Consider the following 229765-nt stretch of genomic DNA (forward strand, 5'->3'; position numbering starts at 1 on the left):
CCGTTACCGAACATCAGCATGTCGGCTTTGGAATCCACCAGCACGGAACGGCGCACGGTATCAGACCAGTAATCATAATGCGCGGTACGACGCAAACTAGCCTCAATACCGCCGAGGATCACCGGCACATCTTTCCACGCCTCTTTACAGCGTTGGGTATAAACCAGGGTGGCGCGATCCGGGCGCTTACCCGCGACGTTATCTGGCGTGTAGGCATCGTCATGACGCAAACGGCGATCGGCAGTGTAACGGTTGATCATCGAGTCCATGTTGCCTGCGGTAACGCCGAAAAACAGATTCGGTTTGCCCAGACGCATAAAGTCGTCTTTGCTGCTCCAGTCTGGCTGGGCGATGATCCCGACACGAAAGCCCTGCGCTTCAAGCATACGACCGCAAATCGCCATCCCAAAGCTGGGGTGATCGACATACGCGTCGCCAGTAACCAAAATGATGTCGCAGCTATCCCAGCCAAGTTGATCCATCTCTTCACGAGACATCGGCAAAAACGGTGCCGGTCCAAAACAGGCGGCCCAGTACTGCGGCCAGGAGAACAGGTCGCGATCCGGTTGGATCAGGGAGATAGAGCTCATTTTGCTTCCAGAAATGATAAAAAAATAATCAAAGGCCGGGGATTATAAGCCGGAACGAAAGAGAAATCGAAAAGTATTCCATACTCGCCCTCTCGGGCGAGTATGGCGATTACGGTACCGGATTGACCAACAATTGCCCAATCGAGCCACGGTCCGCCATTTCCAGCGTCTGACTGTTGAAGTAGAACGGGAAGTGCGCCCAGGAAGGCTGACCGAAATAAACAAGCAGCTCCACTTGTCCGTCAACCCAAACGGTATCTTTCCAGCCTCTGTCTTCCGGGAACGGCATCGCGCCATTCACGTTACGGATCTGGAACATCACGCCTTCAATATGGAACGCTTGCGGCTCGTCCGCGCGTACCGTCCAGCGTTCCCACGTTCCTTGCTGCGCGGTGACATCAATACGGTTGACGTCCCACAGCTGCCCATTGATACCCGGGTCATCACCCAGACTGATATCGCGACTGCGAATCGGCGAACCGGCCATAATTTCAGTTGGCAGCAGGCGCATCGGCAGGCTGTCAGTAACCAGCGGCAGTAGCCCGGTCGGGCGCAACGTGAGCACCAGCGTAGAAACCAGAATGCTGGATGGCTCAAAGAAGCCACGAATACGATCAACAATGCTCGCCGCTTCGCCACAGGTGATCGACACTTCATCACCGTTGCTCATATCCACCAGAATCTCGCGGCGCTCGCCCGGTGCCAGCGAAAGTTGCTTCACCGATACAGGAGCAGGCAAGAATCCCTGATCGCCAGAAATCACATGTAACGGGCGACCATCGCTCATCTGTAGTTGATAGCGACGAGAGTTCGACGCGTTCAACAGACGCAAGCGCACCCAGCCACGCGAGACTTCAACGTACGGGCTTTGTACACCGTTGACCAGCAGCGTATCTCCAACAAAGCCGCCGCTTCCCGGTTCGTTGTATTCTGGCGTACCAAAATTATCCAGCCGTTTATCCTGGATAATGACCGGAAAATCATCTACACCATAATGGTTGGGGATAGGCAGCGACTTGCTGACTTCATCTTCCACCAGCCACATTCCGGCAAGGCCATTATAGACCTGCTGAGCCGTGCGATTGGGGGTATTAGCGTGATACCACAATGTCGCTGCGTTCTGGCGAATGGGTAATACGGGTGCCCAGTCAGCGTTTGGCGACATCATCCGTGCCGGACCGCCCATCAGCGGGCCAGGCACCTGTAAACCAGACACCGTCATTGAGACATTTTCTGTCAGGCGGTTACTGTAGATCAGCTTAACATCATCGCCCTTCCAGACGCGGATAGTCGGCCCCAGGTAACGACCATTGATTCCCCAGACCGATGCGCGCGTTCCTGGCGTAAATGACCAGTGCGCACGTTGTACAGTCATAAACAGCGGTTGCCCACGGCGAGATTCAAGCAGCGGCGGAACGGGTAGCGGTTGCTGTTGCCCGGCTGCGCTGGCCTTCAGGGGAACAGCGCCTGCACAAAGTGCAATCCCCGATGCCTGAATGAACTGACGCCGACTGAGTGACATATTTGCTCCATGTAAAACTGGCTAAAGTAATACCGTGCAGGAAAGTGTTCCCGCAAAAATACAGATTGCCGACTTAAACTCTTCCGGCGGCTTCGCGTTCTGCGACTTCTTTATCGAGCTCAGCGATTTTTTGTTCCATTATCGAACGACAATGGGCAGCCAACTCGCGAACCTGATCTTTGCCATACTGACTGACGTCAATTGGCGGCAGCATTTCGACAATCACCAGACCGTTGTGTAGCCGATTAAGATTAATCTTATTCGAAGTTGTAGAGACGCACACGGGAATAATCGGGACGCCCGCCGCAATTGCCGCGTGAAATGCTCCGGTCTTGAACGGCAGCAGGCCGCGACCACGGCTGCGGGTACCTTCCGGGAACATCCAGATGGAAATACGGCGTTTTTTGAAGTGATTCACTACTTCTGCAATGGTGCCGTGAGCTTTAGTGCGGTTATTTCTGTCGATCAATAAGTTGCCGGTTAGCCAGTACAACTGACCAAAGAAGGGGATCCACAGCAAACTCTTTTTACCTACCGTCACCGTCGGCGGCTGCACAATGTTCGATGCTGTCACCATGTCATAGTTGTTCTGGTGGTTAGCAATATAAATAGCATTGCCGTAGCTTTCAGCATCTGCAGGTTTGCGACACTCAACTTTCAGGCCGAACAGCGGCGCAAGACGACCAAACATATGCCCAAAGGTGGCTACATGTTTCGGGTTACGCGGGCTGAAAAGGCAGTAAATGGAGCCGAATACACAGACTAAGATGCTGTAAATCACGGTAATAATAAGACGAAAGATATATAGCATAACACCCTCTGAAGGTCTGAGAGACTGGCATTGTACGTCACCTGAAATCAGGTTAGGGCATTGTTAAAAGCCGCTCTCTGGAAAAGCGTATTGTTAATCGCAACGCATGAATAAACAACGGTTTCAAGGGAATTTTTATCGTTTCCGGGGGTTGAATATGCTGCCGGATGACGACTTAACGTTTCATCCGGCGTTCCTTGCAAGCGGGAGGAAGCAATACCCTCCCCGGCATACTACTCTTCGCTATCGCCGCTGCTGGCGCGGCGAGGAGAGTCGATCTCGACACGATCGATACGCTGCAAACCGCGCATCAACGTACCGCGGCGTCCACGTTCGCCAGTGACTTTCTGTAGCTCTTCCGGACGCAGTTTAATTTTGCGTTTCCCAACATGAATGGTCAGCGTGCTTTGCGGCGGCAGAACGTACAGTTGCGCCAGACCATCTTCTCCACGCGCGGCTTCTGCCGATGGAATGTTGATAATCTTGTTGCCTTTGCCCTTCGACAGCTGCGGCAGATCGCTTACCGGGAACATCAACATACGGCCTGCCTGAGTGATTGCCAGCAGCATATCAGAAGCGTCCTCAATCACCACAGGCGGCATAACATGGGCATTTTCCGGTAAAGTGATTAAGGCCTTACCTGCACGGTTACGCGCCACCAGATCGTTAAAGGTGCAGACGAAACCGTAACCCGCATCGGAAGCCATCAACAGTTTCTGATCGTCGCTTTCCATCAGCATATGGTCAACGGTCGCCCCAGGCGGCAACGTCAATTTGCCGGTGAGCGGCTCGCCCTGACCACGTGCCGACGGCAGCGTAATCGGGTCGATAGCATAGCTACGACCGGTGGAGTCAACAAACACTACCGGTTGGTTGCTCTTACCTTTCACCGCTGCTTTGAAACTATCACCCGCTTTATAATTCAGGCCCGGCGCGTCGATGTCATGGCCTTTAGCGCTGCGTACCCAGCCCATCTGCGACAGCACAATGGTGACAGGTTCAGACGGCAACATGTCGTGCTCGCTCATCGCTTTCGCTTCTTCGCGTTCCTGCAACGGCGAACGACGATCGTCACCATAGGCTTGCGCGTCTGCCTGCAGTTCTTTCTTCAGCAGGTTATTCATTTTACGCTCGGACGCCAGAATGCCTTGCAACTGGTCGCGCTCTTTTTCCAGCTCACTCTGCTCACCGCGAATCTTCATCTCTTCCAGTTTGGCGAGATGACGCAGTTTCAGTTCGAGGATCGCTTCCGCCTGAGTTTCCGTGAGGCCAAAGCGCGACATCAGCGCCGGTTTCGGTTCATCTTCATTGCGAATGATCTCAATCACTTCGTCGATATTGAGAAACGCCACCAGCAAACCTTCCAGAATATGCAGGCGCTTGAGGACTTTCTCCAGACGATAGTTCAGACGGCGGCGCACGGTATCACGGCGGAACACCAGCCATTCGGAAAGGATTTCCAGCAGGTTTTTCACCGCCGGACGCCCATCCAGACCGATCATATTGAGGTTAATACGATAGCTCTTTTCCAGATCGGTGGTTGCGAAGAGGTGGTTCATCACCTGATCCATATCCACACGGTTGGAACGCGGCACAATCACCAGACGGGTCGGATTCTCGTGGTCAGATTCATCGCGCAGATCGTCAACCATCGGCAGCTTTTTGTTGCGCATTTGCGCAGCAATTTGCTCCAGTACACGCGCACCTGAAACCTGATGCGGCAATGCGCTGATAACCACCGCGCCATCTTCTTTCTTCCACACCGCGCGCATACGCACTGAACCACGTCCGTTCTCGTAAATTTTACGGATCTCGGCGCGCGAAGTGATGATTTCCGCTTCAGTCGGATAATCCGGCCCCTGCACGATATCCAGCAGCTGGTCGAGCGTGGTTTTCGGCTGGTCGATTAATGCGATTGCTGCCTGAGCCACTTCACGCAGGTTATGCGGTGGAATATCGGTCGCCATACCGACGGCAATACCGGTGGTGCCGTTAAGCAAAATGTTTGGCAGACGGGCAGGCAGCATTTTCGGCTCCTGCAAAGTGCCGTCGAAGTTTGGCACCCAGTCAGCCGTCCCCTGCCCCAGCTCGCTCAATAGCAGCTCGGAATATTTCGACAACCGGGATTCGGTGTAACGCATTGCTGCGAACGATTTCGGATCGTCCGGCGCGCCCCAGTTCCCCTGACCATCAACCAGCGGATAACGGTAAGAGAACGGCTGTGCCATCAGGACCATCGCTTCATAACAGGCGCTATCACCGTGCGGATGGTATTTACCCAGTACGTCACCGACGGTACGGGCCGATTTTTTAAATTTGGCGCTGGCATTTAGTCCCAGTTCAGACATCGCATACACAATGCGGCGCTGAACAGGTTTCAGACCATCACCAATAAACGGCAACGCACGGTCCATGATTACGTACATGGAGTAATTTAAGTAGGCGTTTTCCGTAAATTCATGTAGCGCAAGGCGCTCTGCCATATCGCTCATTAATTCTGATTCCTCAACTTATTCGCCAGCCTTCAAAGGGGCAATATTGCCGGAGATACTACATTATCTGCCGCGTCGAGTCACAGGAGATCAGCGTGAATAGCGCCGCCGGACGTGCTCCGACGGCGATAAAGGCACCAATGTGCCTTTATATACAACTCTTTGCTATAGACATAATCCTGAGGATTATGCAGCGGAAAACCGCCAATGGCGGTTTCTGTGTGGAAGGACAAAATCCTGTGCCGTCAGAGTCTGAGCGGACAACATTACGCCTGTGGCATCGTTAACTTAAACTGATAGCGAGTGATTTGACTCACACTCCGGTAAAGATTCTTCATCACGCCAACGGCACATAAACATCCGTTTCCAGTCGCTGCTCTGTTACCCCTTCGGCAAGATTGGTGTAGTGAAACAGAATCGGTGCTTTACGCATTTTCTCGCCGCTTGCAGGCAGCCAGTGGCGAATGATGCCCCATACCGTATGTGAAATATCGTCCAGCTCGCCAACGTGGCGGGCCACGGCATAACGTCCACCGGTAAGTTCACCATTACTCACGCCATAACGATTATCGGGAATCGGTTCGTTAACGCTGCCGCAGATATCAAAGCGAAACGCTTCCGGTACGGTGGTGGCAGGGTCATCCCAGGCGACACCAAAAGTCTGGCTTTGGTTAACAGGAGAAAGCCCCGTTTCTTTACGCCACATGATAAATTTCGCCACGCTGTAGTTGAGCAATTCAGGGCTACAGCGATGTGGCAACATCGCCACAGGGATTGATGGGAAATCGATAATATTTACATCCAGTGTCAGGTTTTTCATTTTGCCTCCCTGCGAAATTATTCCCGGGAACGTGTCCCGGGAGCGCTAACAATTACGGATTTACTTTGCGGATCTGTTTGACGTCAATTTCAACAGAGTTCCAGTCTTTATCGACTTCACCCTGAATCTCAACGGTATCTTTCGGGGTCACCGTCACGCCGTTCCAGCGTTTGTGGTCGATATCAACATTGATAGTACCGCTGGCATCTTTGAACACGTAGAGATCGTCAGAGATACGTTCAACGATATTGCCGCGCAGGGTGACCCAAGTGTCATCACGCAGGGATTTTGCGCTTTCTACGGTCGTTACGCTGCCATTCGGCCCCTGGAATCCTCCGGCCTGACTTTGTGTTGCCGATGGACCAGAAAAACCGCCCTGCTCTGCTGCCATCACCGGTGCACTGCACAGGGCCATTACTGCGATTACTGCTGCGAATTTTTTCATGTTTATTACTCCCTTTAATGTCTGTTTTCGAGCATTTAACAAGATAGTCCTTAACAACTTCTTAAGGGAAAAAAATAAAATTTAGTGCTGTACAGAGCGCGTTACAACACGGTTTACTGGCAGCAAATATGGTTATCGCAGGGATGAAAAAATGCGAATTTTACTGATAGAAGATGACATGCTGATTGGCGACGGCATCAAAACGGGCCTTAGTAAAATGGGTTTTAGCGTCGACTGGTTTACACAAGGTCGTCAGGGAAAAGAGGCGCTATATAGCGCACCTTATGATGCGGTGATCCTGGATTTAACCTTACCGGGCATGGATGGTCGCGATATTTTGCGCGAATGGCGAGAAAAAGGTCAGCGTGAGCCGGTATTAATCCTGACTGCGCGCGATGCGCTGGCGGAACGTGTAGAAGGGCTGCGTCTGGGAGCTGACGATTATCTGTGTAAACCTTTTGCGTTGATAGAAGTCGCCGCCAGGCTGGAAGCTCTGATGCGCCGAACCAACGGCCAGGCCAGCAACGAGCTGCGCCACGGCAACGTCATGCTCGACCCCGGCAAACGTATCGCCACGCTGGCTGGCGAACCCTTAACGCTGAAACCAAAAGAATTTGCCCTGCTGGAATTACTGATGCGTAACGCTGGTCGAGTACTGCCGCGCAAACTGATTGAAGAGAAACTGTATACCTGGGACGAAGAGGTCACCAGTAATGCCGTTGAAGTGCATGTGCATCATCTGCGACGCAAACTCGGTAGTGATTTTATTCGTACCGTGCATGGTATTGGCTACACATTAGGTGAGAAATGAAATTTACCCAACGTCTTAGTCTGCGAGTCAGGCTGACGCTAATCTTTTTAATTCTGGCCTCGGTGACCTGGCTGCTTTCCAGCTTTGTCGCCTGGAAACAAACAACGGATAACGTCGATGAGTTGTTCGACACCCAACTGATGCTGTTTGCCAAACGGTTAAGTACGCTCGATCTCAACGAAATCAACGCGGCGGATCGCATGGCACAGACGCCAAATAAATTAAAACACGGTCATGTTGATGACGATGCGCTGACCTTTGCCATCTTTACCCACGACGGCAGAATGGTCCTTAACGATGGCGATAACGGAGAAGATATTCCCTATAGCTATCAACGGGAAGGTTTTGCTGACGGGCAACTGGTCGGTGAAGACGATCCCTGGCGTTTTGTCTGGATGACCTCACCTGATGGCAAATATCGCATCGTTGTTGGTCAGGAATGGGAATACCGCGAAGACATGGCGCTGGCAATTGTTGCCGGGCAATTGATCCCGTGGCTTGTCGCACTGCCGATTATGTTAATCATCATGATGGTACTACTGGGTCGTGAACTCGCGCCGCTGAACAAACTGGCGCTGGCACTACGTATGCGTGACCCTGACTCGGAAAAACCACTAAACGCGACGGGCATACCCAGCGAAGTGCGTCCACTGGTTGAGTCGTTGAATCAACTGTTCGCCCGCACACATGCGATGATGGTTCGTGAACGACGCTTTACCTCCGACGCAGCTCACGAACTTCGTAGCCCGTTAACGGCGCTGAAAGTGCAAACCGAAGTTGCGCAGCTCTCTGACGATGATCCGCAGGCGCGGAAAAAAGCGCTGCTTCAATTACATTCCGGAATCGATCGTGCTACTCGTCTGGTTGATCAACTGCTCACGCTATCGCGGCTGGACTCACTGGATAACCTTCAGGACGTCGCGGAGATCCCGCTTGAAGATCTCCTGCAATCGTCGGTGATGGATATTTACCACACGGCGCAGCAGGCGAAAATTGACGTGCGACTGACACTCAATGCCCACGGCATCAAACGCACCGGACAACCGCTATTGCTAAGTTTGTTGGTGCGAAATTTGCTGGATAACGCCGTGCGCTACAGTCCACAAGGTAGCGTGGTGGACGTCACGCTGAATGCCGATAATTTCATCGTGAGGGATAACGGCCCCGGTGTGACACCAGAGGCACTGGCGAGAATTGGCGAACGCTTCTATCGCCCACCCGGACAAACCGCTACCGGCAGTGGACTTGGGCTTTCAATTGTCCAGCGAATCGCCAAGCTGCATGGCATGAATGTTGAGTTTGGGAATGCGGAACAAGGTGGATTTGAGGCGAAAGTAAGCTGGTAACTTCTCTGTCTATGAGAGCCGTTAAAACGACTCTCATAGATTTTATTAATAGCAAAATATAAACCGTCCCCAAAAAAGCCACCAACCACAAACCAAACAAATAACGAGCGAGATTACATATAACCAAAACTCAAACATTTCTCGCACAAAGAGTTTTCTTAAGATAATAATAATAAGTGGCGTCAGAAGAAAAAATGCTGCAATCATTGTTTGCAATATACGATCTTCGCCTGAAACGGAAGGTATACTGCAAATATTGTCTCCCGACTCAAGCATCCAGTCATACTTATTGAATGCAAAAAAAGCATCTATTAACCAATAAGTAAGCATTATATATAACAGAGCTTCAAATATTGTTTGAATTTTATGCTTTAACATATGTTAGCACGCTCATAAAAATCCATTTATAATTATCAACGTGACGCGTTGATATTTTCATTTTTACTTATCCAACGCCATATTTTTAATCCCCAAAAAACCGAACCAAACCTGTAAATTAATCCGGTGCGAGTAGGAATTATGAGGAATGGCTATCAGTATTGTCATTTTCAGAAAATATTTATCCTGCATCGGTGAATCGGAGCAAGATCAGACTTTTGCTAAATTCGCAAAAGAGTTTGCACATTTTGCTAATTTCACCGTACCGCTCTGTGACGTACTATAGTCGGCAAACGTCTCACCTTGAGGTTAAAAAATGAGCAACATCCTGATTATCAACGGCGCGAAAAAATTCGCCCACTCCAATGGTCAACTGAACGACACCCTGACCGAAGTCGCGGATGGCACGCTGCGCGACCTCGGGCATGATGTCCGCATCGTTCGCGCCGACAGCGACTACGATGTCAAAGCGGAAGTACAAAACTTTCTCTGGGCTGATGTGGTGATCTGGCAGATGCCAGGCTGGTGGATGGGCGCGCCGTGGACGGTGAAAAAATACATTGATGATGTATTCACCGAAGGTCACGGTACGCTGTATGCCAGCGATGGTCGTACCCGCAAAGATCCGTCGAAAAAATACGGTTCTGGCGGTCTGGTACAAGGTAAAAAATATATGCTTTCCCTGACCTGGAACGCACCAATGGAAGCTTTCACCGAAAAAGATCAGTTCTTCCACGGGGTTGGCGTTGACGGTGTGTATCTACCATTCCATAAAGCAAACCAATTCCTTGGTATGGAACCGCTGCCGACATTTATCGCTAATGACGTGATAAAAATGCCTGATGTTCCCCGCTATACTGAAGAATATCGCAAGCATCTTGTGGAAATTTTTGGTTAACTAGAGCTCTGGCTTTAGAAGGAGTTAACCATGATTACAGTAATCGCAGAAATCCGTACTCGTCCTGGTCAACATCACCGTCAGGCAGTGTTGGATCAGTTTGCTAAAATCGTTCCAACCGTACTGAAAGAAGAAGGTTGCCACGGCTATGCGCCAATGGTGGATTGTGCTGCTGGCGTGAGTTTCCAGTCTATGGCACCGGATTCTATCGTGATGATTGAGCAGTGGGAAAGCATCGCGCACCTTGAAGCGCATCTGCAAACCCCGCACATGAAGGCGTACAGCGAAGCCGTAAAAGGCGACGTGCTGGAGATGAATATTCGTATTCTGCAGCCAGGGATTTAATCCTGCCTTGTTTGCCCGGCCATCCTGACCGGGCAATGTTCTTTCCTTTAAACCTCAATCTCCGCCATGTCGCCTTTCTCTTGCAACCAATTACGGCGATCTTCCGAGCGTTTCTTCGCCAGCAGCATATCCATCATCGCGTCAGTACGCTGATCGTCTTCATCATCGATAGTCAACTGCACCAGACGGCGAGTGTTCGGATCAAGCGTGGTTTCGCGCAATTGCATCGGGTTCATTTCCCCCAGACCTTTAAAACGCTGGACGTTCGGCTTGCCTTTCTTGCGTTTTAATTGCTCGAGCACGCCCTCTTTCTCTTCTTCCGTCAAGGCGTAATAGACCTCTTTGCCAAGGTCAATGCGGTAGAGCGGTGGTAGCGCTACATATACGTGACCGTGTTTCACCAGCGTACGGAAGTGTTTTACAAACAAGGCGCAGAGCAACGTGGCAATGTGCAGACCATCGGAGTCAGCATCCGCCAGGATACAGATCTTGCCATAACGCAGTTGGCTAAGATCGTCGCTGTCAGGATCAATACCGATCGCCACCGAAATATCATGCACTTCCTGCGAGGCCAGTACTTCGTCGGAAGAAACTTCCCAGGTGTTAAGGATCTTACCTTTCAGCGGCATGATCGCCTGATATTCACGATCGCGCGCCTGCTTGGCAGATCCGCCTGCGGAGTCACCTTCCACGAGGAACAGTTCAGTACGGTTAAGGTCCTGCGCGGTACAGTCAGCCAGTTTGCCAGGCAGCGCCGGGCCGCTGGTCAACTTTTTACGCACCACTTTCTTGGCCGCACGCATACGGCGCTGGGCGCTGGAAATCGCCATCTCCGCCAGCAGTTCAGCCGCCTGAACGTTCTGGTTCAGCCACAAGGTGAAGGCATCTTTCACCACGCCAGAAACGAATGCCGCGCACTGACGCGAGGAGAGGCGCTCTTTGGTCTGCCCGGCAAACTGCGGATCCTGCATTTTTACTGACAGCACATAGGCGCAGCGATCCCAGATATCTTCTGCCGACAGCTTCACGCCGCGCGGCAGAATGTTGCGGTATTCACAGAACTCGCGCATTGCGTCCAGCAGGCCCTGACGCAAACCGTTAACGTGCGTACCGCCCTGCATCGTAGGGATCAGGTTGACGTAGCTTTCGGTCAGCAGTTCACCGCCTTCCGGCAGCCACAATAGCGCCCAGTCCACCGCTTCGGTATCGCCAGAAAAATTGCCGATAAACGGTTTTTCCGGCAGCGTCGGCAGGCCATTTACCGCTTCCGCGAGGTAATCGTTCAGACCGTCCTGATAGCACCAGCGTTGTTCGGTATTGTTGATCTCATCTTTAAAAGTGATCTCAACGCCTGGGCACAGTACCGCTTTGGCTTTCAGCACATGTGTAAGACGGGAAACAGAGAAGCGCGGGCTGTCAAAGAAAGTTTCATCCGGCCAGAAGTGCACGCTGGTGCCTGTGTTGCGTTTACCGCAAGTACCGACAACCTGTAAATCCTGCACCTTTTCGCCATTTTCAAAGGCGATGTTATAGATCTGACCATCGCGGCGTACGTTAACTTCTACGCGCTTCGACAGGGCGTTAACCACCGAAATCCCCACGCCATGCAGGCCGCCAGAGAACTGGTAGTTTTTGTTAGAGAATTTACCACCCGCGTGCAAACGGCAAAGAATCAGTTCGACCGCCGGAACGCCTTCTTCAGGGTGAATATCCACCGGCATCCCGCGACCATCATCTATCACTTCTAACGACTGGTCAGCATGTAAAATAACGTCCACGCGTTTTGCGTGACCCGCCAGTGCTTCATCGACACTGTTATCAATGACTTCTTGCCCCAAATGGTTAGGGCGCGTGGTATCGGTATACATCCCCGGGCGGCGGCGAACCGGCTCAAGCCCGGTGAGTACCTCAATGGCATCAGCGTTATAAGTTTGCGTCATGGTTTAAGTTAGCAATTCGAGTTGATCGTCAGAGATGGTGCAGACCAAGAAAATCGACGATCGGGTTGAAATAATCTTCGAAGCCTGTGAATGCATGGTTGCCGCCTTCTATAACAGTCTGGCGGCAGGAAGCGTAGTACGCCACCGCCTGGCGGTAATCCAGCACTTCATCTCCCGTCTGTTGCAGCAGCCAAATCAAATCCGGCGCTTCCAGCGGGTCAATCTGCATGACTTTGAGATCGTAAATATGGCGTGACTCTAGCACATATTGCTGCCCGGTGTAGGGGTTCTCGTTCTGACCGAGATAGTCCGTCAGCAGTTCAAACGGGCGCACCGCTGGGTTTACCACCACGGCGGGCAGCATAAAACATTGCGACAACCAGGTGGCGTAATATCCCCCCAGTGATGAACCGACGATCCCCAGCGAATCGCCGCCATGTTCCAGGACAATGGATTCCAGCAGTTCTGCCGCATCGGAAGGGTACGGTGGTAACTGCGGAATGATCATCTCAACGTCAGGGTGATGTTCCGCCAGCCAGTTTTTCAACAAACTCGCTTTTGCAGAGCGCGGCGAACTGTTGAAACCGTGTAAATAAAGAAGCGTAGACATCAGTAGCCTTCTGAAGCGGTATCAGGTTGGAAACGTGTGTCCGCCAGGCGGTGCACCTCGGTGGTCAGCGTACCATCAGCATGTAACTCGAGCGTACGCCAGCCAGGCGCGATGGTGTCCAGCGTAAAGTTGGAACAATGCGGCTTAAACTGTACACAGGTCGATGGCGTTGCCAGCAGGCGGCGACCATTCCAGTCGAGATCCAGCTCCTGATGGATATGTCCACACAGCAAGTATTTAACGTTCGGAAACTTCGCCAGCACGTTATCCAGTTCGCCCGCGTTACGCAGACTGTGTTGGTCAAGCCAGCTACAGCCCGCAGGCAACGGATGATGGTGCAGCAGCAGCAACGTATGGCGTTCTGGCGCATCAGCCAGTTTACGTTCCAGCCACTCAAGCTGAAACTCGCTCAGCTCACCGTGCGGCACGCCAAACACCTGGCTATCCAGCAACAGGATTTGCCATTGCTCACCAATAAACACCCGCTTCGCCGGGGAGATCCCCGCATCCTGTAGCGCGCTGTACATCGCAGGCTGAAAATCGTGGTTGCCCGGCAGCCAGACGCAGGGCGCACGAAAACTTGCGATGCCTTCAGCGAAATGCTGATAGGCCGCAGAGGATTGATCCTGCGCTAAATCACCGGTCGCGACAATCAGGTCGAATTCGTGCTGGTGTGGACGAATCGCCTCCAGCACCGCCTGGTAGCTTTCCCAGGTATTTACCCCCAACAGGGCTTCGTGCTTTTGCGCAAACAGGTGAGTGTCGGTAATTTGTAAAATCCTGACTCTGGCCTCACCAGCCAGAGGAAGGGTTAACAGGCTTTCCAAATGGTGTCCTTAGGTTTCACGACGCTAATAAACCGGAATCGCCATCGCTCCATGTGCTAAACAGTATCGCAACCAGTCCGCTAAAAACTGGTTAATTTGATGCTTTTCGTCGCGTTGATGCAACTTTTTATTAGGATAATCATACCGCGCTTTGAAGCGAAAAATCTGCTGACTTGAACACACTTCAGCCACCATCGCGTCATGATACAGACGCACCGTCATTGACGGAAGGCTCCAGTAACTGATCGCGGGCGCAGTCTGTTCGATTGTCACCAGGGTAGTGTATCGGGTCGATTCCACAATCGTTAGCCGATATTGTGCGTTTGCCACCTGATAGCTTACAGTTTCGCCGGGTGCGTCATTGCGCGGTAACAAACGCCGCAATTGTGAAAAGTTCATCTCGCACAGGCGCATCATTTCAGGAAAGTCAGGTGTGTAACGCTTCATTTATGCCCACTCATTTTTTAACGCTTGATGATGCAGCTGCAGCCATTGCAAAGCGATGACCGACGCTGCGTTGTCGATTTTCCCCTCTTCTACCCATTGGTATGCCTGTTCCCGGCTTACCACATGAACGCGAATATCTTCGTTTTCATCAGCCAGACCGTGAATACCGCTTGCGGTCGTGGCGTCCACTTCGCCCACCATAATTGACGAACGCTCACTGGTGCCCCCAGGGCTTGCCAGGAAACTTAACACCGGTTTGGTCCGTTTGACTATCAGTCCCGCCTCTTCAATCGCTTCGCGACGGGCGACATCTTCCACACTTTCACCCTCTTCAATCATCCCGGCCACCATCTCCAGTAGCCAGGGGGTTTCGCTGGTGTCATACGCGGCAATCCGAATCTGCTCAATCAGCACAACTTCATCGCGCACTGGGTCAAAGGGTAGCAAGACTGCGGCGTGACCGCGCTCAAAAATTTCCCGCCGTACCTCACGACTCATTTGCCCGTTGAATAGACGATGACGAAATCTATAAAGATCTAATGAAAAAAAGCCGCGATAAAGTGTTTCTCGTGCAATAATTTCAACATCGTTTTTGCCAAAAGTAACGGGCAGGTTGTCTGGCTTAAGCATTGTTAATGTCCTGGCACTAATAGTGAATTAAATGTGAATTTCAGCGACGTTTGACTGCCGTTTGAGCAGTCATGTGTTAAATTGAGGCACATTAACGCCCTATGGCACGTAACGCCAACCTTTTGCGGTAGCGGCTTCTGCTAGAATCCGCAATAATTTTACAGTTTGATCGCGCTAAATACTGCTTCACCACAAGGAATGCAAATGAAGAAATTGCTCCCCATTCTTATCGGCCTGAGCCTTTCTGGGTTCAGTACGTTGAGCCAGGCCGAGAACCTGATGCAAGTTTATCAGCAAGCACGCCTTAGTAACCCGGAATTGCGTAAGTCTGCCGCCGATCGTGATGCTGCCTTTGAAAAAATTAATGAAGCGCGCAGTCCATTACTGCCACAGCTAGGTTTAGGTGCAGATTACACCTATAGCAACGGCTACCGCGACGCGAACGGCATCAACTCTAACGCGACCAGTGCGTCCCTGCAGTTAACTCAATCCATTTTTGATATGTCGAAATGGCGTGCGTTAACGCTACAGGAAAAAGCAGCGGGTATTCAGGACGTCACGTATCAGACCGATCAACAAACCTTGATCCTCAACACCGCGACTGCTTATTTCAACGTGTTGAATGCCATTGATGTTCTTTCCTATACGCAGGCGCAAAAAGAAGCGATCTACCGTCAGTTAGATCAAACCACTCAACGTTTTAACGTGGGCCTGGTGGCGATCACCGACGTGCAGAACGCCCGTGCACAGTACGATACCGTGCTGGCGAATGAAGTGACCGCACGTAATAACCTCGATAACGCTGTAGAGCAACTGCGTCAGATCACCGGTAATTACTATCCGGAACTGGCGGCACTGAATGTCGATAACTTTAAAACCGACAAACCACAGCCGGTTAACGCGCTGCTGAAAGAAGCCGAAAAACGCAACCTGTCGCTGTTACAGGCACGTTTGAGCCAGGACCTGGCGCGCGAGCAAATTCGCCAGGCGCAGGATGGTCACTTACCGACTCTGGATTTAACGGCTTCTACCGGGATTTCTGACACCTCATATAGCGGTTCGAAAACCCGTGGTGCCGCTGGTACCCAGTATGACGATAGCAATATGGGCCAGAACAAAGTTGGTCTGAGCTTCTCGCTGCCGATTTATCAGGGCGGAATGGTTAACTCGCAGGTGAAACAGGCCCAGTACAACTTTGTTGGTGCCAGTGAGCAACTGGAAAGCGCCCATCGTAGCGTCGTGCAAACCGTACGTTCCTCCTTCAACAATATTAATGCTTCTATCAGTAGCATTAACGCCTACAAACAAGCCGTAGTTTCCGCTCAAAGCTCATTAGACGCGATGGAAGCGGGCTACTCGGTCGGTACGCGTACCATTGTTGATGTGCTGGATGCCACCACCACGCTGTACAACGCCAAGCAAGAGCTGGCGAATGCGCGTTATAACTACCTGATTAACCAGTTGAATATTAAATCAGCTCTGGGTACGTTGAACGAGCAGGATCTGCTGGCACTGAACAATGCGCTGAGCAAACCGGTTTCCACTAATCCAGAAAACGTTGCGCCGCAAACGCCAGAACAAAATGCTATTGCTGATGGTTATGCACCAGATAGCCCGGCCCCAGCCGTTCAGCAAGCATCCGCACGCACGACTACCAGTAACGGTCATAACCCTTTCCGTAACTGATGCTGACGACGGGGCTTCGGCCCCGTCTGAACGTAAGGCAACGTAAAGATACGGGTTATCTGCCGCATTCTTCCCCCTTCCCGCTTCAATTTCGACCAGCCATCCTCTATTCTGATGGGTATTTACCACTGGTCCCGGAAGACAAAAATGAAACGGACAAAATCCATACGCCACGCATCGTTCCGCAAAAACTGGAGCGCACGCCATCTGACACCTGTCGCTCTTGCTGTTGCCACTGTTTTTATGCTGGCAGGCTGTGAAAAGAGTGATGAGACAGTGTCTCTGTATCAAAATGCTGATGACTGCTCAGCCGCAAACCCAGGCAAAAGCGCAGAATGTACCACTGCGTACAACAATGCGCTGAAAGAAGCCGAACGTACTGCGCCGAAATACGCCACTCGTGAAGACTGTATTGCTGAATTTGGCGAAGGCCAGTGCCAGCAGGCACCAGCCCAGGCTGGTATGGCACCAGAAAACCAGGCGCAGGCCCAGCAATCCAGCGGGAGTTTCTGGATGCCGCTGATGGCCGGTTACATGATGGGGCGTCTGATGGGCGGCGGCGCGGGCTTTGCACAACAGCCGCTGTTCTCCTCGAAAAACCCAGCCAGCCCGGCTTACGGTAAATATACTGATGCCACCGGTAAAAACTATGGCGCAGCGCAGCCAGGCCGCACCATGACCGTACCGAAGACAGCCATGGCACCGAAACCGGCGACCACCACTACCGTTACCCGCGGTGGCTTTGGTGAATCTGTTGCCAAACAAAGCACCATGCAGCGTAGCGCAACTGGCACCTCTTCTCGTTCAATGGGTGGCTGATACCGATGGAAAGAGTCAGTATTACCGAGCGTCCGGACTGGCGCGAAAAAGCCCACGAATACGGTTTCAATTTTCACACCATGTACGGAGAGCCATACTGGTGTGAAGATGCTTACTACAAGTTGACCCTCTCCCAGGTTGAAAAGCTGGAAGAAGTCACCGCCGAACTGCACCAGATGTGCCTGAAAGTGGTTGAAAAAGTGATCGCCAGCGATGAGCTGATGACCAAATTCCGCATTCCAAAACACACCTGGAGTTTTGTGCGCCAGTCATGGCTGACTCACCAGCCATCGCTTTATTCGCGTCTTGATCTGGCGTGGGATGGTACTGGCGAACCTAAACTTCTGGAAAATAACGCCGATACGCCAACGTCACTGTATGAAGCCGCATTCTTTCAGTGGATCTGGCTGGAAGATCAGCTTAACGCCGGTAACCTGCCGGAAGGCAGCGACCAGTTTAACAGTCTGCAAGAGAAGCTGATCGATCGCTTTGTCCAGCTGCGTGAACAGTATGGCTTCCAGTTGCTGCATCTCACCTGCTGTCGCGACACGGTGGAAGATCGCGGAACCATTCAGTATTTGCAGGACTGCGCGACAGAAGCTGAAATCGCTACTGAATTCCTCTACATCGACGATATCGGTTTAGGCGAAAAAGGTCAGTTCACGGATTTACAGGATCAGGTGATTTCTAACCTGTTCAAGCTGTATCCGTGGGAATTTATGCTGCGTGAGATGTTCTCCACCAAGCTGGAGGATGCAGGCGTACGCTGGCTGGAACCGGCGTGGAAGAGCATTATCTCCAACAAAGCGCTTCTGCCGCTACTGTGGGAGATGTTCCCGAATCACCCGAACCTGCTGCCCGCTTATTTTGCGGAAGATGATCATCCGCAAATGGAAAAATATGTGGTTAAACCGATCTTCTCCCGTGAAGGCGCAAACGTGTCGATCATTGAGAACGGCAAAACCATTGAAGCAGCAGAAGGTCCGTATGGCGAAGAAGGGATGATTGTTCAGCAATTCCACCCGTTACCAAAATTCGGCGATAGCTATATGCTGATTGGTAGCTGGCTGGTGAACGATCAACCTGCCGGAATTGGCATTCGTGAAGACCGTGCATTGATCACCCAGGATATGTCTCGGTTTTATCCACATATTTTTGTTGAATAAGCCATGATACCGGATGGCACTCGCCATCCGGTAATTATTAGCCTATCTGCACCGACAACATACTTAAACTGCCCATTTCTATACCATCGACCGGAATGGTAATTGGCTCCTGCCCATCCCACGCACCTAAGACATACAACAACGGCAGATAGTGCTCTGGCGTTGGGTTCGATAACGCGCCACCTTCATGGTCGAGATAATTCACCAGAGGATGCTGTTCTACCGGTCCTTGCCACGTCAGATTCGCTTTCACATACTCATTAAACGACATCGCCCAAGGATACGGTGAACTATCACCGTGCCACTTCACCGTACGCAGGTTATGCACCACGTTACCGCTGGCGACCAACATTATTCCTTCGTCTCGCAGAGCCGCCAGTTTACGCCCCATCTCAAAGTGCCAGGCGGCAGGTTTGGTACTGTCGATACTCAACTGCACCATCGGGATATCGGCGTCAGGATACATCTTAATCAGCACGCCCCAGGAACCGTGGTCAAAGCCCCAGGCTTCTTTATCCAGCGTCACAGGGACCGGCGCTAACAGCTCAACCAGACGCTGTGCCAGCGCAGGCGAACCCGGAGCAGGATAATGGGTGTCGTACAGCGCCTGCGGAAAACCGCCAAAATCATGAATCGTGGGCGGCGTCTCCATCGCGGTCACTCCAGTTCCACGGGTAAACCAGTGAGCCGAAACCACAACAATCGCTTGCGGGCGTGGCAATGTCATCCCCAACTTCTGCCAGCTGCGGGTATACAAATTATCTTCCAGCACGTTCATCGGACTACCGTGACCTAAAAACAATGCTGGCATACGTGTTGAAGACATGATGATATCCTTAACTAAAGGTGTCATTTTGATATCCTCACAATACGCTTGTTCGGCGGAGTAAGAACCCGGATAACAATGATGATGATCATCAGTTATTTTGACGATCTGCCTGAAGGTAAAGATTTATAAGGAGTTGTCGATGTCAGTACCTCTCATTCTGACCATACTGGCGGGGGCAGCCACGTTTATTGGCGCGTTTCTCGGCGTTCTCGGACAAAAACCCTCGAACCGCTTACTGGCGTTTTCGCTAGGATTTGCGGCGGGGATTATGTTGCTCATCTCATTAATGGAAATGCTTCCTGCCGCATTAGCCGCCGAAGGAATGTCGCCTGTGCTGGGTTATGGAATGTTTATCTTCGGTCTGCTTGGCTATTTTGGTCTGGACCGCATGTTGCCACATGCGCATCCGCAGGATTTAATGCAAAAATCGGTGCAGCCGTTGCCAAAATCGATCAAGCGCACAGCCATTCTGCTCACTCTCGGCATCAGTCTGCATAACTTCCCGGAAGGCATTGCCACCTTTGTCACGGCGAGCAGTAACCTGGAGCTGGGCTTTGGCATCGCGCTGGCTGTTGCATTGCATAATATTCCTGAAGGTCTGGCAGTTGCGGGGCCGGTTTACGCGGCAACGGGGTCAAAACGCACCGCAATTTTGTGGGCGGGCATTTCTGGGCTGGCAGAAATTCTTGGTGGTGTTCTGGCGTGGTTAATCCTCGGTAGCATGATTTCTCCGGTGGTCATGGCGGCAATCATGGCGGCGGTTGCAGGAATTATGGTGGCGCTCTCGGTTGATGAATTAATGCCGCTAGCTAAAGAGATTGACCCCAATAATAACCCCAGCTATGGCGTGCTATGTGGAATGTCAGTGATGGGATTCAGTTTAGTGCTACTACAAACGGCGGGAATTGGTTAAAAGCAACATCAGAAGTTGTCCAGCGCATGGACAACTTCTGCCAGCTTCACTAAAGCCCTATTCTACCTTCTCGGCTGTCTCTTCTCTCGTACTGTTTAAGTATTTATTCCGCGCTTCAAGCAGTGCGTCTCTGTCCTGACGAAACGCCCGACAATAACGTTTCAAATGCAGTAAATAACCCACCACAACCAGAGCAATCAATACAATCCAGTACCAGGCGATAAACATCCTTTTACCCTTAATATTTAACAATACTAAACATTTAGCGCATAAAATTCACATATCCTTTTTCGGATATATTCATATGGTCGCATAATAACGGAACAATTATATGATTTTGATCATAATGGAAAAGAATGCCTGATATTAATGAAATTTTCTCATAGAAAGAGAAGAGGAATTAACATCTTGCATAACAAGAGCAAAATAAAAACCGAAGCCAGTAATAGCTTCGGTTTCTTGATTAACGCGGTAAATTAAGCAGCGGTTTTCAGCTAGCTTTACGCTCATGTGCCTGACGGTATGCCACCAGGTCTTCAATAGTCACGAGCGCCATATTGTGTTTATTGGCAAACTCAATGCACTCTGGTGCACGCGCCATCGTGCCATCGTCATTAGTCAGCTCACACAGCACACCAGCCGGTTTAAAGCCTGCCAGCGTCATCAGATCAATAGTCGCTTCAGTATGGCCGCCACGCGTCAGCACACCACCCGCCTGCGCGCGCAGTGGGAAAACGTGGCCAGGACGATTCAGATCAGAAGGTTTTGCGCCATCGGCAATCGCTGCGCGAACGGTAGTAATACGGTCAGCGGCAGAAACACCGGTAGTCACACCTTCAGCCGCTTCAATGGTCACGGTAAAACCGGTGCCATAGGCGCTGGTGTTATTTTCTACCATCATTGGCAGATCGAGTTGTTTACGGCGATCTTCAGTAATGCACAGGCAAACAATACCGCTACCGTGGCGAATGGTCAGCGCCATCTGCTCAACGGTCATGGTTTCTGCCGGGAAGATCATATCGCCTTCGTTTTCACGGTCTTCATCATCAAGCACCATTACACCGCGTCCTTCACGCAGCGCAGCCAGTGCATTTTCAACACGTTCGAAAGGCGTACCAAAAGAGGAAAGTAGCGTCTGATTCATGGTAAAAAAACCTCACTAAAATTATGGTTACCAGAATCAGGGCAGTCTTAGGAGTGGCGGCATATAGCCAAAATAACGTGAGCGGGTCCATGCCCGACAGAATCGTTACTCTCTCCCATCCGGACTCTAACCGTCGGCCCCGGAATTACACCGGATCTGCTGTCCTTTGAGTTCGCACCCAAAGCGCTCGCGGGCTTTCAACTGAGTTGATTTACCGCCGGTGGGGAATTTCGCCCCGCCCTGAGAATAAGCGGATTCACTATAACGCTAATGATTAGCGGCAGCAACGCATAGCTTCACATAATTCTGGTTTATGACTTACCCTTATCGCACTACAATGGCACTCAACACCTATCAGTACAGGGAAACTACAATGATTGACCCGAAAAAAATTGAGCAAATCGCTCGCCAGGTTCACGAATCAATGCCTAAAGGAATCAGGGAGTTCGGGGAAGATGTGGAGAAAAAAATCCGCCAAACCCTACAAGCGCAGTTGACGCGTCTCGATCTGGTAAGCCGCGAAGAATTCGACGTTCAGACGCAAGTCCTGTTACGGACTCGTGAAAAACTGGCGTTACTGGAACAACGCATCAGCGAACTGGAAGCGCGCAATAATCCGGTAGCAGAACTTCAATCTCCTCCAGCTATCCCGCCGGTTGATAAAGCAGAATAAAGCACCACAAAAACGGGCCAGACGGCCCGTAATATCAATGTTCTAATTCCAGTTCTCTGGTTTGCATCATCTGTTGGCAATACCAGGCATAACGTGCGCAAAACCAGGTTCTATGTTCTTCATCCATGTTACCAGTAACGGCCAGAATATCGACCGGGCGACCTTCTGCGTGCATTCTGGCAAAACTACGCGCCAGGAAATCGAAGTTATTTAAAGAATTAAGACTATGATCCATAAGCACATCCTCCGGTTATCGCATACCTTTTAAGGCCATATGCTTTTTCTGATTTCAGTATTCCCCAATCAGTGTAGTGCCTTTAAACATAACGTGCGTAAATATATTGTTCCCGATCACACTTTTTAGTGAAAAATAAAAAAACAACATTAAAAGACTTTCTCTTTCAGAACATCGCTAACATGTGTTATTATTAACAAAGATAAATGTAAGCAAGGAAATTATCGCAAAATAAATATTGCGTCACTAAATGGACATTGGAGTGACATATGATTTTATTCGCTGACTATAACACCCCTTATCTTTTCGCTATTTCTTTTGTACTTTTGATCGGCCTTTTAGAAATTTTTGCACTTATCTGCGGTCACATGCTTTCCGGTGCTCTTGATGCACATCTTGACCATTATGATTCCATAACCACAGGTCATATTAGCCAGGCACTTCATTATCTCAATTTTGGAAGATTGCCAGCTCTCGTCGTTCTCTGCTTACATGCTGGTTTTTTTGGCCTTATTGGCATCCTGCTACAGCAGGTCTGCATCATGGTCTGGCAATCACCACTCACAAATCTGTTTGTGGTTCCTGTCAGTTTACTGCTAACGATTATTGCGGTGCATTATACCGGTAAAATAGTTGCGCCCTGGATTCCACGCGACCATAGTTCAGCTATTACAGAAGAAGAATATATTGGCTGCATGGCATTAATTACCGGACATCAGGCCACTTCAGGTAACCCCTGTGAAGGAAAACTCACCGATCAATTTGGCCAAATACATTATTTACTACTGGAACCTGAAGAAGAAAAAACTTTCACTAAAGGAGACAAAGTATTAATTATTTGCCGACTTTCTGCAACGCGATATTTGGCGAAAAAAAAACCCTGGCCCCAAATACTGTAATTTATTAATCAAAAGGAAATTTAATAATGGATGATATTGTTAATTCTGTGCCCTCCTGGATGTTTACCGCAATTATTGCCGTATGCATTCTGTTTATTATTGGAATTATTTTCGCCAGGCTCTATCGTCGCGCTTCGGCAGAGCAAGCTTTTGTTCGTACTGGTTTAGGTGGGCAAAAAGTGGTAATGAGCGGTGGCGCAATCGTGATGCCGATCTTTCATGAAATAATCCCCATCAATATGAATACTCTGAAGCTGGAAGTCAGCCGCTCAACCATTGATAGCCTGATTACGAAAGATCGTATGCGCGTCGATGTCGTTGTCGCTTTCTTTGTGCGGGTAAAACCGTCAGTGGAAGGTATTGCCACCGCCGCCCAGACGCTGGGGCAACGCACCCTGTCGCCTGAAGACTTACGTATGTTGGTTGAAGATAAATTTGTCGATGCCCTCCGTGCAACAGCTGCACAAATGACCATGCATGAGTTACAGGATACCCGCGAGAACTTCGTGCAGGGCGTACAAAATACCGTTGCTGAAGATCTGTCGAAAAACGGCCTGGAACTGGAAAGCGTTTCACTTACCAACTTTAACCAGACGTCGAAGGAACATTTCAATCCTAACAACGCCTTTGACGCCGAAGGTTTAACCAAGCTGACGCAGGAGACGGAGCGCCGTCGTCGCGAACGTAACGAAGTTGAACAGGATGTAGAAGTTGCGGTGCGTGAGAAAAACCGTGATGCGCTTTCGCGGAAGCTGGAGATTGAACAGCAAGAAGCGTTTATGACGCTTGAGCAGGAGCAGCAGGTTAAAACCCGTACCGCTGAGCAGAATGCGAAAATTGCGGCTTTTGAGGCCGAGCGTCGTCGGGAAGCAGAGCAGACGCGAATTCTGGCTGAACGACAGATTCAGGAAACGGAAATCGACCGCGAACAGGTCGTCCGTTCCAGAAAAGTTGAAGCTGAACGTGAAGTTCGCATTAAAGAGATCGAACAGCAGCAGGTCACCGAAATCGCCAACCAGACGAAATCGATCGCTATTGCCGCCAAATCGGAACAGCAGTCACAAGCGGAAGCGCGTGCCAACCTTGCACTTGCAGAAGCGGTAAGCGCCCAGCAAAACGTAGAAACCACTCGCCAGACCGCAGAAGCCGATCGTGCTAAACAAGTTGCCCTAATCGCTGCCGCGCAGGATGCAGAAACCAAAGCGGTTGAACTGACCGTGCGGGCGAAAGCAGAGAAAGAAGCCGCAGAGAAAGAAGCCGCAGAGATGCAGGCGGCGGCGATCGTTGAGTTAGCCGAAGCAACACGCAAAAAAGGCCTGGCGGAAGCAGAAGCGCAACGTGCGCTGAACGACGCTATCAACGTACTTTCTGACGAGCAAACCAGCCTTAAATTCAAACTGGCGCTATTACAGTCGTTACCTGCAGTAATAGAGAAATCCGTTGAGCCGATGAAGTCCATTGACGGCATCAAGATTATTCAGGTCGATGGATTAAACCGAGGTGGTGCTGCGGGGGATGCGGCATCAGGCAGCGTTAGTGGCGGAAACCTGGCAGAACAGGCATTGTCTGCCGCCCTTTCTTACCGCACACAGGCACCGCTGATTGACTCCTTGCTCAATGAAATTGGCGTTTCAGGCGGCTCACTGGCGGCATTGACTTCACCCTTAACCTCAACAACTCCCGTCGCAGAAAACATAGAATAAATTTTCAACTATGAACATCCCTGGCCCAAAAAGCCGGGGATTTTTTATATCTGCGTTCCGCTAAAAAGTACAAATGATCAGGTTGTTACAGCGTTTTGCGAGCCAACTCGGGGAAGAGAAAACTGCATAAGAGAAAGCATTGCGCGGGGTCTGGCGCTCATCAACAATCGGGGAGTCAGCAAGGGGCTGAAACGGGAAAGCCCCTCCCGAGGAAGGGGCCTTACATAAGGAAAGGGTTATGATGAAGTTCGTCATCATACTGATTGTGCTGTTACTGATAAGTTTCCACGCTTATTAACGGCCATTCAGAGGGGGGAGAAATCCTCCCTTACCCTTGTTCCTTTACTTTAGGTTGAAAAAAAATCAGCGTCAAGAAGGTTTCATTAACACATATCCCTGGCCCAAAAAACCGGGGATTTTTTATATCTGTGTTCCACAAAAAACTGCAAATGATCAGGCTGTTGCAGCGTTTTGCGTGACTGCTCGGGGAAGGCAAAACTGCCTCTGGGAAAGCATTGCGCGGGGTCTGGCGCTCATCAACAATCGGGGAGTCAGCAAGGGGCTGAAACGGGAAAGCCCCTCCCGAAGAAGGGGCCTTATAGAAGGAAAGGGTTATGATGAAGTTCGTCATCATACTGATTGTGTTGTTACTAGTAAGTTTCCAGGCTTATTAACAACCAATTCAGAGGGGGGAGAAATCCTCCCTTACCCTTGTTCCTTTACTTTAGGTTGAAAAAACAACAGCGTCAATAGGCCTGCCTGGTTCGAAGCGAGATCTGTGAACCGCTTTCCGGTTAGCCTTTTTTATCCTGTTGGATCTTCTTGATGATGTTGGTCGTTGAGCAACCGTCTTCAAAGTTGAGCACCAACACTTCGCCACCGTTGGCCCAGACTTCTTTACTCCCGGCAATCTCTTCTGGTTTATAGTCGCCGCCTTTCACCAGCAGGTCTGGCAAGATCCCGGCGATCAAGCGCTGCGGCGTGTCTTCTTCAAACGACACCACCCAGTCGACCGCTTCCAGTGCCCCCAGCACAATCATACGCTGTTCGAGAGGGTTAACGGGGCGGGAATCCCCTTTCAGCCGTTTGGTGGAGGCATCGCTGTTCACAGCGACAATCAGGCGGTCACCCAGTTTGCGGGCATTTGCCAGATAGGAGACGTGCCCGGCGTGCAGGATGTCGAAGACGCCATTGGTCATCACCACTTTTTCACCGCGTTTACGCGCCGCCGCTACAGCAAGCTTCAGTTCCTCTTCGGTCATCACACCAAAGCCGGTATCTGCACGTCCACGTACTGCATTTTCCAGCTCGATCGGCGAAACCGTGGATGTTCCCAGTTTGCCAACCACCACACCGGCCGCCGCGTTGGCAAAGAAGCAGGCTTCTTCCAGCGAATTACCCGCCGCCAGCGTTGCTGCCAGCACACCAATCACCGTATCGCCCGCACCGGTGACGTCATACACTTCTTGCGCCTGGGTTGGCATATGCAGCGGCTCTTTACCCGGTTGCAGCAGCGACATCCCTTGTTCGGAACGGGTCACCAACAGAGCCGAGAGTTCGTAATCGGCAATCAGTTTCATGCCGCGCTCAACAATCTCTTCTTCGGTCTTACATTTACCGACAACAGCTTCAAATTCCGAGAGATTCGGCGTTAACAGCGTAGCGCCGCGGTAGCGCTCAAAATCGGTGCCTTTTGGATCAATCAGCACCGGAACGCCCGCTTTACGCGCCAGTTGGATCATCTGCTGCACGCTTGCCAGCGCACCTTTCGCGTAGTCAGAGAGCACCAGCGCGCCAATCGAACTCAGCGCCTGATTAATCCGCTCGTGCAGCGGCTGCGGATCAACCCCTTCGAAACCTTCTTCAAAATCCAGACGGATCAGCTGTTGGTTGCGGGAAAGTACCCGTAATTTGGTGATGGTCGGATGCGTCGGTACAGAAACGAAGTCGCATTTGACGTTGACGTCGGCCAGAGATTTACTCAGCGCGCGCGCCGCATCGTCAATGCCCGTCAACCCGACCAGGCGTGCATTAGCACCGAGAGAAGCGATATTCATCGCCACGTTAGCCGCGCCGCCCGGACGTTCTTCGATGGTATTCACTTTAACCACGGGCACCGGCGCTTCCGGCGAGATACGGCTGGTGGGACCGTACCAGTAACGATCCAGCATCACATCACCAACCACCATCACTCCTGCACGTTCAAACTCTGGCAGCGTTACTTTCATTCCTGTCTCCTGAGAGATTCAAAATTTGCGCGCGATAATACCATACTTCATTCTTCCACCAGCCACTTCTGCCAGCTTGCCCGCACCAGTTCACGCTCTGCGGTAAAGCAATCTTCCGGCACATGACCCGGCAATTCCTGTAATGCCAGATGATGAAGTTCATCGCGCAGCGTCGTGTAAGCACGGGTCAGCGCCATCGCTTCCTGCTCTTCCATAATGTCGTTTTGCGCCAGCAGCTCCAGAATACGCACGTTGTCTGACCAGCGCGTTAACTTCGGTTTTTCATGAGCGTAGCGCAACACCAGATATTGGGTAATAAATTCGATATCGGTAATTCCGCCTTCATCGGCTTTGATATCAAAGCGATCGCGATGTTTATTGCCGAGATGCGCGCGCATTTTCTCGCGCATTTCCCGCACTTCCGTTTGCAGAGTTTTACCTTCACGCGGCAGCGTCATAATCTCGCGACGCACCGCGTCAAAGTGCGCGGTGAGCTGCGGATCGCCGTACACTACACGCGCACGCACCAGCGCCTGATGCTCCCACGTCCAGGCCTCGTTTTTCTGATAATCGGCAAACGCTTCTGCAGAGGTAACCAGCATTCCCGCCGCCCCGGACGGACGCAGCCGTGCATCCACTTCGTACAAAATACCGGAAGAAGTTCGCGTGCTGAACAGGTGCATAATGCGTTGCGCCAGACGCAGATAAAACTGTCGCCCGTCGATTTCCCGCTCGCCGTCAGTCATCGCATCCATTGGGCAATCATGGAGGAAGATCAGGTCAAGATCGGAACTGTAGCCTAACTCCCAGCCGCCCAGCTTGCCGTAGCCGACCACCGCAAAACCACGCCCTTCGCGTTCGTTCAGGTGATTCGGTTTACCGTAGCGGGCAACCATTTGAACCCACGCCTGCTGAACGACGGCATCTATCATAGCTTCCGCCAGCCAGGTTAAGTGATCGCTCACTTTCATTACCGGTAGCGTACCGGCGATATCCGCTGCCGCAATACGTAACAGTTGCGCCTGTTTGAACTGACGCAGCGCCTCAAGCTGTTGTTCTTCGTCATCTTCCGGCACGCGCAGCAAATACTGGCGCAGTTCATCACGGTAGGCATCCGTCGCCGTCGGCTGGTAAAGAGTGTTCGGATCGAGCAGTTCGTCCAGCAATAATGGATAACGCGCCAGTTGGCTGGCAATCATCGGCGATGCGGCGCACAGCGAAATCAAATGCTTAAGCGCTGCGGGGAATTCACTAAGCAGCTCAAGATAGGTAGTGCGGGTAACAATCCCCACCAGCAAAGCCGTAATGCGCGACAGCGTGACAGCAGCGTCTTCACGCGCACAGACATCACTTAGCAGATGCGGCATCAGATGGTCGAGCACCTGACGTCCTCGCGGCCCGATTGTGCGCTTATCCAGCTCTTTGCGGAAATCGGCAATCAGTGTTAGCACCTGTTTGCGATCATCTTCGCTAAGATGCGCCAGTACTGGCGTAGTGTCATCTTCCTGCAACGCATCCTGCCACAACTCACGCCACTGTTCCGATAGCGACTCTTCCTGTGTTTCGCTTTCGTCATCGCCAATCAATTCGTTAAACACCCGGCGCACATTGGTCATATGTCCGGTCAGCGCCCCGGTTAGTTGCGGCCAGTCCGCGAAATCCATTGCCCATGCCAGCCGCGCACGGTTAAGCTCATCCGAAGGAAGCGTCTGAGTTTGTTCGTCGTTAATGCTTTGCAGCAGGTTTTCCAGACGCCGCAGGAAGAGATACGCCACTCGCAATTGTTCGGCATCGTTTTCAGAAAGCAGATGCAGCGCGGCAATGGCGCTGAGCGTTGGCAGTAAAGAGCGCGATTGCAGCGACGGTTCGCGCCCGCCGCGAATGAGCTGGAATACCTGGACGATAAATTCAATTTCGCGAATGCCACCCGCGCCAAGTTTGATGTTATCGGTCAAACCACGACGACGTACTTCACGGGCAATCATCCCTTTCATGTTGCGCAGCGACTGGATGACGCTGAAATCGATGTAACGGCGGAAAACAAACGGGCGCAGCATCGCACGCAACTCGTTAGCATAGACGCCTTCGCTATCCCCCATAATCCGCGCCTTGACCATCGCGTAACGCTCCCAGTCGCGCCCCTGCTCCTGGTAATAGTCTTCCAGTGCCGCAAAGCTCAGCACCAGCGGGCCACTTTCGCCAAACGGACGCAGTCGCATATCCACGCGATAAACAAAACCATCCTGCGTTGGTTGATCCAGCACTTTAATCAGCCGCTGACCCATGCGGGTAAAGAACTGAGCGTTATCCAGTTCCCTGCGTCCGCCCTGCGTGCAACCATGTTCCGGCCAGACAAAAATCAGATCGATATCTGAGGAAAAATTCAGCTCCCCGCCGCCCAGTTTACCCATGCCTAAAATCAGCAGCGGTTGCGCTTCACCCTGCGCATTGCAGGGCGTACCCCACTCGCGGCAGCAGGCCTCATACAGCCAGTCACGCGCGGCGACAATCAATGTCTCCGCCAGATGGCTGAGCTGCTGCAATATGCTCTCTTCAGTAACCAGTGCCAGCGTTTGCGCCCAGGCAATGCGCACCATAATGCGCCGCCGGAACAGACGCAGCTCACGCATTAACCCTGCTTCGTCGCTTACATCACTGAGCGCCTTCTGCAACCATGCAGCGTAATGCTGCCATTCGTCGGCCTGCGGCGGCTGGCTTTCCAGTTCCGTCAGCCACTCTGGATGCGCAATTACGCTGTCCTGCACAAAATCACTGAAGGTAAGTACTGACTTCGCCTGTGCGCTAAGTGATTCCTCGGCTAAAGGCGCTGGCAGCCGCTCAACAACGGTCTGCCAGTACTGCTGTAACGGTGAAGAGAGCGGCTTCATAAGCGATTTTATCCTTGCCTGATTAACGTTTTCCGCTGTGCAACCAGAACGGTTCCTGATTGTTTGCCTCATTACGGAAATGTTCAATTTCAATGCGTTGCCCGGTCGCAATGGCATGACGCAGTCCCTGCCAGTTCTCCAGCCAGGCTTGCGCGACGAGAGGATCGTAGTAACCCGCCAGCAACAATATTGAGTCAATGTCACGCGTCAGGCGCGGCAATTGGTCACGGTAGCGATCGCCTAATGGCTGGCAGAAAACGCTTTTCAGTTCAGCGGCATGGCGGGAAAGATGGATATCGGCAAAGCGTTTGAAAGAATCGCTGATTTTGCCCTGCGCTTTGGCATCTAAAAACGGCTGCCAGGCTTTGCTTACCAGCCATTCGGTCAACGCCAGCTTCGCCATCGCCGTTTCGGTAGAGTAGACCGCCGTTACGGCAGACACCGCAGATGCGATGGTCGCTTCGCATTGAGTCAGCAGGTCACGTAAGTGAGTGCTCGCTTTACGCGGCACAATGCCACCGAACAGCATCAGCGTATGACGGACCAGGCCAATGGCAGCCAGCACTTGCTCTTTCGCCGCATCGTTGCCGCGGACCCACAGTTCTTCATGATACTGCCATTGCGCTAACGCCAGCTCGAGCGCCGCTTCCAGCCCCTGTTCCACATCGGCTTTTGCCGCAACATGCAAAATGGTGGTCGGTTTGATTTCACGCGCGGGATTGCCCTGCGCCAGATGATAGCCGCGCGCGGCTTTGCTCAGGCTGCCCTGACGTAATCCGGTTTGCGATACCAGTTGGTTCGCCAGTTTCAGCACGGCGCGCGTGTCGCCGCTAAGCAGTTCCAGTTCAAGCTCGCAGATAGGCTCAGCAAATTCCCCCGCTTTCACTTCCCCCTGGTCGAGAGCGATTTCAATTTGGCTACCATCGACCTCTACCAGCCACTTTTCGCGATAAAAATCGGTGCTGAACAGCGGTTGTACGCGGGAAGCGAGATCGGCAGGCAATTCGCCGTTCGGCCAGACTTCCGTCGGTAACTGCGCCAGGTCGAGCGTCGGTTCGCTCAAAGCCACGTTATATTCCGGGCGCTGGTGTAAGCCGCCTGTCACTCTTCCTGCAACTTTCATGGTCATCTCATAGCGACCGTTTTCGCCACGGATACGTAAGCCCATGTCGTGCCCACGCAGCCAGTTATCCAGCGTTTCGTAGTAAATATTCAGCAACTGCACGGGGTCATGGTGCTCGCCGCCCAGCGTATTGAGATGGTCACGCAACGCCTCAACGGCACTGTGATTAACAATAAACTTTAATTCGATTTCCTGAGCCATCCTTCCTCCACTGGGTACTCCCCCCCAACGTAGGCGGGAGGGGAATTTGGGCTGTTAAGCCCGCAGTTTATCAGCCACGCTGATTCTGAATATACTTTTTCACAACTTCCAGCGGTGCTCCACCACATGAACCGATGAAATAAGAGCGTGACCAGAGTACGGGCTTTGAATACGCGGCGCGCAAATCAATAAAATCATTCCGCAGCCGCCTACTGGTAACGGACTTAAGGCTGTTTACCAGCTTTGTGAGTTGCACCAACGGTGGGTATTCAATCAGCATGTGAACATGATCTGCCTCGCCGTCACATTCCTTTAACTCGGCGCCAAAGTCCGCGCATACCTCCGCTACATACTGACGCATGTTTGCATGATGCAATTCACCAAAAACTGGACGGCGGTATTTTGTCATAAAAACAACGTGAACATGCAACAGGTAAGCTGAATAGCGTGAACGATTGATTTCGCACACGTATTGATCCTCCCAAAAAAATGTGGATATATTGTACATTCTAAATAACCACATACTGAATGCAAAATGTTAATCCAGAAAGCATATAAATACAGGCTCTACCCCACTGACCAGCAGGCGCAAAGGTTGCGTCAGTTGTGCGGTTGCGCTCGCTTTGTCTGGAACTATGCACTGAATGAAACACTGAGCATTCATGACGCGGGCGGAAAAATTCCGTCAGCTTTCGACCTGAATAAACGACTTACGGGCTGGAAAAAACTCCCTGAGCTGGCCTTTCTTGCTGAGGGTTACACTGACAACCTCCAGCAGAAACTGAAAGACCTGCGGAGCGCATGGGATCGCTGTTTTGATAAATCCCTGACGGCTGAAAAGCCCGTTTTCAAAAAGAAAACCAAAGGCTGCGACTCTATCCGGTTCGTCAATTTCAGCAAATATTGTGGGCTGGATTATGGCCGTGTGAAACTCCCGTCAGGACTGGGCTGGGTTAAATTTCGTCAGTCCCGGAAGATTGAAGGCGTCATTAAAAATTGCACCATCAGCCAGCATGCCGGACACTGGTATGTGTCTTTTCAGGTCGAATTAGCTGTTACCGATCCGATTCACGCATCGACCAGCGCAATAGGCCTGGATGCAGGTATAACAAAGCTGGCAACACTTTCAGACGGCACGGTCTTTGAACCGGTAAACAGCTTTAAAAAAAATCAGGATAAGCTGGCTCGCTTACAGCGCCGTCTGGCCCGGATGGTTAAATTCTCCGCCAACTGGAAAAAGCAGAAAGCGAAGATTTCCCGTTTCCACTCTCATATCGCAAACATCCGCCGCGATTACCTTCATAAAACCACGACGACGATCAGCAAAAACCACGCGATGATAGTCATTGAGGATTTAAAGGTTTCGAACATGTCAAAATCAGCAGCGGGTACGGTAGACCAGCCGGGGCGCAACGTCGCGGCAAAATCAGGTCTTAACCGGGCGATACTGGATCAGGGCTGGGCAGAAATGCGCCGCCAGCTCGAATATAAGCAGGCATGGCGCGGCGGTGATGTGCTGGCGATTAATCCGGCGTACACCAGTCAGAAATGCGCATGTTGTGGGCATACATCGAAAAATAACCGCAGGACGCAGGCGAGCTTTATCTGTACCGCGTGCGGCTATACGGCAAACGCCGATGTAAACGGCGCTCGCAATATATTAACAGCAGGTTTTGAAGTCATGGCGGCAGGACAAATATTGCCGTCAGTCCGTAAAGGACGCGCCCGTAAGGCGGCGTAAGCCGTCGAGCGAGGAACCGGGCAATGCGGCAACGTATTGCTACCCTGACAAGGGAATCCCCCTCCTGAGTCGCTTTGCGCGAAGGTGGGGGAGGATGTCAAGGCCTTTACTTATCGGTTATGTCACATAAGTGACGATGAACGGCGAACTTAATGCGATCTTTTTTGTCAGTAGATAGTATTTTGCGCCAAATTGCCATGCAACGGGCAATTTGACGGGCGTAAAAGTTTGAAGCAGTGGCAAGACCTGACACAGAGGATTCCGATTGATGTCGAATGCTTTGCGTAGCGACACTGATGCCACTACTATCGTTCCACTTTCCATGACAATAACGACAGCCTGATGCCAAAATTACGCCTGATCGGATTAACTTTACTCGCGCTTAGCGCCACTGCCGTCTCACACGCTGAAGAAACGCGCTATGTTTCTGACGAACTGAATACCTGGGTCCGTAGCGGTCCGGGAGACCATTATCGCCTCGTGGGCACGGTTAACGCCGGCGAGGAAGTGACCTTATTACAAACTGACGCCAACACCAATTATGCCCAGGTGAAAGACAGCTCTGGCCGTACTGCCTGGATCCCGTTGAAACAACTTAGCACAGAGCCAAGCCTGCGCTCCCGTGTGCCAGATCTGGAAAATCAGGTCAAAACCCTGACCGATAAGCTCACCAATATCGATAACACCTGGAATCAGCGCACCGCAGAAATGCAGCAAAAAGTGGCGCAGAGCGACAGCGTGATCAACGGGTTAAAAGAAGAAAATCAGAAACTGAAAAACGAGCTGATTGTCGCGCAGAAAAAGGTCGATGCCGCCAGCGTGCAGCTGGATGACAAACAGCGCACCATCATCATGCAGTGGTTTATGTATGGTGGCGGCGTGCTGGGGCTTGGCTTGCTGCTCGGTCTGGTACTGCCGCACCTGATCCCAACGCGCAAACGTAAAGATCGCTGGATGAACTAAATCGCCTTCTTCGTTGCACTGTCTTATTATTAGGAATTGTGTATTTGACGAAGGGATGATGGCGTGAAGATTTATCTGGTCGGTGGTGCTGTTCGGGATGCATTGTTAGGGCTACCGGTCAAAGACAGAGATTGGGTGGTAGTCGGTAGTACGCCACAGGAGATGCTCGACGCGGGCTACCAGCAGGTAGGCCGCGATTTTCCTGTTTTTCTGCATCCGCAAACGCATGAAGAGTATGCGCTGGCACGTACCGAACGGAAATCCGGTTCCGGTTACACCGGTTTTACCTGCTATGCCGCACCGGATGTCACGCTGGAAGATGATCTTAAGCGGCGCGATCTGACCATTAATGCGCTGGCCCAGGACGATAACGGCGAGATTATCGACCCGTACAACGGTCTGGGCGATCTGCAAAATCGTCTGTTGCGCCATGTTTCCCCCGCTTTTGGCGAAGATCCGTTACGCGTACTGCGCGTGGCGCGTTTTGCTGCGCGTTATGCCCACCTCGGTTTTCGTATTGCCGATGAAACTCTGGCGCTGATGCGCGAGATGACCCACGCGGGTGAACTGGAACACCTGACGCCTGAACGGGTGTGGAAAGAGACGGAAAGCGCCCTCACTACCCGCAATCCCCAGGTGTTCTTCCAGGTACTGCGCGATTGCGGCGCACTGCGCGTTTTATTCCCGGAAATTGACGCCCTGTTTGGCGTTCCGGCCCCTGCCAAGTGGCATCCGGAAATCGACACCGGTATTCACACCTTAATGACGCTCTCAATGGCGGCGATGCTAAGTCCGCAGGTCGATGTCCGTTTCGCAACGCTATGCCACGATCTCGGTAAAGGACTGACGCCGCCAGAACTTTGGCCGCGTCATCATGGTCATGGCCCGGTGGGTGTGAAGTTAGTGGAACAACTATGCCAGCGTCTGCGCGTGCCAAATGAAATTCGCGATTTAGCCAGACTGGTGGCTGAGTTTCACGATCTCATCCACACCTTCCCAATGCTGAACCCAAAAACCATCGTCAAACTATTTGATTCCATCGACGCCTGGCGTAAACCGCAGCGTGTCGAGCAACTGGCGCTGACCAGCGAGGCTGATGTGCGCGGCAGAACCGGTTTTGAATCAGCGGACTACCCGCAAGGCCGCTGGTTGCGCGAAGCCTGGGAAGTGGCACAGTCAGTGCCGACAAAAGCCGTCGTTGAAGCGGGATTTAAAGGTGTGGAGATTCGCGAAGAGCTGACCCGACGGCGGATTGCGGCGGTAGCCAGCTGGAAGGAACAACGTTGTCCAAAGCCTGATTAAGCACTTGAATTTCAATTTATTGCAAACACCGGCCAGGTCGGATAAGACGCACAAGCGTCATATCCGACACTATTCCTCAATCAAAAGAACACGACATACACCGCAGCCGCCACAATAAAGCGATAAATGGCGAAAGGGATAAACGAAATGCGCTTAATCAATTGCAGGAAGGTTTTAATCGCTATCAGCGCCACTACGAAGGCAGTGATAAACCCAACGGCAAACATCGGGATATCGCCAGTTGTCAGGAAGCCCCAGCTTTTGTAGAGATCGAGCGCCGTTGCGCCCATCATCATCGGCACCGCCAGCAGGAACGAGAACTCAGAAGCCGCATAACGGCTCACGCCCATCAGCATCCCACCTGAAATGGTCGCCCCGGAACGGGAGAAACCTGGCCACAGCGCCAGACACTGGAAGCAGCCAATCATAAACGCCTGACGATAGGTCATATCATCGAGACCCGGCGCACGCGGTTCTTTTGGTTTCAGGCATTCGGCGGCAATCAGCAACAGACCGCCAACGACCAGCGCATACATCACATTTATTGGATTAAACAACGACTTAATCGTGTCGTGGAACAACAGCCCCAGTACTACCGCTGGGATCATGCCAAGCAGAATGTGGATCAGCGTTAAACGGCCTTTGCTTTCTCCTTCGTGTTGCAGCGGACGACCAAAGTGAATACCAATAAGGCCAAACAGACGTCGCCAGAACATCACTACTACCGCCAGAATTGATCCTAACTGGATCACGACTTCAAAGGTTTTCGCCGTGTCGCCCTCAAATCCCAACAAGTGACCGACAATAATCATATGGCCCGTGCTGGATACCGGCAGAAATTCTGTCAATCCTTCGACCACACCCAATATTGCCGCTATCAGCAGCGAGTGCATATCGCTCATCAATAAACCCCTAAATTATAAAAATGTAACGCTTGTCCAAACTATTGCAGTATGACCAGGTTATAACCGTTTGGTTTAACAGCTGTAAAATTAATTATTTTCTTTCAGATTATTGCCACGCTCAATGATGACGCCAACATTCGCCGCCCGCGCCACTGCGCCTGGCTTGCTGAGTTTGATACGCACCCACGGCGAGTTGAAGCGTGCTAACAGCAGCTCCGCCACCTCTTCCGCCACACGTTCCACCAGCGCAAAACGCGCGCCCTCGACGTGGCTGACTACCGTTTCTGCAATGTCAGCGTAACTGAGGCAATCCGCCACATCATCACTTTTCGCCGCTTTACGGTTATCCCACGCCATTTCGATATCGAACACTAACTTCTGTTCGATGGTCTGTTCCCAGTCGTAAACACCAATAGTGGTGATTACCGAAAGTTGCTCTATAAATACAATATCCATCACGTCCTGCCTGCTTTTTGGCTAACCGGATACCACTTCCGGCGAAATGTGCGTATTATCCACAGATTCATCGTTGAACACGAATTTTCAAAACGGAACAGCTTATGAGTGCAATCGCGCCTGGAATGATCCTCATCGCGTACCTCTGCGGCTCCATTTCCAGTGCCATTCTGGTTTGCCGCTTGTGTGGGCTGCCCGATCCGCGAACCAGCGGCTCCGGTAATCCTGGCGCAACCAATGTGTTACGTATCGGTGGCAAGGGAGCAGCCGTAGCAGTACTGATTTTCGACGTTCTGAAAGGAATGTTGCCCGTCTGGGGCGCGTATGAATTAGGTGTCAGCCCCTTCTGGCTAGGCTTAATTGCCATCGCCGCCTGCCTTGGACACATCTGGCCCGTTTTCTTCGGTTTTAAAGGAGGAAAAGGCGTTGCTACCGCTTTTGGTGCCATCGCACCAATTGGCTGGGATCTCACCGGAGTAATGGCGGGAACCTGGTTACTGACCGTGCTATTGAGCGGATACTCGTCGCTGGGAGCGATTGTCAGCGCACTGATTGCTCCATTTTACGTCTGGTGGTTTAAGCCACAATTCACCTTCCCGGTTTCGATGCTCTCATGCCTGATCCTGCTGCGCCATCATGACAACATCCAGCGTCTGTGGCGTCGTCAGGAGACAAAAATCTGGACGAAATTCAAAAGAAAGCGCGAAAAGGATCCTGAGTGATTTTTCGCGAGTCTACATAACCTGATAGCCTTCGTCGGGCTTGCCCAGCCGCTGCTGGCACCATGCTGCCAGAAATTCCACGCAGACACGTAATTTCATGCTGCGATAGAGCGGCTCCCGGTAAACAGCCCAGATATTGGCGCTTTGTGCATACTCCGGCAATACTCGCACCAGTTTGCCACTCTCCAGAAACGGTAAAACATCCCACTCAGAACGCAGCATAATTCCTTTTCCTTCCAGCGCCCATTGCAGCACAATCTCGCCGCTATTGGAGGAAAGGTGCCCGCTTACCTTCACCGATTTTTTCTCCTGACCGTTCCCCAACTCCCATATTCCGTGGGTCATATCGCGCTCTTTGGTCACCAGACAGTCATGACGACTTAATTCCTGCAAGGATTGTGGCTGCGGATATTTTTGCAGATACTCAGGTGCTGCACATAATATTCGTTTATTTTTTGTCAAAAGATGCGCAATATAATAATCAGGAATTTCGTCATTAATACGAATATCCAGATCAATATTATCCTGCACTAAATCAATTTGCCGATCGAACAATTCAAAATGCACCTGTAACTCAGGATAATTGCGCATCAGTTCGGTAATAGCTGGCGCAATATGGCTGCGCCCAAAACCAAAACTACAGCCAATACGAATCATCCCCTCCGGGCGCGTTTTGATTTGCGTGACGTCATCGACCAGTCTCTGATATTGGGTGAGGATTTCCAGCGCATGCTCGTAACAACGTTGGCCACTTTCAGTCAGCGCCACGCCGCGAGCGGAGCGGTTCAGCAGCGTTGTTGCCAGCGTATTTTCAAGGATTTGGATCCGCTTGGTGACAAATGCAGGCGTCTGCCCAAGCGTCGCCGCTGCGGCGCTAAAACTCCCGCTGTGGACGATTTCTACCAGTACCTGCAAATCTTTGGCTAAAGGCCAGCTATTCAGCATCGTTAATTATCCGCAGTTGTGATAAGCGCAGTGTATTTCGCAAAACATTGCCATTCCCTGCTCTGGCGCAATATTCATTCTTATTTTCGCGTTGATTCACGAACTGTGAATTACATATTCACGGCGGCAAAAAATATAAAACCACATTTTTAGTGGTAGTTTGTGGCGGTGAATTTTTCCAGACAAATACATAAACTGGAGTTGCCATGATGAGCGAAAGTAATAAGCAACAGGCAGTGAATAAGTTGACGGAGATTGTCGCTAACTTTACCGCCATGATTTCTACCCGAATGCCCGATGACGTGGTGGACAAACTAAAACAGCTAAAGGATGCCGAAACGTCGTCGATGGGGAAAATCATCTACCACACGATGTTCGACAACATGCAAAAAGCAATCGACCTGAATCGTCCTGCCTGTCAGGACACCGGCGAAATCATGTTTTTTGTTAAGGTCGGTTCCCGTTTCCCACTGCTTGGCGAGCTGCAAAGCATTCTTAAGCAAGCCGTGGAAGAGGCAACCGTCAAAGCGCCACTGCGTCACAATGCGGTAGAAATTTTTGACGAAGTGAACACCGGCAAAAATACCGGCAGCGGCGTACCGTGGGTCACCTGGGATATCGTCCCCGACGGTGACGATGCGGAAATCGAAGTTTACATGGCAGGCGGCGGCTGCACGTTGCCTGGTCGTTCGAAAGTGTTAATGCCGTCGGAAGGCTACGAAGGCGTAGTGAAATTCGTCTTCGAAAATATCTCCACCCTCGCCGTAAACGCCTGTCCACCGGTACTGGTAGGCGTGGGCATCGCCACCTCGGTGGAAACCGCCGCTGTGCTCTCACGTAAAGCCATTTTGCGCCCAATTGGCAGCCGCCATCCCAATCCAAAAGCGGCAGAGCTGGAACTACGCCTGGAAGAAGGACTCAACCGTCTGGGGATTGGTCCACAGGGGCTGACTGGCAACAGTTCAGTGATGGGCGTACATATCGAATCTGCCGCCCGCCATCCGTCAACCATCGGCGTTGCTGTTTCTACCGGCTGCTGGGCGCATCGTCGCGGCACACTGCTGGTTCATGCCGATCTCACCTTTGAAAATCTGTCTCACACCCGGAGCGCGTTATGAAAAAGATCCTGACAACCCCGATCAAAGCTGAAGATCTGCAAGATATTCGCGTCGGCGATGTGATCTACCTGACCGGTACGCTGGTAACCTGCCGTGACGTTTGTCACCGTCGCTTGATCGAACTCAAACGTCCGATCCCTTACGATCTCAACGGCAAAGCGATTTTCCACGCTGGCCCCATCGTGCGCAAAAACGGCGACAAATGGGAGATGGTATCCGTCGGCCCGACAACCAGTATGCGTATGGAAAGTTTTGAACGTGAATTTATCGAACAGACCGGCGTGAAACTGGTGGTCGGCAAAGGCGGAATGGGGCCGCTGACCGAAGAAGGCTGCCAGAAATTCAAGGCGCTGCATGTGATTTTCCCGGCAGGCTGCGCAGTACTGGCGGCAACCCAGGTGGAAGAGATTGAAGAGGTGCACTGGACAGAACTCGGGATGCCGGAGTCGCTGTGGGTCTGCCGGGTCAAAGAGTTCGGTCCGCTGATTGTCTCTATTGATACCCACGGCAACAACCTGATAGCCGAAAACAAAAAGCTGTTCGCCGAACGCCGCGATCCCATCGTGGAAGAGATTTGCGAGCACGTCCACTACATCAAATAACCCTCCCGGAGAGGCTCACCCCCCTCTCCTTTTTCGCAGGCATAACACGATGAAACCTTCCACTGAATGGTGGCGATACCTTGCGCCGCTGGCGGTCATCGCCATTATTGCTCTAATTCCGGTTCCCGCAGGGCTGGAGAGTCATACCTGGCTCTACTTTGCCGTTTTTACTGGCGTGATCGTTGGACTGATCCTCGAACCCGTGCCGGGTGCCGTGGTGGCGATGGTGGGTATCTCCATTATCGCCATTCTCTCGCCGTGGCTGCTGTTTAGCCCGGAGCAGCTCGCCCAGCCAGGTTTTAAGTTCACCGCCAAATCCCTCTCCTGGGCGGTTTCTGGTTTTTCTAATTCGGTTATCTGGCTGATTTTCGCCGCCTTTATGTTTGGCACAGGCTATGAAAAAACCGGGCTGGGGCGACGTATCGCGCTGATTCTGGTGAAAAAGATGGGGCATCGTACGCTGTTTCTCGGCTATGCGGTAATGTTCTCCGAGCTGATCCTGGCACCTGTAACACCGTCCAACTCGGCGCGCGGTGCGGGGATTATCTATCCCATCATCCGTAACCTGCCACCACTCTATCAATCACAACCAAACGACAGCAGTTCGCGCAGCATTGGCTCGTACATCATGTGGATGGGGATTATTGCCGACTGCGTGACCAGCGCCATTTTCCTGACGGCGATGGCTCCAAATTTGCTGTTAATTGGCCTGATGAAAAGCGCATCTCACGCCACGCTGAGCTGGGGCGACTGGTTCCTCGGGATGTTGCCGCTCAGCATTTTACTGGTTCTGCTGGTTCCCTGGCTGGCTTACGTGCTGTACCCGCCGGTACTGAAGTCTGGCGATCAGGTGCCGCGCTGGGCAGAGACGGAACTGCAGGCAATGGGCCCGCTCTGTTCTCGTGAAAAACGGATGCTGGGGCTGATGGTAGGCGCACTGGTGCTGTGGATTTTCGGCGGTGATTATATCGATGCCGCGATGGTCGGTTACAGCGTGGTGGCACTGATGCTGCTTCTGCGCATTATCTGCTGGGACGATATTGTCAGTAATAAAGCGGCGTGGAACGTTTTCTTCTGGCTGGCCTCGCTTATCACCCTCGCTACCGGACTCAACAACACCGGTTTTATTAGCTGGTTTGGCAAACTGTTAGCAGGCAGCTTAAGCGGTTATTCGCCAACGATGGTGATGGTGGCGTTGATTGTGGTGTTTTATCTGCTACGCTACTTCTTTGCCAGCGCCACGGCGTATACCTCCGCTCTCGCGCCGATGATGATTGCCGCCGCGCTGGCGATGCCGGAAATCCCGCTTCCCGTGTTCTGCCTGATGGTTGGCGCGGCCATTGGTCTGGGGAGCATTCTTACACCATACGCCACCGGACCCAGTCCGATTTACTACGGTAGTGGTTATCTGCCAACGGTGGATTACTGGCGACTGGGTGCAATTTTTGGGCTGATATTCCTCGTGTTGCTGGTGATTACCGGCTTACTGTGGATGCCCGTGGTGTTGCTTTAAGTGAGGACGGTGCCGGAAGTGACTCTCCGGCACCTAATAGTTTTACGCGGCCGGTAACTCTGCCAGCGGCCAGCGCGGACGCACGCTAACGCCGAGATCCGCCGTCGCGCCTGCTTTAAACCGCACCATTCCGGCATAGGCGATCATCGCGCCGTTATCAGTACAAAATTCCGGACGCGCGTAGAACACTTCGCCACGGCGTTTTTTCATCATTTCAGCCAGCTTCGCCCGTAACGTGCGGTTAGCACTCACGCCGCCTGCCATTACCAGTCGCTTAAAGCCCGTCTGATCCAGCGCTCGCTTACACTTAATCATCAACGTATCGACCACCGCATCTTCAAAGGCGCGGGCGATATCAGCACGCGTCTGGTCGTCGGTGCCGTTGTCACGAATCGTGTTCGCCGCAAAGGTTTTCAGACCAGAAAAGCTGAAATCCAGCCCCGGACGGTCGGTCATCGGACGCGGGAAGACAAAGCGCCCGGCAGTACCCTGAGCCGCCATTTTCGACAGTAATGGCCCGCCAGGATAATCCAGCCCCAGCAGCTTCGCGGTTTTATCAAACGCTTCCCCGGCGGCATCATCGATAGACTCTCCGAGCAGCTCGTACTGACCAATGCCAGTCACGCTGATTAACTGCGTATGACCGCCGGAAACCAGCAACGCGACAAACGGGAATTCTGGCGGATTATCTTCAAGCATCGGCGCTAACAGATGCCCTTCCATATGGTGTACCGGGATCGCCGGAACGCCCCAGGCAAACGCCAGCGAACGCCCGACCGTTGCGCCAACCAACAGCGCACCGACTAATCCAGGGCCTGCAGTATAGGCCACGGCGTCAATGTCTTTTGCCGTTAAACCGGACTCTTTCAGCGCCTCCTGGATCAACGGTACGGTTTTACGCACGTGATCGCGGGAGGCCAGTTCAGGCACGACGCCGCCGTAGTCAGCGTGCAATTTCACCTGACTATACAATTGGTTGGCTAACAAACCTTTTTCATCGTCGTAAATGGCGATGCCGGTTTCATCGCAGGAAGTTTCAATACCCAGTACACGCATGACTTGTTTTACCTCGCTTTATTACCGCGCAGTGTAGGACCAATGCGGGTTGATGTAAAACTTTGTTCGCCCCTGGAGAAAGCCTCGTGTATACTCCTCACCCTTATAAAAGTCCCTTTCAAAAAAGGCCGCGGTGCTTTACAAAGCAGCAGCAATTGCAGTAAAATTCCGCACCATTTTGAAATAAGCTGGCGTTGATGCCAGCGGCAAACCGAATTAATCAAAGGTGAGAGGCACATGCCGGTAATTAAAGTACGTGAAAACGAGCCGTTCGACGTAGCTCTGCGTCGCTTCAAGCGTTCCTGCGAAAAAGCAGGTGTTCTGGCGGAAGTTCGTCGTCGTGAGTTCTATGAAAAACCGACTACCGAACGTAAGCGCGCTAAAGCTTCTGCAGTGAAACGTCACGCGAAGAAACTGGCTCGCGAAAACGCACGCCGCACTCGTCTGTACTAATTCCCCGAGAGCGTTGCTCTCCGATCAGACCGAGTTGTAGTTGTAAGGCCGTGCTTCCGAAAGGAATGCGCGGCTTATTTTCGTTTATGAATTGCTAAAAATCGGGGCCTATGGCTGGACGAATCCCACGCGTATTCATTAATGATCTGCTGGCACGCACTGACATCGTCGATCTGATCGATGCCCGTGTAAAGCTGAAAAAGCAGGGCAAGAATTTTCACGCGTGTTGTCCATTCCACAACGAGAAAACCCCGTCATTCACCGTTAACGGTGAGAAACAGTTTTACCACTGCTTTGGATGTGGCGCGCACGGCAACGCGATCGACTTCCTGATGAACTACGACAAGCTCGAGTTCGTCGAAACGGTCGAAGAGCTGGCGGCAATGCACAATCTTGAAGTGCCATTTGAAGCAGGCAGCGGCCCCAGTCAGATCGAGCGCCATCAACGGCAAACGCTTTATCAGTTGATGGACGGTCTGAATACGTTTTACCAACAATCTTTACAGCAACCTGTTGCCACGTCTGCGCGCCAGTATCTGGAAAAACGCGGATTAAGCCACGAGGTTATCGCCCGCTTTGCGATTGGTTTTGCGCCCCCCGGCTGGGACAACGTCCTGAAACGGTTTGGCGGTAATCCAGAAAATCGTCAGTCATTGATTGATGCGGGCATGTTGGTCACCAACGATCAGGGTCGCAGTTACGATCGTTTCCGCGAGCGGGTGATGTTCCCCATTCGCGATAAACGCGGTCGGGTGATTGGTTTTGGCGGGCGCGTGTTGGGCAACGATACCCCCAAATACCTGAACTCGCCGGAAACCGATATTTTCCATAAAGGCCGCCAGCTATACGGTCTTTATGAGGCGCAGCAGGATAACGCTGAACCCAATCGTCTGCTTGTGGTCGAAGGCTATATGGACGTGGTGGCGTTGGCGCAATACGGCATTAATTACGCTGTCGCGTCGTTAGGCACGTCAACCACTGCCGATCACATTCAGTTGTTGTTCCGCGCGACCAACAATGTCATTTGCTGTTATGACGGCGACCGTGCCGGTCGCGATGCTGCCTGGCGAGCGTTGGAAACGGCGTTGCCTTACATGACAGACGGACGGCAGCTACGTTTTATGTTTTTGCCTGATGGCGAAGACCCTGACACGCTGGTGCGCAAAGAAGGTAAAGAAGCGTTTGAAGCGCGGATGGAGCAGGCGATGCCGCTCTCCGCTTTTCTGTTTAACAGTCTGATGCCGCAAGTTGATCTGAGTACCCCTGACGGGCGCGCACGTTTGAGTACGCTGGCACTGCCATTGATATCGCAGGTGCCGGGCGAAACGCTGCGAATATATCTTCGTCAGGAATTAGGCAACAAATTAGGCATACTTGATGACAGCCAGCTTGAACGATTAATGCCAAAAGCGGCGGAGAGCAGCGTTTCTCGCCCTGTTCCACAGCTAAAACGCACGACCATGCGTATACTTATAGGGTTGCTGGTGCAAAATCCAGAATTAGCGACATTGGTCCCGCCGCTTGAGAATCTGGATGAAAATAAGCTCCCTGGACTTGGCTTATTCAGAGAACTGGTCAACACTTGTCTCTCTCAGCCGGGTCTGACCACCGGGCAACTTTTAGAGCACTATCGTGGTACAAATAATGCTGCCACCCTTGAAAAACTGTCGATGTGGGACGATATAGCAGATAGGAATATTGCTGAGCAAACCTTCACCGACTCACTCAACCATATGTTTGATTCGCTGCTTGAACTGCGCCAGGAAGAGTTAATCGCTCGTGAGCGCACGCATGGTTTAAGCAACGAAGAACGCCTGGAGCTCTGGACATTAAACCAGGAGCTGGCGAAAAAGTAATTTAACGGCTTAAGTGCCGAAGAGCGATCGGGAAGCCCCCGACAGCCGCACTGAGAGGCAGCGGCAAATATATAAGTACGCCCTCGTAATTATCGTTGGCGGTAAATAACCGTTGGATTTCAGCGTTAACGGCTGAAGGACAGCGGGTCAATCGCCCAACACCAACCTCATGAAATAAGTGTGGATACCGTCTTATGGAGCAAAACCCGCAGTCACAGCTGAAACTTCTTGTCACCCGTGGTAAGGAGCAAGGCTATCTGACCTATGCCGAGGTCAATGACCATCTGCCGGAAGATATCGTCGATTCAGATCAGATCGAAGACATCATCCAAATGATCAACGACATGGGCATTCAGGTGATGGAAGAGGCACCGGATGCCGATGATCTGATGCTGGCTGAAAACACCGCGGACGAAGATGCTGCCGAAGCCGCCGCGCAGGTGCTTTCCAGCGTGGAATCTGAAATCGGGCGCACGACTGACCCGGTACGCATGTACATGCGTGAAATGGGCACCGTTGAACTGTTGACCCGCGAAGGCGAAATTGACATCGCTAAGCGTATTGAAGACGGGATCAACCAGGTTCAATGCTCCGTTGCTGAATATCCGGAAGCGATCACCTATCTGCTGGAACAGTACGATCGTGTTGAAGCAGAAGAAGCGCGTCTGTCCGATCTGATCACCGGCTTTGTTGACCCGAACGCAGAAGAAGATCTGGCACCTACCGCCACTCACGTCGGTTCTGAGCTTTCCCAGGAAGATCTGGACGATGACGAAGATGAAGACGAAGAAGATGGCGATGACGATAGCGCCGATGATGACAACAGCATCGACCCGGAACTGGCTCGCGAAAAATTTGCGGAACTGCGCGCTCAGTACGTTGTAACGCGTGACACCATCAAAGCGAAAGGTCGCAGTCACGCAGCCGCTCAGGAAGAGATCCTGAAACTGTCTGAAGTATTCAAACAGTTCCGCCTGGTGCCGAAGCAGTTTGACTACCTGGTCAACAGCATGCGCGTCATGATGGACCGCGTTCGTACGCAAGAACGTCTGATCATGAAGCTCTGCGTTGAGCAGTGCAAAATGCCGAAGAAAAACTTCATTACCCTGTTTACCGGCAACGAAACCAGCGATACCTGGTTCAACGCGGCAATTGCGATGAACAAGCCGTGGTCGGAAAAACTGCACGATGTCTCTGAAGAAGTGCATCGCGCCCTGCAGAAACTGCAGCAGATTGAAGAAGAAACCGGCCTGACCATCGAGCAGGTTAAAGATATCAACCGTCGTATGTCCATCGGTGAAGCGAAAGCCCGCCGTGCGAAGAAAGAGATGGTTGAAGCGAACCTACGTCTGGTTATTTCTATCGCTAAGAAATACACCAACCGTGGCTTGCAGTTCCTTGACCTGATTCAGGAAGGTAACATCGGCCTGATGAAAGCGGTAGATAAGTTCGAATATCGCCGTGGTTACAAGTTCTCCACCTACGCAACCTGGTGGATCCGTCAGGCGATTACTCGTTCTATCGCGGATCAGGCGCGCACCATCCGTATTCCAGTGCATATGATTGAGACTATCAACAAGCTCAACCGTATTTCTCGCCAGATGCTGCAAGAGATGGGCCGCGAGCCGACGCCGGAAGAACTGGCTGAACGTATGCTGATGCCGGAAGACAAGATCCGCAAAGTGCTGAAGATCGCCAAAGAGCCAATCTCCATGGAAACGCCGATCGGTGATGATGAAGATTCGCATCTGGGGGATTTCATCGAGGATACCACCCTCGAGCTGCCGCTGGATTCTGCGACCACCGAAAGCCTGCGTGCGGCAACGCACGACGTGCTGGCTGGCCTGACCGCGCGTGAAGCGAAAGTTCTGCGTATGCGCTTCGGTATCGATATGAACACCGACCACACGCTGGAAGAAGTGGGTAAACAGTTCGACGTTACCCGTGAACGTATCCGTCAGATCGAAGCAAAGGCGCTGCGTAAACTGCGTCACCCGAGCCGTTCTGAAGTACTGCGTAGCTTCCTGGACGATTAATCGGTAGGCCGGATCAGGCGTTACGCCACATCCGGCACTTTTCCCTTTGCACAAACGCCACCTTTTCGGTGGCGTTTTTTATCGCCCACGCACTACCAGCGCCTGGTCCAGTTCCCGATACGCCTCAACCAGTTTCTCCAGTGAAACGCGACTTAAACCGCTGGGATTTGGCAGTACCCAAATCTGCGTCGAACCAATAGTGAGCGTTTGCTTCCCCCACTGTGCACCGCGTTGGCTGAATCCTTGCTCAAACGCCTGTTTGCCCAGAATTGCCAACGCTTGTGGTTGATAATCCTCAATTTTTTCAATCAGCTTACGCCCGCCTGCGTGCAGCTCCTGCTTTGAAACTTCATTGGCTTGCACCGTTGGACGGTCTACCAGTTTGGTGACACCACAACGATAATCCAGCAGATGCTGTGCCTCCTGCGGCTTCAACTGACGGTCGGTAAACCCAGCCTGATATATCACCTTCCAGAAGCGATTTGCCGGATGAGCAAAGGGAAAACCAGTTCCGGCGGATGAAAGACCAGGATTGATACCGCAAAACACAACCCGTAACCCTGGAGCCAAAATATCCTCAACCATATTTACTCCTTTCTAACATCACCAGGAAAAGTATAACGGATTGAAAATACATTGTTTATAAAAACAGCAGGCGAGCGGTAATGGCTGGATTGCGACACGGAGTTACTTTATAATCCGCTACCATGGCCCCTTAGCTCAGTGGTTAGAGCAGGCGACTCATAATCGCTTGGTCGCTGGTTCAAGTCCAGCAGGGGCCACCAGACATAGCAAAGGCTGACGAGAAATCGTCAGCCTTTTTCTTTTTATATATCAGTTACTTTTCGTGCCAGTAAGCCGCTGCGCGTACCCGCTGTGGGTCATACTGTTCCGCTTCAAAGCGGCTGCTTAAATTCTTAACTACTTTGCCTTCGCCGGTTATCCAGATGAAGTAATCATCGGCAGGGATTTGCAGCTGCGCCAGGCGTGCGTCTACCGCCTCCTCATCATGCGCCAACCATTCGATATTAAAACCATCAAGGTGCGCGAGATAATCCTGACAGGCGTTATCCTGTACACTGACCAGCGCGGTAACTTGCGGTTTAACGGCAAGTTTACTCAACGTTTCCAGGCGGCGGCGCAGTGCCGGCATTCCGGACTCATCGCAAACATACACCTGATACGCGTAATCTTCCGGCACCACCAGCGAACCGCGCGGCCCTGCCACCGTGAGTTTATCGCCCGGTTGCGCCTGCATCGCCCAGCTGCTGGCGACTCCGCCGTCGTGAATAAAGAAATCGATCGCCAGTTCATGACGTTGTTCGTCATACAGTGGCGTATAGTCACGCGACGGTGGGCGTGGTCCTTCCGGCCAGACGATCCCCTCTTCCGTTACCGTTGGCGGCACAAAGTGAACGTCAGATTGAGGAAAGAAGAGTTTGCTGTGATCGTCAAAGCCGCGCGATGTAAAACCGTCCAGCGCCTCGCCGCTGAGGACAATGCGCTGAAAACCGGCACTGATACGCTCAACGCGTAACACAGTCAGTTCACGGAAGCGCAGATCATTGCGAACGCGCTGTGGGTAGCTGGGGGAATTATTCATTGTTATCGCCTTCGTGATGATAATCAGATATATCTAAATAAAATTATTAAATGATAATGATTGTTAATCGTGATAAATGCAAGCGATTTGTAGAACTGATATGTCTATAGTCTGATAAGACGAACCGCCTCTTCTCAGGCATCATTACTCAACACCGGATGCGGCGTGAACGCCTTATCCGGCCTACGTGTGAGATGAGTCCACGTTTAAAAATCATTTTTACACTTGCACTAATGCTTACATCAGATATAAATTAGATATATCTAATTAAGCAAAAGGAGGCTGATATGAGCCATCATCACGAAGGGTGTTGTAAACATGAAGGCCAGCCACGCCATGAAGGCTGCTGCAAAGGTGAGAAATCAGAACATGAACACTGTGGACACGGTCACCAGCATGAACACGGTCAATGCTGCGGTGGTCGCCACGGTCGCGGCGGCGGTCGTCGGCAACGTTTCTTTGGTCACGGCGAATTGCGTCTGGTGATTCTGGATATTCTCTCGCGCGATGACAGCCACGGTTACGAATTGATTAAAGCGATTGAAAATCTGACCCAGGGAAATTACACCCCAAGCCCGGGCGTCATCTACCCGACGCTGGATTTTCTTCAGGAGCAGTCGCTAATTACCATCCGCGAAGAGGAAGGTGGTAAGAAGCAGATTGCGCTGACCGAACAGGGCGCGCAGTGGCTGGAAGAAAACCGCGAACAGGTGGAGATGATCGAAGAACGCATCAAAGCGCGTTGCGTTGGTGCTGCACTCCGTCAGAACCCGCAAATGAAGCGGGCACTGGATAATTTTAAAGCGGTGCTGGATTTACGCGTCAACCAGAGCGATATCACTGATGCACAAATAAAAAAGATCATTGCGGTGATCGACCGCGCCGCTTTTGATATTACCCAACTGGATTAATCACCGATTGCCGGATGCGGCGTACCCTACACACCCCGTAGGCCTGATAAGATGCGCCAGCATCGCATCAGGCATTGTGTACAAACGGCTATATCCGGCATACCGATTAATGCAGCACCGTCACCGCGTCTTCCAGTCGGCTGGCGCGGTGTTTCACCATCGCCGACACCTGCGCACTCTCTTCCACTAACTCGGCGTTTTTCTGGGTGATCAGGTTAAGCTCATCCACTGCACGGGTCAGGCTGGAAAGCCCATCGGACTGTTCCAACGTTGAATGGCTAATCTGAGCTATCAACTGGGTGACGTTTTTTACCTGCGCCACAATATCTTCCATCGTCCGTCCGGCGGCGTGTACCTGCTGCGAACCGGATTGCACCTTATCAGCACTGGCATCAATCAGCTTGCGAATATCGTTGGCGGCATTAGCACTGCGGCTGGCTAAATGACGCACTTCCCCTGCCACCACTGCAAAACCTTTGCCTTGTTCTCCGGCACGCGCCGCTTCCACCGCCGCATTCAGGGCCAGAATATTGGTCTGAAACGCAATATCGTTAATCAGCGAAGTAATGGTGCCAATGCGCTGGGTACTGTCAGCAATATCGTCCATCGTTTTGATCACCGTGGACATCGCCTCCCCGCCCTGCACGGCCGCATTACTGGCGGTGATCGAAAGTTTATCGGCAGCCGACGCCGTGGCAGAGTTCTGTTTCACCGACGCCGCCATCTGGTTCATGGTCGCCACCGTTTGCTGAACATTATCAACCGTCTGTTGGGTATGTTCGTTCAGTTCATCAGTGCCTTTCGCCAGCGTCTCGCTGCCGTTTCTGACACTGGACACCTGGCTCGAGACATCGTTAATTAGCCAACGGCACATCAGGCCAAGCTGCCCTACCGCGCGTAATGTCAGCCCCAGCTCATCGCTGCGATTCAGATGCTCAACACTATTACGTTCTCCGGTCGCCACCTTCAGTGCCTGACGGGCGACATTTTCTATCGGGCGCACAATCTGCCATTCAAAACAGGCGATTACTAACAATACCACTAACGCACAGAGGAAATATGACACCACCGGGGCAGCAACAAACCAAAGCATAGCCGCCAACAAGATAAACATCAGCGTCATCACTCCACGCGCCCGCCAGCGAAGCGGCAATGAAGGCAGTTTTCCCAGCCAGCCTTTACGCACCACCAGGCCTTTATGAATACGCTTACTGGTACGTCCGGCGTTCAACGCTTTGTACAGTGGCTCCACCGCCGCAATCTCTTCATCCGTCGCCCGGGTACGAATCGACATATAGCCACTGATTTTTCCCTCGCGCACCATCGGTACCGCATTGGCCCGCACCCAATAATGGTCGCCATTTTTGCGGCGATTTTTCACGATGCCGCTCCAGGGCTCCCCTTTTTTCAGGGTGAACCACATATCCGCAAACGCCGCTTTTGGCATATCGGGATGACGCACCATATTGTGCGGCTGCCCCTGTAACTCCTGCAAGGTATAGCCGCTCACCTGCACAAAAGTGTCATTAGCATGAGTGATATAGCTTTGCAGATCGGTAGTGGACATCAGAGTGGTATCGTCCGCCAGCGGGGTATTTTGCTGGGTGACATACGGATGAGAAGACATGTTCGCGTCCTGTGCAGGTTATATGGTTGTTAACTTCTTGTCAGAGTTTATGTCGGCCCCGCTGCGGTTATCTTTAACCGATTAATTTGATTTAGATCGCAATTTGCGATTAAAGCACAAATCTAATTCCTTGATTTAAAATACTTTCACTCTGTTACTATACGAAAACGTTAATTATGTTGCCCAAAAATCAGGCAATTATTGCCCTGAAAGCGTGCATTTGCGCAGCGATCACCACATCCATACCCAATATAGACCGTGCAAAATAACAGCAAATGTTAACAAATAGCATTAAATATTGCGTAATTGATAACCACATTTGTGTTTATCCCGATTTTCGCGATCGCAGCCGGAGTGGCGCAATCCCTGCAATACTTAAATCGGTATCATGTGATACGCGAGCCTCCGGAGCATATTTTGAACAGGTTACCTTCGAGCGCATCGGCTTTAGCGTGCAGCGCCCACGCCCTGAATCTCATTGAGAAGCGAACGCTGGATCATGAGGAGATGAAAGCACTTAACCGAGAGGTCATTGAATACTTCAAAGAGCATGTCAATCCGGGGTTTTTAGAGTATCGCAAATCTGTTACCGCCGGCGGGGATTACGGAGCCGTAGAGTGGCAAGCGGGAGGTTTAAATACGCTTGTCGACACCCAGGGACAGGAGTTTATCGACTGCCTTGGAGGTTTTGGAATTTTCAACGTGGGGCACCGTAATCCAGTTGTGGTTTCCGCCGTACAGAATCAACTTGCGAAACAACCGTTGCACAGCCAAGAGCTGCTCGATCCGTTACGGGCGATGCTGGCGAAAACCCTTGCTGCGCTAACGCCCGGTAAGCTGAAATACAGCTTCTTCTGTAATAGCGGCACCGAGTCCGTTGAAGCAGCGCTGAAGCTGGCGAAGGCTTATCAGTCGCCGCGCGGCAAGTTTACTTTTATTGCCACCAGCGGCGCGTTCCACGGTAAATCGCTTGGCGCGCTGTCGGCCACGGCGAAATCGACCTTCCGCAAACCGTTTATGCCGTTACTGCCGGGCTTCCGTCATGTACCGTTTGGCAATATCGAAGCCATGCGCACGGCTCTTAACGAGTGCAAAAAAACCGGTGACGATGTTGCCGCAGTGATCCTTGAGCCGATTCAGGGCGAAGGTGGTGTAATTCTGCCGCCGCCGGGCTATCTCACCGCCGTGCGTAAGCTGTGCGATGAGTTCGGCGCACTGATGATCCTCGATGAAGTACAAACGGGCATGGGGCGCACGGGCAAGATGTTCGCCTGCGAGCATGAGAACGTTCAGCCGGACATTCTGTGTCTGGCAAAAGCCCTCGGCGGCGGCGTGATGCCGATTGGCGCGACCATCGCCACTGAAGAGGTGTTCTCAGTTCTGTTCGACAACCCGTTCCTGCATACCACCACCTTTGGCGGCAACCCGCTGGCCTGTGCGGCGGCGCTGGCGACCATCAATGTGTTGCTGGAGCAGAACTTACCGGCTCAGGCTGAGCAAAAAGGCGATATGTTGCTGGACGGTTTCCGTCAACTGGCACGGGAATATCCCGATCTGGTACAGGAAGCGCGTGGCAAAGGGATGTTGATGGCGATTGAATTTGTCGATAACGAAATCGGCTACAACTTTGCCAGCGAGATGTTCCGCCAGCGCGTACTGGTGGCCGGAACGCTCAACAACGCCAAAACGATCCGCATTGAACCGCCACTGACACTGACCATTGAACAGTGTGAACTGGTGATCAAAGCGGCGCGTAAGGCGCTGGCGGCCATGCGCGTGAGTGTGGAAGAAGCGTAATATCAAATCGGATGGCGATACGACGTCGCCATCCGATTGTTTTATACGATACGTACGCCCGCAGGCATCATCCGCTCCGGCGTTAACAGCACACTTTCGCTGCCATCATCGGTTTCCGCACACAACAGCATGCATTCCGACGTTTCACCGCGCATTTTCGCTTTTTGCAGATTGCATAAGACCACCACCGTTTTTCCCATCAGCTCTTCTTCGCTGTAGTACGGCACCAGGCTGGTCACGGTTTGCAGCGTTTTTTCCCCCACATCAACCTGTACGATGTACAGCTTGTCGGCGTTTTCATGGCGTTTCACTTCCACAATCTTTCCGACGCGCATTTCCAGACGTGCAAAATCAGTGTAAGCCACGGTTTCCATTGCTTCCTCCCCTTGAGTAAAATTTTACTAAACTATAGCAAAAGTTTTTCTCAATCCTGTAGGCTAAAAATGGAGAATGCAGGCGTGATCACATTCGTGAGCCGCTGTGTTACCGTTACAGCGTCAAAGAAACGCGCTTTATTTACTGAAAACAGGTGACCCAAAAAGCACTTCCTCTACAATGGGGGCGCACATCAGGGAAAGTAAAAAAGGTAAACATGGCAACACTAAAAGACATCGCAATCGAAGCTGGCGTATCCCTGGCGACAGTATCCAGGGTCTTGAATGACGATCCGACATTGAATGTGAAAGAAGAGACGAAACATCGCATTCTCGAGATCGCCGAAAAGCTGGAGTACAAGACCAGTAGCGCCCGTAAACTACAGACAGGCGCAGTCAACCAGCACCATATTTTGGCTATCTACAGCTACCAACAAGAGCTGGAAATCAACGATCCTTACTATCTGGCGATCCGCCACGGCATTGAAACCCAGTGCGAAAAACTGGCGATCGAACTGACCAACTGTTATGAACACAGCGGCTTACCAGACATTAAAAACGTCACCGGTATTTTGATTGTCGGCAAACCCACGCCAGCCTTGCGCGCCGCCGCCTGCGCACTGACTGACAATATCTGTTTTATCGACTTTCACGAACCCGGCAGCGGTTACGATGCAGTGGATATCGATCTGGCTCGCATCAGTAAAGAAATCATCGACTTCTATATCGATCAGGGTGTTAATCGTATTGGTTTTATTGGCGGCGAAGATGAGCCTGGTAAGGCAGATATTCGTGAGGTCGCCTTTGCGGAATATGGCCGACTGAAACAAGTGGTACGCGAAGAGGATATCTGGCGCGGCGGTTTTTCCAGTTCGTCGGGCTATGAACTGGCGAAACAGATGCTGGCTCGGGAAGACTACCCGAAGGCGCTTTTTGTTGCTTCCGATTCCATTGCTATTGGCGTACTGCGGGCAATTCATGAACGTGGTCTGAACATCCCGCAGGATATTTCACTTATCAGCGTTAACGACATCCCCACCGCACGATTTACCTTTCCGCCGCTCTCCACCGTGCGCATCCATTCCGAGATGATGGGAAGCCAGGGCGTTAACCTGGTGTATGAAAAAGCCCGGGATGGTCGCGCGCTGCCGCTGTTAGTCTTCGTTCCCAGCAAATTAAAACTGCGCGGCACGACCCGTTAAATCCCCTTACACACTGTCCGGCAATCGTTTTTGCCGGACAGTGCTGCCGTTTATTTTCGTGATCCAGTTAAAGTAAATGCATTTACTCGCTATATTTTAGTAAAAATTTTACTAAACTCCTCAGCAATTACACAAACTACCATCACCATGAATGGTTCCGATTTCTCTCTACCGGGAGGCCCTATGAATCGCTGGGAAAACATTCAGCTCACCCACGAAAACCGACTTGCGCCGCGTGCGTACTTTTTTTCATATGATTCTGTTGCGCAAGCGCGTACCTTTGCCCGCGAAACCAGCAGCCTGTTTCTGCCCTTAAGTGGTCAGTGGAATTTCCACTTTTTTGACCATCCGCTGCAAGTGCCAGAAGCCTTCACCTCTGAGTTAATGGCTGACTGGGGGCATATTACCGTCCCCGCCATGTGGCAAATGGAAGGCCACGGCAAACTGCAATATACCGACGAAGGTTTTCCGTTCCCCATTGATGTGCCGTTTGTCCCCAGCGATAACCCAACCGGTGCCTATCAACGCATTTTCACCCTCAGCGACGGCTGGCAAGGCAAACAGACGCTGATTAAATTTGACGGCGTCGAAACCTATTTTGAAGTCTACGTTAACGGTCAGTATGTGGGTTTCAGCAAAGGCAGCCGCCTGACCGCAGAGTTTGACATCAGCGCAATGGTAAAAACCGGCGACAACCTGTTGTGTGTGCGCGTGATGCAGTGGGCGGACTCCACCTACGTGGAAGACCAGGATATGTGGTGGTCGGCGGGGATTTTCCGCGATGTTTATCTGGTCGGAAAACAACTCACGCATATTAACGATTTCACCGTGCGCACTGACTTTGACGAAGCCTATTGCGATGCCACGCTTTCCTGTGAAGTAGTGCTGGAAAATCTCGCCGCCTCCCCTGTCATAACAACGCTGGAATATACTCTTTTTGATGGCGAACGCGTGGTACACAGCAGCGCCATCGATCATTTGGCAATTGAAAAACTGACCAGCGCCAGCTTTGCTTTTACTGTCGAACAGCCGCAGCAATGGTCAGCAGAATCCCCTTATCTTTACCATCTGGTCATGACGCTGAAAGACGCCGACGGCAACGTTCTGGAAGTGGTGCCACAACGCGTTGGCTTCCGTGATATCAAAGTGCGCGACGGTCTGTTCTGGATCAATAACCGTTATGTGATGCTGCACGGCGTCAACCGTCACGACAACGATCATCGCAAAGGCCGCGCCGTTGGAATGGATCGCGTCGAGAAAGATCTCCAGTTGATGAAGCAGCACAACATCAACTCCGTGCGTACCGCTCACTACCCGAACGATCCGCGTTTTTACGAACTGTGTGACATCTACGGCCTGTTTGTGATGGCGGAAACCGACGTCGAATCGCACGGCTTTGCTAACGTCGGCGATATCAGCCGTATTACCGACGATCCGCAGTGGGAAAAAGTCTACGTCGAGCGCATCGTTCGCCATATTCATGCACAGAAAAACCATCCGTCGATCATCATCTGGTCGCTGGGCAACGAATCCGGCTATGGCTGTAACATCCGCGCGATGTACCACGCAGCGAAAGCGCTGGATAACACGCGACTGGTGCACTACGAAGAAGATCGCGATGCTGAAGTGGTCGATATTATTTCCACCATGTACACCCGCGTGCCGCTGATGAATGAGTTTGGTGAATATCCGCATCCGAAGCCGCGCATCATCTGTGAATACGCCCATGCGATGGGGAACGGTCCGGGCGGGCTGACGGAGTACCAAAACGTATTCTATAAGCACGATTGCATTCAGGGACATTATGTTTGGGAATGGTGCGACCACGGGATCCAGGCGCAGGATGACAACGGCAATGTCTGGTATAAATTCGGCGGTGACTACGGCGACTATCCCAACAACTATAACTTCTGTCTTGATGGTTTGATCTATTCCGATCAGACGCCGGGGCCGGGACTGAAAGAGTACAAACAGGTTATCGCGCCGGTAAAAATCCACGCGCTGGATCTGACTCGCGGCGAGCTGAAAGTAGAAAATAAACTGTGGTTTACCACGCTTGATGACTACACTCTGCACGCAGAAGTGCGCGCCGAAGGTGAAACACTCGCGACGCAGCAGATTAAACTGCGCGACGTTGCGCCGAACAGCGAAGCCCCCTTGCAGATCACGCTGCCACAGCTGGACGCCCGCGAAGCGTTCCTCAACATTACGGTGACCAAAGATTCCCGCACCCGCTACAGCGACGCCGGGCATTCTATCGCCACTTATCAGTTCCCGCTGAAGGAAAACACCGCGCAGCCAGTGCCTTTCGCACCAAATAATGCGCGTCCGCTGACGCTGGAAGACGATCGTTTGAGCTGCACCGTTCGCGGCTACAACTTCGCGATCACCTTCTCAAAAATGAGTGGCAAACCGATATCCTGGCAGGTGAATGGCGAGTCGCTGCTGACCCGCGAGCCAAAGATCAACTTCTTCAAGCCGATGATCGACAACCACAAGCAAGAGTACGAAGGGCTGTGGCAACCGAATCATTTGCAGATCATGCAGGAACATCTGCGCGACTTTGCCGTTGAGCAAAGTGATGATGAAGTGTTGATCATCAGCCGCACGGTTATTGCCCCACCGGTGTTTGACTTCGGGATGCGCTGTACCTACATCTGGCGCATCGCTGCCGATGGTCAGGTTAATGTGGCGCTTTCCGGCGAACGTTACGGTGACTATCCGCACATCATTCCGTGCATCGGTTTCACCATGGGGATTAACGGCGAATACGACCAGGTAGCATATTACGGACGTGGACCGGGCGAAAACTACGCCGACAGCCAGCAGGCTAACATCATTGATATCTGGCGCAGTACCGTCGATGCCATGTTCGAGAACTATCCCTTCCCGCAGAACAATGGCAACCGTCAGCATGTCCGCTGGACGGCACTGACTAACCGCCACGGCAACGGTCTGCTGGTGGTTCCGCAGCGCCCCATTAACTTCAGCGCCTGGCACTACACCCAGGAAAACATCCACGCTGCCCAGCACTGTAACGAACTGCAGCGCAGTGATGACATCACCCTGAATCTTGACCACCAACTGCTTGGCCTCGGCTCTAACTCCTGGGGCAGCGAAGTGCTGGACACCTGGCGCGTCAGGTTCCGTGACTTCAGCTACGGCTTTACGTTGCTGCCAGTTTCTGGCGGAGAAGCTACCGCGCAAAGCCTGGCGTCGTATGAGTTCGGCGCAGGGTTCTTTTCCACGAATTTGCACAGCGAGAATAAGCAATGAGGATCATCGATAACTTAGAACAGTTCCGCCAGATTTACGCCTCTGGCAAAAAGTGGCAACGCTGCGTTGAAGCGATTGAAAATATCGACAACATTCAGCCTGGCGTCGCCCACTCCATCGGTGACTCATTGACTTACCGCGTGGAGACAGACTCCGCGACCGATGCGCTATTTACCGGGCATCGACGCTATTTTGAAGTACATTACTACCTGCAAGGACAACAAAAAATTGAATATGCGCCGAAAGAGACATTACAGGTAGTGGAATATTATCGTGATGAAACTGACCGTGAATATCTAAAAGGCTGCGGAGAAGCCGTTGAGGTCCACGAAGGGCAAATCGTTATTTGTGATATCCATGAAGCGTATCGATTTATCTGTAATAACGCGGTCAAAAAAGTGGTTCTCAAAGTCACCATCGAAGATGGTTATTTCCATAACAAATAACAATTACGGCGGCATAAGGAGTTTGCCGCCGTTTACAGCTTTAACAACGTTATCAATAATAATATTGAGCTTGGACTGGCCTCAGCACCAATGTTTTTCCTCGCGACGATTTTTTATTTTATTCCCTTCTGTCTGATCATCGCAGAATTTGTTTCGTTAAATAAAAACTCGGAAGCCGGTGTCTACGCGTGGGTAAAAAGTTCGCTGGGCGGACGTTGGGCATTTATTACTGCCTATACCTACTGGTTCGTAAACCTGTTCTTTTTCACCTCATTATTACCGCGCGTTATTGCTTACGCCTCGTATGCTTTCCTCGGCTACGAATATATTATGACGCCGGTTGCCACCACCATTATCAGTATGGTGCTGTTCGCCTTCTCCACCTGGGTTTCCACCAACGGGGCGAAAATGCTGGGGCCAATCACCTCCGTCACTTCAACGCTGATGCTGCTGTTAACGCTCTCCTACATTTTACTGGCAGGCACGGCGCTGGTTGGCGGCGTACAGCCTGCCGATCCGATCACCGTTGACGCGATGATCCCTAACTTTAACTGGGCGTTCCTCGGCGTTACTACCTGGATCTTTATGGCCGCAGGTGGCGCGGAATCTGTCGCGGTGTACGTTAACGACGTCAAAGGCGGTTCAAAATCGTTTGTTAAAGTGATCATTCTCGCCGGGATTTTTATCGGTGTACTATATTCCGTCTCCTCGGTGCTGATTAACGTCTTCGTCAGCAGCAAAGAGTTGAAGTTTACCGGCGGATCGGTGCAGGTATTCCATGGCATGGCGGCGTATTTTGGTCTGCCGGAAGCGTTGATGAATCGCTTTGTCGGTCTGGTGTCCTTTACCGCAATGTTCGGCTCCCTGCTGATGTGGACCGCAACGCCGGTAAAAATTTTCTTCTCCGAAATCCCGGAAGGCATCTTTGGCAAGAAAACCGTCGAACTGAACGAAAACGGCGTTCCGGCGCGCGCGGCATGGATCCAGTTCCTGATTGTCATCCCGCTGATGATTATCCCGATGCTCGGTTCCAATACCGTGCAAGATCTGATGAATACCATTATTAATATGACCGCCGCAGCATCCATGCTTCCACCGTTATTCATCATGTTGGCTTACCTGAATTTACGCGCCAAATTAGATCACCTGCCACGCGATTTCCGTATGGGCTCCCGTCGTACCGGTATTATCGTTGTTTCAATGCTGATTGCGATATTTGCCGTAGGGTTTGTCGCTTCGACATTCCCGACTGGCGCGAATATTCTGACCATCATTTTTTATAACGTCGGCGGTATTGTTATCTTCCTCGGCTTTGCGTGGTGGAAATACAGTAAATATATAAAGGGATTAACGGCTGAAGAGCGCCATATTGAAGCGACGCCAGCCAGCAATGTTGATTAAGCAGAATAATAAAAAATGAGCAGGCATTTTCCCTCTTCCTGGATGGGGAGAGGGAAAATAGTTTCTGCCTTTATATTTTTATAATTACAACGATAAAAGGCTGTGCTTTTTCTTTAGCTCATGGATTAACACAATGAAATTAATCACTGCACCATGCAGAGCATTACTTGTTCTGCCGTTTTGCTACGCCTTTTCTGCGGCTGCTGAAGAAGCACGTCCGGCAGAACATGACGACACAAAAACACCCGCAATGACCTCGACATCTTCTCCTTCATTTCGTTTTTACGGCGAATTAGGGGTTGGTGGATATATGGATTTAGAGGGTGAGAATAAACATAAATACAGCGATGGCACCTATATAGAGGGTGGCCTGGAGATGAAGTACGGCTCCTGGTTCGGCCTGATTTACGGCGAAGGCTGGACCGTGCAGGCCGACCACGACGGCAATGCCTGGGTGCCTGACCATAGCTGGGGTGGTTTCGAGGGCGGAATTAATCGTTTCTATGGTGGTTATCGTACCCACGATGGCACCGAAATCATGCTCAGTCTGCGTCAGGATTCCTCGCTGGATGATCTGCAATGGTGGGGCGACTTCACCCCCGATCTGGGCTACGTCATTCCCAATACCCGGGACATTATGGCCGCGCTGAAGGTGCAGAACTTAACCGGCAACTTTCGTTATAGCGTCACCGCCACACCAGCCGGACATCATGACGAAAGCAAAGCCTGGCTACATTTTGGCAAATACGATCGCTACGACGACAAATACACTTATCCGGCAATGATGAACGGTTACATCCAGTATGACCTTGCCGAAGGCATCACCTGGATGAACGGTCTGGAAATTACCGACGGTACCGGACAACTCTATCTCACTGGCCTGCTTACCCCTAACTTTGCCGCTCGCGCCTGGCACCATACCGGACGCGCCGACGGACTGGACGTACCGGGAAGTGAAAGTGGGATGATGGTGAGCGCCATGTATGAAGCGTTCAAGGGGATTTATCTCTCTACCGCTTACACGTACGCCAAACATCGCCCTGACCACGCTGACGATGAAACCACCTCTTTCATGCAGTTTGGTATCTGGTACGAATACGGCGGCGGACGTTTCGCAACGGCTTTTGATAGCCGCTTCTACATGAAAAATGCCTCTAACGATCCCAGCGACCAACTCTTCCTGATGCAATATTTCTACTGGTAAAAGGACAATAATCTCATGAAAATCAAAACTATTTTAACGCCAGTAGCCTGCGCTCTACTGATGAGTTTTTCCGCCCATGCCGCTAATGCCGACAATTACAAAAACGTGATTAACCGTATCGGCGCACCGCAGTACATGAAGGATTACGATTACGACGATCACCAGCGTTTTAATCCGTTTTTCGATCTCGGATCCTGGCATGGTCATCTGTTGCCAGACGGCCCGAACACCATGGGCGGTTTTCCAGGCGTTGCGCTGCTGACAGAAGAATACATCAACTTTATGGCCAGCAATTTCGACCGCCTGACCGTCTGGCAGGACGGCAAGAAAGTCAATTTCACGCTGGAGGCATACAGTATTCCCGGCGCGCTGGTACAAAAAATGACAGCAAAAGATGTGCAGGTTGAAATGACTCTGCGCTTCGCCACGCCGCGCACGTCATTACTGGAAACTAAAATCACCAGCAATAAACCGCTGGATCTGGTGTGGGACGGCGAGCTGCTGGAAAAACTGGAAGCGAAGGAAGGGAAACCGATTTCCGATAAAACCATTGCTGGCGAATACCCTGACTATCAGCGCAAAATCAGCGCCACCCGTGATGGCCTGAAAGTCACCTTTGGCAAAGTGCGCGCCACCTGGGATCTGCTGACCTCCGGCGAATCAGAATATCAGGTGCATAAATCCCTGCCAGTGCAGACTGAAATCAACGGTAATCACTTTACCAGTAAGGCGCATATCAACGGGTCGACGACGCTCTATACCACCTACTCCCACCTGCTGACCGCTCAGGAAGTTAGCAAAGAGCAAATGCAGATCCGCGATATTCTGGCGCGTCCGGCGTTTTATCTCACCGCCTCGCAGCAACGCTGGGAAGAGTACCTGAAGAAAGGGTTAACCAATCCGGATGCGACGCCGGAACAGACGCGCGTCGCGGTGAAAGCCATCGAAACACTCAACGGTAACTGGCGCTCACCGGGCGGGGCGGTGAAATTTAATACCGTCACACCGTCGGTGACCGGGCGCTGGTTCTCCGGCAATCAGACCTGGCCGTGGGATACCTGGAAACAGGCGTTTGCGATGGCGCATTTCAATCCGGAGATCGCCAAAGAGAATATCCGCGCGGTCTTCTCCTGGCAGATCCAGCCCGGCGACCGCGTGCGTCCGCAGGATGTGGGCTTTGTCCCCGACCTGATAGCGTGGAACCTTAGCCCCGAGCGTGGCGGCGATGGCGGCAACTGGAACGAACGCAATACCAAGCCCAGCCTTGCCGCCTGGTCGGTGATGGAAGTGTACAACGTCACCCAGGATAAAACCTGGCTGGCAGAGATGTACCCGAAACTGGTGGCCTATCACGACTGGTGGTTACGTAACCGCGATCATAACGGCAACGGCGTGCCGGAATATGGCGCGACCCGCGATAAAGCCCATAACACCAAGAGCGGCGAGATGCTGTTTACGGTGAAAAAAGGCGATAAAGAAGAGACGCTGTCTGGGCTGAACAACTACGCCCGCGTGGTGGAGAAAGGCCAGTACGACAGTCTGGAAATTCCGGCACAAGTTGCTGCGTCGTGGGAATCGGGCCGTGATGACGCCGCCGTCTTTGGGTTTATCGACAAAGAACAGCTGGATAAATATGTCGCTAATGGCGGCAAACGTAGCGACTGGACGGTGAAATTCGCCGAAAACCGCAGTCAGGACGGAACGTTGCTGGGCTACTCGCTATTGCAGGAGTCGGTGGATCAGGCCAGCTATATGTACAGCGATAACCATTATTTGGCAGAGATGGCAACGATTCTCGGTAAGCCGGAAGAGGCCAAACGCTATCGCCAGTTGGCGCAGCAGCTCGCGGACTACATCAATACCTGTATGTTCGACCCGACCACGCAGTTCTACTATGACGTGCGCATTGAAGATAAACCACTGGCGAACGGCTGCGCGGGCAAACCGATTGTCGAGCGCGGTAAAGGGCCAGAAGGCTGGTCACCGCTGTTTAACGGTGCGGCAACGCAGGCCAATGCCGACGCGGTGGTGAAAGTGATGCTCGATCCTAAAGAGTTCAACACCTTTGTACCGCTGGGAACGGCGGCGTTAACCAACCCGGCTTTTGGGGCGGATATCTACTGGCGCGGGCGCGTATGGGTGGACCAGTTCTGGTTTGGTCTGAAAGGAATGGAGCGTTACGGTTATCGCGATGATGCCCTGAAACTGGCGGATACGTTCTTCCAGCATGCCAAAGGATTAACCGCCGACGGTCCGATTCAGGAGAATTACAACCCTCTGACTGGCGCGCAGCAAGGGGCTCCAAATTTCTCCTGGAGTGCCGCACATTTGTATATGTTGTATAACGATTTTTTCCGTAAGCAGTAATTTGCAACGGCTGGCGGATGCGGCGTAAACGCCTTATCCGCCCTACATGTACGTTCCCCCAGGTCGGATAAGACGCGGCAAGCGTCGCATCCGGCATTACCACCAGCGTATTCTTTTTGATTCCCATCACAAACCCCGCACTCCCCTTTTCCCTTTTCTCCAGCGACGGCTAAATTAGAACTCATCCGACCACATAACAATTATTTTACATACTGGACAATTTTATGAGCTACCCGTCGCTGTTTGCCCCGCTTGATTTAGGTTTTACCACGTTAAAAAACCGCGTGTTGATGGGTTCAATGCACACCGGGCTGGAGGAATACCCGGACGGTGCCGAGCGGCTGGCGGCGTTTTATGCTGAACGCGCCCGTCACGGCGTGGCGCTGATCGTTAGCGGCGGTATTGCACCTGATTTAACAGGCGTTGGCATGGAAGGCGGTGCAATGCTCAATGACGTCAGCCAGATCCCGCACCATCGCACCATTACCGAAGCGGTACATCAGGAAGGCGGCAAAATCGCCCTGCAAATTTTGCATACCGGACGCTACAGCTACCAACCGCATCTGGTAGCGCCCTCCGCGTTGCAGGCCCCCATCAACCGTTTCGTTCCTCATGAACTCACCCATGAAGAGATCCTGCGACTGATCGACGATTTCGCCCGCTGCGCGCAACTGGCGCGGGAGGCCGGATACGATGGCGTCGAAGTGATGGGCTCTGAAGGGTATTTGATCAACGAATTTCTGACTCTGCGCACCAACCAGCGTAGTGACCAGTGGGGCGGCGATTACCGCAACCGGATGCGGTTTGCCGTCGAAGTAGTGCGTGCGGTGCGCGAGCGCGTCGGCAACGACTTCATTATTATCTATCGGCTGTCGATGCTCGACCTGGTAGAAGGCGGCGGGACTTTAACCGAAACGGTAGAACTGGCGCAGGCCATTGAAGCGGCGGGCGCAACCATTATCAACACTGGAATAGGCTGGCATGAAGCGCGGATCCCGACCATCGCCACGCCAGTGCCGCGCGGCGCATTTAGCTGGGTCACACGCAAACTGAAAGGTCACGTCTCATTGCCGCTGGTGACCACCAACCGGATTAACGATCCGCAGGTTGCCGACGATATTCTCTCGCGCGGTGATGCCGATATGGTATCGATGGCGCGACCGTTTCTTGCTGATGCGGAGCTGCTGTCAAAAGCGCAATCGGGGCGAGCCGATGAGATCAACACCTGCATTGGCTGCAATCAGGCCTGTCTCGATCAGATCTTTGTCGGCAAGGTCACCTCGTGTCTGGTGAATCCTCGCGCCTGCCACGAAACCAAAATGCCGATCCTTCCCGCCGTGCAGAAAAAAAATCTGGCGGTGGTCGGCGCAGGTCCGGCGGGGCTGGCGTTTGCCATCAATGCGGCGGCGCGTGGTCATCAGGTAACGTTGTTTGATGCACATAGCGAGATCGGCGGGCAGTTTAATATCGCCAAACAGATCCCCGGCAAAGAGGAATTTTACGAAACATTGCGCTACTACCGCCGGATGATCGAAGTAACGGGCGTGACACTGAAACTTAATCACACCGTGACCGCAGATCAGTTAAAGGCGTTCGATGAAACGATCCTCGCCAGTGGGATCGTACCGCGCATTCCGCCCATCGACGGGATCGATCATCCGAAGGTGTTGAGTTATCTCGACGTACTGCGCGACAAAGCGCCAGTGGGCAACAACGTCGCCATCGTCGGTTGTGGTGGGATTGGCTTTGATACAGCGATGTATTTGAGTCAGCCAGGGGAGTCCACCAGCCAGAATATCACCGAATTTTGTAAAGAGTGGGGCATCGACAGTAGCCTGCAACAGGGTGGTGGGTTAAGCCCGCAAGGCATGCAGATCCCCCGTAGCCCACGACAGATTGTGATGCTTCAACGCAAAGCCAGCAAACCAGGGCAAGGGTTGGGCAAAACTACGGGCTGGATCCATCGCACCACCCTGCTCTCACGGGGTGTAAAAATGATCCCAGGCGTAAGTTACCAGAAGATCGATGATGAAGGGCTGCATGTGGTGATCAACGGCGAACCGCAAATTTTGGCGGTAGATCATGTGGTGATCTGCGCGGGGCAGGAGCCAAACCGCACGCTGGCGCAACCGCTCATTGATAGCGGGAAAACCGTGCATTTAATTGGCGGCTGCGATGTGGCTATGGAGCTGGACGCACGACGGGCAATTGCCCAGGGAACACGGTTGGCGCTGGAGATTTAAATCGTTATTTGAAGTGCCGGATGTGACGCATCCGGCACGTCGCGTTAATCAATAAACAAGGCGGGAGAAATGCCGAATCGCGTTGCCAGTTTTTTAGCGTGTTCCAGCGTTAATTTCCTCTTCCCGCTCAAAACGCGTGACACCATCGATTTACTGCCAATTTCCGGCAGATCGGAAAGGGTTAAACCATATTGATCCATAAGGGTACGAATCACAGCTATACCGCCAGGCATGGCTTGAGCCATGGCATTAAATTCAGCAAATTCGGGCGCTGATTCTTCCCACGCGGTTATTTTGGCACACACCAGATCCAGCAAGGGGTTTTCAGGATCGTTGAGCAGCAGATGATCTACCAGTTCCAGCGCCTGGGTGTATTGTTCCTCGTTCTGAATACCCGCCAGAAAAGGTGCCACAGCAGTTAGCTTTTCTCCTGCTTGCAAGATGTCGGCAATCGCAATCATTTTTTCCCCTTAGTACGATGAACGGCGGTAAAGAAATCGTATTCTTTATGCGTCATAACTTCACGTATGTAGCACTTTTGCGATTCAAAAAAGACCATTGCTACAACACGTAATTCATTGCCCCCGACATTGAAAACATAATGCTTATCCAGATATTTGAAGTTATCCAGAGAAGGGAATACTGCTTTTAATGACTCAGGTTTTTTGAAATATCCCTTAGCAATCGTGTTCCCCAGAGCCCCCAACTCCGTTTTATGTTGCGGGTATTTTTCCGCAGCATCTTTCAATTCTTTTTGAGTTATCAGGTGCATTCTTCATCACGTCCGTTGACAAATTGGCAACGGATGAATTTATCTGTGTGACGGAAGAATAAACGTAGAAAAACGCTAAACAAGAGAATGTAGAGGATGGTGACAGGGATTTTTTGTTTTATGGAAGCGCGATTCCAGAACTGGGCAGACATTGCCGGATGCGACGCTTGCCGCGTCTTATCCGACCTGGGGGTAATGTGCTGAACGTATGCCGGATAAGGCGTTTACGCCGCATCCGGCAGGTAGCTGTCAATCTTACCGACGACGCCCCAGCTTCACCGCTTTCAGCACCACAAATTTATTATTTGTGGCAATGGTGGTGCAGTTGCCAAAAATTTTCTTCAGTTTATGGAAGTAATCCAGGTGACGGTTGGCAACGATATACAGCTCGCCGTTGATTTTCAGGCAGCGGCGCGCGTGGTGGAACATTTCCCAGGCAACGTTATCGGTCAGTGCATGTTGCTGGTGAAACGGCGGGTTGCAGAGCACAGCATTAAAGCGGAACGGCTCCACGCCGGAGAGCGCGTTGTTGATCATAAACTCGCAGCGATCCAACGCCTCTGGCATGTTGGTTTCAACATTCAAACGGCTGGAAGCAACCGCCATCGGTGATTCATCGACAAACACCACTTTCGCCTGCGGGTTTTTATCAAGCAGCGTCAGGCCAATAACGCCGTTACCACAACCGAGATCGACAACCTCACCCTCGAGATTCTCTGGCAGATGCTGCATAAAGAAGCGCGCGCCAATATCAAGCCCGGTGCGTGAGAAGACATTCGCATGGTTGTGGATAGTCCAGTCAGTACCCTCCAGCTTCCAGCTAACGGTTTGCGGTGCATCAACCAGCGGCGGCTCGTTGAAAGTGCAGTTAATCAGGCGCGCTTTCTTCCATGCCAGCGTGGTGGTGGTCGGGCCGAGCACTTTTTCGAACAGTTCCAGCGTGGAGGTGTGAATGTCACGGGCTTTAGCACCGGCAATAATACGTGTATCCGGCGTGACTACTTTGCGCAATGCGCGCAGTTGCTGTTCCAGCAATGCCAGTGTTTTCGGCACTTTGATCAGTACCACGCCCGGCTGCTGCGGGTAGTCAGCGGTGCTGTCGAGAAACTTCACGCTCGATTCATCAATCCCGTTGAGGCGTAAATTCTCGCGCGTCGCCAGTTCGCTGATGTATGAGTCGCCAATGCTGTACGGCTTATGTTCCGCCAGCGCACAACTTAACGCCCCAAAGGCATCATTCAGGATTAACACCGGGCCGCGGATTTCTGTGTCGTCCAACTGTTGCAGCAAATATTCATCTGCCGCTTCCCACGCCTGTAGCGGGTTAACGTCATCCGTCGCCGGAAAACGTTGTAGTGTCAGTGAACGGAAACCGTTGTCTAAGTGGCTCATCGGCCCTCCTGAATGATAAAATTTCGACGTTGCCCCTGAAAAGGGTGCGTGAGTATACCCTTTTTCTCTTTTTCGTGGGCGGTTATGAGCAATCTTACTTATCTTCAGGGTTATCCCGAACAGTTGCTTTCCCAGGTGCGCACGCTGATTAATGAACAGCGTCTGGGCGATGTGCTGGCAAAACGCTATCCGGGAACACACGACTACGCCACCGATAAAGCCCTTTGGCAATATACTCAGGATCTGAAAAATCAGTTTCTGCGTAATGCTCCACCGATCAATAAAGTGATGTATGACAACAAGATCCATGTGCTGAAAAACGCGCTCGGGTTACATACCGCTGTTTCGCGTGTGCAGGGCGGCAAGCTGAAAGCAAAAGCAGAGATCCGCGTCGCTACCGTGTTTCGCAACGCGCCGGAACCGTTTTTGCGCATGATCGTGGTGCACGAGTTGGCGCACCTGAAGGAGAAAGAGCACAACAAAGCGTTTTACCAGTTGTGCTGTCATATGGAACCGCAGTACCACCAGCTTGAGTTCGACACCCGGCTGTGGCTAACGCAGTTGTCGCTTGGGCAGGACAAAATCTGAAAATGATGTCAGGCGTTATCTTTTCCTCCTTTAGCGCCTAAAATCGACCTCCCCCCCTTTCGTTAAGGATAACGACCATGCTGCGCGCATTTGCCCGCCTTTTTCGCCGCGTTTGTTTTTCTCGCCGGACTCTAAAGATTGCCTGCTTACTGTTACTTGTGGCAGGAGCGACAATTTTTATCGCCGATCGCGCAATGGTCAACGCCAGCAAACAGCTGACCTGGAACGATGTTAACGCCGTTCCAACACGCAACGTGGGTTTATTGTTGGGGGCGAGGCCGGGTAATCGCTACTTTACCCGACGCATTGATACCGCCGCAGAGTTGTACCACGCCGGAAAAGTGAAATGGCTACTAGTGAGCGGCGATAACGGACGTAAAAATTACGATGAAGCCTCAGGCATGCAGCAGGCTTTGATCGCTAAAGGCGTACCCGCAAAAGTCATCTTCTGCGACTATGCCGGATTCTCAACGCTTGATTCGGTGGTGCGTGCCAAAAAGGTGTTTGGTGAAAGCCATATCACTATTATTTCGCAAGAATTTCATAACCAACGCGCCATCTGGCTGGCAAAACAGTACGGCATCGATGCCATCGGGTTTAACGCACCAGACCTGAATATGAAACATGGTTTTTATACTCAGCTGCGGGAGAAACTCGCTCGCGTCAGCGCAGTGATTGACGCGAAAATCCTCCATCGACAGCCGAAATATCTCGGGCCGTCGGTCATGATTGGGCCGTTTAGCGAGCATGGCTGTCCGGCGAAAGAATAATGCGTATCTGCGCACGTCGAAGATGAAAAAGGCGTGCTACATTGACGGCAGAATCCCTTTATGGAGTATCCACGCGTTATGATACGTTTCGCTGTGATTGGCACGAACTGGATCACCCGCCAGTTCGTCGAGGCCGCCCATGAGAGCGGTAAATACAAGTTAACCGCTGTCTATTCCCGCAGCCTTGAAAAGGCCCAGCACTTCGCCAATGATTTTTCTGTCGAGCATCTGTTTACGTCGCTGGAAGCGATGGCAGAAAGTGATGCTATTGACGCGGTGTATATTGCCAGCCCGAATGCCCTGCACTTTTCCCAGACACAACTTTTCCTTAGCCATAAAATTCATGTGATTTGCGAGAAACCGCTGGCGTCGAATCTGGCGGAAGTGGATGCCGCCATTGCCTGTGCGCGGGAAAATCAGGTGGTGCTGTTTGAGGCATTTAAAACCGCCAGCCTGCCGAATTTCCATTTGTTACGCCAGGTACTGCCGAAAGTTGGCAAATTGCGTAAAGTCTTTTTCAACTATTGCCAATATTCCTCGCGATATCAACGTTATCTGGACGGCGAGAATCCCAACACCTTCAATCCGGCATTCTCCAACGGTTCAATTATGGATATCGGCTTTTACTGTCTGGCGTCGGCGGTGGCGTTATTTGGTGAACCGAAAAGCGTGCAGGCAACCGCCAGTTTGCTGGCAAGTGGTGTGGATGCCCACGGCGTGGTGGTGATGGATTACGGTGATTTCAGCGTTACCTTGCAGCACTCAAAGGTCAGTGATTCTGTGCTGGCAAGTGAGATTCAGGGCGAAGCGGGATCGCTGGTGATTGAAAAACTGTCTGAATGCCAGAAAGTTTGCTATGTGCCGCGCGGCAGCCAGATGCAGGATCTTACCCAACCGCAGCATATTAATACCATGCTGTACGAAGCAGAGCTGTTCGCTACCCTGGTGGATGAACATCTGGTAGATCATCCAGGGCTGGCGGTCAGTCGTATCACCGCCAGGCTGCTGACCGAGATCCGCCGCCAGACCGGGGTGATTTTTCCGGCAGATAGCGTAAAACTATAATAGCCAAAGTAAAACAGTGTAAAAGGGATGTAACAGACCATTGACTGACCGAATGGTCTGTCATACTTTGTTACCTGCAAAGGGGAGTAACTTCATTGCCGGTCGATCGTCATTACGATGTGTGAAAAACCACATCCGGTCACCGGGCAACCCGAAAGGAATACGCAGACGTATTCCTTTTTTGTTGTAAGTGAGACCTTGCCGGAAGGCGAGGTCTATGCATAAAAAGCAGCGGCTGACGTCTTCCGACGTTGGCCGTTTTTTTATGTGTAAGGAACTTCTATGAATACTGTCGGCACGCCGTTGCTATGGGGCGGATTCGCTGTTGTTGTCGTCATTATGCTGGCTATCGACCTGTTGTTGCAGGGGCGTCGCGGGGCACATGCCATGACCATGAAACAGGCTGCGGCCTGGTCGCTGGTCTGGGTGACACTGTCGTTATTGTTTAATGCCGCTTTCTGGTGGTATCTGGCGCAGACACAGGGGCGCGAAGTCGCGGACCCTCAGGCATTGGCCTTCCTCACGGGTTATCTGATTGAGAAATCACTGGCGGTCGATAACGTCTTCGTCTGGCTGATGTTGTTCAGCTATTTCTCTGTTCCGGCGGCATTACAACGCCGCGTGCTCGTGTATGGCGTACTCGGGGCGATTGTTCTGCGTACCATCATGATCTTCACTGGCAGCTGGCTGATTTCGCAGTTCGACTGGATCCTGTATATCTTCGGTGCCTTCCTGCTGTTTACTGGCGTGAAGATGGCGCTGGCTCATGAAGATGAATCAGGTATTGGTGACAAGCCGCTGGTGCGCTGGCTGCGCGGTCATTTGCGCATGACCGACACCATCGACAACGAGCATTTCTTTGTGCGTAAGAATGGTTTGTTGTATGCCACGCCGCTGATGCTGGTACTGATTCTGGTGGAGTTGAGCGACGTGATTTTCGCCGTGGATAGCATTCCGGCTATCTTCGCTGTTACCACCGATCCGTTTATTGTGCTGACCTCAAACCTGTTTGCGATCCTCGGCCTGCGTGCGATGTATTTCCTGCTGGCGGGCGTAGCAGAACGTTTCTCGATGCTCAAATATGGTCTGGCAGTGATTCTGGTGTTTATCGGTATCAAGATGCTGATTGTCGACTTCTACCATATTCCGATCGCCGTTTCGCTGGGTGTGGTGTTTGGCATTCTGGTGATGACGTTTATTATCAACGCCTGGGTGAATTATCGGCATGATAAGCAGCGGGTGGGATGATTTTTAATCTGCCTAAGCCGTGTACCTTGTCATCAACATGAGCACCGTTTTCTCCCTCTCTCTTCCAGGGAGAGGGGACTGACCGAGTACTTTTTTGACGTTGTCATCAGTCTGGAAGCCGCACGTTGGGCTTTATTTTTATGTCAAACAAATGTAACCATTAAGTTGCAAAATATGACCTCTCTTTAAAATCCAGCATTTTTCGCTTCCCGAAGCTGTAACTTTCCTTATACTCGACCTTGCAAACACTTTGTTACATCCTGAAAGATGCGTCGACAGAACGCACCAGGGATGTGCGACAACACAATGAAAGGATCGAAAAATGACTACGCAACGTTCACCGGGGCTATTCCGGCGTCTGGCTCATGGCAGCCTGGTAAAACAAATCCTGGTCGGCCTTGTTCTGGGGATTCTTCTGGCATGGATCTCAAAACCGGCGGCTGAAGCTGTCGGTCTGTTAGGTACTTTGTTCGTTGGTGCCCTGAAAGCTGTAGCGCCGATTCTGGTGCTGATGCTGGTAATGGCATCTATTGCTAACCACCAGCACGGGCAGAAAACCAACATTCGCCCTATTCTGTTCCTCTATCTGCTGGGCACCTTCTCTGCTGCTCTGGCCGCGGTAGTCTTCAGCTTTGCCTTCCCTTCTACCCTGCACTTGTCCAGTAGCGCGAGTGATATTTCGCCACCGTCAGGCATTGTAGAAGTGATGCGTGGGCTGGTAATGAGCATGGTTTCCAACCCCATCGACGCGTTGCTGAAAGGTAACTACATCGGGATTCTGGTGTGGGCAATTGGCCTCGGTTTTGCACTGCGTCACGGTAACGAAACCACTAAAAACCTGGTCAATGATATGTCGAATGCCGTCACCTTTATGGTGAAACTGGTCATTCGTTTCGCACCAATCGGTATTTTTGGTCTGGTAGCTTCAACGCTGGCAACCACCGGTTTCTCCACCCTGTGGGGCTACGCGCAACTGCTGGTGGTGCTGGTTGGCTGTATGTTGCTGGTGGCGTTGGTGGTTAACCCGCTGCTGGTATGGTGGAAAATTCGTCGTAACCCGTTCCCGCTGGTGCTGCTGTGCCTGCGCGAAAGCGGCGTGTACGCCTTCTTCACCCGCAGCTCTGCGGCGAACATTCCGGTGAATATGGCGCTGTGTGAAAAGCTGAATCTGGATCGTGATACCTATTCCGTTTCTATTCCGCTAGGTGCAACGATCAATATGGCGGGCGCAGCAATCACCATTACCGTGTTGACGCTGGCTGCGGTTAATACGCTGGGTATTCCGGTGGATCTACCAACGGCGCTGCTGTTGAGCGTAGTTGCTTCTCTGTGCGCCTGTGGTGCGTCCGGCGTGGCAGGTGGTTCTCTGCTGCTGATCCCGCTGGCCTGTAATATGTTCGGTATTTCGAACGATATCGCCATGCAGGTGGTTGCCGTCGGCTTTATCATCGGCGTATTGCAGGACTCTTGCGAAACCGCGCTGAACTCTTCAACTGACGTGCTGTTCACTGCAGCAGCTTGCCAGGCGGAAGACGATCGTCTGGCAAATAGCGCCCTGCGTAACTAATACTTAGCCCCTTTCGTCTACGGCGGAAGGGGTTGTTTTCTCTACTTTAAACGGATCAATTCCCCTTCTCTGCATACGCCAAAAACGAATGATATTCAGGCCATTCATCAGCAGAAAACTCCCCTCAATCATCGTGCCGCCTATCGACCCCGCCCAGAAGTTGTGAATCACCCAGCAACACGTTGAAAACCACATTACGCAGCGCATGGTCAGCCCTTTACAGCGGAATAGCGCCCAGGTACTGACAATCGTGCCGATAACCGGCAATAGTTCGACAGGATGATGGAACTTCGCGAGGCCAATTCCGCCAGTCAGCACAATAAAAATCGCCATTACCCATAAGCTGCGCGTGCGTAAGGTAATCAATGTACGAATGGCATTAAGGATGGCACTGGCACCAGCGGGATAGGTGCCCAGAAGAAAAAAATGTACGCCAATAACGGCGCTATAGACCGAAAGCTGCTTTTTGAAGCGACGTTCGTCACGATTGAAAAATGTTGTGATACCAATCAGAAAGGCGATGACACCCACGCCCTGGGCCAGCCAATACGCGGTCATGATAAATCCTTAGCAGGTATGGAAAAGCAAACGGCGCTTCACATTATGAAACGCCGTTTTTTATTAACAACTCATTTCGACTTTATAGCGTTACGCCGCTTTTAAAGATCGCCAGTTCGCGGAAGTCGTTACGCTCGTTGCAGGTTTGCTTACCGTTGGCAAACTCAACGATGGTGTCGATAAATTCTTCCAGCAACTGCGGCATCGCTTTACCGTGGATCAGCTGACCCGCGTCAAAGTCGATCCAGTGTTTTTTCTTCGCCGCCAGTTCACTGTTGGTGGCGATTTTCACCGTCGGCACAAATCCACCATACGGCGTGCCACGACCAGTACTGAACAGCACCATATGGCAGCCCGCACCCGCCAGGGCGCTGGTCGCTACGGCATCGTTACCCGGCGCACTTAACAAGTTCAGCCCCGGCGTTTTCAGACGCTCGCCGTAACGCAGCACGTCAACCACGACGCTGGAACCCGCTTTCTGGGTACAGCCAAGTGATTTGTCTTCCAGCGTGGTGATACCGCCCGCTTTGTTCCCCGGCGATGGGTTTTCATAGATCGGCTGGTCATGGGCAATAAAGTACTGTTTGAAGTCGTTGACCATAGTGACCAGTTTTTCAAACGTTGCTTCGTCGCGGCAATGGTCCATCAGCAACTGCTCTGCGCCAAACATCTCCGGCACTTCGGTCAGTACGGTAGTACCGCCGTTAGCAATCACGTAGTCAGAGAAACGCCCCAGCATCGGGTTAGCAGTAATACCAGAAAGACCGTCAGAACCACCGCACTCCAGACCAAACTTCAGTTCGCTGAGTTTGCCTGGCTCACGCTTGTCGTTGCGCATCACGTTATACAGCTGATGCAAATGCTCGATCCCGGCTTCGATCTCATCATCCTGCTGTTGGCAGATCATGAAATGAACGCGTTCAGGATCGATATCGCCCAACGTTTCACGGAATGCGGCAACCTGGTTGTTTTCACAGCCCAGACCAATCACCAGCACTGCGCCCGCGTTCGGGTGGCGCACCATATTTTGCAGCATGGTGCGGGTATTGATGTGATCGTCGCCCAGCTGTGAGCAGCCGTAGGTGTGGCTGAAGAGGAACACGCCGTCAGTACCTTCGGCGTTGTTGGTCTCTTTCAGGAAACGGTTCTGGATCTGCCGCGCGATGCCGTTGACACAGCCCACGGTTGGCAGGATCCACAGCTCATTACGCACCCCGACATCGCCGTTCGCGCGACGATAGATCTGCACTTCACGATCTGCCGCTTGCGCAGGCAGATCCTGAAAATCAGGTTGATAGCGATACTGATCCAGATCGCTCAGATTCGTGCGCGTATTGTGGGCGTGAACGTGTTCCCCCGCCGCAATATCCGCCAATGCATAACCAATCGGCAGGCCATATTTAATGACGTTGGCCCCTTTTGCGATATCCGTTAACGCAAATTTATGTCCACGAGCAACATCCTGGCGCAGCGTAACAGTCTGGTTATCGACACTGACTTCTATGCCTTCCGCCAAATCTGCTAAAGCAACCGCGACGTTATCCAGCGCATGGATCTTGATGTATTGCATATCAACCCCAGACCTTAGTTCAGTTCAATGGCGAAGTAGTCACGCGCATTGTTAAAGCAAATATTTTTCACCATCTCGCCCAGCAGGTTGATGTCCGCCGGTGCTTCGCCCGCTTCCACCCAGCGGCCAATCATCTGGCACAGAATGCGGCGGAAGTATTCGTGACGGGTGTATGACAGGAAGCTACGGCTGTCAGTCAGCATACCGACAAAGCGGCTCAGCAGACCGAGCTGCGCCAGTTGGGTCATCTGACGTTCCATACCGTCTTTCTGATCGTTAAACCACCAGCCGGAACCGAACTGCATTTTGCCCGGCATACCTTCGCCCTGGAAGTTACCGATCATGGTGCCCAGCACTTCGTTATCGCGTGGGTTCAGGCAGTAGAGAATGGTTTTCGGCAGCAGGTTTTCTTCGTTCTGCTTGCTCAGCAACTTAGACAGCTCTTCTGCCATCGGACGGTCGTTGATGGAATCAAAACCTACATCCGGCCCCAGCAGTTTGAACTGACGCAGGTTGTTATTACGCAGTGCGCCGATGTGGTACTGCTGTACCCAGCCGCGACGTGCGTATTCGGCACCAAGGAACACCAGCACCGCAGTTTTGAACTGTGCCACTTCGTGCTCGCTCAGGGTTTCGCCTGCCAGACGGCGCGCCAGAATGCTGTCCAGTTCCGCTTCGTTCGCTTCAGCAAACATCACCACGTCCAGCGCGTGGTCAGACACTTTACAGCCGTGAGCGGCGAAGTGATCCAGACGTTTAGTCAGGGCAGTTTGCAGGTCAGCAAAGCGGCGAATGTCGGTATCGGAAACTTCGCCCAGCTTCGCCATGTAGTCGTTAAAGGTCGCCTGTTCGATGTTGAAGGCTTTGTCCGGACGCCAGCTCGGCAGCACTCTAATGGTGAAAGAGCCGTCTTTGGCGATCTCTGCGTGATGCTCCAGAGAATCGATCGGATCGTCGGTGGTGCCGACCATTTTCACGTTCATCTGCTGCATGATGCCGCGCGCAGAGAAATTATCCTGCGCCAGCAGTTCGTTACATTCGTTCCAGATTTCGTCAGCGGTAGACGGGGAAAGCAATTTGCCGGTAATACCAAATGGACGACGCAGTTCGAGGTGCGTCCAGTGGTATAACGGGTTGCCGATAGTGTGCGGAACGGTCGCCGCCCAGGCGTCAAATTTTTCACGGTCAGACGCATCACCGGTACACAGACGCTCAGCCACGCCATTAGTGCGCATAGCACGCCATTTGTAGTGATCACCTTTCAGCCAGATGTCATACAGGTTTTTAAAACGATAGTCTTCCGCAATCTGCTGCGGCGGCAAATGGCAATGGTAATCGAAAATCGGCTGGTCTTTTGCGTAGTCGTGATACAGACGGCGGGCAAATTCGGTATCTAACAGGAAATCTTCAGTCATAAACGGAGTCATTTTCGTCTTCCTCTCAACGAGTGAGCTAGCTTGCTTATGGTGCGATGCTGACAAAGTTATCACACCAATTTCCAGAGTCCGAAGATATTTTCGTGAGATAGATCAATAAACGTAGTTAAAAAAATTACTCTCAAAGTGGTAAATCTCGCTGCAAGCCGCGCCAGTACTGGCCTCGCTGTCATCAGGTAATGTCCCTACAAATATTCCCACATTTGTGATGGCTCTCACCTTTTAAAGTTGTATGACAAGTTATCTTTCTGCCGTCGCAAATCATAAGTCGACGGAATGCAAATTGCCGATTCATTCATTTGTTAGATGAATCGGGTTAACCGGTACGGAAGCCGAATTAGCACGAAACTTTCATGGCAACGTTCGGGGCGTGCCGGTTTTTTTTCGGTTACCCGGTCGTAACTAACATCTTCAGCCTCTGGCGGGATGATGGCCGCGCTTCCTGCGGATATAACAAAACGATGAGGTTTTACATGCGTAAAATTAAAGGGTTACGTTGGTATATGATCGCACTGGTGACGCTCGGCACCGTGCTTGGTTACCTGACGCGTAACACTGTGGCGGCAGCTGCGCCAACTCTGATGGAAGAGTTAAACATCTCCACCCAACAGTATTCCTATATCATCGCAGCCTATTCTGCTGCTTATACGGTCATGCAACCGGTAGCAGGTTATGTACTGGATGTGCTGGGTACGAAAATCGGTTACGCAATGTTTGCTGTACTGTGGGCTGTGTTCTGTGGCGCAACCGCGCTGGCAGGTAGCTGGGGTGGCCTGGCGGTTGCTCGTGGTGCGGTAGGTGCTGCAGAGGCGGCGATGATCCCGGCGGGTCTGAAAGCCAGTTCCGAATGGTTCCCGGCAAAAGAGCGTTCCATCGCGGTCGGCTACTTTAACGTAGGTTCTTCGATTGGTGCGATGATTGCGCCGCCGCTGGTGGTATGGGCAATCGTGATGCACAGCTGGCAGATGGCATTTATCATCTCCGGTGCGTTGAGCTTTATCTGGGCGATGGCATGGCTGATTTTCTACAAGCATCCGCGCGACCAAAAACATCTGACCGATGAAGAACGTGACTACATTATTAATGGTCAGGAAGCCCAGCACCAGGTTGACACAGCGAAGAAAATGTCCGTTGGTCAGATCCTGCGTAACCGTCAGTTCTGGGGTATCGCGCTACCGCGTTTCCTGGCTGAACCTGCCTGGGGTACTTTTAACGCGTGGATCCCGCTGTTCATGTTTAAAGTTTACGGCTTTAACCTGAAAGAGATCGCGATGTTCGCCTGGATGCCAATGCTGTTTGCTGACCTTGGTTGTATCCTCGGTGGTTACCTGCCGCCGCTGTTCCAGCGTTGGTTTGGCGTGAACCTGATCGTTTCCCGTAAGATGGTAGTAACGCTGGGTGCGGTGCTGATGATTGGCCCAGGTATGATCGGTCTGTTCACTAACCCGTATGTCGCGATTATGCTGCTGTGTATCGGTGGTTTTGCTCACCAGGCCCTGTCTGGCGCACTGATTACGCTCTCTTCTGACGTGTTCGGTCGTAACGAAGTGGCGACGGCGAACGGTTTAACCGGGATGTCCGCATGGCTGGCAAGTACGCTGTTTGCACTGGTAGTCGGTGCACTGGCTGACACCATCGGCTTCAGCCCGCTGTTCGCAGTTCTGGCAGTATTCGACCTGCTGGGTGCGCTGGTTATCTGGACCGTGTTGCAGAACAAACCGGCGATTGAGGTGGCGCAGGAATCACATAACGATCCCGCACCGCAACATTAAGGCTTCGTGTAAGTTTTAGTTTCCCTTCAAAGCCGCCTTCTCAGGCGGCTTTTTCATCACTGCGAGTAGAGCTAAACTCGCAAAAGTGGTATAACAAATATAGTCTGCCGTATCATGCCTGGAGCGCATATGGAAATCACTGAACCACGCCGTTTGTATCAACAACTTGCCGCTGATCTGAAAGAGCGCATCGAACAGGGCGTCTATCTGGTGGGTGATAAACTGCCTGCTGAGCGCTTTATTGCCGATGAAAAAAACGTCAGTCGCACCGTGGTTCGTGAAGCCATCATCATGCTTGAAGTTGAAGGCTATGTAGAGGTGCGTAAAGGCTCGGGTATTCATGTGGTTTCCAACCAGCCGCGCCATCAGCAGTCGGCTGACACTAATATGGAATTCGCCAATTACGGTCCGTTTGAGCTGCTTCAGGCACGTCAGCTCATCGAAAGTAATATTGCCGAGTTCGCAGCGACCCAGGTAACCAAACAGGACATCATGAAACTGATGGCCATCCAGGAGCAGGCGCGCGGCGAACAATGCTTCCGTGATTCCGAATGGGATTTGCAGTTCCATATTCAGGTTGCCCTGGCGACGCAGAACTCCGCCCTGGCAGCCATCGTTGAAAAAATGTGGACCCAACGTAGCCATAACCCATACTGGAAAAAACTGCACGAGCATATTGATGCCCGTACTGTCGATAACTGGTGCGATGACCACGATCAGATCCTCAAAGCGTTAATTCGTAAAGATCCCCATGCCGCGAAGCTGGCAATGTGGCAGCATCTGGAAAACACCAAGATCATGTTATTTAACGAAACCAGCGACGATTTCGAGTTCAATGCCGACCGCTATCTGTTCGCCGAAAATCCCGTTGTGCATCTTGATACGGCCACCAGCGGCAGCAAATGAAATCCCCATTCGGCAGGCGCAACGACGCGCCTGTTTGCCTCGTCGGTAAGCGAAAAGTATAAAGTGTCAGCCTGTGTAAATCCTCTCGCCACCCTCCCCTGCATTCAGCAAAATCAGACACCACGGACATGTAATTTTGATAACGAACAACGTTGACCTTTGTTACAATTAGATTCAATTTGAATTTATGCTTTTGAATGCTTTCTTATCTCACGATTTAACAGGGAATAGTTCAGGCTGTGTTGATGTATCAAACCCGCAGAACATACCAAAACAGCAATAACATTGCGGTAGTGCATCTTTTAAAACCAGCGTGGCGTTAACCGATTCACCAGGAATAATGAATGGAACTTTTGACCCAATTGCTGCAAGCCCTGTGGGCGCAGGATTTTGAAACCCTGGCCAATCCGTCGATGATTGGCATGCTCTATTTTGTTTTATTTGTAATTTTGTTCCTTGAAAACGGCTTGCTTCCGGCGGCCTTTTTACCGGGCGACAGTTTACTGGTGTTGGTCGGCGTATTGATTGCGAAAGGCGCGATGGGCTATCCGCAAACGATTCTGCTACTGACCGTTGCCGCCAGCCTCGGCTGCTGGGTCAGCTATATTCAGGGGCGATGGCTGGGCAATACCCGCACCGTACAAAACTGGCTATCTCATTTACCCGCGCATTATCATCAACGCGCACACCATCTTTTTCATAAACACGGTTTATCGGCGCTGTTAATTGGTCGCTTTATTGCGTTTGTCAGAACACTGCTGCCGACGATTGCCGGGTTATCAGGGCTGAATAACGCGCGCTTTCAGTTCTTCAACTGGATGAGCGGTCTGCTGTGGGTATTAATCCTGACAACTCTGGGTTACATGCTCGGCAAAACGCCGGTATTTTTAAAGTACGAGGACCAGCTGATGTCATGCCTGATGCTGCTCCCGGTGGTGCTGCTGGTGTTTGGCCTGGCAGGTTCTCTGGTCGTGTTATGGAAAAAGAAATATGGAAATCGGGGGTAAGGGATGCTAATACCTCGCATGTCGCTTCGCCAGCTAACCTGGTCCGGCGCTGTTTTACTTCTGGTCGGCACGCTGTTGCTGGCCTGGTCCGCGGTTCGCCAGCAAGAGTCTACGCTGGCGATTCGTGCCGTTCATCAAGGCACAACGATGCCAGACGGTTTTTCAATCTGGCATCACCTTGACGCTCACGGCATCCCTTTCAAAAGCATCACCCCTAAAAACGACACTCTGTTAATTACGTTTGACTCCAGCGACCAGAGTGCCGCAGCAAAAGCGGTTCTCGACAGAACATTGCCCCATGGCTACATCATTGCGCAGCAGGACAATAATAGTCAGGCTATGCAGTGGCTAACCCGATTGCGGGATAACTCTCATCGCTTCGGATAACTTCCTGTTATCCGAAACAGATCACTCACTTTGGTGATTTCACCGTAACTGTCTATGATTAATGAGGCGGTGGTTAACACTACCGCTTCGTTGTCTGGACAATCGTTCCTTTGTAATAGGTCCGAATCACAATGGAAGGTTCAAGAATGAAATACCGCATCGCTTTAGCTGTTTCTCTTTTTGCTCTTAGTACCGGTAGTTATGCCACTACCCTGTGTCAGGAAAAGGAGCAAAATATCCTTAAGGAGATCAGCTATGCCGAAAAACACCAAAACCAGAATCGTATTGACGGTCTGAATAAAGCCCTGAGTGAAGTCCGGGCCAACTGTTCAGATAGCCAGCTGCGTGCCGATCATCAGAAGAAAATCGCAAAGCAGAAAGATGAGGTGGCGGAACGCCAGCAAGATTTAGCCGAGGCGAAGCAAAAAGGCGATGCCGATAAGATTGCCAAACGCGAACGGAAACTGGCAGAAGCGCAGGAAGAGCTGAAAAAGCTGGAAGCGCGCGACTACTAACTCACAATAGTCACTACTTACTCACCTGGAGAAAACTATGTCGAAAGAACACACTACGGAACATCTGCGTGCTGAGTTGAAATCCCTTTCCGATACGCTGGAAGAGGTGCTTAGCTCATCTGGCGAGAAGTCGAAAGAAGAGTTGAGTAAGATTCGTAGCAAAGCGGAGCAGGCACTGAAACAGAGCCGTTATCGCCTGGGTGAAACCGGTGATGCCATTGCCAAACAAACCCGTGTCGCGGCGGCGCGTGCCGATGAGTATGTGCGTGAAAATCCGTGGACGGGCGTGGGCATTGGCGCTGCAATCGGTGTAGTGCTCGGCGTTCTGCTGTCGCGTCGTTAATTATGGCGGACACTCATCACGCGCAAGGGCCCGGTAAAAGCGTTCTGGGCATCGGGCAGCGAATTGTTTCCATCATGGTTGAAATGGTGGAGACACGTCTGCGGCTGGCGGTGGTGGAGCTGGAAGAGGAAAAAGCCAATCTCTTTCAGCTTTTACTGATGCTGGGCCTGACGATGCTTTTCGCTGCATTTGGTCTTATGAGCCTGATGGTGCTGATTATCTGGGCGGTTGATCCGCAATATCGCCTGAATGCGATGATTGCCACCACCGTGGTGTTGCTGCTACTGGCACTCATTGGCGGTATCTGGACGTTACGTAAATCGCGTAAATCCACCTTACTGCGCCATACGCGCCATGAGCTGGCAAACGATCGGCAACTGCTCGAGGAGGAGTCCCGTGAGCAGTAAAGTCGAACGTGAACGACGTAAGGCGCAACTGCTTAGCCAGATCCAGCAACAACGGCTGGATCTTTCCGCCAGTCGTCGTGAATGGCTGGAGGCGACAGGCGCTTATGATCGTCGCTGGAATATGCTGCTGAGTCTGCGCTCCTGGGCGCTGGTTGGCAGTAGTGTGATGGCTATCTGGACGATTCGTCATCCCAATATGCTGGTCCGCTGGGCCAGACGCGGTTTTGGTGTATGGAGCGCCTGGCGTCTGGTGAAAACAACCCTCAAGCAACAACAGCTTCGCGGTTAACTTCCTCTCTGGCCGGAGACATTCCGGCCTTATTCCTCAAATTTTTTGAAAATATTTGACAGTTTTCCTTGCTAACAATCACGCTTCGCCACGTTTATGATTCTCTCCATCGAAAGCAACGACGCTAATACCGCGCCCTTGCACAAAAAAACAATCAGCAGCCTGAGCGGCGCAGTGGAGAGTAAGATGAAAAAATTAGAAGATGTTGGGGTACTGGTCGCACGCATTTTAATGCCGATTCTGTTTATTACGGCAGGTTGGGGAAAAATTACTGGCTACGCGGGTACGCAACAATATATGGAAGCGATGGGTGTCCCAGGCTTTATGCTGCCACTGGTGATTCTGCTTGAGTTTGGTGGTGGTCTGGCAATCCTGTTTGGTTTCCTGACACGTACCACTGCCCTGTTTACTGCGGGCTTTACGCTGCTGACGGCATTTTTATTTCACAGCAATTTTGCAGAAGGCATGAACTCGCTGATGTTTATGAAAAACCTGACTATTTCTGGCGGATTCCTGCTGCTGGCGATTACCGGTCCGGGCGCGTATAGCATCGACCGTCTGTTGAATAAAAAGTGGTAAGTACGCGCTATACTTAACGATAAAAAACGAGGGGGAACACTCCTCGTTTCAGATTGTTGACAAAGTGCGCGTTGTTCATGCCGGATGCGGCGTGAACGCCTTGTCCGGCCTACAAAAACATGCAAATTCAATACGTTGCAGAAACCTCGTAGGCCTGATAAGCATAGCGCATCAGGCAGTTTTGCGTTTGCCATCAGTCTCAAACGAGGAGAAACGCTCCTCGTTTCAGATTGTTGACAAAGTGCACGTTGTTCATGCCGGATGCGGCGTGAACGCCTTATCCGGCCTACAAAAACATGCAAATTCAATACATTGCAGAAACCTCGTAGGCCTGATAAGCATAGCGCATCAGGCAGTTTTGCGTTTGCCATCAGTCTCAAACGAGGAGAAACGCTCCTCGTTTTTGCTATTGGAGGAGAGAAAAATGGGTCAACTGATTGACGGCGTCTGGCATGACACCTGGTACGACACCAAATCCACCGGCGGTAAATTTCAACGTTCAGCTTCCGCATTTCGTAACTGGCTCACTGCCGATGGCGCGCCAGGCCCCACTGGCAAAGGCGGTTTTGCCGCAGAGAAAGATCGTTATCATCTCTATGTTTCACTCGCCTGCCCGTGGGCGCACCGCACGCTGATCATGCGTAAACTCAAAGGGCTGGAACCGTTTATTTCCGTTTCCGTAGTGAACCCGTTAATGCTGGAAAACGGCTGGACCTTTGATGACAGTTTTCCGGGAGCAACCGGCGATACGCTCTATCAACATGAATTTCTGTATCAGCTTTATCTCCACGCCGATCCACACTACAGCGGACGAGTTACTGTTCCCGTACTCTGGGACAAGAAGAACCACACCATTGTCAGCAACGAATCAGCGGAAATCATCCGCATGTTTAATACCGCGTTTGATGCGCTGGGTGCGAAAGCTGGAGATTACTACCCTTCAGCCCTGCAAACGAAAATTGACGAACTTAATGGCTGGATTTACGACACCGTTAACAATGGCGTGTATAAAGCCGGTTTTGCCACCAGCCAGCAAGCCTACGACGAGGCGGTGGCGAAAGTGTTTGAATCGCTGGCGCGACTGGAACAGATTTTAGGTCAGCACCGTTACCTGACCGGCAACCAGCTAACCGAAGCCGATATTCGCCTGTGGACCACGCTGGTGCGTTTTGATCCAGTGTATGTGACCCACTTCAAGTGTGATAAGCACCGCATCAGCGATTACCTGAATCTGTATGGCTTCCTGCGCGATATCTACCAGATGCCGGGAATTGCCGAAACCGTCAATTTCGATCACATCCGTAATCATTACTTCCGCAGCCATAAGACCATCAACCCTACGGGGATTATTTCAATTGGTCCGTGGCAGGATCTCGATGAACCGCATGGACGAGATGTTCGCTTCGGTTAAAAAAAGGCACCTTACGAGGTGCCTCTGATAATTAGCTAAGTGCGTGTTGTTCATGTCGGATGCGGCGTAAACGCCTTATCAAACCTACAAAACATTTATATTCAATATGTTGCAATGACCGCGCAGGCCAGATAAGCGTAGCGCATCTGGCAATTTTGCGCTTGCCCTTATCCTTCACAGCGCCTTATTAATTCATCGAGATAATATTTACTGCCATTTCATTCACGTCTATTCTTAATTTGCTGCTTTAAAAACAAGTGATTGAGCAAAATTGAGGCAAAAATGGACTGGTATCTGAAAGTACTAAAAAATTATGTCGGTTTCCGGGGCCGTGCGCGGCGCAAAGAGTACTGGATGTTTATTCTGGTCAACATCATCTTTACGTTCGTGCTGGGGCTGCTGGATAAAATGTTAGGCTGGCAACGCGCCGGTGGCGAAGGCATCCTGACGACAATCTACGGTATTCTGGTGTTTTTACCATGGTGGGCAGTTCAGTTCCGCCGCCTGCACGACACCGACCGCTCGGCGTGGTGGGCACTGCTGTTCTTAATTCCGTTTATCGGCTGGCTGATTATCATCGTCTTTAACTGCCAGGCAGGTACGCCAGGCGAAAACCGCTTTGGACCAGATCCGAAACTGGAACCTTAAAACAAATCTCCTCGCCGGATGTCTGACTCATCCGGCTTTTATCATCATGTTGATGAATAAATAATCTACTAATGTTTATTTAAATTATTTCAATGTCGTTATATAAATTACATATAAAAAACGGCCATGTATTTATCTTAAATATCAAAACCTTTATAACATCCGAAAAAGAAAGATACGAATAGCATTTACTCCATCTCCGGAATAGACTTTCGCAACTTTTAATTAAAGGGATGTTTTTATGCAGTGGTATTTAGCCGTATTAAAAAATTATGTTGGTTTCTCTGGTCGTGCACGTCGTAAAGAGTACTGGATGTTTACTCTGATTAACGCCATCGTCGGCACTATTATCAATGTCATTCAATTGATTTTAGGTTTAGAGTTTCCATTCCTTTCTCTCATTTACCTGGCAGCAACAATCATTCCGGTCATTGCTCTGTGCGTTCGTCGTCTGCACGATACTGACCGTTCAGGTGCGTGGGCGCTTCTCTATCTGGTACCGGTCATTGGCTGGTTAGTTCTGTTTGTATTTGCCTGTTTAGAAGGCAATTCTGGCAGCAATCGTTACGGAAACGATCCGAAGTTTGGTTCAAATTAATCTTAGAATTGGGGCGATATTTCGCCCCTTTTTATTAAAAATAACAAATATTATTTTCCGCTAAAAAGTTTGGGAATTTCCCGCAGACACCAGGATTTCGCTTCCCCCATACTGTCACGACGCCAGGCCATAATAATATCGATCTCGCTGGTCGATTCCGGGCTGACGACACGCAACCGCCCTTCCGCAATATCTTTTTCGACCATCGGATACGGCATCGTCGCCACGCCAAGCCCCGCCAGTAATGCCTGACGTTTATCTTCAATCGTGCTCACCGTTAAGCGCGGCTGTTTGTCCAGCAGCTGTACGGTCAACACCGGGCGCTCACGAGCGGTATCCGCCACCGCAATTCCACGATATTTCACGCGCGTCACTTCAGATAACGGTTCCGGCTCCTGATGAATCGGGTGATCAGGCGCGGCAACATAGACGTTCATTAAGGTATAGAGTTTGCGCGAGTTGATCTCCGACGAGGAGCGAAAATGCATATCCGGCGCGATAACAATATCCGCCCGCCCCTGCTCCAGCCGTTCCCACGCCCCTGCCAGCACTTCAGTGATGATTGCCAGTTGGGTATTGGCTTTTACCGCCAGTTTGTCAATTAACGGGAAAAAGGCAGGTGTCGGTACCAGCGCTTCGGTCACAATGGTGAGATGCGTTTCCCAACCGCGCGCGAGAGCTTCCGCATCGGTAGTCAGTTTATCTGCGGCTTCCAGCAAAACGCGCCCTCGCTCCAGCAACATTCGCCCGACATTGGTGAATTTGGTGCGATGGCCCGAGCGGTCAAACAACACCACATCCAGCTCTTCTTCTAGTTTTTGCATGGTGTAGCTAAGTGCGGAAGGCACGCGTCCCAGCTCATCCGCCGCCGCCGCAAAACTGCCCCGGCGATCGATCGCATCCATAACCCGTAGTGCTTCCAGCGTTAATGCCCTTTCTTTGGCCATTTCGTTCTCATTCAGGAAATTTGAACATACCGGGCAGAATATCTGGCTAACAATGTAGCGTCCAGCCCCTTACCATAAAAGGAAGTAAAGAGAGGTCAAGAATTATGATTACTACCCGAACTGCCAGGCAGTGTGGACAAGCAGACTACGGATGGTTGCAGGCCCGGTATACTTTTTCCTTTGGACACTACTTCGACCCGAAATTGTTAGGTTATGCCTCCCTGCGTGTGCTTAACCAGGAAGTTCTGGCCCCAGGTGCCGCCTTTCAGCCACGAACCTATCCCAAAGTCGATATTTTAAATGTGATTCTGGATGGAGAAGCTGAGTATCGCGACAGCGAAGGCAATCATATTCAGGCCTACGCAGGTGAAGCGTTGCTGCTCTCTACCCAGCCGGGTGTCAGCTATAGCGAACACAATCTCAGCAAAGACAAACCGTTAACGCGAATGCAGCTTTGGCTGGATGCCTGCCCGCAGCGAGAGAATCCGCTGATTCAAAAGCTGGCGCTTAATATGGACAAGCAGCAATTAATCGCCTCGCCAGAGGGGGCGATGGGAAGCCTGCAGTTGCGCCAGCAAGTATGGCTGCATCATATTGTGCTCGACAAAGGCGAAAGTGCGAATTTCCAGTTGCATGGACCACGCGCGTATTTGCAATCGATTCACGGGCAATTTCATGCGCTTACGCATCATGAAGAGAAAGCGGCGCTGACCTGCGGTGATGGGGCGTTTATTCGTGACGAGGCTAACATTACGCTGGTTGCCGATTCCCCACTGCGCGCTTTGCTGATAGATTTGCCTGTCTAGTTGTTTTTACAGGGAGATGAAGATGAGTAAAAAATCGGCCAAAAAGCGTCAGCCGGTGAAGCCCGTGGTGGCGAAGGAACCGGCTCGCACCGCCAATAATTTTGGCTATGAAGAGATGTTGAGCGAACTGGAAGCCATTGTCGCGGATGCTGAAACGCGTTTAGCCGAGGATGAAGCTACCGCGTAAAGACAAGTTGCCGGATGCGGCGTAAACGCCTTATCCGGCCTACAAAACCAGCAACATCAACAAATTGCACAACTCGTAGGCCAAATAAGATGCACCAGCATCGCATCCGACACGATACCCAAAACCAGGCGTTTATCTGGCCTTGCTCGCCATAATCTCGATAATCTGCCGATCCGTTTGCTGCATCGAATGGCTTGCCAGCGCACACAGGTTGGCAATCGACTGCTCAACATCATGCGCCACAATACCTTCATTACCGGTCACAGCGGTATCATCCAGCGCCATTAACACTGCTTTCCACGCAGCCGAAGCACTGGTCGAAACCTTCATCGCGCAGCTGTTGGACGCACCATCGCAAATCATGCCGCTGACATCGCCGATCATACTACTGATCGCCATCGAGATGGTTTCATAACGCCCATCCACCAGCCATGCCATCCCGGCGGCGGCCCCCATTGCTGCGGTCGTTGCGGCACAAAGCGCAGACAAACGCGGTAACTGGTTATGGATGTAAATCGCGCTCAAATGCGAAAGCATCAGCGCACGCGCCAGCCGTTCATCATCGGCCCCGAAGTGTTCTGCTACCACCACCACAGGCATTGTTGCAGTGATCCCCTGGTTACCCGAGCCGGAGTTACTCATTGCCGGAAGCGTAGCACCGCCCATACGCGCATCGGATGCCGCGCTGGTACGAATCACAATGGATGAAGAGAGATCTTTCGCCAGCAAACCGCGTGCACACTGTTTCTCCAGCGTCGCGCCAATATGTAGCCCCCAGTTACCACTCAAACCTTCCTGCGATAACGCGCAATTTAACTTCGCGGAATCGAGAATAAAGCGGATCGCCGAAAACGGCACTTCATTGACGAACTTCAGGATCTCAGCCAGCGTCGTTCTGGAGAGCACCGTCAGTGGCGACTCTTGCTCGCCCTCTGCCACACTGGCCTGCTGGGTAAACACCACGCCATTGTGCGTCTCAATATGCACAATGTTGGTATGCCCGCCAACGATGGTGACACACGCCCACTTCTCACCGCTCCAGACTTTGGCGCGTGAGAAGAGGATTTCATCGCAAGGTTCCTGGATCTTAACCGAGACTTTCCCCGCCGCCAGCAGTGCTTTGGCATCGGCAATTGCCTGCGCCGTTGCGTCTTTCAGCACCTCCAGCCCGGCATTGGCATTACCACCTAACGCGCCCAGCGCCGCCGCAATCGGCAGCCCCACCATTCCCGTGCCGGGAACGGTGACGCCCAGACCGTTCTTCATCAGATTTGGCGAAACCCAGGCTTCTACACGTTCAACCGGACCTTCCAGTTTTGCCGCAGCAACCGCCGCCGCCAGCGCCAGTGAAATTGGTTCAGTACATCCCAGCGCCGGTTTTACTTCCTCCTGAACGGCGAGGATGTAACGCTGCCATAACGGATTTAAAGTCGAATCAAACATAATAAAAACCTTAAAATTTCAGGTAAATCAAGAAAATGCCAGGAACGGAGATACACAAAGCAACAAACCAGTGACGATAATCAGGTACAGAGACATCCCTTTGTATTTGTGCAATGCCGGTACTTTGTAAACCAGCCACGCCGGGATCAAGCACCCTACCATGCCGAAAATCGGGCTACAGATAGAGGTGAAGCTCAACACCGGTGCGTTCAGTACGATGGCGCTCCAGGCCAGCAAAATGGCGAAAATCATGATGCCGCGCTGAACGAGATTTTCGTTAATCTTCTCGGCGGGCATCTTACGACGCAGGATGTTCATTACGATCCCTTGCGTTGCTTCGCGAAAACCTAAATAGACACCAAAGAATGCAGTCATTACGGCAAAAATATTAAGAATGACGCTGACCACTTTCACCCACGCTGCGCCGTCACCGCTAATAAACTGCGCCGCAATTGCCAGCGCGGAAATATTCTGCTCGTAGGCTTTTACCGCTTCGTCATGTCCCATCGCCAGCGTGAACGACACGGCGTAGAAAAAGACGGTGACAAACAAAATGCCAAACGCGATATTCATTGCCCGCAATGCTTTATGCCGCGCCACTTCAATTGATTTTTCCCGCGAGCGATAAGAGATCACCATCGGGCTTAACGTCTGGATAAACAGAATCGACGTCAGGGTAAACGGCAGAGTAATAATGGCGTTTTTCACCAGTAGCCCCAGCGGCGGTAGCGAACCGACGTTATACAGATGCCACATTCCCACCATCGACACGCCCAGCGCCGCAACCACCAGCAGCTTAGTCAGCACCATGCCAGTCGAAATTTTGAATAACAATTTCTCGCCGCGTGAGGAGATCGCCACCAGAATGCAAATCAGTACCAGACCATAAAAGGGACTGTCTGACAGCAACCCTTCCGTCACACCGAAGGTATGCAGGTAGGAAGCACTATCGTTGGTGATGGCGGTGGAATAGACGAACATCCAGATCACCAACATCACGAAATAGAGCGCACCTAACAGGATGCCCCAGTTTTTACCTAAATAACCGCTGATGACGCTGGGGTAATCTTTACACTCTGGTGATTCTGCCAGCGTATTAATAAACAACCGCTGAAACAGATACATTGCCGGGTAACCAATCACCGATGAGAGCAAAAATACCCACAATCCCATCAAACCGACCTGCACCGGGAGAAAAACAATCCCCGCGCCAATCGCCATCCCGATACTCATAATCACCCAGCCGGTGTCAGTACTGTCGAATTTGATCGCTTCTCGCCACTCGCTCTCACTCATTCCAGCACGACCTGCCGGGGTCGAAGCGTCTGCAATGACGCCTTTATTCGATGCAATTTCCATAATTTCTCGCTCAATATTTTGTAGGGCTTATTATTTTTTTCCGAGCCGCATCAAGGCGATATGCGGTCTACATTTTTGCAGGCGAGTTATTAGAATAAGGAAATGATACGCGCGAGGTCAGAGAAAATCTTCACAATCAAGACTTTGAAATAACGGAGATGGATAAGAATTTTCTACTAAATTAACCGCAAGAGAATATTCATTCTCTATTTGCGGCAGATCACAAAAAAAAAGGTGCACATTTGTGCACCCAAGGATGAAAGCTGACAGCAATGTCAACCGCAGACCACTTTAATGGCCAGTCCTCCGCGTGATGTTTCGCGGTATTTATCGTTCATATCTTTGCCGGTTTCATACATCGTCTCGATCACTTTATCGAGTGAAACACGCGGTGCCGAGGTGCGGCGCATCGCCATCCGCGCAGCGTTTACTGCTTTCACGGCATTAATGGCATTACGTTCAATACATGGGATTTGCACCTGTCCGGCAACCGGATCGCAGGTCAGACCAAGGTTATGCTCCATCGCAATTTCCGCCGCATTGCATACCTGCGCAGGACTGCCGCCCAGTAGTTCAGTTAACCCTGCCGCCGCCATTGAACAGGCCACGCCAATTTCCCCCTGACAGCCGACTTCCGCGCCAGAGATGGAAGCGTTCATTTTATACAGCGCGCCAATAGCCCCCGCTGCCAGTAGATAGCGGGCAATCGACCGCTCATTTACTGGGCGACGGAACTTATCATAATAAGCCAACACAGCCGGAATAATGCCGCACGCCCCATTGGTCGGCGCTGTTACTACGCGCCCACCGGCTGCGTTTTCTTCACTCACTGCCAGCGCGTACATGTTGATCCAGTCGATGACGTTCATCGGATCGTTAGAGATGTTATCGCTGGAAACCAGCTGGCGACGCAACGCAACGGCACGACGAGGCACATTAAGCGGTCCTGGCAGCACGCCTTCGGTATTCATCCCGCGTTCAATGCCGTCGTGCATCACTTGCCAGATACGGGCAAACCCGGCATCAATTTCCGCTTTGCTGCGCAGCGCCAGCTCGTTGTGCATCATTAGGCCAGAAATAGACAGGCCGTTGTAATCACACATTTTCAGCAGTTCACCTGCTGAGTGAAAATCGTAAGGTACGAGGGTTTCGACATCGTGCGACAGACCGAAGTGTTCTTCTTCAACGATAAATCCGCCACCGACTGAGTAGTAAGTTTTGCTTAATAGCTCTTTCTGCCCATTCCAGGCAGTAATCCGCATCCCGTTCTCATGACGAGGCAACATTTCAGGATGGAAAACAATGTTCTTTGCTACAGGAAAATCAACAACATGCGCCCCAGAAGCCACCGGCAACCGCCCGCTGCGCGTCACTAACTCAATAAATGCAGGGATCTCATCAATAACAACATCCTGCGGACTGTTTCCTGCTAGTCCCATGATGATGGCGACATCCGTGGCATGGCCTTTGCCCGTCAGTGACAACGACCCGTACAGATCGACCATAATATGGCTCGTCGCGGTTAATAAGCCGCTATTTTCCAGCCGATCAATAAAACTTTTTCCGGCATTCATCGGCCCCACGGTATGCGAACTGGAGGGTCCAATCCCAATTTTGAAAATATCGAATGCACTAATCATATCCACACCCTCGGATTGCCGTTCAGTGAAGTGGAGCGGAACGACCTTGCGACCGTCCCGCTCACGAGGCTTTACGCACTACGTACTGCGATGGCTTCAATTTCCAGCTTCACATCTTTCGGCAAACGCGCGACCTGCACACAGCTCCGGGTCGGGTAGGTCGCCTGATGCTCATCGAAGAACTGCTTATAGACTTCATTGATGGTGGCAAAATCATTCAGATCGGTGATGAACACGGTCATCTTGATGATATCACCCACGCTCAGCCCGGCAGCAACCACGATCGCTTTGACGTTTTCGAGGCTTAAACGCGCCTGATCTTGCACATCAGCCGGGATCTCACCTGTCTGCGGGCAAACCGGAATTTGCCCGGAGGTGAAGACCATGCTGCCTAAATCAACACCCTGAACATAAGGGCCGATTGCGCCTGGGGCACGTTGCGTTTCGATAATCTTTTTCATACATCCTCCGGCGTCAGAGCGCCTGGGTAAAAGTACGTGAAATAACATCTTGTTGCTGTTCACGGGTCAGTGCGTTGAAGCGCACGGCGTAGCCAGAGACACGGATTGTCAGGTTAGGATATTTTTCCGGGTGCTCGATGGCATCCAGCAGCATTTCCCGATTCATTACGTTGACGTTGAGGTGTTGACCGCCTTCGACATCCGCTTCGTGGTGGAAATACCCATCCAGCAGGCCGACAAGGTTGGTTTTACGTACTGGATCTTCTTTGCCCAACGCCGCCGGGACAATTGAGAAGGTGTACGAGATACCGTCTTTGGCGTAAGTGAACGGCAGTTTCGCCACCGACGTCAGCGAGGCCACGGCACCTTTACGGTCACGACCGTGCATCGGGTTAGCGCCCGGTGCGAACGGTGTTCCGGCGCGACGACCGTCCGGCGTGTTACCGGTTTTCTGCCCGTACACCACGTTAGAAGTGATAGTCAGAATCGACTGGGTAGGGACGGCGTTGCGATAGGTCGGCAGCGCTTTAATTTTCTTCATAAAACGTTCAACGAGGTCGCAGGCAATACTGTCTACACGCTCATCATTGTTGCCGTACTGCGGATATTCGCCATCGATTTCAAAGTCCACCGCCAGGCCGTTTTCGTCACGGATTGGTTTCACGCGGGCATATTTGATGGCAGACAGGGAGTCCGTCGCCACTGACAGGCCCGCGATGCCACACGCCATAGTGCGATAGACATCACGATCATGCAGCGCCATCAGCGAGGCTTCGTAGCTGTACTTGTCGTGCATGTAGTGGATGATGTTCAGCGCGCTGATGTACTGCACCGCCAGCCAGTCCATAAAGTGGTCGAGGCTGTCCATCACTTTGTCGTAGTCCAACACGTCGTCCATCAGCGGTGCTGTTTTTGGGCCGACCTGAATCTTCAGCTTCTCGTCCACCCCGCCGTTAATTGCGTAGAGCAGCGTTTTCGCCAGGTTAGCGCGTGCACCAAAGAACTGCATTTGCTTACCAATCACCATCGGGCTAACGCAGCAGGCAATCGCGTAATCGTCGCTGTTGAAGTCAGTACGCATCAGATCGTCGTTTTCATACTGCAAGGAAGAGGTGACGATAGACACCTGCGCGGCATATTTTTTGAAGGCGATCGGTAATTCTTCCGACCACAGAATGGTCAGGTTTGGTTCCGGTGCTGGCCCCATAGTGTGCAGGGTGTGCAGATAACGGAAAGAGTTTTTGGTCACCAGCGTACGACCGTCCAGCCCCATCCCACCGATCACTTCCGTCGCCCAGATCGGGTCGCCAGAGAACAGCGAATCAAATTCCGGCGTACGCAGGAAGCGCACCATACGGATCTTCATAATGAAGTGGTCGATCAGTTCTTGTGCCTGCTGCTCATTGAGCACGCCAGCTTTAAAGTCGCGCTCAATGTAGATATCGAGGAACGATGCCGTACGGCCAAGAGACATTGCGCCGCCGTTCTGTGATTTCACTGCCGCCAGGTAAGCGAAGTAAAGCCACTGCACCGCTTCCTGCGCATTCTGCGCCGGACGGGAGATATCAAAACCGTATTTCGCCGCCATTTCCTGAATCTGCAACAGCGCACGACGATGTTCCGCCAGCTCCTCACGCAGACGGATAGTGGCTTCGAGATCTTCGCCTTTTTCCAGACGAGACTGGAGATCGGCAAATTGCAGTTCGCGTTCACGTACCAGATAACTGATGCCGTAAAGCGCCACGCGGCGGTAGTCACCGATAATACGCCCACGACCATAACCGTCTGGCAAACCAGTCAGTACACCCGATTTACGGCAGCGCAGCATATCCGGTGAGTACGCATCAAATACGCCCTGATTATGGGTTTTACGCAGATCGGTAAAGATGTACTCAAATTCACTGTCCATTTCACGGCCATATGCGTGGAATGAACTTTTAATCATATTAATACCGCCGAACGGATGCAGCGCGCGCTTTAATGGTGCATCCGTTTGCAGGCCAACAATTTTTTCCAGCGGCTGGTCAATATATCCCGCATCATGAGCGGTAATAGTGGTGGCAATATTAGTATCGAAATCCAATGGCGCGTGAGTCGCGTTTTCGATACGGATGCCTTCCATTACTTTTTCCCACAATTCCGTGGTGGCTGGCGTCGCTTCGGCGAGAAAAGATTCATCGCCTTCATACGGTGTATAGTTATGTTGAATAAAATCGCGGACATTAATTTCGTTTTTCCAGTCCGTACCTTTAAAGCCAAGCCATGCGTCGGCGTACAGCTTATCGCTGGTATCAATATCTACCTTCATGAAAAATAATCTCTCTACAATACTTCAACTAAATTATGCAAATTCTGCGGGCGCGTTAACTTTGCCTAAATGAATGGCATCCAAAGCAATCATTTTTTCTTCGTTAGTCGGAATAACGGCGCAAATGACACGCGCATTTTCACTAGAAACAATTCGCTCACCAAAGGAGTTAGAGCGGTTATTCATTTCTGTATCAATCTCTACGCCTAATACAGCCAAATGCTCCATGACCAAACGACGAATTAAACTTGAGTTCTCTCCTATTCCGCCGGTGAATATAATTCCATCCAGGCGACGTAATGAGGCTGCGTGTCCGGCAATATGACGGGCAATTCGGTGAACAAAGGTTTTAATTGCCAGTTGCGCGCGTTCGTGTCCTTCATGCCACGCTTTTTCCAGAACACGTAAATCCGAAGAAAGACCGGAAATACCTAATAATCCCGACTCTTTATTCACTACGCGTTCCAGGTCACTCAGGCTCTGGTTGGTTTGACTGGCGACCCAAGACATCGCCCCAAAGTCGACATCGCCACTGCGGGTACCCATCATCAAGCCTTCCAGCGGCGTCATTCCCATTGAGGTGTCAACACTCTGACCGTTGCTAACTGCGCAGATTGACGCGCCATTGCCAAGATGCGCCACGACCAGGCCGGAGTCATCTTCCGCCAGATTCAGCAAAGAATGCGCGCGCTGGGAAACGTAGCGGTGCGACGTGCCGTGGAAACCATAACGGCGTACACCTAACTCTTCATAATATTTCCACGGCAGGCCGTATAAATAAGCTTCCGGAGCCATCGTCTGGTGGAAACTGGTATCAAATACCGCCACCTGAGTTACGCCCGGGAATAATTGCTGCGCCGATTCAATACCACTTAAATTGGCGTAATTATGCAGGGGTGCCAGTGGAGAAACGCGACGGATATTATCAATGACTTCATCGGTAATAATGGCGGACTCGGTAAAAATACTGCCGCCGTGAGCGATGCGGTGGCCAATTAAGGCCACGCTGTCATTTAAATTCCGTTTTTCCAGTTCAAATGCAATTGCCTTCAATGCACCTTCGTAGCTGTGGTGAGCCAGCGGTGCTGGCTCTCCCCCATTTACGGATAAGAATGCATTTTCCGAGTTAATACCGTCGGCAATACCTGACATTAATACTTCACAGTCGCTGGCATCGAGCACGGAAAACTTAATCGAAGACGAACCACAGTTAATAACCAAAACAACCGGAAATTCATTCATCTCTTTTCTCATCCTGAGTTACGGATTAAAACAGTTTGTATACGATGTTCAGGATGGTCAGCAGACCAATCACGGTAACAAACACGTTATCCAGACGACCACGGTATTTCGCCAGAGACGGCGCTTTACGGATGGCATACATCGGCAACAGGCACAGCAGGGATGCGATAATCGGCGCGCCCATGGCTTCAATCAGGTCGAGGATGTTCGGGTTGGCGTAGGCAACAACCCAGGTGGAGCCCATGATGAAAATCATGCTGAGAGTATTCAGTTTACCCAGCGACACTTTGGTTTTGTCACCTTTATAACCGAACTTCAGAATCAAACCATTCAGACCTTCCAGCGTCCCCAGATAGTGACCGAAGAAAGATTTGAAAATAGCCACGAGTGCGATGATGGAAGCTGCATATTCCAGTGTAATTGCAAACGTTGTTTTGGTACCGGTCATGGACGCAAAGTGGTTAGCCAGATAAGAAAGCACTGGAATATTCTGCGCTTTCGCTTCAGCCATATTCGCCGGAGACAGCGTAAACAGGCAGCTAAAGGCAAAGAACATCACCACTGCAACCATCAGCATACTGGCGCGAGAGATGATTTGTGAACATTTACGCTCGGTGAAATCGCGACCAAAATCTTTCTCATACTCTTCACGTTTAGAAACCACGAAGGAAGAGACGATTGGCGAGAAGTTAAAGGAGAAAACCATGATGGAAATCCCCAGCCAGACAGTGATCAGGATACCGTCATGGCCGGTTAACGACAGCGAACCGAGGTCAACCTGGTCGATAACTGCAGAGTTCCAGTAAGGGATCAGCGATAGAGAAATCAGCACCAGGCTGGCGATAAACGGCCATACCAGGTAGCTCATCACTTTAACCATCAGATCCTTACCAAACCAGATGACGAAAGCCATCAGCAGCAACAGGAACAGCGCCACAAAGCCGCGATTCAGCGGTGCAAAGCCGAGCTGGTTTTCCCAGAACGTCATAAAGGTATTGGTAATAGTAACGCCATAAATCCACAGCAGTGGGCAAATCGCGAAGAAGTACAGGAACGTGATAACCACGCCGCCAGTTTTACCAAAATGCTCTTCCACCGTTTCCGTAATGTTGCCGGAAGGGTTAGAGCCAGAAAGACACAGACGCGCCAGCGCCCGGTGGCAATAAAATGCAATGGGGTATGCCAATACCAACATCAGAAGAATCGGGATCAGTCCGCCAAAACCTGCGCGGATAGGGAAGAACAGCACCCCGGCGCCGATTGCCGTACCAAACAAGCCTAACGTCCATGTGGTATCTGATTTACGCCAGGACGATTGTTTTGTCTGGCTGGATACAATGCTATCTGAAGTACTCATATCCTATCCTCAACGAATTAATTAAGCGTCAACGAAACCGGTGATTTGAGAGACGCGAGAAAGATCGATATTGCCGCCGGAAATAATACTGACGGTTTTTCTGTTTTGAATATATTGGTCTAATTTACCGCTTAATAATGCAGCACATGCCAGAGCGCCTGCGCCTTCGGTGACGACTTTATTGCGCTGAATTAAGGCAATCATACTGTTTCTGATTTCGTCTTCGCTGACCAGCACGATGTCATCGACTAATTCACGAACGATTTCGTAAGTTAAATTACCCGGGCGGGCGACATCACAACCATCCGCCAGGGTGCCGGTAGTTCGGTGCGTGGTTATTTCTCCGGAGTGGAAAGAAGCCGCCATGCCGTGAACGTTTTCTGACTGTACACCAATAACACGAATAGTCGGGTTAATTGATTTAATCGCTACCGCAATACCAGCAATTAAACCGCCACCGCCAATTGGCACAATCACGTTATCGACATCATAGAGATCTTCCATAATTTCCAGACCAATCGTTCCCTGACCGGCAATCACTTTCGGATCATCATAAGGTGGGATAAAAATACGGCCTTCCATTTCGACAATTTCGCTCACTTTAGCGATAGTGTCGTTGAAGTTATCACCATGCAAAACAACTTCAGCGGAGTAGTCGCACGTTGCCGCTACTTTGGATTTCGGCGCGCCTTTTGGCATCACCACTTTACCGTCGATACCCAGCATCGCGCAGGAGAGCGAAACCCCTTGCGCATGGTTGCCCGCAGAGCAGGCCACTACACCTTTACGTTTTTCCGCATCGGTCAGTGAACTTAATTTATTAAATGCGCCACGAATTTTAAATGAACCGGTACGCTGCATGTTTTCGAATTTGAGGAATATTTCACCTTTGCAACGTTCACTAAAATAGTTGGAGCGAGGCATGCCTGTTTTATAAATTCGCCCAGCCAGTCGTTGTTTTGCTTCAATGATGTCATCAATAGCAACCGGGAGATCGTATGTAATATGCATTATAAAACCTCTTAGCCTGAATTAAATATGTAGGTAACCGTAACCGACACCTGCAAAACAGACAGGTGGATTATTTATGTTTAAATAAAAACAAATAACTAACCAACTTCAATTAATTGCCTTCGTCTACACCCATTATAAGATGAATACTCTTTGGCTAATTCCACCAAAACCGATGCTGCTTTTTTAATACGATAATTTTTCGACCATACCGCGGCATATTGTGCCACAGGTAATGTTTCTTCAACCGGAATAGTAATAAATTGATTAGAACCAAAAGGTGAAGTCATATCACAAGGAATTACAGTTAAGAAATCAGCATTGAGAACAAGATTATAAATTGTCACGACTGAGTCGGTTTTAACGATGTTTTCAATACTGATGCCATTTCTTTGTAACGTGGTGAGCAGCTCGCTGTAGTACCCCATATTGGTTTGTGGCAACACCCACTGTTCGTTCTTCAACGACTCCAGCGTGGTGGTGCCGGTGCATGTTCGGGACTTACTGGCTACCAGCACAAACTCGGACTCGAACAGTGGCTCAACATGTAAATCCTGAAGCTTCATTTCTGCGCTTAACGTACCAATCGCAAAATCCAGGCGACCGTCGCGGATTGCCGGTAGGAACGAAGACAGTTGCGCTTCATACATAGAAACCTGCGCTTTCGGGAACACCTCTTTGAACTTGTTGATCATCCCGGACATAAAAGTAAAACCAATCAATGAAGGAAAACCAAACGAGACTTCCACCACCGCCTCAGAAGACATACCGCTTATCTCATTCACCATATTTTTCATTTCACGGGTAATGGATTCGGAACGGGAGAGTAACAATTGACCGGCAGGTGTTAATGTTACACCGGTATTTTTCCGCACCACTAATTCCACACCAAAATAGTCTTCAATATCGTTAATGATTTTACTGACGGCGGGTTGAGTTAACCCTAATTCTTTTGCAGCCGAGCCGATAGAGCCACTTCTAATGACTTCCTGAAAGACTACCAGATGCTGCGTTTTCGGAAGAAGAATAGTGCTCATAACTACCTACGTTAATAACCTCATTGACGGCATGAAGTGTATCAAAATGAAATGAACAGGATATGTGCGACCACTCACAAATTAACTTTCAATACTTTTCTGGATATCACTGTATCAATTAAATGCTTTTATATATCAATAAGTTAAAGTATATAAATCAGCATAAACCCTGATTTTTGTCAAAAAAAATGACAGGGATAACCATATTTTATGGCGATAACATCATTCGTTATGTGGTTAATAAAAAAAAGCAGCTGCGACCATATTTCAAGCAATTAGCGGATAATTACCAGGCAAATTTTGAGTTAAATTTTATGAGCAAGTTATCAAATTTTATTATAAATAAATCATTTTCAGCGATAAATAATGCGGCACGTCACATTTTTTCTCGCTATTTGTTGGAGGGCAAACATTTATTTTATCAATGTTTTAAAATTTCGAATACAGATATTGATCATCTCGAACAATTGATTAACATCAACTTTCACCCTTCTTACAGGACGTCATTTTGTGAATGCAATCGTTTCCCCTCGTTTCTACTGTCACCATAGTTACTAAATAGCATTTTGTGTTGATGATCACAAAACGAATAATTGATGTTCATCGCTATACGATCAGAATAAGAGAACAAGGAGGATTTTCGTTGTGCTTTACATCGTTGTAGACCACAGAATTTTGCTTCGTTGACTGTAATGCCAGGTAATTGAGCGTTTTTTGATAGTTGTGAGCGAACCGTGCAAGGAAAATAAGCATTGATTATTGTTTGTCATGATGACAAGGCAGGCATCAATGAAAGGTTATTCGGTTTCACATTTTTTACCCCCTTCGATACCACCAATGTACGAAACTGTTAACACTTATAATAGAAACATTGATTATTGGAAGGTAAAAATAAAATTTGCCGAGATTATATCGACAAATGACGTTAATGAAATTTACAGCATAAGCAATGAATTGCGGAGAATATTATCTGCGATTACTGCATTGAATGTCTATAAAGGTGATGTTTCTTCTGTAATGATCCGAATCCAACCGGAAAATAGAAGTCCATTCATCATAGATATTTCTACAGGAGTAAATGATGATTATATAATACAAACTTTAGATGTAGGCACATTTTCACCTTTTGGCGAAAAATGTACTTGTTCAGCCATCAATAGAAAAGATCTGGAGTGTATCAAGGAGACAATTTTTAAGTTTTGCGCAAAGTTCACGCAAAAAGAAGTTATCTTAACGGAATTTAATCATTTTAATAAAACTGACAATGTTTCAGATTGTTGGCAAATTCTCTTTTTTTCACCAGATCATTTTAATCATGATTCTCATTGATTATTTAAAAAGGATAAAATAATGTTCCCGGTTTCATCAATAGGTAATGACTTAGGTAATGATTTAGTACGTATAAAAATGAATGACATTCCTGAAACCCCCATAATAAATGACCTCAAAGCACTAGCACCAGGTGTAGTAAAACTAAAACAGACTTCTAATCAAATGCTCACGTTAATCTGCGCGTTGCAACCTGGTGGAACATGTATTATCGATGGTGATTTTCAACAAGAATTAGCATACTTAAAAAATGTAATACTTTATAATAACTCGTCTCTTCGCATAGACTTTTTAGGTTATAATGCCCAAATAACGCAACGATCAGACAATACCTGCAAGCTTATAATTTGTGAACCGTTAAATAACATAAAAATTTCAGCAGACATCATGAACACAAATTGTTCATTAGAGGAAATTTACAATGAAATCAGAAGATTAAATGTAATCTTTAGCTCTGGAGCAGGCGACGTAATAGATTTATCCTATCTGGACTTGCATAACGTCGATTTAACTGGTTATGATTTTTCAAATAAACATATGGCTTACGCGACTTTAGATCCCTTTACATTGTTTGCAACAAAGTTTACTAAAACCAATATGTACAATATAAATTTTATGCGTTCGACACACAATGGTACTATCTCATGGAATTCTTTATTAAAAATCACCCCAGCGTTAACAAGTATCAGCGATGATTATTCCAGAGAAAAAATCAACTTTGTCGAAAGTTGTTTAAATGAGCTTGGAGATTTAACCGAAGATCAATTAAAAATCATGAGATATGCGATTATAAAATCCATACCAACAGCAAATATAACAGACAAATTAGAAAAAGAATTAACAAAAAGCATATATAAAAACTCCTCAAAAATTAATAATTATTTGAGCAAAGTTAAATTACCAGAGATGAAAAACTTCTCATTAGAAAAAGCATATGATTATATCGACAAAATTATTGAGGAATATGATTGCGTCAAAAAAAATGATTACCAAACCAATCCAGAAATTAATTATACTGTCGATTACAACCTAGATTATACTAACTCAAACGACTTGCTTTCAGATAATAGCCTGGAGGAAGAAAGAGATTCTGTTGACAATTCCTTTTCAGACGATGAATTTAGCTTCAACGAGTGTCGTTTTATTAGCAAAGAATATACGTATGATTACGATCTTTTAAATGAAATATAAATGTAATGATTTCTTGCAAAGTCTATTATTAATAGCTTAGATATTCGTTCATCTTTCCGTCTGCACCAAAAGTAAAAGCTTGCCGAAGCAGATTCGAGACTGATGATAAACACAAAATTGCCTGAGGCGCTACGCTTATCAGGCCTACATTGCCTCTGTGCAATATATTGAATTTTCGTTGTTTTGTAGGCCAGATAAGACGTTCATCTTTCCGACCACCCTCCTCAAAAGCAAAAACCCGCCAGTTTACGCTGGCGGGTTTTCGTTAAAATAGGTGAAACTGACCGATAAGCCGGGTTCTGTCGTGGACAGTCATTCATCTAGGCCAGCAATCGCTCACTGGCTCAAGCAGCCTACCCGGGTTCAGTACGGGCCGTACCTTATGAACCCCTATTTGGCCTTGCTCCGGGTGGAGTTTACCGTGCCACGGACTGTTACCAGCCGCGCGGTGCGCTCTTACCGCACCCTTTCACCCTTACCTGATCCCGCTTGCACGGGCCATCGGCGGTTTGCTCTCTGTTGCACTGGTCGTGGGTTTCCCCCCCAGGCGTTACCTGGCACCCTGCCCTATGGAGCCCGGACTTTCCTCCCCTCCGCCCGTCTCCCCCGAAAAGGACGACGACGAAGCGGCGACTGTCTGGTCAGCTTCGGCGCGCAGTATAGAGGGTTTGCGCGCCCTTGTCACCCCGCGTTGCGCATTCCAATCGCCAGTGTCGCGGCGATATTACGTGAAGCACGGTAAATATTGTCATAAGCCCCGCGGAATGCTTCGTCCAACGTACCAATACTGGTCAATACGCTGAAGACCGCATCAATGCCATGCTGATGTACAACGCCAACATCATTGGTCAGGCTACCCGCAATGCCAATCACCGGTTTATGGTACTTTTTCGCCACGTTTGCGACGCCAATCGGAACCTTGCCGTGTATACTCTGGCTGTCAATACGCCCTTCACCGGTGATCACCAGCGTACAATCGTGAATATGTTCCTCCAGATTCAGCGCCGTCGTGACGATTTCAATACCACTTTTCAGTTCCGCACCAAGAAACGCCATCAGCGCCGCGCCCATACCGCCCGCAGCTCCTGCGCCGGGGACATCTTTCACATCAACATGCAGCGCTTTTTTAATGACATCGGCATAGTGAGAGAGGTTATTGTCCAGCTCGACAATCATCGCTTCACTGGCTCCCTTTTGTGGGCCAAAGATGCGCGATGCGCCGTTATCGCCCACCAGCGGATTGGTGACATCACAAGCGACGCGAATAGCACAATCTTTTAAGCGCGGATCGAGGCCGGAAATATCAATATCATTCAGAGTATTAAGGCTACCGCCGCCAAAACCAATTTCATTGCCGTTGGCATCGCATAATTTCGCCCCCAGCGCCTGCACCATGCCTGCGCCGCCGTCGTTGGTGGCGCTGCCGCCAATGCCGATAATAATGTTTGTCGCGCCGCTCTCCAGCGCCTGCAGGATTAACTCGCCAGTACCGCGTGAAGTGGTCACAAGTGGATCGCGTTTTTCCGCAGGTACCAGTTCCAGCCCACTGGCCGCCGCCATTTCGATAAACGCGGTTTTGCCATCGCCAGAGATCCCCCAACTGGCATTCACTTTCTCGCCCAGCGGCCCTGTAACCCAGGCGTGACGTTCAGCCCCCTGGGTGGCTGCAATCATGGCTTCCACCGTTCCTTCACCACCGTCGGCAACCGGAACGGAAACATACTGTGCATCAGGAAAAATTTCCCGAAATCCTTTTTCTATCGCCTGCGCAACCTCGCTGGCAGATAAACTTTCTTTATAAGAGTCTGGGGCGATTACGATTTTCATACCTATGCCTGTTACCACATGACGCCGGAGGGCGTTTCTCTTATTCGGCCTGGATTCCAGGCCCGGATTGCAATACGCCATCCGGGCACGACGTCATTAGCGAGTAACTTCGACTTTCGCCAGTTTTTCGTAGTAGCACGCCAGGGCGCTATGATCCGCCGTTCCTAAACCATCTGCTCGCAGTGCCTGCATCATCTCCATAACCGCAGCTGTGAGCGGCAGTTGCGCGCCGACGCCGTGGGAAGTATCCAGCGCATTTGCCAGATCCTTAATATGCAGATCAATACGGAAGCCCGGCTTGAAGTTGCGGTCCATCACCATCGGCGCTTTGGCATCCAGCACGGTACTGCCCGCCAGTCCACCGCGAATTGCCTGATACACCAGATCCGGGTTAACGCCCGCTTTGGTTGCCAGCGTTAACGCTTCTGACATCGCGGCAATATTCAGCGCCACAATGACCTGATTTGCCAGTTTGGTGACGTTACCTGCACCGATTTCCCCGGTATGCACCACGGAACCCGCCATCGCTTTCATCAAATCATAGTATTTGTCGAAAATAGCCTTGTCGCCGCCCACCATCACTGACAGCGTACCGTCGATGGCTTTCGGTTCACCGCCGCTCACCGGGGCGTCCAGCATATCAATGCCTTTCGCTTTCAGCGCTTCGCTTATTTCACGGCTTGCCAGCGGTGCAATAGAACTCATATCGATCAATACTGTACTTGGCTTCGCGCCTTCAATAATGCCATTCTCACCCAGCGCCACCTCTTTCACATGAGGGGAGTTTGGCAGCATGGTTATGATGACGTCGCACTGTTCAGCGATCGCTTTAGCCGTAGAAGCTGTTTCTGCACCTGCAGCAATCACGTCAGCAATAGCTTCTGGGTTACGGTCAGCAACCACCAGCGAGTAACCTGCTTTCAGAAGGTTTTTACTCATTGGTTTACCCATAATCCCCAGGCCAATAAAACCAACTTTCATAGTCATATCAATCATCTCTCTTGTTGCGGTGGTGGTTATTTTTTAAAGGTATCAGCCAGTTTCTGAGTGGCAGAGCGGAAGACGCCGAGATCGCTGCCGACAGCCACAAACGTCGCGCCCCATTCCAGATAACGACGCGCATCGGCTTCGACCGGCGCGAGGATACCGCTGGGTTTGCCGTGCGCACTGGCACGGTTAAAAATATGCTGGATTGCTTTTTGTACATCCGGGTGCGAGGCATTGCCGAGATGGCCTAATGCCGCAGCCAGATCGCTGGGGCCGACAAAGATACCGTCTACACCTTCGGTAGCGGCAATGGCATCGACGTTATCTACGCCCTGCTGACTTTCTATCTGGACCAGAATGGTGATGTTCTTGTTCGACTGAGCGAAATAATCCGCCACGGTGCCAAACATATTGGCGCGGTGAGAAACGGAGACGCCGCGAATGCCTTCCGGTGGGTAACGGGTTGATGCCACCGCCTGCTCTGCTTCCTCTTTTGTTTCTACAAAAGGAATCAGGAAGTTATAGAAACCGATATCCAGAAGACGCTTTATAATTACCGGCTCGTTGGTCGGCACTCGCACTACTGGCGCGCTGGCGCTGCCTTTCAGGGCCATTAACTGCGGAATAAACGTGGAGATATCGTTTGGCGCATGTTCGCCATCCAGCACCAGCCAGTCAAACCCAGCCAAACCAAGAACTTCAGTGCTAATCGGGTTAGAGAGTGCTGACCAGCAACCAATTTGTACCTGTTTCGCAGCCAGTGCGGCTTTGAATTTATTCGGGAAAACATCGTTATTCATCGCTTATACCTTTGCTTATTTCTGCAATTCCATACGTTTAATGTCGCCAACTACGAAGAGGTAGCAGACCATCGCCATCAGCGCTGAACATCCCACGAAAACCAGTGCTGCATTGAAGGAGTGCAGTTCACTTACCAGGTAGCCAATCACCAGTGGAGTGACAATGGAGGCAACATTTCCAAAGACGTTAAAGACGCCGCCGCAGAGGCCAACAATCTCTTTCGGCGCGGTGTCAGAAATCACCGGCCAGCCCAGAGCACCAAATCCTTTGCCAAAAAAAGCCAGCGCCATCAGCGTGACCACCAGCGTGGTGTTGTTGGTGTAGTTACATAAGATGATGGTGGAAGCCAGCAACATTCCCAGCACAATCGGTAACTTACGTGCCAGGGTCAGGGACAAACCGCGTTTGATCAGATAATCCGAGAAGACACCACCGAGCACGCCGCCCGCAAAACCACACAGTGCCGGAATCGAGGCGACCAGACCCACTTTCAGAATCGACATGCCTTTTTCCTGCACCAGATAAATCGGGAACCAGGTAAGGAAGAACCAGGTGATGGTGTTGATAAAATATTGCCCGAAAAATACACCCAGCATCATGCGGTTAGAGAGCAATTGCTTGATGTAATGCAGTTTGGGACCGCTTGCTGCCGCGCTGCCCGGCTTTTTGTGGTCCATATCGACCACCGCGCCATTTTCAGATATAAACTTCAGCTCTTCCGCAGACATACGTGGGTGATCTGTCGGGTTATGAATCAACTTGATCCACAGCGCCGTCAGCACAAAACCAATCACCCCCATAACGGTAAAGACGTGCTCCCATCCCCAGGCGAAAGTCAGCCAGCCAAGCAGAGGCGAAAAGAGCGCCAGCGAGAAATATTGCGCCGAGTTAAAGATGGCGGAGGCAGTACCACGTTCTTTCGTCGGGAACCAGGCGGCGACAATACGGGCGTTCGCCGGGAATGATGGCGCTTCCGAGAAGCCGAGCATAAAGCGCATAAAGAACATGGAGATCCCTGCCCAGGCCAGCGGGAACATATCAACAAAGCCTTGCAGGAAGGTGAATAGCGACCAGAAAAAGAGGCTGTAGGTGTAAACTTTTTTCGAGCCAAACTTATCAAGCAGCCAGCCGCCGGGGATTTGCATCAGCAAGTAGGCCCAGCCAAAAGCAGAAAAGATGTAACCCATCGAAACCGCACTTAACTGCAACTCTTTTGCCACTTCGGTACCAGCAATAGACAGCGTTGCACGATCGGCGTAGTTAACGGCGGTAACAATAAAAATAATCAGTAATATTAAATAGCGGGTATGCACGCCTTTCTTTTTTACGTCAACGGTGTCCAGAATCATTTTATTTACCTCGGGTACTTATGCTGATTTTTATTATTATGGGGAATGTGTTATTTATGAGTTTTATTTATGCCGTTACGACAATGAACTCAGGAATTAGTATAAGCAGCGAGAGAATAATAATCATTGTGCAAATGCTAATTTTATTATTACTATTTAAATATTATTTTGAGCATATGCACATAAGGTTGCGCGCTAAAGCACAGATTTGCGCTTTACCCTGCCGGGCGGCACTGCAATCCCTGAAATGATTGACATTGATCACATTTCTGCGTTTAAACTCCTGACATTCTTATTTCACCCAATGAAGTCATTTATTTTTTAAATGAGACCAGATCCTCATTTTAATAACCCCTGGCTGGAGAATATTGCACAATGGCCAACATCGAAATCAGACAAGAAACGCCAACTGCGTTTTATATAAAAGTTCATGACACAGATAATGTGGCAATTATTGTTAATGATAATGGCCTGAAAGCAGGAACGCGTTTTCCGGATGGGCTGGAATTAATTGAACATATTCCCCAGGGGCATAAAGTCGCATTGCTGGACATTCCGGCTAATGGTGAAATTATTCGTTATGGTGAAGTGATTGGTTACGCCGTGCGCGCAATCCCACGCGGAAGCTGGATCGACGAATCAATGGTTGTACTACCGGAAGCGCCGCCGTTACACACACTGCCACTGGCAACCAAAGTCCCGGAACCCTTACCGCCGCTGGAAGGATACACCTTTGAGGGCTATCGCAATGCTGATGGCAGCGTGGGCACCAAAAACCTGCTCGGCATCACCACCAGCGTCCACTGTGTGGCAGGCGTGGTGGACTACGTAGTAAAAATCATTGAACGCGATCTGCTACCGAAATACCCGAACGTCGATGGCGTGGTGGGGCTGAATCATTTGTACGGTTGTGGCGTGGCGATTAACGCACCGGCGGCAGTTGTGCCTATCCGTACCATTCACAATATTTCGCTGAACCCTAACTTTGGCGGCGAAGTAATGGTGATTGGTCTGGGTTGTGAAAAGTTGCAGCCTGAGCGCCTGCTGACTGGAACGGATGATGTGCAAGCTATTCCAGTAGAAAGCGCCAGCATTGTCAGTTTGCAGGATGAAAAGCATGTCGGTTTTCAGTCCATGGTCGAGGATATTTTGCAGGTCGCCGAACGCCATATACAAAAACTGAATCAACGTCAGCGAGAAACCTGTCCGGCTTCAGAACTGGTTGTCGGCATGCAGTGCGGTGGCAGCGATGCGTTTTCTGGCGTAACGGCAAATCCAGCGGTTGGGTATGCGTCTGATCTACTGGTGCGCTGCGGTGCAACAGTGATGTTCTCGGAAGTCACAGAAGTGCGTGACGCGATCCATCTGCTGACGCCGCGCGCAGTGAACGAAGAGGTCGGCAAGCGTCTGCTGGAAGAGATGGAGTGGTACGATAACTATCTCAATATGGGAAAAACCGACCGCAGCGCCAACCCTTCTCCGGGCAACAAGAAAGGCGGTCTGGCAAACGTAGTGGAGAAGGCTCTCGGCTCCATTGCTAAATCGGGTAAAAGCGCAATTGTTGAAGTGCTATCGCCCGGTCAACGCCCGACTAAACGCGGATTAATTTACGCCGCGACGCCAGCCAGCGATTTTGTCTGTGGCACGCAACAGGTGGCATCAGGGATTACCGTGCAAGTGTTTACGACCGGTCGCGGCACGCCATATGGCCTGATGGTAGTACCCGTCATTAAAATGGCGACCCGCACCGAACTGGCAAACCGTTGGTTTGACTTAATGGATATCAACGCAGGCACCATCGCCACCGGCGAAGAAACCATAGAAGAAGTGGGCTGGAAGCTGTTCCACTTTATTCTCGACGTCGCCAGCGGGAAGAAGAAAACCTTCTCAGATCAATGGGGACTGCATAACCAGCTGGCGGTGTTTAACCCGGCACCGGTGACCTGATTTCTTTTGGAACGTCCCTCGCAAAACATGGCCTTAGTGCCATGTTTTTATTGTTTAAAGTCCACACATCCATTAATAATGCATTTGCATTACCTTAGTTCAAGCTTATAATTTGAGCAGAAAACAGGCTGTAAAAGGACAGTAAATAATGCCCGCTAATGCTCGCTCTAACGCTGTACTGACCACTGAATCAAAGGTCACGATACGCGGACAAACAACTATCCCCGCGCCAGTGCGTGAGGCCTTAAAACTGAAGCCAGGCCTGGACAGCATTCATTACGAAATTCTGCCTGGTGGGCAAGTATTTATGTGCCGACTGGGAGATGAACAGGAGGATCATACTATGAATGCATTTTTGCGTTTTCTGGATGCAGATATCCAGAACAACCCGCAAAAAACTCGTCCATTCGACATTCAACAAGGAAAGAAACTTGTCGCTGGCATGGACGTCAACATTGACGATGAGATTGGCGACGACGAATAATGGATTTTCCACAAAGGGTTAATGGTTGGGCGCTATATGCTCATCCCTGTTTTCAGGAAACCTACGATGCTTTAGTTGCCGAAGTCGAGGCATTAAAGGGAAAAGATCCTGAAAATTATCAGAGAAAAGCTGCCACAAAGTTATTGGCGGTGGTCCATAAAGTGATTGAGGAGCATATCACGGTCAATCCATCATCACCGGCATTCCGTCATGGCAAGTCGTTAGGCTCTGGGAAAAATAAAGACTGGTCACGGGTAAAATTTGGTGCTGGTCGCTATCGTCTCTTCTTTCGTTACAGTGAAAAAGAGAAAGTCATCATTCTGGGATGGATGAACGATGAAAACACGCTGCGCACCTACGGTAAAAAAACAGATGCCTATACCGTATTCAGTAAAATGTTAAAAAGAGGACATCCTCCTGCCGACTGGGAAAGCCTCACCCAAGAGACAGAAGAAAACCATTGATGGTGTTCACAATGCCCGCCGAACGCATTGGTGTTGACCAGCGGGCACCATTTCTCACTCCCCGACCAGAATCACTTCAACCCCAGCCTTTCGCAGTCCTTCCAGACTATCCGCAGGAATGCCTTCATCAACAATGATCATGTCGATACGTTGAGTATCAATGATCTTATGTAAACTGGAACGGTTGAACTTACTGGAATCGGTGACCACGATGATCCGTTCCGCAACTTCGCACATCCGACGGTTTAAACGGGCTTCATCTTCATTATGCGTGCTGACGCCGCGCTCCAGATCAATAGCATCTACGCCAAGAAACAGCATATCGAAGTGGTAATTTTGTAGCGATTGTTCAGCCTGATCGCCGTAAAAAGATTGCGACTGACGCCGCAGATGCCCGCCGGTCATAAGAAGTTCAACGCCTTCTGCTTCCAGCAGTGCATTGGCTACGTTCATACCATTGGTCATCGCAATTACGTCAGTGTGCTTGCGCATCAGACGAGCAATCTCAAACGTGGTGGTCCCGGAATCGAGGATCACCCGATGACCTGGCTGAATCAACTCAACGGCAGCTTTCGCAACGCTGCGTTTCATCGCAGTGTTCAGCGCGCTTTTATCTTCCACTGATGGCTCGACTGACGGCGTCGTGCTATCGCAGATCAACGCGCCGCCATAGGCCCGCACAGCGATCCCCTGCTTTTCCAGAAACGCCAGATCGTTGCGGATCGTCACAGTAGATACGCCATACAATGCCGACAGATCGTTAACCTGCACACTCCCTTGCTGTCGCAGGCGCTGAATGATTTGTTCTCGTCGCTCGCTGGTGCCTGTCACTCGCTTCTCGCCTGAAGCGTCGGTATTACTCATAGTAAGTCCTTTCGTAAAACTTTCGTTTCATTTCGTTTTGCCTATTAACGCCTTTCTATTGAGCAAATGCAAGCCCACCTTGCCCATTGACGCAAGCTACTCTCGTTTCAGTGACTTTCATTATGTTTCTTTTGTGAATCAGATCAGAAAACTATTATCTTTCGTTTTATTTTTATCTCACCATGACGCAGTATCAACTGAAACAAAACGAAAGATTAATATCGCAGCAATCTGAACTGGAGAGGAAAGTGAAACATCTGACAGAAATGGTGAGGCAGCACAAAGAGGGCAAAACAAATGGGATTTATGCCGTTTGTTCCGCACACCCGCTGGTGCTGGAAGCTGCAATCCGCTACGCCAGTGTAAACCAAACACCGTTACTGATTGAAGCGACATCCAATCAGGTGGACCAGTTCGGTGGTTATACCGGAATGACACCCGCCGATTTTCGCGGCTTTGTTTGTCAGCTCGCCGACTCATTGAATTTCCCACAAGACGCGTTGATTCTGGGTGGCGATCATCTGGGGCCAAACCGCTGGCAAAACCTGCCTGCAGCTCAGGCGATGGCAAATGCCGATGATTTGATTAAAAGCTACGTGGCGGCAGGATTCAAAAAAATTCACCTTGATTGCAGCATGTCCTGTCAGGACGATCCGGTTCCCTTAACCGATGACATCGTGGCTGAACGCGCCGCCTGACTGGCTAAAGTCGCGGAAGAAACCTGCCGTGAACACTTTGGCGAAGCCGATCTGGTGTATGTCATTGGTACCGAAGTGCCGGTACCTGGCGGCGCGCATGAAACCTTAAGCGAGCTGGCGGTCACTACGCCGGATGCCGCCCGCGCCACGCTGGAAGCCCATCGTCACGCCTTTGAAAAGCAAGGTCTGAATGCCATCTGGCCACGCATCATTGCTCTGGTGGTACAACCCGGCGTCGAATTCGATCACACCAACGTTATTGATTATCAGCCAGCTAAAGCGACCGCCTTAAGCCAGATGGTCGAAAACTACGAAACGCTGATTTTCGAAGCGCACTCTACCGATTACCAAACGCCGCAATCGCTGCGCCAGCTGGTGATTGACCACTTTGCCATTCTGAAAGTTGGTCCGGCGCTCACCTTCGCCCTGCGTGAAGCTCTGTTCTCTCTGGCGGCGATTGAAGAAGAACTGGTGCCAGCAAAAGCCTGTTCCGGTCTGCGTCAGGTGCTGGAAAACGTGATGCTCGACCGCCCGGAATACTGGCAAAGCCACTACCACGGTGATGGCAACGCGCGTCGTCTGGCGCGTGGTTATAGCTACTCGGATCGCGTGCGCTATTACTGGCCGGACAGCCAGATTGATGACGCTTTCGCCCATCTGGTTCGTAACCTGGCGGATGCACCAATTCCGCTGCCGCTCATCAGTCAGTACCTGCCGCTGCAATACGTGAAAGTTCGCTCCGGCGAGCTGCAGCCAACGCCACGGGAACTCATTATCAACCATATTCAGGACATCCTGGCGCAGTACCACACAGCCTGTGAAGGCCAATAAGCAAAACAAAGAGGAACACGCTATGCCAAATATTGTTTTAAGCCGGATTGATGAACGCTTGATTCACGGTCAGGTCGGCGTTCAGTGGGTCGGATTTGCGGGGGCAAATCTGGTGCTGGTAGCCAATGATGAGGTTGCCGAAGATCCGGTACAACAAAACCTGATGGAAATGGTACTGGCTGAAGGGATCGCCGTACGTTTCTGGACGCTGCAAAAAGTGATCGACAACATCCACCGCGCCGCCGATCGGCAGAAAATTCTGCTGGTTTGTAAAACACCTGCCGATTTCCTGACGCTGGTTAAAGGTGGGGTCCCGGTGAGTCGCATTAACGTTGGCAACATGCACTATGCCAATGGCAAGCAGCAAATTGCCAAAACGGTTTCTGTGGATGCGAGCGATATCGCGGCATTTAACGACCTGAAAGCCGCTGGGGTGGAATGCTTCGTTCAGGGCGTTCCGACAGAACCTGCTGTGGACCTCTTTAAATTACTTTGAGGGATTCATTATGGAAATCAGTCTGTTGCAGGCATTTGCGTTGGGCATTATCGCCTTTATCGCTGGCCTGGATATGTTTAACGGCTTGACCCATATGCACCGCCCGGTGGTCCTCGGCCCGTTAGTTGGGTTGGTGCTTGGCGATCTGCATACCGGTATTTTAACCGGCGGTACGCTGGAACTGGTGTGGATGGGGCTGGCACCACTGGCGGGCGCACAGCCGCCTAACGTGATTATCGGAACTATCGTCGGCACGGCGTTTGCCATTACTACTGGCGTGAAACCGGATGTCGCGGTCGGTGTCGCCGTACCTTTCGCTGTCGCAGTACAGATGGGGATTACCTTCCTGTTCTCGGTGATGTCTGGCGTAATGTCCCGCTGCGACCGGATGGCGGAGAACGCCGATACACGCGGCATTGAACGCGTGAACTATCTGGCACTGTTGGCACTCGGCACGTTCTATTTTCTCTGCGCTTTCCTGCCTATCTACTTCGGCGCAGAACATGCCAAAACCATCATTGATGTCCTGCCGCAACGATTAATCGACGGCCTCGGCGTCGCGGGTGGCATCATGCCAGCAATCGGTTTTGCCGTGCTGCTGAAAATCATGATGAAAAACGTCTACATCCCCTACTTCATCCTGGGCTTTGTTGCCGCAGCCTGGCTCAAGTTACCGGTGCTGGCTATTGCTGCCGCCGCGCTGGCGATGGCGCTGATCGACTTGCTGCGTAAATCTCCTGAACCGACTCAACCTGCGGCACAGAAAGAGGAATTTGAAGATGGCATCTAATCAAACCACCCTGCCGAACGTCAGCGAAAATGAAGAGACACTGCTGACAGGCGTCAATGAAAACGTGTATGAAGATCAGAGCATTGGCGCAGAGCTGACGAAAAAAGATATCAACCGCGTCGCCTGGCGTTCCATGCTGTTACAAGCGTCTTTTAACTACGAACGTATGCAGGCTTCCGGCTGGTTGTACGGTCTGCTGCCTGCTCTGAAAAAGATCCACACTAATAAACGCGACCTGGCGCGCGCCATGAAGGGACATATGGGTTTCTTCAATACCCATCCGTTTCTGGTGACGTTTGTTATCGGCATTATCCTTGCGATGGAGCGTTCTAAGCAGGACGTTAACAGTATTCAGAGCACCAAAATTGCCGTCGGTGCGCCGCTCGGCGGGATTGGCGATGCCATGTTCTGGCTAACGTTACTGCCGATTTGTGGCGGGATTGGAGCCAGTCTGGCATTGCAAGGCTCTATTCTTGGCGCAGTCGTCTTTATTGTGCTGTTCAACGTGGTACACCTGGGGCTGCGTTTTGGTCTGGCGCATTATGCTTACCGCATGGGCGTGGCGGCGATTCCACTCATTAAAGCGAATACCAAAAAAGTCGGCCATGCTGCGTCAATCGTTGGGATGACGGTAATCGGCGCGCTGGTGGCAACCTATGTTCGTTTAAGCACCACGCTGGAAATCACGGCGGGCGACGCAGTGGTTAAGCTGCAGGCTGACGTTATCGACAAACTGATGCCTGCCTTCTTACCGCTGGTCTACACCCTGACCATGTTCTGGCTGGTACGCCGCGGCTGGAGTCCGCTGCGCCTGATTGCGGTTACCGTGGTTCTTGGCATCGTCGGTAAATTCTGTCATTTCCTTTAAATACAATGAGGTATTAGATGTTAAGTATTATTTTGACAGGGCATGGCGGATTTGCCAGCGGCATGGAAAAAGCAATGAAGCAAATCCTCGGCGAGCAGTCGCAGTTTATCGCCATTGATTTTCCGGAAACCTCAAGCACTGCGCTGCTTACATCGCAGCTTGAAGAAGCCATCGCCCAACTGGATTGTGAAGACGGCATTGTTTTTCTGACAGATTTGCTGGGCGGCACACCGTTTCGCGTGGCTTCAACGCTGGCGATGCAAAAACCGGGCTATGAAGTGATCACCGGCACCAATTTGCAACTGTTACTGGAAATGGTGCTGGAGCGCGAAGGGTTAAGCGGTGAAGAATTCCGTGTGCAGGCGCTGGAGTGTGGACACCGTGGGCTGACCAGTCTGGTAGACGAGTTAGGCCGCTGCCATGAAGAATGTCCGGTCGAGGAAGGAATATGACACACGTTCTGCGCGCCAGAAGACTGCTGACTGAGGAGGGCTGGCTTGATGATCATCAGTTGCATATTGCTGACGGTGTAATTGCAGCAATCGAACCGATTCCAGTGGGCGTGACTGAACGCGATGCGGAACTGCTCTGCCCCGCTTATATCGATACCCATGTACACGGTGGTGCGGGCGTTGATGTTATGGATGACGCGCCGGATGTGCTCGACAAGCTGGCAATGCACAAGGCACGGGAAGGTGTCGGCAGTTGGTTGCCGACTACCGTAACCGCGCCGCTTAATACCATTCATGCGGCGCTGGAACGTATTGCTCTACGCTGCCAGCGCGGTGGACCTGGTGCGCAAGTGCTGGGGAGTTATCTCGAAGGACCGTACTTCACGCCGCAGAATAAAGGCGCACATCCGCCGGAGCTGTTTCGCGAGCTGGAAATTGCCGAGCTGGATCAATTGATTGCTGTTTCACGGCATACCTTGCGCGTGGTGGCGCTGGCACCGGAAAAAACGGGCGCGTTACAAGCCATTCGTCATCTTAAACAGCAGAACGTGCGGGTAATGCTGGGACATAGCGCAGCAACCTGGCAACAAACCCGCGCCGCATTTGATGCTGGCGCAGACGGCCTGGTGCATTGCTATAACGGGATGACAGGATTACATCACCGCGAACCGGGAATGGTTGGCGCGGGTTTAACGGACAAGCGCGCCTGGCTGGAATTGATAGCCGATGGGCATCATGTACATCCGGCGGCGATGTCGCTGTGTTGTTGCTGTGCGAAAGAGAGAATAGTGCTGATAACTGATGCGATGCAGGCAGCCGGGATGCCGGATGGTCAATATACGTTATGTGGTGAAGAAGTGCAGATGCGCGGTGGCGTTGTCCGTACCGCGTCCGGTGGGCTGGCGGGCAGTACGCTGTCTGTCGATGCGGCAGTGCGCAACATGGTCGAGTTGACGGGCGTAACGCCTGCGGAAGCCATCCATATGGCATCGCTGCATCCGGCGCGAATGCTGGGTGTTGATGGTGTTCTGGGATCACTTAAACCGGGCAAACGCGCCAGCGTCGTTGCGCTGAATAGCGGACTGTATGTGCAACAAATCTGGATTCAGGGTCAATTAGCTTCGTTTTGATGGTTTGCTCCTTTATTGGGCCTTCACTTCCCCCGTAAGGCCTTTCTTTTTCTTTCGTTTTAATCTGTGCAGTGGTGTCGAATGCGACGCTGGCGCGTCTTATCCGCTCTACGGTACGCCGCTTCCAGCAATCGGTACACATAGCGACGTCATCACGCAATCCTTTAATCTTCCCTTGTCTTTTCTTTCAACGATCACAAATTTCGTTTTATTTCTTTTTTCTCCATTGAACTTTCGATTTCTTTTCTATAGATTTTAATCAACGAAACGAATCACCAAGTGAAATGAAACGAAAGGCAAGCGAAACCTGCAATGCCGGAAGTCAAGTTCATCAGACTAAGGATTGAGTTATGCCAGAAAATTACACCCCAGCGGCCGCCACCACCGGCACATGGACTGAAGAAGAGATCCGCCATCAGCCTCGCGCATGGATCCGTTCACTCACCAACATCGACGCGTTACGTACAGCTCTCAATAACTTCCTTGAACCGTTACTGCGCAAAGAGAATCTGCGGATCATTCTGACCGGAGCCGGAACCTCGGCATTTATCGGTGACATCATCGCGCCGTGGCTTGCCAGCCATACCGGCAAAAACGTCAGCGCCGTACCGACCACCGATCTGGTCACCAATCCAATGGAATACCTGAACCCAGCGCATCCACTGCTGTTGATCTCCTTCGGTCGATCTGGCAACAGCCCGGAAAGCGTCGCCGCCGTGGAACTGGCGAATCAGTTTGTACCGGAATGCTATCACCTGCCGATCACCTGCAACGAAGCGGGCGCTCTTTACCAAAACGCGATCAACAGCGACAACGCGTTTGCCCTGCTGATGCCCGCAGAAACGCACGATCGCGGCTTTGCGATGACAAGCAGCATTACCACTATGATGGCCAGCTGCCTCGCGGTTTTCGCACCTGAGACAATCAATAGCCAGACCTTCCGCGACGTAGCGGATCGTTGCCAGGCGATCCTGACCTCACTGGGCGATTTCAGCGAAGGTGTGTTTGGTTACGCACCGTGGAAACGGATCGTTTATCTCGGCAGCGGTGGCTTACAGGGCGCAGCACGCGAGTCGGCGCTGAAAGTACTGGAACTGACGGCGGGTAAACTGGCGGCCTTTTATGATTCCCCGACCGGATTCCGTCATGGGCCTAAATCACTGGTCGATGACGAAACGCTGGTGGTGGTGTTTGTCTCCAGCCACCCCTATACGCGTCAGTATGATCTTGATCTGCTGGCAGAACTCCGCCGTGACAACCAGGCAATGCGCGTAATCGCCATCGCCGCGGAAGGCAACGACGTTATTACCGCCGGTCCACATATCATCCTGCCGCCGTCACGTCACTTTATCGACGTTGAGCAGGCATTTTGCTTCCTGATGTACGCCCAGACGTTTGCACTGATGCAGTCGCTGCACATGGGCAATACGCCGGATACCCCATCAGCCAGCGGCACCGTTAACCGTGTGGTGCAAGGCGTAATCATTCATCCGTGGCAGGCATAAGAGGATCGCATTATGAGCATTATCTCCACCAAATATCTGTTACAGGACGCCCAGGCCAATGGCTACGCGGTGCCTGCTTTTAACATTCATAACGCCGAGACGATCCAGGCGATCCTCGAAGTGTGCAGTGAAATGCGATCGCCGGTGATCCTCGCCGGGACGCCGGGGACCTTTAAACATATCGCGCTGGAAGAGATCTACGCCCTGTGTAGTGCCTATTCCACAACCTACAACATGCCACTGGCGCTGCATCTCGACCACCACGAATCGCTGGATGATATTCGCCGTAAAGTCCACGCAGGCGTGCGCAGTGCGATGATCGACGGCAGCCACTTCCCATTTGACGAGAACGTGAAGCTGGTGAAATCGGTTGTCGACTTCTGCCACTCACAGGATTGCAGCGTGGAAGCAGAACTGGGCCGCCTGGGCGGTGTTGAAGATGACATGAGCGTTGACGCCGAAAGTGCATTCCTGACCGATCCACAAGAAGCTAAACGCTTTGTCGAACTGACTGGCGTCGACAGCCTGGCGGTAGCGATTGGTACGGCGCACGGCTTATACAGCAAAACGCCGAAGATTGATTTCCAGCGGCTGGCGGAAATTCGTGAAGTGGTGGATGTTCCTCTGGTGCTGCATGGTGCCAGCGATGTTCCTGATGAATTTGTCCGCCGCACTATTGAACTTGGCGTCACAAAAGTAAACGTTGCCACAGAATTAAAAATAGCTTTCGCTGGCGCGGTTAAAGCCTGGTTTGCGGAAAATCCGCAGGGTAATGATCCTCGTTATTATATGCGCGTCGGTATGGATGCGATGAAAGAAGTTGTCAGAAATAAAATTAATGTCTGTGGTTCAGCGAATCGAATTTCAGCATAATCATTAGTTTTTTATGATTTATCCCAATGTACTTCCCGATTAATATCGGGGAGTGCCTTAATGGTAAAGGAGATAACTAAACCTTAATAAATACATCAGTAAAATATCGCAACAATAATATATTTAAAAAAATTATATTATTCAACTTTATGGTGAGGATTACACAATGAGCAGTCCAAATATTCTCTTAACCCGTATTGATAACCGTCTGGTTCACGGTCAGGTTGGTGTGACCTGGACATCTACCATCGGTGCAAATCTGCTGGTAGTCGTGGATGATGTTGTCGCTAACGATGATATTCAACAAAAATTAATGGGTATTACCGCGGAAACCTACGGCTTTGGCATTCGTTTCTTTACTATCGAAAAAACCATTAACGTCATCGGCAAAGCTGCACCGCATCAGAAAATCTTCTTGATTTGCCGTACGCCGCAAACGGTACGTAAATTGATAGAAGGTGGCATTGACCTGAAAGATGTCAACGTCGGCAATATGCATTTCTCGGAAGGTAAAAAGCAAATCAGCAGTAAAGTTTATATCGACGATCAAGATCTCGCGGACTTACGCTTTATTAAACAACGCGGTGTGAATATTTTTATTCAGGACGTCCCCGGCGATCAAAAAGAACAAATCCCTGACTAAATTCAAAAATCGCCTTAATACTGGTTTGAGGTAATAAAAATGCATGAAATAACCCTAATTCAGGGATTATCCCTGGCGGCGTTAGTTTTCGTTCTGGGGATTGATTTTTGGCTGGAAGCCTTATTTTTATTCCGCCCGATAATCGTTTGTACCCTTACAGGTGCTATTCTCGGTGATATTCAGACTGGCTTAATTACCGGTGGCCTAACAGAACTGGCTTTCGCCGGATTAACCCCCGCAGGTGGTGTACAGCCGCCCAACCCAATTATGGCGGGTCTGATGACTACCGTCATTGCGTGGTCTACTGGCGTCGATGCCAAAACGGCAATTGGCCTTGGTCTGCCGTTTAGTTTGTTAATGCAGTACGTCATTCTGTTCTTCTATTCGGCATTCTCATTATTTATGACCAAAGCCGATAAATGTGCGAAAGAGGCGGATACAGCAGCGTTTTCCCGACTTAACTGGACAACGATGCTCATCGTCGCTTCAGCGTATGCGGTGATTGCTTTCCTCTGTACTTACCTGGCGCAAGGGGCGATGCAGGCGCTGGTGAAAGCGATGCCCGCCTGGCTGACCCACGGCTTTGAAGTGGCTGGCGGCATTCTGCCTGCCGTTGGTTTTGGCCTGCTGCTGCGCGTGATGTTCAAAGCGCAATATATCCCTTACCTGATCGCCGGTTTCTTGTTTGTTTGCTACATCCAGGTCAGCAACCTGTTGCCAGTTGCCGTACTGGGTGCAGGCTTTGCGGTGTATGAGTTTTTCAATGCGAAATCCCGGCAGCAAGCGCAACCGCAGCCCGTTGCCAGTAAAAATGAAGAAGAGGACTACAGCAATGGGATCTGAAATCAGTAAAAAAGATATCACCCGTCTGGGCTTTCGTTCGTCACTCCTGCAAGCGAGCTTTAACTACGAAAGGATGCAGGCGGGAGGTTTTACCTGGGCGATGTTGCCGATCCTGAAAAAGATTTATAAGGACGACAAACCGGGCCTAAGCGCGGCGATGAAAGATAATCTCGAATTTATTAATACCCACCCGAATCTGGTCGGATTCCTGATGGGGTTATTAATTTCGATGGAAGAAAAAGGAGAAAACCGCGACACCATTAAAGGCCTCAAAGTGGCACTGTTTGGCCCAATCGCCGGGATTGGCGATGCGATTTTCTGGTTTACCTTATTGCCGATTATGGCGGGAATTTGCTCATCATTTGCCAGCCAGGGAAACTTGCTGGGGCCGATTCTATTTTTCGCCGTTTACCTGCTTATCTTCTTCCTGCGCGTCGGCTGGACCCACGTCGGTTATTCAGTCGGCGTGAAGGCGATCGATAAAGTGCGAGAGAACTCGCAGATGATTGCTCGTTCGGCAACCATCCTCGGGATCACGGTAATCGGCGGGCTGATCGCTTCGTATGTGCATATTAACGTGGTGACATCGTTTGCCATCGACAGTACCCACAGCGTCGCGCTGCAGCAGGATTTCTTCGATAAAGTCTTCCCGAACATTTTACCGATGGCCTACACCCTGCTGATGTATTACTTCCTGCGGGTGAAAAAAGCGCATCCGGTGCTGTTAATCGGCGTGACTTTTGTGCTCTCTATTGTTTGTTCCGCATTCGGCATTTTGTAAATGGAACGAGGCACTGCGTCTGGTGGTGCCTCTTTACTAAAGGAATTTCATCCTGTGCAAACCCTTCAACAAGTTGAAAACTATACGGCGTTAAGTGAACGTGCCAGCGAATATTTATTGGCCGTGATCCGTAGCAAACCGGATGCCGTGATTTGCCTGGCGACCGGAGCCACGCCATTACTGACGTATCATTATCTGGTAGAAAAAATCCACCAGCAGCAGGTTGATGTCAGCCAACTGACCTTCGTGAAGCTCGACGAATGGGTGGATCTGCCATTAACGATGCCTGGCACCTGCGAAACTTTCCTTCAACAGCATATCGTGCAGCCGCTGGGGCTACGTGAAGACCAGCTCATCAGCTTTCGCTCTGAAGAGATAAATGAGACAGAGTGCGAACGGGTAACGAACCTGATTGCGCGCAAAGGCGGTCTGGATTTATGCGTTCTCGGATTGGGAAAAAACGGCCATCTTGGGCTGAACGAACCGGGAGAAAGTCTGCAACCAGCAAGCCATATCAGCCAGCTTGATACCAGAACGCAACAACATGAGATGTTAAAAACCGCGGGTCGCCCCGTGACTCGTGGGATCACTTTAGGCCTGAAGGATATTCTCAATGCCCGCGAAGTTTTGTTACTGATAACTGGCGAAGGAAAGCAGGATGCGACAGAACGTTTTCTCACGGCTAAAGTCTCTACCGCTATCCCGGCTTCGTTTTTATGGCTGCATAACTATTTCACATGCATGATTGATGAGATGTGTCGTCGTTAAATCGCCCGGTGTAGGCGTTGCAGCTCTATTCTTGCTGCGACGCCTGTAATCACTCCCCCTGCTGTTCCAGCGCATACTTATACAGCGCGTTTTTTTTCACGCCGTGAATCTCTGCTGCCAGCGCCGCCGCTTTCTTCAGCGGAAGCTCAGCCTGTAACAACGCCAGCGTGCGCAGGGCATCGGCAGGTAAGTCTTCTTCCTGTGCTTTATGGCCTTCAACAATCAGCACCATTTCACCTTTGCGACGGTTTTCATCTTCTTTGACCCACGCCAGCAGCTCGCCAACGGGCGCGCCGTGAATGGTTTCCCAGGTTTTGGTGAGCTCACGCGCCAGCACCACGTAACGGGACTCACCCAGCACAGCAACGATATCTTCCAGGCTATCTAACAGACGGTGGGTGGATTCATAAAAAATCAGCGTACGCGGCTCCGCTTCAATGGCTTTTAGCGCATCACGACGGCCTTTTGATTTGGCAGGCAGGAAACCTTCATAACAAAAACGATCGGATGGTAAACCCGCAGCACTTAATGCAGTGATAGCAGCACACGGCCCCGGTAGTGGCACCACGCGAATCCCCGCTTCTCGGCAGGTACGCACCAGATGATAGCCGGGATCGTTAATCAGTGGCGTTCCGGCATCGGACACCAGCGCAATGTTTTGCCCTTCCTGCAGCTTCGCCAGTAACGTTTCGGCTTTCTGTTGTTCGTTATGGTCGTGCAAGGCGAACAACCTGGCGTTAATTCCAAAATGTTGCAGCAGTAAACCGGTATGACGCGTATCCTCGGCGGCAATCAGATCAACGGCCTGTAAAACCTCCAACGCACGCTGGGTGATATCTGCCAGATTGCCGATTGGCGTCGGTACAATGTAAAGCTGGCCCTGAGAATTATCCGCCGATTGGTGTTGTTTCATTGTGTCGTCCGTATTGCCGATTTAATATTGAGCATTGCGTAAAAAAAATATCACTGGATACATTATGGTACCCTCAACATTTTCTCGTTTGAAAGCCGCGCGTTGTCTGCCTGTTGTTCTGGCAGCCCTGATTTTCGCCGGTTGTGGCACCCATACTCCCGATCAGTCCACTGCCTATATGCAGGGCACGGCGCAGGCTGATTCTGCCTTTTATCTTCAGCAGATGCAGCAAAGCGCTGATGATACCAGGATCAACTGGCAATTACTCGCCATTCGTGCACTGGTGAAAGAAGGTAAAACCGGGCAGGCGGTGGAGCTGTTTAACCAACTGCCGCAGGAACTGAACGATTACCAGCGTCGCGAGAAAACTCTTCTGGCAGTAGAAATTAAGCTGGCGCAGAAAGATTTTGCTGGCGCACAAACCCTGCTGGCGAAAATCACACCTGCCGATTTAGATCAAAACCAGCAGGCGCGTTACTGGCAGGCAAAAATCGATGCCAGTCAGGGGCGTCCTTCCATTGATTTACTGCGCGCCTTAATTGCTCAGGAACCCCTGCTCGGCGCGAAAGAAAAGCAACAGAATATTGATGCTACATGGCAGGCACTCTCCTCCATGACTCAGGACCAGGCGAATACGCTGGTGATCAACGCCGACGAAAATATTCTGCAAGGCTGGCTTGATCTGCAGCGCGTCTGGTTTGATAACCGTAACGATCCCGGCATGATGAAAGCTGGGATCGCCGACTGGCAGAAACGTTATCCGAACAACCCGGGCGCGAAAATGCTGCCTACGCAGTTGGTAAACGTAAAAGCATTTAAACCAGCGTCAACCAACAAAATCGCCCTGCTGTTGCCACTGAATGGCCAGGCAGCGGTATTTGGTCGCACTATTCAGCAAGGCTTTGAAGCGGCGAAAAATATCGGCACTCAGCCAGTGGCGGCACAGGCAACTGCCGCACCAATCGCAGACGTTGCAGAACAACCCCTGCAGCAAACTGTTGACGGCGTTGCCAGCCCGGCACAAGCCTCGGTTAGCGATCTGACAGGCGAAGAAACCGCGGCTCAACCAGTGCCTGTAAGCGCCCCGGCGGCAAGCACTGCGGCGGTAAGCGCCCCCGCGAATCCATCCGCAGAGCTGAAAATTTATGATACCTCATCACAACCGCTTAGCCAGATATTAAGCCAGGTTCAGCAGGATGGCGCGAGTATTGTGGTCGGTCCGTTGCTGAAAAATAACGTTGAAGAGTTACTGAAAAGCAACACCCCGCTGAACGTGCTGGCACTGAACCAGCCGGAAAATATCGAAAACCGCGTCAATATTTGTTACTTCGCGCTTTCACCGGAAGACGAAGCGCGCGATGCAGCGCGTCATATTCGTGACCAGGGTAAACAAGCGCCACTGGTGCTGATCCCTCGCAGTTCGCTGGGCGATCGCGTAGCCAATGCGTTTGCGCAAGAGTGGCAGAAGCTGGGCGGCGGCACCGTTTTGCAACAAAAATTTGGTTCCACCAGCGAATTACGCGCGGGAGTTAACGGTGGTTCTGGTATCGCTTTAACCGGTAGCCCGATTACTCCCAGAGCGACAACCGATTCAGGCATAACGACCAACAATCCAATGCTGCAAACCACGCCAACCGATGACCAGTTCACCAATAATGGCGGTCGTGTCGATGCGGTGTACATTGTGGCAACGCCGGGTGAAATCGCTTTTATCAAACCGATGATCGCCATGCGTAACGGTAGCCAGAGTGGTGCAACGCTGTACGCCAGTTCCCGCAGCGCACAAGGCACCGCGGGTCCGGATTTCCGTCTGGAAATGGAAGGTTTGCAATATAGCGAAATCCCGATGCTGGCAGGCGGTAATCTGCCATTAATGCAGCAGGCGCTCAGTGCGGTGAATAACGATTATTCGCTGGCTCGCATGTATGCGATGGGCGTTGATGCCTGGTCGTTGGCAAATCATTTCTCACAGATGCGCCAGGTTCAGGGTTTCGAAATCAACGGTAATACCGGAAGTCTGACGGCTAACCCGGATTGCGTAATTAACAGGAAGTTATCATGGCTACAGTACCAACAAGGTCAGGTAGTCCCCGCCAGTTAACCACTAAACAGACCGGCGATGCGTGGGAAGCACAAGCGCGTCGCTGGCTGGAGAGCAAAGGACTGCGGTTTGTCGCCGCTAACGTGAACGAGCGTGGCGGCGAGATCGATCTGATAATGCGTGAAGGCAGGACCACCGTTTTTGTCGAGGTGCGTTACCGCCGCTCAGCCCTTTACGGTGGTGCGGCAGCCAGTGTGACCCGCAGCAAACAACACAAATTATTACAGACTGCCCGCTTGTGGCTCGCGCGTCATAATGGGAGTTTTGATACTGTGGATTGCCGGTTCGATGTGGTAGCCTTCACCGGGAATGAAGTTGAGTGGATTAAGGATGCCTTTAATGACCACTCATAATTAAGGTTTAAGGATTAGCGTGCAAGAACGAATTAAAGCTTGCTTCACTGAAAGCATTCAAACTCAAATTGCGGCAGCAGAGGCGCTTCCGGATGCCATCTCCCGTGCAGCCATGACGCTGGTTCAGTCTCTGCTCAATGGCAACAAAATCCTCTGTTGTGGTAATGGAACTTCCGCTGCCAATGCACAGCATTTTGCTGCCAGCATGATCAACCGTTTCGAAACGGAGCGGCCCAGCTTACCTGCCATTGCACTAAATACTGATAATGTTGTCTTAACGGCGATTGCCAACGATCGCTTACATGATGAAGTGTATGCAAAACAGGTGCGGGCGCTGGGGCATGCGGGAGATGTGTTGTTAGCCATTTCCACCCGTGGCAACAGCCGCGATATCGTAAAAGCAGTAGAAGCTGCTGTTACGCGTGATATGACCATTGTGGCATTGACTGGCTATGACGGCGGTGAACTTGCAGGGTTGTTAGGGCCACAGGATGTGGAGATCCGCATTCCTTCGCATCGTAGTGCTCGCATTCAGGAAATGCATATGCTGACGGTAAATTGCTTGTGCGATCTGATCGATAACACGCTTTTCCCTCACCAGGATGTTTAAGGAGAATACATGAAGGCATTATCGCCAATCGCAGTCCTTATTTCCGCACTGCTGTTGCAAGGTTGCGTTGCTGCCGCCGTAGTGGGCACCGCGGCTGTGGGTACAAAAGCCGCAACTGACCCACGCAGTGTCGGCACCCAGGTGGATGATGGAACCCTGGAAGTGCGCGTGAACAGCGCATTGTCGAAAGACGAACAAATCAAGAAAGAAGCTCGCATTAATGTAACGGCCTATCAGGGCAAAGTGCTGCTGGTTGGGCAGTCACCAAACGCTGAACTTTCGGCTCGCGCCAAACAGATTGCTATGGGCGTAGACGGTGCCAACGAAGTGTATAACGAGATTCGTCAGGGCCAGCCGATTGGTCTGGGCGAAGCGTCTAACGATACGTGGATCACCACCAAAGTGCGTTCGCAGCTCTTAACCAGCGACCTGGTGAAATCGTCCAACGTGAAAGTGACCACCGAAAACGGTGAAGTGTTCCTGATGGGGCTGGTGACTGAACGTGAAGCGAAAGCGGCGGCAGATATTGCCAGCCGGGTAAGCGGCGTGAAGCGGGTAACCACGGCGTTTACGTTCATTAAATAACAACGCCTTGTAATGCCTGATGCGACGCTTGCCGCGTCTTATCAGGCCTGCAACGATGCAAACCGTAGGTCGGATAAGGCGCCTGCGCCGCATCCGACTGCCGTTGCCTGATGCGACGCTTGCCGCGTCTTATCAGGCCTACAACGATGCAAACCGTAGGTCGGATAAGGCGTTTACGCCGCATCCGACATGTTTTCCCTCAAATCAGAACAACAGCGCCAGCCCGCCGACAATCACACCAGACACCGCCACCATCGCACCCGTCAGCCATAAGGCTTTCGCCGGGAACGCTTTACGCAACATTATCAGCGACGGCAAACTTACAGCAGGAAGCGTCATCAACAATGCCAGCGCCGGAGCGGTTCCCATACCTGCCAGCATCATCGTTTGTACAATCGGAATTTCTGCTGCCGTGGGAATGACAAACAAGCATCCCGCTACCGCCATCGCAATCACCCACATCAGGCTGTTATCGACAGCACCATCGGCATGGGGGAATAACCAGACGCGAGCGGCACCCAACGCCAGTACGGCAAGGATATATACCGGGATCGTACTCCAGAAAAGCGTCCATAGCGCCCTACCCCAGCGGCTAAAGAATCCGCCCTGCACTTCCGGCATGTCAATTTCGACCGGTGCCTGTGTTTGCGGTGTTTCACGCACCCATTTTTGCACCAGGGTCGCAATCAGCAACACCATCACCAGTCCCGCCACCAGACGAATCGCCGCAAAGCCCCAGCCGAGGACAAAACCCATAAACACCAGCGTCGCCGGGTTTAACAACGGATTGCCCATCCAGAATGCCAGCGCCCCGCCCATCGACACCTGTTGGCGACGCATCCCCGCCGCGACCGGTGCCGCACAGCAAGTACACATCATGCCCGGCAGCGAAAACAGCGTTCCCAGCAGCGTGCCGCGAAAGCGCGATTGCCCCAGCGTGCGTAGCAGCCAGTCACGAGGGATCAGCACCTGAATCAACGACCCGAGGATCACCCCCAGTACCGCCGCTTTCCATACCGCGAGGAAATAGACCATCGCGTAGTCCCACGCAGCTTGCCACGGATTAGCATCCGCCTGCGCAAGGATAGATTTACCGATACTGTGAGTTTCGGCGGCAGTAAAGGCTTTACCGTAGTAAGGTTGCCATTTCACATACCAAAGTCCGGCAATGACAACGAGAAAGAAAAGCGCGGGTTTCCACCACTGAATGGGCGTTGCCGCCTGAGATGAAGACTGACCAGTCATAGCATTCCCCAGGAATAAATTATGATAATTAAGCGCGTGAATATTACGCTCACTATCAATTCTTGGGAATAATTATTCAGCTCTTTTGCGTAATTCTGAAGAGCTTAAAATAGTCACACCTTCATGCTCAGGCCGCATCGCCTCTGCCAGCATGACCCGCGCCACGTCTCGCGCATCAATGGATTTCCAGTTACCCGGTAGCAGACGAAACAACGGTGCAAAAAGCGTTTCGTTCATCCGCTGCTTGCTGCGATCGCCCAGCAACATCGACGGACGGGCAATGGTCAGTTTCGGCCAGTTCTGGGCGATTAACGCTTCTTCCATCTCCCCTTTGACACGGTTATAGAAAAACGGCGAGTGGGGATTGGCCCCCATAGCACTGACTACCAGCATATGCTGAGCACCCAGTCGCCGTCCGGTTAATGCGGTATCCACAACCAGCGTGTAATCGGCATGAATAAACGCTTCTTTGCTCCCCGCTTCCCGCCGCGTGGTGCCGAGACAACAAAACACAATGTCGATGGGATCGGTGACCTGTGCCAGCGCGTCGGTCAGTTGCGGATCATGGGGATTGAACACTCCTGGCATATCTCCCAACGGACGTCGCGTCGGTGCAGCAATAGCGTTAACTTTCGGTTCGTTAATCAACATCCGCAGCAGGTGACCGCCCACCAGCCCCGTTGCGCCTGTAATCAGTACCTGACTCATCTTCGCTCCTTTACAGAATTGTCTGCCTTGCGCTCCCCGGCTCATGCACCAGGCTTAATAGACCATGAGGTAATTATCCCCGATTGTGAGAAATTCGCCTCATCCAATGCAACAACGCGGAGGAAGCATGAGTAAGAAAATTGCCGTTTTAATCACTGATGAATTTGAGGATTCAGAATTTACTTCACCCGCAGACGAGTTCCGTAAAGCCGGACACGAAGTGATTACCATTGAAAAACAAGCGGGTAAAACGGTGAAAGGGAAAAAAGGAGAAGCCAGCGTGACCATCGATAAATCCATCGATGAAGTGACGCCAGCCGAGTTTGATGCCCTGCTGCTACCGGGCGGCCATTCACCGGATTATCTGCGTGGCGACAACCGTTTTGTCACCTTTACCCGTGATTTTGTGAATAGTGGCAAACCGGTGTTTGCCATTTGCCACGGTCCGCAGCTGCTGATCAGCGCCGATGTGATTCGGGGGCGCAAACTGACCGCCGTTAAACCGATTGTGATTGATGTTAAAAACGCGGGCGCGGAATTTTACGATCAGGAAGTGGTGGTCGATAAAGATCAGCTGGTTACCAGTCGGACACCGGACGATTTGCCCGCGTTTAACCGCGAGGCGTTACGCCTGCTCGGTGCCTGAGCTACGTAGCCAAATCATTTTTTTACCAAAGCCCAGCGTGTTGTCAGTGAATTTGATTTCATCAAGCCGGATTTCCCACACCGGCGCCGACAGCATTCTGGCAACCGGAAAGCGACGATTATACGCCTTGCGCGCAAAGTCGCTTTCCTCACCTTCCAGTCTGCGGATCTCACCTTTAAACTGCACGCCGCGAATTAACGCTACCGTTTTCGGCTGACCGTTTACCGTTCCAGCAACTGCCGCCTGCGGCCCACTCATCTGCGCGTGACGCGTTTTTTCCTCCGTCAAAATGTAGAAGGCAACTTTCTGTGCATCAAAAAGATAAAAGGCATTGGCGCACCACAATTCCCCTTCCTGCTGCACACACCAAGTGACAACATGTTGTTTTGCCAGCCAACGGCTGATGGCGGTGAGTGTTTCCATAGCTGTTCTCTTTTATACTGTGGGCCTGACCTTAACATGTGACGCAGACGATGACACCCTGGTTTCTTTACTTGATCCGTACCGCCGACAATAAGCTTTATACCGGGATCACCACGGATGTCGAACGCCGCTATCAGCAACATCAAAGCGGCAAAGGCGCAAAAGCACTGCGTGGGAAAGGTGAACTGACGCTGGCATTTTCCGCGCCAGTGGGCGACCGTTCGCTGGCACTACGGGCGGAATATCGCGTTAAACAACTGACCAAACGGCAAAAAGAACGTCTGGTAGCGGAAGGCTCAGGGTTTGCAGAGCTGATAAGCAGCCTGCAAACCCCAAAGATTAAAAGCGATTGAAGTGCTCGTGATACTCAACCAGACCGGTTACGCCGTTCAGCGCGTCATCCGCTAAACGATGTACCTGGAAGGCGCTTTCAGTGCCCGGCCAGCGGCAACGCAGATCGTGATGCGCCGCCAGCTCAAAGCCGAAACGACTGTACAGCGCCGGATCGCCCAGCGTCACCACTGCGGCATAGCCGAACTCATTAAGCGAATCGAGTCCTTCATAGACCAGTTGGCGTGCCAGCCCCTGTCCACGGTATTTTTCATCTACCGCCAGCGGTGCCATGCCGACCCATTGCAGGTCTTCGCCCTGCACATCAACCGGACTGAATGCCACATAGCCAATGACCTGACCTTCGTCATCTGTCGCCACCAGCCCCAGCGTCAGAAAGCCATCTTCACGCAGATCGTGAACCAGCTTCGCTTCCGCATCACTTTCGAATGAACGACGCAGCAGGGCATCAATACCCGGCGCATCAATGGGAATTTCTACTCGAATTAGCATGGTTCACCTACCGATGTCTGTTTGGTTTCAGGCGCGGTTTTCATTCCCGCCTCAACAAAATCCGCCAGTTGCAGCAGCATCATGCGTAAGGCTTTCGGCATTTGCTCCAGTTCAATGGCGTCCATCAGGTTTTTCACATACAGCCCCAGCTCCGTATCGCCTTCAATCACCAGCCGACGCTGGAAGAAGAGCGTGTCCGGATCTTGTTTACGCGCCGCAATCATCAGCAGATCGCTGGCGTCGGCACTAAAACTCACATCAGCTTGCGCGTTCTGGCTAACGACCAGTTTGCCATTCACCACCGAGGTAAACCATTGCAGGTCAATATCACGCACATGAATACTTAACCAGCGCCCTTCAAGAAACTCCAGCTCGCCATCATCCAGCGCCTGGCGGAATTGCCAGCTTAAGACCTGCTCAAGAACCTGGCGTTTTAGCGCAAATGGCGTCAGTTTTACCGGTACACTCAACAGAGATGGCCCCAAATGCACAATACGGGAACGCAGTTTATCCAACACGAGTTTTACTCCCTGTTTCAACAATCATCCTATTTTGCCATATCAGAAAAATAACATAGCGGTATAAATCAACAATTCCATATGAAATTGCTGCTACCACCAATACAACTTTAACTGCCTTAAATCAAAAATTGTCGCTGCAAGGTTAACTAAAATCCCAGTTCGTTAACATTTTTGCGTTTTGATAGCGCACCCTTCAGGAAAAATTATGGAGCTGCTCTGCCCTGCCGGAAATCTCCCGGCGCTTAAGGCGGCCATCGAAAACGGCGCAGATGCTGTTTATATCGGGCTAAAAGATGATACCAATGCCCGTCACTTCGCCGGCCTTAACTTTACCGAGAAAAAATTGCAGGAAGCGGTGAGTTTTGTCCATCAACATCGCCGCAAACTTCACATCGCGATTAACACTTTTGCGCATCCGGACGGTTACGCCCGCTGGCAGCGCGCCGTGGATATGGCGGCGCAGTTGGGTGCCGATGCGCTGATTCTCGCCGACCTCGCCATGCTGGAGTACGCCGCCCAGCGATACCCGCATATTGAACGTCATGTGTCAGTGCAGGCTTCAGCAACCAATGAAGAGGCGATTCACTTTTATCATCGCCATTTTGACGTTGCCCGCGTGGTGCTGCCGCGCGTGTTGTCGATTCATCAGGTGAAACAACTGGCGCGGGTCACGCCTGTACCGCTGGAAGTGTTCGCTTTCGGCAGTCTGTGCATTATGTCGGAAGGTCGTTGCTATCTGTCGTCGTATCTGACGGGTGAGTCGCCCAACACCGTGGGGGCATGTTCTCCGGCCCGTTTCGTGCGCTGGCAGCAAACGCCGCAGGGGCTGGAATCTCGCCTGAACGAAGTGCTGATCGACCGTTATCAGGACGGCGAAAACGCAGGTTATCCGACACTGTGTAAAGGGCGTTATCTGGTGGACGGCGAGCGCTATCACGCGCTGGAAGAACCAACCAGTCTCAATACCCTTGAGCTACTGCCGGAGTTAATGGCGGCGAATATCGCTTCGGTGAAAATTGAAGGCCGCCAGCGTAGCCCGGCGTATGTCAGCCAGGTGGCAAAAGTCTGGCGTCAGGCTATCGACCGTTGTAAGGCCGATCCGCAAAACTTCGTACCACAAAGCGCGTGGATGGAGACGCTCGGGTCGATGTCCGAAGGCACGCAAACCACTCTTGGCGCGTATCACCGTAAATGGCAGTGAGAAGAGCAATGAAATATTCCTTAGGGCCGGTGCTGTGGTACTGGCCAAAAGAGACGCTGGAAGATTTTTATCAGCAGGCCGCCGCCAGCAGCGCAGACGTGATTTATCTCGGTGAAGCGGTCTGTAGCAAACGCCGGGCAACCAAAGTTGGCGACTGGCTGGAGATGGCAAAATCGCTCGCCGGAAGTGGCAAGCAGATTGTGCTCTCCACGCTGGCGCTGGTGCAGGCATCCTCCGAACTGGGCGAACTGAAACGCTATGTTGAGAACGGTGAGTTTCTGATTGAAGCCAGCGATCTTGGCGTGGTGAATATGTGCGCTGAGCGCAAACTGCCGTTCGTCGCCGGACACGCGCTGAACTGCTACAACGCGGTGACGCTGAAAATATTACTCAAACAGGGCATGATGCGCTGGTGTATGCCGGTGGAACTTTCCCGCGACTGGCTGGTGAATCTGCTTAATCAGTGCGATGAGCTGGGCATTCGCAACCAGTTTGAAGTGGAAGTCTTGAGCTACGGTCATCTGCCGCTGGCCTACTCCGCCCGCTGCTTTACCGCGCGTTCGGAAGACCGCCCAAAAGATGAGTGTGAAACCTGCTGCATTAAGTATCCGAACGGGCGCAACGTGCTGTCGCAGGAAAACCAACAAGTGTTTGTGCTCAATGGCATTCAGACCATGAGCGGCTACGTGTACAACCTCGGTAACGAGCTGGCATCCATGCAGGGGCTGGTTGATGTGGTCCGCCTGTCACCGCAGGGTACTGACACTTTCGCTATGCTCGACGCCTTCCGCGCTAATGAAAATGGCGCTGCACCACTCCCGTTGACGGCAAACAGCGACTGTAACGGCTACTGGAGACGGCTGGCTGGGCTGGAACTGCAAGCCTAAGCAAATAGCTCACTTTGTTAACAACTTTAACTACTCTTTAATGCAGTATTAAAGATTAATCGGTAACAAAGTGAGCTGTTATGACTGATAAAACCATTGCGTTTTCGCTACTCGATCTGGCCCCCATCCCCGAAGGCTCTTCAGCGCGAGAAGCGTTCTCCCACTCTCTCGATCTCGCCCGTCTGGCTGAAAAGCGCGGCTATCATCGCTACTGGCTGGCGGAACACCACAATATGACCGGCATTGCCAGTGCTGCAACATCAGTATTGATTGGCTATCTGGCGGCAAATACCACCACGCTGCATCTGGGGTCTGGCGGCGTGATGTTACCAAACCACTCACCGTTGGTGATTGCCGAACAGTTCGGTACGCTCAATACGCTCTATCCGGGGCGAATCGATTTGGGGCTGGGCCGTGCTCCGGGTAGTGACCAGCGAACCATGATGGCACTACGTCGCCATATGAGCGGCGATATTGATAATTTCCCCCGCGATGTCGCGGAGCTGGTGGACTGGTTTGACGCCCGTGATCCCAATCCGCATGTGCGCCCTGTACCGGGCTATGGCGAGAAAATCCCCGTGTGGTTATTAGGCTCCAGCCTTTACAGTGCACAACTGGCGGCGCAGCTTGGTCTGCCGTTCGCGTTTGCCTCACACTTCGCACCGGATATGCTATTCCAGGCACTGCATCTTTATCGCAGTAACTTCAAACCGTCGGCGCGGCTGGAGAAACCGTACGCGATGGTGTGCATCAATATTATCGCCGCCGACAGCAACCGCGACGCCGAATTCCTGTTTACCTCGATGCAGCAAGCCTTTGTGAAGCTGCGCCGCGGTGAAACCGGGCAACTGCCGCCACCGATTCAAAATATGGATCAGTTCTGGTCACCGTCTGAGCAGTATGGCGTGCAGCAGGCGCTGAGTATGTCGCTGGTGGGTGATAAAGCGAAAGTGCGTCATGGTTTGCAGTCGATCCTGCGCGAAACCGACGCGGATGAGATTATGGTTAACGGGCAGATTTTCGATCACCAGGCGCGCCTGCATTCGTTTGAGCTGGCGATGGATGTTAAGGAAGAGTTACTGGGATAGTGTGTTTTAACGTGGGAAGCCTTATCCGAGCTGGCAACGCTGTCCTACGTAGGCCTGATAAGCGAAGCACATCAGGCATTGTGTAGGCAGCAGAAATGTCGGATAAGGCACCGCTAATTACTGATACACCGGCAGCAAATTAAAGCTCGATAAAATATGCACCAGTGCGTTGCCAACACCAAACACCAGAATCAGTGCAATCATCGGCTTGCCGCCCCAGACACGGAATTTAGGGCTGCCAAAGCGTTTACGCGATGCGCGGGCCAGCAGCGCCGGAACGATTGCCGCCCAGATGGTAGCCGCTAAGCCAGCATAACCAATGGCGTACAGGAATCCGTTCGGGAACAGCAAACCACCCACAACAGGCGGTGCGAAGGTCAACAGTGCCGTTTTCAAGCGGCCCATAGCCGAGTCATCGAAACCAAACAGATCTGCCAGATAGTCAAACAAACCCAGCGTAACACCGAGGAACGAACTCGCTACCGCAAAGTTTGAGAACACGACCAGCAGCAGATCCAGACTACGGCTGTTCAGCACGCCGCTTAACGCCTGTACCAGCACATCAATATTACCGCCCTTCTCGGCGATGCCGATAAACTCCGGACGAGGGATGTTGCCCATCGTCGCCAGCAACCAGATGGTATACAGCGCCAGCGCCATCAGCGTACCGTAGACCAGGCATTTCACGATAGTTTTCGGATCTTTGCCGTAATACTTCATCAGGCTCGGCACGTTACCGTGATAACCAAATGAGGCCAGACAGAACGGTAGGGTCATCAACAGATACGGTGCATAAGACGCATTGCTTTCCGCGACGTTAAACAATGTCGCAGGCTGCACATGCCCCAGCAAACTGCCGAAAGTGAGGAAGAAGGTAATAACTTTCGCCCCAAGCACAATCGCCGTCATCCGGCTGACGGCTTTGGTGCTCAACCACACCACAAACGCCACCAGTAGCGCAAAACCAAAACCTGCAGCTCGTGCCGGAACATTCAGCGACATCTCCGCGAAGGTGTGATGCAGAATCGAACCGCTGGCAGAAATATAGGCGTAAGTCAGGATGTAGAGCACAAAGGCAATGGAAATGCCGTTGACCACGTTCCAGCCTTTGCCTAGCAAATCTTTGGTTATGGTGTCAAAACTCGAACCGATTCGATAATTCAGGTTAGCTTCCAGAATCATCAAGCCGGAATGCAGCATACAGAACCAGGTAAAGATCAGCGCCGCCATTGACCAGAAGAACCACGCCCCGGACATGACCACTGGCAGAGAAAACATCCCTGCGCCAATAATGGTGCCGCCGATAATCACCACGCCGCCAAGCAGCGACGGTGACGTTTGGGTGGTGGTTAGTGTTGCCATGAGGGCTTCTCTCCAGTGAAAAATAGTGCGACTGCGTTGTTATGCATTGCACTGTACCAGTACACGAGTACAAAAGACAGAAAAAAAGCCCCGATTGTTAAAATCGGGGCTGTATATTTTACTTTACGGCAGAGTTCTGCGGGTCAGCGAATTACGCATCACCACCGAAACGACGACGACCAGTAGAGTCATCACGACGCGGCGCGCGGCCTTCACGACGTTCGCCGCTGAAACGACGACCATCACCACGACCACCTTCACGGCGTTCACCGCTGAAGTTACGACCGCCTTCACGACGTTCGCCACCGAAACCACGACCACCGCCACGACGCTCACCGCCAGTATGCGGCTGTGCATCGCCCAGTAACTGCATGTTCATCGGCTTGTTGAGAATGCGAGTACGCGTAAAGTGTTGCAGCACTTCACCCGGCATACCTTTCGGCAGTTCGATGGTGGAGTGAGAAGCAAACAGCTTGATGTTACCGATGTAACGGCTGCTGATGTCACCTTCGTTAGCAATCGCGCCAACGATATGACGAACTTCAACACCATCATCGCGGCCCACTTCAATACGGTACAGCTGCATATCGCCAACATCACGACGTTCACGACGTGGACGATCTTCACGGTCGCCACGCGGGCCACGGTCGTTACGATCGCGCGGACCACGGTCATCACGGTCACGGAATTCACGTTTCGGACGCATCGGCGCATCTGGCGGCACGATCAGAGTACGTTCACCCTGTGCCATTTTCAGCAGTGCGGCTGCCAGAGTTTCGAGATCCAGCTCTTCACCTTCTGCAGTCGGCTGAATTTTGCTCAGCAGTGCACGGTATTGATCCAGATCGCTGCTTTCCAGCTGCTGCTGTACTTTAGCGGCGAATTTTTCCAGACGGCGTTTGCCCAGCAGCTCTGCGTTCGGCAGTTCTACTTCCGGAATGGTCAGCTTCATAGTGCGTTCAATGTTGCGCAGCAGACGACGCTCGCGGTTCTCAACGAACAGCAGCGCACGACCAGCACGCCCCGCACGGCCTGTACGACCAATACGGTGAACGTAAGACTCGGAATCCATCGGGATATCGTAGTTAACTACCAGGCTGATACGCTCAACGTCCAGGCCACGGGCCGCAACGTCGGTCGCAATCAGGATATCCAGACGACCATCTTTCAGGCGTTCCAGAGTCTGCTCACGCAGCGCCTGGTTCATGTCACCGTTCAGTGCAGCGCTGTTGTAGCCGTTACGCTCAAGAGCTTCTGCCACTTCCAAAGTCGCGTTTTTAGTACGAACGAAGATAATCGCCGCATCAAAATCTTCCGCTTCCAGGAAACGTACCAGCGCTTCGTTTTTACGCATCCCCCACACAGTCCAGTAGCTCTGGCTGATGTCAGGACGGGTAGTCACGCTGGACTGAATGCGTACTTCCTGCGGCTCTTTCATAAAGCGGCGGGTAATGCGACGAATCGCTTCCGGCATAGTTGCAGAGAACAGAGCGGTCTGATGACCTTCCGGGATCTGCGCCATAATGGTTTCAACGTCTTCGATGAAGCCCATGCGCAGCATTTCGTCAGCTTCATCCAGAACCAGACCGCTCAGTTTAGAGAGGTCCAGAGTGCCACGTTTCAGGTGGTCCAGCAGACGGCCTGGAGTACCGACAACGATCTGCGGCCCCTGACGCAGGGCGCGTAATTGCACGTCATAACGCTGGCCGCCGTACAGGGCAACCACGTTTACGCCGCGCATGTGTTTAGAGAAATCCGTCATTGCCTCAGCAACCTGTACCGCCAGTTCGCGGGTCGGTGCCAGCACCAGAATCTGTGGTGCTTTCAGCTCAGGATCAAGATTTTGCAGCAGAGGTAAAGAGAATGCTGCCGTTTTTCCGCTCCCCGTCTGGGCCATACCCAGAACGTCGCGGCCATTCAGCAGATGTGGAATACACTCTGCCTGAATTGGAGATGGTTTTTCGTAACCCAGATCGTTAAGGGCTTCAAGGATAGGAGCCTTCAGGCCCAGATCTGCAAAAGTGGTTTCGAATTCAGCCATGTAGTACGTGTGCCTCAAAATTAATGGCGGCCAGTCTACATAACTCATCATGAAATTGATCAGCAATTTTCATTGAAAAGTGTGAACCGGCTCAAAGTAGGTGTATTAACGAACAACAACGCCCTCACCCGTTAAGGTGATGGCAATCAAAAAAGATTACGGGCTGATGTGTACGTCAGCTATTGCTGGTCCGATTCTGCCAGGTCATCTTGGTCCTGGCCCAGGAGCGATAATTCCAACAATGCGTATCGGTGCTCAACAAAGTTATGAACGTTGTTGGCAACCGCCAGTTTGAACAGTGCCGTGGCGCTGTCCAAATCCCCCAGACTTAGGTAGTACTTACCTAAATAGAAGTTGGTTTCACTGAGATGCTCAGCGAGCGAGGTGTTATCCGTTGCGTCCGCCTTGAGCCTTTCCATTAACGTTTGTTCGCTAATGTTGCCCAGGTAGAACTCGACAATGTTCCATCCCCACTGCTCCTTATCCGATTTTTCGAAGTGCTGTTTTAACACTTCTTTAGCCTGCTTCTCATCGAGCTTCTGCTCGGCGAGATAAAGCCACAGACTACGGAAAGGATCATTGGGATCGTCTTGATAAAACGCCAGCAGATCATCTTGCGCTAACTTGTCACGACCGCCGTAATATAATGCGATCCCGCGATTCAAGTGCGCGTAGTTGTAAGTTGGATCAAGCTCAAGTACAGAATCAAACGCTTCATAGGCAGCATCAAAATTGCCTGCCTGCGTTAAATATATGCCTAAGTAATTGAATACTTCAGGCATATCCGGTCGGATTGCCAGCGCTTGCGAAAAATCGTTACGCGCTAATGCCCTCAGACCGAGACTATCATACAACACTCCGCGCTCATATAAAAGCTGTGCGCGTTCGTCATCGGTTAAAGCCCGACTGGCAAGGATTTGTTCCATACGTGCCAGAATCACTTCCTGCTGCAAAGTCGGTTGCAATGGTACCGCGAGGACTTCACTTTTACGCCAGGAAGTATTACTGCATCCTGCAAGCGTAAGTGCTGTCGCAACGAAACACCAGCGCAAAAAAGGCTTCATTTCCCACTCCCGAAGACCACGGTTGAATGAACGTCCTGTTCCCGGTTGCTAACAAGGCGTCCTGCCCGGTTAAAAGCCCCCCGCCGCAGCGGAGGGCAAATGGCAACCTTACTCGCCCTGTTCAGCAGCCGGAGCTTCCGGTGCTGCAGCAGGTTGAGACTGCTCAGTCGCTTCTTTAATGCTCAGACGGATACGGCCCTGGCGATCGACTTCCAGAACTTTCACCGGTACTTCCTGACCCATCTGCAGGTAGTCGGTCACTTTCTCAACACGCTTGTCGGCGATTTGAGAGATGTGGACCAGACCTTCTTTACCGCCGCCGATGGCAACAAACGCGCCAAAGTCAACGATACGGGTCACTTTACCATTGTAGACGCGACCCACTTCGATTTCTGCAGTGATCTCTTCGATACGACGAATAGCGTTTTTCGCCTTCTCGCCGTCGGTCGCTGCGATCTTCACAGTACCGTCATCTTCGATTTCGATGGTAGTGCCAGTTTCTTCGGTCAGGGCACGGATAACAGAACCGCCTTTACCGATAACGTCTTTGATCTTGTCCGGATTGATCTTGATGGTATGGATACGCGGTGCAAACTCAGAGATATCACCACGCGGCGCGTTGATCGCCTGCTCCATGACGCCCAGGATATGCAGACGCGCACCTTTAGCTTGATTCAGCGCAACCTGCATGATCTCTTTGGTGATACCTTCAATTTTGATATCCATCTGCAGTGCAGAGATACCGTCGCGGGACCCCGCAACTTTGAAGTCCATATCGCCCAGGTGATCTTCGTCGCCCAAAATGTCAGACAGTACAACGTAGTTGTCGCCTTCTTTCACCAGACCCATTGCGATACCCGCAACAGCAGCTTTGATTGGCACACCTGCGTCCATCAGCGCCAGAGACGCACCGCACACGGAAGCCATAGAAGAAGAACCGTTGGATTCGGTAATTTCAGACACTACACGTACGGTGTACGGGAATTTGTCCATATCCGGCATTACTGCCAGCACGCCGCGCTTCGCCAGACGACCGTGACCAATTTCACGACGCTTCGGAGAACCGACCATGCCAGTTTCACCTACGGAATACGGAGGGAAGTTGTAGTGGAACAGGAAGGTGTCAGTACGTTCGCCCATCAGTTCATCAAGAACCTGTGCGTCACGTGCAGTACCCAGCGTTGCGGTAACCAGTGCCTGCGTTTCACCACGGGTGAACAACGCAGAACCGTGAGTACGCGGCAGCACGCCAGTACGCACATCCAGACCACGGATCATATCTTTTTCACGACCGTCGATACGCGGTTCACCTGCCAGTACGCGGCTACGAACAACATTTTTCTCGATAGCGTGCAGAATTTCACCCAGTTCGTTTTCGTCCAGGGTTTCGTCTTCAGCAAGCAGCGTCGCGATGGTTTCAGATTTGATGACATCAACCTGCGCATAACGCTCTTGTTTGTCGGTAATGCGATAAGCATCGCTCAGACGAGCTTCAGCCAGCGCAGCAACGCGCGCGTTCAGCGCTTCGTTTACCGGCTCCGGCTGCCAATCCCAACGCGGTTTACCGGCTTCTTTCACCAGTTCATTGATGTTCTGAATAACAACCTGCTGTTGTTCATGACCGAACACCACTGCGCCCAGCATCTGGTCTTCGCTCAGCAGTTCAGCTTCAGATTCAACCATCAGCACGGCAGCTTCTGTACCGGCAACAACCAGGTCCAGTTTGCTCTCTTTCAGCTCGTCCTGAGTCGGGTTCAGTACGTACTGGTCATTGATGTAACCTACGCGGGCAGCACCAATCGGACCATTGAACGGAATACCAGACAGAGACAGCGCAGCAGAAGCACCAATCATCGCGACGATATCCGGGTTAACCTGCGGGTTAACAGAAACCACGGTGGCGATAACCTGAACTTCGTTGACGAAACCTTCCGGGAACAGCGGGCGAATCGGGCGGTCAATCAGACGCGCGATCAGCGTTTCGCCTTCGCTTGGGCGGCCTTCACGACGGAAGAAGCTACCCGGGATACGACCAGCAGCGTAGGTACGCTCCTGATAGTTAACGGTCAGCGGGAAGAAGTCCTGACCTGGTTTGGCTTTTTTCTGACCAACAACGGTAACGAATACCGCGGTGTCATCCATGCTAACCATAACAGCGGCAGTAGCCTGACGAGCCATCATGCCGGTTTCCAGAGTCACGGTGTGTTGGCCGTACTGGAATTTACGAACGATCGGATTAAGCAATGTAATATCCTTTCTCTTTCTTAGACAGCACCTTACGGCACTGGTGTTAATACCCGATCTTCTGCGCATCCTCGCGACTAATGACAACCCTAACCCAGCCCAATGTGGGTAAAGCCTCTCATTAGCCGCGCGAACCTCTGCAACGGAAGATCATTCATAGCAACAATACATTAGTTTCCAGTGAATTGCTGCCGTCAGTTTGAAAAAAGGGGCCACTCAGGCCCCTTTTCTGAAACTCGCAAGAATTAGCGACGCAGACCCAGGCGCTCGATGAGCTGGGTGTAACGTGCTACGTCTTTACGTTTCAGGTAGTCGAGCAGTTTACGACGCTGAGAAACCATGCGCAGCAGACCACGACGGCTGTGGTGATCTTTTTTGTGCTCTGCAAAGTGGCCCTGCAGGTGGTTGATCTGTGCAGTCAGCAGTGCTACCTGAACTTCGGTAGAACCGGTGTCGTTTGCGTCACGACCAAACTCAGAAACGATTTTAGCTGTTGCTTCAGTACTTAGAGACATTTTAAAACTCCAAAGTATATAGAATGAAAGGACGCCGATCTCTAATTCAGCGATCCCAGTGTACGTTACGCAAAGTGTTAAACAATTTACGCGACGTTAAGCGGCAGTATTCTACTCGTAGCGACTTGTTATCGCAAGACGGTTAACATTACGCCGGGTATTCAACCACCAGGCGACGAGGCGCAACGCGGCCTTCATCGTCAATTTCGCCCATACCGATAAACTTGCCATTCTCACCTTCTGTAACGCGAACCAGTCCTTCCAGCGGCGCACCGGATGTACGAACCGGGTTACCATTTTTGAAGTAAACAGAAGACGTTAACGGAAGATTCACCACCGGATAGTCCGAAGCTGGACTGTCCATTGGCATCAGTAATGGATCAAGTAACTTCGCTGCCGGAATATCCTGCTGCTCGGCTTGCTCAACCAGTTCACGCAGATGTTCCAGAGTCACCATCCGTTCAACCGGATATTTACTTACAGCCAGGCGACGCAGGTAAATAACATGCGCGCCACAGCCGAGTTTTTCGCCGAGATCGTCAATGATAGTGCGGATATAGGTGCCTTTTGAGCAGTGAATTTCCAGCTCCAGTTCATTGCCTTCGTGGCGAATAAACAGCAATTCATAAACGGTAATCGGGCGTGCTTCACGCGGGACTTCAATTCCCTGACGCGCATATTCGTACAGTTTTTTGCCCTGGTATTTCAGTGCTGAATACATCGATGGGATCTGTTCGATATCACCACGGAAAGTATCCAGTGCCGCCGCCAGTTGCTCTGCACTAAAGGTTACCGGACGTTCTTCAACGATTTGTCCGTCGGCATCAGAAGTATCGGTACGCTGTCCAAGACGCGCAATCACCCGATAGCGTTTGTCGGAGTCCAGCAGATACTGGGAAAACTTGGTGGCTTCCCCGAGGCAAATCGGCAGCATGCCGGTCGCCAGCGGATCCAGCGCGCCAGTGTGTCCGGCACGGTTGGCGTTATAAATCCGTTTCACTTTTTGCAGCGCATCGTTGCTGGACATACCCTGTGGTTTATCCAGCAACAAAACGCCGTTAATGTCGCGACCGCGACGACGAGGACGACTCATTAGTCCTCCTTGCTGTCGTCCGGATTAACACGACGTTCTTCGTCATGTTTGACCACGCTGGTCACCAGGTTTGACATACGCATCCCTTCAACCAGCGAGTTGTCGTAGAAGAAGGTCAGTTCCGGCACGATACGCAGGCGCATCGCTTTCCCCAGCAGGCTGCGGATGAAACCAGAGGCTTCTTGTAACGCTTTGATGCCCGCTTTAACCGCATCTTCATCTTTGTCGTTAAGGAACGTCACATATACTTTTGCATACGCCAGGTCACGAGACATTTCGACACCGGAAACGGTGGTCATCATGCCCAGACGAGGATCTTTAATTTCGCGTTGCAGGATGAGAGCGATCTCTTTTTGCATTTCCTGCGCTACGCGCTGCGGGCGACCAAATTCTTTCGCCATAATAAATTCTCCTGACAAAAAAGGGGCTGTTAGCCCCTTTTTAAAATTAATTTCAGGTGGAAGGGCTGTTCACGTAGCCTGATAAGATGCGCCAGCGTCGCATCAGGCAATCCATGCCGGATGCGGCGTAAACGCCTTATCCCGCATAGAACCCTAAAAACCTTAAGCGATGGTACGTTGGATCTCGATGATTTCGAATACTTCGATCACATCGCCAGTGCGGACGTCGTTGTAGTTCTTAACGCCGATACCACATTCCATACCGTTACGGACTTCGTTAACGTCATCTTTGAAGCGGCGCAGGGACTCCAGCTCGCCTTCGTAGATAACCACGTTGTCGCGCAGAACGCGGATCGGGTTGTGACGTTTAACCACACCTTCAGTAACCATACAACCTGCGATGGCACCAAATTTCGGTGATTTGAACACATCACGAACTTCCGCCAGACCGATAATCTGCTGTTTCAGTTCCGGAGACAGCATACCGCTCATCGCCGCTTTCACTTCGTCGATCAGGTTATAGATGACGGAGTAGTAACGCAGATCCAGGCTTTCCGCTTCAATCACTTTACGTGCAGAGGCATCAGCACGTACGTTGAAGCCAACCAGGATGGCGTTGGACGCCGCAGCCAGGGTAGCGTCGGTTTCGGTGATACCACCTACGCCAGAACCGATAATCTTCACTTTAACTTCGTCAGTAGACAGTTTCAGCAAGGAGTCGGAGATCGCTTCCACGGAACCCTGAACGTCTGCCTTCAGAACGATGTTCACTTCGTGAACTTCGCCTTCGGTCATGTTGGCGAACATGTTCTCGAGTTTCGATTTCTGCTGACGTGCCAGTTTAACTTCACGGAATTTGCCCTGACGATACAGTGCAACTTCACGTGCTTTCTTCTCGTCACGCACTACGGTAACTTCGTCACCCGCTGCCGGAACACCGGACAAGCCAAGGATTTCAACTGGAATGGACGGACCTGCTTCCAGCACTTCCTGACCCATTTCGTTACGCATTGCGCGAACACGACCGTATTCGAAACCACACAGAACGATGTCGCCCTTGTGCAGAGTACCTTCACGTACCAGAACAGTAGCAACCGGACCACGACCTTTATCGAGGAAGGATTCGATAACCGCACCGCTCGCCATACCTTTACGTACCGCTTTCAGTTCCAGAACTTCTGCCTGCAACAGGATAGCGTCCAGCAGTTCATCGATACCGGTACCTGCTTTCGCAGACACGTGTACGAACTGGCTTTCACCGCCCCACTCTTCCGGCAGGATGCCGTACTGAGAGAGTTCGTTCTTAACGCGATCTGGATCGGCTTCTGGTTTGTCGATCTTGTTCACTGCAACCACAACCGGCACGCCTGCCGCTTTCGCGTGCTGAATTGCTTCGATGGTCTGCGGCATTACGCCGTCGTCGGCAGCAACAACCAGGACTACGATGTCCGTTGCCTGCGCACCACGTGCACGCATTGAAGTAAACGCGGCGTGCCCCGGGGTGTCCAGGAAGGTGATCATGCCGTTTTCAGTTTCAACGTGGTATGCACCAATGTGCTGGGTAATGCCGCCCGCTTCGCCAGAGGCCACTTTCGTTGAACGAATGTAGTCCAGCAAAGAGGTTTTACCGTGGTCAACGTGACCCATGATGGTCACAACCGGCGCGCGCGGTTCAGCCGCAGCACCCGTGTCACGGTCGCTCATTACCGCTTCTTCCAGCTCGTTTTCACGACGCAGGATAACTTTGTGGCCCATCTCTTCAGCAACCAGCTGTGCGGTTTCCTGATCGATAACCTGGTTGATGGTTGCCATTGCGCCCAGTTTCATCATCGCTTTGATGACCTGAGAACCTTTAACCGCCATCTTGTTCGCCAGTTCGCCAACGGTGATGGTTTCGCCAATCACAACGTCACGGTTAACGGCCTGAGCTGGCTTCTGGAAGCCTTGCTGCAGCGAAGAACCTTTACGTTTCCCGCCTTTACCGCCACGTACTGCTGCGCGTGCTTCTTCACGATCAGCTTTTGATTCAGAGTGTTTGTTGCCTTTCTTCGGACGCGCTGCTTTCGCGTTACGACCACGGCCACGGCCGCCTTCGACTTCACGATCGCTTTCGTCTTCTGCCTGGCGAGCATGTTGAGAAGTAGTAACGTGATAATCGCTGGAATCTTCAGTCGGTTCCGCGTTATCAGTCCATTTGTTTTCTTCCGCCATACGACGTGCTTCTTCAGCAACGCGACGTGCTTCTTCTTCGAGTTTACGACGCGCTTCTTCTTCAGCTTTACGCTTGAGCTCTGCAGCTTCCTGCTCACGGCGGGCTTTTTCAGCCTGGGCGTTTTTAGTCATATCGTCTTGTTGATTGCTCACTTTGTCTTTTTCCGCAGCTTCACGTTTCGCTTGTTCAGCGGCTTCACGCTTAGCTTGTTCTGCGGCCTCACGTTCAGCTTTTTGTTGCGCCTCGCGTTTGGCCGATTCTTCTGCCTCACGACGGGCTTGCTCTTCCGCTTCACGCTGCGCCTGCTCTTCCGCAGCAAGGCGTTCAGCCTCTTGCGGATCGCGTTTCACAAAGGTGCGTTTCTTGCGGACTTCGATTTGTACCGATTTGCTTTTTCCACCGGTACCAGGAATGTTAAGGGTGCTGCGGGTTTTACGTTGCAGCGTTAATTTGTCCGGGCCTGAATTTTTCTGATTCAGGTGGTCAATTAAAGTCTGTTTCTCTTGTGCGGACACAGAGTCGTCAGCAGACTTCCGGATACCTGCATCAGCAAATTGCTGTACCAGGCGTTCCACGGAGGTCTGTCGCTCTGCGGCCAGCGTTTTAATCGTTACATCTGTCATGCTGTTCCTTCCTGCTACAGTTTATTACGCTTCGTCACCGAACCAGCAAATATTACGGGCAGCCATAATCAGTGCTCCGGCTTTTTCGTCGGTCAACCCTTCGATATCAGCCAGATCATCAATGCCCTGTTCGGCGAGATCTTCCAGCGTACAAACGCCACGGGCGGCCAGTTTGAATGCCAAATCACGATCTATCCCTTCAAGGTTCAGCAGATCGTCAGCCGGTTTGTTATCACCGAGGCTTTCTTCCTGGGCCTGTGCAATGGTGGCCAGTGCATTTTTAGCACGCTCGCGCAGTGCTTCAACGGTCGGCTCATCAAGGCCTTCGATTTCCAACAGCTCTTTCATCGGCACATAGGCCAGTTCTTCCAGCGTCGAGAAGCCTTCTTCTACCAGAACAGTCGCGAAGTCTTCGTCGATGTCGAGATATTTGGTGAAGGTGTCGATCGCTGCGTGCGCTTCCGCCTGATGCTTAGCCTGCAGGTCGTCAACGGTCATCACGTTGAGTTCCCAACCGCTCAGCTGCGAAGCCAGACGCACGTTCTGACCATTACGGCCAATCGCCTGCGCCAGATTACCGGCTTCAACGGCGATATCCATGGTGTGTTTATCTTCATCCACCACGATAGAAGCAACGTCTGCCGGTGCCATTGCGTTAATCACGAACTGCGCCGGGTTATCATCCCACAGGACGATATCGATACGTTCGCCGCCCAGTTCAGTAGAAACCGCCTGAACACGCGCGCCACGCATACCTACGCAAGCACCTACCGGATCAATACGTTTATCGTTGGTTTTCACCGCGATTTTCGCACGAGAACCCGGGTCGCGAGCCGCTGCTTTAATTTCAATCACTTCTTCGCCGATTTCCGGCACTTCAATGCGGAACAGTTCGATCAGCATTTCCGGCTTGGAACGGGTGACGAACAGTTGTGCGCCACGCGCTTCCGGGCGAACGGAATAGAGCACACCACGAACGCGGTCGCCAGGGCGGAAGTTTTCACGCGGCAGCATATCTTCACGCAGGATCACGGCTTCAGCGTTGTTGCCCAGATCCAGAGAGATGTTGTCGCGGTTCACTTTTTTCACCACGCCGGTGATGATTTCACCTTCGTGTTCACGGAACTGATCAACCACCATCGCACGTTCGGCTTCACGCACTTTCTGCACAATAACCTGTTTTGCCGTCTGGGTGGTGATACGGTCAAAGGTAACAGACTCAATCTGATCTTCAACGTAATCGCCCAGATTCAGGCTTTCATCTTCAAAGCGCGCAGCTTCAAGAGTGATTTCTTTCGTTGGCTGGGTGACTTCATCAACTACCAGCCAGCGACGGAAGGTGTCAAAATCACCGCTTTTGCGATCGATTTGTACGCGAACGTCGATCTCTTGTTCGTATTTTTTCTTGGTTGCTGTAGCCAGCGCGCTTTCCAACGCTTCGAAAATTTTCTCGCGAGGCAGCGCCTTTTCATTGGAGACGGCTTCAACTACAGCCAAAATTTCTTTGTTCATCGCGGGCTTTTCACCTCATCCAGACTATTAAAAGTGGGGAACCAGGTTCGCCTTCTGGATATTACTCAGCGCGAACACTTCATCTTTACCTTCGACGGTAACTGTGATCATTTCACCGTCTACCGCTTTGATAACGCCCTGCCATTTACGACGGTTTTGTACCGCCATACGGAGAACCAGAGTCACCTCTTCTCCGACGAAACGGGCGTAGTGTTCAGCCGTGAACAGTGGGCGATCGAGACCCGGTGAGGAGACTTCCAGGTTATAAGCAACGGTGATGGGATCTTCGACATCCAGCACAGCACTTACCTGGTGGCTCACATCAGCACAATCATCAACATTGATGCCATCTTCACTATCAATATAGATGCGCAGTGTGGATGTGCGACCGCGAATAAACTCGATGCCAACCAGTTCAAAACCCAGGGCCTCAACTGGCGCAGTAATCATCTCTGTTAATTTTTGCTCTAATGTGGACAAGCCCACCCCCAAGACATAAAAAAAGGGCCTAAAGCCCAGTTATTCTGTAGTCAGATAACAAAAAACCCCGATAAATCGGGGCTTTATATAACTGAACCCTATAACCGCAACTGCGGTCTGGAGCACTTTCCAGAAGGATTTTTTCAAATCCCACTACGAAGGCCGAAGTCTTCACAGTATATTTGAAAAAGGACTCTAAGGGAAAGTGGTTGCGGGGGCCGGATTTGAACCGACGACCTTCGGGTTATGAGCCCGACGAGCTACCAGGCTGCTCCACCCCGCGCCTGAAACGTGGCAAATTCTACTCGTTTTGGGTAAAAAATGCAAATACTGCTGGGATTTGGTGTACCGAGACGGGACGTAAAATCTGCAGTCATTATAGTGATCCACGCCACATTTTGTCAACATTTATTGCTAATCGCGTGAATGAATATCCAGTTCACTTTCGTTTGTCGAATACTTTTGCCCTCTACTGCTCCTCCTTAAGCGCATTATTTTACAAAAAACACACTAAACTCTTCCTGTCATCGATAAAAGATGATTAAATTAAAACTCATTTATTTTGCATAAAAATTCAGTGAGAGCGGAAATCCAGGCTCATCATCAGTTAATTAAGCAGGGTGTTATTTTATGACGACGATTCTCAAGCATCTCCCGGTAGGTCAACGTATTGGTATCGCTTTTTCCGGCGGTCTGGACACCAGTGCCGCACTGCTGTGGATGCGACAAAAGGGAGCGGTTCCTTATGCATATACTGCAAATCTGGGCCAGCCAGACGAAGAGGATTATGATGCGATCCCTCGTCGTGCCATGGAATACGGCGCGGAGAACGCACGTCTGATCGACTGCCGCAAACAACTGGTGGCCGAAGGTATTGCCGCTATTCAGTGTGGCGCATTTCATAACACAACTGGCGGCCTGACCTATTTCAACACGACGCCGCTGGGCCGCGCCGTGACCGGCACCATGCTGGTTGCTGCCATGAAAGAAGATGGCGTGAATATCTGGGGTGACGGCAGCACCTATAAAGGAAACGATATCGAACGTTTCTATCGTTACGGTCTGCTGACCAATGCTGAACTGCAGATTTACAAACCGTGGCTTGATACTGACTTTATTGATGAACTGGGCGGTCGTCATGAAATGTCTGAATTTATGATTGCCTGCGGTTTCGACTACAAAATGTCTGTCGAAAAAGCCTACTCCACGGACTCCAACATGCTTGGTGCAACGCATGAAGCGAAGGATCTGGAATACCTCAACTCCAGCGTCAAAATCGTCAACCCGATTATGGGCGTGAAGTTCTGGGATGAGAGCGTGAAGATCCCGGCAGAAGAAGTCACAGTACGCTTTGAGCAAGGTCATCCAGTGGCGCTGAATGGTAAAACCTTTAGCGACGACGTAGAAATGATGCTGGAAGCTAACCGCATCGGCGGTCGTCACGGCCTGGGCATGAGCGACCAGATTGAAAACCGTATCATCGAAGCGAAAAGCCGTGGTATTTACGAGGCTCCGGGGATGGCGCTGCTGCACATTGCGTATGAACGTCTGCTTACTGGTATTCACAACGAAGACACCATTGAGCAGTATCATGCACATGGTCGTCAGTTGGGCCGTCTGCTGTACCAAGGACGTTGGTTTGACTCCCAGGCGCTGATGCTGCGTGACTCCCTGCAACGCTGGGTTGCCAGCCAGATCACTGGTGAAGTTACCCTGGAACTGCGCCGCGGGAACGATTACTCCATCCTTAATACCGTCTCTGACAATCTGACCTACAAGCCAGAGCGTCTGACGATGGAAAAAGGCGACTCGGTGTTCTCGCCAGATGATCGTATCGGTCAACTGACCATGCGCAACCTGGATATCACCGATACCCGCGAGAAACTTTTCGGTTATGCCAAAACTGGCCTGCTTTCCTCCTCTGCCGCTTCAGGCGTGCCGCAGGTGGAGAATCTGGAAAATAAAGCGAAATAAAACCTCAATTTTTCCCTGCCCTTTTATGGGCAGGGTCATTCAGTTACTGCTTGTCCGCATTAAAATTTCGTCTTAGTTCCCGGTAATCAAACATTTCATGGCTTCCGTCAATAACCCGCGATTCCCCCTGATAGTGAGAGATCACGTCTTTAAGTGTTTTAGGTTGTTCTGGTCGGGTAACTCCCATCCACGCATTGATAAGATAGTCGTTATAAGCAGTGGAAAAAATATCAGTTACTGTCGAACGATCAACGTTCTCACCGAGCATTGGGCTGTACCAGATAAACATCGGTACATGATAAGCTTCCTGACTAGGTTTCTTCCCACCGTGGAAATAGCTATGTTTTGCCGTTGGATCGCGTTCAAGCCCATGGTCAGCAAAATACATAACCGAGGCTCGCTTATTTTTAAGCAGCGCAAAGACCTGCCCTAAAATGCTATCGGTGTAATGAATTGAGTTGTCATAACAGGCATCCTGATTATCCAATGGATAATACACAGCTTTGGCTTCTGGATATGTGGCGCAAACAGGTTCATGACTGCCAACCAGATGGAGAACAATCAGTTTCTTATTTGGCGATTTTTTATTTAATGCCTCAGCCAGATGCGGAAGCAACAATTCGTCATATCCTCTGACATAGACTCTTTCTTTCGCTCGCATCGCAATACTGGCAACAGCAGTCCCGTTCTGTCTGAATGCAGCTTGAGCACTAAGCCAGTATGTGTCAAACCCAGCCTGATTAGCCATATTAATGATGTTGTCAGGGTAATGCTGGATATCGTGATCAAATACAGTATCCACAGTTAAAGTAAGAGGAACGGCTAACGCAGTATAAGGCGCTCCGCTTATCGCCTGAGTAAAAAGCTTAATACGCTCCTTCTGTTTTTCGAGCTGTGGCGTTGTCGATCTGTTATGCCCATAGATGGACATATTCGAGGCCCTTACTGACTCCCCTACAATTAATACATAATCATCGATGCCATTATCGCTTAGTTCTAATTGATAGCCTGGCACTTTGTCAGCAATGGCCATCAGCCTGTGGTATTCCTTTGCGGCTAAAGCGAAATAATTTAAGTTGAAAAATGGTGTATATGTTGCGAATCGGGATGCCACAATATAAGGATCTACCGTTTTCTTTGTTTTTTTATCTTTAAGGGCAAACTTGACTGAAGAAAATAAGCTTATCGCAATCAGAATCAGCAACAACGTCACTGTGATTTTTTTTCCCGGTAGCGAAACATCATATTTTATTACCGAGGATAAAAAGAGTGCGAACAGGGCAAGGAAAATAATGCAATAAACAATATAAAGCCCCAGCATCTTTGTAATCTCATCTGGATCACTTTGTAAAACGCTTATCGCAAAGCCATCATTGAAACTGGTGCCGAAGGTACACCATGCATAGAGGCTGATGCAGAGATCCGCAGCAGCCAACAGCATAACTGGGATACCAAATAATAAACGTAAAGGGAAAGACGCTGTGCGTTTTATAACAAGGATAAAAAGCACAAAGAAAAGTGTTCGATGAACCAGATGTGATCCTGAAGAAGCAATGATATTAATCAGAGAAAAAATAATTACACAAAAAATTATAAGCCAGTTATTTTTAATTTTTCGAAATACGTTATGTGCAGCCATCCCCAAACCCGTAGATAAGAACAGAGTAAATATCGACGGCGTGCGATTTTATACATTAGAAAAACTGAAGTCCTGATCTATATCATTTTGAAAAAATGTTTACACTTAGCTTATATGCTCTACCAAACAAAAGTGATTCAGATCTTATTTTGAAGGATTTATGCGGAGTCAGGAGGCAAAGAGAGAGGAGTTGAGGGGGCTCGTTATCCAGCCAATAAAATGCGGGGATATAAAACAAAAAAAGACGCTTTTCAGCGTCTCTTTTCTGGAATTTGGTACCGAGGACGGGACTTGAACCCGTAAGCCCTATTGGGCACTACCACCTCAAGGTAGCGTGTCTACCAATTCCACCACCTCGGCACGGATACTACTTTTTAGTTCGGGATATCGCTGGTCGGCTTAGCCGGAGCAGCTGGCTGAGTTTGTTCGGTTTTCGCCGGTGCACTCAGATTTTCCCATTCGCTACCTTTATTGGTTTTGTTGCTATTGATGTTACCCAGCACCAGACTGATGATGAAGAATAACGTTGCCAGCAGCGCCGTCATGCGGGTCATGAAGTTACCAGAACCACTTGAACCAAACAGCGTAGCGGAAGCGCCTGCTCCGAAGGAGGCTCCCATATCAGCGCCTTTACCTTGCTGCAGCATGATCAGACCAACAAGGCCAATTGCCACAATAAGGAAAACTACTAAAAGAGCTTCGTACATAATCAACCTGTTCCTTGCGGAGTTGCCGCGTACCAATGCTTCAACCAATAAAGCGGGAGTTTCTAATCTTTCCCACTGAAGCGGGTGTGAATACTAACCAAAGCGAATGACCTTCGCAAGGGCAATTTTATCGCATTGTATCAACTGCGGAAAAAAACAGCAAAACCGATGTGTTCGCTGAGAAAAAAGGCGACAATCGCCGCCTTTTTAGCCAGTTATATAACGCGTTAAACGGCTTTTACTGCATCGGCGATGCGGTGTGCAAATTCAGTCACCTGCGCTTCGTCTTCGCCTTCCACCATCACGCGAATTAACGGTTCGGTGCCGGATTTACGCAACAGCACACGTCCACGGCTACCCAGCGCCGCTTCAACTTCTGCGGTTACAGCTTTGACTGATTCATGCTCCAGCGGATCGCCACTACCTGCGGTGTAACGCACGTTAACCAGAATCTGCGGGAACATTTTCATACCACTGCAAAGGTCGTGCAGGCTCATATGGTTACGCGCCATCGCCGCCAGTACCTGCAAACCAGCAACGATGCCGTCACCGGTTGTGGTTTTATCCAGCAGGATCACATGACCAGAGTTCTCTGCACCGATACGCCAGCCTTTCTCCTGCATTTTTTCCAGTACGTAGCGATCGCCCACTTTCGCACGAGCAAACGGAATTCCTAGCTGTTTCAGGGCGAGTTCCAGCCCCATGTTGCTCATCAATGTACCCACCGCGCCACCACGCAGTTGGCCCTGACGCAGACCTTCGCGCGCGATGATATACATAATCTGGTCGCCATCGACTTTATTGCCTTCATGGTCAACCATAATCACGCGGTCGCCGTCACCGTCAAAGGCGATACCAAGATCTGCTTTTTCAGCCAGTACGCGCGCCTGTAACGCACGAACATCAGTTGCCCCCACTTCGGCATTGATGTTTACGCCGTTCGGCTCACAACCGATAGCGATAACGTTCGCCCCCAGTTCACGCAGTACGTTCGGCGCGATGTGATAAGTCGCGCCATTTGCGCAATCCACCACAATCTTCAGTTCACTGAGGCTAAGTTCGTTCGGGAACGTGGCTTTGCAAAACTCGATATAGCGACCCGCAGCATCAACGATACGGCTGGCTTTACCCAGTTCTGCCGAATCAACACAGCTGATCTCTTTTTCCATTTCCGCTTCGATGGCTTCTTCAACTGCATCCGGCAGCTTAGTACCGTCAATAGAAAAGAATTTAATGCCGTTATCGTAGAATGGGTTATGCGATGCAGAAATTACAATCCCGGCCTCTGCGCGGAAGGTACGCGTCAGATAAGCCACGGCAGGTGTAGGCATCGGGCCTGTAAAGAGTGCGGAAAGGCCCGCAGCCGCCAGACCCGCTTCCAGTGCTGACTCCAGCATATAGCCAGAAATACGCGTGTCTTTACCAATAATGATCTTACGCGAGCCGTGGCGCGCCAGCACTTTACCGGCGGCCCAACCCAACTTAAGTACAAAATCAGGGGTGATCGGCGCATCCCCTACACGACCACGAATCCCATCGGTACCGAAATATTTACGATTACTCATAGCGTTTGTTTTCCTTTGCAGACAGAGTGGCTTCCACCACCCGCATCGCTTCTACGGTTTCTTTGACGTCATGAACACGAATGATGTGCGCACCTTGCATTGCGGCAATGACCGCACAGGCCAAACTACCGCTCAGGCGCTCGGACGGCCCCACGTTCAGCAATTGCCCAATCATCGATTTTCGTGACATACCCACCAACAGCGGCAGGTTGAAATGGTGAAATTCAGCCAGGCGCGCCAGTAATGAATAGTTATGGGAGAGATTTTTACCGAAACCGAATCCGGGGTCGAGCAACAATTTCTCTTTTGCGATACCCGCCTGCTCACAACGAGCTATCTGCTCAATAAAGTAGCGATTCACTTCCGCAAAGACATCATCATACTTCGGGGCTTCCTGCATGGTTTTTGGATTTCCCTGCATATGCATCAGGCAAACTGGCAAACCGGTTTCTGCAGCAGCTTCCAGAGCGCCAGGTTCGGAAAGAGAGCGAATATCGTTAATAATGTGAGCACCAACTTTCGCTGACTCACGGATGACTTCTGGTTTGGAAGTATCTACCGAGATCCAGACTTCGAAGCGTTGAGCAATTGCCTCAACCACAGGAATAACACGTTGCAACTCTTCTTCAACGCTAACTTCCGCCGCCCCTGGGCGCGTGGACTCGCCACCAACGTCAATGATCGTCGCACCAGCGTTAATCATCAGATTCGCATGTTTCACCGCATCTATCAGCGAGTTATGCGTGCCGCCATCCGAAAAGGAATCAGGCGTAACGTTGAGGATCCCCATTACGTGAGGATGGCTAAGGTCCAGTGAAGTGCCCTGGGCAAAGAGTTTCATGATGTTATCCCTGGTATGAATTGATAAGAAAAAACCCCGGAGCACGCCCCGGGGTTTTCGGTACAAATACAGTCATCTAATGCGGGAACTTACTTGTCGCCTAACTGCTCTGACATGGTGTTACCCGGGTTCGGCGTACGCGGTTCATCAACCGGACGCGGAGCCTTTGGACTACCATTGTCGCCAGAATTGTTAGAAGCGCCTGGTTCTTCCCAGCCCGCTGGCGGACGTACATCGCGACGTGCCATCAGGTCATCAATCTGCGGTGCGTCGATAGTCTCATATTTCATGAGAGCATCTTTCATCGCATGCAGAATATCCATATTGTCGGTCAGAAGCTGACGCGCACGATTATAGTTACGCTCGATCAGTGCTTTCACTTCCTGGTCGATGATACGTGCCGTTTCATCGGACATATGTTTCGCTTTCGCTACGCTACGACCGAGGAACACTTCACCTTCTTCTTCCGCATACAGCAGCGGACCGAGTTTCTCAGAGAAGCCCCACTGGGTAACCATGTTACGCGCCAGGTTGGTCGCAACTTTAATATCGTTGGACGCCCCGGTAGAAACATGTTCCGGCCCGTAGATGATCTCTTCTGCCAGACGACCGCCGTACAGCGTAGAAATCTGGCTTTCCAGTTTCTGACGGCTGGCGCTGATTGCGTCGCCCTCAGGCAAGAAGAAGGTCACACCCAGCGCACGACCGCGCGGGATAATCGTTACTTTGTGCACCGGATCGTGTTCCGGCACCAGGCGACCGATAATCGCGTGACCTGCTTCGTGGTAAGCAGTCGATTCTTTCTGCGCTTCCGTCATCACCATGGAGCGACGTTCCGCACCCATCATGATTTTGTCTTTCGCTTTCTCGAACTCAACCATCGACACAACACGTTTGTTGCCACGAGCAGCGAACAGTGCCGCTTCGTTCACCAGGTTCGCCAGGTCAGCACCGGAGAAACCTGGAGTACCACGGGCAATGATTGCCGCGTCGATATCGGGTGCCAATGGTACGCGACGCATGTGAACTTTCAGAATCTGCTCACGACCGCGAACATCTGGCAAGCCAACCACAACCTGACGGTCGAAACGGCCAGGACGCAGCAGCGCCGGGTCGAGAACGTCCGGACGGTTAGTCGCAGCGATAACGATGATACCTTCGTTACCTTCGAAGCCATCCATCTCAACCAGCATCTGGTTCAGAGTCTGTTCACGTTCATCGTGACCACCGCCCAGACCTGCGCCACGCTGGCGGCCTACGGCGTCGATTTCATCGATAAAGATGATGCACGGAGCCGCTTTCTTCGCCTGTTCGAACATGTCACGAACACGGGATGCACCCACACCGACGAACATTTCTACGAAGTCAGAACCGGAGATAGTAAAGAACGGAACTTTCGCTTCGCCTGCAATCGCTTTCGCCAGCAGCGTTTTACCGGTACCCGGAGGACCGACCATCAGGACGCCTTTCGGGATCTTACCGCCGAGTTTCTGGAAGCGGCTCGGCTCGCGCAGATACTCAACCAGTTCAGCAACTTCTTCTTTTGCTTCGTCGCAGCCCGCAACGTCAGCAAAGGTCGTTTTGATCTGATCTTCCGTCAGCATGCGCGCTTTGCTCTTACCGAACGACATGGCACCTTTGCCACCGCCGCCCTGCATTTGACGCATGAAGAAGATCCAGACACCAATCAGCAACAGCATCGGGAACCAGGAGATGAAGATAGAAGCCAGCAGGCTTGGTTCTTCAGGCGGTTCACCGACAACCTTGACGTTCTTGGTCAACAGGTTATCCAGTAATTTCGGATCCTGAACCGGAATGTAAGTGGTATAACGGTTACTATCTTTCTTGGTAACGTTGATTTCACGTCCGTTGATACGCGCTTCACGAACCTGGTCGTTATTGACCTCTTGTAGGAAGGTAGAGTAATCCACCTTACGGCCATTAGACTCGCTGGGCCCAAAGCTCTGGAATACTGACATCAGCACAACGGCAATGACCAGCCAGAGTATTAGGTTTTTCGCCATGTCACTCAAGGGATTAACCTCTTATTACAACTGTGTTAAAAACAGCGTCAGGATACTCTATATCCAGCATCTTTCAAACTTTCGTCTGAAATCTCCCGGTTAGGGTTTACGCCCGGTCGCTACAATATACACTTCCCGCGAACGTGCACGAGAAGAGTCCGGCTTACGAACTTTGACCTTCGTAAACAGGGAGCGAATTTCCCTTAGATACTCATCGAAACCTTCGCCCTGGAACACCTTCACTACAAAACTGCCACCTGGCGCTAATACATCACGACACATTTCTAACGCCAGTTCCACCAGATACATGGCACGGGGGATATCCACCGCCGGTGTTCCGCTCATGTTTGGTGCCATATCGGACATGACAACCTGGACTTTGCTGTCGCCAACGCGCTCCAGCAGTGCTTTCATCACCAGTTCATCACGAAAATCGCCCTGAAGAAAGTCCACACCAACGATAGGATCCATAGGTAAAAGATCGCAAGCGATGATGCGGCCTTTGCCGCCAATTTGGGTGACCACATATTGTGACCAACCACCCGGAGCAGCACCAAGGTCGACAACCGTCATTCCCGGTTTAAAGAGTTTGTCACTTTGCTGTATTTCATCAAGTTTAAACCAGGCACGGGAACGTAACCCCTTTTTCTGTGCCTGTTGAACATATTTATCGCTAAAGTGTTCCTGAAGCCAGCGGCTGGAGCTGGCAGAACGCTTCTTACCTGTCATTTAACTTTCCCATGGGGATAACTCATCGTAACCAATTGCGTAAATTTTTACGCGCCTATTTGGTGATATATGGGAGATGGCGGTAGAATGACCCGTTTTCAATCCCAACGTAAGCAAAAAATACGATGAATCTGAGTACTAAACAAAAACAGCACCTGAAAGGTCTGGCACATCCGCTCAAGCCAGTTGTTCTGCTTGGCAGTAATGGTTTGACCGAAGGGGTGCTGGCCGAGATTGAACAAGCGTTAGAGCACCATGAACTCATCAAGGTGAAAATCGCCACCGAAGATCGCGAAACTAAAACCTTGATCGTGGAAGCTATCGTGCGCGAAACCGGCGCCTGTAATGTACAGGTCATCGGTAAAACGCTGGTGCTTTATCGCCCAACTAAAGAACGTAAAATCTCGTTGCCACGCTAAGATTATCCTAAAGTTACACACATTTGCTGTGTAAAACGAGGGGTTTTCCGCAGGCAGGAGAGCAAAATGCCACGCTCTGTTCGTTGATAAAAGGCCGCATAGCGGCCTTTTTCCTTTCTTTACAATACATCAACATCTTGAGTATTGGGTAATTCTTACAGGTATTCCACCTTAATTACTTCAAATTCAACTTCGCCGCCCGGCGTTTTGATGACCACAACATCATCTTCTTCTTTGCCGATCAGGCCACGAGCAATAGGCGAGTTTACAGAAATCAGGTTCTGTTTAAAGTCAGCCTCATCATCGCCAACGATGCGATAAGTCTGCTCTTCGTCAGAATCCAGATTCAACACCGTTACGGTAGCACCAAAAATAACGCGCCCATTGTTAGGCATTTTGGTGACATCAATCACCTGCGCGTTCGACAGTTTGGCTTCAATATCTTTGATACGACCTTCGCAGAAACCCTGCTGTTCACGAGCTGCGTGGTATTCGGCGTTTTCTTTCAGGTCGCCATGCTCACGCGCTTCCGCGATAGCAGCAATGATTTCAGGACGGCGCACAGATTTCAGAAAATCCAGCTCTTCGCGTAATTTTTCAGCGCCGCGTAAGGTCATCGGAATAGCTTGCATTTGTTATACCTCTTGAATATTCCTGATGGGGCAAGTCTTCACCCACCCCGGCTGTTCGGCCTGCCCGGCATAACTCCTCACCGGGACCAGAAGCAAAAAAATACCGACCCGGGTACAAGTCCCAGGTCAGCTGCAATTCACATTTTGATAGTCATTTTACCCTGAAGTTCCCGCAGGGTCATCGTTTACTTTATAGGGCGTTGCGCCGTAGTATGACGGCTCGATTCCAGGTTGTTAGCGCGAGATTATGCGATTTTCCAGATTTATCATCGGATTGACCAGCTGTATAGCGTTCAGTGTTCAGGCCGCGAATGTTGATGAGTACATTACTCAACTCCCCGCTGGTGCCAACCTTGCCCTGATGGTGCAAAAAGTCGGCGCATCGGCCCCCGCTATTGATTACCACAGTCAGCAGATGGCGCTGCCCGCCAGTACGCAGAAAGTGATTACTGCGCTGGCGGCGTTGATTCAACTCGGCCCCGATTTTCGTTTTACTACTACGCTTGAAACCAAAGGCAATGTGGAAAACGGCGTACTCAAGGGTGACTTAGTGGCGCGATTTGGTGCCGATCCGACGTTAAAACGTCAGGATATTCACAATATGGTCACGACTTTGAAAAAATCTGGCGTCAACCAAATTGATGGTAATGTGTTGATAGACACCTCCATTTTTGCCAGCCACGATAAAGCCCCCGGCTGGCCGTGGAATGACATGACACAATGCTTTAGCGCTCCGCCTGCCGCCGCCATAGTTGACCGCAACTGTTTCTCCGTCTCGCTCTACAGTGCCCAAAAACCCGGTGATATGGCCTTTATACGCGTGGCATCTTATTACCCTGTTACGATGTTCAGCCAGGTACGCACCCTCCCCCGTGGTTCTGCCGAAGCGCAATATTGCGAGCTGGATGTGGTGCCAGGCGACCTGAACCGCTTTACGCTGACCGGATGCCTGCCACAACGTTCTGAGCCGCTCCCGTTGGCTTTTGCCATACAGGATGGAGCCAGCTATGCCGGTGCAATTCTGAAAGATGAGTTAAAACAGGCAGGTATCACCTGGAGCGGAACACTACTGCGCCAGACTCAGGTTAATGAACCCGGAACGGTAGTTGCCAGTAAACAGTCGGCCCCGCTGCACGATCTGCTTAAGATTATGCTGAAAAAGTCAGACAACATGATTGCCGATACGGTTTTCCGCATGATAGGCCATGCGCGCTTCAATGTGCCCGGAACATGGCGGGCCGGATCGGATGCCGTACGTCAGATCCTGCGTCAGCAAGCTGGTATCGATATTGGTAACACGATTATTGCCGATGGTTCAGGGCTTTCGCGGCATAACCTGATTGCACCTGCCACCATGATGCAGGTGCTGCAATACATTGCCCAACATGACAATGAACTTAACTTTATCTCTATGCTGCCGCTGGCAGGCTATGACGGCTCTTTGCAGTACCGTGCGGGCCTGCATCAGGCTGGCGTGGACGGAAAGGTCTCAGCAAAAACCGGCTCTTTGCAGGGGGTATATAACCTGGCGGGATTCATTACCACAGCGAGCGGGCAACGAATGGCGTTTGTACAATATCTTTCTGGCTATGCGGTAGAACCCGCGGATCAGCGTAATCGCCGCATTCCGTTAGTGCGTTTTGAAAGCCGTTTGTATAAAGATATTTATCAGAATAATTAGTCTAAAGAGAAACCCCGGCACATGGCCGGGGTTTAGCTGATTAACGCTTGTAAATGAACTCAACGCCTTCTTCGTCGTCTTCGTCCCAGTCGTCATCCCAGTCTTCATCATCCTCTTCAGCAATCTCTTCAAGCTGCTGACGGTGATAATCATCCCACATGAATTCGACTTTCTCTGGCTGTTTCGCTTCTTCGGCCTGCACAACTGGGTTTTCAATGATAAAAGTCATCACATCCCAGCAGAGATCTTTCACGCCCAGTCCGCTCGCCGCAGAGATCAGATAATATTTATCTTCCCAGCCCAGCGCCTCCGCGATTGCTTTAGCTTTCTCTTCAGCCTCTGCCTTATCCAGCAGGTCGATCTTGTTGAAGACTAACCAACGTGGTTTTGCCGCCAGATCCTGGCTGTATTTTTCCAGCTCGCTGATAATAATACGCGCGTTTTCAACCGGATCGGTGCCGTCAATCGGATCGATATCGATGAGGTGCAACAGGACGCGGCAACGTTCCAGGTGCTTCAGAAAGCGAATGCCCAGACCTGCGCCTTCCGCAGCGCCTTCAATCAGTCCTGGAATATCGGCAACAACGAAGCTCTTTTCGTTATCCATACGAACCACACCCAGGCTCGGTACCAGAGTGGTAAACGGATAATCCGCCACTTTCGGTTTAGCCGCCGAGACCGCGCGGATAAAGGTCGATTTACCCGCATTCGGCATTCCCAGCATACCGACGTCAGCCAGCAGCATCAGCTCCAGCAGCAGCTCGCGCTTATCGCCCGGCGTACCGTTGGTTTTCTGCCGTGGCGTACGGTTAACGGACGATTTGAAGCGGGTATTGCCCAGACCGTGCCAGCCGCCCTTGGCAACCAGCAGACGCTGACCGTGTTTGGTCATATCGCCCATGGTTTCACCGGTACCCTGATCGATAACACGCGTACCTACCGGCACTTTAATCGTGACGTCTTTACCGCGCTTACCGGTACAATCGCGGCTTGCGCCGTTCTGACCGCGTTCTGCACGGAAAGATTTTTCAAAACGATAATCGATCAGCGTGTTCAGGTTCTCGTCGGCTTCCATCCAGACGTCACCACCATCACCGCCGTCGCCGCCATCCGGGCCGCCTTTCGGAATATACTTTTCGCGGCGGAAGCTCACGCAACCATTACCGCCATCACCTGCAACGACCAGAATCGATGCTTCATCAACAAACTTCATTTTATTCTCCGTAAATCATTCGCCTGCGCGGGGTTGCGATACCACCGTTGTATGCTTACGTAAACCGCCCCAAATACGATGACCAATGGCGGAATACATCGCGCCCGCAACCACGACAAACGCACCGAGATAACCTAAAAGGTTTAACATCGGTCTGGCGAAGAAATCGGGCCAGGCCAGTGATAAAAGATCTGAAAAAAACAGCGTAAACAGTGGGGTGAGCGTGATGATCGCGCTCACCTGCGCTGCCTGCCAGCGAGCCATCGCTTCCGCCAGGGCGCCATATCCTACCAATGTATTCAGTCCGCAAAAAATTAAACATGCGAGCTGCCAGTGGCTAAGCTGCGCTATCACTCCAGGATTTGCCAGAGGGAAGAGCGCAATTGTACATAAAGTGTACAATAAAAACAGGATCTGCGGTGAGGCCAGCCGACGTAATAAAACCTTTTGCGCCACGCCATAACTCACCCAAACCGTCGCCGCACCGACCCCAAAAATAACTCCCCAGGTGTAATCGGTGAGCTTTGTAAATATCTCGACCAGACTGGTGTTAAAAAACATCACCAGGCCGCTCAGGAGCATCAATGCCCCTACAACCTGAGTGCTGCGCATTTTCTCTTTCAGGATAAATACGCTGGCAACCATCATGCCAACTGGCGAGAGTTGCCCAATCACCTGCGAAGCGGTCGGACTCAGGTATTGCAAAGATGAGCTGAACAGGATGAAGTTCCCAAACAGCCCGGCGGTCGCCACTGCTAACAAAATCAACCAGCGTGGCTTACGAAACACGCGTAATGGCGGCAACCTCTTCTTCACCGCAAGAATGGCACCAAGGCCAATACTCGCCATCAAGAAACGGTAAAACACGATTGTCGGAGGTTCCATCACCTCCAGCACCTGCTTCATTGCAATTGGCAACGCCCCCCAGCAAATTGCTGTGGTGAGCGCCAAAAGAATGCCAATGCCTGCCTGCTGCTTCATACCGTATTCCCTACAAAACGCATTTGCGAGTTAACGCCGCACGATGCGAATTTTTACCGGTTATCGAATGTAAAAAGCCCCGCAACGTGTTGCGGGGCTTTCATCCGTTACCGGGACGCGAAAAACTTATTCAGCTTCGATGCTGATAAATTTACGGTTTTTCGGGCCTTTAACTTCGAATTTCACTTTACCGTCTGCTTTAGCAAACAGAGTGTGGTCACGACCGCAACCTACGTTAGCGCCTGCGTGGAATTTGGTACCACGTTGACGAACGATGATGCTACCCGCCAGAACGGATTCGCCACCGAAACGCTTAACGCCCAGGCGTTTAGCTTCTGAATCGCGACCGTTACGTGTGGAGCCGCCAGCCTTTTTATGTGCCATTTGAAATCTCTCCTCAGGTCTTAGGCGCTGATGCCAGTAATTTTCACATCAGTGAACCACTGACGATGGCCCTGCTGCTTACGATAGTGTTTACGACGACGAAACTTAACGATTTTAACTTTCTCGCCACGACCGTGAGCAACAACTTCAGCTTTGATTACGCCGCCATCAACGAAAGGAACGCCGATTTTGACTTCTTCACCGTTTGCGATCATCAGCACTTCAGCGAACTCAACAGTTTCGCCAGTTGCGATGTCCAGCTTTTCCAGGCGAACGGTCTGACCTTCGCTTACTCGGTGTTGTTTACCACCACTTTGGAAAACCGCGTACATATAAAACTCCGCTTCCGCGCACACCTTTTCAATGATTCAGAGTGCGCTATAAATATTCACAATAGGGCGCGAATATTACGCAAAACGCACGCCTTTGACAAGTGCTACAGTCAATACACGAAGAAAAAAAACACAACTTGTACGGTAACGTTTATCTGTGCCATTTTTTCAGTACAATCACCCTATATTCCTAACCATAAACCCTAAGTTGCCTTTGTTCACAGTAAGGTAATCGGGGCGAAAAGCCCGGCTTTTGCGATGAATTTAGAAAAAATCAATGAGTTAACCGCGCAAGATATGGCGGGTGTTAATGCGGCAATCCTTGAGCAGCTTAATTCAGACGTCCAACTGATCAATCAGTTAGGCTATTACATCGTCAGCGGCGGCGGTAAACGTATTCGTCCGATGATTGCTGTACTGGCTGCACGAGCTGTTGGCTATGAGGGAAATGCGCATGTCACCATTGCTGCCCTGATCGAGTTTATCCACACGGCGACTCTGCTGCACGACGACGTTGTGGATGAATCAGATATGCGCAGGGGTAAAGCTACCGCCAACGCCGCATTTGGCAATGCCGCCAGCGTGCTGGTAGGCGATTTTATTTATACCCGCGCGTTCCAGATGATGACCAGCCTCGGTTCGCTCAAAGTGCTGGAAGTGATGTCTGAAGCCGTAAACGTCATCGCAGAAGGTGAAGTTCTGCAACTGATGAACGTTAACGACCCGGACATCACCGAAGAAAACTACATGCGCGTTATCTACAGCAAGACCGCGCGTCTGTTTGAGGCTGCCGCGCAGTGTTCCGGGATTCTGGCTGGCTGTACGCCGGAGGAGGAGAAAGGCCTGCAGGATTATGGGCGTTATCTCGGCACCGCTTTCCAGTTGATCGACGATTTACTCGATTACAATGCCGATGGCGAACAGTTAGGTAAAAACGTCGGCGACGATCTGAACGAAGGTAAACCGACGCTGCCGCTGCTGCATGCAATGCATCATGGCACACCAGAACAGGCACAGATGATTCGTACCGCCATCGAACAGGGTAACGGTCGTCATCTTCTGGAACCGGTTCTGGAAGCAATGAACGCTTGTGGCTCTCTTGAATGGACGCGTCAGCGTGCCGAGGAAGAAGCAGACAAAGCCATCGCAGCGTTACAGGTGCTCCCGGACACCCCGTGGCGAGAAGCACTCATCGGCCTCGCGCACATCGCTGTTCAACGCGATCGTTAATCCCCTCCCCCTCATCCCGCGCAGTGCGCGGGATGATTCCAATAAGTTCCATAAAAACACTTATTCAGCGTGATAACGCCTGAAAAACCAGTGTATGTATCTTTATATATTCTGAATATTCACACTCTTTACAGGAACTTTTTAGAGCAATAGGCCATCAGGAGTATAGTGATGCTCGACAGAAGAAGTGTTCTGAATGAAAGCGACTAACTTAAGGAGTGAGGAAAGATGGAAAGTAATTTCATTGACTGGCATCCCGCTGACATCATTGCGGGTTTACGCAAGAAAGGAACGTCAATGGCGGCGGAATCTCGTAGAAATGGTTTGAGTTCCTCAACGCTGGCGAACGCATTATCGCGCCCATGGCCGAAAGGAGAGATGATTATTGCGAAAGCCCTGGGAACTGACCCCTGGGTTATCTGGCCATCACGCTACCATGATCCGCAGACCCATGAGTTTATCGACAGAACGCAGTTGATGCGTAGCTACACTAAACCGAAAAAATGAGTGGTCTGGCGGTAGCCCCGCGAACGGGGCTGCCAGCTCTCGGACGATTACTCGCCTTTCACACGCTCAATATTTGCACCTAAAGCGCGCAGTTTGTCTTCAATACGTTCGTAGCCACGATCGATGTGATAAATACGATCAACCACCGTTGTCCCTTCCGCAATACAACCAGCCAGCACCAGGCTTGCTGAAGCACGTAGATCGGTTGCCATAACCTGTGCGCCAGAAAGTTTTTCAACACCGTGACAAATAACGGTATTACTTTCAATTTCAGCATGCGCGCCCATACGACTCAGCTCTGGTACGTGCATAAAGCGGTTTTCAAAGACCGTTTCGGTGATGAATCCGGTGCCTTCTGCCACCAGGTTCAGCAGTGTGAACTGGGCCTGCATATCGGTCGGGAATGCCGGATGCGGCGCGGTACGTACGTTAACAGCTTTCGGCCGTTTGCCATGCATATCCAGGCTAATCCAGTCTTCGCCGACTTCAATGTCCGCTCCAGCGTCACGCAATTTCGCCAGCACAGCGTCAAGAGTATCTGGCTGTGCGTTACGGCAGATAATTTTGCCGCGAGAGATCGCCGCAGCCACAAGGAAAGTACCGGTTTCGATACGATCCGGCAGCACGCGATAGACACCGCCGCCTAAACGTTCCACACCTTCGATGATGATACGATCGGTGCCCTGACCGCTAATTTTCGCACCCAGCGTAATCAGGAAGTTCGCGGTATCGACGATTTCCGGTTCACGCGCTGCGTTTTCAATAATCGTGGTGCCTTCCGCCAGGGTTGCAGCACACATGATGGTCACCGTTGCGCCAACGCTGACTTTATCCATCACGATATGTGCGCCTTTCAGACGACCGTCGACGGAAGCTTTAACGTAACCTTCTTCCAGTTTGATGGTCGCGCCTAATTGTTCGAGGCCAGAAATGTGTAGATCAACCGGACGCGCACCGATCGTACAACCGCCAGGCAGTGAAACTTGCCCCTGCCCAAAGCGCGCTACCAGCGGCCCCAGTGCCCAGATAGAAGCACGCATGGTTTTAACCAGATCGTAAGGTGCGCAGAATACATTAACCTCGCGGGCATCAATATGCACAGAACCATTACGCTCTACTTTCGCACCCAGCTGGCTTAGCAGCTTCATTGATGTATCAACGTCTTTCAGTTTCGGGACGTTCTGGATCTCTACCGGTTCTTCCGCCAGTAGTGCGGCAAAAAGAATAGGCAGAGCAGCATTTTTAGCGCCGGAAATTGTGACTTCGCCCTGGAGCTTCGTTGGCCCCTGAACACGAAATTTATCCATTTAGTTTGTTCTCAGTTAACAATTCATATCCGCTACCGGCGAATCGCCCATAGCTCAAAAGCCGTTCAGTTTGCGATCGCGCGCCCACTCCGCAGGGGTATACGCTTTGATCGACACAGCATGAATGCGGTTATCCGCAATATATTCCATCAGCGGGCCATAGACCGTCTGCTGTTTTTTAACCCGACTCATGCCGTCAAACAACTCACCCACGGCAATAACCTGAAAGTGGCTGCCATCGCCGGAAACGTGGACTTCCTGGAGGGAGAGAGCGTTCATCAACACGCTCTGAATTTCATTATTTTCCATGGGATCTTCAATCATCAGTTAATAAACCAGCGAAACATCTTAGAGCAAAGTTGCGCTGGCATAAATAAGCAAAAAGCCTCGCTGATAAATCAGACAAGGCTCAACTTGCAGGCAGGTTTGCCGGACAGGCGGTTAACGCCTTATCCGGCCTGAAAAAATTTAACGAGGCAGAACATCAGCAGGCAAATTATACAATTTCGCCAGGGTATACACTTTGTCGTTTACCCCCTGAAGCGTCACATTGTTGCCCTGCTTTTTCGCCAGATCGATAAGATGGAGCAGCAGCGCCAGTCCACCTGTATCAACGCGGGATACACGGCTAAGATCGATGCAGGTAATCCCCTTCACCGCCTCCTCACGCATTTCCCAAAGCGGTAGCAGAACGTCCTGATCCAGCTCTCCGGATAACGCCAGCGTGTCACCCGTCTGCATCCAGCTCAGTGACTCGCTCATTACTTTTTCTCTTCCAGAGTGATTTTCTGTTGAGAAATCGATTTCAGTTGCGCAGTCAGGCCGTCGATACCTTTGGTACGCAGCAGCGTCCCCCACTCATTTTGTTTGGTGGTGATCATGCTGACACCCTCTGCAATCATGTCGTAAGCCTGCCAGTTGCCCGTCTGGGAGTTTTTACGCCATTGGAAGTCCAGACGCACCGGCGGGCGGCCATTCGGGTCAATAATGGTCACGCGAATAGGCACAATGGTTTTATCACCCAGAGGCTGTTCTGGCGCGATCTGATAAGTCTGACCATGATACATCGCCAATGCCTGACCGTAAGCCTGCTTCAGATACTCACGGAAAGCGGCAAAGTAAGCATCACGCTGGGCGGGAGTCGCACTCTTGTAATACTGGCCCAGAACCAGAGCCCCGGCGTATTTCACCTGTACGTATGGCAGCAGTTCCTGATCAACAATGGTACGCAGATAATCCGGGTTGGCCCGAATTTGCGGTTGCTCATTCTTCAGGCGATCGAACGTTTTCTGCGCCGCCTCGTCCATCAGCTTATACGGATTGGTCTGGTCTGCCGCGGTTGCCGCACTCAGCGGTGCAATCACCAGCAAAGCGACCATCATTAAACGTTTAAACATGCGTCGGTTCTCCTGAAATTATTTCGTTGTACCCACAGGTTCAGTGGTTTCATTATTACCTGGCGCAGCAGCTGGCGCATCGCCACTATTCTTATTGTCATCGCCTTTACTACCGTAAAGGAACTGACCAATGAGATCTTCCAGCACCATCGCAGACTTAGTGTCCTGGATTGTATCGCCATCCTTCAGGATAGCAGTCCCCAGTTCCGGGTCTTCAAAACCGACGTTTAATGCCAGATATTGTTCCCCCAGCAGGCCGGAAGTACGGATGCTCAGCGAACTGGTATCAGGAATGTGGTTATAACGTTGTTCAATTTCCAGCGTTACGCGTGGCAGATAGGTTTTCGGGTCCAGCGTAATATCCGCCACCCGGCCCACAACAACGCCACCAATGCTGACCGGAGAGCGCGCTTTCAGGCCGCCAATGTTATCGAACGTCGCATAAAGCGTATAGGTCGGTTCAGTACGTATGGACGTCACGTTCGCCGCCTTCAGGCAAACAAACAGCGCCGCCAGCAGTGCTGCTAATAAAAAGATACCCACCCAAATTTCATTTTTTTTCGTTTGCATGAACTCAATTCCCAAACATCAATGCGGTCAGCACAAAATCCAGCCCCAGAACAGCCAGAGACGAGTGGACAACGGTGCGAGTGGTTGCCCGGCTAATCCCGGCAGACGTCGGGATGGCGTCGTAGCCGTTAAACAACGAAATCCACGTCACCGTAATGGCGAACACCACGCTCTTAATCAGACAGTTGACCAGATCCATACGCCAGTCGACGGCATTTTGCATTGCCGACCAGAAGAACCCGCTATCAATGCCTTTCCAACTGACGCCGACCAGTGATCCGCCCCAGATCCCCACGGCGACGAAGATGACCGTCAGCAGTGGCAATGAAATAACCCCAGCCCAGAAACGGGGAGAAATAACCCGACGCAACGGATCCACCGCCATCATCTCCATACTGGAGAGTTGCTCTGTGGCGCGCATCAGGCCAATTTCTGCGGTTAACGCCGAACCGGCACGTCCGGCAAACAACAACGCGGCAACCACCGGCCCCAGTTCACGCAGTAGTGATAACGCCACCAGCATACCCAGACTGGTTTCCGCACTATAAGTGGTCAGAACCAGATAACCTTGCAGCCCCAGCACCATTCCGATGAACACGCCAGAAACCACAATAATCAGCATCGACAGGACGCCAACATTATAGAGCTGACGTACCAGCAGTGGCGCATGTTTGCGAAATTCCGGTTTGCCGACCAGCGCATTGAATAACATTAACCCGGCCCGCCCGAACGTTCTCAGGGTTTTAATCCCTTTATGTCCGAGCGACGCCAGCGCATTTAACAGCATGAGTGGCTTAACTCCCTGGTAAAAGATCAGCGTGATAATCGCCGGCAGGATAGCGGAACGGAACAGGCCCGTCAGCTATCCCGTCCAGAAACTGACGTACGCGCGGATCAGGATTCGCCTGCAACGCCTGAGCACTGCCATGAGCGACAATTTTTTTGTCCGCCAGGATCCAGGCGTGATCCGCAATACTTAACACTTCCGGCACATCGTGAGAAACCACCACACAAGTCACGCCCAGCGCGCTGTTCAGCTCAGAAATCAGCTTCACCAGTACGCCCATGGTGATGGGATCTTGCCCAACAAAGGGTTCATCAAACATGATGAGATCCGGCTCCAGCGCAATTGCTCGCGCCAGCGCTGCACGCCGCGCCATCCCTCCGGAAAGTTCAGAAGGCATCAGTTTAGCCGCTCCGCGCAGCCCCACGGCCTCCAGCTTCATCATCACTGTGCTATGCAATAAAGGTGCGGGAAGTTGGGTATGTTCGCGTAGTGGATAGGCAACGTTGTCAAATACGTTCATATCTGTGAACAACGCCCCGGACTGAAACAACATGCTCATCCGTTTGCGCACTGTATACAGGCGCGAACGAGACATCGCCGGAATATTCTCACCATCGAAAAGGATCTCACCATGATCTGGTGCGATTTGCCCGCCAATCAGACGGAGTAGCGTCGTTTTACCGATGCCCGATGGTCCCATGATCGCCGTGATCTTCCCTCGCGGCACGGTCAGGGAAATATTATCGAAGATGCAGCGATTGCCACGCGTAAAACTGACATCGCGCATATCGACTAAATTCGCCACAGACTGCTCCATAATTCACCCTTCGTCTTGCGTTGATTTTCTAAGCATGGCGCTCAATTTAACCTTGAACCCAACATATTTACAGAATATTACCCGCCGTGGTTAGCGAAAGCTGGCATTTGTTTTACTTTTTAGCCGCATAAAGTCAAAATTAAGAATCCGTTACGGCTTTCTGAAAATCTTCAGCGGACCGGCGAGTATACCTGAAGAAAGGACGTTAGATGCTTTTAGCTACGGCACTGTTAATTGTTGGTTTACTTTTGGTCGTTTACAGTGCCGACCGCCTGGTATTTGCCGCGTCCATTCTTTGCCGATCCTTTGGCATACCGCCACTGATCATCGGCATGACGGTGGTCAGTATTGGCACATCGTTACCAGAAATCATCGTTTCGCTTGCCGCATCACTGCACGAACAACGCGATTTAGCCGTTGGTGTAGCCCTCGGATCAAACATTATCAATATTTTGCTGATCCTCGGTCTGGCTGCGCTGGTACGTCCTTTTACCGTCCATTCCGATGTTCTGCGCCGCGAATTACCCTTAATGTTGTTGGTCAGTGTGGTGGCCGGTTCCGTACTCTATGACGGACAACTTAGTCGCAGCGATGGTATCTTTCTCCTCTTTCTGGCTGTGCTATGGCTGCTGTTCATTGTTAAACTTGCACGTCTGGCTGAACGTCAGGGGACTGACAGCCTGACCAGAGAGCAGCTTGCAGAGCTGCCGCGTGAAGGCGGATTGCCCGTCGCGTTTTTATGGCTCGGCATTGCGCTGATCATCATGCCAGTGGCCACGCGGATGGTGGTTGATAACGCCACGGTGCTGGCGAATTACTTTGCCATCAGCGAGTTGACGATGGGTCTGACGGCAATCGCTATCGGAACCAGTCTGCCAGAACTGGCAACCGCAATCGCGGGGGTTCGCAAAGGTGAAAACGACATTGCTGTCGGGAATATCATTGGCGCAAACATTTTTAATATTGTCATCGTGTTGGGTTTACCCGCGCTGATAACGCCTGGAGAGATTGATCCACTGGCGTACAGTCGTGACTACAGCGTGATGTTGCTGGTGAGCATTATTTTTGCGTTGCTGTGCTGGCGGCGCTCCCCGCAACCGGGCCGTGGTGTAGGGGTATTATTAACTGGCGGATTTATCGTATGGCTGGCGATGTTGTACTGGTTATCGCCAATACTCGTTGAATAACTGGAAACGCATTATGTCGCACGTAGAGTTACAACCGGGTTTTGACTTTCAGCAAGCAGGTAAAGAAGTCCTGGCGATTGAACGTGACTGCCTGGCGGAGCTTGATCAATACATCAATCAGAATTTCACGCTTGCCTGTGAAAAGATGTTCTGGTGTAAAGGGAAAGTTGTCGTCATGGGGATGGGGAAATCGGGGCATATTGGGCGCAAAATGGCGGCAACGTTTGCCAGCACTGGTACACCTTCATTTTTCGTCCATCCAGGTGAAGCTGCTCATGGTGATTTGGGTATGGTCACCCCGCAGGACGTGGTGATTGCTATCTCTAACTCCGGTGAATCCAGCGAAATCACGGCCTTAATTCCAGTGCTTAAGCGTCTTCACGTGCCGTTAATCTGCATCACCGGTCGCCCGGAGAGCAGCATGGCGCGCGCCGCAGATGTGCATCTGTGTGTTAAAGTAGCGAAAGAAGCCTGTCCGTTAGGGCTGGCACCGACCAGCAGCACGACCGCCACGCTGGTTATGGGCGATGCGCTCGCTGTCGCGCTGTTAAAAGCACGCGGCTTTACTGCTGAAGATTTTGCGCTCTCACACCCCGGCGGCGCACTGGGTCGTAAACTTCTGCTGCGCGTAAACGATATTATGCATACGGGCGATGAGATCCCGCATGTTAAGAAAACGGCCAGCCTGCGCGACGCGTTGCTGGAAGTTACCCGCAAAAATCTTGGTATGACGGTCATTTGCGATGACAATATGATGATTGAAGGCATCTTTACCGACGGTGATTTACGCCGTGTCTTCGATATGGGTGTGGATGTTCGTCAGTTAAGTATTGCCGATGTGATGACGCCGGGGGGAATACGTGTACGCCCTGGCATTCTGGCCGTTGAGGCACTGAACTTAATGCAGTCCCGCCATATCACCTCCGTGATGGTTGCCGATGGCGACCATTTACTCGGTGTGTTACATATGCATGATTTACTGCGTGCAGGCGTAGTGTAAAGATTCAAGGATAAACAACAATGAGCAAAGCAGGTGCGTCGCTTGCGACCTGTTACGGCCCTGTCAGCGCCGACGTTATGGCAAAAGCAGAGAACATTCGTCTGCTGATCCTCGACGTTGATGGCGTACTGTCAGATGGCCTGATTTATATGGGCAATAATGGCGAAGAGCTGAAAGCGTTCAACGTTCGTGACGGTTATGGCATTCGTTGTGCGCTCACCTCTGATATTGAAGTCGCTATCATTACCGGGCGAAAGGCTAAACTGGTAGAAGATCGTTGTGCCACATTGGGGATCACTCACTTGTATCAGGGGCAGTCAAACAAACTGATCGCCTTTAGCGATCTGCTGGAAAAACTGGCAATTGCCCCGGAAAATGTGGCTTATGTCGGCGATGATCTCATTGACTGGCCGGTAATGGAAAAAGTGGGTTTAAGCATCGCCGTGGCCGATGCGCATCCACTGTTGCTCCCGCGCGCCGATTACGTGACGCGCATTGCTGGCGGTCGTGGCGCAGTGCGAGAAGTTTGCGACTTATTACTCCTGGCGCAGGGCAAACTGGATGAAGCCAAAGGGCAATCGATATGAGTAAAGCCAGACGTTGGGTTATCATTGTGCTATCACTGGCGGTTCTGGTGATGATCGGCATTAATATGGCCGAAAAAGACGATACCGCCCAGGTGGTCATCAACAATAATGATCCCACCTATAAAAGCGAGCATACGGACACGCTCGTCTATAACCCAGAAGGGGCACTAAGCTATCGATTGATTGCTCAACACGTTGAATATTATTCCGATCAGGCCGTTTCGTGGTTTACGCAGCCGGTACTTACCACGTTTGATAAGGATAAAATCCCGACATGGTCCGTAAAAGCAGATAAAGCCAAGCTGACCAATGACCGGATGCTCTATTTATATGGACACGTTGAAGTCAACGCACTCGTGCCGGACTCTCAACTTCGCAGAATCACGACGGATAACGCGCAGATCAATCTGGTGACGCAGGATGTTACCTCTGAAGACCTTGTCACGTTATACGGAACAACATTTAACTCCAGCGGTCTGAAAATGCGCGGCAACTTACGCAGCAAGAACGCCGAGCTGATTGAAAAGGTTAGAACATCCTATGAAATTCAAAACAAACAAACTCAGCCTTAATCTTGTGCTTGCCAGCTCACTTCTGGCCGCCACCATTCCGGCATTTGCCGTAACCGGAGACACTGATCAGCCGATCCACATTGAATCGGACCAGCAATCTCTTGATATGCAAGGCAACGTGGTTACCTTTACCGGTAATGTCATCGTCACCCAGGGCACCATCAAAATTAATGCCGACAAAGTGGTCGTTACCCGTCCGGGCGGCGAACAAGGTAAAGAAGTGATTGACGGCTACGGTAAACCGGCAACGTTCTACCAGATGCAGGACAACGGTAAACCCGTTGAAGGTCACGCTTCCCAGATGCACTACGAATTGGCAAAAGATTTTGTCGTTCTGACGGGTAATGCTTATCTGCAGCAGGTCGATAGCAACATTAAGGGTGATAAGATCACTTACCTGGTGAAAGAGCAGAAAATGCAGGCGTTCAGCGACAAAGGCAAGCGCGTAACCACCGTTCTGGTGCCGTCGCAGCTGCAGGACAAAAACAACAAAGGCCAGACCCCGGCACAGAAGAAGGGTAATTAATTCGTTATGGCAACATTAACTGCAAAGAACCTTGCAAAAGCCTATAAAGGCCGCCGCGTGGTAGAAGACGTTAGCCTGACCGTCAACTCCGGGGAAATTGTCGGTCTGCTGGGGCCAAACGGTGCCGGTAAGACCACCACTTTCTACATGGTTGTTGGCATTGTGCCGCGCGATGCGGGCAATATCATTATTGATGATGACGATATCAGTCTGCTGCCTCTGCATGCGCGCGCGCGCCGCGGTATCGGCTATCTGCCGCAGGAAGCCTCCATTTTTCGTCGCCTCAGCGTTTACGATAACCTGATGGCGGTACTGCAAATTCGTGACGACTTGTCTGCTGAACAACGTGAAGACCGCGCGAACGAGCTGATGGAAGAGTTTCACATCGAACACCTGCGTGACAGCATGGGGCAGTCACTCTCCGGGGGTGAACGTCGCCGTGTAGAAATTGCCCGTGCACTGGCTGCGAATCCGAAATTTATTCTGCTTGATGAACCGTTTGCCGGGGTTGACCCGATCTCGGTTATCGACATCAAACGCATCATTGAGCACTTGCGCGACAGCGGCCTGGGCGTGCTGATCACCGACCATAACGTGCGTGAAACGCTGGCGGTTTGTGAACGCGCTTATATCGTCAGTCAGGGGCATTTGATCGCCCACGGCACGCCTACAGAAATCTTACAAGACGAACATGTTAAGCGTGTATACCTTGGGGAAGACTTCAGACTCTGATAGGGTAGAAGTTTGCGACGTTTTATCAGGAGAGTACGATTCTGAACATGAAGCAAGGTTTGCAACTCAGGCTTAGCCAACAACTGGCGATGACGCCACAGCTCCAACAGGCTATTCGTCTGTTGCAGTTGTCGACGCTGGAACTTCAGCAGGAGCTACAGCAGGCGCTGGAGAGTAATCCGCTGCTTGAGCAAATCGACACTCATGAAGAAATCGACACCCGCGAAACGCAAGACAGTGAAACACTGGACACCGCCGACGCACTCGAACAAAAAGAGATGCCGGAAGAGCTGCCGCTCGATGCCAGTTGGGACACCATTTACACCGCTGGTACACCCTCCGGCACCAGCGGTGACTACATTGACGACGAGCTGCCGGTCTATCAGGGCGAAACAACGCAGACCTTGCAAGATTACCTGATGTGGCAAGTCGAGCTGACACCGTTTTCCGACACAGACCGCGCTATTGCTACCTCTATCGTCGATGCCGTTGATGACACCGGTTATCTGACTGTTCCGCTGGAAGATATTCTCGAAAGTATGGGCGATGAAGAAATCGACATCGATGAAGTTGAAGCCGTCCTGAAGCGGATCCAACGGTTTGATCCGGTCGGCGTAGCGGCGAAAGATCTGCGTGACTGCCTGCTGATCCAACTCTCCCAATTCGATAAAACTACGCCGTGGCTGGAAGAGGCGAGACTGATCATTAGCGATCATCTCGATCTGTTAGCCAATCACGACTTCCGCACCTTAATGCGCGTCACGCGACTGAAAGAAGATGTGCTGAAAGAAGCCGTCAATCTGATCCAGTCGCTCGATCCACGCCCCGGACAGTCGATCCAGACTGGTGAACCGGAGTATGTTATTCCAGATGTACTGGTGCGTAAGCATAACGGTCACTGGACGGTAGAACTCAACAGCGACAGCATTCCGCGTCTGCAAATCAACCAGCACTACGCCTCGATGTGCAATAACGCGCGCAATGATGGTGACAGCCAGTTTATCCGCAGCAATCTGCAGGATGCCAAATGGTTGATCAAGAGTCTGGAAAGCCGTAACGATACGCTACTGCGCGTGAGTCGCTGTATCGTTGAACAGCAGCAAGCCTTCTTTGAGCAAGGTGAAGAATATATGAAACCGATGGTACTGGCCGATATCGCCCAGGCTGTCGAAATGCATGAATCGACGATATCTCGCGTGACCACGCAAAAATACCTGCATAGTCCACGAGGCATTTTTGAACTGAAGTATTTCTTTTCCAGTCACGTCAATACCGAGGGCGGCGGCGAAGCTTCCTCAACGGCAATTCGTGCGCTGGTGAAGAAATTAATCGCGGCGGAAAACCCAGCGAAACCGCTAAGCGACAGCAAGTTAACCTCTTTGCTGTCAGAACAAGGTATCATGGTGGCACGCCGCACTGTTGCGAAGTACCGAGAGTCTTTATCCATTCCGCCGTCAAACCAGCGTAAACAGCTCGTTTGACCCAACCGATAAGGAAGACACTATGCAGCTCAACATTACCGGAAATAACGTCGAGATCACCGAGGCACTGCGCGAATTTGTTACTGCTAAATTTGCCAAACTTGAGCAATATTTTGACCGAATCAACCAGGTCTATGTTGTTCTGAAAGTGGAGAAAGTCACCCATACCTCAGATGCAACACTGCATGTAAACGGTGGTGAAATTCATGCCAGCGCGGAAGGTCAGGACATGTACGCTGCCATTGATGGCTTAATTGATAAGCTGGCACGCCAGTTGACCAAACATAAAGATAAACTGAAACAACACTAATTGTCCGGGCAATTAGCATGTGCATGGCGGCCTGTTGTGCGGCACAACGGGCCATTTGTACAGTTAATGCTCCGAACCTGTTCCACCGTTTGAGTGAGCAGGTTCTTAGGTGAAATTATGACAAATAATGATACAACTCTACAGCTTAGCACTGTTCTTAACAGGGAATGTACGCGAAGCCGCGTCCACTGTCAGAGCAAAAAACGCGCCCTGGAAATCATCAGCGAGCTGGCGGCGAAACAACTTAGCCTGCCGCCTCAGGTGGTTTTTGAAGCTATCCTGACGCGGGAAAAAATGGGCAGTACCGGTATCGGCAATGGTATAGCCATTCCGCATGGCAAACTGGAAGAAGATACTCTGCGCGCCGTTGGCGTTTTCGTTCAGCTCGAAACGCCCATAGCTTTCGATGCCATTGACAACCAACCGGTAGATTTACTGTTTGCGTTGCTGGTTCCGGCTGACCAAACCAAAACGCACCTGCATACTCTGTCGCTGGTGGCGAAACGTCTGGCGGATAAAACCATCTGCCGCCGATTACGCGCAGCCCAGAGCGATGAAGAGCTGTATCAAATCATTACGGATACCGAAGGTACTCCGGATGAAGCGTAGTTATTCGGTAATGTCTCTTTTAGACGTTGTGAGGAGAAACAGTACATGGTACTGATGATCGTCAGCGGACGTTCAGGTTCAGGTAAATCTGTCGCCCTTCGTGCGCTGGAAGATATGGGTTTTTACTGCGTGGATAACCTCCCCGTAGTGTTGTTACCCGATCTGGCTCGAACTCTGGCCGATCGCGAGATTTCTGCCGCCGTCAGCATTGATGTTCGTAATATGCCGGAGTCACCAGAAATATTCGAACAGGCGATGAGTAACCTACCTGACGCTTTCTCACCGCAACTCCTGTTCCTGGATGCCGACCGTAATACCTTAATTCGTCGTTACAGTGACACGCGCCGCCTGCATCCGCTTTCCAGCAAAAACCTGTCGCTGGAAAGTGCTATCGACAAAGAAAGCGATCTACTGGAACCACTGCGTTCGCGAGCGGATCTGATTGTCGATACCTCAGAAATGTCCGTTCACGAGCTGGCAGAAATGTTGCGTACCCGTTTACTGGGTAAACGTGAACGCGAACTGACCATGGTCTTTGAGTCTTTCGGCTTCAAACACGGTATCCCTATCGATGCAGATTACGTCTTTGACGTGCGCTTCTTGCCGAACCCGCACTGGGATCCAAAACTGCGTCCGATGACAGGTCTTGATAAGCCTGTCGCCGCGTTCCTCGACCGCCACACAGAAGTACACAATTTTATTTACCAGACGCGAAGCTATCTTGAGCTATGGTTACCTATGCTGGAAACCAACAACCGTAGCTACCTGACGGTCGCCATTGGTTGTACTGGCGGGAAGCACCGTTCGGTGTATATTGCAGAGCAGTTGGCAGACTACTTCCGTTCACGCGGTAAAAACGTCCAGTCACGCCATCGTACGCTGGAAAAACGTAAACCATGACCGTCAAGCAAACTGTTGAAATCACAAACAAGCTGGGCATGCATGCCCGGCCTGCAATGAAGCTGTTTGAATTAATGCAGGGTTTTGACGCTGAAGTGCTGTTACGTAACGATGAAGGCACTGAAGCTGAAGCCAACAGCGTTATTGCGCTGCTGATGCTGGATTCTGCCAAAGGACGGCAGATTGAAGTCGAAGCGACCGGTCCACAGGAAGAGGAAGCACTGGCCGCCGTTATCGCCCTCTTTAACTCTGGTTTTGATGAAGATTAATTTTCATCACTTTGACATACAAATCCCTTCAAGCTCCCCCCGACAATAAAAAAAGCGCGTACTGAAATCGTTATTAATGACGGAAATTGTACATTTTGTGCGCTTTTCACTTTCAGAAGAACCTTAAGAAAACCTTAAGAGGCATTGTTTAGGTTTTGTTTAAGTTATTTGACCATACTGGAGATCGTCAGAAAATATTTCCAGGAGATGGTATGATTCGCTTATCTGAACAAAATCCCCTGGGCACCGGAAGACATCGGAAATGTTATGCGCATCCGGAAGATGCCCAACGCTGTATCAAGATTGTCTACAACCGTGGTGATGGTGGTGATAAAGAGATCCGCCGTGAGTTAAAGTATTACGCGCATCTTGGTCGCCGGTTAAAAGACTGGAGTGGAATACCGCGCTATCACGGTACCGTGGAGACGGATTGCGGAACGGGTTATGTCTACGATGTGATTGCCGATTTCGACGGTAAGCCCTCCGTTACGCTGACCGAATTTGCAGAACAATGCCGTTACGAAGAAGACGTTGCACAGCTGCGCCAGTTACTGAAACAGCTGAAACGTTATTTGCAGGATAACCATATCGTGACGATGTCGTTGAAGCCGCAGAATATCCTCTGTCACCGCATCAGTGAGTCAGAGGTTATCCCCGTCGTCTGCGACAACATTGGTGAAAGCACGTTGATTCCACTGGCGACCTGGTCAAAGTGGTGTTGTCAGCGAAAGCAAGAGCGGTTATGGAAACGGTTTATCGCCCAGCCGGCACTGGCTATTGCCCTACAGAAAGATCTGCAACCACGTGAGAGCAAAACGCTGGCCCTCACTTCGCGCGAAGCTTAATTCAGCTGGTGTTGTTGCATAAACGACTCACCGCCTAACTGATACATCTGCCGTAAAATCCACGCCTGACGGCTACGCACATAGCCCGATGGCGCGGAGACTTTGAAACGCAGTGGATTAGGTAATACGGCAGCCAGTAACGCAGCTTCCGACCGGGTAAGTTTGCTCGCGGGTTTGTGGAAATAACGTTGTGCCGCAGCTTCGACGCCAAACACACCGTCGCCAAATTCGGCGATATTCAGGTAAACCGTCAGGATACGCTTTTTGCTCCAGACTGTTTCTATCCCCAGCGTTAATCCAGCTTCCAGCCCTTTTCGAACCCAGCTACGCCCATCCCATAAAAAGAGATTTTTGGCTGTCTGCTGAGAAATCGTTGAAGCACCGCGAATACGGTTTTCATTGCGCTCGTTGTGCGCCAGGGCTTGCTCAATGGAAGCGACATCAAAGCCCCAGTGCTCAGGAAACTTCTGATCTTCTGCGGCAATCACCGCCAGTCCCATCCACGGCGAGATTTGATCCATACTGACCCAGTCAGAATGTGCCACGTAACGAAAATTGCCATGCAGCCAGGCGCTGACTTGTCGCTCGGCCATTACCGCTGAGAAAGGAACAGGCGCAACGCTAAACAACGCGATGCCCCCGCCCCAGAAAACGGCGAGGACAACCATTAACCGTAGAAGAAAACGGCGAACGAAACTAAACACCGTTAAGCGGCTTTTACTCATTCAGTCAGAACCAGCACGCGGGAAACCAGCTTATCAATGCCGCTCGCCGCTTCTGCAATGTTCTGCGCCAGCATATATGCCGGGGTGGTGACAATCTTATTGTCTTCATCAACCACGATATCATCGACAGGACACGGCACATGCTCCGCGCCCATCTCCTCCAGCACTTCTGCGGTATCGATATCAGTACCGATGGTCAAACGCAGCGGGAAATCGAAAATTTTCGGCAGCATCGCCGGGGCAATACACATAAAACCAAGCGGTTTTCCGGCCTGATGCATCGCTTGCGCCAGCGCCTGTAATTCACGCTCAACGGTGCATTCACTCCCCAGACGGGCAAAGTTGCTTAAATTCTTCGCCGCACCAAACCCCCCCGGCACAATCAACGCATCCAGTTCAGCGGCATCGGCCTGAGCCAGAGGACGGATTTCACCGCGCGTTATTCGTGCCGCTTCAATCAGCACATTGCGCGTTTCCGGCATCGCTTCGCCAGTTAAATGATTGATTACATCAACCTGCTGCTTATCCGGTGCAAAGCAGACCGCCTGCGCACCACTGCGTGAAATAGCTAACAACGTCAACACCGCTTCATGAATTTCAGAACCGTCATAGACGCCGCATCCGCTCAGAATTACGCCAATTTTCTTCATTGTGATCATCCTTTCGCAATTGACTGAAACACATTAATTTTTTTAATAAAAATGCTACGCATCACACATTTAACTGATTCATGTAACAAATCATTTAAGTTTTGCTATCTTAACTGCGTGCGGCCTGAAAAAAAGTGCTGTGCCCTTGTAACTCATCATAAAAATTTACGGCGCAGCCAAGATTTCCCTGGTGTTGGCGCAGTATTCGCGCACCCCGGTCTAGCCGGGGTCATTTTTTTGTGGCTTTTGCCACCCACGCTTTCAACACGTCTACGTCGTGACGCCACTCTTCTTTCATCTCTTCAATCCATTCACCGACGTTATCTTCCCACGCAGGAAGGTCAGGAGACTGAATTTGCTGACCCAGCTGTTGCAGATGGCGTAACCCCACTGAACCCGCCGCGCCTTTAATTTTATGCCCTTCCTCGACGATGCCTTTTTTATCCTGCGCCGTCAGGTTCGACTCCAGTACACTCACATAGCCCGGCATCATCTTCTCAAACACCGCTAACCCGTCGGTAATCAGCTTCGGTCCTACAAGTTCGAGATACTGTTCCAGCATGGGAATATCGAGCAATGCTTCTGATTTACTGTTCTCTTCTGTCGTCACCGTGCTCTCCTCATCATCCTGGGTATCCCAGAATTTCTTGATCATCGCGGTTAGCGCTGGAACAGAAAGCGGCTTACTCAGCACATCATCCATTCCAGCATTGAGGTACTCTTGTTTGTCTTTCAGCACGTTAGCGGTTAAGGCTACCAGCGGTGGTAAATCCTCGCGCGGATATCGCTTCGTCAGTTCACGAGAGATATCCAGCCCGGTCATATCTGGCAACTGAATATCCAGCAACACCAGGTCGTATTCGCCCGGTTTAAACATCTCCAGCGCCGTCTTGCCGGTCATGGCGACATCAACGCTGTTACCTAATTTTTCCAGCACAGAGCGTGCGACAATCACGTTCAGTTCAATGTCTTCCACCAGCAGCACATTCAGCGCCGGTAAAGGCATATCGTCTTCATCAAACGCATCATCAACCTCTTCTGCTACCGACGGTGCGTGGATCGTCAACGTAAAGGTGGAACCTTTGCCCTGTTCGCTGGTAACCGTAATATCGCCGCCCATATTTTTCGCCAGACGACGAGAAACGGCCAGACCAATACCGGTGCCAGTGGCGGGCTTACCGCCGTGACTGTCTTTCACCTGGTAATACATGGCGAAGATTTTATCCAGCTCATCCTGCGGAATGCCGATACCAGAGTCTTCCACTTCAAAATGCAGCATATCGCCTTCATCGTAGCGCACGCGCACGGTAACCTGGCCTTGCTGGGTGAATTTGACGGCGTTACTGATGAGATTCCACAGGATCTGCCGTAAACGCGTCCCGTCGGTAATGACCTGATGCGGTAATGGCAGCGTCGGCTCCAGATTAAAGCGCAATCCTTTCTGTTGCGCCTGCAATGCGGAGAGATTTTCCAGATCGGCAAGGAAGCTGGTGAAATCAACCGGCTGATTATCAAGCTGGACCTTGCGCCGTTCCATCTTATCCATGTCGATAATATCGTTGAAGATATTCCCCAGCGTGACGGCAGAAACATGGATGGTTTTGAGATATTTTTCCTGCTCGGCGGTGAGTTCGGTATCCAGCAGAATGCGACTCAGGCCGACGATACCGTTCAGCGGTGTACGCAATTCGTGACTGATGGTGGAAATAAACGTCGTTTTGTCGCGGCTGGCGCGTTCAAGTGCATCCTGATACCGCTTACGCTCGGTAATGTCACGACCAAAGCCCATCAAACCGTGACGTTTACCCACGCGGTCGTAGTACGGCACTTTACGGATTTCAAAGCAGGCTTTGCGTCCGTCGGGATAATCCAGCCACTGCTCATAGGTCAGTGACACATTATGACGGAACACTTTTTCATCGGTTTCAATGACTTTCGCAGCGGCTTCCGGTGAGTAAACATCAGCAGGTTTCAGGTGAACCAGTTGTTTTTCGCTTTTTCCGGTCAGCAGCTCCATCGCGCGGTTACAGCCGGAAAACTCTTTATCTTCGTTACGATAAAAAACCAGGTCGGGTGAAGCATCAAGGAAGGAACGTAAGAATGAGGATTGCTGCTCGAGCTGAATTTGTGTCTCTTCGCGCTCTTTAATTTCAATTTTCAGTTGGCCGAAGGTTTCCTGCAGTTCTGCTTCCGCTTTTTCACGAACGGCAATTTCCTGATTTAGCTGGGCAATATTATCTTTTAACTGAACGTTGAGGCTCAAATCGCGCTCGCGCATCTCCTCCAGTTTTTGCACCAGCCGTGACAGACGTTGTCGTGACTCCTCCAGTTGCTCGACGACCACCGATAGAAAGTAGACCGCCCACGGCGTAATCAGCAAACCAAAGAAGATAGAACGAATAACATCAATGCTTTCGACCTGACCATGCAGCACCATGGTCACTGCCATTTGTACAACAATGGCAAGAACGACGAGGGCCAGCGCCAGCAACATTGAGAAGCGCACCAGACCTAACTTCATCATCAGGTCAACATAATACTGCGCCAGCAGACGAATTTGCTTCATTAGGGAATTCCTTCACGACAACCTGCCCCAATAATACCCAATTCTGACAGTTACGTTATAAATTGTGTGAGAAATGCGGAATTCCCCTCAATGGCCTACGCCGTTGGAGGTAGCCACGGACGTCCCAGCGCCGATCCCTGTACGCCATGTTCATTCAGATAGCGATCCAGCTCGACCATTCCCGTCCATCGATTTTCGCACCACAGCGGAGCAAGCAGCGTCGGGCGACGGGCGCTGGCGGAAATGCGGTGGTAGATCACTTCCGGTGGCGTATGGCGAATCATTTCTCCGGCAGTGAGCGTGTAATCGTCCAGTTCAATACCGTTCAAACGCCCCGCTTCCCAGGCTTTCGCCATAATGCTGCCTTTTACTATATGTAGCGGATGCAGCTTTATGCCGTCCACGCCGGTTTCAACCACTCGCTCCAGCGTTTGCAAACATTCAGCCTGCCCTTCGCCAGGCAGGCCGACAATTAAGTGAGAACACACCTTCAGCCCGCGCTCACGCGCCAGCTGCGTCGTGCGCTGATAGCAGGCAAAATCATGACCGCGATTGATGCGATGCAGCGTTTTGTCGTGGGCGGTTTGTAGCCCCAGCTCCAGCCACACTTCGTAGCCCTGGTCCTTATATTCGCAAAGCAGATCCAGCACCGCATCCGGCACGCAGTCCGGGCGGGTACCAACACACAAACCGACAATATTGGCCTGGCTCACCGCCTGCTGATACATAGAACGCAGCACCTGAACTTCGGCAAAGGTGCTGGTATACGCCTGAAAGTAGGCCAGATAGCGTTTAGCGCGGTTAACTAAATTCGCCTGGTGCGCCAGTTGCTCGGCAATGGAATGATGCTGCTGCGCTTCATCGGCAAACGAGGCAACATTACAGAATGTGCAGCCACCTCGCCCGATGGTTCCGTCACGGTTAGGGCAGCTAAAACCGCCGTGCAGCGTCAGCTTATGCACCTTTTGCCCATAACGACGGGTGAGATCACCACCAAACATATTGACTAATTTCTGTAACTGCATAATCTGATAGACCGCGCCTTGAAAAGAGGCCAAAGCCTGCCATTTTTAGCTCAATTCGGCGATGACCTGGATCAATCGTCCCAGCCTGCTTTTATCAATTGCATAATCAATCAAAATTACCGAAATTTCATTCATAATCACATAAATCACTTTTGCTTATCTTGTGTCAGATTTTTTTATCTCCTTATGGATTTTAGGCAAAAACAGTAGCATGAAACGTCATTACCAATTAATGCAGTATAAAATACTGCCTTTCTCGTCAGTTCAAGGCAGGATAAGGGTTAACACGCCTTTATGACAGTCAGGAATTGACTGTTTCCCTAACGACGCCTCTTTTCAACTTAATTAACAAATCCTTTTTAATTTCAATAAATTAATAAAGAATTTTGCGCTAAAGCACATTTCTGTACCAATAAGCTTGCCATTTGACCTGTATCAGCTTTCCCGATAAGTTGGAAATCCGCTGGAAGCTTTCTGGATGAGCAGCCTGCTCATCATATTTATGCAGTAATTGAGATCCCCTCTTCACCGTATTAATCGATGCGAAAAGGACAACAAGGGGGCGAATGCGAGGCGCGCGTATGAAACGCAAACCCCGTCGCCACGCTCTTTCTGTGCCCGTGCGCAGCGGTTCGGAAGTGGGGTTCCCGCAGAGCCTGGGGGAGGTTCACGATATGTTGTACGATAAATCCCTTGAGAGGGATAACTGTGGTTTCGGCCTGATCGCCCACATAGAAGGCGAACCTAGCCACAAGGTAGTGCGTACTGCAATACACGCACTGGCCCGCATGCAGCACCGTGGCGCGATTCTCGCCGATGGTAAAACCGGTGACGGTTGCGGCTTGCTGTTACAAAAACCGGATCGCTTTTTTCGCATTGTTGCGCAGGAGCGAGGCTGGCGTTTAGCGAAAAACTACGCCGTCGGGATGCTTTTCCTGAATAAAGATCCTGAACTCGCCGCGACCGCACGCCGCATCGTTGAAGAAGAGCTGCAACGCGAAACGTTGTCGATTGTCGGCTGGCGTGATGTCCCCACTAACGAAGGCGTGCTGGGTGAAATCGCCCTCTCCTCTCTGCCACGCATTGAGCAAATTTTTGTGAACGCCCCGGCAGGTTGGCATCCGCGCGATATGGAGCGCCGTCTGTTTATCGCCCGCCGCCGCATTGAAAAGCGTCTCGAAGCTGACAAAGACTTCTACGTCTGTAGCCTGTCGAATCTGGTGAACATCTATAAAGGTCTGTGTATGCCGGCGGATCTGCCGCGCTTCTACCTGGACCTCGCGGACCTGCGTCTGGAATCGGCCATCTGCCTGTTCCACCAGCGCTTCTCCACTAACACCGTACCGCGCTGGCCGCTGGCGCAGCCGTTCCGCTACCTGGCGCATAACGGTGAAATCAACACCATCACCGGTAACCGCCAATGGGCGCGCGCCCGTACTTATAAATTCCAGACACCGCTGATCCCTGACCTGCACGACGCCGCGCCGTTCGTCAACGAAACCGGCTCTGACTCCAGTTCCATGGATAACATGCTGGAACTGCTGCTGGCGGGCGGGATGGATATCATCCGCGCCATGCGTCTGTTAGTACCACCCGCCTGGCAGAACAACCCGGATATGGACCCGGAACTGCGTGCCTTCTTTGACTTTAACTCCATGCATATGGAGCCGTGGGATGGCCCGGCGGGGATCGTGATGTCCGATGGTCGTTTTGCCGCCTGTAACCTCGACCGTAACGGTCTGCGTCCGGCGCGCTACGTCATCACCAAAGATAAGCTCATCACCTGCGCCTCTGAAGTGGGCATCTGGGATTATCAGCCTGACGAAGTGGTCGAAAAAGGCCGAGTGGGGCCAGGCGAACTGATGGTTATCGACACCCGCAGTGGGCGTATTCTGCACTCGGCAGAAACCGATGACGATCTGAAAAGCCGCCATCCATATAAAGAGTGGATGGAGAAAAACGTCCGCCGTCTGGTACCGTTTGAAGATCTGCCCGATGAAGAAGTGGGTAGCCGCGAACTGGACGACGACACACTTGCCAGCTACCAGAAACAGTTTAACTACAGCGCGGAAGAGCTGGACTCCGTAATTCGCGTACTGGGTGAAAACGGTCAGGAAGCCGTCGGTTCGATGGGCGATGATACCCCATTCGCCGTGCTCTCCAGCCAGCCGCGCATTATTTACGACTACTTCCGCCAGCAGTTTGCGCAGGTCACCAACCCGCCAATCGACCCACTGCGTGAAGCGCATGTTATGTCGCTCGCCACCAGCATCGGGCGTGAAATGAACGTCTTCTGTGAAGCAGAAGGCCAGGCGCACCGTTTAAGCTTTAAATCGCCGATTCTGCTCTACTCCGATTTCAAACAGCTCACGACGATGAAAGAGGAGCACTACCGCGCAAATACACTGGATATCACCTTTGACGTCACTAAAACCACGCTCGAAGCGACGGTCAAAGAGCTGTGCGACAAAGCAGAACAGATGGTGCGTAGCGGCACCGTGCTGCTGGTGCTTTCTGACCGGAATATCGCTAAAGATCGCCTGCCGGTTCCGGCTCCGATGGCGGTTGGCGCGATCCAGACTCGTCTGGTCGATCAAAGCCTGCGTTGCGATGCCAATATCATCGTCGAAACCGCCAGCGCCCGCGACCCGCACCACTTCGCCGTGTTGCTGGGCTTCGGCGCGACGGCTATTTATCCGTACCTGGCCTATGAAACGCTGGGCCGCCTGGTAGACACCCACGCGATTGCCAAAGATTATCGTACCGTGATGCTCAACTACCGTAACGGCATCAACAAAGGCTTGTACAAAATCATGTCCAAAATGGGCATCTCCACCATCGCGTCTTACCGCTGCTCGAAACTGTTCGAAGCGGTCGGTCTGCACGATGATGTAGTGGGCCTGTGCTTCCAGGGGGCGGTCAGCCGCATTGGTGGGGCAAGCTTTGAAGACTTCCAGCAGGATCTGCTGAATCTGTCGAAACGTGCCTGGCTGGCGCGCAAGCCCATCAGCCAGGGCGGCCTGTTGAAATATGTGCACGGTGGCGAATACCACGCCTACAACCCGGACGTGGTGCGCACGCTGCAACAGGCGGTACAGAGCGGCGAGTATAGCGACTATCAGGAATACGCGAAGCTGGTTAATGAACGTCCGGCAACCACGCTGCGCGATCTGCTGGCGATTACGCCGGGTGAAAACGCGGTCAACATTGCTGATGTTGAACCGGCAAGCGAACTGTTTAAACGCTTCGATACTGCTGCGATGTCTATCGGCGCATTAAGCCCGGAAGCCCACGAGGCGCTGGCGGAAGCGATGAACAGCATCGGCGGTAACTCGAACTCCGGTGAAGGGGGTGAAGATCCGGCGCGCTACGGTACCAACAAAGTCTCACGCATCAAGCAGGTGGCGTCCGGTCGCTTCGGTGTTACTCCGGCGTATCTGGTCAATGCTGACGTCATTCAGATTAAAGTCGCCCAGGGCGCGAAGCCGGGCGAAGGCGGTCAGTTGCCGGGTGATAAAGTCACTCCTTACATTGCCAAACTGCGCTATTCGGTGCCCGGAGTGACGCTGATCTCCCCGCCGCCGCACCACGATATCTACTCTATCGAGGACTTAGCGCAGCTCATTTTCGACCTCAAGCAGGTTAACCCGAAAGCGATGATCTCCGTGAAGCTGGTGTCCGAACCGGGCGTTGGTACCATCGCCACAGGTGTAGCGAAAGCTTATGCCGATTTAATCACCATCGCAGGCTATGACGGCGGCACCGGCGCAAGTCCGCTTTCATCGGTGAAATACGCAGGCTGTCCGTGGGAACTCGGCCTGGTGGAAACCCAACAGGCGCTGGTTGCCAACGGTTTACGTCATAAAATTCGTTTGCAGGTTGATGGCGGCCTGAAAACAGGTGTCGATATCATCAAAGCGGCGATTCTCGGCGCAGAAAGCTTCGGCTTCGGTACTGGCCCGATGGTGGCGCTGGGCTGTAAATATCTGCGTATTTGCCACCTGAACAACTGCGCGACGGGCGTGGCAACTCAGGATGACAAACTGCGTAAGAACCACTATCACGGTTTGCCGTTCAAAGTGACCAACTACTTTGAATTTATCGTCCGCGAAACCCGTGAGCTGATGGCGCAACTGGGCGTGACCCGTCTGGTTGACCTGATTGGCCGTACCGACCTGCTCAAAGAGCTGGACGGTTTCACCGCCAAACAGCAGAAGCTGGAACTGTCTCGCCTGCTGGAGACCGCTGAGCCGCATCCAGGTAAGGCGCTCTACTGCACCGAAAACAACCCGCCGTTTGATAATGGCCTGCTAAACGCGCAGTTGCTGCAACAGGCGAAACCGTTTGTCGATGAGCGTCAGAGCAAAACCTTCTGGTTCGATATTCGCAACACCGACCGTTCCGTGGGTGCATCGCTTTCGGGCTATATCGCCCAGACGCACGGCGATCAGGGGCTGGCAGCCGATCCGATTAAAGCGTACTTCAACGGCACCGCAGGCCAGAGCTTCGGCGTGTGGAACGCGGGCGGCGTGGAACTGTACCTGACCGGTGATGCCAACGACTATGTCGGTAAAGGCATGGCGGGCGGCTTAATCGCCATTCGTCCTCCGGTTGGCTCAGCCTTCCGCAGCCATGAAGCAAGCATTATCGGCAATACCTGCCTGTATGGCGCGACCGGTGGTCGTCTGTATGCCGCAGGCCGCGCGGGTGAACGTTTCGGCGTGCGTAATTCCGGTGCTATCACCGTGGTAGAAGGCATTGGCGACAACGGCTGTGAATATATGACGGGCGGTATTGTCTGTATTCTGGGTAAAACCGGCGTTAACTTCGGCGCGGGCATGACCGGCGGCTTCGCTTACGTTCTCGATGAAAGCGGCGATTTCCGCAAACGCGTTAACCCGGAACTGGTCGAGGTCTTAAGCGTTGACTCCCTGGCGATCCATGAAGAGCATCTGCGTGGTCTTATCACCGAGCATGTTCAGCATACCGGTTCCCAGCGTGGTGAAGAGATTCTGGCTAACTGGTCAACCTTCGCCACGAAATTTGCGCTGGTTAAACCGAAGTCCAGTGATGTAAAAGCACTGCTGGGTCACCGTAGTCGTAGCGCAGCAGAGTTGCGCGTGCAGGCGCAGTAAGGGGTAGCAACAATGAGTCAGAATGTTTATCAATTTATCGACCTGCAGCGCGTTGATCCGCCAAAGAAACCGCTGAAGATCCGCAAAATTGAGTTTGTTGAAATTTACGAGCCGTTTTCCGAAGGCCAGGCCAAAGCGCAGGCTGACCGCTGCCTATCGTGCGGCAACCCATACTGCGAGTGGAAATGCCCGGTACACAACTACATCCCGAACTGGCTGAAGCTCGCCAACGAGGGGCGTATTTTTGAAGCGGCAGAACTGTCGCATCAGACCAATACCCTGCCGGAAGTTTGCGGACGTGTCTGCCCGCAAGACCGTCTGTGCGAAGGTTCCTGCACCCTGAACGATGAGTTTGGTGCGGTGACCATCGGCAACATTGAGCGTTATATCAATGATAAAGCGTTCGAAATGGGCTGGCGTCCGGATATGTCTGGCGTGAAACAGACCGGTAAAAAAGTGGCGATTATCGGTGCAGGCCCGGCGGGTCTGGCGTGTGCGGATGTCCTGACGCGCAACGGCGTAAAAGCGGTCGTCTTCGACCGTCACCCGGAAATTGGCGGCCTGCTAACCTTCGGTATTCCGGCTTTCAAGCTGGAAAAAGAGGTAATGACGCGCCGCCGTGAAATCTTCACCGGCATGGGTATTGAATTCAAACTCAATACCGAAGTGGGCCGCGACGTGCAGCTGGACGATCTGCTGAGTGATTACGATGCGGTGTTCCTTGGCGTCGGGACTTATCAGTCAATGCGCGGCGGACTGGAAAACGAAGACGCCGATGGCGTGTACGCAGCGCTGCCGTTCCTTATCGCCAACACCAAACAGTTAATGGGCTTTGGTGAAACCCGCGAAGAACCGTTCGTCAGCATGGAAGGCAAACGCGTGGTGGTACTTGGCGGTGGCGATACCGCGATGGACTGCGTGCGTACTTCCGTGCGCCAGGGGGCAAAGCACGTTACCTGTGCCTATCGTCGTGATGAAGAGAACATGCCGGGTTCCCGCCGCGAAGTGAAAAACGCGCGGGAAGAAGGTGTTGAGTTCAAATTCAACGTCCAGCCACTGGGTATTGAAGTGAACGGCAACGGCAAAGTCAGCGGCGTGAAAATGGTGCGCACAGAAATGGGCGAACCGGATGCCAAAGGCCGTCGCCGCGCAGAGATCGTGGCAGGATCCGAACATATCGTTCCGGCAGATGCGGTGATCATGGCGTTTGGTTTCCGCCCACACAGCATGGAATGGCTGGCGAAACACAGCGTCGAGCTGGATTCGCAAGGTCGCATCATCGCCCCAGAAGGCAACGACAATGCCTTCCAGACCAGTAACCCGAAAATCTTTGCTGGTGGCGATATTGTCCGTGGTTCCGATCTGGTGGTGACCGCTATTGCCGAAGGTCGTAAAGCGGCAGATGGGATTATGAACTGGTTGGAAGTTTAAGCTCTGTCCCAGCGCCGCCTCCTCAGAAAAGAGTCGGCGCTGAAATTCTCCTTTCTTTCTGGAAAGCGCCTCGCATAATCTTAAGAAAACCAATGTAATACGCACATCTGGATTGTTACCGGCAGATGCCCGGCGTATAGCTGATTCCATTATTCAACACTGCGCCATATAAAGGGAAAGATAATGGAATCGCTCTCAGAAGGAACCACAGCAGGCTACCAGCAAATCCACGACGGCATTATTCATCTGGTCGATAGCGCCCGAACGGAAACGGTACGTAGCGTTAACGCGCTGATGACCGCGACATACTGGGAAATTGGCCGACGGATTGTCGAATTTGAACAAGGTGGTGAGGCCAGAGCTGCGTATGGTGCGCAGCTAATCAAGCGACTATCAAAGGATTTAAGTCTAAGGTATAAGCGTGGGTTCTCTGCAAAAAACTTACGCCAAATGAGGCTTTTTTACCTCTTTTTTCAACATGTTGAAATTCGCCAGACAGTGTCTGGCGAATTAACACCATTGGGAATTCCGCAGACACCGTCTGCAGAATTCCCATCGGCAAAGATTTGGCAGACGCTGTCTGCCAAATCCTTCCCACTGCCCTGGTCCACCTACGTCCGTCTACTTTCCGTTAAAAACGCTGACGCCCGCAGCTTTTATGAAAAAGAGGCGCTCCGCTGTGGTTGGTCTGTCCGCCAGCTAGAGCGGCAAATTGCGACCCAATTTTATGAGCGGACACTACTGTCATATGACAAATCAGCCATGCTGCAACAACACGCCCCTGCCGAGACGCATATTCTTCCGCAACAGGCGATACGCGATCCCTTTGTGCTCGAATTTTTGGAATTGAAAGATGAATACTCAGAATCCGATTTTGAGGAGGCGCTGATCAACCACCTGATGGATTTCATGCTGGAACTTGGGGATGATTTTGCCTTTGTTGGTCGGCAGCGAAGGTTACGCATTGATGACAACTGGTTTCGTGTCGATCTGCTGTTTTTCCACCGCCGTTTACGCTGCCTGCTAATCGTCGATCTAAAAGTGGGCAAATTCAGCTATAGCGATGCCGGACAGATGAATATGTATCTCAACTACGCCAAAGAGCACTGGACACTACCGGATGAAAATCCGCCCATCGGTCTGGTTCTCTGTGCAGAGAAAGGAGCCGGCGAAGCGCATTATGCACTGGCTGGTTTGCCTAACACCGTTCTGGCGAGCGAATATAAGATGCAACTACCTGATGAAAAACGACTCGCGGATGAACTCGTTCGAACACAGGCGGTGCTAGAGGAAGACTATAGACGCCGTTAATTTCAGCGGTTTCGAATTCTGCAGACAGTGTCTGCAGAATCTTTAAAACGAACTAAGTTTTAAGCCATTAAATCAGCCTTAACCTTCACCACAACCTTTTTAATCTCATCAGGTTCGCCGACAACGCATCCTGGTTTATGCGGTTCTCCCGGCATAAACACGGCGAACATTCCCGGTTTTAAGATGATGGCTTGCTCGTTCTCAATGGCGCTGCAAAGCTGGTAATCATCTTCATGGTGGAACTCTTCACACTGACGCGCAGTGCCTGCCATGCCAAACAGGATCCGTTCCTCACCGTTTAATAACAGCTGGATATCAATGTATTGCTCGTGCAGCTCCGCTTTTTTCTCAACGGGCGATTGAGTGTTAAACGTCATGACATTCATAAAGATATTGTCGCCCTGTAATTCGTAACGACCCGGTGCTTTTTCTTGCGGCCTGGCGGCTAAGGCTAGTGTTAACGCGTCCTGTAACGCAGGATGCAATCCGGCAGACGGTAATGACTGTACTTCACCCATCATCATAATTTTTCTCCCTGGGCCAACAGCGCAGCCCCAAGTAAACCTGCATCGTGGCGGTAGTGCGCCGCCAGTAAATCAACATGAAATGCCGCTGGCTCCTGCGCCAGATACGTTTCCACCAACGCCAGATACCCTTCTGCCAGACCAACGCTGCCACCGACCACTACGCACTGACAATCAGTTGTGGCTTTAATATCAGCGATCAGCCTTGCCAGCACATGTGCGGAGCGGTGAATCAGTTGCTGCGCCTGCTCATCGCCCTGCCCGGCGTGCGTGAAAATAGTTTTCGCATTCGCACCAGCCAACTCCCCTTGCGCTGCCGCCGCAATGCCGCGACCAGAAGCAATCGCCTCCACGCAACCTGTGCGTCCACAGCCGCAGACTGGACCATGCGGATCGGCAAGCGTATGCCCGATGTGCCCCGCCAGACCTCCAGGGCCGGTAAGCAGTTTGCCGCCGCTCACTACACCGCCGCCGACGCCAGTGGAAACAGTGATAAACACCATCTCAGTTATATCGCCTTCCAGCGCCTGATACTCTGCCCATGCTGCGGCCTGCGCGTCGTTAATGGCAATGGTCGGCAAATCGGTAAGCTGCTCCAGTGTTTTGACTAACGGAAAGTGTAGCAATCCACCGAGATTATGCGGATTTAGCGCCAATAAGCTGCCGTCGCGAATAATTCCGGTTGAAGCGATAGCAACCCTCTGCGCATGAGCTTGCAACGGAGAGACTAATGCGGATAAGGCATCACGCAAGGCTTCTGGTGTCTGGCTGGCTGGCGTAGGAAGTTCACGACGATCGCGGATCTGCCCGTCAGCGCCAATCAGCGCGGCGGCAAGTTTAGTACCGCCGATATCAATCGCCAGTGTGGTCATAGCACCGCCTTTTTCATCGCTGTGTTGTACCACTGGCAAATGTGTTCAAGACGTGTGATAGCAGAACCGACCGTCACCGCCCATGCGCCGTGGCGCATCGCATCCGCCGCCTGAGCAGGCGTGTTGTAACGCCCTTCGGCAATCACCCGACATCCGGCGTCGCTCAACGTTTTCACCAGCGCCAGATCCGGCTCTTCTGGCGTTTCAGGTGTGGTATAGCCAGAAAGCGTAGTGCCAATAATTTCGGCTCCCAGCTTTTGGCATGCCAGGCCGTCTTCCGGCGTTGAGCAGTCGGTCATCGCCAGTAAACCGTGATGGTGGATACGTGCCAGTAGCGTTTCAACAGGCACCGGACGCGGTCGGTCGGTGCCGTCAATCGCGATGATATCCGCGCCTGCCTGCGCCAGCGCATCGACATCTTCAATATATGCCGTGATGCGTACCGGAGAATCCTCCAGATCGCGTTTGACAATCCCGATAATTGGCACGCTCACCACCGCACGCGTGGCTTGCAGATTTGCCACACCTTCAATACGAATGGCAACCGCTCCCGCCTGCTCTGCCGCTAATGCCATGGCGGCGACGATTTCAGGTTTATCGAGTGGGCTGTCCGGAACCGGCTGGCAGGAGACAATCAGGCCACCGTTAGCAGCGATTTTTTGATCCAGTTGTGCAAGTAACGACATACATCTTCCCTTAGCGAAAGGCCCGGTAGAAGACCGGGCAACAGGATTAACTTTTGGTTTTGACTAAATCGTTTTTAGCGCTGCCAAACGGCACGGCACCGCTAAATGGTTTGCCGTCGATAGCGTCATGAGTACGCAACGCTTCCGGGCGCAACCAACGCTGAACGCGAGAAGGCATATCCAGCCCAATCAGCAGGATCACCACGAACGTCAGGCTAAACGAAAGCGATGCCAGCGCAGTACCCAGATCCAGACGTTGAGCGATCAACGCGCCGAGGATTGGGGCCAGTGCGCCGCCCAATGCGCCAACGTTGTAGGTAAAGCCCAGGCCCGCTGCACGCTGGTCGGTATCGAAATAACCGCCAATCAGTTTCGGTAAGATCCCGGCGATCCCTTGTCCAAGCATTTGCTGGAAGAACAGTAACAAACCGAGCACCCAGACGTTTGCGCCACCAATCGCAAATACCGGAATAATCAGCAGTTGCGAGGCCAGCAGGCTACAAACGTACGCTTTGCGGGTTCCCAGCCAGTCACCGAGGAAGCCGCCGACACAGCAACCCACAGCCGCCCCAAAGCCACTAAAGAACAGCACATTGGCGACAGTATGCGGGTCATAAGCAAGATCGGTTTTCAGATACGTTGGCAGCAGTGCCTGAATCGGCCATGAGTAGAGGAAAGCAAATAACACAACCACCATCAGCATTACGCCCGTTGGCCAGCGTTTGCCCGTACTCTGAACCATAAAGCTGATAAAGATTGCGGCACATAACAGCCCGAGAACAGCGACGATTGCGGCATTTTGCAGGTTACCAGCGAAGCAGAACCACAGCGCAGTGGCCGCCGCCAGCGTCATTACGATATTGGCAATGCGATGTTCACCACGGTAAAGAATGTCTACCATCGTGCGTACTGGTGCTTTACCTGCGTGTTTCTCTTTCCAGTCTTCCGCTTCCGGAATGTTTTTACGCAGCCAGAGAGCAAAGATGATTGGCAAAATGCCGATAAAGAACAGCGCTCGCCAGCCCCAGACCGGAACCACCAGGCTGTAGACCTGAGCGGCAACGACGGCACCCACCGAGAAGCCGGAAATCAGAAAGCCACTGGCTTTGTTACGCAGATGTTTTGGCCAGCTTTCAATGACATAGGTGGCGCTGGAGCCGTATTCTCCCGCCATCCCCATGCCGATGACCAGACGAGCAATAAACATGGTGATGTAGCCTGGCGCAAAGCCGCAGGCCAGCGTCCCGGCCGAGAAGAGAACGATACTGGTAACCATTGCCAGACGACGCCCGTAGCGGTCGCCCATAGCGCCAAGCATCAGGCCGCCGAACCAGCGAGAGATAAAGGCTGCGGAGATCAGACTTGCCGCCTGTACCGTCGTCAGCCCGAATTCACCTTGTACTTCGGTGAGTACCAGGGCGATTAAAACGAAATCAAAACCGTCAAGCAGATATCCCAACCAGGCAGCGGAAAATGCGCGCCATTGTGCGCGGTTGAGATGGCGATACCACGGGATATTCTGGGTTGTAGTACTCATTGTGAGTCTCCCGCGGTGGGCGATGCCCACACGCTTTGGTATAAAAATTGTAGGGTACAGATGCGTTTATTTCCCCTCACCCGGTAGGGGCGAGCGAGGGGAAACAACTCACCCGCGCTCTTGCATCAACTGCTGGGCTAGCGCCTTCAGTTCTGGCAGATATTTTTCATCGACCGGACCAAACGGTTTGCGGCACAGCGGCACAGAAACGACATCCATATAGTGCAGGACCGTTTTCAGGCCGCGGAATACGCCCGTTTTGATCAGTAAATCAATGACTTTATTACATTCGGTTTGCAGCTTCTGCGCGGTCTGGATATCGCCTTCTTTCAGCGCCTTCACGATACCCTGATAACGCCAGCCCATGATGTTGTAAGTACTGCCGATACCACCATCAGCGCCCGCCAACAAACCAGAAGCAAAGATTTCGTCGTAACCGTTATAGAGCACCAGATCCGGATGTTCACGACGGATCTGCTCCATCTGATAGAGATCGCCAGAGGTCTGTTTCAGCGCGCCGACACCAGGCAACTTAACCAGAGTGTTAATCTGATCCAGGGTCAGTTTAACGCCGCTTAACGCCGGAATGTTGTACACCACCATCGGCAAACCATCCGCCGAATCAATAATTGCCCGATAGTGATCGCAGTGTTCTTCAAAGCTGAAAGGATAGTAGAACGGCGTGACAGCGGAGACGGCATCGAAGCCATAACGTTTAGCCGATGCCGCAAGTTGTTGGCTTTCAGCAGTGCTGACGCAACCGACGTGGGCGATGAGTTTAATCTTGCCTTTCGCCTCTTCGGCGACGATTTCCAGTACCTGTTCACGCTCGGAAAGGCTTTGTACAAAGGCTTCGCCGGTAGAACCACCCACGTATAAACCGTCGATGCCCTGCTGAATATTGAACTGAACCAGGCGACGCAGACTCGCTTTATCCAGTGCTTGTTGTTGATCAAAAGGAGTCAGGAGTGCGGCCATTACGCCACGTAAATTCGTTGCCATAAATACCTCTGAAGTGATGCTTGTCTGATAAACGATATACCTTTATACCTGTTATACCAGATCAATTAAGCAACACCCCATACAGAAAGCTTATAATGCGATCTGCTTCACTAAAGTGGCATTATTTCTTTTTGTTGGTGGTCTGACCGAAGGCGTGCCAGGTAGCAGAGACGCTGTTGAGATGCGATTGCAACGCGCGATCGGCTTCGTCAGGATCATGACGACGGATCGCGTCAACGATCGCAATATGCTGTTGATAGCTAACGTTGTTATGCTCATGCAGAGCCTGATCAGCTACCGTTGGGCGCGCGGCGATCAGCCAATCGAGCAGGGCAACATGGATCGCCATGAAGATTGGGTTACCGGGGATCTCCGCCAGCACGCGGTGGAAATCAACGTCTGAACGAATGAATGCCGCGTTGTTATCAAGCGACTGACTGTTGATTTCCAGTGCTTTTGCCAGCAAATCGATTTGCTCATCGGTGGCGTGTTCAGCCGCATAGCGCACCAGGCTGGATTCAAAGAACAGACGTAATTGTTCGAAATGGGCAATTCCGCCAGGATGAGAAAGGAAATCTTTCGCCATGCCGGAAAGCTCGCCGATGATGGTGTCCGCTGAAGGACGCGAGACGCGGGCACGTTCGCCGTTGTTTATTTGCACCAGACCTTTGCGTTTTAACGCTGCCAGCGCTTCGCGCACAGAAGGACGCCCGACGTTAAAGAACGCCATCAGTTCGCGTTCAGACGGTAATTGTTCACCTTCGCCAAATTCACGGCGGCGGATCATCTGTTCCAGCTCTTCTTCCACCATTTCGGAGAGTTTCTTACGCGCCAGCGGGCGGCTACGCAAGTTGCGACCAATTGCAGGTGAAGAATCTTCGGTTTGCGAATCAAATGCGTTCATAAGGCCCATTCTGTAAGGTCAGTGTGATTAACATCATCAGTGACATCCTATCACAGGATTGAAAGTAGGGGGAAATGGCGGTTTTTTCTCTTTGTGTCTCATTATTATCATAATTAACGTAATAATTAACTATTGCGAAAATTAGTGTAACGCCGATAAAACATCCTGAATGAATTATTCATAAGACTATTCACAAGCATTATGAATATTACGAATATGTTCTTACAAAATAATCATAAATGCATATTTTATAATGAAAAATTGCCTCATCCAGAATTAAAAAATACGACACCAACACCATAAATAGCCTTGCAAAAAATATAACATCACTGTTTTCAATCTGCCGTTTATGGGATTGACCGTTTTCTTTTGACACGGAGTTCAACAATGTTCGGCATAATTATATCTGTCATCGTATTAATGACGATGGGCTATTTGATCCTGAAAAACTACAAACCTCAAGTGGTGCTGGCTGCCGCAGGTATCTTCCTGATGATGTGCGGTGTCTGGTTAGGGTTCGGTGGAGTACTCGATCCCACCCAAAGCAGCGGCTACTTGATCGTCGATATTTATAATGAAATCCTGCGCATGCTGTCCAACCGCATTGCCGGGTTAGGGTTGTCGATTATGGCGGTGGGCGGGTATGCCCGCTACATGGAGCGCATAGGAGCCAGTCGGGCGATGGTGAGCTTGTTAAGCCGCCCGTTAAAACTCATTCGCTCGCCGTATATTATTCTGTCGGCAACTTACGTCATCGGCCAAATCATGGCGCAGTTTATTACCAGCGCCTCCGGTCTGGGTATGTTGCTGATGGTCACCTTATTTCCGACACTGGTGAGTCTGGGAGTAAGTCGACTCTCTGCGGTGGCAGTTATCGCAACCACGATGTCCATTGAGTGGGGGATTCTGGAAACGAACTCTATTTTTGCGGCCCAGGTGGCAGGAATGAAAATTGCCACTTACTTCTTCCACTACCAGCTTCCGGTCGCCTCTTGCGTCATTATCTCGGTAGCGATCTCTCACTTTTTCGTGCAACGCGCTTTTGACAAAAAAGATAAAAATATCAATCACGAGCAGGCGGAGCAAAAAGCTCTCGATAATGTCCCACCGCTTTATTACGCCATTTTACCGGTGATGCCGTTAATCCTGATGCTCGGCTCGCTGTTCCTCGCCCACGCTGGACTGATGCAGTCAGAACTGCATCTGGTGGTGGTGATGTTACTGAGTTTGACGGTGACGATGTTTGTTGAGTTTTTCCGCAAGCATAATTTGCGCGAAACAATGGACGATGTGCAGGCGTTTTTTGACGGCATGGGTACGCAGTTTGCCAACGTGGTAACGCTGGTGGTCGCGGGTGAAATATTTGCGAAGGGCTTAACGACAATTGGCACTGTCGATGCGGTTATCAGGGGTGCGGAGCATTCTGGTCTGGGCGGTATTGGCGTGATGATTATTATGGCGCTGGTCATTGCCATTTGTGCCATTGTGATGGGCTCAGGCAATGCGCCATTTATGTCATTTGCCAGTCTTATTCCGAATATCGCAGCCGGACTACATGTACCTGCGGTTGTAATGATTATGCCGATGCATTTTGCCACGACGCTAGCGCGCGCTGTTTCGCCGATTACTGCGGTGGTGGTCGTTACATCAGGAATTGCAGGTGTTTCGCCTTTTGCAGTGGTGAAGCGGACAGCGATCCCCATGGCAGTCGGTTTCGTGGTGAATATGATTGCCACAATCACGCTATTTTATTAAGCGATAAAGAAGACAAAACAGGCCGCCAGGGCCTGTTTTCATTTTACTTCACAACGCGTAATGCCGGTCGACCACCGCGTGGTGGCTGCGGTGGTTCATCGTCAGGATGAGTGTCATCATCGTGATCTGGCTTGTCGCCATCAATAACCGACATAACGGTTTCGTTGTCTGCCGATGCCTCTTCATCATTCATGATGCTGGCATCTTCATCGTAGGCAGCTTCAGGTTCAAACATCGTGCCTGCGCCATTTTCACGGGCGTAGATAGCCAGCACGGCAGCCAGCGGCACAGAAACCTGACGCGGAATGCCACCAAAGCGCGCGTTAAAGCGCACCTCATCATTCGCCAGTTCCAGATTGCCGACAGCACGCGGCGCAATGTTGAGTACGATTTGCCCGTCACGCGCATATTCCATAGGAACCTGCACGCCAGGGAGCGTCACATCCACCACCAGGTGCGGCGTGAGCTGGTTATCCAGCAACCACTCATAGAATGCACGCAGCAGATAGGGACGACGTGGTGTTAGCTGTGACAAATCCATACAGATTAACTCCGGCCCAGACGCATTTCACGTTCAGCTTCAGTTAAAGAAGCAAGGAAAGAGTCACGTTCAAAGACGCGGGTCATATAGCCTTTCAGCTCTTTCGCACCCGGGCCGCTGAACTCGATGCCCAGTTGCGGCAGACGCCACAGCAGCGGAGCAAGGTAGCAATCGACCAGGCTGAACTCATCGCTCAGGAAGTACGGCTTCTGACCGAAGACCGGCGCAATCGCCAGCAGTTCTTCGCGCAGTTGCTTACGTGCGGCATCTGCTTCAGAAGCTGAACCGTTGATGATGGTGTTCATCAGCGTGTACCAGTCTTTTTCGATGCGATGCATGTACAGACGGCTTTCACCGCGAGCTACCGGGTAAACAGGCATCAGTGGCGGATGCGGGAAACGCTCATCCAGATATTCCATAATGATGCGAGATTCCCACAGGGTCAGCTCACGATCCACCAGGGTCGGAACGCTCTGATTCGGGTTGAGGTCAATCAGATCCTGAGGCGGATTGTCCTTTTCCACGTGTTCGATCTCGAAACTTACACCTTTCTCAGCCAGCACAATGCGGACCTGATGGCTATAGATGTCAGTAGGACCGGAAAACAGCGTCATTACCGAACGTTTGTTGGCAGCGACAGCCATGAAAACCTCCAGGTATAGTCAGAATTTTTACTGCTACCAGCCACCAGGTGGCCAGTCAGAAGTTGTGTTACCCAGTAAGGAACGACTCTCTTTGTTCGAAAATCAAACAAAAAATGAGCAATACCCGACATTTGGGCAGAAAATTGGATGATAGTTTACCAGATTTTGTGACCTTTGTGGTGAGTCGATGCCGGAAATGGGGAAAAAGAGATGCGCTTTAGTCTGAAATGGTTGACTTAGTCCCTTATCGGCGATGTGGTTTTTGTTTTCTGTCTGTCAGGCGATAGCAAAAATCAACATTCCTTTTTTTACGCTGATTCAGATTTTAGCCATAAAAAAACCCGCCGAAGCGGGTTTTTTCGCAAATTGTTTTCTGCCGGAGCAGAAGCCAATTAACGTTTGGAGAACTGCGGACGACGACGTGCTTTACGCAGACCGACTTTCTTACGTTCAACCTGACGAGCGTCACGAGTAACGAAGCCAGCTTTACGCAGTTCAGAACGCAGGGACTCGTCGTATTCCATCAGAGCGCGGGTGATACCGTGACGGATCGCACCAGCCTGACCAGAGATACCACCACCTTTAACAGTGATGTACAGGTCCAGTTTCTCAACCATGTCGACCAGTTCCAGCGGCTGACGAACTACCATGCGGGCAGTTTCACGACCGAAGTACTGTTCCAGAGAACGTTGGTTGATTACGATTTTACCGTTGCCCGGTTTGATGAAAACGCGAGCTGCGGAACTTTTGCGGCGACCAGTGCCGTAGTATTGATTTTCAGCCATTGCCTATAATCCCGATTAGATGTCAAGAACTTGCGGTTGCTGTGCCGCGTGGTTGTGCTCGTTACCCGCGTAAACTTTCAGTTTACGGAACATAGCACGACCCAGCGGGCCTTTTGGCAACATGCCTTTAACCGCGATTTCAATCACACGCTCAGGACGGCGAGCAATCATCTCTTCAAAGGTCGCTTGTTTGATACCACCGATGTGGCCGGTGTGGTGATAGTACACTTTGTCAGTACGCTTGTTGCCGGTTACAGCAACTTTGTCAGCGTTCAGAACGATGATGTAATCACCGGTATCTACGTGCGGAGTGTATTCCGCTTTGTGCTTACCGCGCAGGCGACGAGCCAGTTCAGTAGCCAGACGGCCCAGAGTTTTACCGGTCGCGTCAACAACATACCAGTCGCGTTTTACGGTTTCTGGTTTAGCTGTAAAAGTTTTCATTAAAAGCTTACCCAATAAATAGTTACACGTTGGTGAACACCCAAACGTCTTCAATTGTTGAGGTTCACACGACAAAGTCCGGCAAACCTACCCCTTCGAATAGCCTATGCCAGCACACAAAAAGTTTTGGGAAAAAAACTTTCTTGTAACGTGGGGTCGCAGGATTATAGAGAAGTCGGGGTCAAAGATCGACCCCTTTTTGTGATTTGTGGCAGGTTTTAACCCGCTAAATGCTCGCGCTTCAGATACTCTTCGCTTTGCATCTCTTGCAGACGTGACAGGCAACGCTGGAACTCAAACTTCAGCCGATCGCCCTGATAAATTTCATACAGCGGCACTTCTGCACTCACCACTAATTTGACATGGCGCTCGTAAAACTCATCCACCAGCGCAATAAAGCGCCGCGCTTCGCTCTCCATCAACCGCGTCATAACTGGTACATCAAACAACATGACCGTGTGAAAGAGGCGTGAGAGCGCAATATAGTCATGCTGACTACGGGCGTCGACGCACAGCGTAGTAAAAGAGACCGCCAGCGTCTGGTTCTCGACGCCCATTGTCGCCAATGGCCGATGGTTGATTTCTAACGTCGGTGAATTTTCTCGTTTCGCCCCCGCCAGCGCCAACCATAGTTTGTCCATTTGCGTCCGGGTTTCATCGTTGAGTGGCGAAAGCCACAGGTGCGCCTGAGTGAGCGTACGCAGTCGATAATCAACACCGGCGTCCACGTTCATTACATCACAATGCTGTTTAATGGCATCGATTGCAGGCAAAAAACGCGCACGTTGCAGGCCATTTCGATAAAGTTCGTCCGGCGGAATATTTGACGTCGCTACCAGGGTAATACCGCGGGCGAACAGGGCTTTCATCAGGCCGCCAAGTAGCATGGCATCGGTAATATCAGAAACAAAAAATTCGTCAAAACAGAGCACGTCAGTTTCTGCTTTAAAGCGATCGGCAATAATTTCCAGCGGATCGGTCTGCCCCTGCAAAGCAGTTAGCTCTTCATGTACCCGCAGCATAAAACGGTGAAAGTGCAGACGCTGTTTCCGCTCTCCCGGCAGGCTTTGATAGAAAAGGTCCATCAGCCAGGTTTTCCCGCGTCCTACCCCGCCCCACATATATAAGCCACGCACTGGCGTATGCTGTGTGTCTTCGCGTTTACCCCACAGCTTACCGACCCGCGCCATTAGCCCACTCGTCCTGGGGGCTGGAGGCGTGCTATTGATGAGTTCCTGATAAATAATTTCCAGGCGGCTGACGGCCTCTTTTTGAACGTCGTCGGGTTGATGGCTGCCTTCATTGAGCGCCTTCAGGTATTGCGATGTTGGGGTAACGCTTTGCATGATCTTATTGTTATTCCTTGAATAATCGGTGCGCCGTTGTTCACGGTTGACGAAAAAAAGGCCGTTCTACACTACGGGATATGGAGTCGGGATTCCACTTCTGTGGAATTAACGGTTATAGTGGCATAATCAGCCGCAGGCATGGAGCCTGAAGCCAACACCCTACGGAAACAAAAGACAACGGGAGATGTTCATGACCTGGGAATATGCGCTAATTGGGTTAGTCGTCGGCATCATTATTGGTGCTGTGGCCATGCGTTTTGGTAATCGTAAACTACGCCAGCAACAGGCGTTGCAGTACGAACTGGAAAAGAATAAAGCTGAACTGGACGAGTATCGCGAAGAGCTGGTTAGCCACTTTGCCCGCAGCGCGGAATTACTGGATACCATGGCGCACGACTATCGCCAGCTGTATCAACACATGGCGAAAAGCTCCAGCAGCCTGCTGCCGGAACTGTCTGCTGAAGCAAACCCGTTCCGTAATCGTCTGGCAGAGTCTGAAGCCAGCAACGATCAGGCGCCGGTGCAAATGCCACGCGACTATTCTGAAGGCGCGTCAGGCCTGCTGCGTACTGGCGCGAAGCGCGACTAATTTATTTTTCGGGCGCAGCCATTGCGCCCTCCTCTTCTTTCCCTCCCCGACTATCATTTAATCTGGTGTCTCATTGTTAGCCGTCTGAAAATTCAATAACATCAAACTGTTTTGAATCTCTTTTCTTATCATTCAGGTACGAGAGCAGGAATAATGAAAAAACAAACCCAGCTGTTGAGTGCATTAGCGTTAAGTGTCGGGTTAACTCTCTCGGCGTCATTTCAGGCCGTTGCGTCGATTCCAGGCCAGGTTGCCGATCAGGCCCCTCTCCCCAGTCTGGCCCCAATGCTGGAAAAAGTGCTTCCGGCAGTGGTGAGCGTACGAGTGGAAGGAACGGCCAGTCAGGGACAGAAAATCCCGGAAGAATTCAAAAAGTTTTTTGGTGATGATTTACCGGATCAACCTGCACAACCTTTCGAAGGTTTAGGCTCCGGTGTCATCATCAACGCCAGTAAAGGCTATGTTCTGACCAACAACCATGTGATTAATCAGGCACAGAAAATCAGTATTCAACTCAATGATGGGCGCGAGTTTGATGCAAAACTGATTGGTAGCGATGACCAAAGCGATATCGCCCTTTTGCAAATTCAAAACCCGAGTAAATTAACGCAAATCGCCATTGCCGACTCAGACAAACTGCGCGTCGGTGATTTTGCCGTGGCAGTCGGTAACCCATTTGGCCTTGGGCAAACCGCCACCTCTGGCATTGTTTCCGCATTAGGCCGCAGCGGATTGAATCTTGAAGGTCTTGAAAACTTTATCCAGACAGATGCTTCCATTAACCGCGGTAACTCCGGCGGTGCACTGTTAAACCTTAACGGTGAGTTAATTGGCATCAACACTGCAATCCTTGCGCCTGGCGGTGGGAGCGTCGGGATTGGATTTGCCATCCCCAGTAATATGGCGCGAACACTGGCGCAGCAGCTTATCGACTTTGGTGAAATCAAACGCGGTCTGTTAGGCATCAAAGGCACCGAGATGAGTGCCGATATCGCCAAAGCCTTCAACCTTGACGTGCAGCGTGGCGCGTTTGTCAGCGAAGTGTTGCCAGGTTCTGGCTCGGCAAAAGCGGGCATCAAAGCGGGCGATATTATTACCAGCCTCAACGGCAAACCGCTGAATAGCTTTGCTGAGTTGCGCTCTCGTATCGCAACCACCGAGCCGGGCACGAAAGTAAAGCTCGGCCTGCTGCGTAATGGCAAACCACTGGAAGTAGAAGTGACGCTCGATACCAGTACCTCTTCGTCGGCCAGTGCTGAAATGATCACGCCAGCGCTGGAAGGTGCAACGTTGAGCGATGGTCAGCTAAAAGATGGCGGCAAAGGTATTAAGATCGATGAGGTTGTCAAAGGAAGCCCAGCTGCTCAGGCAGGCTTGCAAAAAGACGATGTGATCATTGGCGTCAACCGCGATCGGGTGAACTCGATTGCTGAAATGCGTAAAGTGCTGGCGGCAAAACCGGCCATCATCGCCCTGCAAATTGTACGCGGCAATGAAAGCATCTATTTGCTGATGCGTTAATGTCGTAAACCGGGCATCAGGCTGACGTGTGATGTCCGGTTAACTCGTGGTATGCTGCTGCCGTTCCCTTTTTTAATGACGCCTCCATCATGTTTGTGAAGCTCTTACGTTCCGTTGCGATTGGATTAATTGTCGGCGCTATTCTGCTGGTTGCCATGCCTTCGCTGCGCAGCCTTAACCCGCTTTCCACTCCGCAATTTGACAGTACCGATGAGACGCCTGCCAGCTATAATCTGGCGGTTCGCCGCGCCGCGCCAGCGGTGGTTAACGTTTACAACCGTGGTTTGAACACCAACTCTCACAACCAGCTTGAGATCCGCACCCTGGGATCCGGTGTAATCATGGATCAACGCGGTTATATCATCACCAATAAACACGTCATCAACGACGCCGATCAGATCATCGTCGCCTTACAAGATGGACGTGTATTTGAAGCATTACTGGTGGGATCTGACTCTCTAACCGATCTGGCGGTACTTAAAATTAATGCCACTGGCGGTTTACCTACCATTCCAATCAATGCACGTCGCGTACCGCACATCGGCGATGTGGTACTGGCGATCGGTAACCCGTACAACCTCGGGCAGACCATTACCCAGGGGATTATTAGTGCCACGGGTCGAATCGGTCTTAATCCGACCGGGCGGCAAAACTTCCTGCAAACCGATGCTTCCATTAACCACGGTAACTCTGGCGGCGCGCTGGTGAACTCGCTGGGCGAACTGATGGGCATTAACACGCTGTCGTTTGATAAGAGTAACGATGGCGAAACGCCGGAAGGTATCGGCTTTGCGATTCCTTTCCAGTTAGCAACCAAAATTATGGATAAGCTGATCCGCGATGGTCGCGTGATCCGCGGCTACATTGGTATCGGCGGACGTGAGATCGCACCACTGCATGCGCAGGGCGGTGGCATAGATCAACTGCAAGGTATCGTAGTTAATGAAGTGTCGCCTGACGGCCCGGCGGCGAATGCGGGTATACAGGTCAATGATTTGATTATTTCGGTGGATAACAAACCGGCCATCTCTGCTCTGGAGACGATGGATCAGGTGGCGGAAATTCGCCCTGGCTCGGTGATCCCGGTTGTAGTGATGCGTGATGATAAGCAGTTAACGCTGCAGGTCACCATTCAGGAATATCCGGCAACCAATTAAGGCCAACGTGAAAGACAAAAAACCGGAGTCTGTGCTCCGGTTTTTTATTATCCGCTAATCAATTACTTATTAACGAACTCTTCGCCCAGGGCGATATCTTTCTTCAGCGTATCCAGCATACCTTCCAGCGCGTTCTGTTCAAATGCGCTCAGGGTGCCGATAGATTTACGCTCTTCCACGCCGTTTTTACCCAGCAGCAGCGGTTGAGAGAAGAAACGTGCGTACTGACCGTCGCCTTCAACGTAGGCACATTCGACAACGCCTTGTTCGCCCTGTAGTGCGCGAACCAGAGACAGACCAAAACGTGCAGCTGCCTGGCCCATAGACAGGGTTGCAGACCCGCCACCGGCTTTCGCTTCAACCACCTCAGTACCCGCGTTCTGGATACGTTTGGTCAGTTCAGCCACTTCCTGCTCGGTAAAGCTAACGCCAGGAACCTGTGACAGCAGCGGCAGAATGGTAACACCAGAGTGACCGCCAATTACTGGCACTTCAACTTCGCCCGGCTGTTTGCCTTTCAGTTCCGCAACAAAGGTGTTGGAACGAATGATATCCAGCGTGGTAACGCCGAACAGTTTGTTTTTGTCATAAACTCCGGCTTTTTTCAGCACTTCAGCAGCAATCGCAACTGTGGTGTTAACCGGGTTAGTGATAATACCAATGCACGCTTTTGGGCAGGTTTTCGCAACTTGCTGTACCAGATTTTTCACGATGCCGGCGTTAACGTTAAACAGGTCGGAACGATCCATACCCGGTTTACGCGCTACACCTGCAGAGATAAGAACGACATCTGCGCCTTCCAGCGCCGGAGTCGCATCTTCACCAGAAAAACCTTTGATTTTCACAGCAGTAGGGATATGGCTCAGATCGACAGCCACACCGGGAGTCACTGGAGCGATATCATACAGAGAGAGTTCTGAACCTGAAGGCAGTTGGGTTTTTAACAGTAGTGCAAGCGCCTGGCCAATACCGCCAGCAGCGCCGAGGACTGCGACTTTCATCCTAAACTCCTTATTATATTGATAAACTAAGATATGTTGCTCCGCTGCCGCGACCTTAATCCACAAAATTGCCGTTTACAATGACCACATCTCAAGAATGTGTAGTCACGCAAGTTTAGCGTTTATGCATTTAATTGCCGTAATCAGGAACCTAACTTACGTAATTAACAGTCGCTTATGCATTAGCGCAACATTCCAACAGGTGGTGACAATATACCCTACCGTTCAGCCAAAACAACATCAATTTGATAACAATTAATTTACTTTTAAGCAGAATTTGCATGCCGTGACGCAGGCATGTTTCTCAATAACGAAATTTGATAAAATCCCGCTCTTTCATAACATTATTTCAGCCATCTTCAGGGCTGACTGTTTGCATAAAAATTCATCTGTATGCACAATAATGTTGTATCAACCACCATATCGGGTGACTTATGCGAAGCTCGGCTAAGCAAGAAGAACTAGTTAAAGCATTTAAAGCATTACTTAAAGAAGAGAAATTTAGCTCCCAGGGCGAAATCGTCGCCGCGTTGCAGGAGCAAGGCTTTGACAATATTAATCAGTCTAAAGTCTCGCGGATGTTGACCAAGTTTGGTGCTGTACGTACACGCAATGCCAAAATGGAAATGGTTTACTGCCTGCCAGCTGAACTGGGTGTACCAACTACCTCCAGTCCATTGAAGAATCTGGTGCTGGATATAGACTACAACGATGCAGTTGTCGTGATTCATACCAGCCCTGGCGCGGCGCAGTTAATTGCTCGCCTGCTGGACTCATTGGGCAAAGCAGAAGGTATTCTGGGCACCATCGCTGGCGATGACACCATCTTTACTACCCCTGCTAACGGTTTCACCGTCAAAGACCTGTACGAAGCGATTTTAGAGCTGTTCGACCAGGAGCTTTAATCTCTGCCCCGTCGCTTCTGGCGGCGGGGAAAATGTTGCTTTTCCCTCTCATCCCCCTGCTTTCTCCTACGATTAATTTAACGAATAGTGCGTTTTAGCGCGACATGTCATTCACATAATGAATACATGAGTTAAAAAAAGCACATTATGCAAAATTCATTATCTAATTGAAAATAATGGAATTAATAATAAATAACCGTGTTTTTAATTCTTTTTTGTTATTAAAACTCACACTTTTAACACTTAGTATCAACTGAAACAGTTAGCGTGGTATTAATTAGTTCAATAATTAGTGTATACTTGATTTTGTGATATGGGTCACGAAACAAAGGCCCAGCTAAAAGATTATGTCGAGGTAAAAATCATGAAAATCAAAACCACTGTTGCTGCATTAAGCGTACTTTCTGTTCTCTCTTTCGGTGCATTCGCTGCCGACTCCATTGATGCTGCACAAGCACAAAATCGTGAAGCAATCGGGACCGTATCCGTAAGTGGTGTGGCGTCTTCGCCAATGGATATGCGTGAAATGCTGAACAAAAAAGCGGAAGAGAAAGGCGCAACGGCCTACCAGATTACTGAAGCTCGTAGCGGTGACACCTGGCACGCTACGGCTGAACTGTACAAATAAACCCTCATCGTCTTGTCCGACGATATTGCCCCCGGTTCGGGGGCTTTTTTTTGCGCTAATGACGAACATTAAAACGCAAATGCCCTTCCAGCTCTTCCTCTGCCTCATCAAACAGCAATATTAATGCGCCAAAACGGCGACGCGTTTTCTCTCCCAGATGAACAAATTCAATCTCAAGTGGTAGCGGCAGGACATCGTTCATTAACACATCCCATAGAGAGTCGAGATCGCGTACTTTATCTTTTGCCAGACCAAAGGTTTGGCTAAAGTCGCGATAAAAATCCTCCTGACTCTCAATCTCATCAAAATCAAAGGTATAAATATTCATCTGTTGCCACCGTCACGTTTCGCGGCGAGTTCTGCCGTTCATTGCTAAGTATAGCCATGAAAAAACCGACGCTTTTGGCGTCGGTTTTGACTTAACTATCGGTCAACGCATGTTGATACTTATGGAGCATACCCGTAAGCCGATGTACTGGTTCCGTCACCTGCGGTGGCGCTTGCCAGATGCGTAGCTTTTCCTGGTAGATTTCCAGTTCTTCCAGCAACTGGCCAAAGTACCGACGACGTTTATCATCGCTACGGGCAGATATCACATGGTCTGCTGTGCGGCGCATTTGCCGGTGAAACGCCGATAAATCCTCGTTAACCGGGATCGGCGCATCACGCAGGCGCTGGTGCGCGATAATCATCGTCAGTGCCAGGCGAAATTTCGGCAAATCCCCTGGGAACTTATTCATCAGCAAAAACAGCTGCTGATAAAGTGCCGGGAGGTGATTCTCTTTACGACGTGCCACATTGGTAGTCATCGCGGAAACAGCGGCAGAAACAAACTGATTAAGCAGTACACGTCCAGTCCTGTCGCGCGATTTATCCCGCACCAGCAAAATAACGGTGAACGCGAGCACACAGCCGACGATTTGCCCTAATGCGCTGTCGAGAAACTGACTGAAATGGAAAGTCATCGGGTTATCCAGCACGATAATGTTTATGGTGCTGGCCAGCGCCCCCATCGAGCCCAATCGCCGTTTCTGTACTTCAATGCCAAGGAAGAATCCCAGCACTGCCAGGCTAATACACAGCAATAACATGCTTTGTTGGGTATTAGGGATAATCACCAAAAAGTAGAGTAGCCCTAACGGCAGCGCCGCCAGCGTCCCATAAATAAAGTCGATCGCCACCATGCGTGGATTCGGCAAACGCATTGCCAGTGACGTCACTACCGCAATCATCACCATTGCACCACTGCCGGAAGTCCAGCCCGTCCACAGCCAGAAAAGCGTCCCCAGAATGCAGGAAAGTGTGGTTCGCCAGAAGTTAACCATCGCATGATGACGTTCGGCTGACTCTACTTTGACTTCCGGTTCGCCTTGCAGGATCTCTTCTTCAGTAGCGTTGATTTTTGTGTTACTGATAACGCCGCGCTTGAGAAGCTGATAACGCGTTGCCGCCGCGACCCAGCTATAAATGGTGACAGGCGTTTCCCGTTCCCCGGTCCAGGCGATAACTCTCCGCAGGCGTTTGAGCTGCTTGTGGACGTCCTGCGCGGTTTCTACCGGCGTGTCAAAAAATTCGCGGAAAGTATCAGTGATCAATTCCGGGCGCGTATTCTGAATAAGATAAGTTTCGCAGGATTGGGTAATCAGCGTCAGCGATAGCGTATTGATCGCTTTTAAACGTCGATTGGCCCGCGCCCAGCGGGAAGATTCCATATTCAGGTTGCTGCGCATACCTTGTAACGCCGTGGTGCGTCGCACAAGATCGCCCCAGGCTTTATCGACAACTTCACCATCGCCATGCTTGATACAGAGTTGCATTAATTGATATTGCGCGACCAGCAAACTTTCCAGCTCTCGATCCACTTCTTGTTTGATCGATCGCGGAGAAAAGAGCAAATCCGCCATAATTGCACACACAATACCGATAACGATCTCGCTACAACGTTCGACGGCAAACTGCGGCGTAAGAAGCGGTTCCGGCTGAATGGTAATCACAATGATCAGCGCGGTATAACCAGCCAGCCCCCACGCATACGAGTTTTCTATTCGTACCAGCGAGGATATCCAGGTACAAAAACCGGCCCAGATACAGCACACCAGAATCATCAATAATGGTGCGCGGATCATCGCAATGATGATCACCAGTCCGGCAATACAGCCAATAAATGTGCCGATGATGCGCAAAAAGCCACGATAGCGAATAGCGCCAGAATACGGTTCACCTCCCGCAGCAAAGGCCGGACCGGCGGCAACAATCGCCGCTGTCAGTACCGCCCAGCGTGGCGTTTCCAGCTGGAAGTGAAAGCCAACAAACAGCGCCAGTACAATGGCGGTCGCCAGTTTTACCGCAAAGCGAATATGTTGGTTAGCAATGGAGAAAATACCCATCGTGATTAACCAAACTCACGCAGGCGATGGGCCATTTTACGGAAGAACGAATCCTGGCTTTCGTCGCGATCTTGTTTGCCAGTGACCACCACTGTAGCAGTGGTGCCCGCAGGCCAGATGTTCTCTTGCTGGTTGTCGAGACGAATACGAACCGGAACACGTTGCGCCAAACGCACCCATTCAAGGTTAGAGTCGATGGTCGCCATCCCTTTGTCGTCACGCGTGCTGCTGGCGTTGGTGACCCCAGCAGCAACACTATCAACAGTCCCTTTCAGCACTTTGTTACTGCCAAGCGGCGTGATCTCTGCACGATACCTAGGGCGCACCCCTTCCAGCTTAGTTTCTTCCATATAGGCCAGTACATAGAAGGAGTTCTGTTTCACCAGCGCAACCGCCGTTGATCCACGGGTAATAAACTCACCGGTATAGACGTTGAGGTTGGTCACCCAGCCATCTGCTGGCGCGCGGATCACCGTGCGTTCAAGATCCAGTTTTGCCAGATCGCGGGTCGCCTGCGCTTTCGCTAACTGATGCAGAACCGTTTGTAGTACGTTGTTGGCCTGATCGATCTCTTCGCGAGACATCGCCTGCACACCGAGACGGTTACGACGTCCGGCCTCCTGGCGTTTCTCCTGTGCCAGTACCTGATAATAAGCAACATCGGCTTGCGCTTCCTCAAGCGCCTTTTGATAACGCGGCTGGTCGATGGTGAACAGTACCTGTCCTTTTTTCACCAGCTGGTTATCATGAACATTCACCTGGGTAATGAGTCCAGAAACGTCCGGCGCGATCGCAACGACGTCAGCGCTAAAGCGCGCGTCACGCGTCCACGGGGATTCGGTGTAATAGACCCAGGCATTAAAAATTGCGATGAAGGCCAGAATGACTAATACGACCGTGATGGCCGTACGGGAGAATTTTCTTATTAGTGTTTTCACTTCAACCTCAAACGAACAGTCGCGATATCAAATAAAACAAGCAGCAATAGAGCGCGGTGTTGAACAACGCCGGATGCCAGACAAAGTCGTAGATACCTGTTGGCACAAGTACCCGGCGCACCAGCCAGAAAATCGCCAGTGATAAAAGCAATTCGAAAAATATCGGTGGGAAGGACAGCCCAAACACCACGATAACGGGAAACAGACTCATGTTGACCTTGGTTGTATAGAGAGAGCAGGCGTTATTATTTTCAGCATCTGTCGCCGCAGAGAAGGGCATGGAAAGCCGGGCGAGAGCAACATTGCTGTAGATTGATATTTAATATATTAACGTAACTGTTATGCTGTTATCTATATTATGTGATCTAAATCACTTTTAAGTCAGAGTGAATAATGGAACGACTAAAACGCATGTCGGTGTTTGCCAAAGTAGTTGAATTTGGCTCTTTTACCGCCGCCGCCAGACAGCTACAGATGAGCGTTTCGTCCATCAGTCAGACGGTGTCAAAATTGGAAGATGAGTTGCAGGTAAAGCTGTTAAACCGTAGCACACGCAGCATTGGCCTGACCGAAGCCGGTAGAATTTACTACCAGGGCTGCCGTCGGATGCTTCATGAAGTGCAGGATGTTCATGAGCAACTGTATGCCTTCAATAACACCCCCATCGGGACGCTGCGCATTGGCTGTTCTTCAACTATGGCACAAAATGTTCTCGCCGGGCTAACAGCCAAAATGCTGAAAGAATACCCAGGTTTGAGCGTTAATCTGGTTACCGGAATTCCTGCCCCCGACCTGATTGCCGACGGTCTGGATGTGGTGATCCGCGTCGGCGCGTTGCAGGATTCCAGCCTGTTTTCCCGCCGTCTGGGCGCGATGCCAATGGTGGTGTGCGCCGCGAAAGGCTATCTCACACAATACGGCATACCGGAAAAACCCGCCGATTTAAGTAGCCATTCATGGCTTGAATACAGCGTGCGTCCGGACAATGAATTTGAACTGATCGCACCGGAAGGGATCTCGACTCGCCTGATCCCGCAAGGGAGATTTGTGACTAATGATCCGATGACGCTGGTGCGCTGGCTGACGGCAGGTGCCGGGATTGCCTACGTGCCGCTGATGTGGGTGATCAACGAGATCAATCGAGGTGAGCTTGAGATCCTGCTGCCGCGTTACCAGTCAGATCCACGCCCGGTTTATGCGTTGTATACTGAAAAAGATAAACTGCCGCTGAAGGTGCAGGTCGTGATCAACTCACTGACGGATTATTTTGTTGAGGTCGGTAAATTGTTTCAGGAAATGCACGGGCGCGGGAAAGAGAAGTAATTCATATTGTACTGTTACGTTGTACAAACCTGTGCCAACGGGTTCCCCTAACCTTCTCCACAGAGGGGCAAGGGGACCGTTCGTACACGGAGAAGGATTAATTATCCTTCTGAAAATACTGAAATTATTACGCGGTACCGCCAACAGTCAGGTTATCAACTTTCAGCGTTGGCTGGCCCACGCCAACCGGCAAACTTTGCCCTTCTTTACCGCAGACACCCACGCCGTTATCCAGTTTCAGGTCGTTGCCCACCATCGAAATCTGCTGCATGGTTTCGATACCGGAACCAATCAACGTCGCGCCTTTCACCGGCTTCGTTACTTTACCGTTTTCAATCAGATACGCTTCTGAAGTGGAGAAAACGAATTTGCCGGATGTAATATCCACCTGACCGCCACCAAAGTTCGGTGCATAGATACCGTACTCAACGGATTCAATAATTTCCTGCGGGGTCGATTTACCCGGCAGCATATAGGTGTTGGTCATACGCGGCATCGGCAGATGAGCGTAGGATTCACGGCGACCGTTGCCAGTCGGCGTCATTCCCATCAAACGCGCGTTGAGTTTATCCTGCATGTAGCCTTTCAGGATGCCATTCTCAATCAGCACGTTGTACTGGCCTGGCGTACCTTCGTCATCAATCGCCACCGAACCACGGCGATCGACCATCGTGCCGTCATCAACCACGGTACACAGTTCAGAAGCCACCAGCTCCCCGACCTGTCCACTAAATACTGAAGTGCCACGGCGGTTGAAGTCGCCTTCCAGACCGTGCCCCACCGCTTCATGCAACAGCACGCCCGGCCAACCTGCGCCAAGTACTACCGGCATGGTGCCTGCTGGTGCGGCGACGGCAGAAAGATTGACCAGCGCCATACGCACTGCTTCTTTTGCCCACGCATCCGCACGGACTTCACCGTCGAGATCGGCAAGGAAGAACTCATAACCAAAACGACCGCCGCCGCCACTGGCACCGCGTTCGCGTTTGCCATCTTCTTCGACCAGAACGCTCACGGAAAGACGCACCAGCGGACGAACATCCGCCGCCAGCGTGCCGTCGGTGGCCGCAACCAGAATTAATTCATAAACGCCGCTGAGGCTGGCAGTCACTTCCTGTACGCGCTTGTCCGCTTCGCGGGCAACCTTATCGACTCGACGCAGGATATCCAGCTTCTCTTCACGGCTCATGCTTTGCAGCGGATCTACCGAGGTATACAACGGGCTATGCTCTACCGCGCCCAGCGTCTGTACTTTGCCATCACCACTATCACGGACGATGGTGCGCGCCGCTTGCGCACTCTGTTCCAGCGCCAGCAGGCTGATTTGGTCTGCGTAAGCAAATCCGGTTTTTTCACCGCTGATTGCACGCACACCAACACCCTGATCGATGTTGTAAGAACCATCTTTAATAATGCGGTCTTCTAAAACCCAGGATTCGTGATAGCTCGACTGAAAATAGAGATCGCCATAATCAAGGCGACGTTCGGCCAGTTGACCGAGGATCGCGAACAAGTCCTGATGTTTCAGGCCGTTCGCCGCTAGCAATTGTTCACTTACCAGGTTCAGACTCATCGTTTTTGCTACTCGTTAGTTACTGCAGTAGAGGATTTTTTACGGCTGCCGGATGCGGCGTGAACGCCCTGTCCGGCCTACGGTTATGTTCCGGCTCGTTGGCCTTTGGCAACGATTATCATATGAGATTGGGGCAATTACGCGCCCTCGTCAAATCATTGCGCTTTTTCTTTACGCGGTTGGCGCAACACTTCGTTGATTTGCGGATCGTCCAGCGGACCCGAAATGTGATAGCGCAAAATGGAGACTTTGCTCCACAACGGTCCCAGCACTTTACTGGCGGCAAACACTGCCGCGCCAACAATGGGGTTAACCGCAAAGGCCGCAGCCACACCCACCGTCGCAGAAATCTCTGGTGCGACAACCGCTTCCATATTCAGGTCGCGACGTACCAGATTTACCGACCCTTTCATAGCGATGTCCGCCTCCAGGCCATCCACCAGCGTGTCGTCGGTGTGCATAACGCCGTCTTTAATCCACGCGGTGCTGCGAATAGAGTCAAAATAGAACCCTTCGCCAAAGGTGTCTCTGAAATCAAAACGCAGCTTACGCATCAGGGCATCAACGCTCAGTAGGCGCAGCAATTGCCCTGCATGTCCGGTGTTGATTTCGGTAATTTCGCCTTTGCCCAGTTGAGTATGAATGATGCCATTCAACGTCGCCTCATCTGGCTGCCAGGGTGCTTTGCGCCAGTGTAAATCGTAATCCACATTAAATGACGACTGGCGTATGGGCGTCGTGACACCAAAAAACTCTGCGGCGGCATCAATTTTCTGCCCGCGCAGTTTTCCTTTCAGCGAGGTGCGTTCATTTCCCGGATTGTTAACCCATTCACCATCGGCAGTGAGCCGCGAAAAGCCAGTATCAATCAGTCCATTAGTCAGTGTTAACGTATCGCCAGAAATAGTGATATCACTGTCAATGCGACCGAATTTTTGCCCCCAAAACCAGCACTCTGCGCATCGTATTTGTGCGTCTGGCCAGCCACGGAAGTTAATGCGTTCCGTTGTCGGGAAAGATGATGACTGTGTTGAATCACCACGAGTTTTCGCCACGCTTGGGTTGTAATAAAGATATTTGATATTCGCCAGCCACGGTGCGTTATTACGCATCGCCAGCGTGGCGTTGATTTCACGCCCTTGCGCCTCAACCTGGGAGCCATTTGCCGTCGGTTGCGAAACAATACTCAGGTTATTCCATTGCTGATTTCCCAGCGACAACATAGGCGTACGTAACGTTATGTGTTGTGGGAAACTCGCTGCACCACCGACACTCTCCGCCGCGCCTTTCTGGAACAGGGCCAGCCACTCGGCACCATTCATCGGCGGCATATTGAGTTCAACGCCACTTTGTTCCGGCAACGGCGGGAGCGTTTTACTGTCTGCCGCCCAAATAGCACGATCGAGCGTCAGCTTTTGACCGAGCAACCAGCGGCTATTGAAATGGTTATCCGCACCAGCCTGTCCGGTTAAATCAAAACTGTTGAGATTGCCATCAACCTTAACGTTTACCGGCAGTGGTTCACCCGCAGGTTTGGCTAACGGTGAAGGTAAGTGACTGCTCACATTCTTCAAATCGCCGTTTAGCTCTACGTTATACGTCGCGCCAGCTTGATAAGGCAGCTCAATGCCCACTTTACCATCCCACGCCACGCTGCCACTTAATGCTTCGTTCACCGCTGCAGGCAGAACGCCGGTTTTCGCTGGTTGCCAGTTACCGTTGAGATTCAACGCGACCTGGTAGGCTTTTGCCCCTTCTTTGGTGGAGAAATCCACGTTCAACGGCTGATTAAACCAGCTTGCTGTCAGTGGTTCACTTTGCAGATCGCCATTGATAAAGCTGAATTTACCGCTCAAATTTTTCAGGGTGCTGTCGAGTGGTTTGATAAACAGACTGTTATTACGCAGCGTCACTTCCCCTTTCGCGGTTACCAACTCGCCGTTCAGCGGGATATCAAGATGTAAGCGAGCATTCACATCGCCGTCGAGCTGGAGTTCTTGCAGGGTCGCACCCAGGGAATCTTTCAGCGGTGTCTCATCAAAGTAAGGGCCAACGGCTTTACCCGGACCTTTAATGTCAGCGTCAATCAGCAGTTTTTCTTTTGAGTAGTCAGGGATCACTGCGGTGAGATTACTCGCGCGCACGCCGCCCAGATTAACGCCATCGGTTTTCATCCATAAACCGTCGTTAATAAAATCCAGTTCAATATCAAGGTTAGTTAATGCAGGCCAGTCCGGCTGGAAGGCAAACTTCGCGTTGCGTAGCGGCACCAGCACTTCAAACTGACCTTCGTTGTGTTTATAGGGGAAGAGTTGCGGATTGCCACCATAAACCAGCGTCGCGTTATCCGCTTCACCGCCCTGAATCGCGCCACTTAAGTAATCAACCAGGTCTTTACCCATCAGGTTTTCCGGGAAATAGCGCCAGGCTTGTGAACCATCATCGGTACTGATGCCAGCCAGAATACCCAGCCAGGGTTCATCGTTAGCAGGTTGCAGGTAACGAAAACCGCCGCGCGCATGGACGGCTTTAGCTTTAACGTCAATATTACGCCCATCCAGCTGGAAACCTTTGTCATTGTTCAGCCAGCTTATCGTAGCCTGGCCGTCGGCGATTTCCAGTGGCGCACGGAATACCGTTTCGTAAGGCATCTTTGCCTGCTTCATCGACGCGGTAAGCAAACCATTTTCTACGCTGCCGGAAAGCGTCCCGGAGAAGTGTTCCGCACCCGGTAATAATTTCCATTGCTTCCAGGCCAGATCGCTCCACGATGCCTGAAAACGGGTCTTGTCTGCCGCCTGAAGCGGGATATCCAGCGCCAGCGTGTTTATCTTGCCGCTCGGTTGTGTGGAGCGCCAAACATCACCAAGTGCAGGTGAAAGTTTCGCGGCCAGCGGGCGTACGCCCTCCAGGCCTGCCAGCTCCAGATTACTGGCGCGAATCCGGAGTTCGTCACTGCGTTTATTGTCTTTGCCGCCGACGTTCTGTTCCGGTATCCAGGCCAGCGTCAATGCTCCGCTCGGCCAGGGTTTGCCGTCCATCGTGATCCGTGTGTCGGGAATAGAGAACTGCCAGCCCGGGTTTTCACGCGTAATATGCGCGGTCAGATTATCCACCGACAGCGTATGCGTTTGCTTCTCGCCCAACCAGCTGGCACCGCCCTGTTTCAGCCAGACGTCACCGCCGGTTACATCGCCTTTGTCGATCGTCATCCAGCCTTCAAGGGAGAACTGTGCCGTTTCCAGCGCAATATTGTCCTGCATCCATTTACCGAGCCACGGCTTCAGGTCGATGTCATCCGCCTGGAGCCAGACGCGACCATTGCTTAACAACCCCTCATCATCGCGCAAATCCATGCGCACCTGCATCACGCCGTGCTGTCCGGTAAGGCTGGAGAGGCTTACCAGGCCTTCCGCACGGTGTCGACGTGGATCGTTCAGCCAGGTGAGTTGTGGGATCGCCAGCTCGGCGCGCTGACCGGATGGCGTCAGGAAACTGACTTCACTGTCGCGGAGATCGAAATGGTCGAATTGACGAAGAAACAGATCGCTGATGTGACTAGCTTCCAGGCTATCATTACCACCGCTGCTGGTGATAGGAGTGTTGGTGCGAAAGCGCAGCTGCCAGAAAGTGAGGTCACGAAACTGCCAGCGCATATGTAACAGGCTTTGCCAGACATCCAGCGCCAGAGTAACGCGTTTAACCGAAAATTCGCCGCCATCTTTTAGTTCTGCACGGATGTCGTGCGCTTCAAGCGTCGGGCCAAAATTCTGCCAGCTGGCTGAGAGCTGACTGGCTTCAACCGGCATGCCAGTCGCGGATTCTATTTTGTTGAGGATTTCCGGACGCCAGGCGTCAAGATGCGGTAAAGCAATACGCAGGCCGCTAACCAGCAGGGCAGCGATCACAACGAGCGCGGCTCCAGTAAGCAGTAAAATCCCCGGCAATCGCCTCACCCGTCACTCCTTGTCTGCTAAAAATGTGACTCAAAAACCCTTTGCCGGATGGCGGCCCAGCATCTGTTTACATCATTACGACGTCAAACTGCTCCTGGTTATAGAGCGGTTCAATTTGTACTTTAACCTGTTTGCCAACGAAAATTTCCACTTCCGCCAGCGAGTGTGACTCTTCGCCTTTCAAGGCTTCGGCTACTGCCGGAGAAGCATAGACCAGGAAACGGTCGGAATCGTAAGCATGGTGTACACGAACAATCTCGCGCATGATTTCATAACATACGGTTTCCACAGTTTTCACCGTTCCGCGACCGTGGCAAGTCGGACATTCGTTACACAATACGTGTTCAATGCTTTCGCGAGTGCGTTTACGCGTCATCTCCACCAGCCCCAGCGCCGAAAAACCATTAACGCTGGTTTTCACCCGGTCTTTGCTCAACGCCTGCTCCAGCGAATGCAACACGCGGCGACGGTGATCTTCATTATTCATGTCGATGAAATCAATAATGATGATCCCGCCCAGGTTACGCAACCGTAACTGGCGAGCAATAGCCTGCGTCGCTTCAATATTGGTATTGAAGATGGTGTCGTCCAGATTGCGATGACCGACAAACGCCCCGGTATTGATGTCCACGGTGGTCATCGCTTCGGTCTGGTCGATAATCAGATAGCCACCGGATTTTAGTTCAACTTTGCGTTCCAGCGCCCGCTGGATTTCGTTTTCAACATCAAAGAGATCGAAAATCGGTTGGCGGCCTGTGTAATGCTCCAGCTTGCTGGTCATCTCGGGAATGTACTCCGAGGTAAACTCCAGCAATGCTTCGTAAGTCAGGCGCGAGTCAACGCGAATGCGGTCCAGCTCGGCGTCGGCGAAATCACGCAGAACACGCTGCGCCAACGCCAGTTCGCCGTATAGCTGATAACGGGTCTGCGGGCGCTTTTTACGCTCCATGACTTTGGTCCAGACACGTTTCAGATAAGCGGCATCGGAGGCCAGTTCAGCCTCACCAACACCTTCCGCTGCAGTACGGATGATAAACCCGCCCTGCTCGTCGCAATACTCCGCGACCACTTTTTTCAGGCGTTCACGTTCGGATTCGCTTTCGATACGTTGGGAAACCCCAACATGAGAAGCACCTGGCATAAAAACCAGATAGCGAGATGGCAGAGTGATATCGGTGGTCAGGCGCGCACCTTTAGTACCAAGCGGATCTTTCACCACCTGCACCATCAGATCTTGCCCCTGACGGACCAGTTCCGAGATGTCGCGCACCGTGAATTGCTTTTGCTCTTCACCCGCCACACACTCAGTATGCGGCATGATGTCGGATGCATGAAGAAACGCGGCTTTATCCAGCCCAATATCTACAAAAGCCGCCTGCATACCCGGAAGTACACGACTTACACGACCCTTGTAGATATTGCCTACTATTCCGCGTCGCGCCTCACGTTCAATATGAATTTCCTGCAGAATACCGCCATCAATATACGCCACTCGCGTTTCCGAAGGCGTTACGTTTACCAACAATTCAGCCGTCATGTTTATCCCTTTTCTCACGCAGTGCGTTAAAATTACTTAATAATTCATACGTTTCAACCAGCGGTAAGCCGACTACGGCGTGATAGCTGCCATTTATCTTCCTGACAAAACAGCCACCCAACCCCTGAATACCGTATGCACCTGCTTTATCTAACGGTTCTCCGCTGGCGACATAGCCCGCGATGTCTTCGTCTGTTAACGTTCTGAACGTCACATCGGTGACCACCAGGCAATCGAGAATGTGCTGACTGTCGGCCAACGCCACTGCCGTCATCACCTGATGGGTCTGACCCGATAGTTTGCGCAACATCTGCGCCGCATGATCTGCGTCGCGCGGTTTCTCCAGCACTTCTCCATTCAGGATAACGATAGTATCCGCACCCAGCACCGGGAGATCCTGCGCCGTGTGCGTGACACCCGCCTGTGCTTTCTCGCGCGCCAGACGCATAACATATTGCTGCGCGCTCTCCTGCGGCTGACGCTGCTCCTCAATGCCCGTAACAATACGTTCAAAGGTCACGCCAAGTTGCGCAAGTAACTCGTGACGACGCGGAGAACCGGAAGCTAAATACAGAGAAGTCATAGAAACCTTTATTGCACTGCAAACTGCTGACGGACTTTACGCATCAGCAAGAAAATCCACGGCCAGAGCACTCCATTGACTACACTACTCCAGAACACTTCCGGTCTGAAAGAGACGTTAATCACTAAAAACTCTGCCCAGAAAACAATAATATCCACCACCAGCGAAAGCAACATGACGACCAGCGCCTGCTGCCATAATGCGAGGTTGCGGAAAAGCTGGTATTTCAGCGCCACCAGGTAAGCAATGATGCTCATCGCCAATACGCGTACGCCAAGCGTCGAGCCGCTGATCAGATCCAGTATGGCACCCATCACAAAACCTGTGCCCACATTTACGCGATGAGGCAAGGCCAGGATCCAATACAACAAGATGAGTAACACCCAGTTTGGCCGGAAAACAATCAGGTTATCCGGCCAGGGCATGATTTGCAGCAACAGCGCAATGAGGAAAGAGAGCCAGATTACCCAGCGTCCCTGGCTACGATAGCTCGCCACTATTGCCCTCCCGGCGCACGCGCAGGCGGTTGAGCACCACTTTGCGGCGGCGTAGCCCTTTGTGGAGAGCGATTAGCAGCAGGCTGTGTCGGCGCAGCAGGCGCAGTAGCTGCATTTCCTGTCGCCGGTTGCTGCGGAGTCGGCTGAGCGATCCCCGTTGCCGGTTCGGGTAACTTTGGCCCCATCGCGTCTGGCGAAGGCAATACCTGCGGCATCATCTGCATCAGACGTTCATTAGCAACACGATGCACCTCTTCCGGCGTCATCGGGTTAGCGCCGTTACGATCCGCGCCCCACAGCAGCAGCAGATAACGCAAACGTTGCAGTCCCGCAGTCGGACGCGCCTGAATCACAGTATAAGCGCGCTGGGTATCGAGTTTTACGGAAGAGACAACCGCCACCGGATAGCCTTCCGGGAAACGACCGCCCAGACCGGAAGTCACCAGCACATCACCAACACGAATATCCGTATTCGCTGGCAGATGCTCAAGCTGCAAATCATCCGTACAACCGTTACCGGCTGCAATTACGCGGATATCGTTGCGCAGCACCTGGATTGGCAGCGCGTGGGTCGCATCACAAATCAGCAGCACGCGACTGGTCAGTTTAGCGACGGCCACCACCTGACCAACAACACCTTTGTCGCTGATGACCGGCTGGCCTTCATAAACGCCATTAACGCTACCTTTATCGATAACAACTTGATCGCTATAAGGATCGTTAACCGTAGAGATAACCTGAGTCACCATTTTCTGCTCATCCTGACGCAGCGGGGAACCCAGCAGCTCGCGCAGACGCGCGTTCTCCTGTTTGTATTGTCCAAGCATCAGCAGTTCACTGTTTTTCAGCAACAGTTCCTGACGTAACGCCCGGTTTTCAAGTTCTAGTTGGTCACGCGAGGCCAGCGTCTGCGATACGCCATCCAGCAATTCACGAGGAGCATTGGAAACAAAGTAGAAAGGACTGACGGCGGTATCCATATAAGTACGGATTTGACTGAACGTCCCCAGGCGGCTGTCGGCAATAATAATGCCGAGCGCCACCAGCACCGCCAGAATAAGGCGAATCTGTAGCGACGGGCCACGGCTAAAAATTGGCTTCATAAGTTATGCGTATTCTCGTATCAGACCAGGCAGGGTAAACAGACGCTTCCCCTGCCTGTATCCGATTACTCTTCGCTGAACAGGTCGCCGCCGTGCATGTCGATCATTTCCAGTGCTTTGCCGCCACCGCGCGCCACACAGGTCAGCGGGTCTTCAGCAACAACGACTGGAATGCCGGTTTCTTCCATTAACAAACGGTCAAGGTTACGCAGCAGTGCGCCACCACCGGTGAGCACCATGCCGCGCTCGGAGATGTCGGAAGCCAGTTCCGGCGGACACTGTTCCAGTGCAACCATTACTGCGCTCACAATACCGGTCAGCGGTTCCTGCAGTGCTTCGAGGATTTCGTTGGAGTTCAGGGTAAAACCGCGTGGAACACCTTCTGCCAGGTTACGGCCACGAACTTCGATTTCACGGACTTCATCGCCCGGGTAAGCCGAACCGATTTCATGCTTGATACGTTCTGCGGTGGCTTCACCGATCAGAGAACCGTAATTACGACGCACATAGTTGATGATAGCTTCGTCGAAACGGTCACCACCAATGCGTACGGAAGAGGAATAAACCACGCCGTTCAAGGAGATAACGGCAACTTCAGTAGTACCACCACCGATATCAACCACCATAGAACCAGTCGCTTCAGAAACCGGCAGACCAGCACCAATTGCAGCAGCCATCGGTTCTTCAATCAGGAACACTTCACGGGCACCAGCGCCCTGCGCGGATTCACGAATTGCGCGGCGTTCAACCTGGGTTGCGCCAACCGGCACACAAACCAGAACGCGTGGGCTTGGACGCATAAAGCTGTTGCTGTGCACTTGTTTGATGAAGTGCTGGAGCATTTTTTCAGTCACGAAGAAGTCGGCGATAACGCCGTCTTTCATTGGGCGAATGGCAGCAATATTGCCCGGCGTACGGCCCAGCATCTGCTTCGCGTCATGACCTACTGCAGCTACGCTTTTCGGTGAACCGGCACGATCCTGACGAATGGCCACCACGGAAGGCTCATTCAATACGATGCCTTGTCCTTTTACATAAATGAGGGTATTCGCAGTACCCAGGTCAATGGACAAGTCATTGGAAAACATGCCACGAAATTTTTTCAACATACTAAGGGATAATCCTGAAAGCTGGGGCGGAAAAGAAAATCCGCTTACTTTACCAACCACACGCAGCAGCGACAAGGCGCAAAAATCATCTGCTACGGTGAAAATTAGTGCAGTTCGTTTCCTTTGTTACAAATCTCTGCCTGAGTCCAGAAAGGCTTAATGCATCAGCAGCATTCCTCGCCTGTTTGCAACCGCGTAAGGTCATTCATCTGCATATGTGCTGCAACAATCTGGCGAGCAGACAAGCACACTCCCATGAGACGCAGCGCGCGTTATTCTACGTGAAAACGGATTAAACGGCAGGTTAAACCGAGTATCTTTGTGAATATTTTTTCACGTTAGTATCAAGTGGCTGTGAGGACGCGAAAAAATCCCCTTGCCCACCTGTAACACCGCGCTGAATCAGGGTCTGCCACTCGCTTCGCGAACGCACGCCGGTGGCGTAAACCTGGGTGCTGGTCCCGGAGCAGGCTTCCACCAGGCTTTGAACCAGCAGCTGATTCTCCGTTCGCTTCTCAATGTTTCTGACCAGCCCCGGATGGAGCTTGAGTAACTCAACATTAAGTTCTTTGATCCAACTGGTGCTTACCAGCGTCAAACCAGCCTGGTTGACGGCTACCCGTACCCCTAAAGCATTCACTAAACGAATAACAGGTTGTAAACGACTGATATGTTGACCTACATCGGCCTCTGCAAGTTCAATAATTATGCGTTTTCGTTGCGATCTTTCACATTGCATTAACGTATCGCGCAGCCAACGCTGAAAACGCGGGCGAATCAGCGACTCAACGGTAACCTGAATCGCCAGATTTTCCTCCGGCCAGTAACGCAATAGTGGAATCAGACGGCTGATTTGCAGGCGGTCATACTCTTCCGATAAGCCAAACTGCAAGACCATCGGCATATACTCCGCCGAGCTAACCTCTTCATTACCATCGAAGATGCGGCACATGAGTTCTCGATGATGAACCTGACCTTCGCGAGTAACCGCCGGTTTTTGATAAAGGCGCGGGCCGCCGCGACTGAGCATTTGCTCGATAAGCGTACGCCAGCGAACATTACCGCGTCCTTTTTCAGGCAACGAGTCATCGTAAATAGCCCAGCTATTGCCGCCCTGCAATCCCGCATTACGCGTGGCAGACTCTGCATGTTCCATTACCTGCTCGGTATCCTGACCACTACGCCAGGCACAGATACCAATGTGGATCATATCGTCGCGATCGAGCATTTTATTGTTCGGCAAGGTATCGACGGCTTTGATTAACTGACTGGCTATGCTCTCAGCCTCTTTTAACGTCCGGTGCGGCAACAGCGCAGCAAAATCACTGCGGTGGTAACGCGCCAGCAGTGCGCCAGGGTAGCGCATCATAAATGTCGACAGCAGATTCGTCAGAGTGAAGAACTGTTCTTCAACCTGGCTGTGCCCCCAGGTATCGCTCAACATATTGAAATCCGGTAGACGAATCATCATCACGATCCCGTGGGTACCTACTTTCTCCTGATCTTCCAGTAACGTTGCCAACTGATTATCGAAGAAGAGTCGGTTATTGAGGCCGGTTTTCATGTCCTGGGCGGCATAAGAGCGGATCAGCGTATCAAGACGGCTGTGTTGTTCGCGTGCGTTCTGAATTTCACGAAGCAGCGTATCCAGCGCACTGCTGGTTCTGGGCGGCCATTCATAGATGGTTCCCAACACATTAGAGCCACGCTCACCGTTTAAGATACGAGTAGCCCGGGTTTCCAGCAATTCTTGCCCGGCAAGTTGCCGTTGTAACCAGCGTACCGCCAGGAAGAGCATAAGAATGATAAAGCCAATCGCCCCCGTGAGCGGCGCGGTGGTCATCAACGAATGGAAATAGTTGCCCATCGGATCCTGATAAACCAGACGCAGCGACATCCCCGGATGCTTTATCAACGGAACGCTCAGTTCGCGAAACAGATCGCTGGTGCCAACCGGACGATAACTACCATTTCTGGCGAGGGTATAAACCTGTTTATCACCATGTAGCAGGTCTACACGAACGATATCTGCTGACATCATTAATTCGGTAATTTGTGGCCTTAATGCGCTGAAGTCATTCGACACAAGGTGGGTATCAATCGCCGTCGCCACCGCCTGAACGCGATGACTAAACTTATACTGAATGGCGTTGTAGAAACTTAGCGAACAGCCCAACAAAGTCACAAAAATTGTTAACCCGGTGAGCAGCGTAACAAAGGCCGAAAATTTCGTCGTTAATCTCATCCTTGTGTTAACTCCGATAGTGAGGAAGCGGGCATACTAGCAAATCAGATTTATCTCGCAATTTATTGCGCTTCATCGGCTTTGCTTTTCCATTAGCGAGTATAGTCTTCAGAAATTATTTTCCAATCCATCATGCACATGAGGACCACTTATGCAGGCGTTACTTTTAGAACAGCAGGACGGCAAAACTCTCGCATCGGTACAGACTCTGGACGAAAGTCGCCTGCCGGAGGGCGATGTCACGGTTGATGTTCACTGGTCGAGCCTGAACTACAAAGATGCGCTGGCAATTACCGGTAAGGGAAAAATCATCCGTAATTTTCCGATGATTCCTGGGATCGATTTTGCCGGAACTGTACGCACCAGCGAAGATCCGCGTTTTCATGCCGGTCAGGACGTATTACTCACTGGCTGGGGCGTTGGTGAAAACCACTGGGGTGGGCTGGCGGAGCAGGCGCGAGTGAAAGGTGACTGGCTGGTTGCCATGCCGCAAGGGCTGGACGCGCGTAAAGCAATGATTATCGGTACTGCCGGTTTTACCGCCATGCTGTGTGTGATGGCGCTGGAAGATGCCGGTGTTCGCCCGCAGGACGGCGAGATTGTCGTAACGGGTGCCAGTGGTGGCGTCGGCAGTACCGCCGTGGCGCTGCTGCATAAGTTGGGTTATCAGGTCGTTGCCGTTTCCGGTCGCGAAAGTACCCATGAATATCTGAAAAGTTTAGGTGCCAGCCGTATTCTCCCTCGCGATGAGTTTGCCGAATCCCGTCCTCTGGAAAAACAACTCTGGGCTGGGGCAATTGACACCGTTGGCGACAAAGTGCTGGCGAAAGTGCTGGCGCAAATGAATTACGGAGGCTGCGTGGCAGCTTGTGGTCTGGCGGGTGGTTTTACTCTGCCAACAACGGTCATGCCATTTATTCTGCGTAATGTCCGTTTACAAGGGGTGGATTCAGTGATGACGCCACCAGCACGCCGCGCACAAGCCTGGCAGCGACTGGTCGCCGATTTACCGGAATCATTCTATACCCAGGCAGCAAAAGAGATATCTCTGGCAGAAGCACCAAAGTTTGCCGAAGCCATCATTAATAACCAGATCCAGGGTCGCACGCTGGTGAAGATTAATTAACCATTTAGCAAGGATTAATAAGAGAGGGAACTCATTTTGAAATCATTATTCAATCGATTAACGGGAAAAGCGGTTAGCCGGACAGCTTTCGTCGAACACCTTGGTCAGAAAGTTGTACAACATAATCCAAACTGGAAAGTCATGATTTCGACTGACCATAAATTGATGCGCATTGATACGGGTCACCAAACGGTGGAAAACACCCTTGATACTCCACTAAATAGTCATTATTGATACGTCCCGTCGTCTGTTAGGTTTAAGGCGCTTTGCCTGGGTGACGCTACGCTTAATCTGTACCTTAACTCTGATCCCAGGGGTGAATAATCTGATTTTATTTGATTATAAATTAACCACTCAAAACTATTTGATGCTGAGCATTGTCAGTTTGTTGATTTTGCGTGCTTTAGCATTGACGTCTATCCGGACGATGCCGTGAAAATTGAGTAATCCCCAGCAACCGCTGCGTAATGTCGTCTATCTTGTCGCGATCCTGGCAACCCTACATTATTTGTGGTCTGTGAGGATCATCTCATTGCAGCCCCTCATCTTCGCAGAGCTGGCTTTACAGCTTTTAGCCTTACGTTATAAGAAGTTCCGTCGACGATAGCGCTAATTTCGTGAATTGTGCGGCTTGTTGCAAATTACACGGTGTTGAAGGTTATTTACATGTTAGCTGTTGATTATCTTCCCTGATAAGACCAGTATTTAGCTGCCAATTGCTACGAAATCGTTATAATGTGCGACCTCGTCCTCCCTGACGCAGTTTTTGCGCTGCGGAAAAGGTGACATTGGCGCAACGAAGGTATATTTTGTTTTTTGCCGGAGGATAGCAGCAGATCGCTGCACAATGTCCGTCAAGTCTAAACATTGACACTCTGGGGCAAAATAGACCGGCGTCCCGGCCTGCTGGAATTTATCGCTATGCATACAGCTGTCGGGGCATACGCTTTACAGACGGCGGTGAAACGCCTGTCACAATCACACTAAACAAAGAGTACGGAACCCACTCATGGATATTCGTAAGATTAAAAAACTGATCGAGCTGGTTGAAGAATCAGGCATCTCCGAACTGGAAATCTCCGAAGGCGAAGAGTCAGTACGCATCAGCCGTGCAGCTCCTGCCGCAAGTTTCCCTGTGATGCAACAAGCTTACGCTGCACCAATGATGCAGCAGCCAGCTCAATCTAACGCAGCCGCTCCGGCGACCGTTCCTTCCATGGAAGCGCCAGCAGCAGCGGAAATCAGTGGTCACATCGTACGTTCCCCGATGGTTGGTACTTTCTACCGCACCCCAAGCCCGGACGCAAAAGCGTTCATCGAAGTGGGTCAGAAAGTCAACGTGGGCGATACCCTGTGCATCGTTGAAGCCATGAAAATGATGAACCAGATCGAAGCGGACAAATCCGGTACCGTGAAAGCAATTCTGGTCGAAAGTGGACAACCGGTAGAATTTGACGAGCCGCTGGTCGTCATCGAGTAACGAGGCGAACATGCTGGATAAAATTGTTATTGCCAACCGCGGCGAGATTGCATTGCGTATTCTTCGTGCCTGTAAAGAACTGGGCATCAAGACTGTCGCTGTGCACTCCAGTGCGGATCGCGATCTAAAACACGTATTACTGGCAGACGAAACGGTCTGTATCGGCCCTGCTCCGTCAGTAAAAAGTTATCTGAACATCCCGGCAATCATCAGCGCCGCTGAAATCACCGGCGCAGTAGCAATCCATCCGGGTTACGGCTTCCTCTCCGAGAACGCCAATTTTGCCGAGCAGGTTGAACGCTCCGGCTTTATCTTCATCGGCCCGAAAGCCGAAACCATTCGCCTGATGGGCGATAAAGTATCAGCAATCGCGGCGATGAAAAAAGCGGGCGTTCCTTGCGTACCAGGTTCTGACGGCCCGCTGGGCGACGATATGGATAAAAACCGCGCCATTGCAAAACGCATTGGTTACCCGGTGATTATCAAAGCCTCCGGCGGCGGCGGCGGTCGTGGTATGCGTGTAGTACGCGGCGACGCTGAACTGGCGCAATCCATCTCCATGACCCGTGCGGAAGCGAAAGCCGCTTTCAATAACGACATGGTTTACATGGAGAAATACCTGGAAAATCCTCGCCACGTCGAGATCCAGGTACTGGCGGACGGTCAGGGCAACGCTATCTATCTGGCGGAACGTGACTGCTCTATGCAGCGTCGTCACCAGAAAGTGGTCGAAGAAGCGCCAGCACCGGGCATTACCCCGGAACTGCGTCGCTACATCGGTGAACGTTGTGCTAAAGCGTGTGTTGATATCGGCTATCGCGGTGCAGGTACTTTCGAGTTTCTGTTCGAAAACGGCGAGTTCTATTTCATCGAAATGAACACCCGTATTCAGGTAGAACACCCGGTTACTGAAATGATCACCGGTGTTGACCTGATCAAAGAACAACTGCGTATTGCTGCTGGTCAACCGCTGTCGATCAAGCAAGAAGAAGTTCACGTTCGCGGCCATGCGGTGGAATGCCGTATTAACGCCGAGGATCCTAACACCTTCCTGCCAAGCCCGGGCAAAATCACCCGTTTCCATGCACCTGGCGGTTTTGGCGTGCGTTGGGAGTCTCATATCTACGCGGGCTACACCGTACCACCGTACTATGACTCAATGATCGGTAAGCTGATTTGCTACGGTGAAAACCGTGACGTGGCGATTGCCCGCATGAAGAATGCGCTGCAGGAGCTGATCATCGACGGTATCAAAACCAACGTTGATCTGCAGATCCGCATCATGAATGACGAGAACTTCCAGCATGGTGGCACTAACATCCACTATCTGGAGAAAAAACTCGGTCTTCAGGAAAAATAATTTGTGACGCGCGGTGTTTTCATCGCGCTTAGCAAAGAACGTAATCAACGCCGGGCCTGTTAACGCTGCCCGGCGTTTTTATTGCCGTTAGCTAACGGTAGCTTGCAATTTCCGCTTTCAACGCGCTAATTTCAGCATCGCCATCAACAATTCCCAGCTCAAAGCAGTATGTCTTTGTTTCCCCTGGCTCTATAAAGGGCAGACGCCCCTGCGCTCGTTCTTTATCACGACCGTCAGGAAAACTATTGCTGACCTCCAGCCCCATAACATATTCACCCGCGCCTAAATTTTTCCACTGGATAAAGTTGGGTAGCTGCATGGTGTCGAATTTCTCGTAAATTCCCCACCCCAGTTCGGCGTTCACCAGCGCAACTTTACTCATCCCCTGACTGTCGCTATTCAACGTGAGATAGTAAACCTGCTCGTCAAAACTGGGCTGTGGGGTACAAATCTCCAGATGACTGGTTAACCCTTCCGCCGCATGCGGGGTTCGTGGCGTTACGCTTTTAGCCGACAGCAAGATTTCTGCCTGTGGCGATAATAAAGGCCAGCCGTAATTAAAGTGATAAAGAATTTGCAGCGGCTGGCGGGTGAAACCATGATTAGTCACCTTGTCTTCAATGCGCAGCACATTTTCGCCATAACGGCAGCGAATGGTCCTTTCCAGCGTCAGATTTTCACCGAACAATCGTGTTTCCCGTACTTTGCCATTGATGACAAATTCAATGCCGTCGTCGGTCCGTTCTGTGCGATACCCCACCTCTTCTGCTGGAGTCGCAGCCAAACGCCCGTGTAACCCCAGCGTTTCTCCGTTATCCTCACAGGGCGTGCCAATGTAGCTAAGTCCGCAGGTAGTCAGTAACCCCGCGTAGAAGCTACGTAAAAACCCGTTGCCCTGAGACTCAAAAAAAGCGGGGGCGACAATGCCGTTGGGGGTGATAAAAGAGAGCGCAGTGTCCTTGTAGCTGGCCCATGCAATATCCAGCGCGCGATCTTTTACCACCGTAAATGCCAATCCCGCACCAGTACGGACATCAAACGCTTCTGTCCCCTTTGATCTGCCACTGCGTAACTCATAGTGTTTAATTCCGGCAACCTGCGAGAGATCGCCAATCCACGACCAAATTTCGTTTTTCATTGTGCTGCTTCCCGAATGGACATGTCATGGCGCTGGATGAACGCTTCGATTTCCGCAAGGCGAGACGTTCCCTCCATTGGGCCACGTCGGGTTACCGCCAGTGCACCGCAGGCGTTGGCATATTGTAATGCCCGATGGGCGTCAAACCCTAGCTGGCGGCAGGCAATCCACGCGCCACCAAAGCAGTCTCCCGCACCGGTCGGGTCAACTTCT

At 51.4% G+C, this 229765-nt stretch carries 222 protein-coding genes, 3 tRNA genes, 1 other RNA gene, 4 pseudogenes and 1 riboswitch (2 of these 231 cut by a window edge); of the genes and pseudogenes, 112 read left to right on the top strand and 118 right to left on the bottom strand.

Annotation, left to right across the window (positions count from 1 at the left end; all coding sequences use genetic code 11):
• The 7 genes and pseudogenes from QUE34_RS18670 to ygiW form a co-directional block, all read right to left on the bottom strand.
• Positions 1-590, bottom strand: the 5' portion of a protein-coding gene (locus tag QUE34_RS18670; RefSeq protein ID WP_000095184.1) for a YgiQ family radical SAM protein. 1630 nt of this gene lie to the left of the window's left edge; the window shows 590 of its 2220 coding nt (coding positions 1-590); it begins with the start codon at positions 588-590; the stop codon falls past the left edge of the window.
• Positions 591-699: 109 nt separating this feature from the next.
• A complete protein-coding gene (gene ftsP, locus QUE34_RS18675) occupies positions 700-2112 on the bottom strand; it encodes a cell division protein FtsP (protein ID WP_000059405.1) in 1413 nt (470 codons plus the stop codon).
• Positions 2113-2185: 73 nt separating this feature from the next.
• Positions 2186-2923: a 1-acylglycerol-3-phosphate O-acyltransferase gene (plsC, locus tag QUE34_RS18680; RefSeq protein ID WP_000965713.1), complete on the bottom strand. Its 738-nt coding sequence runs from the start codon at positions 2921-2923 to the stop codon at positions 2186-2188.
• A 233-nt stretch (positions 2924-3156) separates the two neighbouring features.
• Positions 3157-5415, bottom strand: coding sequence for a DNA topoisomerase IV subunit A (gene parC, locus QUE34_RS18685; protein WP_001281881.1), 2259 nt, complete (start codon positions 5413-5415; stop codon positions 3157-3159).
• Positions 5416-5555: 140 nt separating this feature from the next.
• Positions 5556-5624: pseudogene (locus QUE34_RS28655) on the bottom strand (hypothetical protein); the annotation flags it as partial.
• Between the two features lie 128 nt (positions 5625-5752).
• Positions 5753-6235: an AraC family transcriptional regulator gene (locus QUE34_RS18690; protein ID WP_000793821.1), complete on the bottom strand. Its 483-nt coding sequence runs from the start codon at positions 6233-6235 to the stop codon at positions 5753-5755.
• Positions 6236-6287: 52 nt separating this feature from the next.
• Entirely contained in the window at positions 6288-6680 is a 393-nt protein-coding gene (ygiW, locus tag QUE34_RS18695; protein ID WP_000712658.1) for an OB fold stress tolerance protein YgiW, read from the bottom strand.
• Positions 6681-6831: 151 nt separating this feature from the next.
• Here ygiW and qseB point away from each other — a divergent pair, with 151 nt between their 5' ends.
• On the top strand, positions 6832-7491 hold the full coding sequence (gene qseB / locus QUE34_RS18700; protein WP_001221493.1) for a quorum sensing response regulator transcription factor QseB: 660 nt from the start codon (positions 6832-6834) through the stop codon (positions 7489-7491).
• Entirely contained in the window at positions 7488-8837 is a 1350-nt protein-coding gene (qseC, locus tag QUE34_RS18705) for a quorum sensing histidine kinase QseC (RefSeq protein WP_105268465.1), read from the top strand. The genes qseB and qseC overlap by 4 nt, the downstream gene beginning before the upstream one ends.
• A 45-nt stretch (positions 8838-8882) precedes the next feature.
• On the opposite strand, the gene QUE34_RS18710 is transcribed toward qseC, so the two are convergent.
• Positions 8883-9215 carry a DUF2645 family protein gene (locus QUE34_RS18710; protein WP_000912121.1) on the bottom strand — a complete coding sequence of 111 codons (333 nt, stop codon included), beginning with the start codon at positions 9213-9215 and terminating at the stop codon, positions 8883-8885.
• Between the two features lie 316 nt (positions 9216-9531).
• Here QUE34_RS18710 and mdaB point away from each other — a divergent pair, with 316 nt between their 5' ends.
• Positions 9532-10113: an NADPH:quinone oxidoreductase MdaB gene (mdaB, locus tag QUE34_RS18715; protein WP_000065430.1), complete on the top strand. Its 582-nt coding sequence runs from the start codon at positions 9532-9534 to the stop codon at positions 10111-10113.
• Between the two features lie 30 nt (positions 10114-10143).
• Positions 10144-10458: a putative quinol monooxygenase gene (locus QUE34_RS18720; RefSeq protein WP_000633737.1), complete on the top strand. Its 315-nt coding sequence runs from the start codon at positions 10144-10146 to the stop codon at positions 10456-10458.
• A gap of 47 nt (positions 10459-10505) precedes the next feature.
• On the opposite strand, the gene parE is transcribed toward QUE34_RS18720, so the two are convergent.
• From parE to nudF, 5 genes are read right to left on the bottom strand one after another with little or no spacing between them, the layout of a single operon-like run.
• The gene (gene parE / locus QUE34_RS18725) at positions 10506-12398 is read right to left on the bottom strand and encodes a DNA topoisomerase IV subunit B (protein ID WP_000195280.1); all 1893 of its coding nucleotides are present in this window, start codon (positions 12396-12398) and stop codon (positions 10506-10508) included.
• Between the two features lie 28 nt (positions 12399-12426).
• The gene (gene yqiA / locus QUE34_RS18730) at positions 12427-13008 is read right to left on the bottom strand and encodes an esterase YqiA (protein ID WP_000105733.1); all 582 of its coding nucleotides are present in this window, start codon (positions 13006-13008) and stop codon (positions 12427-12429) included.
• Positions 13008-13835 carry a 3',5'-cyclic-AMP phosphodiesterase gene (cpdA, locus tag QUE34_RS18735; protein WP_000444741.1) on the bottom strand — a complete coding sequence of 276 codons (828 nt, stop codon included), beginning with the start codon at positions 13833-13835 and terminating at the stop codon, positions 13008-13010. The genes yqiA and cpdA overlap by 1 nt, the downstream gene beginning before the upstream one ends.
• Positions 13836-13859: 24 nt before the next feature.
• The gene (locus QUE34_RS18740) at positions 13860-14282 is read right to left on the bottom strand and encodes a DUF1249 family protein (protein WP_000833393.1); all 423 of its coding nucleotides are present in this window, start codon (positions 14280-14282) and stop codon (positions 13860-13862) included.
• Positions 14283-14912 carry an ADP-ribose diphosphatase gene (gene nudF, locus QUE34_RS18745; protein WP_000917127.1) on the bottom strand — a complete coding sequence of 210 codons (630 nt, stop codon included), beginning with the start codon at positions 14910-14912 and terminating at the stop codon, positions 14283-14285. It abuts the gene before it with no gap.
• Between the two features lie 204 nt (positions 14913-15116).
• Between nudF and tolC the strand changes: the two genes are divergently transcribed.
• From tolC to QUE34_RS18760, 3 genes are all read left to right on the top strand, one after another.
• Positions 15117-16598 carry an outer membrane channel protein TolC gene (gene tolC, locus QUE34_RS18750; RefSeq protein ID WP_000735298.1) on the top strand — a complete coding sequence of 494 codons (1482 nt, stop codon included), beginning with the start codon at positions 15117-15119 and terminating at the stop codon, positions 16596-16598.
• A gap of 147 nt (positions 16599-16745) precedes the next feature.
• On the top strand, positions 16746-17417 hold the full coding sequence (locus QUE34_RS18755) for a DUF1190 family protein (RefSeq protein WP_000831534.1): 672 nt from the start codon (positions 16746-16748) through the stop codon (positions 17415-17417).
• 5 nt (positions 17418-17422) lie between these two features.
• Positions 17423-18583, top strand: coding sequence for a glutathionylspermidine synthase family protein (locus QUE34_RS18760; protein ID WP_032303794.1), 1161 nt, complete (start codon positions 17423-17425; stop codon positions 18581-18583).
• A 37-nt stretch (positions 18584-18620) separates the two neighbouring features.
• Here the strand turns inward: QUE34_RS18760 and ygiD are convergent, their stop codons facing one another.
• The gene (ygiD, locus tag QUE34_RS18765; RefSeq protein ID WP_001364330.1) at positions 18621-19409 is read right to left on the bottom strand and encodes a 4,5-DOPA-extradiol-dioxygenase; all 789 of its coding nucleotides are present in this window, start codon (positions 19407-19409) and stop codon (positions 18621-18623) included.
• Between the two features lie 142 nt (positions 19410-19551).
• On the opposite strand from ygiD, the gene zupT reads away from it, so the two are divergent.
• A complete protein-coding gene (gene zupT, locus QUE34_RS18770) occupies positions 19552-20325 on the top strand; it encodes a zinc transporter ZupT (RefSeq protein WP_001295627.1) in 774 nt (257 codons plus the stop codon).
• A gap of 57 nt (positions 20326-20382) precedes the next feature.
• On the opposite strand, the gene yqiD is transcribed toward zupT, so the two are convergent.
• Positions 20383-20553, bottom strand: a complete 171-nt coding sequence (yqiD, locus tag QUE34_RS18775; RefSeq protein ID WP_000469268.1) for a protein YqiD — start codon at positions 20551-20553, stop codon at positions 20383-20385.
• A 262-nt stretch (positions 20554-20815) separates the two neighbouring features.
• Complete coding sequence (gene ribB, locus QUE34_RS18780) at positions 20816-21469, bottom strand: 3,4-dihydroxy-2-butanone-4-phosphate synthase (RefSeq protein ID WP_001076997.1); 654 nt, start codon at positions 21467-21469, stop codon at positions 20816-20818.
• Between the two features lie 103 nt (positions 21470-21572).
• Positions 21573-21721, bottom strand: a riboswitch (FMN riboswitch).
• Positions 21722-21842: 121 nt separating this feature from the next.
• Between ribB and ubiK the strand changes: the two genes are divergently transcribed.
• On the top strand, positions 21843-22142 hold the full coding sequence (ubiK, locus tag QUE34_RS18785) for a ubiquinone biosynthesis accessory factor UbiK (protein WP_000566827.1): 300 nt from the start codon (positions 21843-21845) through the stop codon (positions 22140-22142).
• 34 nt (positions 22143-22176) lie between these two features.
• Here the strand turns inward: ubiK and glgS are convergent, their stop codons facing one another.
• On the bottom strand, positions 22177-22377 hold the full coding sequence (gene glgS, locus QUE34_RS18790; protein ID WP_001296424.1) for a cell surface composition regulator GlgS: 201 nt from the start codon (positions 22375-22377) through the stop codon (positions 22177-22179).
• Positions 22378-22646: 269 nt separating this feature from the next.
• On the opposite strand from glgS, the gene QUE34_RS18795 reads away from it, so the two are divergent.
• From QUE34_RS18795 to QUE34_RS18810, 4 genes are all read left to right on the top strand, one after another.
• A complete protein-coding gene (locus tag QUE34_RS18795) occupies positions 22647-23276 on the top strand; it encodes an OB-fold-containig protein (RefSeq protein WP_050009871.1) in 630 nt (209 codons plus the stop codon).
• 26 nt (positions 23277-23302) lie between these two features.
• Positions 23303-24979 (top strand): flotillin family protein, encoded by a 1677-nt coding sequence (locus QUE34_RS18800; protein WP_050009870.1) that lies wholly within the window; start codon positions 23303-23305, stop codon positions 24977-24979.
• Between the two features lie 238 nt (positions 24980-25217).
• Positions 25218-25277 carry a type I toxin-antitoxin system Ibs family toxin gene (locus tag QUE34_RS18805; RefSeq protein ID WP_100733770.1) on the top strand — a complete coding sequence of 20 codons (60 nt, stop codon included), beginning with the start codon at positions 25218-25220 and terminating at the stop codon, positions 25275-25277.
• A 316-nt stretch (positions 25278-25593) separates the two neighbouring features.
• Entirely contained in the window at positions 25594-25653 is a 60-nt protein-coding gene (locus tag QUE34_RS18810; protein WP_072148302.1) for a type I toxin-antitoxin system Ibs family toxin, read from the top strand.
• Positions 25654-25773: 120 nt separating this feature from the next.
• Here the strand turns inward: QUE34_RS18810 and hldE are convergent, their stop codons facing one another.
• The 4 genes from hldE to tnpA all read right to left on the bottom strand — a co-directional run bounded on the left by hldE (position 25774) and on the right by tnpA (position 31942).
• Positions 25774-27207, bottom strand: a complete 1434-nt coding sequence (gene hldE, locus QUE34_RS18815; protein WP_000869186.1) for a bifunctional D-glycero-beta-D-manno-heptose-7-phosphate kinase/D-glycero-beta-D-manno-heptose 1-phosphate adenylyltransferase HldE — start codon at positions 27205-27207, stop codon at positions 25774-25776.
• A gap of 47 nt (positions 27208-27254) precedes the next feature.
• Positions 27255-30095 carry a bifunctional [glutamate--ammonia ligase]-adenylyl-L-tyrosine phosphorylase/[glutamate--ammonia-ligase] adenylyltransferase gene (gene glnE / locus QUE34_RS18820; protein ID WP_032303798.1) on the bottom strand — a complete coding sequence of 947 codons (2841 nt, stop codon included), beginning with the start codon at positions 30093-30095 and terminating at the stop codon, positions 27255-27257.
• A gap of 22 nt (positions 30096-30117) precedes the next feature.
• The gene (gene ygiF / locus QUE34_RS18825; protein ID WP_032303799.1) at positions 30118-31419 is read right to left on the bottom strand and encodes an inorganic triphosphatase; all 1302 of its coding nucleotides are present in this window, start codon (positions 31417-31419) and stop codon (positions 30118-30120) included.
• 70 nt (positions 31420-31489) lie between these two features.
• Positions 31490-31942 (bottom strand): IS200/IS605-like element ISEc41 family transposase, encoded by a 453-nt coding sequence (gene tnpA / locus QUE34_RS18830; protein WP_000266196.1) that lies wholly within the window; start codon positions 31940-31942, stop codon positions 31490-31492.
• 12 nt (positions 31943-31954) lie between these two features.
• Here tnpA and QUE34_RS18835 point away from each other — a divergent pair, with 12 nt between their 5' ends.
• The 3 genes from QUE34_RS18835 to cca all read left to right on the top strand — a co-directional run bounded on the left by QUE34_RS18835 (position 31955) and on the right by cca (position 35425).
• The gene (locus QUE34_RS18835; protein ID WP_032303800.1) at positions 31955-33160 is read left to right on the top strand and encodes an RNA-guided endonuclease InsQ/TnpB family protein; all 1206 of its coding nucleotides are present in this window, start codon (positions 31955-31957) and stop codon (positions 33158-33160) included.
• 342 nt (positions 33161-33502) lie between these two features.
• On the top strand, positions 33503-34123 hold the full coding sequence (locus QUE34_RS18840; protein WP_001125332.1) for a TIGR04211 family SH3 domain-containing protein: 621 nt from the start codon (positions 33503-33505) through the stop codon (positions 34121-34123).
• Between the two features lie 63 nt (positions 34124-34186).
• Complete coding sequence (gene cca, locus QUE34_RS18845; RefSeq protein WP_032303801.1) at positions 34187-35425, top strand: fused tRNA nucleotidyltransferase/2',3'-cyclic phosphodiesterase/2' nucleotidase/phosphatase Cca; 1239 nt, start codon at positions 34187-34189, stop codon at positions 35423-35425.
• Positions 35426-35505: 80 nt separating this feature from the next.
• Here the strand turns inward: cca and bacA are convergent, their stop codons facing one another.
• Together bacA and folB are read right to left on the bottom strand one after the other, a co-directional pair.
• Positions 35506-36327 (bottom strand): undecaprenyl-diphosphate phosphatase, encoded by an 822-nt coding sequence (bacA, locus tag QUE34_RS18850; protein ID WP_001305111.1) that lies wholly within the window; start codon positions 36325-36327, stop codon positions 35506-35508.
• 90 nt (positions 36328-36417) lie between these two features.
• Positions 36418-36786, bottom strand: coding sequence for a bifunctional dihydroneopterin aldolase/7,8-dihydroneopterin epimerase (gene folB, locus QUE34_RS18855; protein ID WP_001295541.1), 369 nt, complete (start codon positions 36784-36786; stop codon positions 36418-36420).
• A 104-nt stretch (positions 36787-36890) separates the two neighbouring features.
• Between folB and plsY the strand changes: the two genes are divergently transcribed.
• Complete coding sequence (plsY, locus tag QUE34_RS18860) at positions 36891-37508, top strand: glycerol-3-phosphate 1-O-acyltransferase PlsY (RefSeq protein WP_001272796.1); 618 nt, start codon at positions 36891-36893, stop codon at positions 37506-37508.
• A 12-nt stretch (positions 37509-37520) separates the two neighbouring features.
• Here plsY and ttdR read toward each other — a convergent pair whose 3' ends face one another.
• Entirely contained in the window at positions 37521-38453 is a 933-nt protein-coding gene (ttdR, locus tag QUE34_RS18865) for an L-tartrate utilization transcriptional activator TtdR (RefSeq protein WP_000935209.1), read from the bottom strand.
• 206 nt (positions 38454-38659) lie between these two features.
• Here ttdR and ttdA point away from each other — a divergent pair, with 206 nt between their 5' ends.
• Genes ttdA through ttdT form a run of 3 tightly spaced genes read left to right on the top strand, consistent with a single transcriptional unit; the run spans position 38660 to position 41686 of the window.
• Positions 38660-39571, top strand: a complete 912-nt coding sequence (ttdA, locus tag QUE34_RS18870) for a L(+)-tartrate dehydratase subunit alpha (protein WP_000986806.1) — start codon at positions 38660-38662, stop codon at positions 39569-39571.
• Positions 39568-40173 (top strand): L(+)-tartrate dehydratase subunit beta, encoded by a 606-nt coding sequence (gene ttdB, locus QUE34_RS18875; RefSeq protein ID WP_000722957.1) that lies wholly within the window; start codon positions 39568-39570, stop codon positions 40171-40173. Before ttdA ends, ttdB begins: the two co-directional genes overlap by 4 nt.
• A gap of 49 nt (positions 40174-40222) precedes the next feature.
• Entirely contained in the window at positions 40223-41686 is a 1464-nt protein-coding gene (gene ttdT, locus QUE34_RS18880) for an L-tartrate/succinate antiporter (RefSeq protein ID WP_032303802.1), read from the top strand.
• 42 nt (positions 41687-41728) lie between these two features.
• Here the strand turns inward: ttdT and tsaD are convergent, their stop codons facing one another.
• Positions 41729-42742, bottom strand: coding sequence for a tRNA (adenosine(37)-N6)-threonylcarbamoyltransferase complex transferase subunit TsaD (tsaD, locus tag QUE34_RS18885; RefSeq protein WP_032185154.1), 1014 nt, complete (start codon positions 42740-42742; stop codon positions 41729-41731).
• Between the two features lie 237 nt (positions 42743-42979).
• On the opposite strand from tsaD, the gene rpsU reads away from it, so the two are divergent.
• The 3 genes from rpsU to rpoD all read left to right on the top strand — a co-directional run bounded on the left by rpsU (position 42980) and on the right by rpoD (position 47087).
• Entirely contained in the window at positions 42980-43195 is a 216-nt protein-coding gene (gene rpsU, locus QUE34_RS18890) for a 30S ribosomal protein S21 (RefSeq protein ID WP_001144069.1), read from the top strand.
• Positions 43196-43305: 110 nt separating this feature from the next.
• Complete coding sequence (gene dnaG, locus QUE34_RS18895; protein ID WP_000918834.1) at positions 43306-45051, top strand: DNA primase; 1746 nt, start codon at positions 43306-43308, stop codon at positions 45049-45051.
• Between the two features lie 194 nt (positions 45052-45245).
• On the top strand, positions 45246-47087 hold the full coding sequence (rpoD, locus tag QUE34_RS18900) for an RNA polymerase sigma factor RpoD (RefSeq protein WP_000437371.1): 1842 nt from the start codon (positions 45246-45248) through the stop codon (positions 47085-47087).
• A 78-nt stretch (positions 47088-47165) separates the two neighbouring features.
• Here the strand turns inward: rpoD and mug are convergent, their stop codons facing one another.
• Complete coding sequence (mug, locus tag QUE34_RS18905; RefSeq protein WP_000228932.1) at positions 47166-47672, bottom strand: G/U mismatch-specific DNA glycosylase; 507 nt, start codon at positions 47670-47672, stop codon at positions 47166-47168.
• Between the two features lie 124 nt (positions 47673-47796).
• Between mug and QUE34_RS18910 the strand changes: the two genes are divergently transcribed.
• A tRNA-Ile gene (locus QUE34_RS18910) sits at positions 47797-47872 on the top strand.
• Positions 47873-47925: 53 nt separating this feature from the next.
• On the opposite strand, the gene nfeF is transcribed toward QUE34_RS18910, so the two are convergent.
• Positions 47926-48690: an NADPH-dependent ferric chelate reductase NfeF gene (gene nfeF, locus QUE34_RS18915; RefSeq protein ID WP_032303805.1), complete on the bottom strand. Its 765-nt coding sequence runs from the start codon at positions 48688-48690 to the stop codon at positions 47926-47928.
• Positions 48691-48977: 287 nt separating this feature from the next.
• Here nfeF and nfeR point away from each other — a divergent pair, with 287 nt between their 5' ends.
• Positions 48978-49601: a DNA-binding transcriptional regulator NfeR gene (nfeR, locus tag QUE34_RS18920; RefSeq protein WP_000018005.1), complete on the top strand. Its 624-nt coding sequence runs from the start codon at positions 48978-48980 to the stop codon at positions 49599-49601.
• A 106-nt stretch (positions 49602-49707) separates the two neighbouring features.
• On the opposite strand, the gene aer is transcribed toward nfeR, so the two are convergent.
• Positions 49708-51228 carry an aerotaxis sensor receptor Aer gene (gene aer / locus QUE34_RS18925; RefSeq protein ID WP_032303806.1) on the bottom strand — a complete coding sequence of 507 codons (1521 nt, stop codon included), beginning with the start codon at positions 51226-51228 and terminating at the stop codon, positions 49708-49710.
• Positions 51229-51645: 417 nt separating this feature from the next.
• On the opposite strand from aer, the gene ygjG reads away from it, so the two are divergent.
• Positions 51646-53025, top strand: coding sequence for a putrescine aminotransferase (ygjG, locus tag QUE34_RS18930; RefSeq protein WP_001297164.1), 1380 nt, complete (start codon positions 51646-51648; stop codon positions 53023-53025).
• A 41-nt stretch (positions 53026-53066) separates the two neighbouring features.
• On the opposite strand, the gene QUE34_RS18935 is transcribed toward ygjG, so the two are convergent.
• Positions 53067-53399: a tRNA-binding protein gene (locus QUE34_RS18935; RefSeq protein ID WP_000450598.1), complete on the bottom strand. Its 333-nt coding sequence runs from the start codon at positions 53397-53399 to the stop codon at positions 53067-53069.
• A 218-nt stretch (positions 53400-53617) separates the two neighbouring features.
• Here QUE34_RS18935 and ebgR point away from each other — a divergent pair, with 218 nt between their 5' ends.
• From ebgR to fadH, 7 genes and pseudogenes are all read left to right on the top strand, one after another.
• Entirely contained in the window at positions 53618-54601 is a 984-nt protein-coding gene (gene ebgR, locus QUE34_RS18940; protein WP_032303807.1) for a transcriptional regulator EbgR, read from the top strand.
• 183 nt (positions 54602-54784) lie between these two features.
• Entirely contained in the window at positions 54785-57877 is a 3093-nt protein-coding gene (ebgA, locus tag QUE34_RS18945; protein ID WP_032303808.1) for a beta-galactosidase subunit alpha, read from the top strand.
• Positions 57874-58323: a beta-galactosidase subunit beta gene (locus QUE34_RS18950; RefSeq protein WP_001219950.1), complete on the top strand. Its 450-nt coding sequence runs from the start codon at positions 57874-57876 to the stop codon at positions 58321-58323. Before ebgA ends, QUE34_RS18950 begins: the two co-directional genes overlap by 4 nt.
• 21 nt (positions 58324-58344) lie before the next feature.
• Positions 58345-59724, top strand: a pseudogene (locus QUE34_RS18955) (amino acid permease); the annotation flags it as partial.
• Positions 59725-59857: 133 nt separating this feature from the next.
• Positions 59858-60928, top strand: a complete 1071-nt coding sequence (gene ygjJ, locus QUE34_RS18960) for a protein YgjJ (protein ID WP_032303810.1) — start codon at positions 59858-59860, stop codon at positions 60926-60928.
• 15 nt (positions 60929-60943) lie between these two features.
• Positions 60944-63295, top strand: coding sequence for an alpha-glucosidase (gene ygjK, locus QUE34_RS18965; RefSeq protein ID WP_032303811.1), 2352 nt, complete (start codon positions 60944-60946; stop codon positions 63293-63295).
• A gap of 224 nt (positions 63296-63519) precedes the next feature.
• Positions 63520-65538 carry an NADPH-dependent 2,4-dienoyl-CoA reductase gene (gene fadH, locus QUE34_RS18970; RefSeq protein WP_050009868.1) on the top strand — a complete coding sequence of 673 codons (2019 nt, stop codon included), beginning with the start codon at positions 63520-63522 and terminating at the stop codon, positions 65536-65538.
• Positions 65539-65582: 44 nt separating this feature from the next.
• On the opposite strand, the gene higA is transcribed toward fadH, so the two are convergent.
• The 3 genes from higA to rlmG all read right to left on the bottom strand — a co-directional run bounded on the left by higA (position 65583) and on the right by rlmG (position 67702).
• Positions 65583-65999, bottom strand: a complete 417-nt coding sequence (gene higA, locus QUE34_RS18975) for a type II toxin-antitoxin system antitoxin HigA (RefSeq protein WP_000560266.1) — start codon at positions 65997-65999, stop codon at positions 65583-65585.
• A complete protein-coding gene (gene higB, locus QUE34_RS18980) occupies positions 65996-66310 on the bottom strand; it encodes a type II toxin-antitoxin system toxin HigB (RefSeq protein ID WP_032303813.1) in 315 nt (104 codons plus the stop codon). The genes higA and higB overlap by 4 nt, the downstream gene beginning before the upstream one ends.
• Before the next feature lie 255 nt (positions 66311-66565).
• Entirely contained in the window at positions 66566-67702 is a 1137-nt protein-coding gene (gene rlmG / locus QUE34_RS18985; protein ID WP_000018675.1) for a 23S rRNA (guanine(1835)-N(2))-methyltransferase RlmG, read from the bottom strand.
• Between the two features lie 84 nt (positions 67703-67786).
• Here rlmG and QUE34_RS18990 point away from each other — a divergent pair, with 84 nt between their 5' ends.
• From QUE34_RS18990 to sstT, 5 genes are all read left to right on the top strand, one after another.
• Positions 67787-68290 (top strand): M48 metallopeptidase family protein, encoded by a 504-nt coding sequence (locus tag QUE34_RS18990; RefSeq protein WP_001295542.1) that lies wholly within the window; start codon positions 67787-67789, stop codon positions 68288-68290.
• 77 nt (positions 68291-68367) lie between these two features.
• The gene (locus tag QUE34_RS18995) at positions 68368-69060 is read left to right on the top strand and encodes a SanA/YdcF family protein (RefSeq protein ID WP_032303814.1); all 693 of its coding nucleotides are present in this window, start codon (positions 68368-68370) and stop codon (positions 69058-69060) included.
• Positions 69061-69138: 78 nt separating this feature from the next.
• Positions 69139-70125 (top strand): Gfo/Idh/MocA family protein, encoded by a 987-nt coding sequence (locus tag QUE34_RS19000; RefSeq protein ID WP_103253354.1) that lies wholly within the window; start codon positions 69139-69141, stop codon positions 70123-70125.
• A 282-nt stretch (positions 70126-70407) separates the two neighbouring features.
• On the top strand, positions 70408-71373 hold the full coding sequence (gene alx / locus QUE34_RS19005; RefSeq protein ID WP_001098830.1) for a TerC family membrane protein Alx: 966 nt from the start codon (positions 70408-70410) through the stop codon (positions 71371-71373).
• A 322-nt stretch (positions 71374-71695) separates the two neighbouring features.
• Positions 71696-72940 carry a serine/threonine transporter SstT gene (gene sstT / locus QUE34_RS19010; RefSeq protein WP_032303816.1) on the top strand — a complete coding sequence of 415 codons (1245 nt, stop codon included), beginning with the start codon at positions 71696-71698 and terminating at the stop codon, positions 72938-72940.
• Between the two features lie 3 nt (positions 72941-72943).
• On the opposite strand, the gene QUE34_RS19015 is transcribed toward sstT, so the two are convergent.
• The 3 genes from QUE34_RS19015 to uxaC form a co-directional block, all read right to left on the bottom strand.
• On the bottom strand, positions 72944-73498 hold the full coding sequence (locus QUE34_RS19015; RefSeq protein ID WP_032303818.1) for a YgjV family protein: 555 nt from the start codon (positions 73496-73498) through the stop codon (positions 72944-72946).
• Between the two features lie 82 nt (positions 73499-73580).
• The gene (gene uxaA, locus QUE34_RS19020; protein WP_032303819.1) at positions 73581-75068 is read right to left on the bottom strand and encodes an altronate dehydratase; all 1488 of its coding nucleotides are present in this window, start codon (positions 75066-75068) and stop codon (positions 73581-73583) included.
• 14 nt (positions 75069-75082) lie between these two features.
• Positions 75083-76495, bottom strand: a complete 1413-nt coding sequence (gene uxaC, locus QUE34_RS19025) for a glucuronate isomerase (RefSeq protein WP_000187451.1) — start codon at positions 76493-76495, stop codon at positions 75083-75085.
• A gap of 482 nt (positions 76496-76977) precedes the next feature.
• Between uxaC and exuT the strand changes: the two genes are divergently transcribed.
• The 13 genes from exuT to QUE34_RS19090 all read left to right on the top strand — a co-directional run bounded on the left by exuT (position 76978) and on the right by QUE34_RS19090 (position 85366).
• Positions 76978-78276, top strand: a complete 1299-nt coding sequence (gene exuT, locus QUE34_RS19030) for a hexuronate transporter ExuT (protein WP_001298326.1) — start codon at positions 76978-76980, stop codon at positions 78274-78276.
• Positions 78277-78405: 129 nt separating this feature from the next.
• Entirely contained in the window at positions 78406-79182 is a 777-nt protein-coding gene (gene exuR, locus QUE34_RS19035; protein ID WP_000406496.1) for a transcriptional regulator ExuR, read from the top strand.
• A gap of 239 nt (positions 79183-79421) precedes the next feature.
• A complete protein-coding gene (yqiM, locus tag QUE34_RS19040; RefSeq protein ID WP_211180508.1) occupies positions 79422-79505 on the top strand; it encodes a protein YqiM in 84 nt (27 codons plus the stop codon).
• Between the two features lie 21 nt (positions 79506-79526).
• Entirely contained in the window at positions 79527-80189 is a 663-nt protein-coding gene (gene yqjA, locus QUE34_RS19045; RefSeq protein WP_000422149.1) for a DedA family general envelope maintenance protein YqjA, read from the top strand.
• Between the two features lie 3 nt (positions 80190-80192).
• Complete coding sequence (gene mzrA, locus QUE34_RS19050) at positions 80193-80576, top strand: EnvZ/OmpR regulon moderator MzrA (RefSeq protein ID WP_032303821.1); 384 nt, start codon at positions 80193-80195, stop codon at positions 80574-80576.
• Positions 80577-80722: 146 nt separating this feature from the next.
• Positions 80723-81091, top strand: a complete 369-nt coding sequence (gene yqjC, locus QUE34_RS19055; protein WP_001352920.1) for a DUF1090 family protein YqjC — start codon at positions 80723-80725, stop codon at positions 81089-81091.
• A 37-nt stretch (positions 81092-81128) separates the two neighbouring features.
• On the top strand, positions 81129-81434 hold the full coding sequence (locus tag QUE34_RS19060; protein ID WP_000031415.1) for an ElaB/YgaM/YqjD family protein: 306 nt from the start codon (positions 81129-81131) through the stop codon (positions 81432-81434).
• Between the two features lie 2 nt (positions 81435-81436).
• Complete coding sequence (locus QUE34_RS19065; protein WP_000785722.1) at positions 81437-81841, top strand: phage holin family protein; 405 nt, start codon at positions 81437-81439, stop codon at positions 81839-81841.
• The gene (locus tag QUE34_RS19070) at positions 81831-82130 is read left to right on the top strand and encodes a YqjK-like family protein (protein ID WP_000096086.1); all 300 of its coding nucleotides are present in this window, start codon (positions 81831-81833) and stop codon (positions 82128-82130) included. Before QUE34_RS19065 ends, QUE34_RS19070 begins: the two co-directional genes overlap by 11 nt.
• Positions 82131-82316: 186 nt before the next feature.
• Complete coding sequence (locus tag QUE34_RS19075; protein WP_000732238.1) at positions 82317-82709, top strand: DoxX family protein; 393 nt, start codon at positions 82317-82319, stop codon at positions 82707-82709.
• A 424-nt stretch (positions 82710-83133) separates the two neighbouring features.
• Entirely contained in the window at positions 83134-84120 is a 987-nt protein-coding gene (yqjG, locus tag QUE34_RS19080) for a glutathionyl-hydroquinone reductase YqjG (RefSeq protein WP_032303822.1), read from the top strand.
• Positions 84121-84402: 282 nt separating this feature from the next.
• Entirely contained in the window at positions 84403-84768 is a 366-nt protein-coding gene (locus tag QUE34_RS19085; protein WP_000384145.1) for a DUF805 domain-containing protein, read from the top strand.
• Between the two features lie 241 nt (positions 84769-85009).
• Positions 85010-85366, top strand: coding sequence for a DUF805 domain-containing protein (locus QUE34_RS19090; RefSeq protein WP_001198788.1), 357 nt, complete (start codon positions 85010-85012; stop codon positions 85364-85366).
• A gap of 50 nt (positions 85367-85416) precedes the next feature.
• Here the strand turns inward: QUE34_RS19090 and yhaJ are convergent, their stop codons facing one another.
• A complete protein-coding gene (gene yhaJ / locus QUE34_RS19095) occupies positions 85417-86313 on the bottom strand; it encodes a DNA-binding transcriptional regulator YhaJ (protein ID WP_001603817.1) in 897 nt (298 codons plus the stop codon).
• Between the two features lie 104 nt (positions 86314-86417).
• Between yhaJ and QUE34_RS19100 the strand changes: the two genes are divergently transcribed.
• Entirely contained in the window at positions 86418-87119 is a 702-nt protein-coding gene (locus QUE34_RS19100) for a pirin family protein (protein ID WP_032303823.1), read from the top strand.
• Between the two features lie 22 nt (positions 87120-87141).
• Positions 87142-87306 carry a protein YhaL gene (locus QUE34_RS19105; RefSeq protein ID WP_001306007.1) on the top strand — a complete coding sequence of 55 codons (165 nt, stop codon included), beginning with the start codon at positions 87142-87144 and terminating at the stop codon, positions 87304-87306.
• Positions 87307-87438: 132 nt separating this feature from the next.
• On the opposite strand, the gene cyuA is transcribed toward QUE34_RS19105, so the two are convergent.
• The 9 genes from cyuA to tdcA form a co-directional block, all read right to left on the bottom strand.
• On the bottom strand, positions 87439-88749 hold the full coding sequence (gene cyuA, locus QUE34_RS19110; RefSeq protein WP_032303824.1) for a cysteine desulfidase: 1311 nt from the start codon (positions 88747-88749) through the stop codon (positions 87439-87441).
• Positions 88750-88776: 27 nt separating this feature from the next.
• On the bottom strand, positions 88777-90108 hold the full coding sequence (locus QUE34_RS19115; RefSeq protein WP_000401598.1) for an SLC5/6 family protein: 1332 nt from the start codon (positions 90106-90108) through the stop codon (positions 88777-88779).
• A gap of 275 nt (positions 90109-90383) precedes the next feature.
• A complete protein-coding gene (tdcG, locus tag QUE34_RS19120) occupies positions 90384-91748 on the bottom strand; it encodes an L-serine ammonia-lyase (RefSeq protein WP_000622095.1) in 1365 nt (454 codons plus the stop codon).
• A gap of 71 nt (positions 91749-91819) precedes the next feature.
• Positions 91820-92209: an enamine/imine deaminase gene (locus tag QUE34_RS19125; RefSeq protein ID WP_000719990.1), complete on the bottom strand. Its 390-nt coding sequence runs from the start codon at positions 92207-92209 to the stop codon at positions 91820-91822.
• Between the two features lie 13 nt (positions 92210-92222).
• Complete coding sequence (gene tdcE / locus QUE34_RS19130; RefSeq protein WP_032185175.1) at positions 92223-94517, bottom strand: 2-ketobutyrate formate-lyase/pyruvate formate-lyase; 2295 nt, start codon at positions 94515-94517, stop codon at positions 92223-92225.
• A 33-nt stretch (positions 94518-94550) separates the two neighbouring features.
• Entirely contained in the window at positions 94551-95759 is a 1209-nt protein-coding gene (gene tdcD, locus QUE34_RS19135; RefSeq protein ID WP_032303826.1) for a propionate kinase, read from the bottom strand.
• Between the two features lie 25 nt (positions 95760-95784).
• Entirely contained in the window at positions 95785-97116 is a 1332-nt protein-coding gene (gene tdcC, locus QUE34_RS19140; protein ID WP_000107721.1) for a threonine/serine transporter TdcC, read from the bottom strand.
• Between the two features lie 21 nt (positions 97117-97137).
• The gene (gene tdcB, locus QUE34_RS19145; RefSeq protein ID WP_000548345.1) at positions 97138-98127 is read right to left on the bottom strand and encodes a bifunctional threonine ammonia-lyase/L-serine ammonia-lyase TdcB; all 990 of its coding nucleotides are present in this window, start codon (positions 98125-98127) and stop codon (positions 97138-97140) included.
• A 98-nt stretch (positions 98128-98225) separates the two neighbouring features.
• Positions 98226-99164 carry a transcriptional regulator TdcA gene (gene tdcA, locus QUE34_RS19150; protein ID WP_000104211.1) on the bottom strand — a complete coding sequence of 313 codons (939 nt, stop codon included), beginning with the start codon at positions 99162-99164 and terminating at the stop codon, positions 98226-98228.
• Between the two features lie 314 nt (positions 99165-99478).
• Between tdcA and tdcR the strand changes: the two genes are divergently transcribed.
• The 3 genes from tdcR (at position 99479) to QUE34_RS19165 (ending at position 101684) form a co-directional block, all read left to right on the top strand.
• Positions 99479-99715: a transcriptional activator TdcR gene (gene tdcR / locus QUE34_RS19155; protein ID WP_050009867.1), complete on the top strand. Its 237-nt coding sequence runs from the start codon at positions 99479-99481 to the stop codon at positions 99713-99715.
• 238 nt (positions 99716-99953) lie between these two features.
• The gene (locus tag QUE34_RS19160; protein WP_001352916.1) at positions 99954-100493 is read left to right on the top strand and encodes a hypothetical protein; all 540 of its coding nucleotides are present in this window, start codon (positions 99954-99956) and stop codon (positions 100491-100493) included.
• Between the two features lie 21 nt (positions 100494-100514).
• A complete protein-coding gene (locus tag QUE34_RS19165) occupies positions 100515-101684 on the top strand; it encodes a hypothetical protein (RefSeq protein WP_105268466.1) in 1170 nt (389 codons plus the stop codon).
• Positions 101685-101956: 272 nt separating this feature from the next.
• Here QUE34_RS19165 and rnpB read toward each other — a convergent pair.
• The 5 genes from rnpB to garP all read right to left on the bottom strand — a co-directional run bounded on the left by rnpB (position 101957) and on the right by garP (position 106648).
• An RNA gene (gene rnpB, locus QUE34_RS19170) (RNase P RNA component class A) lies at positions 101957-102333 on the bottom strand.
• Positions 102334-102365: 32 nt separating this feature from the next.
• A complete protein-coding gene (gene garK / locus QUE34_RS19175; RefSeq protein ID WP_001352915.1) occupies positions 102366-103511 on the bottom strand; it encodes a glycerate 2-kinase in 1146 nt (381 codons plus the stop codon).
• A 96-nt stretch (positions 103512-103607) separates the two neighbouring features.
• Positions 103608-104498 carry a 2-hydroxy-3-oxopropionate reductase gene (garR, locus tag QUE34_RS19180; RefSeq protein WP_105268469.1) on the bottom strand — a complete coding sequence of 297 codons (891 nt, stop codon included), beginning with the start codon at positions 104496-104498 and terminating at the stop codon, positions 103608-103610.
• 29 nt (positions 104499-104527) lie between these two features.
• Positions 104528-105298, bottom strand: coding sequence for a 2-dehydro-3-deoxyglucarate aldolase (garL, locus tag QUE34_RS19185; RefSeq protein ID WP_001058227.1), 771 nt, complete (start codon positions 105296-105298; stop codon positions 104528-104530).
• A gap of 15 nt (positions 105299-105313) precedes the next feature.
• Complete coding sequence (gene garP / locus QUE34_RS19190; protein WP_032185178.1) at positions 105314-106648, bottom strand: galactarate/glucarate/glycerate transporter GarP; 1335 nt, start codon at positions 106646-106648, stop codon at positions 105314-105316.
• Positions 106649-107023: 375 nt separating this feature from the next.
• On the opposite strand from garP, the gene garD reads away from it, so the two are divergent.
• From garD to yhaV, 3 genes are all read left to right on the top strand, one after another.
• Positions 107024-108595, top strand: a complete 1572-nt coding sequence (gene garD / locus QUE34_RS19195) for a galactarate dehydratase (RefSeq protein WP_103253342.1) — start codon at positions 107024-107026, stop codon at positions 108593-108595.
• Between the two features lie 148 nt (positions 108596-108743).
• Positions 108744-109079 carry a type II toxin-antitoxin system antitoxin PrlF gene (gene prlF, locus QUE34_RS19200; protein ID WP_001296435.1) on the top strand — a complete coding sequence of 112 codons (336 nt, stop codon included), beginning with the start codon at positions 108744-108746 and terminating at the stop codon, positions 109077-109079.
• Positions 109079-109543, top strand: a complete 465-nt coding sequence (gene yhaV / locus QUE34_RS19205) for a type II toxin-antitoxin system ribonuclease toxin YhaV (protein ID WP_000347251.1) — start codon at positions 109079-109081, stop codon at positions 109541-109543. Before prlF ends, yhaV begins: the two co-directional genes overlap by 1 nt.
• Before the next feature lie 54 nt (positions 109544-109597).
• Here the strand turns inward: yhaV and agaR are convergent, their stop codons facing one another.
• Positions 109598-110407: an aga operon transcriptional regulator AgaR gene (agaR, locus tag QUE34_RS19210; protein WP_000072187.1), complete on the bottom strand. Its 810-nt coding sequence runs from the start codon at positions 110405-110407 to the stop codon at positions 109598-109600.
• A gap of 248 nt (positions 110408-110655) precedes the next feature.
• On the opposite strand from agaR, the pseudogene kbaZ reads away from it, so the two are divergent.
• The 12 genes and pseudogenes from kbaZ (at position 110656) to QUE34_RS19270 (ending at position 121085) form a co-directional block, all read left to right on the top strand.
• A pseudogene (gene kbaZ / locus QUE34_RS19215) lies at positions 110656-111936 on the top strand (tagatose-bisphosphate aldolase subunit KbaZ).
• 22 nt (positions 111937-111958) lie between these two features.
• On the top strand, positions 111959-112432 hold the full coding sequence (gene agaV / locus QUE34_RS19220; RefSeq protein ID WP_032303829.1) for a PTS N-acetylgalactosamine transporter subunit IIB: 474 nt from the start codon (positions 111959-111961) through the stop codon (positions 112430-112432).
• 10 nt (positions 112433-112442) lie between these two features.
• Positions 112443-113222 carry a PTS N-acetylgalactosamine transporter subunit IIC gene (gene agaW, locus QUE34_RS19225; protein ID WP_000406214.1) on the top strand — a complete coding sequence of 260 codons (780 nt, stop codon included), beginning with the start codon at positions 112443-112445 and terminating at the stop codon, positions 113220-113222.
• Complete coding sequence (gene agaE, locus QUE34_RS19230; protein ID WP_001295548.1) at positions 113212-114090, top strand: PTS N-acetylgalactosamine transporter subunit IID; 879 nt, start codon at positions 113212-113214, stop codon at positions 114088-114090. The genes agaW and agaE overlap by 11 nt, the downstream gene beginning before the upstream one ends.
• A 17-nt stretch (positions 114091-114107) precedes the next feature.
• Complete coding sequence (agaF, locus tag QUE34_RS19235; protein ID WP_032303830.1) at positions 114108-114542, top strand: PTS galactosamine/N-acetylgalactosamine transporter subunit IIA; 435 nt, start codon at positions 114108-114110, stop codon at positions 114540-114542.
• Positions 114539-115672: an N-acetylglucosamine-6-phosphate deacetylase gene (gene nagA / locus QUE34_RS19240; RefSeq protein WP_032303832.1), complete on the top strand. Its 1134-nt coding sequence runs from the start codon at positions 114539-114541 to the stop codon at positions 115670-115672. Before agaF ends, nagA begins: the two co-directional genes overlap by 4 nt.
• Positions 115673-116022: 350 nt before the next feature.
• Complete coding sequence (locus QUE34_RS19245; RefSeq protein WP_001114898.1) at positions 116023-117177, top strand: AgaS family sugar isomerase; 1155 nt, start codon at positions 116023-116025, stop codon at positions 117175-117177.
• A gap of 12 nt (positions 117178-117189) precedes the next feature.
• Entirely contained in the window at positions 117190-118050 is an 861-nt protein-coding gene (kbaY, locus tag QUE34_RS19250; RefSeq protein ID WP_000022773.1) for a tagatose-bisphosphate aldolase subunit KbaY, read from the top strand.
• 166 nt (positions 118051-118216) lie between these two features.
• A complete protein-coding gene (gene agaB / locus QUE34_RS19255) occupies positions 118217-118693 on the top strand; it encodes a PTS galactosamine transporter subunit IIB (RefSeq protein ID WP_000098011.1) in 477 nt (158 codons plus the stop codon).
• A 39-nt stretch (positions 118694-118732) separates the two neighbouring features.
• Entirely contained in the window at positions 118733-119536 is an 804-nt protein-coding gene (gene agaC, locus QUE34_RS19260) for a PTS galactosamine transporter subunit IIC (protein ID WP_032303833.1), read from the top strand.
• Positions 119526-120317, top strand: coding sequence for a PTS galactosamine transporter subunit IID (gene agaD, locus QUE34_RS19265; protein ID WP_000534351.1), 792 nt, complete (start codon positions 119526-119528; stop codon positions 120315-120317). The genes agaC and agaD overlap by 11 nt, the downstream gene beginning before the upstream one ends.
• On the top strand, positions 120318-121085 hold the full coding sequence (locus QUE34_RS19270) for a galactosamine-6-phosphate isomerase (RefSeq protein WP_072157066.1): 768 nt from the start codon (positions 120318-120320) through the stop codon (positions 121083-121085).
• A gap of 49 nt (positions 121086-121134) precedes the next feature.
• Here QUE34_RS19270 and rsmI read toward each other — a convergent pair whose 3' ends face one another.
• Complete coding sequence (gene rsmI / locus QUE34_RS19275; RefSeq protein ID WP_000809263.1) at positions 121135-121998, bottom strand: 16S rRNA (cytidine(1402)-2'-O)-methyltransferase; 864 nt, start codon at positions 121996-121998, stop codon at positions 121135-121137.
• A 64-nt stretch (positions 121999-122062) separates the two neighbouring features.
• Here rsmI and lpoA point away from each other — a divergent pair, with 64 nt between their 5' ends.
• Genes lpoA through dolP form a run of 4 tightly spaced genes read left to right on the top strand, consistent with a single transcriptional unit; the run spans position 122063 to position 125647 of the window.
• A complete protein-coding gene (gene lpoA, locus QUE34_RS19280; RefSeq protein WP_032303835.1) occupies positions 122063-124099 on the top strand; it encodes a penicillin-binding protein activator LpoA in 2037 nt (678 codons plus the stop codon).
• Positions 124057-124452 (top strand): YraN family protein, encoded by a 396-nt coding sequence (locus QUE34_RS19285; RefSeq protein WP_000246844.1) that lies wholly within the window; start codon positions 124057-124059, stop codon positions 124450-124452. The genes lpoA and QUE34_RS19285 overlap by 43 nt, the downstream gene beginning before the upstream one ends.
• A 19-nt stretch (positions 124453-124471) precedes the next feature.
• Positions 124472-125062 (top strand): DnaA initiator-associating protein DiaA, encoded by a 591-nt coding sequence (diaA, locus tag QUE34_RS19290; protein ID WP_001158035.1) that lies wholly within the window; start codon positions 124472-124474, stop codon positions 125060-125062.
• A gap of 9 nt (positions 125063-125071) precedes the next feature.
• Positions 125072-125647 (top strand): division/outer membrane stress-associated lipid-binding lipoprotein, encoded by a 576-nt coding sequence (gene dolP / locus QUE34_RS19295; RefSeq protein WP_000646033.1) that lies wholly within the window; start codon positions 125072-125074, stop codon positions 125645-125647.
• Positions 125648-125851: 204 nt separating this feature from the next.
• On the opposite strand, the gene QUE34_RS19300 is transcribed toward dolP, so the two are convergent.
• Both QUE34_RS19300 and QUE34_RS19305 read right to left on the bottom strand, forming a co-directional pair.
• Positions 125852-126892, bottom strand: coding sequence for a permease (locus QUE34_RS19300; protein ID WP_103253340.1), 1041 nt, complete (start codon positions 126890-126892; stop codon positions 125852-125854).
• Positions 126893-126964: 72 nt separating this feature from the next.
• Positions 126965-127600, bottom strand: a complete 636-nt coding sequence (locus QUE34_RS19305; RefSeq protein ID WP_001352912.1) for an NAD(P)H-binding protein — start codon at positions 127598-127600, stop codon at positions 126965-126967.
• A gap of 127 nt (positions 127601-127727) precedes the next feature.
• On the opposite strand from QUE34_RS19305, the gene yhbO reads away from it, so the two are divergent.
• Positions 127728-128246: a protein/nucleic acid deglycase gene (gene yhbO, locus QUE34_RS19310; protein WP_000037614.1), complete on the top strand. Its 519-nt coding sequence runs from the start codon at positions 127728-127730 to the stop codon at positions 128244-128246.
• Here the strand turns inward: yhbO and QUE34_RS19315 are convergent.
• Complete coding sequence (locus QUE34_RS19315) at positions 128226-128669, bottom strand: YhbP family protein (protein WP_032303837.1); 444 nt, start codon at positions 128667-128669, stop codon at positions 128226-128228. The genes yhbO and QUE34_RS19315 overlap by 21 nt on opposite strands.
• Before the next feature lie 50 nt (positions 128670-128719).
• Between QUE34_RS19315 and yhbQ the strand changes: the two genes are divergently transcribed.
• Positions 128720-129022: a DNA damage response exodeoxyribonuclease YhbQ gene (gene yhbQ, locus QUE34_RS19320; RefSeq protein ID WP_032303838.1), complete on the top strand. Its 303-nt coding sequence runs from the start codon at positions 128720-128722 to the stop codon at positions 129020-129022.
• On the opposite strand, the gene QUE34_RS19325 is transcribed toward yhbQ, so the two are convergent.
• Both QUE34_RS19325 and ubiT read right to left on the bottom strand, forming a co-directional pair.
• A complete protein-coding gene (locus QUE34_RS19325; RefSeq protein WP_000908554.1) occupies positions 129009-129512 on the bottom strand; it encodes a GNAT family N-acetyltransferase in 504 nt (167 codons plus the stop codon). The two genes, yhbQ and QUE34_RS19325, sit on opposite strands and share 14 nt — an antisense overlap.
• Entirely contained in the window at positions 129506-130030 is a 525-nt protein-coding gene (ubiT, locus tag QUE34_RS19330) for a ubiquinone anaerobic biosynthesis accessory factor UbiT (RefSeq protein WP_001295552.1), read from the bottom strand. Before ubiT ends, QUE34_RS19325 begins: the two co-directional genes overlap by 7 nt.
• Before the next feature lie 208 nt (positions 130031-130238).
• On the opposite strand from ubiT, the gene ubiU reads away from it, so the two are divergent.
• The 3 genes from ubiU (at position 130239) to QUE34_RS19345 (ending at position 133209) form a co-directional block, all read left to right on the top strand.
• The gene (gene ubiU / locus QUE34_RS19335; protein ID WP_001354986.1) at positions 130239-131234 is read left to right on the top strand and encodes a ubiquinone anaerobic biosynthesis protein UbiU; all 996 of its coding nucleotides are present in this window, start codon (positions 130239-130241) and stop codon (positions 131232-131234) included.
• Between the two features lie 8 nt (positions 131235-131242).
• The gene (locus tag QUE34_RS19340; RefSeq protein WP_001296442.1) at positions 131243-132121 is read left to right on the top strand and encodes a U32 family peptidase; all 879 of its coding nucleotides are present in this window, start codon (positions 131243-131245) and stop codon (positions 132119-132121) included.
• An 80-nt stretch (positions 132122-132201) separates the two neighbouring features.
• Positions 132202-133209, top strand: a complete 1008-nt coding sequence (locus QUE34_RS19345; protein WP_000130380.1) for a luciferase-like monooxygenase — start codon at positions 132202-132204, stop codon at positions 133207-133209.
• 117 nt (positions 133210-133326) lie between these two features.
• Here the strand turns inward: QUE34_RS19345 and mtr are convergent, their stop codons facing one another.
• The 12 genes from mtr to QUE34_RS19405 form a co-directional block, all read right to left on the bottom strand.
• On the bottom strand, positions 133327-134571 hold the full coding sequence (mtr, locus tag QUE34_RS19350) for a tryptophan permease (RefSeq protein WP_000224345.1): 1245 nt from the start codon (positions 134569-134571) through the stop codon (positions 133327-133329).
• 151 nt (positions 134572-134722) lie between these two features.
• Positions 134723-136612, bottom strand: coding sequence for an ATP-dependent RNA helicase DeaD (gene deaD / locus QUE34_RS19355; protein WP_001295553.1), 1890 nt, complete (start codon positions 136610-136612; stop codon positions 134723-134725).
• The gene (gene yrbN / locus QUE34_RS19360; RefSeq protein WP_010723222.1) at positions 136605-136685 is read right to left on the bottom strand and encodes a protein YrbN; all 81 of its coding nucleotides are present in this window, start codon (positions 136683-136685) and stop codon (positions 136605-136607) included. The genes deaD and yrbN overlap by 8 nt, the downstream gene beginning before the upstream one ends.
• 106 nt (positions 136686-136791) lie before the next feature.
• Positions 136792-137676, bottom strand: a complete 885-nt coding sequence (nlpI, locus tag QUE34_RS19365) for a lipoprotein NlpI (RefSeq protein ID WP_000802080.1) — start codon at positions 137674-137676, stop codon at positions 136792-136794.
• A gap of 108 nt (positions 137677-137784) precedes the next feature.
• On the bottom strand, positions 137785-139920 hold the full coding sequence (gene pnp, locus QUE34_RS19370; RefSeq protein ID WP_001296445.1) for a polyribonucleotide nucleotidyltransferase: 2136 nt from the start codon (positions 139918-139920) through the stop codon (positions 137785-137787).
• 245 nt (positions 139921-140165) lie between these two features.
• A complete protein-coding gene (gene rpsO, locus QUE34_RS19375) occupies positions 140166-140435 on the bottom strand; it encodes a 30S ribosomal protein S15 (protein WP_000059466.1) in 270 nt (89 codons plus the stop codon).
• A gap of 148 nt (positions 140436-140583) precedes the next feature.
• The gene (gene truB / locus QUE34_RS19380; protein ID WP_000089701.1) at positions 140584-141528 is read right to left on the bottom strand and encodes a tRNA pseudouridine(55) synthase TruB; all 945 of its coding nucleotides are present in this window, start codon (positions 141526-141528) and stop codon (positions 140584-140586) included.
• Entirely contained in the window at positions 141528-141929 is a 402-nt protein-coding gene (rbfA, locus tag QUE34_RS19385) for a 30S ribosome-binding factor RbfA (RefSeq protein WP_001040205.1), read from the bottom strand. Before rbfA ends, truB begins: the two co-directional genes overlap by 1 nt.
• 162 nt (positions 141930-142091) lie before the next feature.
• Positions 142092-144764, bottom strand: coding sequence for a translation initiation factor IF-2 (gene infB / locus QUE34_RS19390; RefSeq protein ID WP_000133052.1), 2673 nt, complete (start codon positions 144762-144764; stop codon positions 142092-142094).
• Positions 144765-144788: 24 nt separating this feature from the next.
• On the bottom strand, positions 144789-146276 hold the full coding sequence (gene nusA, locus QUE34_RS19395) for a transcription termination factor NusA (protein WP_001031046.1): 1488 nt from the start codon (positions 146274-146276) through the stop codon (positions 144789-144791).
• A gap of 27 nt (positions 146277-146303) precedes the next feature.
• Positions 146304-146756: a ribosome maturation factor RimP gene (gene rimP, locus QUE34_RS19400; RefSeq protein ID WP_001300397.1), complete on the bottom strand. Its 453-nt coding sequence runs from the start codon at positions 146754-146756 to the stop codon at positions 146304-146306.
• A 206-nt stretch (positions 146757-146962) separates the two neighbouring features.
• A tRNA-Met gene (locus QUE34_RS19405) sits at positions 146963-147039 on the bottom strand.
• Between the two features lie 347 nt (positions 147040-147386).
• Here QUE34_RS19405 and argG point away from each other — a divergent pair.
• Positions 147387-148730: an argininosuccinate synthase gene (gene argG, locus QUE34_RS19410; protein ID WP_032303840.1), complete on the top strand. Its 1344-nt coding sequence runs from the start codon at positions 147387-147389 to the stop codon at positions 148728-148730.
• 43 nt (positions 148731-148773) lie between these two features.
• Here argG and QUE34_RS19415 read toward each other — a convergent pair whose 3' ends face one another.
• The 7 genes from QUE34_RS19415 to rlmE all read right to left on the bottom strand — a co-directional run bounded on the left by QUE34_RS19415 (position 148774) and on the right by rlmE (position 156235).
• On the bottom strand, positions 148774-150369 hold the full coding sequence (locus QUE34_RS19415) for a phosphoethanolamine transferase (RefSeq protein ID WP_077757013.1): 1596 nt from the start codon (positions 150367-150369) through the stop codon (positions 148774-148776).
• 273 nt (positions 150370-150642) lie between these two features.
• Positions 150643-150729, bottom strand: a tRNA-Leu gene (locus QUE34_RS19420).
• 14 nt (positions 150730-150743) lie between these two features.
• A complete protein-coding gene (gene secG, locus QUE34_RS19425) occupies positions 150744-151076 on the bottom strand; it encodes a preprotein translocase subunit SecG (RefSeq protein WP_001295556.1) in 333 nt (110 codons plus the stop codon).
• Positions 151077-151303: 227 nt separating this feature from the next.
• Positions 151304-152641: a phosphoglucosamine mutase gene (gene glmM / locus QUE34_RS19430; protein ID WP_000071137.1), complete on the bottom strand. Its 1338-nt coding sequence runs from the start codon at positions 152639-152641 to the stop codon at positions 151304-151306.
• Positions 152634-153482 carry a dihydropteroate synthase gene (folP, locus tag QUE34_RS19435; RefSeq protein WP_000764731.1) on the bottom strand — a complete coding sequence of 283 codons (849 nt, stop codon included), beginning with the start codon at positions 153480-153482 and terminating at the stop codon, positions 152634-152636. The genes glmM and folP overlap by 8 nt, the downstream gene beginning before the upstream one ends.
• A gap of 89 nt (positions 153483-153571) precedes the next feature.
• The gene (gene ftsH, locus QUE34_RS19440; RefSeq protein WP_001107467.1) at positions 153572-155506 is read right to left on the bottom strand and encodes an ATP-dependent zinc metalloprotease FtsH; all 1935 of its coding nucleotides are present in this window, start codon (positions 155504-155506) and stop codon (positions 153572-153574) included.
• A 99-nt stretch (positions 155507-155605) separates the two neighbouring features.
• A complete protein-coding gene (rlmE, locus tag QUE34_RS19445) occupies positions 155606-156235 on the bottom strand; it encodes a 23S rRNA (uridine(2552)-2'-O)-methyltransferase RlmE (RefSeq protein ID WP_000145975.1) in 630 nt (209 codons plus the stop codon).
• 125 nt (positions 156236-156360) lie between these two features.
• On the opposite strand from rlmE, the gene yhbY reads away from it, so the two are divergent.
• Positions 156361-156654: a ribosome assembly RNA-binding protein YhbY gene (gene yhbY / locus QUE34_RS19450; RefSeq protein ID WP_001054420.1), complete on the top strand. Its 294-nt coding sequence runs from the start codon at positions 156361-156363 to the stop codon at positions 156652-156654.
• A 155-nt stretch (positions 156655-156809) separates the two neighbouring features.
• Here yhbY and greA read toward each other — a convergent pair whose 3' ends face one another.
• Positions 156810-157286: a transcription elongation factor GreA gene (gene greA, locus QUE34_RS19455; RefSeq protein WP_001148001.1), complete on the bottom strand. Its 477-nt coding sequence runs from the start codon at positions 157284-157286 to the stop codon at positions 156810-156812.
• A 247-nt stretch (positions 157287-157533) separates the two neighbouring features.
• On the opposite strand from greA, the gene dacB reads away from it, so the two are divergent.
• The gene (gene dacB / locus QUE34_RS19460) at positions 157534-158967 is read left to right on the top strand and encodes a serine-type D-Ala-D-Ala carboxypeptidase (RefSeq protein ID WP_105268622.1); all 1434 of its coding nucleotides are present in this window, start codon (positions 157534-157536) and stop codon (positions 158965-158967) included.
• Between the two features lie 40 nt (positions 158968-159007).
• Here the strand turns inward: dacB and cgtA are convergent, their stop codons facing one another.
• The 4 genes from cgtA to rplU all read right to left on the bottom strand — a co-directional run bounded on the left by cgtA (position 159008) and on the right by rplU (position 161877).
• The gene (cgtA, locus tag QUE34_RS19465) at positions 159008-160180 is read right to left on the bottom strand and encodes an Obg family GTPase CgtA (RefSeq protein ID WP_000673561.1); all 1173 of its coding nucleotides are present in this window, start codon (positions 160178-160180) and stop codon (positions 159008-159010) included.
• Positions 160181-160195: 15 nt separating this feature from the next.
• On the bottom strand, positions 160196-161161 hold the full coding sequence (locus QUE34_RS19470) for a DMT family transporter (RefSeq protein WP_000813040.1): 966 nt from the start codon (positions 161159-161161) through the stop codon (positions 160196-160198).
• Between the two features lie 126 nt (positions 161162-161287).
• Positions 161288-161545 carry a 50S ribosomal protein L27 gene (gene rpmA / locus QUE34_RS19475; RefSeq protein ID WP_000940595.1) on the bottom strand — a complete coding sequence of 86 codons (258 nt, stop codon included), beginning with the start codon at positions 161543-161545 and terminating at the stop codon, positions 161288-161290.
• Positions 161546-161565: 20 nt separating this feature from the next.
• The gene (gene rplU / locus QUE34_RS19480; RefSeq protein ID WP_000271401.1) at positions 161566-161877 is read right to left on the bottom strand and encodes a 50S ribosomal protein L21; all 312 of its coding nucleotides are present in this window, start codon (positions 161875-161877) and stop codon (positions 161566-161568) included.
• A gap of 258 nt (positions 161878-162135) precedes the next feature.
• Here rplU and ispB point away from each other — a divergent pair, with 258 nt between their 5' ends.
• Both ispB and sfsB read left to right on the top strand, forming a co-directional pair.
• Positions 162136-163107, top strand: coding sequence for an octaprenyl diphosphate synthase (ispB, locus tag QUE34_RS19485; protein WP_001047336.1), 972 nt, complete (start codon positions 162136-162138; stop codon positions 163105-163107).
• 228 nt (positions 163108-163335) lie between these two features.
• Complete coding sequence (gene sfsB, locus QUE34_RS19490) at positions 163336-163614, top strand: DNA-binding transcriptional regulator SfsB (protein ID WP_000445413.1); 279 nt, start codon at positions 163336-163338, stop codon at positions 163612-163614.
• Between the two features lie 47 nt (positions 163615-163661).
• On the opposite strand, the gene murA is transcribed toward sfsB, so the two are convergent.
• The 7 genes from murA to mlaF all read right to left on the bottom strand — a co-directional run bounded on the left by murA (position 163662) and on the right by mlaF (position 168492).
• Positions 163662-164921 (bottom strand): UDP-N-acetylglucosamine 1-carboxyvinyltransferase, encoded by a 1260-nt coding sequence (gene murA / locus QUE34_RS19495; RefSeq protein WP_000357278.1) that lies wholly within the window; start codon positions 164919-164921, stop codon positions 163662-163664.
• Positions 164922-164975: 54 nt separating this feature from the next.
• The gene (ibaG, locus tag QUE34_RS19500; protein WP_000429656.1) at positions 164976-165230 is read right to left on the bottom strand and encodes a BolA family iron metabolism protein IbaG; all 255 of its coding nucleotides are present in this window, start codon (positions 165228-165230) and stop codon (positions 164976-164978) included.
• 159 nt (positions 165231-165389) lie between these two features.
• Positions 165390-165683 carry a lipid asymmetry maintenance protein MlaB gene (mlaB, locus tag QUE34_RS19505; protein ID WP_000004488.1) on the bottom strand — a complete coding sequence of 98 codons (294 nt, stop codon included), beginning with the start codon at positions 165681-165683 and terminating at the stop codon, positions 165390-165392.
• The gene (mlaC, locus tag QUE34_RS19510; protein WP_000476484.1) at positions 165683-166318 is read right to left on the bottom strand and encodes a phospholipid-binding protein MlaC; all 636 of its coding nucleotides are present in this window, start codon (positions 166316-166318) and stop codon (positions 165683-165685) included. Before mlaC ends, mlaB begins: the two co-directional genes overlap by 1 nt.
• 18 nt (positions 166319-166336) lie before the next feature.
• Entirely contained in the window at positions 166337-166888 is a 552-nt protein-coding gene (gene mlaD, locus QUE34_RS19515) for an outer membrane lipid asymmetry maintenance protein MlaD (protein ID WP_001296448.1), read from the bottom strand.
• Between the two features lie 4 nt (positions 166889-166892).
• Positions 166893-167675: a lipid asymmetry maintenance ABC transporter permease subunit MlaE gene (gene mlaE / locus QUE34_RS19520; protein ID WP_000925795.1), complete on the bottom strand. Its 783-nt coding sequence runs from the start codon at positions 167673-167675 to the stop codon at positions 166893-166895.
• Between the two features lie 7 nt (positions 167676-167682).
• A complete protein-coding gene (mlaF, locus tag QUE34_RS19525) occupies positions 167683-168492 on the bottom strand; it encodes a phospholipid ABC transporter ATP-binding protein MlaF (RefSeq protein WP_000438245.1) in 810 nt (269 codons plus the stop codon).
• A 209-nt stretch (positions 168493-168701) separates the two neighbouring features.
• On the opposite strand from mlaF, the gene QUE34_RS19530 reads away from it, so the two are divergent.
• The 12 genes from QUE34_RS19530 (at position 168702) to yrbL (ending at position 177510) form a co-directional block, all read left to right on the top strand.
• Positions 168702-169679: a calcium/sodium antiporter gene (locus QUE34_RS19530; RefSeq protein ID WP_032185194.1), complete on the top strand. Its 978-nt coding sequence runs from the start codon at positions 168702-168704 to the stop codon at positions 169677-169679.
• Positions 169680-169692: 13 nt separating this feature from the next.
• The gene (kdsD, locus tag QUE34_RS19535; protein ID WP_001352909.1) at positions 169693-170679 is read left to right on the top strand and encodes an arabinose-5-phosphate isomerase KdsD; all 987 of its coding nucleotides are present in this window, start codon (positions 169693-169695) and stop codon (positions 170677-170679) included.
• Positions 170680-170699: 20 nt separating this feature from the next.
• Positions 170700-171266 (top strand): 3-deoxy-manno-octulosonate-8-phosphatase KdsC, encoded by a 567-nt coding sequence (kdsC, locus tag QUE34_RS19540; protein WP_000030014.1) that lies wholly within the window; start codon positions 170700-170702, stop codon positions 171264-171266.
• On the top strand, positions 171263-171838 hold the full coding sequence (lptC, locus tag QUE34_RS19545; RefSeq protein ID WP_032303841.1) for an LPS export ABC transporter periplasmic protein LptC: 576 nt from the start codon (positions 171263-171265) through the stop codon (positions 171836-171838). The genes kdsC and lptC overlap by 4 nt, the downstream gene beginning before the upstream one ends.
• Positions 171807-172364, top strand: a complete 558-nt coding sequence (lptA, locus tag QUE34_RS19550; RefSeq protein WP_032303842.1) for a lipopolysaccharide ABC transporter substrate-binding protein LptA — start codon at positions 171807-171809, stop codon at positions 172362-172364. The genes lptC and lptA overlap by 32 nt, the downstream gene beginning before the upstream one ends.
• A gap of 6 nt (positions 172365-172370) precedes the next feature.
• The gene (gene lptB, locus QUE34_RS19555; protein WP_000224099.1) at positions 172371-173096 is read left to right on the top strand and encodes an LPS export ABC transporter ATP-binding protein; all 726 of its coding nucleotides are present in this window, start codon (positions 172371-172373) and stop codon (positions 173094-173096) included.
• 47 nt (positions 173097-173143) lie between these two features.
• The gene (rpoN, locus tag QUE34_RS19560; RefSeq protein WP_000809051.1) at positions 173144-174577 is read left to right on the top strand and encodes an RNA polymerase factor sigma-54; all 1434 of its coding nucleotides are present in this window, start codon (positions 173144-173146) and stop codon (positions 174575-174577) included.
• Between the two features lie 22 nt (positions 174578-174599).
• Positions 174600-174887, top strand: a complete 288-nt coding sequence (gene hpf / locus QUE34_RS19565) for a ribosome hibernation promoting factor (protein ID WP_001176599.1) — start codon at positions 174600-174602, stop codon at positions 174885-174887.
• 117 nt (positions 174888-175004) lie between these two features.
• Positions 175005-175496 (top strand): PTS IIA-like nitrogen regulatory protein PtsN, encoded by a 492-nt coding sequence (ptsN, locus tag QUE34_RS19570; RefSeq protein WP_000183679.1) that lies wholly within the window; start codon positions 175005-175007, stop codon positions 175494-175496.
• A 45-nt stretch (positions 175497-175541) separates the two neighbouring features.
• Entirely contained in the window at positions 175542-176396 is an 855-nt protein-coding gene (gene rapZ, locus QUE34_RS19575; protein WP_000243741.1) for an RNase adapter RapZ, read from the top strand.
• Positions 176393-176665, top strand: a complete 273-nt coding sequence (npr, locus tag QUE34_RS19580) for a PTS phosphocarrier protein NPr (protein ID WP_000216791.1) — start codon at positions 176393-176395, stop codon at positions 176663-176665. Before rapZ ends, npr begins: the two co-directional genes overlap by 4 nt.
• A gap of 212 nt (positions 176666-176877) precedes the next feature.
• Positions 176878-177510 (top strand): PhoP regulatory network protein YrbL, encoded by a 633-nt coding sequence (yrbL, locus tag QUE34_RS19585; protein WP_032303843.1) that lies wholly within the window; start codon positions 176878-176880, stop codon positions 177508-177510.
• On the opposite strand, the gene mtgA is transcribed toward yrbL, so the two are convergent.
• The 4 genes from mtgA to mnmL form a co-directional block, all read right to left on the bottom strand.
• Positions 177507-178235, bottom strand: coding sequence for a monofunctional biosynthetic peptidoglycan transglycosylase (gene mtgA / locus QUE34_RS19590; protein WP_000047076.1), 729 nt, complete (start codon positions 178233-178235; stop codon positions 177507-177509). The genes yrbL and mtgA overlap by 4 nt on opposite strands.
• Positions 178232-178885 carry an isoprenoid biosynthesis glyoxalase ElbB gene (elbB, locus tag QUE34_RS19595; protein WP_032303844.1) on the bottom strand — a complete coding sequence of 218 codons (654 nt, stop codon included), beginning with the start codon at positions 178883-178885 and terminating at the stop codon, positions 178232-178234. Before elbB ends, mtgA begins: the two co-directional genes overlap by 4 nt.
• A gap of 229 nt (positions 178886-179114) precedes the next feature.
• Positions 179115-181451 carry an aerobic respiration two-component sensor histidine kinase ArcB gene (arcB, locus tag QUE34_RS19600; protein ID WP_032303845.1) on the bottom strand — a complete coding sequence of 779 codons (2337 nt, stop codon included), beginning with the start codon at positions 181449-181451 and terminating at the stop codon, positions 179115-179117.
• A 95-nt stretch (positions 181452-181546) separates the two neighbouring features.
• Entirely contained in the window at positions 181547-182476 is a 930-nt protein-coding gene (gene mnmL / locus QUE34_RS19605) for a tRNA modification radical SAM protein MnmL/YtqA (RefSeq protein WP_032303877.1), read from the bottom strand.
• Between the two features lie 674 nt (positions 182477-183150).
• On the opposite strand from mnmL, the gene gltB reads away from it, so the two are divergent.
• The 3 genes from gltB (at position 183151) to QUE34_RS19620 (ending at position 190353) form a co-directional block, all read left to right on the top strand.
• A complete protein-coding gene (gltB, locus tag QUE34_RS19610; protein WP_286338978.1) occupies positions 183151-187611 on the top strand; it encodes a glutamate synthase large subunit in 4461 nt (1486 codons plus the stop codon).
• Between the two features lie 12 nt (positions 187612-187623).
• A complete protein-coding gene (gene gltD, locus QUE34_RS19615; protein ID WP_000081680.1) occupies positions 187624-189042 on the top strand; it encodes a glutamate synthase subunit GltD in 1419 nt (472 codons plus the stop codon).
• Positions 189043-189225: 183 nt separating this feature from the next.
• Positions 189226-190353 carry a PDDEXK nuclease domain-containing protein gene (locus QUE34_RS19620; RefSeq protein WP_105282952.1) on the top strand — a complete coding sequence of 376 codons (1128 nt, stop codon included), beginning with the start codon at positions 189226-189228 and terminating at the stop codon, positions 190351-190353.
• Positions 190354-190412: 59 nt separating this feature from the next.
• Here the strand turns inward: QUE34_RS19620 and nanQ are convergent, their stop codons facing one another.
• The 6 genes from nanQ to nanR all read right to left on the bottom strand — a co-directional run bounded on the left by nanQ (position 190413) and on the right by nanR (position 195887).
• Complete coding sequence (gene nanQ / locus QUE34_RS19625) at positions 190413-190877, bottom strand: N-acetylneuraminate anomerase (RefSeq protein WP_000979873.1); 465 nt, start codon at positions 190875-190877, stop codon at positions 190413-190415.
• Positions 190874-191749 carry an N-acetylmannosamine kinase gene (gene nanK / locus QUE34_RS19630; protein ID WP_001559999.1) on the bottom strand — a complete coding sequence of 292 codons (876 nt, stop codon included), beginning with the start codon at positions 191747-191749 and terminating at the stop codon, positions 190874-190876. The genes nanQ and nanK overlap by 4 nt, the downstream gene beginning before the upstream one ends.
• Positions 191746-192435 (bottom strand): N-acetylmannosamine-6-phosphate 2-epimerase, encoded by a 690-nt coding sequence (locus tag QUE34_RS19635; protein ID WP_000054239.1) that lies wholly within the window; start codon positions 192433-192435, stop codon positions 191746-191748. The genes nanK and QUE34_RS19635 overlap by 4 nt, the downstream gene beginning before the upstream one ends.
• Before the next feature lie 46 nt (positions 192436-192481).
• Complete coding sequence (gene nanT, locus QUE34_RS19640) at positions 192482-193972, bottom strand: sialic acid transporter NanT (RefSeq protein WP_032303846.1); 1491 nt, start codon at positions 193970-193972, stop codon at positions 192482-192484.
• A gap of 108 nt (positions 193973-194080) precedes the next feature.
• The gene (nanA, locus tag QUE34_RS19645; RefSeq protein ID WP_032303847.1) at positions 194081-194974 is read right to left on the bottom strand and encodes an N-acetylneuraminate lyase; all 894 of its coding nucleotides are present in this window, start codon (positions 194972-194974) and stop codon (positions 194081-194083) included.
• 121 nt (positions 194975-195095) lie between these two features.
• Positions 195096-195887: a transcriptional regulator NanR gene (gene nanR / locus QUE34_RS19650; protein WP_000523844.1), complete on the bottom strand. Its 792-nt coding sequence runs from the start codon at positions 195885-195887 to the stop codon at positions 195096-195098.
• Between the two features lie 378 nt (positions 195888-196265).
• Between nanR and dcuC the strand changes: the two genes are divergently transcribed.
• Entirely contained in the window at positions 196266-197633 is a 1368-nt protein-coding gene (gene dcuC, locus QUE34_RS19655; protein WP_103253338.1) for an anaerobic C4-dicarboxylate transporter DcuC, read from the top strand.
• A 43-nt stretch (positions 197634-197676) separates the two neighbouring features.
• Here dcuC and sspB read toward each other — a convergent pair whose 3' ends face one another.
• The 5 genes from sspB to zapE form a co-directional block, all read right to left on the bottom strand.
• Positions 197677-198174 carry a ClpXP protease specificity-enhancing factor gene (gene sspB / locus QUE34_RS19660; protein ID WP_000366126.1) on the bottom strand — a complete coding sequence of 166 codons (498 nt, stop codon included), beginning with the start codon at positions 198172-198174 and terminating at the stop codon, positions 197677-197679.
• A gap of 5 nt (positions 198175-198179) precedes the next feature.
• Positions 198180-198818 carry a stringent starvation protein SspA gene (sspA, locus tag QUE34_RS19665; RefSeq protein ID WP_000257293.1) on the bottom strand — a complete coding sequence of 213 codons (639 nt, stop codon included), beginning with the start codon at positions 198816-198818 and terminating at the stop codon, positions 198180-198182.
• A gap of 392 nt (positions 198819-199210) precedes the next feature.
• On the bottom strand, positions 199211-199603 hold the full coding sequence (rpsI, locus tag QUE34_RS19670; protein WP_000829818.1) for a 30S ribosomal protein S9: 393 nt from the start codon (positions 199601-199603) through the stop codon (positions 199211-199213).
• A 15-nt stretch (positions 199604-199618) separates the two neighbouring features.
• On the bottom strand, positions 199619-200047 hold the full coding sequence (gene rplM / locus QUE34_RS19675) for a 50S ribosomal protein L13 (RefSeq protein ID WP_000847559.1): 429 nt from the start codon (positions 200045-200047) through the stop codon (positions 199619-199621).
• A gap of 218 nt (positions 200048-200265) precedes the next feature.
• Positions 200266-201393, bottom strand: a complete 1128-nt coding sequence (zapE, locus tag QUE34_RS19680; protein WP_001192355.1) for a cell division protein ZapE — start codon at positions 201391-201393, stop codon at positions 200266-200268.
• Between the two features lie 193 nt (positions 201394-201586).
• Here zapE and zapG point away from each other — a divergent pair, with 193 nt between their 5' ends.
• From zapG to degS, 3 genes are all read left to right on the top strand, one after another.
• Positions 201587-201985 carry a Z-ring associated protein ZapG gene (gene zapG, locus QUE34_RS19685; protein WP_001295270.1) on the top strand — a complete coding sequence of 133 codons (399 nt, stop codon included), beginning with the start codon at positions 201587-201589 and terminating at the stop codon, positions 201983-201985.
• 153 nt (positions 201986-202138) lie between these two features.
• On the top strand, positions 202139-203506 hold the full coding sequence (degQ, locus tag QUE34_RS19690) for a serine endoprotease DegQ (RefSeq protein ID WP_001316675.1): 1368 nt from the start codon (positions 202139-202141) through the stop codon (positions 203504-203506).
• Positions 203507-203595: 89 nt separating this feature from the next.
• Complete coding sequence (degS, locus tag QUE34_RS19695; protein WP_000497723.1) at positions 203596-204663, top strand: outer membrane-stress sensor serine endopeptidase DegS; 1068 nt, start codon at positions 203596-203598, stop codon at positions 204661-204663.
• Between the two features lie 62 nt (positions 204664-204725).
• On the opposite strand, the gene mdh is transcribed toward degS, so the two are convergent.
• Positions 204726-205664, bottom strand: a complete 939-nt coding sequence (gene mdh / locus QUE34_RS19700) for a malate dehydrogenase (protein WP_001352905.1) — start codon at positions 205662-205664, stop codon at positions 204726-204728.
• A 434-nt stretch (positions 205665-206098) separates the two neighbouring features.
• On the opposite strand from mdh, the gene argR reads away from it, so the two are divergent.
• Both argR and yhcN read left to right on the top strand, forming a co-directional pair.
• Positions 206099-206569 (top strand): transcriptional regulator ArgR, encoded by a 471-nt coding sequence (argR, locus tag QUE34_RS19705; RefSeq protein ID WP_001257846.1) that lies wholly within the window; start codon positions 206099-206101, stop codon positions 206567-206569.
• Positions 206570-206933: 364 nt separating this feature from the next.
• Positions 206934-207197: a peroxide/acid stress response protein YhcN gene (gene yhcN, locus QUE34_RS19710; RefSeq protein ID WP_000695690.1), complete on the top strand. Its 264-nt coding sequence runs from the start codon at positions 206934-206936 to the stop codon at positions 207195-207197.
• A 55-nt stretch (positions 207198-207252) separates the two neighbouring features.
• On the opposite strand, the gene QUE34_RS19715 is transcribed toward yhcN, so the two are convergent.
• The 4 genes from QUE34_RS19715 to aaeX all read right to left on the bottom strand — a co-directional run bounded on the left by QUE34_RS19715 (position 207253) and on the right by aaeX (position 210733).
• A complete protein-coding gene (locus tag QUE34_RS19715; protein ID WP_001029013.1) occupies positions 207253-207525 on the bottom strand; it encodes a barstar family protein in 273 nt (90 codons plus the stop codon).
• A gap of 91 nt (positions 207526-207616) precedes the next feature.
• On the bottom strand, positions 207617-209584 hold the full coding sequence (aaeB, locus tag QUE34_RS19720; RefSeq protein WP_000510964.1) for a p-hydroxybenzoic acid efflux pump subunit AaeB: 1968 nt from the start codon (positions 209582-209584) through the stop codon (positions 207617-207619).
• A gap of 5 nt (positions 209585-209589) precedes the next feature.
• Entirely contained in the window at positions 209590-210522 is a 933-nt protein-coding gene (aaeA, locus tag QUE34_RS19725; RefSeq protein WP_094312593.1) for a p-hydroxybenzoic acid efflux pump subunit AaeA, read from the bottom strand.
• A gap of 7 nt (positions 210523-210529) precedes the next feature.
• Positions 210530-210733 (bottom strand): p-hydroxybenzoic acid efflux pump operon protein AaeX, encoded by a 204-nt coding sequence (gene aaeX / locus QUE34_RS19730; RefSeq protein WP_000051841.1) that lies wholly within the window; start codon positions 210731-210733, stop codon positions 210530-210532.
• Positions 210734-210915: 182 nt separating this feature from the next.
• Between aaeX and aaeR the strand changes: the two genes are divergently transcribed.
• Positions 210916-211845 (top strand): HTH-type transcriptional activator AaeR, encoded by a 930-nt coding sequence (gene aaeR / locus QUE34_RS19735; RefSeq protein WP_000440311.1) that lies wholly within the window; start codon positions 210916-210918, stop codon positions 211843-211845.
• A gap of 127 nt (positions 211846-211972) precedes the next feature.
• Here the strand turns inward: aaeR and tldD are convergent, their stop codons facing one another.
• From tldD to csrD, 8 genes are all read right to left on the bottom strand, one after another.
• On the bottom strand, positions 211973-213418 hold the full coding sequence (gene tldD, locus QUE34_RS19740) for a metalloprotease TldD (RefSeq protein WP_000055909.1): 1446 nt from the start codon (positions 213416-213418) through the stop codon (positions 211973-211975).
• A 155-nt stretch (positions 213419-213573) separates the two neighbouring features.
• A complete protein-coding gene (gene yhdP / locus QUE34_RS19745) occupies positions 213574-217374 on the bottom strand; it encodes an AsmA2 domain-containing protein YhdP (RefSeq protein ID WP_103253336.1) in 3801 nt (1266 codons plus the stop codon).
• Positions 217375-217441: 67 nt separating this feature from the next.
• A complete protein-coding gene (rng, locus tag QUE34_RS19750; protein ID WP_000123197.1) occupies positions 217442-218911 on the bottom strand; it encodes a ribonuclease G in 1470 nt (489 codons plus the stop codon).
• Positions 218901-219494 carry a nucleoside triphosphate pyrophosphatase YhdE gene (yhdE, locus tag QUE34_RS19755; RefSeq protein WP_105268620.1) on the bottom strand — a complete coding sequence of 198 codons (594 nt, stop codon included), beginning with the start codon at positions 219492-219494 and terminating at the stop codon, positions 218901-218903. Before yhdE ends, rng begins: the two co-directional genes overlap by 11 nt.
• Before the next feature lie 8 nt (positions 219495-219502).
• A complete protein-coding gene (mreD, locus tag QUE34_RS19760; RefSeq protein WP_000179409.1) occupies positions 219503-219991 on the bottom strand; it encodes a rod shape-determining protein MreD in 489 nt (162 codons plus the stop codon).
• On the bottom strand, positions 219991-221094 hold the full coding sequence (gene mreC / locus QUE34_RS19765; protein ID WP_000802511.1) for a rod shape-determining protein MreC: 1104 nt from the start codon (positions 221092-221094) through the stop codon (positions 219991-219993). Before mreC ends, mreD begins: the two co-directional genes overlap by 1 nt.
• Positions 221095-221159: 65 nt before the next feature.
• The gene (gene mreB, locus QUE34_RS19770; RefSeq protein ID WP_000913396.1) at positions 221160-222203 is read right to left on the bottom strand and encodes a rod shape-determining protein MreB; all 1044 of its coding nucleotides are present in this window, start codon (positions 222201-222203) and stop codon (positions 221160-221162) included.
• A gap of 304 nt (positions 222204-222507) precedes the next feature.
• On the bottom strand, positions 222508-224448 hold the full coding sequence (gene csrD / locus QUE34_RS19775; protein WP_001241406.1) for an RNase E specificity factor CsrD: 1941 nt from the start codon (positions 224446-224448) through the stop codon (positions 222508-222510).
• Between the two features lie 151 nt (positions 224449-224599).
• Here csrD and acuI point away from each other — a divergent pair, with 151 nt between their 5' ends.
• The 5 genes and pseudogenes from acuI to accC all read left to right on the top strand — a co-directional run bounded on the left by acuI (position 224600) and on the right by accC (position 228414).
• Positions 224600-225574: an acrylyl-CoA reductase (NADPH) gene (gene acuI / locus QUE34_RS19780; RefSeq protein WP_001148459.1), complete on the top strand. Its 975-nt coding sequence runs from the start codon at positions 224600-224602 to the stop codon at positions 225572-225574.
• A gap of 36 nt (positions 225575-225610) precedes the next feature.
• Entirely contained in the window at positions 225611-225808 is a 198-nt protein-coding gene (locus QUE34_RS19785) for a hypothetical protein (protein WP_105268619.1), read from the top strand.
• A 4-nt stretch (positions 225809-225812) separates the two neighbouring features.
• Positions 225813-226181 (top strand): annotated as a pseudogene (locus QUE34_RS19790) (cytochrome b family protein); the annotation flags it as partial.
• Positions 226182-226583: 402 nt separating this feature from the next.
• Positions 226584-227054, top strand: a complete 471-nt coding sequence (gene accB, locus QUE34_RS19795) for an acetyl-CoA carboxylase biotin carboxyl carrier protein (protein WP_000354622.1) — start codon at positions 226584-226586, stop codon at positions 227052-227054.
• Between the two features lie 10 nt (positions 227055-227064).
• Positions 227065-228414 (top strand): acetyl-CoA carboxylase biotin carboxylase subunit, encoded by a 1350-nt coding sequence (gene accC / locus QUE34_RS19800; protein WP_000884634.1) that lies wholly within the window; start codon positions 227065-227067, stop codon positions 228412-228414.
• A 91-nt stretch (positions 228415-228505) separates the two neighbouring features.
• On the opposite strand, the gene QUE34_RS19805 is transcribed toward accC, so the two are convergent.
• Together QUE34_RS19805 and QUE34_RS19810 are read right to left on the bottom strand one after the other, a co-directional pair.
• Positions 228506-229552: an aldose 1-epimerase family protein gene (locus QUE34_RS19805; protein ID WP_032303857.1), complete on the bottom strand. Its 1047-nt coding sequence runs from the start codon at positions 229550-229552 to the stop codon at positions 228506-228508.
• A protein-coding gene (locus QUE34_RS19810; protein ID WP_000048610.1) for a sugar kinase crosses the window boundary here: on the bottom strand, positions 229549-229765 show its 3' portion. It continues 746 nt past the right edge of the window; the window shows 217 of its 963 coding nt (coding positions 747-963); its start codon lies off the right edge, out of view — the gene reads right to left on this strand; the stop codon is at positions 229549-229551. The genes QUE34_RS19805 and QUE34_RS19810 overlap by 4 nt, the downstream gene beginning before the upstream one ends.

It is taken from the genome of Escherichia sp. KS167_9B, from assembly GCF_030295215.1.
Classification (GTDB): Bacteria; Pseudomonadota; Gammaproteobacteria; order Enterobacterales; family Enterobacteriaceae; genus Escherichia; species Escherichia coli_F.

What these genes read in the sequence shown, in the direction of transcription:
- ftsP (WP_000059405.1), bottom strand. Translation starts at nt 2,112, where the DNA reads ATGTCACTCAGTCGGCGTCAGTTCATTCAGGCATCGGGGATTGCACTT.
- plsC (WP_000965713.1), bottom strand. Translation starts at nt 2,923, where the DNA reads ATGCTATATATCTTTCGTCTTATTATTACCGTGATTTACAGCATCTTA.
- parC (WP_001281881.1), bottom strand. Translation starts at nt 5,415, where the DNA reads ATGAGCGATATGGCAGAGCGCCTTGCGCTACATGAATTTACGGAAAAC.
- QUE34_RS18690 (WP_000793821.1), bottom strand. Translation starts at nt 6,235, where the DNA reads ATGAAAAACCTGACACTGGATGTAAATATTATCGATTTCCCATCAATC.
- ygiW (WP_000712658.1), bottom strand. Translation starts at nt 6,680, where the DNA reads ATGAAAAAATTCGCAGCAGTAATCGCAGTAATGGCCCTGTGCAGTGCA.
- qseB (WP_001221493.1), top strand. Translation starts at nt 6,832, where the DNA reads ATGCGAATTTTACTGATAGAAGATGACATGCTGATTGGCGACGGCATC.
- qseC (WP_105268465.1), top strand. Translation starts at nt 7,488, where the DNA reads ATGAAATTTACCCAACGTCTTAGTCTGCGAGTCAGGCTGACGCTAATC.
- QUE34_RS18710 (WP_000912121.1), bottom strand. Translation starts at nt 9,215, where the DNA reads ATGTTAAAGCATAAAATTCAAACAATATTTGAAGCTCTGTTATATATA.
- mdaB (WP_000065430.1), top strand. Translation starts at nt 9,532, where the DNA reads ATGAGCAACATCCTGATTATCAACGGCGCGAAAAAATTCGCCCACTCC.
- QUE34_RS18720 (WP_000633737.1), top strand. Translation starts at nt 10,144, where the DNA reads ATGATTACAGTAATCGCAGAAATCCGTACTCGTCCTGGTCAACATCAC.
- parE (WP_000195280.1), bottom strand. Translation starts at nt 12,398, where the DNA reads ATGACGCAAACTTATAACGCTGATGCCATTGAGGTACTCACCGGGCTT.
- yqiA (WP_000105733.1), bottom strand. Translation starts at nt 13,008, where the DNA reads ATGTCTACGCTTCTTTATTTACACGGTTTCAACAGTTCGCCGCGCTCT.
- QUE34_RS18740 (WP_000833393.1), bottom strand. Translation starts at nt 14,282, where the DNA reads ATGAAGCGTTACACACCTGACTTTCCTGAAATGATGCGCCTGTGCGAG.
- nudF (WP_000917127.1), bottom strand. Translation starts at nt 14,912, where the DNA reads ATGCTTAAGCCAGACAACCTGCCCGTTACTTTTGGCAAAAACGATGTT.
- tolC (WP_000735298.1), top strand. Translation starts at nt 15,117, where the DNA reads ATGAAGAAATTGCTCCCCATTCTTATCGGCCTGAGCCTTTCTGGGTTC.
- QUE34_RS18755 (WP_000831534.1), top strand. Translation starts at nt 16,746, where the DNA reads ATGAAACGGACAAAATCCATACGCCACGCATCGTTCCGCAAAAACTGG.
- QUE34_RS18760 (WP_032303794.1), top strand. Translation starts at nt 17,423, where the DNA reads ATGGAAAGAGTCAGTATTACCGAGCGTCCGGACTGGCGCGAAAAAGCC.
- ygiD (WP_001364330.1), bottom strand. Translation starts at nt 19,409, where the DNA reads ATGTCTTCAACACGTATGCCAGCATTGTTTTTAGGTCACGGTAGTCCG.
- zupT (WP_001295627.1), top strand. Translation starts at nt 19,552, where the DNA reads ATGTCAGTACCTCTCATTCTGACCATACTGGCGGGGGCAGCCACGTTT.
- yqiD (WP_000469268.1), bottom strand. Translation starts at nt 20,553, where the DNA reads ATGTTTATCGCCTGGTACTGGATTGTATTGATTGCTCTGGTTGTGGTG.
- ribB (WP_001076997.1), bottom strand. Translation starts at nt 21,469, where the DNA reads ATGAATCAGACGCTACTTTCCTCTTTTGGTACGCCTTTCGAACGTGTT.
- ubiK (WP_000566827.1), top strand. Translation starts at nt 21,843, where the DNA reads ATGATTGACCCGAAAAAAATTGAGCAAATCGCTCGCCAGGTTCACGAA.
- glgS (WP_001296424.1), bottom strand. Translation starts at nt 22,377, where the DNA reads ATGGATCATAGTCTTAATTCTTTAAATAACTTCGATTTCCTGGCGCGT.
- QUE34_RS18795 (WP_050009871.1), top strand. Translation starts at nt 22,647, where the DNA reads ATGATTTTATTCGCTGACTATAACACCCCTTATCTTTTCGCTATTTCT.
- QUE34_RS18800 (WP_050009870.1), top strand. Translation starts at nt 23,303, where the DNA reads ATGGATGATATTGTTAATTCTGTGCCCTCCTGGATGTTTACCGCAATT.
- hldE (WP_000869186.1), bottom strand. Translation starts at nt 27,207, where the DNA reads ATGAAAGTAACGCTGCCAGAGTTTGAACGTGCAGGAGTGATGGTGGTT.
- glnE (WP_032303798.1), bottom strand. Translation starts at nt 30,095, where the DNA reads ATGAAGCCGCTCTCTTCACCGTTACAGCAGTACTGGCAGACCGTTGTT.
- ygiF (WP_032303799.1), bottom strand. Translation starts at nt 31,419, where the DNA reads ATGGCTCAGGAAATCGAATTAAAGTTTATTGTTAATCACAGTGCCGTT.
- tnpA (WP_000266196.1), bottom strand. Translation starts at nt 31,942, where the DNA reads ATGTGGTTATTTAGAATGTACAATATATCCACATTTTTTTGGGAGGAT.
- QUE34_RS18835 (WP_032303800.1), top strand. Translation starts at nt 31,955, where the DNA reads ATGTTAATCCAGAAAGCATATAAATACAGGCTCTACCCCACTGACCAG.
- QUE34_RS18840 (WP_001125332.1), top strand. Translation starts at nt 33,503, where the DNA reads ATGCCAAAATTACGCCTGATCGGATTAACTTTACTCGCGCTTAGCGCC.
- bacA (WP_001305111.1), bottom strand. Translation starts at nt 36,327, where the DNA reads ATGAGCGATATGCACTCGCTGCTGATAGCGGCAATATTGGGTGTGGTC.
- folB (WP_001295541.1), bottom strand. Translation starts at nt 36,786, where the DNA reads ATGGATATTGTATTTATAGAGCAACTTTCGGTAATCACCACTATTGGT.
- plsY (WP_001272796.1), top strand. Translation starts at nt 36,891, where the DNA reads ATGAGTGCAATCGCGCCTGGAATGATCCTCATCGCGTACCTCTGCGGC.
- ttdR (WP_000935209.1), bottom strand. Translation starts at nt 38,453, where the DNA reads ATGCTGAATAGCTGGCCTTTAGCCAAAGATTTGCAGGTACTGGTAGAA.
- ttdA (WP_000986806.1), top strand. Translation starts at nt 38,660, where the DNA reads ATGATGAGCGAAAGTAATAAGCAACAGGCAGTGAATAAGTTGACGGAG.
- ttdB (WP_000722957.1), top strand. Translation starts at nt 39,568, where the DNA reads ATGAAAAAGATCCTGACAACCCCGATCAAAGCTGAAGATCTGCAAGAT.
- ttdT (WP_032303802.1), top strand. Translation starts at nt 40,223, where the DNA reads ATGAAACCTTCCACTGAATGGTGGCGATACCTTGCGCCGCTGGCGGTC.
- tsaD (WP_032185154.1), bottom strand. Translation starts at nt 42,742, where the DNA reads ATGCGTGTACTGGGTATTGAAACTTCCTGCGATGAAACCGGCATCGCC.
- rpsU (WP_001144069.1), top strand. Translation starts at nt 42,980, where the DNA reads ATGCCGGTAATTAAAGTACGTGAAAACGAGCCGTTCGACGTAGCTCTG.
- dnaG (WP_000918834.1), top strand. Translation starts at nt 43,306, where the DNA reads ATGGCTGGACGAATCCCACGCGTATTCATTAATGATCTGCTGGCACGC.
- rpoD (WP_000437371.1), top strand. Translation starts at nt 45,246, where the DNA reads ATGGAGCAAAACCCGCAGTCACAGCTGAAACTTCTTGTCACCCGTGGT.
- mug (WP_000228932.1), bottom strand. Translation starts at nt 47,672, where the DNA reads ATGGTTGAGGATATTTTGGCTCCAGGGTTACGGGTTGTGTTTTGCGGT.
- nfeF (WP_032303805.1), bottom strand. Translation starts at nt 48,690, where the DNA reads ATGAATAATTCCCCCAGCTACCCACAGCGCGTTCGCAATGATCTGCGC.
- nfeR (WP_000018005.1), top strand. Translation starts at nt 48,978, where the DNA reads ATGAGCCATCATCACGAAGGGTGTTGTAAACATGAAGGCCAGCCACGC.
- aer (WP_032303806.1), bottom strand. Translation starts at nt 51,228, where the DNA reads ATGTCTTCTCATCCGTATGTCACCCAGCAAAATACCCCGCTGGCGGAC.
- QUE34_RS18935 (WP_000450598.1), bottom strand. Translation starts at nt 53,399, where the DNA reads ATGGAAACCGTGGCTTACACTGATTTTGCACGTCTGGAAATGCGCGTC.
- ebgR (WP_032303807.1), top strand. Translation starts at nt 53,618, where the DNA reads ATGGCAACACTAAAAGACATCGCAATCGAAGCTGGCGTATCCCTGGCG.
- ebgA (WP_032303808.1), top strand. Translation starts at nt 54,785, where the DNA reads ATGAATCGCTGGGAAAACATTCAGCTCACCCACGAAAACCGACTTGCG.
- QUE34_RS18950 (WP_001219950.1), top strand. Translation starts at nt 57,874, where the DNA reads ATGAGGATCATCGATAACTTAGAACAGTTCCGCCAGATTTACGCCTCT.
- ygjJ (WP_032303810.1), top strand. Translation starts at nt 59,858, where the DNA reads ATGAAATTAATCACTGCACCATGCAGAGCATTACTTGTTCTGCCGTTT.
- ygjK (WP_032303811.1), top strand. Translation starts at nt 60,944, where the DNA reads ATGAAAATCAAAACTATTTTAACGCCAGTAGCCTGCGCTCTACTGATG.
- fadH (WP_050009868.1), top strand. Translation starts at nt 63,520, where the DNA reads ATGAGCTACCCGTCGCTGTTTGCCCCGCTTGATTTAGGTTTTACCACG.
- higA (WP_000560266.1), bottom strand. Translation starts at nt 65,999, where the DNA reads ATGATTGCGATTGCCGACATCTTGCAAGCAGGAGAAAAGCTAACTGCT.
- higB (WP_032303813.1), bottom strand. Translation starts at nt 66,310, where the DNA reads ATGCACCTGATAACTCAAAAAGAATTGAAAGATGCTGCGGAAAAATAC.
- rlmG (WP_000018675.1), bottom strand. Translation starts at nt 67,702, where the DNA reads ATGAGCCACTTAGACAACGGTTTCCGTTCACTGACACTACAACGTTTT.
- QUE34_RS18990 (WP_001295542.1), top strand. Translation starts at nt 67,787, where the DNA reads ATGAGCAATCTTACTTATCTTCAGGGTTATCCCGAACAGTTGCTTTCC.
- QUE34_RS18995 (WP_032303814.1), top strand. Translation starts at nt 68,368, where the DNA reads ATGCTGCGCGCATTTGCCCGCCTTTTTCGCCGCGTTTGTTTTTCTCGC.
- QUE34_RS19000 (WP_103253354.1), top strand. Translation starts at nt 69,139, where the DNA reads ATGATACGTTTCGCTGTGATTGGCACGAACTGGATCACCCGCCAGTTC.
- alx (WP_001098830.1), top strand. Translation starts at nt 70,408, where the DNA reads ATGAATACTGTCGGCACGCCGTTGCTATGGGGCGGATTCGCTGTTGTT.
- sstT (WP_032303816.1), top strand. Translation starts at nt 71,696, where the DNA reads ATGACTACGCAACGTTCACCGGGGCTATTCCGGCGTCTGGCTCATGGC.
- QUE34_RS19015 (WP_032303818.1), bottom strand. Translation starts at nt 73,498, where the DNA reads ATGACCGCGTATTGGCTGGCCCAGGGCGTGGGTGTCATCGCCTTTCTG.
- uxaA (WP_032303819.1), bottom strand. Translation starts at nt 75,068, where the DNA reads ATGCAATACATCAAGATCCATGCGCTGGATAACGTCGCGGTTGCTTTA.
- uxaC (WP_000187451.1), bottom strand. Translation starts at nt 76,495, where the DNA reads ATGACTCCGTTTATGACTGAAGATTTCCTGTTAGATACCGAATTTGCC.
- exuT (WP_001298326.1), top strand. Translation starts at nt 76,978, where the DNA reads ATGCGTAAAATTAAAGGGTTACGTTGGTATATGATCGCACTGGTGACG.
- exuR (WP_000406496.1), top strand. Translation starts at nt 78,406, where the DNA reads ATGGAAATCACTGAACCACGCCGTTTGTATCAACAACTTGCCGCTGAT.
- yqjA (WP_000422149.1), top strand. Translation starts at nt 79,527, where the DNA reads ATGGAACTTTTGACCCAATTGCTGCAAGCCCTGTGGGCGCAGGATTTT.
- mzrA (WP_032303821.1), top strand. Translation starts at nt 80,193, where the DNA reads ATGCTAATACCTCGCATGTCGCTTCGCCAGCTAACCTGGTCCGGCGCT.
- yqjC (WP_001352920.1), top strand. Translation starts at nt 80,723, where the DNA reads ATGAAATACCGCATCGCTTTAGCTGTTTCTCTTTTTGCTCTTAGTACC.
- QUE34_RS19060 (WP_000031415.1), top strand. Translation starts at nt 81,129, where the DNA reads ATGTCGAAAGAACACACTACGGAACATCTGCGTGCTGAGTTGAAATCC.
- QUE34_RS19065 (WP_000785722.1), top strand. Translation starts at nt 81,437, where the DNA reads ATGGCGGACACTCATCACGCGCAAGGGCCCGGTAAAAGCGTTCTGGGC.
- QUE34_RS19075 (WP_000732238.1), top strand. Translation starts at nt 82,317, where the DNA reads ATGAAAAAATTAGAAGATGTTGGGGTACTGGTCGCACGCATTTTAATG.
- yqjG (WP_032303822.1), top strand. Translation starts at nt 83,134, where the DNA reads ATGGGTCAACTGATTGACGGCGTCTGGCATGACACCTGGTACGACACC.
- QUE34_RS19085 (WP_000384145.1), top strand. Translation starts at nt 84,403, where the DNA reads ATGGACTGGTATCTGAAAGTACTAAAAAATTATGTCGGTTTCCGGGGC.
- QUE34_RS19090 (WP_001198788.1), top strand. Translation starts at nt 85,010, where the DNA reads ATGCAGTGGTATTTAGCCGTATTAAAAAATTATGTTGGTTTCTCTGGT.
- yhaJ (WP_001603817.1), bottom strand. Translation starts at nt 86,313, where the DNA reads ATGGCCAAAGAAAGGGCATTAACGCTGGAAGCACTACGGGTTATGGAT.
- QUE34_RS19100 (WP_032303823.1), top strand. Translation starts at nt 86,418, where the DNA reads ATGATTACTACCCGAACTGCCAGGCAGTGTGGACAAGCAGACTACGGA.
- QUE34_RS19105 (WP_001306007.1), top strand. Translation starts at nt 87,142, where the DNA reads ATGAGTAAAAAATCGGCCAAAAAGCGTCAGCCGGTGAAGCCCGTGGTG.
- cyuA (WP_032303824.1), bottom strand. Translation starts at nt 88,749, where the DNA reads ATGTTTGATTCGACTTTAAATCCGTTATGGCAGCGTTACATCCTCGCC.
- QUE34_RS19115 (WP_000401598.1), bottom strand. Translation starts at nt 90,108, where the DNA reads ATGGAAATTGCATCGAATAAAGGCGTCATTGCAGACGCTTCGACCCCG.
- tdcG (WP_000622095.1), bottom strand. Translation starts at nt 91,748, where the DNA reads ATGATTAGTGCATTCGATATTTTCAAAATTGGGATTGGACCCTCCAGT.
- QUE34_RS19125 (WP_000719990.1), bottom strand. Translation starts at nt 92,209, where the DNA reads ATGAAAAAGATTATCGAAACGCAACGTGCCCCAGGCGCAATCGGCCCT.
- tdcE (WP_032185175.1), bottom strand. Translation starts at nt 94,517, where the DNA reads ATGAAGGTAGATATTGATACCAGCGATAAGCTGTACGCCGACGCATGG.
- tdcD (WP_032303826.1), bottom strand. Translation starts at nt 95,759, where the DNA reads ATGAATGAATTTCCGGTTGTTTTGGTTATTAACTGTGGTTCGTCTTCG.
- tdcC (WP_000107721.1), bottom strand. Translation starts at nt 97,116, where the DNA reads ATGAGTACTTCAGATAGCATTGTATCCAGCCAGACAAAACAATCGTCC.
- tdcB (WP_000548345.1), bottom strand. Translation starts at nt 98,127, where the DNA reads ATGCATATTACATACGATCTCCCGGTTGCTATTGATGACATCATTGAA.
- tdcA (WP_000104211.1), bottom strand. Translation starts at nt 99,164, where the DNA reads ATGAGCACTATTCTTCTTCCGAAAACGCAGCATCTGGTAGTCTTTCAG.
- tdcR (WP_050009867.1), top strand. Translation starts at nt 99,479, where the DNA reads ATGAGCAAGTTATCAAATTTTATTATAAATAAATCATTTTCAGCGATA.
- QUE34_RS19160 (WP_001352916.1), top strand. Translation starts at nt 99,954, where the DNA reads ATGAAAGGTTATTCGGTTTCACATTTTTTACCCCCTTCGATACCACCA.
- QUE34_RS19165 (WP_105268466.1), top strand. Translation starts at nt 100,515, where the DNA reads ATGTTCCCGGTTTCATCAATAGGTAATGACTTAGGTAATGATTTAGTA.
- garK (WP_001352915.1), bottom strand. Translation starts at nt 103,511, where the DNA reads ATGAAAATCGTAATCGCCCCAGACTCTTATAAAGAAAGTTTATCTGCC.
- garR (WP_105268469.1), bottom strand. Translation starts at nt 104,498, where the DNA reads ATGACTATGAAAGTTGGTTTTATTGGCCTGGGGATTATGGGTAAACCA.
- garL (WP_001058227.1), bottom strand. Translation starts at nt 105,298, where the DNA reads ATGAATAACGATGTTTTCCCGAATAAATTCAAAGCCGCACTGGCTGCG.
- garP (WP_032185178.1), bottom strand. Translation starts at nt 106,648, where the DNA reads ATGATTCTGGACACCGTTGACGTAAAAAAGAAAGGCGTGCATACCCGC.
- garD (WP_103253342.1), top strand. Translation starts at nt 107,024, where the DNA reads ATGGCCAACATCGAAATCAGACAAGAAACGCCAACTGCGTTTTATATA.
- prlF (WP_001296435.1), top strand. Translation starts at nt 108,744, where the DNA reads ATGCCCGCTAATGCTCGCTCTAACGCTGTACTGACCACTGAATCAAAG.
- yhaV (WP_000347251.1), top strand. Translation starts at nt 109,079, where the DNA reads ATGGATTTTCCACAAAGGGTTAATGGTTGGGCGCTATATGCTCATCCC.
- agaR (WP_000072187.1), bottom strand. Translation starts at nt 110,407, where the DNA reads ATGAGTAATACCGACGCTTCAGGCGAGAAGCGAGTGACAGGCACCAGC.
- agaV (WP_032303829.1), top strand. Translation starts at nt 111,959, where the DNA reads ATGCCAAATATTGTTTTAAGCCGGATTGATGAACGCTTGATTCACGGT.
- agaW (WP_000406214.1), top strand. Translation starts at nt 112,443, where the DNA reads ATGGAAATCAGTCTGTTGCAGGCATTTGCGTTGGGCATTATCGCCTTT.
- agaE (WP_001295548.1), top strand. Translation starts at nt 113,212, where the DNA reads ATGGCATCTAATCAAACCACCCTGCCGAACGTCAGCGAAAATGAAGAG.
- agaF (WP_032303830.1), top strand. Translation starts at nt 114,108, where the DNA reads ATGTTAAGTATTATTTTGACAGGGCATGGCGGATTTGCCAGCGGCATG.
- nagA (WP_032303832.1), top strand. Translation starts at nt 114,539, where the DNA reads ATGACACACGTTCTGCGCGCCAGAAGACTGCTGACTGAGGAGGGCTGG.
- QUE34_RS19245 (WP_001114898.1), top strand. Translation starts at nt 116,023, where the DNA reads ATGCCAGAAAATTACACCCCAGCGGCCGCCACCACCGGCACATGGACT.
- kbaY (WP_000022773.1), top strand. Translation starts at nt 117,190, where the DNA reads ATGAGCATTATCTCCACCAAATATCTGTTACAGGACGCCCAGGCCAAT.
- agaB (WP_000098011.1), top strand. Translation starts at nt 118,217, where the DNA reads ATGAGCAGTCCAAATATTCTCTTAACCCGTATTGATAACCGTCTGGTT.
- agaC (WP_032303833.1), top strand. Translation starts at nt 118,733, where the DNA reads ATGCATGAAATAACCCTAATTCAGGGATTATCCCTGGCGGCGTTAGTT.
- agaD (WP_000534351.1), top strand. Translation starts at nt 119,526, where the DNA reads ATGGGATCTGAAATCAGTAAAAAAGATATCACCCGTCTGGGCTTTCGT.
- QUE34_RS19270 (WP_072157066.1), top strand. Translation starts at nt 120,318, where the DNA reads ATGGAACGAGGCACTGCGTCTGGTGGTGCCTCTTTACTAAAGGAATTT.
- rsmI (WP_000809263.1), bottom strand. Translation starts at nt 121,998, where the DNA reads ATGAAACAACACCAATCGGCGGATAATTCTCAGGGCCAGCTTTACATT.
- lpoA (WP_032303835.1), top strand. Translation starts at nt 122,063, where the DNA reads ATGGTACCCTCAACATTTTCTCGTTTGAAAGCCGCGCGTTGTCTGCCT.
- QUE34_RS19285 (WP_000246844.1), top strand. Translation starts at nt 124,057, where the DNA reads ATGGCTACAGTACCAACAAGGTCAGGTAGTCCCCGCCAGTTAACCACT.
- dolP (WP_000646033.1), top strand. Translation starts at nt 125,072, where the DNA reads ATGAAGGCATTATCGCCAATCGCAGTCCTTATTTCCGCACTGCTGTTG.
- QUE34_RS19300 (WP_103253340.1), bottom strand. Translation starts at nt 126,892, where the DNA reads ATGACTGGTCAGTCTTCATCTCAGGCGGCAACGCCCATTCAGTGGTGG.
- QUE34_RS19305 (WP_001352912.1), bottom strand. Translation starts at nt 127,600, where the DNA reads ATGAGTCAGGTACTGATTACAGGCGCAACGGGGCTGGTGGGCGGTCAC.
- yhbO (WP_000037614.1), top strand. Translation starts at nt 127,728, where the DNA reads ATGAGTAAGAAAATTGCCGTTTTAATCACTGATGAATTTGAGGATTCA.
- QUE34_RS19315 (WP_032303837.1), bottom strand. Translation starts at nt 128,669, where the DNA reads ATGGAAACACTCACCGCCATCAGCCGTTGGCTGGCAAAACAACATGTT.
- yhbQ (WP_032303838.1), top strand. Translation starts at nt 128,720, where the DNA reads ATGACACCCTGGTTTCTTTACTTGATCCGTACCGCCGACAATAAGCTT.
- QUE34_RS19325 (WP_000908554.1), bottom strand. Translation starts at nt 129,512, where the DNA reads ATGCTAATTCGAGTAGAAATTCCCATTGATGCGCCGGGTATTGATGCC.
- ubiU (WP_001354986.1), top strand. Translation starts at nt 130,239, where the DNA reads ATGGAGCTGCTCTGCCCTGCCGGAAATCTCCCGGCGCTTAAGGCGGCC.
- QUE34_RS19340 (WP_001296442.1), top strand. Translation starts at nt 131,243, where the DNA reads ATGAAATATTCCTTAGGGCCGGTGCTGTGGTACTGGCCAAAAGAGACG.
- QUE34_RS19345 (WP_000130380.1), top strand. Translation starts at nt 132,202, where the DNA reads ATGACTGATAAAACCATTGCGTTTTCGCTACTCGATCTGGCCCCCATC.
- mtr (WP_000224345.1), bottom strand. Translation starts at nt 134,571, where the DNA reads ATGGCAACACTAACCACCACCCAAACGTCACCGTCGCTGCTTGGCGGC.
- deaD (WP_001295553.1), bottom strand. Translation starts at nt 136,612, where the DNA reads ATGGCTGAATTCGAAACCACTTTTGCAGATCTGGGCCTGAAGGCTCCT.
- yrbN (WP_010723222.1), bottom strand. Translation starts at nt 136,685, where the DNA reads ATGAAAATTGCTGATCAATTTCATGATGAGTTATGTAGACTGGCCGCC.
- nlpI (WP_000802080.1), bottom strand. Translation starts at nt 137,676, where the DNA reads ATGAAGCCTTTTTTGCGCTGGTGTTTCGTTGCGACAGCACTTACGCTT.
- rpsO (WP_000059466.1), bottom strand. Translation starts at nt 140,435, where the DNA reads ATGTCTCTAAGTACTGAAGCAACAGCTAAAATCGTTTCTGAGTTTGGT.
- truB (WP_000089701.1), bottom strand. Translation starts at nt 141,528, where the DNA reads ATGAGTCGTCCTCGTCGTCGCGGTCGCGACATTAACGGCGTTTTGTTG.
- rbfA (WP_001040205.1), bottom strand. Translation starts at nt 141,929, where the DNA reads ATGGCGAAAGAATTTGGTCGCCCGCAGCGCGTAGCGCAGGAAATGCAA.
- infB (WP_000133052.1), bottom strand. Translation starts at nt 144,764, where the DNA reads ATGACAGATGTAACGATTAAAACGCTGGCCGCAGAGCGACAGACCTCC.
- nusA (WP_001031046.1), bottom strand. Translation starts at nt 146,276, where the DNA reads ATGAACAAAGAAATTTTGGCTGTAGTTGAAGCCGTCTCCAATGAAAAG.
- argG (WP_032303840.1), top strand. Translation starts at nt 147,387, where the DNA reads ATGACGACGATTCTCAAGCATCTCCCGGTAGGTCAACGTATTGGTATC.
- QUE34_RS19415 (WP_077757013.1), bottom strand. Translation starts at nt 150,369, where the DNA reads ATGGCTGCACATAACGTATTTCGAAAAATTAAAAATAACTGGCTTATA.
- secG (WP_001295556.1), bottom strand. Translation starts at nt 151,076, where the DNA reads ATGTACGAAGCTCTTTTAGTAGTTTTCCTTATTGTGGCAATTGGCCTT.
- glmM (WP_000071137.1), bottom strand. Translation starts at nt 152,641, where the DNA reads ATGAGTAATCGTAAATATTTCGGTACCGATGGGATTCGTGGTCGTGTA.
- folP (WP_000764731.1), bottom strand. Translation starts at nt 153,482, where the DNA reads ATGAAACTCTTTGCCCAGGGCACTTCACTGGACCTTAGCCATCCTCAC.
- ftsH (WP_001107467.1), bottom strand. Translation starts at nt 155,506, where the DNA reads ATGGCGAAAAACCTAATACTCTGGCTGGTCATTGCCGTTGTGCTGATG.
- rlmE (WP_000145975.1), bottom strand. Translation starts at nt 156,235, where the DNA reads ATGACAGGTAAGAAGCGTTCTGCCAGCTCCAGCCGCTGGCTTCAGGAA.
- yhbY (WP_001054420.1), top strand. Translation starts at nt 156,361, where the DNA reads ATGAATCTGAGTACTAAACAAAAACAGCACCTGAAAGGTCTGGCACAT.
- greA (WP_001148001.1), bottom strand. Translation starts at nt 157,286, where the DNA reads ATGCAAGCTATTCCGATGACCTTACGCGGCGCTGAAAAATTACGCGAA.
- dacB (WP_105268622.1), top strand. Translation starts at nt 157,534, where the DNA reads ATGCGATTTTCCAGATTTATCATCGGATTGACCAGCTGTATAGCGTTC.
- cgtA (WP_000673561.1), bottom strand. Translation starts at nt 160,180, where the DNA reads ATGAAGTTTGTTGATGAAGCATCGATTCTGGTCGTTGCAGGTGATGGC.
- QUE34_RS19470 (WP_000813040.1), bottom strand. Translation starts at nt 161,161, where the DNA reads ATGAAGCAGCAGGCAGGCATTGGCATTCTTTTGGCGCTCACCACAGCA.
- rpmA (WP_000940595.1), bottom strand. Translation starts at nt 161,545, where the DNA reads ATGGCACATAAAAAGGCTGGCGGCTCCACACGTAACGGTCGCGATTCA.
- rplU (WP_000271401.1), bottom strand. Translation starts at nt 161,877, where the DNA reads ATGTACGCGGTTTTCCAAAGTGGTGGTAAACAACACCGAGTAAGCGAA.
- ispB (WP_001047336.1), top strand. Translation starts at nt 162,136, where the DNA reads ATGAATTTAGAAAAAATCAATGAGTTAACCGCGCAAGATATGGCGGGT.
- sfsB (WP_000445413.1), top strand. Translation starts at nt 163,336, where the DNA reads ATGGAAAGTAATTTCATTGACTGGCATCCCGCTGACATCATTGCGGGT.
- murA (WP_000357278.1), bottom strand. Translation starts at nt 164,921, where the DNA reads ATGGATAAATTTCGTGTTCAGGGGCCAACGAAGCTCCAGGGCGAAGTC.
- ibaG (WP_000429656.1), bottom strand. Translation starts at nt 165,230, where the DNA reads ATGGAAAATAATGAAATTCAGAGCGTGTTGATGAACGCTCTCTCCCTC.
- mlaB (WP_000004488.1), bottom strand. Translation starts at nt 165,683, where the DNA reads ATGAGCGAGTCACTGAGCTGGATGCAGACGGGTGACACGCTGGCGTTA.
- mlaC (WP_000476484.1), bottom strand. Translation starts at nt 166,318, where the DNA reads ATGTTTAAACGTTTAATGATGGTCGCTTTGCTGGTGATTGCACCGCTG.
- mlaD (WP_001296448.1), bottom strand. Translation starts at nt 166,888, where the DNA reads ATGCAAACGAAAAAAAATGAAATTTGGGTGGGTATCTTTTTATTAGCA.
- mlaE (WP_000925795.1), bottom strand. Translation starts at nt 167,675, where the DNA reads ATGCTGTTAAATGCGCTGGCGTCGCTCGGACATAAAGGGATTAAAACC.
- mlaF (WP_000438245.1), bottom strand. Translation starts at nt 168,492, where the DNA reads ATGGAGCAGTCTGTGGCGAATTTAGTCGATATGCGCGATGTCAGTTTT.
- QUE34_RS19530 (WP_032185194.1), top strand. Translation starts at nt 168,702, where the DNA reads ATGCTTTTAGCTACGGCACTGTTAATTGTTGGTTTACTTTTGGTCGTT.
- kdsD (WP_001352909.1), top strand. Translation starts at nt 169,693, where the DNA reads ATGTCGCACGTAGAGTTACAACCGGGTTTTGACTTTCAGCAAGCAGGT.
- kdsC (WP_000030014.1), top strand. Translation starts at nt 170,700, where the DNA reads ATGAGCAAAGCAGGTGCGTCGCTTGCGACCTGTTACGGCCCTGTCAGC.
- lptC (WP_032303841.1), top strand. Translation starts at nt 171,263, where the DNA reads ATGAGTAAAGCCAGACGTTGGGTTATCATTGTGCTATCACTGGCGGTT.
- lptA (WP_032303842.1), top strand. Translation starts at nt 171,807, where the DNA reads ATGAAATTCAAAACAAACAAACTCAGCCTTAATCTTGTGCTTGCCAGC.
- lptB (WP_000224099.1), top strand. Translation starts at nt 172,371, where the DNA reads ATGGCAACATTAACTGCAAAGAACCTTGCAAAAGCCTATAAAGGCCGC.
- rpoN (WP_000809051.1), top strand. Translation starts at nt 173,144, where the DNA reads ATGAAGCAAGGTTTGCAACTCAGGCTTAGCCAACAACTGGCGATGACG.
- hpf (WP_001176599.1), top strand. Translation starts at nt 174,600, where the DNA reads ATGCAGCTCAACATTACCGGAAATAACGTCGAGATCACCGAGGCACTG.
- ptsN (WP_000183679.1), top strand. Translation starts at nt 175,005, where the DNA reads ATGACAAATAATGATACAACTCTACAGCTTAGCACTGTTCTTAACAGG.
- rapZ (WP_000243741.1), top strand. Translation starts at nt 175,542, where the DNA reads ATGGTACTGATGATCGTCAGCGGACGTTCAGGTTCAGGTAAATCTGTC.
- npr (WP_000216791.1), top strand. Translation starts at nt 176,393, where the DNA reads ATGACCGTCAAGCAAACTGTTGAAATCACAAACAAGCTGGGCATGCAT.
- yrbL (WP_032303843.1), top strand. Translation starts at nt 176,878, where the DNA reads ATGATTCGCTTATCTGAACAAAATCCCCTGGGCACCGGAAGACATCGG.
- mtgA (WP_000047076.1), bottom strand. Translation starts at nt 178,235, where the DNA reads ATGAGTAAAAGCCGCTTAACGGTGTTTAGTTTCGTTCGCCGTTTTCTT.
- elbB (WP_032303844.1), bottom strand. Translation starts at nt 178,885, where the DNA reads ATGAAGAAAATTGGCGTAATTCTGAGCGGATGCGGCGTCTATGACGGT.
- arcB (WP_032303845.1), bottom strand. Translation starts at nt 181,451, where the DNA reads ATGAAGCAAATTCGTCTGCTGGCGCAGTATTATGTTGACCTGATGATG.
- mnmL (WP_032303877.1), bottom strand. Translation starts at nt 182,476, where the DNA reads ATGCAGTTACAGAAATTAGTCAATATGTTTGGTGGTGATCTCACCCGT.
- gltB (WP_286338978.1), top strand. Translation starts at nt 183,151, where the DNA reads ATGTTGTACGATAAATCCCTTGAGAGGGATAACTGTGGTTTCGGCCTG.
- gltD (WP_000081680.1), top strand. Translation starts at nt 187,624, where the DNA reads ATGAGTCAGAATGTTTATCAATTTATCGACCTGCAGCGCGTTGATCCG.
- QUE34_RS19620 (WP_105282952.1), top strand. Translation starts at nt 189,226, where the DNA reads ATGGAATCGCTCTCAGAAGGAACCACAGCAGGCTACCAGCAAATCCAC.
- nanQ (WP_000979873.1), bottom strand. Translation starts at nt 190,877, where the DNA reads ATGATGATGGGTGAAGTACAGTCATTACCGTCTGCCGGATTGCATCCT.
- nanK (WP_001559999.1), bottom strand. Translation starts at nt 191,749, where the DNA reads ATGACCACACTGGCGATTGATATCGGCGGTACTAAACTTGCCGCCGCG.
- QUE34_RS19635 (WP_000054239.1), bottom strand. Translation starts at nt 192,435, where the DNA reads ATGTCGTTACTTGCACAACTGGATCAAAAAATCGCTGCTAACGGTGGC.
- nanT (WP_032303846.1), bottom strand. Translation starts at nt 193,972, where the DNA reads ATGAGTACTACAACCCAGAATATCCCGTGGTATCGCCATCTCAACCGC.
- nanA (WP_032303847.1), bottom strand. Translation starts at nt 194,974, where the DNA reads ATGGCAACGAATTTACGTGGCGTAATGGCCGCACTCCTGACTCCTTTT.
- nanR (WP_000523844.1), bottom strand. Translation starts at nt 195,887, where the DNA reads ATGGGCCTTATGAACGCATTTGATTCGCAAACCGAAGATTCTTCACCT.
- dcuC (WP_103253338.1), top strand. Translation starts at nt 196,266, where the DNA reads ATGTTCGGCATAATTATATCTGTCATCGTATTAATGACGATGGGCTAT.
- sspB (WP_000366126.1), bottom strand. Translation starts at nt 198,174, where the DNA reads ATGGATTTGTCACAGCTAACACCACGTCGTCCCTATCTGCTGCGTGCA.
- sspA (WP_000257293.1), bottom strand. Translation starts at nt 198,818, where the DNA reads ATGGCTGTCGCTGCCAACAAACGTTCGGTAATGACGCTGTTTTCCGGT.
- rpsI (WP_000829818.1), bottom strand. Translation starts at nt 199,603, where the DNA reads ATGGCTGAAAATCAATACTACGGCACTGGTCGCCGCAAAAGTTCCGCA.
- rplM (WP_000847559.1), bottom strand. Translation starts at nt 200,047, where the DNA reads ATGAAAACTTTTACAGCTAAACCAGAAACCGTAAAACGCGACTGGTAT.
- zapE (WP_001192355.1), bottom strand. Translation starts at nt 201,393, where the DNA reads ATGCAAAGCGTTACCCCAACATCGCAATACCTGAAGGCGCTCAATGAA.
- zapG (WP_001295270.1), top strand. Translation starts at nt 201,587, where the DNA reads ATGACCTGGGAATATGCGCTAATTGGGTTAGTCGTCGGCATCATTATT.
- degQ (WP_001316675.1), top strand. Translation starts at nt 202,139, where the DNA reads ATGAAAAAACAAACCCAGCTGTTGAGTGCATTAGCGTTAAGTGTCGGG.
- degS (WP_000497723.1), top strand. Translation starts at nt 203,596, where the DNA reads ATGTTTGTGAAGCTCTTACGTTCCGTTGCGATTGGATTAATTGTCGGC.
- mdh (WP_001352905.1), bottom strand. Translation starts at nt 205,664, where the DNA reads ATGAAAGTCGCAGTCCTCGGCGCTGCTGGCGGTATTGGCCAGGCGCTT.
- argR (WP_001257846.1), top strand. Translation starts at nt 206,099, where the DNA reads ATGCGAAGCTCGGCTAAGCAAGAAGAACTAGTTAAAGCATTTAAAGCA.
- yhcN (WP_000695690.1), top strand. Translation starts at nt 206,934, where the DNA reads ATGAAAATCAAAACCACTGTTGCTGCATTAAGCGTACTTTCTGTTCTC.
- QUE34_RS19715 (WP_001029013.1), bottom strand. Translation starts at nt 207,525, where the DNA reads ATGAATATTTATACCTTTGATTTTGATGAGATTGAGAGTCAGGAGGAT.
- aaeB (WP_000510964.1), bottom strand. Translation starts at nt 209,584, where the DNA reads ATGGGTATTTTCTCCATTGCTAACCAACATATTCGCTTTGCGGTAAAA.
- aaeX (WP_000051841.1), bottom strand. Translation starts at nt 210,733, where the DNA reads ATGAGTCTGTTTCCCGTTATCGTGGTGTTTGGGCTGTCCTTCCCACCG.
- aaeR (WP_000440311.1), top strand. Translation starts at nt 210,916, where the DNA reads ATGGAACGACTAAAACGCATGTCGGTGTTTGCCAAAGTAGTTGAATTT.
- tldD (WP_000055909.1), bottom strand. Translation starts at nt 213,418, where the DNA reads ATGAGTCTGAACCTGGTAAGTGAACAATTGCTAGCGGCGAACGGCCTG.
- rng (WP_000123197.1), bottom strand. Translation starts at nt 218,911, where the DNA reads ATGACGGCTGAATTGTTGGTAAACGTAACGCCTTCGGAAACGCGAGTG.
- yhdE (WP_105268620.1), bottom strand. Translation starts at nt 219,494, where the DNA reads ATGACTTCTCTGTATTTAGCTTCCGGTTCTCCGCGTCGTCACGAGTTA.
- mreC (WP_000802511.1), bottom strand. Translation starts at nt 221,094, where the DNA reads ATGAAGCCAATTTTTAGCCGTGGCCCGTCGCTACAGATTCGCCTTATT.
- mreB (WP_000913396.1), bottom strand. Translation starts at nt 222,203, where the DNA reads ATGTTGAAAAAATTTCGTGGCATGTTTTCCAATGACTTGTCCATTGAC.
- csrD (WP_001241406.1), bottom strand. Translation starts at nt 224,448, where the DNA reads ATGAGATTAACGACGAAATTTTCGGCCTTTGTTACGCTGCTCACCGGG.
- acuI (WP_001148459.1), top strand. Translation starts at nt 224,600, where the DNA reads ATGCAGGCGTTACTTTTAGAACAGCAGGACGGCAAAACTCTCGCATCG.
- accB (WP_000354622.1), top strand. Translation starts at nt 226,584, where the DNA reads ATGGATATTCGTAAGATTAAAAAACTGATCGAGCTGGTTGAAGAATCA.
- accC (WP_000884634.1), top strand. Translation starts at nt 227,065, where the DNA reads ATGCTGGATAAAATTGTTATTGCCAACCGCGGCGAGATTGCATTGCGT.
- QUE34_RS19805 (WP_032303857.1), bottom strand. Translation starts at nt 229,552, where the DNA reads ATGAAAAACGAAATTTGGTCGTGGATTGGCGATCTCTCGCAGGTTGCC.